Genomic DNA, 224,741 nt, shown 5'->3' with positions numbered 1-224,741 from the left:
AGTCCTTCCCTCACCAGCTTTCCTGCGATATTCGTGATCGCCGCGGCGGTGTAGCCAAGCTTGGCGGCAAGGACAGATTGGGGCTGCGGGCCCCGATGGGAAAGTTCCGACAGGACGAGCACCGGCGAGACGCCGATGTTTCGGTCAAACGCCTTGGTCCATCGGATGAGCATTTCATTCGTGACGGCTTCCGCCGAATGGATCAGTTCAAACAGATCCGTTTCTTCTTCCATGTCCACCCCTCCATTTCTGCCGGCCCCCGTCTTTTTCATGGCAGCAGGGCATTTTTATTGGGTTCGGGGGCTCTATCTTCAGTGAATCGATCTGATCCACTCTTTCCCAGTCACCGGTCACCGCAACATCGTTGCGCCGCCGTCGACCATGATTGTCTGCCCGGTGATATAGGAAGCGTCGTCGCTCGCGAGGAAGACGGCAACGCGGCCGATATCCCCTTCCAGTTCGCCGAGCCGGCGCATCGGGATCCGGGAGATCATCGCGTCATACGCCTCCGGCTCGTGTTCTTTCCATTGCTGGATGCCCGGGGAGTTGGCGATCGGCGAGATGAGGTTGATATTGATGCCGTCCTGGCCCCATTCGTTCGCCGCGACGCGGGTGATGCCCCGGATCGCCTCTTTTGCGGCTGCGTATGCAACTTGATTGACCTGCCCGTTCAGCCCGGCTCCGGATGCGAAATTGATGATGCTTCCCCGCGATTGTTTCAGGTGCGGATAAGCGGCCTGCATCAGGCAGAACGTCGGATAGAATCCTGTTCCGAAGCTGAGGTCGAGGTCTTTCTGGGTCGTTTCGATGAACGGTTTCTGCGTGGATGCGTGGGCATTGTTCACGAGGATATCGAGCTTCCCGAATCTGGAGACGGCTTCCTCTATAAGGTTGCCGAGATTCTCGCGATCCATCAGATTGCCTTTGATAAAGAACGAATCAGGCGAGTATGATTGCAGTTCCTTTTGTGTCTCATTTCCGAGCTCTTCGTTGATATCGACAATGGCGACCTTCGCGCCTTCCTTGGCGAACGCAAGTGCCATTCCGCGGCCGATGCCTCCGGCCGCTCCGGTGATCACCGCCGCCTTGCCTTCCAAACGTCCGGTCATTGTGCATTCCTCCTTGATTCTCGACACTTATTTTAACACTTTATAGTTTAGTGTTAAAGCGAATGAGCCTGGGAGGAGGCGCAGAATGAAGCTGCTTTCATTTCCGGAAGAATACACCCTTGGCGGAGGCGACGGCCGTCCCGTCTTCCCCGTAGATCATGCAGGCCGCGTGGATAAGCGTCTTCCCGGTTTTCACGAGCTCGGCGTCGGCGATAAGGGTCTTGCCCGTTGCTCCCCGGAGGAACGAGACATTCAAGTCGACCGTCACGATCTGCTGGATCCCCTCTTCATCGGCCGGCAACAGATTCGACATGGCGACGTCCGCTAGTGAGGAAATGACGCCTCCATGGATGACGCCCGCGCTGTTGACGAACAGGTCCTGTACAGGCAGCGTCACCCGGACACGGTCTTCGGAGAGGCGTTCGTATTGAAATCCGAGAAATGAATCGAACGGTTGCTTGATGAACATGCGGCAGTCCCCCTAAGATTGAATGGATATAATCTCATTGTGCCTTGGCAGGGAGCGGGTCGCAAGGAAGGTGGTCAGACGGTGGAAATCGGCGGCGGCGTTGAATTTAAAGGGGAGCGGGCCGGGTTTTCCTGAGATACGGGTGAGTTTTACCGTGAGTGGTGTGAGTTTTACCTTAAGCGGTGTGAACTTTACCATCACTGCCGTGAGCTTTCCCGACCGACGCGGGTTTCCCCGACCGGGGTGAGTTTTCCTTAGACCGGCGTGTGTCTCTCCGACCGACGCGGGTTTCCCGACCGGGGTGAGTTTTCCTTAGACCGGGGTGAGTTTTACCGTGACCGGTGCGAGCTTTACCTTAAGCGGCGTGAGTTTTACCGACCGACGCGGGTTTCCCCGACCAGGGTGAGTTTTACCGTGACCGGGGTGAGTTTTACCGTGACCGGTGCGAGCTTTACCTTAAGCGGCGTGAACTTTACCGACCGACACGGGTTTCCCCGACCGGGGTGAATTTTCCTTAGACCGGGGTGAGTTTTACCGTGACCGGTGCGGGCTTTACCTTAAGTAGGGTGAGCTTTACCGACCGACGCGGGTTTCCCCGACCGGGGTGAGTTTTACCGTGACCGGTGCGAGCTTTACCTTAAGCGGCATGAGCTTTACCGACCGACGCGGGTTTCCCCGACCGGGGTGAGTTTTACCATCACCGGTGCGAGCTTTACCTTAAGCAGGGTGAGCTTTACCGACAGACGCGGGTTTCCCCGACCGGGGTGAGTTTTACCGTGACCGGTGCGAGCTTTACCTTAAGCGGGGTGAACTTTACCGACCGACGCGGGTTTCCCCGACCGGGGTGAGTTTTTCCGTGACCGGTGCGAGCTTTAGCGGTGTGAGCTTTACCGACCGACGCGGGTTTCCCCCACCGGGGTGAGTTTTCCTTAGACCGGTTCGAGTTTCACCTTAACCGGCGCGAGCTTTACCATCACCGCCGCAAGTTTTACCCCAACCGACGTGAGTTTTACCGTCGTCATGGGAAAGCCTTTCCTGGATCAAAAAACAGGCACCGGCCCCCATGGGGTCGGTGCCTGTTTAGGTAATCCGGTCAGATTTCTTCTCCGAGATTTTGGGAGACAAAGACTTCGGATACTTTTTCGATTGCCTGTTCGGCATCGGCGCCTTCTGCGGTGATGGTCACTTCCGCGCCGCTGGGGATGCCGGCAGCCATGACGGCCATAATCGATTTCAGGTTGGCCGGCTTGCCGTTGTGGACGAGCCGCACTTCCGCATCAAGCGGGTTGACCGCGGATACGAGCAGTGTGGCCGGACGGGCGTGGAGCCCTTCGGATGCAGTGATTTTGAATGTCTTTTCCATGATGTTTGCTCCTTTTGACCGAGACCGTCGGACAGTCCCGGTTCATTCAGTATGGGTTACCAGCCGGGTTTATTTCCCTTGCTGAAGTTTTTTCACTTCGTCGGCGACGAACTGGACGCTCGTTCCGACGATGACCTGGATGTTGTGCTTTCCGATGACATTGATGCCCGGGACGCCGGTGGACTTGATCTTCTTCTGGTCGACTTTGTCCATGTCGGTGACTTCGACGCGGAGACGGGTCGCACAGTTATCCACGGAGATGACGTTGTCGCCGCCGCCGAGGCCTTCATAGATCGTGGCCGCCATCGCCTTGAACTTGTCATCCTTCGAAGCCGGTGCAGAACCGGCAGCCGGAGCGCCTTCTTCCGCTTCCAGCGCTTCTTCGTCTTCGCGGCCCGGTGTCTTCAGGTCGAACTTGACGATGAGGAAGCGGAACAGGAAGTAATAGATGACGGCGAACACAAGTCCCTGCAGCAGCAGCATGACCGGCATGTTCGCGATCGGTATTCGCAGACTCAGGATATAGTCAATCAATCCGGCACTGAATCCGAAGCCGGCGGTCCACTGGAACGAGGCCGCAATGAACAAGGAGAGTCCGGTCAGCGCGGCGTGTACGACGTACAGCACCGGAGCGAGGAACATGAACGAGAATTCCAGCGGCTCGGTCACGCCTGTGAAGAAGGAGGCGAAGCCCGCAGCCAGCATGAGGGAAGCCGCCTGCTTGCGCCGCTTCGTCTTAGCCGTATGGTACATGGCGAGCGCAGCAGCCGGGAGGCCGAACATCATGATCGGGAAGAACCCGGCCTGATAGCGTCCGGTGATCCCCTTCGTGCCTTCGCTTGCCCAGAACTTGCCGATGTCGTTGATGCCGACGGTGTCGAACCAGAACACGGCGTTGAGTGCGTGGTGAAGGCCCGTCGGGATGAGCAGCCGGTTGAAGAAGCCGTAGATGCCGGCACCCGCCGCTCCGAGGTTGAGGATCGTCTGTCCGAAGGAGACGAGCCATCCGTAGACGATCGGCCAGACGAAGAACAGCACGGCCGACGCGACGAGCATCGCTGCGGCGGACATGATCGGCACCAGCCGCTTTCCGCTGAAGAACGCGAGGAAGTCCGGCAGTTTCACCTGGCTGAACCGGTTATACATGACAGACGCGATGATGCCCGAAAGAATACCGATAAATGCATTGTTGATCTGGGCGAACGCCATGTCCACGTTTTCCGGATCTGCCTGTGTCAGAAACGCAACCGAGTTGGTCGACAGCATGTTCGTCACCACGAGGAAGGCGACGAGACCGCTCAGCGCAGCCGCTCCGTCTTTTTCCCTCGACAGTCCGATTGCGGCACCGACGGCAAACAGGATCGGAATGTTCTTGAGGATCGCATCGCCGGCCGTGATGAGGAAGGCCGCGAAAACGTTGCCGGACCCCCAGCCGTCATGGTCGATCCAGTAACCGATCCCCATCAGAATGGCTGCAGCCGGCAGGACCGCGACCGGAAGCATAAGTGAGCCCCCGAGCCTCTGGAAATACTTTTTCATCATTTCATCCCCTTTCGTTGGTTGGCAGGTTAATTAAAAATGGTTTCCCATGGTTACCCGTGATTGCCCGGATTCCGGATGCGCTCGATGTGCAGTGTGATGTAGGCCAGTTCCTGCTCGGGAATCCGGATTCCGTGAAGGCTCCTGGCCGTCTCCGACATTTCCAGCGCACAGTTGTAAGAGTCCTTGTATTTTGTTCTGATCAAAGCGCACATCTCATCATCGAGCGCATGGAATTCGTACCGTTCAAAATGATTGACCGCGTGGCGCAGATGGGTGACGAGCCGCTGGTAGGCGATATCGCCCGCCGCCACCTCCCGCCCGATGCATCTGCGAAGGGATTTCAGCATGTCCCTCAAGATGGTGGCCTGACGGATCGTATCGCCCAGGTCACCGCCCTGTGGTTTCATCGTATGCAAATGAAGCGCGATAAACGCCGCCTCGTCCTCCGGCATTTCCACTCCGAGTTCATCACGGACGAGCCCGATAGCCCAGAGGCCGATCCGGAATTCCTCCGGATACAGAAGACGGATTTCATCCATGAGCTTGTTGTGGACGCGGATGCCGTCGATCGTGCGCTCGATGGCGAACGACAGGTGATCGGTCAGCACCAGGTGGATGTGTTCGTTCAGTTTTGAGCCGAATACTTCCTCGGCCCGGGAGATGATCCTCTCCGAAAGCGTGAAATGCTCTTCGGGGATCCGGCCGAGCAGGCTGACGAGCCGGCCGTTCTCCGACATGATGAAGATTTTTTCTATTTTATCGAGCGCCACCGGATCGTTCCGTTTCCGGTTGAAGGCGATGCCCGCCCCGACGACGACTTTCTCCAGCCCTTCGTCCTCGACGATGACGGCATTGTTATTGAGGATTTTTTTGATCTTCATGGACGTCCTCCCCACTTTCCGGCCGGGCGGCAGCGTCAGTCGGCGGACACCGAGAGAATCACCGTCTCACCGGCAGCGCACGGACCGTCCGCTTCCCGGCTGATCGTCCTGCCCTCGCCGTTCGTCACCACGATCGGCGTCACGATGCTGGCCGCGTGTTCTTTCAGATAGGCCCAATCCGCTTCGATGAGCGGCTGCCCTGCCGACACTTTGTCCCCCTGGCTCACCTTGACGCTGAACCCTTGTCCTTTGAGCGACACCGTCTCAAGCCCGATGTGAATCAGAAACTCCGTGCCGTCACCGGACTTTACGCCGACCGCATGGCCCGTATCGGCGACCATTTCGACGGTCCCGTCCACCGGGGACACGACTGCTCCGCCTGACGGCATGACGGCAACTCCGTCCCCCATCATCTTCTGGCTGAATACCGGATCCGGCACGTCCTCCAGCAAAACAACTTCTCCCGTGACGGGCGCCACGACTTGCAACGGCCCGTTATTCTTCTTCTTGAACAGATTGAACGCCATGATCATCACTCCTGTTAATCATTTTGAATTAAATTCCCTCTTTTGGAGGGGGAAAACAAAAGGCATGAGAGCATGGCGGAAGGGTCCGGCCCTACCGCAAATGCTCCCATGCCTGATCGGATCAGTCACATGAGACCGCTATCATTTTCTGGGTTTATCATAACACGGGCTGAGCCGGCTGGCAACATAAGTTTCATTATTCAGAATACAAATAAAGAAAATACCGGAGGGTTCCAAACGGTGCCCTCCGGCAAATTTCCGGCCGCTTTTCGGTTGCTTAACACTCGGGCAGGTTTGCTTAACACTCAGCGTTCTTTGCTTAACACTGGACCGTTTTTGCTTAACACTCGGTCATCATGCGGTTCAGTTTGAGGTGGCGAAGTCGGGAAGATACACGGTATAGTCTAAGGACGGGGTCAGTGTGCAAGTACAGATCCATGCGTACACCACCCGCATTATTCCAATCAAACATCTCCCTCGTATATAATGGAAAGACCCACAACATGAAATCCATCCTCGGCTTCATGTCGCTCGTGTCGCACGGTGCATCCGTAACCTTGCGGGTAGAAGTCAGCAACGAAAACGAAGCGATGGCCAAAGTCGATGAAATGATGAATTCAGAAAGGCTGGCTGAATAATATGAAGTCCACAATCAACGGCATCGCCGCCTCTGACGGCATTGCAATCGCAAAGGCATTCCGGCTTGAGCACCCTGTGCTGGAAGCAAAAATACGGAACATCACGGACATCGAAGCGGAACAAGCCCGGCTGGACGCGGCGCTGGACGCCTCTCGCCGTGACCTGGAAGAGATCCGCAAACGGACGGCCGGGGAGATCGGCGAGGAAGAAGCGGCGATCTTCAGCGCCCATCTGCTCGTGCTTGATGATCCCGAGCTCATCGGGCCGGTGAAGGAGAAGATCAAGGGCGACGGGGTGAACGCCGAGTATGCGCTCGACGAGACCGCCTCCGGCTTCATCACCCTGTTTGAGTCAATGGACAACGACTATATGAAGGAGCGCGCGGCGGACATCCGCGATGTGACGAAGCGCATCCTGTCGCATCTGCTCGGCGTGACGGTCCCGAATCCCGCACTCATCCGGGAAGAAGTGATCGTCGTGGCCGAAGACCTTACACCGTCCGACACGGTCCAGCTCAACCCCGCCTGGGTGAAAGGGTTCGTCACGGACATCGGCGGCCGCACGTCCCACTCGGCCATCCTCGCCCGGACGCTTGAAATCCCGGCGGTCGTCGGCATACGTTCCGCGATGGCGGAAATCGCCGACGGGGACATCGTCATCGTCGACGGCACGACAGGCGAGGTGATCGTGCGGCCGGATGAGCAGACGCTTGCCGGCTACACGGAAAAACAGCAGGCATTCGACCTGCAGCGCGGCGAGCTTTCCCGGCTTGCCGGGGAGCCGAGCGTCTCGGCCGACGGACACCGGATCGAGATCGCCGGCAACATCGGTTCCCCCGCGGACGCTGCCAAGGTGCTCGAGAACGGCGGCGAGGGCGTCGGCCTGTTCCGGACCGAGTTCCTGTACATGGGCCGAGACTCCTTCCCTACGGAGGACGAACAGTATGAAGCCTACCGGAGCGTCCTGGAACAGATGGACGGCCGTCCGACGATTGTCAGGACGCTGGACATCGGCGGCGACAAGAAACTGTCTTACATGCAGCTGCCCGAAGAGGAAAATCCGTTCCTCGGCATCCGGGCCATCCGGCTCTGCCTGGAGGAGGAGGACATGTTCCGCATTCAGCTGCGGGCCCTGCTCCGTGCGAGCGTCCACGGAAAGCTGAAGATCATGTTCCCGATGATCGCCACCGTCGACGAATTCCGCCGGGCGAAGGCGGTCCTCCTCGACGAGAAACAGAAGCTCACGGCCGCAGGCACGCCGGTGGGCGACGATTTTGAAGTCGGCATGATGGTCGAAATCCCGGCTGCCGCCCTCATGGCGGACGCCTTTGCAAAAGAAGTCGACTTCTTCTCGATCGGCACGAATGACCTGATCCAGTACACGATGGCCGCCGACCGGATGAATGAGCGGCTGAGCTATCTTTATCAGCCGTTCAGCCCGGCAGTCCTGAGGCTCATCCGGAACGTCATCGACGCGGCACACCGCCAAGGCAAGATGGCCGGCATGTGCGGAGAAATGGCCGGCGACGAACGGGCCATCCCGCTTCTCCTCGGCATGGGGCTCGACGAGTTCTCGATGAGCGCCTCCTCCATCCTGAAAGCCCGTGCCAAAGCCGCAGAAACATCCAAGGCGGACATGGAAAACCGTATCGACGAAATTCTCTCTCTCGCTTCGGGTGAGGAAGTGCTGGAATACCTGGAAAACATCCGATAAACGCACCGCGCGCCGCTTCCCTGACGGGATGGCGCGCGTTTTTGATTCCGGTCTCCGGCAAGCCGTGTCCCGGATCTGCACGAGCACATCGCTTGAACTCAGTCCAAACGTCCGGATAATGTAAATCAAACGGAAGGAGCTGGAACCCCGATGAAAGTGAGTGTGCTGGACCAGACCCAGCTGATGGAGGGAATGACGCCGGAGGACGGCTTTGCCCGGACGGTGGAAATCGCACGGCATGCGGACCAAGTCGGACTCGAACGCTATTGGCTGTCCGAGCATCACGGATCCGCGGCGCTCGCCGGGTCCGCCCCGGAAATTCTTGCGGCCTATCTGCTTGCGAGAACGGAGCGGATCCGAATCGGCACGGGCGGTGTCATGCTGACCCACTACGCCCCGTTCAAAGTGGCGGAAAGCTTCCGTGTGATGAGCGCCCTGGCGCCGGGCCGGGTCGACCTCGGCATCGGCAAGGCGCCGGGCGGCACTCATCTACCGACGATCCTGCTCGCAGGCGGCCGTTCGCTCGAGGACTGGGGCCCCCGGAAGACCGACCGCTTCCCGGAGATGGCCGGGGAACTGCTCGGCTATCTTGCGGACGGGCTGCCTCCGGAACACCCGTTCAGCGGCCATCTGCAGGTGAGCCCAACCGTCCGGGAAGCACCGGACGTCTGGATCCTCGGCACCGGACCGTCATCGGCACAGCTTGCTGCCGAACACGGACTCTCCTATGCATTCGCCCACTTCATCAATTCGGATGAAGAAGAGATGGCGGAGACGCTCGGGCTGTACACGGACGGTTGGCGGGCGGCCGGCCACGCCGGCAAGCCCCGGACCATCGTCGCGATGCGGGCGTTCGTCGCCGGGACCGACGATGAAGCAGATTGGATCGCCAGGAGTGCCCTGCACGGCCAGTTCTGGACACACCGCGGCCGCCAGGTGAAGCTCCCGCCCCCTGAAGAAGCGCTCACCGACGTGCAGACCGAAAAAGAACGGGATGAGATCGAGATGATCCGCCGATCGTGGCTCATCGGCTCCGCAGATACCGTGCAGAAACGGCTCGACGCTCTTACTGAACACGCACCAATTGACGAAGTGATGGCGGTCTCGCCAATTTTCGATTCCGCAAAGCAGAAACGGTCGCTCGAACTGCTGAAGGAAGCAGCGGCCGGCATCTGAGCCGCTTTGATCTAAGATGAGGATCACGCAAAACGCCCTCTCCTATAAAGAGAGGGCGTTTTTCTTCGTATCGATCCGTCAATCGGTCTCCATTTCCGCAACCGTCTCTTCCACTTCGGCACGCGTCATTTTCTCGCGGCCTTCCTTCAGCGCATTCAGCGTCTTATGCGCAAGGGCGAGCGGCAGCCGGCAGAACAGCAGGACGCTCTTCTTCTTCAGCGACTTCATGTATTCGTCGGCCTTGGCCAGGTTCTCCTCAGCGTACTCAAATAAGTCATCGCGCGTCCATCCGTCCGGGACGAACGAGACGCCGCGCTCGGCGAAGTCCTCTTTCTCATTGCGGAGGATGTTGACGGCCTGTAGCCCGCGGCCGTATCCGATGGCGAGGTCCCGGTCCGTCTGTTCACCGGCGTAAAGCTCAAACAGATCCGACAGCATGACGCCGACGAGCCCGGCTACGTAATATGTATAGTCGTCCAGGTCCTCACGCGTATGGACCTCCCAGTTTTTGCGCGCCCAGGCGGCCATGCCTTCCGCCATCTCCCGTGCGGCATCCGCCAAGATCTGCCGGGAATCCGCCGGACACGCCTCCAGCCAGTCCCCGAGACGCAACGTCACTTCCGGCATCCGGTCCTTCGTCGGGCCGAGGATGTCCAAATAACGTTCCTCATCGAATGGCCCTTCGAACAGGCCGGCCACCTTCATCAAGAGGTCGTATTTCGCTTCATTGTCCAGCTCTTCGTGGTCCTCGATCTCGTCGATCGCCCGAAATACGAGATACGCGGAAGCCACGGAGTGCTTTAGCTCCTTCTTCAAAAATGTGATCGGTATATAAAATGTCCGGCTCGTCTCTTTCAGCACGCGCATGGCATCTTTCGGAAAAGTGCTCTCCATGTGTTTCCCTCCTCCAGTCAAATCGGGTCCGGCACGGCCGGTCTCGAAAGGTCTTCACCATGTTCTCCATTATATCGCTCTTGGCCGGTTACTTGAAATAAAGAACTGTTATCCGCCTCGCGATCAATAGACAGTCTTTTTCCTTTCAGGCACGTTTCCTGTATACTGTAAAAAAACTGACGGCTAAAATCTTTCAGAAATGAGCAGGTGAATGGTTTGATCGAAATCCGAACTTCCGCTTTGAGCGACGGCGAATTTAACCGGGGCGTGTTTGCCACGAGGGATATCCAAAAAGGCGAACTGATCCACGAAGCCCCCGTGATCGCCTATCCGAACGAGCAGCACCACCATATCGAGCAGACTTTGCTCGCTGATTATGCGTTTGAATACGGCATCAACCATACCGCCATGCTGCTCGGCTACGGCATGCTGTTCAACCATTCCTATCAGCCGAATGCAACGTACGAGATCAGCTTCGATAAGCACACATTCGATTTCTATGCCTATACCGACATCAAGGCCGGCGAAGAGATCCTGATCAACTACAACGGGGATGAAGAGGACCAGGAGAAGCTCTGGTTCGACCGGGAAGATGAAGACGAAGACTGACCCGGATCCATCAAACAATCAGGGAATCTAAAAAATCAGTTTCACAACTGAAAAAGCAAAAAGCAAGGACTTTGGTCGCTTTCCGCGGGCCAGTCGCCGAGCCTCCTCCGGCATAAGCCGTGCGGGGTCTCGGACAACCGGCTATCCCGCAGGATTCTTCCGACGTCCTTGCTTTTTGCTGTCTCACAGCACTTTCAGTACTTTCTGGACAGCCCTGTCTGTGTCCCAAAAGCATTATGTAAGCCGCTTCGTCATGATCAGGTCACGCTGTTCATCGGTCCCCATAAAGAATGAATGGGCGCCGGTCTGCACAAAGCCTGCTTTTTCGTAGAATTTGATGGCGTCGGAATTATGTTCCCACACGCCGAGCCAGATCTTGGACTTGCCATGCTCGCCGGCGAGTTCAATCGCCAGGTCCATCAGATGCCTTCCGAGCCCCATCCGCTTGAACGCCGACCGGATGTAGATGCGCTCGACTTCCAGGGCATCTCCCCCCATGTCTTCCGTCTGGGCAGATCCGGTGTTCACTTTCAGGTAGCCCGCCGGTTCCCCGTCTTTTCGGATCAGGTAAAACTCCGACAGGGGCTCGGCGAGTTCGCCGGCGAGTTTCTCCGGGGCAAACGCGGACTCCAGATAAGCCTGCATGATTTCGGGTGGGTTATGCGCATCGAACGTTTCGATGTAGGTCCCGATTCCAACCTCCCGGATTGTATCCAAATCCCCCGCACCGCATTTTACAATTTCAGTTGTCATTTTGTTCATCTCCTCGTTGAGCCGTCTCAATACTCTCTCTGATTGCCTTTTTTGACGTTTTCCCAATCCGTTTCGATATTCCGCCTCATCCTGCAGAGAAGTCCATGGGCAGTCCGGATCTCCTCGTCCGAAAATCCATCCAGCGCCACGCGGTGGGAGTGTTCATTTTCACGGATGATGAACGGATAGATGTCCTTTCCCTTTTCCGTCGGGTACAGTTTCTTGATCTTCCTGTTTTGTTCATCATCCCGCTTTTCGATGAACCCGTTCGCCTCGAGCTTCTTTATCGCACGCGCCGCGGTCGTCCGGTCCACTTTGATCATCTCGGCGAGCTTCTCTTGGATGATCCCCGGATTCTCACAGATCCGGACCACATATAAATACTGGCCCTTCGTCAGGTCGATTTCCTTGAACTCGATGTTGCTGATCGAATCCAGCGCCCGGGCAATCATTCCAATTTCCCTGAGAATTTCATTCATGGGGGCACCTCCTTTCAAAAACATGTTGCAAATGCAACGAAATGATCCTATAGTTAATTTACCGCAGTATTGTTGTACTTGCAACATATCTCATCAAAGGAGGAACCGGCTTTGAAGTATTGCTTTTATGTCACCGGGATTCTTCTCCTGACCCTCGGGGTCTCGCTCACCATCCGTTCAGGCCTCGGAACCTCCCCGTTTGATGCCATGCTCGTCGGCCTGTCGAAGAACGTCGGGCTGACGGTCGGCAGTTGGGAGATCCTCATTGCACTCATCATGGTCGGCACCAATTCCCTGCTTTCCGGGAAACGCCCTGAACTCCTCGGCCTAGTGACTGCCATGATCACCGGTGCGGGAATCGACCTTTGGCTGTTCCTTCTTGGGGGATATGCTTTGCCAGCAGACGGACCGCTCCAGTTTCTCTGCTTCTTTGCCGGGATGCTCATCATCGGGTTTGGAACCGCCATTTACCTGCATACCAACTTTGCCCCGGTCCCGGTCGACCGCCTGACATTGATCATCCGGCAGTTGACCCATACAAACCTGTTCGTGGCCAGAACCCTGATTTACGCGCTGTTTCTCGTGCTGGCACTGGCTGCCAAGGGACCGATCGGCATCGGCACGGTCCTGACTGTCTCATTCGGCGGGCTGCTTCTGAACTTCTTTACGCCTTATGCGGAACGGATGATCGCCCCTTTTCTGCACGGACCTTCCCGCATCGAAAAAAGCCCTTTCCCGCATTGAAGGAAAGGGCTTACTCTATATTCCTCACATCCATGCCCCATCAGGATCAGACGTTCAGCCTGCCCCGGAATCCGCGCGAGGCATAGTAAGATGAGGCCCCGTTATGGTAGACAAAGACATGCCCGTAGCGCCAGTCACAAAACAGGGCACCGCCGAGTTCCCGAATATCGTCAGGCGTCCGGATCCAGCTGGACGTCTTTTTGTCGAAAGGTCCGAACGTCTGAAGCTGCCGGTATTCGTCTTCCGTCAACAACTCGATCCCCATCCCGGCCGCCATTTCTTCCACACTTGCTTCCGGCTTGTGCTTGGCCCTCGATTCGAGTGCCTGCCGGTCATAACAGGTGCTCCTTCGGCCCTTCGGACTTTCCGGGGAACAGTCATAAAACAGGTATTCCCCCGTCTCCGGATCGATGCCCACAACATCCGGCTCACCGCCTGTCCGTTCCATCTCACCGAGCGACCAGAGCCTGTCCGGACGGGCTTCGAGTTTCAGCCGGATCTTCTCCCATTCCAGTCCCTCATGCCGCTCCATGTTGCTTGTGAAGCGCTTCCGAAGGATCTCCAGCAGTTGATCGCGCTCCTCCGGTGCCAGTTCCTCGGTTTCAGTTTCCATGAATGCCCGCCTCCCCGTTCTTTGAATTATGCATTTGTACTCGTTTCATCATCTCTGGAGGTCCGCTTTCTTATAAATTGAACAGGAGATCCAGCAGCTGTGCGAGAACCCCGAACACCAGCAGGATGCCCGCCAAAGTGCCGAGTGCATACCGGATCCCGATCCGGTTGAACCGGCGGGTGTCCGGCGTCTCCACCAGATAGTAATGATGTTTCTTGCCGCAATCCCCGCAGCGAATCCGGTACCAGGTTTTCCGGAAGTGGGTCTGCCGGCCGAATATGCCGGTGTTCACCCTGAGCTCCCGTCTTTTCCAGCGCAGGGAAGAAGCCTGCCCGTAAGGGATCCGGACTTGATGCGGGCAGTCATCCGAGACGAGGTCGAGCCCGGCATCCCGGGACCAGTTCTCCCTTCTCAGCGCCCGCTTGTACAGGACCCTCCCCGTCACCAGCCCCGCAAGGATGACGACAAATAATAATAGAAACGCCCATATGACCACCAATTTTCCTTCTCCTCTTTTAATGATCCCCCGACCGAACCGTACAGCCCCGCCGGCCCTGGATCATCCAATTGTGCGGATCACGCTTCCATCCTGATCGGTGATTTCCGTCTTTACGATCTCCACTGTCAGCCCATCCTTGAAAGGAGCGTCAAACCTTCGTGCTTGGGGGACGAGATTCTGTGCCATCTCGCGCGCAGACCGGTCATCCAGGACAATGGTGACTTCCTGGCTGTCCTCCATGTGCAAGGCCTGTTCGCCCCGCTTGAACACGACGGAATGACCTGCTCCCGCCAGCGTCAATTCCCTTCCTTTCGGAATTCTCCCCAAAAGCAGCTTGCCGATGATATCTGCCTGTTTTGCCCCGATTGTCAGAACCGGCGCGGTTTTGCGGAGCCATCCCTTTTTCCCCGGTGTCCAACCGAGTTGATCGACAAACAGGAAGCCTGTACTCGAACCCTCCCGCTCCAGTCCGTCCTGCACGGCATCGGAGACCGCTTTGTCCTCCATGAGCGAATGACGCTCCAGATCCGTGAGATATGACGGAATGTGAGCGGCACCGGCATCCAGGACGCCAAATGTATTCCAGGCCTGCATGGCCGCCAGTTCGTCTTGTGTGATCCCTGTCATCTGCAGAAATTCCACCCGTCCGTTCGGCGTATCAATCCCGGGGAGTTCCGGGTCACGGACGAATGCCAGTGCCGTCAGCCTGGTGTCCGAATCGAGACAGATCGGTCCGTTCGCATCCATGTAATCGCCCGCACGGAAAACATTTCCGCTGGAGAATACATATCTGCCCATGTTCTGCAGAAGATTCAGCGCCCATGCCGGCGGCTCTTCCTCCTCTTGTGTGCGCACGAGACGGAATGTCAGTTCAAATCCATACCCGCTTTCTTCCGGGTCCCCGCTTTCTTTTTGATACAGTTCAGAAAAGCCATATGTCACGAAATGCCAGTGCGGCACCGGCTCTTCCGCCTGATAGGCACTGATCCCGTCAAGCGGATCAGATCCGCCCATCGCGTATGGAATGAGTGTTCCGTAATGCTTCGGTTCCTGAGCCCCGTATAGCCTTTCCAGCGCCCCGTCGATGGCCTCCCAGCCCGGCGCCTGCCCTTCTTCTGTCATCCAGTTCCCTCCCGGTCAAGAATCTCTCATTCATAGGTTATGGTTATCGTCAGTCCATGTCCAGCAGAACCTGACCCTCCCACCAACCAGCAAGAGCAAAACATTCATACTATTTCGCGATAGAATTTCCACAAAAAACAACTTTACTTTTAATGTAAATCACTTTAAAATATCGACATAAAGCTATTCATGAAAGCCCTTCCATGAGGTTAATCATGATTCCCGCAACAGAAAATGTTATATCAATATAGTCAGATTATTCCTGTTTAATAAGAACCACCGCAGGTTATATGTAACACATTACAATTCAGCAACCCGCACATATACCCATTCAGAAAGAAGGCTACCCTATGAAAAAGAAGTTCAAATTTCCATTGGCCTATCAGATATTGGCGGGCTTAATCCTCGGAATCATTGTGGGTGCCGTGTTCTACGGAAATCCGGGAGTCGAGAAATACTTGCAGCCGATCGGAACCATGTTCCTCAATATGATCAAGATGATCGTCGTCCCGATCATCGTTTCGTCACTCATCCTCGGCGTTGCCGGAACCGGCGACATGAAACAGCTCGGGAAACTCGGCGGAAAGACGCTCCTTTACTTTGAAGCGGTCACCACGATCGCCATCCTTGTCGGTCTGCTGGCGGCCAACCTGTTCCATCCGGGCACCGGCGTGGACATGTCGAGCCTTCAGAAGTCCGATATCGGTCAATATATGGAGACAACGAAGGAAGTAAGCAGTGAAGATCACGGAATCCTGCAAACCATCGTGAACATCGTCCCGACGAACATCGTGGACTCCATGGCGAGTGCGAATATGCTGCAGATCATCTTCTTCTCGGTCCTGTTCGGTCTGGGTGTGGCGGCAATCGGTGATAAGGGGAAACCGGTCCTCGCCTTCTTTGAGGGAACGGCCGACGCCATGTTCTGGGTGACGAACCTGATCATGAAGTTCGCCCCGTTCGGTGTCTTCGCGCTCATCGCCGTCACGATCTCCAAGTTCGGGCTGTCTTCGCTCATCCCGCTCGGAAAGCTGATGATTCTCGTCTATGCCGCCATGATCTTCTTCATCCTCGTGATCCTGGGAGGCATCGCAAAACTGGTCGGCATCAACATCTTCAACCTTCTCCGGGTGTTGAAGGATGAGCTCCTGCTCGCCTATTCAACATCCAGCTCGGAGACGGTCCTGCCGAAGATCATTGAGAAGATGGAAAAATTCGGGAGCCCGAAGGACATTGTCTCTTTCGTGGTACCGACCGGCTACTCGTTCAACCTGGACGGCTCCACGCTGTATCAGGCCATCGCGGCATTGTTCATCGCCCAGATGTATCATATTGACCTGAGCATCATGGAACAGATCACGCTCGTTCTCGTACTGATGGTCACGTCCAAGGGCATTGCGGGTGTACCGGGCGTCTCCTTTGTCGTCCTGCTCGCCACACTCGGTTCTGTCGGCATCCCGCTGGAAGGCCTCGCCTTCATCGCGGGAATCGACCGCCTGCTCGACATGGCGCGCACAGTCGTCAACGTCGTCGGTAACTCACTCGCCACGGTCGTCATCGCAAAATGGGAACGCCGTTTCGACGATGGCAAACGGGAAGAATACGTGAACCTCTACAAGAATCATTCCGCGGATTCTCCCGCTTAAGTTCATTCAGCAGATGCAAAACAAACCACCGGATCATGGCTGATCCGGTGGTCTTTTTGTGCGCAATCCATCGCTCCATACCTATAGCTTCCTGATGCTTGCCCCGCCGCCGGTAAAGAGACGGCAGTTTGTCTGCAAGGGACACGCACTGAAAGCAACGGGACAATAAAGGACCTGCAATGACCCCTCCGCTGCCCCTCATAAAGTATCTCCATAAAAATGTTAATAAGCGATTCCCACACGCTTTTTTATATACTTACCGCTTTCTATCTGACTGTAAGCGAATTCCGCGGTATCCGGCACTGAAATTTGGCTGCCGCCTTCAGGCAGGAAATCCGGTTCCGTCCGGTAGTTGCCCAGCCGTTCTCCGTCCGGCAAGTATGTCGGACAGACGATAGTCCAGTCCAGATTGGATTGCTTCAGCAACTTGTAGACTTTCTCATGTTCTTCGGCCGCACGGGTAACTTTGCGCTTGGATTCGCTTGACTGATAGCGCAAGACATCCGGTTCGATACGGCTCTGCAGGATTCCCGCAGTCCCGATTGTAATGATCCGTTTGAGCCCTTCCGTTTCCATGGCTTTGATGATCAGGGGCGTGCTTTCCGAGAGTGTCGCGCGTCCGTCTGTATTTAGGGCACTGATCACAACTTCCATTCCATGCATGGCATATGCAATTGCATCATAGTTTAATGCATCGCCTTGAATGACCGTGAGGCGTTCATGATTTAATTGGACCTTCTCCGGCATGCGGGCAAGGACAGTCACCAGGTGTCCGTCACGAAGAGCATATTTGACGATGTGACTGCCAACTCTCCCGGTTGCGCCTAATATTAAGATTTTCAAGTTAATGGGCCTCCTCTTGCTTCTCTAAACAGGATAACAAAAAAGCCCCCAACCAAATTGGTTGAGAGCCTTGTGATGTTGAAAATTAGCGCTTCGAGAACTGAGGTGCACGACGGGCGCCTTTGAGACCGTATTTCTTCCGTTCCTTCATGCGTGCGTCACGCGTGAGGAGGCCTGCAGATTTGAGCGCAGGGCGGAATTCAGGGTCTACTTGAAGAAGGGCGCGTGCTACGCCGTGGCGGATTGCGCCGGCCTGGCCGGTGAAGCCGCCGCCGTTGACGTTGACGAGAACGTCGTAGCTGCCGAGTGTTTCCGTTGCAACAAGCGGTTGCTTGATGACTTCACGGAGTGTTTCGAACGGGATGTAATCTTCTGCGTCACGGCCATTGATGACGACTTTGCCTTCGCCGGGTACGAGGCGTACGCGGGCAACGGAAGTCTTGCGGCGGCCGGTGCCGATGTATTGAACTTGTGCCAAGTTGGTTCCTCCTCTAAATTACCCGCGAAGTTCGTAAACTTCCGGTTGTTGTGCTTGGTGCGGATGCTCAGCGCCTGCATAGACGTTCAGTTTGCGGAACATCTGACGGCCGAGCGGGCCTTTTGGAAGCATGCCTTTGATGGCAAGCTCGAGCATGCGAGTCGGGTACTTGTCGCGCATTTCGCCGGCTGTGCGCTTGCGGATGCCGCCCGGATGGCCCGTGTGACGGTAGTAGATCTTGTCCTGAAGCTTGTTGCCTGTGAGTTCGATCTTTTCAGCGTTGATGATGATGACGTGGTCGCCAGTGTCCACGTTCGGTGTGTACGTTGGTTTGTGCTTGCCGCGCAGGATCGAAGCGACTTCGGAAGCGAGACGGCCGAGCGTCTTGCCTTCTGCGTCGATCACGAGCCATTTGCGGTCAACATTTTGGGCATTCGCCATGAAAGTTGTACGCATGTGGTAATCCTCCTAGATTTTCGTTCAATCTGTTCCGTTTCTATATCCCAAACACAAAGAAACCTTACCGGGGCATTCTTTAGTGGGGTTATCGAAATACCGCTTATCATCATACCGTGGATTGATGGAGAAGTCAACCATTTTCCCGAAAACGCCAGGAAAAGTTGTTTCAGTCCCCGTATCGCACTTTTTCCAGATACAATCCCTGCGGCGGCGCGGTTTTCCCCGCTTTCGCACGGTCCCGTGCCGCCAGGATTTCCGGCACGGCGTCCGGGTCGAGCAGGCCCGTGCCGACCGCCCAGAGCGTGCCGGCAATGATGCGGACCATATTGTATAGGAAGCCGCTCCCGGTGATCATCATATGGAGCTCATCCCCCCGCTGCTCAAAGCGGATCGCTTCCACCGTGCGCACCTTGTCCTCGACATCCGTCTTCGCCGAGCAGAAGCTCGTGAAGTCGTGCGTGCCGATCAGATGCGCGGCCCCGGCTTCCATTTTTCCGATGTCGGGGGCCTGTCCTCTGGACGGAGAGGCGAAGTGGCGCCGGAACGGGCTCGGCACATCCGCGAGTTCCCAAATATACCGGTACGTCTTCCCCTCGGCCGAGAAGCGCGCATGGAAGCTCCCGGACACCTCCTCCGCATGCAGGACCCGGATATCGGCCGGCAGGCGGGTGTTGAGTGCCATCGCCCACCGTCCGTCCGGAATGCCGAGCGACGTGTCGAAATGGATCACCTGCCCGCTCGCATGCACGCCGGCATCTGTGCGTCCGGATGCCGACACCCGGACGGCAGTGCCTTTGTGAATGACGGCGAGCGCCGCCTCGAGTTCCTGCTGGACCGTCCGCCCCTTCGGCTGGATCTGGTAGCCTTCGAATCCGCTCCCGTCATAGGAAATGATCATCTTGATGCGCCGCATCGGCAGTCCCTCCTTGATCGCTGTTCCGGCCGGTTCTGTCCCGGTCTGCTCCCCGTCTCCCCCGGTCTTGTCAGCACAGGACGGGGGTCATCCCGCATGCCGCTGATATCCGCACGGACCGAGATGAATCCGTTCGTTCGGTGCATATCACCTGCGCAGCAGCCAGAGCCCTGCGATCAGCAGCAGCAGGATGAGCAGGGCGGTCGTGTCCCGCCAGTCCCATTTGAGCTGCCGGTAGCGCGTCCGCCCTTCCCCGCCCCTGTAGCCGCGGACTTCCATGGCGACGGCCAGGTCCTCTGCACGCTTGAAGGCGCTGACGAAAAGCGGGACGAGAAGAGGGACGACCGCTTTCACCCGTTCTTTCATCGTTCCCGACGAGATGTCGGAACCCCGGGCGAGCTGGGCCTTCAGGATCTTGTCGGTTTCGTCCATGAGCGTCGGGATGAACCGGAGCGAGATCGACATCATGAGGGCAAGCTCATGGACCGGGAATCGGATCTTCTTCAGCGGCCCGAGCAGCACTTCCAGGCCGTCCGTGATCGAGATCGGCGACGTCGTCAAGGTCAGGAGCGACGTCATGAGGACGAGGACGAGGAACCGGACGGATATATAGATCCCCTGCCGGAGCCCTTCCTCGTACACTTTGATAAATCCGAACTCAAACAGCAGGTCCCCCTGCTTCGTGAAGAAGATGTGAAGCAGGAAGGTGAAGGCGATCAGGAAGATGACCGGCTTCAGGCCGCCGATGAGGAAGCCGATCCGCACTTTCGAGACGATGATCGCAAACAGCGTGAACCCCAGAAGCAGTGCATAGGAAGCGGTGCTGTTCGCAAGGAACACCGCCGCGATGAAGATGAACACGAAGATGAGCTTTGTCCGGGGATCCAGCCGGTGGACGAACGAGTCGCCGGGGATGTAGCGCCCGAAAACCATTTTCTCCATCATCGGGCGCCGCCCCCCTTCTTGACGGCACCGGCCAGGTAGTCGGCAAGCTGCTCCTCCGTCAGGCACGGAGGCCCTTCGGGAAGCCCTGCGCCGCGTTCAAACTCCCTCTGGAAGGCGACGGTGCGCGGGACTTCGAGCCGCCAGCGGGCAAGCCGCCCGGCATCTCCGAACACATCTTCCGGCGGGCCCTCGAGCACGTCCGTGCCGTCATGCATGACGATCACATGATCTGCATAGCGCGCTGCATCCTCCATGCTGTGGGTGACAAGGATTGTGGTCATGTCCCGCTCTTCATGGAGCCGGTGGAACAGGTCCATGATCTCCCGGCGCCCCGAAGGGTCCAGACCGGCGGTCGGCTCATCGAGCACGAGCACATCCGGATCCATCGCGAGCACCCCCGCAATCGCCACGCGGCGCATCTGGCCGCCGGACAGATCGAACGGCGACTTTTCCGCCGTCCCTTCCGGAAGGCCGAGCAGGCCGAGCAGTTCCTCGGCACGCGCCGCCGCTTCCGCTTCGGGGATGCCGAAATTGAGCGGCCCGAACATGACATCTTTCAGGACCGTCTCTTCAAAGAGCTGGTGCTCCGGGAACTGGAAGACGATGCCGACCTTGCGGCGTACGGACCGCAGCTGCTTGCCCTTCGTCTCTTTGGTAATCACGGTGTCTCCGACCCGCACAGTGCCCTCTGTGGGCTTCAGGAGGGCGTTCAGGTGCTGCAGGAGGGTCGACTTGCCGGAGCCCGTGTGGCCGATGACAGCCGTGTAGGAACCGTCCGGGATGCGGACGTCGACGTCATGGAGCGCCTGCTTCTGGAACGGCGTCCCCGCGGCATATGTATAGCCTACCCGTTGGAGCGTGATGTCCATAGACTTTCCACCAACTTCCGTTCCGACATGGTCTCTTCGAGCTCAAGGCCCCGTTCGCGCAGGAGTCCGGTCATCCGCGCCGCAAACGGCAGGTCCAGACCGAGCGATGTCAGTTCTTCCCCTCTTGCGAACACTTCCGGGGGCGTGCCTTCGGCGAACTTCCTGCCCCGGTTCATGACGATGATCCGGTCCGCCAGAAGCGCTTCCTCCAGATCATGCGTGATCGAGATGACGGACAGGCCCGTCTTCTCCCTCAGTTCAAGGATCACCCGGATCACTTCCTCGCGCCCCTGCGGATCCAGCATCGATGTGGCCTCATCCAGGATGAGGAGGCGGGGCCTGAGGGCAAGCGCTCCCGCAATGGCGACACGCTGCTTCTGCCCCCCCGAGAGGTGCTGGGGCTCATGGTCCAGGAACCTCTCCATCTTCACCTGGGCGAGCGCCTCGCGCACCCGCACGGTCATCTCTTCGAACGGGATTCCGTTGTTCTCCAGGGCAAACGCCACATCGTCCTGCACGGTCGCCCCGACAAATTGGTTGTCCGGGTTCTGGAACACCATCCCCATCTGCGACCTCTTGTCCCACAGGTTCTCCTCGGTGAGGGCGTCGCCGAACAGGCTGACCGTCCCTTCCTGCGGGAACAAAAGCCCAATCATGAGCCGGGCGAGCGTCGACTTGCCCGACCCGTTATGGCCGACGACGGCGATCCATTCGCCCTGGTGCATGTCCAGAGAGACGCCATCCACCGCATAGGGCTTGTCCGTCTCTTCCGGTGTATAAGTAAAACGGATGTCCTCCATGGACAGGATCCGTTCCATCGCAATTCCTCCTCTGCTCCGCTCTGCTGTCTATTCTAACGGAAACCGCACTGTCTGTCGTGCGGATCCCGGGGTGCGGCGGGCTGTCCTGCCCATGGGCGTCCCATCGGAGATGAAAACGTCCCATTGACACCCGCAGCGCTTCTCACCCCGCACCGCCCGGGGTCCGGACAGCCGGTTGCGGCATGCTGTCCGCTTCCCCTCTGTTCTGTCCCGCGGGTAAAAAAAAAAGCGCGCACCCCAAACGGTGACTGCGCTTTTTGTCGTATGGCGTTTCCGGCGGGTGCTCATTCCGCCGGCACCGGGTTGGGGTGCGTAGAGCTAGACGGGATCGGATGCGCAAGGCACCGCCCATCGTAACGCTCAGCTTTTTCATTGCCGTATAAATCGGATAGAAGAAAAAGGGGTGCAATCCATGCTCAGTAAACTGCACGCCCTTAGTCTTCGGGTCAATCAGATTAAACGAGTTCGATGATGACGACCGGTGCGCCGTCACCGCGGCGTGGGCCGACTTTCATGATGCGCGTGTAGCCGCCCTGGCGGTCAGCGTAACGAGGCGCAACATCGTCGAACAGCTTCTGGAGTGCGTAGACAGTCTCTTCGTTGCCTTCTTCGTCTGTCTTCGACACGACTTCACGGCGGATGAATTCTGCAGCCTGACGGCGTGCGTGGAGGTCACCGCGTTTCCCCAAAGTGATCATTTTTTCAACGACGGAACGGAGCTCTTTCGCGCGCGTTTCAGTCGTCTGCAGACGTTCGTTGATGATGAGGTCAGTCGCAAGGTCACGCAGCATCGCTTTGCGCTGGGAGCTTGTACGTCCGAGTTTTCTGTAGCTCATCGAGTTTCCCTCCTTCTTGTGGATATCGATCGGCCGAAGCCGTGGCGGTCAATCTTCTGTACGCAGGCCGAGCCCGAGGTCCTCAAGCTTCGCTTTGACTTCTTCGAGAGACTTGCGTCCGAGGTTGCGCACTTTCATCATCTCTTCTTCGGACTTGTTCGCGAGTTCGAGCACCGTGTTGATGCCGGCACGCTTCAGGCAGTTGTAGGAGCGGACGGACAGGTCGAGTTCCTCGATCGTCATCTCGAGAACCTTTTCCTTCTGGTCTTCTTCCTTCTCTACCATGATTTCGACGGATTGTGCTTCATCCGTCAGCCCGACGAAGATGTTGAGGTGCTCGGTCAGGATCCTGGCGCCGAGCGAAATCGCCTCTTGCGGCCCGATGCTGCCATCGGTCCAGACGTCGAGGGTCAATTTATCGTAATCGGACGATTGTCCGACACGTGTGTTTTCCACCTGGAAATTGACGCGTGAGACTGGGGTGTAAATGGAGTCGATCGGGATCACGCCGATTGGCAGATCTTCACGCTTGTTCCGGTCGGCCGGAACGTAGCCGCGTCCGCGCTGTGCATACATGCGCATGCGGAGATGGCCGTTTTTGCCGACGGTCGCAATATGGAGATCCGGGTTGAGGATTTCAACATCGCTGTCGTGCGTGATGTCGGCAGCTGTAACCGCTGCGTCGCCTTTGACATCGATCTCGATGACTTTCTCGTCATCCGAGTAGATTTTCAGGGCGAGTTTCTTCACATTCAGGATGATGGTCGCCACATCTTCGACGACGCCTTCAACAGTGGAGAACTCATGGAGGACCCCGTCAATCTGAATCGACGTGACGGCGGCACCCGGCAGCGAAGACAGGAGGATTCGGCGCAGGGAGTTCCCCAGCGTAGTTCCGTATCCGCGCTCGAGCGGTTCAATGATGAACTTCCCGTAGCTGTTTTCTTCCGTCTTTACAGGTTCAATCCTCGGTTTTTCTATTTCGATCATTCAATTCACCCTCCCTCAAAACGTCCATGCATGGCGGTTCCTATTGGAAATCGAACTTACAAGACAACGATTGCAGTATCACAAACCAGTTTATCCGTAAATCTCGTTTCTCAATCAAATGGACGGACAGCCATTATACGCGGCGGCGTTTTGGAGGACGGCAGCCGTTGTGCGGCACAGGAGTCACGTCGCGGATTGCGGTTACTTCAAGACCTGCAGCCTGAAGTGCACGGATTGCAGCTTCACGGCCGGCACCAGGACCTTTAACTGTGACTTCGAGTGTTTTCATGCCATGTTCCATCGATGTGCGGGCTGCAGTTTCTGCTGCCATCTGAGCTGCAAACGGAGTGGATTTACGGGAACCCTTGAATCCGAGCGCACCTGCACTCGACCAGGAAACTGCGTTGCCTTGCGTGTCCGTGATCGTCACGATCGTGTTGTTGAACGTGGAGCGGATGTGTGCGATGCCGGACTCGATATTCTTTTTCACGCGGCGCTTGCGCGATTGTTGTTTACGTGCCATTTGTTCAGTAACCTCCTTTGCTTATTATTTCTTCTTGTTAGCGACGGTCTTACGAGGGCCTTTGCGTGTACGTGCGTTGTTCTTCGTATGTTGACCGCGTACAGGAAGGCCTCGGCGGTGACGGATTCCGCGGTAGCTGCCGATTTCCATCAGACGCTTGATGTTCAGGGAGTTTTCACGGCGAAGGTCGCCTTCGACTTTCAGTGCGTCGATCTCTTCACGGATCTTGTCGAGTTCGGCGTCTGTCAGGTCGCGGACGCGAGTGTCTTCGGAAACGCCTGCATCAGCGAGGATCTTCTGGGAAGTTGTTTTCCCGATACCGAAAATATAAGTGAGCGCGATGACTACGCGCTTGTCGCGCGGTACGTCTACACCAGCAATACGTGCCATATTCTATCGTGCACCTCCTTGGGGATTATCCTTGACGTTGTTTGTGTTTAGGGTTTTCACAGATTACCATAACCCGTCCGCGACGGCGGATGACTTTGCACTTTTCGCAGATCGGCTTTACAGATGGTCTTACTTTCATCGGATTACAACCTCCTTATCGTCCGGAGTGCTTCAGATCATTTGTATCGGTATGTGATACGGCCACGGGTCAGATCGTACGGTGAAAGTTCTACAGTCACCCGGTCACCAGGCAGGATACGGATATAGTGCATCCGGATCTTCCCGGAAACGTGAGCCAGGATCGTGTGGCCGTTTTCGAGTTCTACGTTGAACGTTGCGTTCGGCAGGGTCTCGACGACTTTGCCTTCCACTTCGATTACATCATCTTTCGCCATCCATCATCATCCCTTCAGGTCAAAAATTAAGGTCTCTCTTCATCCCGCTATGCCTTGCCTTTCAACATATGACCGGTCTGCATGAGAGATGTCCGAAAGACTACCAGCGGATCCCGTTTCCGGGAACCCGCCCGGCGCTTTCCTGCAAACACGCCAAGCGGGATGAGGTCAGCCGGAAAGGCCGGCCGTGCGGGTTCCCCGCCCTCAGGCGGTCGGATCCACGGTACCCATTATACCTTGTTCCGGCGGGCATTGCATGGCCCGTGTCCCGGTCCCGGGCAGAATTGCCCCCGGCCGGTCCGTCCGGACTTCACACGCCGCATCGCAGGATCGTCATGCCGCCCCGGCAAGGGCTCAGCTGCGTGACAGCAGCCGGTCGATGTCGAGGAATACGTCATCGATGTCCTGCTGCCCGTCGATGTTGGCGAGAACGCCCTTGTCGCCGTAGTAGGCGAGCAGTGGTTCGCTCTGCTTCATATTCACTTCCAGGCGGTTGTTGACGGTCTCCGGGTTGTCGTCGGCTCGCTGGTAGAGCTCCCCGCCGTCCTTGTCGCATACCCCTTCTTCTTTCGGAGGGTTGAAGACAAGGTGGTAGGAAGTTCCGCATACTTTGCAGATGCGGCGGCCGGTCAGCCGTTTGACGAGTTCGTCATGCTCCACCCGGATGTTGATGACATGGTCGATCTTCCGGCCAAGTTCGGACATGATGCCGTCCAGCGCTTCCGCCTGGGCGACGGTGCGCGGGAAGCCGTCGAGGAGGACTCCGTTTGCGCAGTCCTCTTTCGACAGGCGCTCGCGCACGATGCCGATCGTCACTTCATCAGGGACAAGTGCCCCTTCATCCATGAACTTCTTGGCCTGAAGGCCGAGTTCCGTCCCTTCCTTGATGGCGGAACGGAACATATCGCCTGTAGAGATATGAGGGATTTCGTACTTCTCGACAATTCTGTCCGCCTGGGTGCCTTTACCGGCACCCGGCAGGCCCATCAATACGATGTTCATACGTCTTGCCCTCCTACAGTGTTGTGACGGCCGGAACGGCCGCCGGATCTTGCATTACTTCATGAACCCTTTGTAATGGCGCTTGACGAGCTGGGACTCGAGTCCCTTCATCGTTTCGAGTGCGACCCCGACGACGATCAAGAGGCTGGTGCCCCCGATCTGGACGGATTGCGGAAGGCCTGCCAGATTGATGAAGAAAATCGGCAGAACCGCAATCAGCGCGAGGAAGATCGAGCCGACGAATGTCAGGCGGTACAATACGCGGGTCAGATAGCTTTGTGTGTCGCCGCCCGGACGGATGCCCGGGATGTAGGCCCCCTGCTTCTTCAGGTTGTCCGCGACATTCTCAGGATTGACCTGCACGAATGCGTAAAAGTAAGTGAAGGCAAGGATCAGCGCCACATAAATGATCATCCCCACCGGCTTCGTATAGTCGAAGATCTCGATGATGGCCGCCGTCCATTTGTTCTGGCCAAAGAACGACGCGATCGATTGTGGAGTTATGATGAACGCCACAGCGAAGATTACCGGAATAACCCCTGCAGCGTTAACTTTCAAAGGCAGGTGGGTCTGCTGGCCCGCCTGCTGGCGGCCACGGCCCGTTACACGCTTCGCATACTGGATCGGAATCTTGCGGAGTGCCTGCTGGACGTATACGACGCCGACAACAATGGCAATCACCGCAAGAACGAGCAGCAACAGAATCAGGATGTTCAGGAACAGGCGGTCACCCGCGTCCTGGATCTGCTGGGCGTAGATCTGGTTCACCGCGTTCGGAATCGCAGCCGCAATCCCGGCGAAGATGATGATCGAAATGCCATTCCCGACCCCTCTTTCGGTGATCTGCTCACCGAGCCAGAGAAGGAACGACGTGCCCGCCGTCAAAACGACCGCGATCACGAGGTAAGTCGTGAATCCGTCGTCTTTGATGAGCGTGCCGCCATACATCCGGTTGAACCCGTAAGACATGGCGATCGACTGGATAAACGCCAGGACGACCGTGAAGTAACGGGTGAACTGGGCCAGTTTCTTGCGCCCGACTTCGCCCTGCTTCGCCCATTCGGCGAATTTCGGAACGACATCCATCTGAAGAAGCTGGACGATGATCGATGCCGTGATATACGGCATGATCCCCATCGCTAGGATGGAGAAGTTCGCGAGCGCACCGCCCCCGAACGTGTTCAGAAAGCCGATGAGACTGAAGTCGTCGGCTGCCTGGAGTGCTGACGCATCGACATTCGGCACCGGGATGAAGGTCCCGAGGCGGAATACGATGAGCAATGCCAGCGTGAAGAAGATTTTATTCCGGATTTCCCGGACGCGCATAAAGTTTGAGAGGGATTGGAACATCAGATCACCTCTGCGGAGCCGCCTGCGTTCTCGATCGCTTCTTTAGCAGATGCAGAGAATTTGTGGGCCCGCACAGTGACCTTCTTTTCGAGCTTGCCGTTTCCGAGGATCTTGATCCCGGATTTCTCTTTGCTGACCATGCCTGTTTCAAGAAGGAGTTCAGGAGTGATCTCCGTGCCTTCTTCGAAACGGTTCAGCGTATCGAGGTTCACGATGGCATATTCCTTGCGGTTGATGTTCGTGAATCCACGCTTAGGCAGGCGTTGGAACAAAGGAAGTTGCCCACCTTCGAAGCCAGGGCGCACACCGCCGCCGGAACGGGCTTTCTGGCCGTTCGCACCGCGGCCGGATGTCTTGCCGTTGCCGGAGCCCGGTCCGCGGCCTACGCGGTTGCGTTCTTTGCGGGATCCCGTTGCAGGTTTCAGTTCATGCAGTTTCATTTGACTGGCACCTCCTTATTTATGAATTGAGATTAGATTTCTTCAACTGTGACCAGGTGGTTGACCGTGTTGATCATGCCGCGGATTGCAGCATTGTCTTCGTGCTCAACTGTCTGGTTCGTCTTGCGGAGGCCGAGTGCTTCGACCGTTTTGCGTTGAGCCGGTTTCGAACCGATCACACTCTTCTTAAGGGTGATTGCGAGTTTAGCCATTAGTTTTCCCCCCTCAGCCCAGCAGTTCTTCTACGGATTTGCCACGGAGTTTTGCAACATCCTCGGCACGCTTCAGTTCTGTGAGGCCCTGAATTGTCGCGCGGACCATGTTGATCGGCGTGTTGGAGCCGAGAGATTTCGAAAGGATATCCGTGATTCCTGCGAGTTCAAGCACCGCACGGACAGGGCCGCCAGCGATGACACCGGTACCAGGAGCAGCCGGCTTGATGAAGACGGAGCCTGCACCGAAACGTCCGATCACTTCGTGCGGCGTTGTGCCGTTGACCATCGGTACGTTGATGAGGTTTTTCTTCGCATCTTCAACGGCTTTGCGGATCGCATCCGGAACTTCCTGTGCCTTGCCTGTACCAAAACCGACGCGGCCGTTCTTGTCACCGACGACGACGAGAGCCGTGAAACGGAAGCGACGGCCGCCCTTGACGACTTTCGCTACGCGGTTGATCGTTACTACGCGTTCTTCGAACTCACTTTTCACTTCATTGCGACGCATTAAAGAGTCCCTCCTTCTTTATTAAAATTCCAGACCGTTTTCACGGGCTGCATCTGCCAGGGCTTTTACGCGGCCGTGGTAGAGGTAACCCCCGCGGTCGAAGACGACAGACTTGATGTTCTTTTCGGCAGCGTTCTTTGCGATCGCTTCGCCGACTTTCGTTGCAGCTTCTGCATTGGAAGAAGAAGATGCTTCGAAACCTTTGTCCATAGTGGATGCACTTGCAAGTGTCACGCCATTGGCATCGTCGATCAGCTGAGCATAGATATGCTTGTTTGAGCGGAAGACGTTCAGGCGCGGACGCTCGGCAGTGCCACTGATTTTCGAACGCACGCGTGCGTGGCGTTTCTTGCGGACTTCGTTCTTGTCCTTTTTCGTAATCATCGTGGTCACTCCTTTCGATGCCTATGCGGCATTATTTACCTGTCTTACCTTCTTTGCGGCGGACATGTTCGCCTTCGTAACGGATCCCTTTGCCTTTGTAAGGCTCTGGCGGGCGTACCGCACGGATGTTGGATGCAAGCGCGCCGACGCGCTCCTTGCTGTATCCGCGGACAGTGATTTTCGTGTTGGATGGAACTTCGATTTCTACGCCTTCTTCCGGTGTGAATTCAACCGGGTGGGAGTAGCCGACGTTCAGCACGAGCTTGTCGCCCTGCTTCTGCGCACGGTAACCGACGCCGACGAGTTCGAGGGATTTCTCGAAGCCCTTCGAAACGCCTTCGACCATGTTGCTCAGCAGCGAGCGTGTCGTTCCGTGGATCGAGCGGTGTTCTTTATTGTCAGTCGGGCGTGTCAGGGTGATGATGTTGCCTTCCTGGTTGATCGTAATGTCTTGGTTGAATGTACGAACCAGTTCGCCTTTCGGGCCTTTTACCGTGACTGTGTTGTCATCGGCAATCGTGACTGTCACGTTTTCAGGCACCTCGATCAGCTTATTGCCAATACGGGACATGTTGTTGCACCTCCATTCGTTTGTAGCGGATTACCAGACGTATGCGACGACTTCGCCGCCGACTTGCTTCGCACGTGCTTCTTTGTCCGTCAGGAGACCCTGGGACGTGGAGACGAGTGCGATACCGAGACCGTTCAGGACTTTAGGGATTTCGTTCGTTTTCGCGTAGACGCGAAGACCTGGCTTCGAGATCCGCTTGAGGCCTGTGATGACGCGTTCGTTTTCTTGGCCGTATTTGAGGAAGATGCGGATGACCCCTTGCTTGTCATCTTCGATGTATTCCACGTCACGGACGAACCCTTCGCGCTTCAGGATTTCGGCGATCTCTTTTTTCATGTTGGAAGCAGGAACTTCCAGTTTCTCATGGCGTACCATGTTGGCGTTGCGGATACGTGTGAGCATATCTGCGATCGGATCACTCATAGTCATTGTGTTTAACCTCCTTCCCAGAATGGGGGATTACCAGCTGGCTTTTTTCACGCCAGGCAGTTGCCCTTTGTATGCAAGTTCACGGAAACAGATACGGCAAAGCTTGAATTTGCGGTATACAGAGTGCGGACGTCCGCAGCGTTCGCAGCGGGTGTACTCTTGCACTTTGTGTTTAGGCGTGCGCTTCTGCTTTGCGATCATGGATTTCTTAGCCACAATTTCGCCTCCCTTTCGTTTACTTTTGGAACGGCATGCCGAACTGAGTCAACAGTTCACGGGCTTCTTCGTCCGTGTTTGCAGTCGTGACGATGACGATGTCCATCCCACGTACTTTAGAAACTTTATCGTAGTCGATTTCCGGGAAGATGAGCTGTTCCTTCACGCCGAGCGTGTAGTTGCCGCGGCCGTCGAACGCTTTCGTGGAGACGCCACGGAAGTCACGTACACGCGGGAGTGCAATGGAGACCAGCTTGTCGAGGAAATCATACATGCGTTCGCCGCGAAGCGTTACTTTCGTGCCGATCGGCATTCCTTCACGGAGACGGAAGCCGGCGATGGATTTCTTCGCTTTCGTGACGATCGGCTTTTGGCCGGCAATGATTTCGAGGTCTTCTACAGCAGCGTCGAGCGCCTTGCTGTTCTGGACAGCGTCGCCGACACCCATGTTGATGACGATCTTTTCGATTTTCGGCACTTGCATGACCGATTCATATTCGAACTTGCTCATGAGAGCAGGTGTGATATCGCTTTGGAATTTCTCTTTCAGGCGGTTCATCAGGAGTACCTCCTTCCTCTAGTCGCTTATTTCTTGAATGGATCGGCGATGACTTCGCCGGATTTCTTGGCGATGCGGACTTTCTTGCCGTCTTCGCCCACTTTGTAGCTGACACGAGTCGGTTCGCCCGATTTCGGGTCGAGCAGCATGACGTTCGATACGTGGATCGCAGCTTCTTTGCTCACGATGCCGCCCTGCGGATTCTCCTGGTTCGGCTTCGTATGCTTTTTAACGATGTTGACGCCTTCCACGATCACACGGTCTTTCTTAGGGAATGCAGCAAGGATGACGCCGGTTTTCCCTTTGTCTTTTCCTGTGATCACCTGGACTTTATCACCTTTTTTAACGTGCATTCTCTTGCACCTCCTTGGTTGGCACTACCCTATGGATTAAAGGACTTCCGGAGCCAGCGAAATGATTTTCATGAAGTTGTCGTCGCGGAGTTCACGAGCAACAGGTCCGAAAATCCGTGTACCGCGGGGGCTCTTGTCGTCACGGACGATAACACATGCGTTTTCGTCGAATTTGATGTAAGAACCGTCTTTCCGGCGAACGCCGCTCTTTGTGCGGACGATAACAGCCTTGACGACGTCACCTTTCTTGACAACGCCTCCTGGTGTTGCTTTCTTCACCGTGCAGACGACGATGTCGCCGACATTCGCAGTCTTGCGGCCGGAACCACCGAGCACTTTGATCGTGAGGACTTCACGCGCGCCGGAGTTGTCAGCGACTTTCATACGACTCTCTTGTTGAATCATTGAGGGTACCTCCTCTCAAGGTTAAGTTCTCAATCAGATGATGACCGCTTTTTCGATGACTTCTACAAGGCGGAAACGCTTCGTAGCAGACAGCGGGCGAGTTTCCATGATGCGGACGACGTCGCCGATTTTGGCTACATTGTTTTCATCATGAGCTTTGTATTTCTTCGAGTATTTGACGCGTTTGCCGAGTTTCGGGTGCTTTTTGTACGTTTCGACGACAACAGTGATCGTTTTGTCCATCTTGTCGGAAACGACGCGGCCCGTGTAGACTTTGCGCTGGTTACGCTCTTCCATGCTTGCAGCCTCCTTTATCAGTTGTTGGCGCTGATTTCACGTTGACGAATGACGGTCTTCATGCGCGCGATCGACTTGCGCACCTCACGAATGCGAGCTGTGTTCTCAAGTTGGCCGGTCGCAAGCTGGAAACGGAGGTTGAAGAGCTCTTCTTTCAGCGATTTCACTTTTTGTTCGATTTCAGCAGTGGTCAATTCACGGATTTCATTAGCCTTCATTCGATTCACCACCAATTTCTTCGCGTTTTACGAACTTGCTCTTCACCGGCAGTTTGTGGGAGGCAAGGCGAAGTGCTTCGCGGGCAGTTTCTTCGGAAACTCCGGCGATTTCGAACATGACGCGGCCTGGCTTGACAACGGCCACCCATCCTTCGACGGCACCTTTACCGGAACCCATCCGGACTTCAAGAGGTTTTTTCGTATATGGCTTATGAGGGAAGATCTTGATCCAAACTTTACCGCCACGCTTCATGTAACGGGTCATGGCGATACGTGCGGATTCGATCTGGCGGTTTGTGATCCAGCCGGATTCTACAGCCTGGAGGCCGTATTCGCCGAACATCACTTCGCCGCCGCCTTTAGTTTCACCGCGCATTTTGCCGCGGTGTACACGACGGTGTTTCACACGTTTAGGCATCAACATGATTAGTTGCCTCCTTCCTCGGTTTTCTTCTTGACAGGAAGGACTTCGCCGCGGTAGATCCATACTTTGACACCGAGTTTGCCGTAAGTTGTATCGGCTTCAGCATGAGCGTAGTCGATGTCGGCACGGAGTGTATGGAGCGGAACGGTTCCTTCGCTGTAGTGTTCGGCACGGGCGATGTCTGCACCGCCGAGACGGCCGGATACTTGTGTGCGGATCCCTTTGGCGCCTGCGCGCATTGTGCGTTGGATCGCTTGTTTTTGTGCACGGCGGAACGAAGCACGTTGTTCAAGCTGGCGTGCGATGTTTTCTGCGACGAGTTTCGCATCAAGATCTGCACGTTTCACTTCAACGATGTTGATGTGCACGCGTTTGCCTGTGAGTGCGTTGAGCTGCTTGCGGAGCGCTTCAACTTCGGAACCGCCCTTCCCGATCACCATGCCGGGCTTCGCAGTGTGGATCGTGATGTTCACGCGGTTGGCTGCACGCTCGATTTCCACTTGGGAAAGGGAAGCGTCTTTCAGTCTTTCCTCGATGAATTCACGGATTTTCAAGTCTTCATGCAACAGTGTAGCGTAGTCTTTTTCTGCGTACCATTTGGACTCCCAGTCACGGATGACTCCAAGACGCATACCGTTTGGATGTACTTTTTGACCCACGAATTATCCCTCCTTCTTCTCGGATACCACTACTGTGATGTGGCTAGTGCGTTTGTTGATCTTGCTGGCGCGTCCTTGTGCACGTGGACGGAAACGCTTGAGCGTAGGACCTTCATCGACGAATACTTCGCTGACAACGAGGTTATTGATGTCCAGGTCGTAGTTGTGCTCGGCGTTTGCCACTGCAGATTTCAATACTTTCTCGACAACCGGCGATGCGGCTTTCGGAGTCAGTTTAAGGATTGCGACCGCTTCACCCACTTGCTTGCCCCGGATCAGATCGACGACAAGACGAACTTTGCGAGGAGCGATACGGACCGTGCGGGCGATGGCTTTAGCTTGTTGCATCAGGGGTACCTCCTCTCAATTAGCGTTTCGTTTTCTTATCGTCGGCTCCGTGTCCGCGGTAAGTGCGCGATGGCGCGAATTCACCGAGTTTGTGGCCGACCATGTCTTCCGTGATGAAAACCGGAACGTGTTTGCGTCCATCATAGACAGCAATTGTGTTGCCGACGAAGTTCGGGAAGATCGTCGAACGGCGGGACCAAGTTTTGATTACCTGCTTTTTGTCGTTTGCATTTTGCGTTTCGACCTTTTTCATAAGATGATCATCGACAAAAGGTCCTTTTTTCAAGCTGCGACCCATGTTGGTACCTCCCTCCGTGATTGCCCCACGGCCCACCCCGTGAACCGCAGAGAAACCACATTATTTTTTGCGGCGACGAATGATGAGATCGTTCGACTTGTTTTTCTTCTTGCGTGTTTTGAGGCCGAGTGCCGGCTTGCCCCAAGGCGTGACTGGCGCTTTACGTCCGATTGGCGTACGGCCTTCACCACCACCGTGCGGGTGATCGTTCGGGTTCATGACGGAACCGCGGACTGTCGGGCGCTTGCCCATCCAGCGGGAGCGGCCTGCTTTACCGATGTTGATCAGTTCGTGCTGCTCGTTGCCGACCTGTCCGATTGTCGCGCGGCATGCGCCGAGGATCATGCGGACTTCGCCGGATTGGAGACGGACGATGACGTATTTGCCTTCTTTACCGAGGACCTGTGCCGATGTGCCTGCGGAACGGACGAGCTGGCCGCCTTTTCCTGGCTTGAGTTCGATGTTGTGGATCGTCGAACCCATCGGGATGTTCTCGAGTGGAAGAGCGTTACCTACTTTGATGTCGGCTTCCGGTCCGGACATGATCTGCATGCCGACCTTGAGGCCTTTCGGTGCGAGGATGTAGCGCTTTTCCCCGTCTACGTAATTGATCAATGCGATGTTGGCAGAACGGTTCGGATCGTATTCGATCGTAGCAACGCGTCCTGGAATGCCGTCTTTCCGACGTTGGAAGTCGATGATGCGGTATTGGCGCTTATGGCCGCCGCCCTGGTGACGGACTGTCGTACGGCCTTGGTTGTTGCGGCCGCCCTTGCGGTGTTTAGGCGCGAGGAGCGATTTTTCCGGCTTGTCCGTTGTGATCTCGGCAAAGTCGGAAGCCGTCATGTTACGTCGGCCGTTCGTCGTCGGTTTGTACTTCTTGATCGCCATTGTTTTCCCTCCTCTTGTTTTTTGGGTACGGTGCGTTTATTAAGCTTCGAAGAGTTCGATGTCTTTCGATTCAGCTGTCAGTTTGACGATGGCTTTGCGGCGTTTGTTCGTGTATCCGCCGTAACGGCCCATACGCTTGAACTTGCCTTTGACGTTCATGATGTTGACTTTTTCCACTTTGACGCCGAAGATTTCTTCGACTGCCTGTTTGACTTGCGTCTTGTTGGCGCGGACATCTACATCGAACGTGTATTTTTTGTCTTCCATCGCTTCGGCGGAACGCTCGGTAATGACCGGACGCTTCAATACATCACGTGCATCCATTAACCAAGCACCTCCTCTACTTTTTCGACCGCGGACTTCGTCATGACGAGCTTGTCATGGCCGACGAGGTCGAGAACATTGATGCCGTTTGCGGAGACGACCGTGATGCCCGGGATGTTGCGTGCGGACAGAGCGACGTTTTCGTCAGGCTCGGCTGTGACGAACAATGCTTTTTTGCCGACGGACAGGTCGTTCATCACTTTGATGAAGTCTTTTGTCTTTGGCGCGTCGAATGCGAGGCCTTCCAGTACGATGAGGCTTTCTTCGCGGACTTTCGTCGAAAGCGCGGAGCGAAGAGCAAGACGACGGACTTTCTTAGGCATTTTGTAGCTGTAGCTGCGTGGTACAGGACCGAATACGGTACCGCCTCCGCGCCACTGTGGCGAGCGGATGGAACCTTGGCGGGCACGGCCTGTGCCTTTTTGGCGCCATGGCTTGCGGCCGCCGCCGGCTACTTCACCACGGTGTTTGACTTTGTGGTTGCCCTGGCGCAGCGATGCGCGCTGAGCGATGATGGCTTCGAACAGGACAGCTTCGTTCGGCTCGATTCCGAAGATCGATTCATTCAGTTCGAGTTCGCCGACAGAAGCGCCCGTTTGATTCAGTACGGATACTTTTGGCATTGTGTTGTCCTCCTTTCCTTATTTCTTGAGGGCTGCGCGTACTTTGACGAGCGATTTGCGCGCGCCCGGTACGTTCCCTTTAACGAGAAGAAGATTGCGTTCTGCGTCGACTTTGACGATTTCGAGGTTCTGGATCGTCACTGTGTCTCCGCCCATGCGGCCAGGGGATTTCATCCCTTTGAATACGCGTGCCGGGTCAACCGGACCGAGCGAACCTGGTGCACGGTGGAAGCGGGAACCGTGGCTCATAGGACCGCGGGAGTGGCCGTGGCGCTTGATCGCACCCTGGAAGCCTTTCCCTTTCGTTGTGCCTGTGATGTCCACAAAGTCTCCTGCTGCGAAAATTTCTACGTTGACTTCCTGACCAACTTCGTAATCGGCCGTGTCTTCTCCGCGGAATTCGCGAACGAAGCGCTTAGGCGCAGTTTCTGCTTTGGCTGCGTGGCCTTTTTCCGGTTTGTTCGCAAGCTTTTCGCGCTTGTCGTCGAAACCGAGCTGGACTGCTGCATAGCCGTCCGTTTCAGCCGTCTTCTTTTGAAGGACGACGTTCGGCGCCGCTTCGATGACTGTTACCGGGATGAGATCGCCGTTTTCGGCGAACACTTGTGTCATGCCGACTTTTCTACCCAAGATTCCTTTGGTCATTCGTCACACCTCCTGCATTGTGTAAGTTTGTATTGGTTTTATTAGAGTTTGATTTCGATATCCACGCCGGATGGCAGATCAAGCTTCATCAGGGCGTCGACCGTTTTCGGCGTCGGATTGACGATGTCGATCAGACGCTTGTGTGTACGCATCTCGAATTGCTCACGCGAGTCTTTGTACTTGTGCACAGCACGCAGGATCGTGTAGACCGAGCGTTCTGTCGGAAGCGGGATCGGACCCGAAACACTTGCACCAGAACGTTTTGCCGTTTCGACAATCTTCTCAGCGGATTGATCGAGGATACGGTGGTCGTACGCTTTCAAACGGATACGGATTTTTTGTTTTGCCATTACTTTCCCTCCCTTTCGCCTTTTTTCAAGACAGTTCTCCACGGAAATTATCCTGCACACTCGCCATGGCAAAGCGGCCGGGTGTGTCAGCAACCTCCCGCTTCATCGCAGTCGATAGACCAACATTCCACATTATACACAAAAATAAAGAACCTCGCAACTGTCAGTGCGACATTCTTTTGTGGATTTTCGTGGACTTACCTAGTATACCGGGTGTCGCGTGCCCGTGCAAGGGAGAAGGGAATTGTTTGAAATTTGAGGTTTGGGTGCGGGGATTCTGTTGGCCGGACCGGTGCGGCGGAGGAGGATTTTGCATAGGGAGCGGCTTTTCTTGATTCATAACCGGCTTCCTTATTTCATAACAGGCCCCCTTAATTCATAACTGCTCTCCATAATTCATAATGCCTCTACTTAATTCATAACGTCACTCCATAATTCATAACCGCTCTCCTTAATACACAACGCTCCTCCTTAATTCATAACCGCTCTCCTTAATTCATAACGCCTCTCCATAATTCATAACGGCCCTCCATAATTCACAACGCTCCTCCATAATTCATAACGCCTCTCCTTAATTCACACCGGCCATCCATAATTCATAACGCCTCTCCTTAATTCACACCGGCCATCCATAATTCATAACGCCTCTCCTTAATTCACACCGGCCATCCATAATTCATAACGCCTCTCCTTAATTCACACCGGCCATCCATAATTCATAACGCCTCTCCTTAATTCACACCGGCCATCCATAACGGCAAAGCCACCCCCGCTCAAAACGGGGGTGGCTTACGTTGGGTGCGCTCAGAGGATCATGGCGGCGATCCAGCCGAAAAGGACGAGCGGGATATTATAATGAAGGAACGTCGGAACGCATGTGTCCCATATGTGGTTGTGGCGGCCGTCGGCATTGAGGCCGGCGGTCGGTCCGAGGGTGCTGTCCGATGCCGGGGATCCGGCGTCCCCCAGTGCGCCGGCCGTCCCGATGAGGGAAATGATGGCGAGCGTACTGAATCCGAACTCGACGCTGAGCGGGACAAAGATGGCGGCGATGATCGGAACGGTCGCAAACGAGGAACCGATTCCCATCGTGACGAGGAGGCCGACGACCAGCATGATGAGCGCAGCAGCGCCTTTGTTGTCCCCGAGCATCCCGCTCGCCGCCTGGACAAGGGATTCCACATCGCCGGTCTCCTGGATGACCCCGGCGAAGCCGTTCGCCGCGATCATGACAAAGCCGACGAAGGCCATCATCTTCATGCCGTCATTGAGCAGTTCATCCGCTTCTTTCCATCGTACCGAACCGGATGCGTAAAGAACCGCGATCCCGGCAATCGCCCCGATGATCATTGAATCCGTCCAGATCTGGGCTGCGAGTGCGGCGATGAGCGCGAGCACGGTGAACAGGATGTTCCTGGCCGGCACTTTCGCCCCCTGGACGCGGGAAGAGATGGCCGCCCCGTCGTCACCGTAGTCGCGCGGCTTCCGGTACGAGATGAAGACGGCGACAAGCAGGCCGATCAGCATGCCGCCGACCGGGATGGCCATCGCCCCCGGGATATCCGCCATGTTGATCGTCAGTCCGGCAAGCTTCATCTGGTTGTAGATGACCTCGTGGAACAGCAGGCCGAACCCGAACGGCAAAAGAATGTACGGCGCCGTCAGACCGAACGCCAACACACACGCGATGAGCCGGCGGTCGATTCTGAGCATGTCCAGGATATGCAGGATCGGCGGGACGAGCAGCGGAATGAAGGCAATATGGATCGGAATGAGGTTCTGGGATGAAATGGCGATGAGCAGGAGGGCAAAAATAACGAGCGCCTTCGCCAGCCCCTTGCGCTGCTTTTCCTGCCCTTCTCCGACGACCTTCAGGATGAGGCCGACAAGCACCTCGGGGATGCCCGTCTTTGAAATGGCAACGGCGAAACCTCCGAGAAGCGCATAACTGAGGGCGATCGTCGCCCCTCCGCCGAGACCGCCGGTGAAGGCATCGATTGTTTCATGGATGGACAAGCCGCCGGATAGCCCGCCGGCCAGTGCTCCGATTGCGAGCGCCAGCACCACGTTCACCCGGAACAGGCTGAGAATGAGCATGACCGCGACGGCCAGAATGACTGCGTTCATCTATAACACACCCTTTTCGCTTTAATGCTTTAGCGTGATGAATTAATGAAGTACAGAAATTAATTTAACAGATTCACAGACAGTAAGTCAACCGGAGAAATTTTTTCCTCCTGAATTCATTCGCTTCCGGCGGGCTGCCTCCTTCCGGTTCAGGCATTTTAGGGAAGAAAGGCCGCTTCGGACCGTCCGGAAGTCCCTGCATGCACACCCCCGAGGACAGGAAGGCTCCCCTATCGAGGGGCGCTCCGCCATCCGCACCACAACAAAACACCGGCAAGCCTCCCATCAGGGGCTTGCCGGTGTTGCGGACCTTCAGGCGTGCTGTTCTTCATACGCCCGGATATGGTCTTCGTATTTGAACGTGAGGGCAATCTCATCCCAGCCATTCAGGAGCATTTCCTTCCAGTACGGGTCAATGTCAAAGCGGCGGACCGTGCCGTCCGGCTCCGTAATGGTCTGCTCCTCCAGGCTGACGGCGATCTCATGGGGATGCTCCTTGCCTTTTTCCAGGAGGGATTCCACTTCCTCTTCGGGCAGCCGGATCGGGAGAATCCCGTTCTTCATGCAATTATTGTAGAAGATGTCCGCGTAGCTCGGTGCGATGACGACCCGGAAGCCGTAGTCCAGGATCGCCCACGGTGCGTGCTCGCGTGACGAGCCGCACCCGAAGTTTTCCCGGGCGACGATGATTTCCGATCCCGCAAACCGGGGATCGTTCAGGACGAAGTCTTCCTTCGGCTTTCCGTCGGCGTCAAAGCGCCAGTGGTAGAACAGATATTTTCCGAAGCCCGTCCGTTCGATGCGCTTCAGGAATTCCTTCGAGATGATCTGGTCCGTGTCGACGTTGCTCCGGTCGAGCGGCGTCATGATGCTGGTCACTTCGTTGATCGGCTTCATGGGGCAATCTCCTTTCTTCTGCTCATGCGTGGACGGCGAACCGGGTCCGCACGTCGGTGAACCGGCCCTCGATTGCGGCGGCGGCAGCCATCGCCGGACTCATGAGATGCGTCCGCGATCCGGTTCCCTGGCGGCCTTCGAAGTTCCGGTTGGACGTCGAGGCACAGCGCTCGCCCGCCGGAACGATATCGTCGTTCATCGCGAGGCACATGCTGCAGCCCGACTCGCGCCATTCGAACCCGGCGTCAAGGAAGATCCGGTCAAGCCCTTGGTCTTCGGCCTGTTTCTTCACCGTGCGCGACCCAGGAACGACGATCGCCGTGACAGACGGGTGGACCCGGCGGCCTTCGACGACTTTTGCCGCTGCCCGGAGGTCGCTTAGACGCGCATTTGTGCAAGAGCCGATGAAGACATGCTGGACCGCGATGTCGGTGAACTTCTGGCCTTCCTTAAGGCCCATGTACTCGATCGCACGCAGGAACCCTTCGCGGTCCATTTCGTTCTCAAAGTCTGCCGCATGCGGAACCTGCCCCGAAATGCCGGCACCCATCGACGGGTTCGTGCCCCATGTGATGAACGGCTCGATCTCGTCGGCATGGATTGTGAGCGTCGTGTCATACTCCGCCCCTTCATCGGATGCGAGTTCGAGCCATGCGGCAGCCGCCGCTTCAAACGCTTCTCCCTGCGGAACCTCACGGCGGCCGCGCAGATAGTCGACGGTCGTCTCGTCGGGACTGATGAGCCCTGCACGGGCGCCGGCCTCGATCGACATGTTGCACACCGTCATCCGCTCTTCCATGGACAGCTTCCGGATCGCCTCGCCCGTGTACTCGACGATGTGCCCGGTGCCGACGTCCGTGCCGAACTTGGAGATGATGGCGAGGATGATGTCTTTGGCGGTCACGCCGGGCCCGATTTCTCCATCGATGCGGATCTGCATCGTCTTCGGCCGGGACTGCCAGAGCGTCTGTGTCGACAGCACATGCTCGACTTCACTCGTGCCGATCCCGAACGCAAGCGCCCCGAACGCACCGTGCGTGGATGTGTGCGAATCGCCGCAGACGATCGTCTTGCCGGGCTGCGTCAGGCCGAGCTCCGGTCCGATGACATGGACGATCCCCTGATCCGGGTGGTCGACGCCCGCAAGCGGCACGCCGAACTCCCCGCAGTTTTCTCCGAGCGTGCGGATCTGCTTGCGCGAAACCGGGTCCTTGATCTCCGCGCGGTTGCGCGTCGGCACATTGTGGTCGACCGTCGCGAAGCAAAGATCCGGCCGGCGCACCTTTCGGCCGTTCATCCGGAGTCCTTCAAATGCCTGGGGTGAAGTGACTTCATGGAGCAGATGAAGGTCGATATACAGGAGGTCCGGCTTGCCCGGTTCCCTGAAGACGATATGCTGATCCCAAATTTTATCGATGATTGTGTTAGCCATGCGCTTCCGCCTCCCGAATTACATATAGGCGAACAGGATGTGGTCAGAGACCGCCTCGCTGTCCAGCTGTTCCAAAATCCGCTCTGTCCATTCTTCCGTTGAAAGTGCCCGTGTGCCTTCTTCCGCCACATCCGCCGTGCGGAAACCGTCTTCGAGGACGGTCTGGACCGCCTCTTCGATCGCGGCCGCCTCGGTGTCCATGCCGAACGAGTACCGGAGCATCATGGCGGCGGACAGGATGGCCGCAGCCGGATTCGCAATGCCCTTGCCGGCGATGTCCGGGCCCGAACCATGCACCGGCTCATAGAGGCCGAAGCCGTCCGACCGGATGCTGGCGGACGGCAGCATGCCGAGCGAGCCGGTGATCACGGAAGCCTCATCGCTCAGGATGTCCCCGAACATGTTCTCCGTGACGACGACGTCAAATGCTGCCGGGTCCGTGATGAGCTTCATCGCGCAAGAGTCGACGAGCTGGTGCTCGACCCGGACGTCCGGGTAGGCGGCCTTCTTTTCCTCGACGACCTCCCGCCAGAGCCTGCTCGTCTCCAATACGTTCGCCTTGTCGACGGAGGTCACTTTCCCTCTGCGCACCCGTGCGAGCTCAAATGCCTTGTCGACGATGCGCTCGATCTCCTCGCGGGAGTAGCTCAGCGTATCGACCGCCGCTTCATGCGTGCGGTGCTTCGGCTCCCCGAAGTACAGGCCGCCGGTCAGCTCACGGACGATCATGAGGTCGACATCGGATGCCTTTTCTTCCTTTAGCGGGGAAGCGCCGAGCAGCGCCGGCACCGCCTTCACCGGCCGGAGGTTGGCGAACAGGCCGAAATGTTTCCGGATCGCGAGAAGGCCGTTTTCAGGACGGTTCCCCGACGCATTGGCATCCCACTTCGGACCCCCGACCGCTCCGAGAAGGACGGCGTCGCTCGCCTGGCAGGCGTCGGCCGTCTCTTCGGGGAACGGATTTCCGAGGGCGTCAATTGCCGCTCCGCCGATCAGTCCGTAAGACAGCTTGAATGAATGGTTGTAGCGCCGGGCAATGAGTTTCAGCACCTTGACTGCGGCACTCGTCACTTCGGGGCCGATTCCGTCCCCTGGCAATACGGCAATTGTCTTTTCCATGTTCTCTTCCTCCTTATGTGATGGGGTTGCCGGCTTTCCGGGCCGGGACCGGCCGGCTTCGGCAAATACAACCTGCTGATCTGCCAAAGCTGTTCTTCAGTCCGTCGTTCTGTCCGTGCGGCGGATCAGTTTGCTGCCGGCACGGCGTCGGGCTGTTGCTGTGCGTCTTTGACGAGCTTTCGGTTGATCGCATTGAAGTAGGCGTTCGCCGTCGCTTCCAGCACGTCCTGCGACGCATCGCGGCCGGCAATTTCGGTTCCCGCGACCCGCAGGTTGACGTAGGCTTCGCCGAGCGCGTCACGGCCTTTTCCGATGGAGGTCACCCGGTAGTCCAGAATGTTGACCTTTTCCTTGACGATGCGCTCCAGCGTATTGAAGATCGCTTCGACGGAGCCGGATCCGGTCGCCGCCTCGGTCACCTGCGTCCCGTCCGGCATGACGGCCGAAACCGTTGCGGTCGGGATGTTCGCCGTACCGTACTGGATCTGGAAGCTCTCGAGCCCGTATACCGGTGTTTCCGCATCCTGGATCTGGCGGTGCGTGAGGATGACGAGCAGGTCCGCCTCGGTGATCTCCTTCTTGCGGTCCGCAAGCTTCTTGAATTCGGCGAATGCCTCGTTCAGCTGCTCTTCGCCGAGTTCAAAGCCCATCTGGACGGCCCGGTCACGGAAAGCATGGCGCCCGGAGTGCTTGCCGAGCACGAGCTCGGTATGCGCGTCCCCGATGAGTGCCGGCGTGATGATCTCGTATGTGTCCGGGTTTTTCAGCATGCCGTCCTGGTGGATGCCCGACTCGTGGGCGAAGGCGTTCTTCCCGATGACCGCCTTGTTGGGCTGGACGGCGACCCCGGTCAGCCGGCTTACGAGTTCGCTCGTGCGCTTGATCTCCTTGAGCGTGATGCCGGATTCGGCATGGTAGTGGTCTTTCCGGATATGGAGGGCCACCGCGATTTCTTCGAGCGCCACGTTGCCCGCGCGCTCCCCGATACCGTTGATCGTGCCTTCCACCTGGTCGGCGCCGTTCTCGATTGCGGCAAGCGTGTTCGCCGTCGCCATGCCGAGGTCGTCATGGCAGTGTGCGGACAGCTTCACGTTTTCGATGCCCGGGACGGTCTCCTTCAGATACTTGAAGATCGCTCCGTAGTCCTGCGGCGTCGCGTAGCCGACCGTGTCCGGGATGTTGATCGTCGTGGCACCTGCCTTTACGGCCTCCGCTGCGATGCGGGCAAGGAATTCAGGCTCCGTCCGGGAAGCATCTTCCGCGGACCACTGGACAAGCGGGAAAAACTGCTTTGCGTACCGGATTGCCTCGACGGCTGCTTCAACGACCTGGTCCGGCGTCTTTTTCAGCTTGTAGGCCATATGGATCGGCGAAGTGGCGAGGAAGATGTGGACGTGCGGCTGCTCCGCACCCTTCAGTGCCTCCCAGGCCGCATCGATGTCTTTCTTGTAGCATCGGGCGAGCCCCGTCACGATCGAGTTTTTGACCGTGCCGGCGATCCGGCGCACCGCGTCCTGGTCACCGGGCGAGGCGGCCGGGAATCCGGCCTCGATGACTGCCGCTCCGAGGCGTTCGAGCTGTCTGGCGATCTCCAGTTTCTCGGCGGTGTTGAGATTAATCCCGGCCGACTGCTCCCCGTCCCTCAGTGTCGTGTCAAAGATGTCAATTTTGCGCACTGGCGACCACTTCCTTTTTCGGTTTCTTCCCTTCGTTGACAAACGGCATCATGGCACGGAGCTCACGGCCGACTTTCTCGATCTGGTGCTCGGACTCACGGCGGTTGATCGCATTGAATTCCGGACGGTTGAGCTGGTTTTCAAGCAGCCAGCCTTTCGCGAACTTGCCGCTCTGGATGTCTTCGAGCACTTCCTTCATGCGGGCCTTCGTATCTTCCGTGACAATCCGTGGTCCGGAAACGAAGTCGCCCCACTGTGCCGTATCGGAAATCGAATAGCGCATCCCCTCAAGGCCGCCTTCGTACATGAGGTCGACGATGAGCTTCAGCTCGTGGAGCACTTCAAAATATGCAAGCTCCGGCTGGTAGCCCGCCTCGACGAGCGTTTCGAAACCGGCTTTGACGAGCGCCGTGGTGCCCCCGCAAAGAACGGCCTGTTCGCCGAAGAGATCGGTTTCCGTCTCTTCCTGGAACGTTGTTTCAAGAACGCCTGCACGGGTGGCCCCGATCCCTTTTGCATAGGCGAGGGCGATTTCCTTCGCCTGCCCGGATGCATCCTGATGGACTGCGAACAGTGCCGGGACGCCGGCGCCGGATTCGTATGTGCGGCGCACGAGATGGCCGGGGCCCTTCGGTGCGACCATGAACACATCAACATCCGACGGAGGGACGATCTGATTGAAGTGGATATTGAATCCGTGTGCGAACACGAGCGCCTTGCCCGCCCGGAGTGACGGCCGGATCTCTTCGTTGTACACCTGGGTCTGGCGCTCATCCGGGAGGAGGACCATGATGACGTCCGCCGCTTCCGCCGCTTCGCGGACGGTCGCCGTCTCGATGCCGTCTTCAACCGCCTGATTGAACGAGCGGCCCGGACGGACTCCGACCACGACGTCAAAACCGGATTCCTTCAGGTTCTGTGCATGGGCATGGCCCTGGGAGCCGTACCCGATGACCGCGATTTTCTTGCCTTGGAGTGCCGCCTCGTTAACATCCTGGTTATAGTACATTTTTGCCATTTTAATTTCCTCCTCATGGGTTCTCGTTTTTATGGTTCGGCCGGCCTTGCCGTGCCGTTGATTCACTTTGTCCAAAGCTGCCGTATGCTTTCGTGCGCCGTCCGGTCCATTCGGGGCCGACCATCCGGCTTCATTGGAGGATCAGGTCCGGCTTCATTTCGGTGCGCTGGGTTTCCCGGGTGAATGCGGTGACGCCGGTGCGGGAGATCTCCTTGATGCCGTACGGGCGCATCAGGTCGATGAAGGCCTCGATCTTTTCCGGGTCCCCTGTCACCTGGAATGTCGTGACGTTCTTGCTCATGTCGATGACCGATGCGCGGAACGGCTGGACGATGCTCTGCACTTCGCTCCTCACCTGGGGCGGGGTGGTGACTTTGACGAGGGCCAGTTCCCGCATGACCGCCGATTTGTCCGTGATGTCATTGGCTTTGATGACGTCGATCTGTTTCTGCAGCTGCTTCAGGAGCTGTTCGACTTTTCCGGGATCCTCGACGTGGACGACAAATGTCATCTTCGACATGCCCGGCTGTTCTGTATGCCCGACGGTAATGCTCTCGATGTTGAACTGGCGCTTCATGAGAAGCCCGGTGACGCGGTTCAGCACGCCGCTCTGGTTGATGACTGTCGTCGTTATGATTCGTTTCACCGTTCCATCACTCCGATCATTTCACTCAATGTCTTGCCCGGTGCCACCATCGGATAGACGTTCTCCGTCTCGAGCACCCGGCAGTCGATGAGGGCCGGTCCGTCGGAAGCGAGTGCTTCCCGGAATACTTCTTCGGCCCGGCTCAGCGTCTCCACCTTGTATCCCTTGACTTCGTACGCTTCCGCCAGCTTCACGAAATCCGGCTGGATCGGGATGAGCGAGGAGGAGTACCGCTCTCCGTGGAACGTCTCCTGCCACTGGCGCACCATTCCGAGGCTCGCATTGTTGACGATGACGATCTTGACCGGGAGGCGGAACTCCTGGAGCAGGGACAGCTCCTGGAGGGTCATCTGGAAGCCGGCATCGCCGACGATGGAGACGACCTTTGCATCCGGCCGGGCGAACTGGGCGCCGATCGCTGCCGGGAAGCCGAAGCCCATCGTCCCGAGCCCGCCCGATGTCACCCAGTGGTGGGCGTTGTTCAGGCTATAGTACTGGGCGGCGAACATCTGATGCTGGCCGACGTCCGTCGTGACGATTGCATCCCCCTCCGTGTACTTGTGGACGAGGCGGACCGCATCCTGCGGCATGATCCCGTCAGCTGTGGCCGCCGTGTAGCCGAGCGGACGGGTTTCCTTCCAGTCATCCAGCCGGGCAATCCACTCCTCCGTGTCCGGCTTTCCGGCATCCTGACGGAGGAGGGCTTCCAGCGCCTGCCGGGCATCTCCGACAATCGGGATGTCGGTCGGGACATTCTTTCCGATTTCGGCCGGGTCAATGTCGATGTGGATCACCTTCGCGTTCGGGGCAAAGCCGGCCAGTTTGCCTGTGAGCCGGTCGTCGAACCGGGCGCCGACATTCAGGAGGACGTCGCATTCCTGGATCGCATGGTTCGCTGCATAGGTGCCGTGCATGCCGGCCATCCCGAGAAACAGTTCATGTTCTCCCGGAATTGTGCCGAGTCCGAGGAGCGTGTTCGTCACCGGAATCCGCCATTCCTCAATGAGCCGGCGCAGTTCCTCCGTGCCTTTCGCGGCAAGGACTCCGGCACCGGCCAGGATGAGCGGCCGTTTTGCCGCGGCAAGCGACTGGGCAGCCTTCTGGATCTGGAAGAAGTTCGGCTGGTATGTCGGTTGATATCCCGGCAGGTCCACCTCGACGGGGTGCGGAATGTCCGCTTCGAGACCGGCCACCGATATGTTCTTCGGGATATCCACGACGACCGGACCGGGACGGCCGGTTGACGCAATGTGGAACGCTTCCTTCACGATCCTCGGCAGATCCCTTGCATCCTTCACCTGATAATTGTGCTTCGTGATCGGCTGAGTGATGCCAATGACGTCCGCCTCCTGGAAGGCGTCCGTCCCGATGACCTGCTGGGCAACCTGCCCGGTGAAGACGACAAGCGGCAGGGAGTCCAGCATCGCATCGGCAATCCCCGTCACGAGGTTTGTCGCTCCCGGGCCGGATGTCGCAATGACCACTCCCGGCCGCCCCGTCACCCTGGCGTAGCCTTCCGCCGCGTGGATGGCCCCCTGTTCGTGCCGGGCCAGGATATGACGGATCGGGTTGCGGTACAGCGCATCGTAGATCGGAAGTACGGCGCCGCCCGGGTAGCCGAAAATAATATCCACGCCCTCATTTTTCAGTGACCGGATCAGAAGATCGGCCCCGGTGCCGGCCGCCTGTTCTGTGACGGCCGTGCCTTCCCTCGACTTGACGCTCGCTTCCATCTGCGACATCCTCCTTTTGGTTGCTTGATTTTTTGAAAATGAAAAAGGCCCGTTCATCCCCGCCGGAGAACACACTGTTCCTCCTGCAGAAGGGATGAAAGAGCCTTTCATGGTACCACCCTTGTTTACGGCAAACTTCGCCGCCTCGGCAGCCGGATTTGGAATCCGGCCAGTTTTGGTAACGGGGCGGCAGATTAGCCTGTGCCCCGGGAACGCCTACTCGGTTGCCCGTTCAGCGATCCACTCGGAGGGGATGTCGGGTCGGATGCGTTTGCCGGCTTCCAGCATGACCGGCTCTCTGGTAAAACGCAGGGTGTCCTTCCCTTTAACCTCTTCATCGATTTAGATTTTCATGACGCCGCCGGTATTGGCGGATGTGACCAGTTTTGAATAGCGGGCGAGATAGCCCTTTTTGATCTTCGGTTCGAACGGCTTCAGTTTCTTGCGCCGTTCTTCCAGCTCTTCGTCCGGCACCCGGAGTTCGATTGTCCGCTTCTCCAGGTCGATCGTGATGATGTCTCCGTTCTCCACGAGTGCGATCGGGCCGCCTTCCGCCGCTTCGGGCGAAATGTGACCGATTGAAATGCCGCGCGACGCGCCGGAGAACCGGCCGTCCGTGATGAGCGCGACTTTCTTGCCGAGCCCCCGGCCGACGATGGCCGATGTCGGGGCGAGCATTTCCGGCATTCCCGGGCCGCCCTTCGGCCCCTCATACCGGATGACGACGACATGGCCTTCCTGAACCGTGCCGTCATCGATGCCCTTCTGCGCATCCTCCTGGGATTCGAAGACGATGGCATCCCCTTCGAACACCCGGATCGACGGATCGACCGCCCCGACTTTGATGACACTGCCGTCGGGCGCGATGTTGCCGTATAGGACGGATAGGCCGCCCACCTGACTATACGGATTTTCTTTCGGCCTGATGACTTGCTCATTCAAAATCGGCTGGTCTTTCACGTTCTCGTAAAGCGTCTTGCCGGTGACCGTGATCCGGTCGCCGTGGATCGCACCCGGAATCTCGCACAGCTCTCGGATGATGGCGCTGACGCCTCCTGCAAGGTGGACGTCATGCATCGTGTAATCCGAAGCGGGGCTGATTTTCGAGAGATATGGAATCCGCTCTGCGACTTCGTTCACCCGCTTGAGGTCATAATCGATCTCGGCCTCGTTTGCGATGGCGAGGGTATGGAGGACGGTATTCGTCGATCCGCCCATCGCCATGTCGAGTGCAAATGCATCGTCGATCGTGTCCTCGGTGATGAGGTCACGCGGCTTCACATCCTCCTCGACCATCCGGATCAGCTGTCTGGCCGCCTCACGGATGAGGTTGTGGCGTTCATCCGACGTGGCGACGATCGTGCCGTTGCCCGGCAGTGCGACCCCCATCATCTCCATCAGAGTGTTCATCGAATTTGCGGTGAACATCCCTGAGCATGACCCGCATGTCGGACAGGCATTCTGCTCAATGTCGAGGAGCTGCGTACCGGTCATCGTCCCCTGCTTGTAGGAACCGACTCCTTCAAACACCGACATGAGTGAAAGCGGCTTGCCTTCGGCGGATGTGCCGCCTTCCATCGGTCCGCCGGAAACGAAGATCGAAGGGACATTCGTACGCACCGCCGCCATCAGCATTCCCGGCGTGATCTTGTCACAGTTCGGGATGTAGAATACCCCGTCGAACCAGTGTGCATTGATCACGGTCTCCGCTGCGTCGGCAATGATCTCCCGGCTCGGGAGCGAGTACCTCATCCCGATGTGGCCCATCGCGATCCCGTCATCCACCCCAATCGTGTTGAATTCGAACGGGATGCCGCCGGCTTCGCGGATTGCCTCTTTGACGACTTCGGCAAACTTGTTCAGGTGCATATGCCCCGGAATGATGTCGACGTATGAGTTGCACACACCGATGAACGGCTTGCCCATATCCTTCGCCTTTACGCCCGTTGCGTAAAGGAGGCTCCTGTGAGGCGCCCGGTCTATTCCTTTTTTGATCATGTCGCTTCTCATGGTGATCTCTCCCTGGCTATTGCGGCGTAACGGCTGCTGGCCGTCTCCGGAAATGAATTGGGAACATCATATCGCGGAACCGATAGGGCGTCAACCTTGATTTTTAATTTTTTCGCCAATTTAGAATAGCGGAAAAGAAATGTAATCGTTTACAAACGCGATATATCGCATTTCGCTCATGTGAAAACATGATCAAAAAATATTTTTGGAAGTACCGGGGAAAGCAGTTACAGTTTTGAACGAACCGACGCTTTCAAAGATTCAGGAGGGAGGGAAATGGCCATTTGGATCGGAGAGCAATCGGGGGCTTCGGGTGTCCGGGAAAGATGCCTAGATGAGATTCTGCAGGCTGCTTTGTAAACCAGGATGGCCCCGCAGGAGGTAAAAGACAAAATAAAAAGCCCCCCGGCCCACGTCTGGGCTGGGGGGCGGCAGTCCACGTCTGGACTGCACAGGGTCACGGACGGCTGATCAGGCCGCTGCCGGTTCCCGGTATTTCAATGAGACAAGAAATTACTTCGTGATTGTGGAAACGACGCCAGCGCCGACCGTACGGCCGCCTTCACGGATCGAGAATTTCGTACCTTCTTCGATCGCGATCGGGGAGATGAGCTCAACGTTCATTTCGATGTTGTCCCCAGGCATAACCATTTCTGTGCCTTCTGGGAGCGTGATGACGCCAGTTACGTCCGTTGTACGGAAGTAGAACTGTGGGCGGTAGTTGGAGAAGAATGGCGTGTGACGGCCACCTTCTTCTTTCGACAGGACGTAAACTTCAGCAGAGAACGTCGTGTGCGGAGTGATTGTGCCTGGCTTTGCAAGAACTTGGCCACGCTGGATGTCTTCACGTGCAACACCACGGAGGAGCGCACCGATGTTGTCGCCTGCTTCAGCGTAGTCGAGGAGCTTACGGAACATTTCTACGCCCGTAACCGTCGTCGATTTTGCTTCTTCTGCGAGACCAACGATTTCGATGACGTCGCCGACTTTAACTTGGCCACGTTCTACACGGCCAGTTGCAACCGTACCACGGCCTGTGATCGAGAATACGTCCTCGACAGGCATCATGAATGGCTTTTCAGTGTCACGTGGTGGTGTTGGGATGTACTCATCTACAGCGTCCATGAGTTCAACGATTTTTTCTTCCCATTCTGCTTCGCCTTCGAGGGCTTTAAGAGCAGAACCTTTGATGACTGGAACATCGTCGCCAGGGAATTCGTACTCGGAGAGGAGGTCACGAACTTCCATTTCAACGAGTTCGAGGAGCTCTTCGTCGTCTACCATGTCGCACTTGTTGAGGAATACGACGAGGTAAGGAACGCCTACCTGACGGGACAGGAGGATGTGCTCGCGAGTTTGTGGCATTGGGCCGTCAGCTGCGGATACAACGAGGATCCCGCCATCCATCTGAGCAGCACCCGTGATCATGTTCTTGACATAGTCAGCGTGTCCTGGGCAGTCAACGTGCGCGTAGTGGCGCTTGTCTGTTTCGTACTCGATGTGGGAAGTGTTGATCGTGATGCCGCGCTCTTTTTCTTCAGGAGCGTTGTCAACGTCCGCGTAAGAACGTGCTTCACCGCCGCCGCGCTTTGCAAGAACAGTTGCGATTGCAGCAGTCAGAGTCGTTTTACCATGGTCAACGTGACCGATCGTACCGATGTTAGCGTGCGTTTTGGAGCGGTCGAATTTTGCTTTAGCCATTAGGAAAATCCTCCTTAAATATAAGAGATATTGGATGTATGGATGCGGGGAAGCCGTACTCCCCCATCCTCCATAGCTTATACGTTAGTTATACTTGAAACAAAGGTGAAATTCAATTATTCGCCTTTATTTTTTTTGACGATTTCTTCCCGGATGGACTTAGGAACTTCCTCGTAGTGATCGAAGACCATCGAGAATGTACCGCGGCCCTGCGTGTTCGAGCGAAGCGATGTCGCATAGCCGAACATTTCGGAAAGAGGAACCATAGCACGGACGACCTGCGCGTTGCCGCGGGCCTCCATCCCTTCCACGCGACCGCGGCGGGATGTGATGTCGCCCATGATGTCACCCATGTATTCTTCAGGGATGACGACTTCGACTTTCATCATCGGCTCAAGGAGAACCGGATTGACTTTCGCAGCAGCGTTCTTGACGGCCATGGAAGCGGCAATCTTGAACGCCATTTCGCTGGAGTCGACGTCGTGGTACGAACCGTCGAACAGGCGGGCTTTGACGTCGATGACCGGATAGCCGGCAATGACACCATTTTCGAGTGCGTCTTTGACGCCGGCTTCAACAGCCGGTACGTATTCACGCGGAACGACGCCACCGACGATGCCGTTCGTGAACTCGAAGCCTGCGCCTTCTTCGTTCGGGGAGAATTCGATCCAGACGTGGCCGAACTGACCGCGGCCGCCGGACTGGCGTACGAATTTACCTTCGATTTCAGCAGACTGGCGGAATGTCTCACGGTAAGATACTTGTGGCGCACCGACGTTCGCTTCGACCTTGAACTCACGGCGGAGACGGTCAACGATGATGTCGAGGTGCAGCTCACCCATACCCGCGATGATGACTTCGCCGGTTTCCTGATCGGTGTGAGCACGGAATGTAGGGTCTTCTTCCTGCAGCTTGGCAAGTGCCGTACCCATTTTGTCCTGGTCGCCTTTTGTCTTCGGTTCGATTGCAACCGAGATAACCGGCTCAGGGAATTCCATGGACTCGAGGATGACGAGCGATTTTTCGTCGCAGAGCGTATCCCCTGTACCCGTGTCTTTCAGGCCGACGGCAGCGGCGATTTCGCCCGCGTGCACTTCGGAGATTTCCTGACGGGAGTTTGCGTGCATCTGGAGGATCCGGCCGACGCGTTCGCGCTTGCCTTTTGTCGAGTTCTGAACGTAAGAACCGGACTGGAGAACACCGGAATACACACGGAAGAACGTAAGCTTACCGACGAACGGGTCAGTCATGACCTTGAACGCAAGTGCCGAGAACGGCTCTTCGTCGTCTGCATGACGTTCCATTTCATCGCCGGTATCAGGGTCGATGCCCTTGATCGACGGAATGTCGATCGGAGCCGGCAGGTAGTCGACAACTGCGTCGAGGACGAGCTGGACACCTTTGTTTTTGAAAGCCGTACCGCAGACAACCGGATAGAATTCAACGGCAAGCGTCGCTTTCCGGATGGCAGCCTTGATCTCTTCGATCGAAAGTTCTTCGCCGCCGAGGTATTTCTCCATGAGGTCCTCGTCGAGTTCCGCAACGGCCTCGATGAGCTTTTCACGGTATTCTTCAGCCTGATCCATGTATTCAGCAGGGATGTCGGTGACTTCGATCTCAGTACCGAGGTCGTTGCCGTACATCGTCGCCTTCATTTCCACAAGGTCGATGATCCCGCTGAATTCATCTTCGGAACCGATCGGAAGCTGGATCGGGTGTGCATTCGCCTGGAGGCGGTTATGCAGGGTTTTGACAGAGTACAGGAAGTCTGCGCCTGTCTTGTCCATTTTGTTGACGAATACGATACGCGGTACGCCATAAGTGGTTGCCTGGCGCCATACCGTTTCAGTCTGCGGCTCAACGCCGGACTGTGCATCGAGGACGGTTACCGCACCGTCGAGCACGCGGAGGGAGCGTTCAACTTCAACGGTGAAGTCGACGTGCCCAGGAGTGTCGATGATGTTGACCCGGTAGCCTTTCCAGGCAGCTGTCGTTGCAGCGGATGTGATCGTGATCCCGCGCTCCTGCTCCTGTTCCATCCAGTCCATCTGGGATGCGCCTTCGTGCGTTTCCCCGAGTTTATGGATTTTACCCGTGTAGTAGAGGATCCGCTCAGTCGTCGTCGTTTTACCGGCGTCGATGTGGGCCATGATCCCGATGTTACGGGTGTTCTCCAAGGAGAATTCTCTAGCCATAATGTGTTTCTCCTCCTGTTATGTCGGAATAGAGTAATCTTCGGCTCGATCTTACCAGCGGTAGTGGGCGAATGCTTTGTTCGCTTCCGCCATTTTGTGGAGATCTTCGCGGCGCTTCACGGAAGCACCCGTGTTGTTGGAAGCGTCGAGGATCTCGTTCGCAAGGCGCTCTTCCATCGTCTTCTCACCGCGGAGGCGGGAGTAGTTGACGAGGTAGCGGAGACCGAGTGTCACGCGGCGATCAGGACGTACTTCAACCGGAACCTGGTAGTTCGCGCCACCGACACGGCGGGCACGGACTTCGAGGACTGGCATGATGTTCTCGAGGGCAGCTTCGAAGACTTCAAGCGGCTCCTTGCCGGAACGTTCGCGGATAAGGTCGAACGCACCATAGAGAATTTGCTGGGAAGTCCCTTTCTTGCCATCCACCATCATTTTATTGATCAGACGTGTCACGAGCTTCGAATTGTAGAGTGGATCAGGCAACACGTCACGTTTTGCAACTGGACCTTTACGAGGCATGTGTGTTCCTCCTTTCAGACTGTTGGGCACTCAAAGGTGCCTGCTTTGGATTATTTCTTTTCTTTCGGTTTCTTCGCGCCGTAGTGGGAACGGCTCTGCATACGGCCTTGAACGCCGGCTGTATCGAGGGCGCCGCGCACGATGTGGTAGCGGACACCCGGAAGGTCTTTCACACGGCCGCCACGGATCAGGACAACGCTGTGTTCCTGAAGGTTGTGGCCTTCGCCCGGAATGTAGGCGTTGACTTCGATCGTGTTCGTCAGGCGGACACGAGCGTATTTACGAAGGGCCGAGTTCGGCTTCTTCGGTGTCATTGTGCCGACACGCGTGCAGACACCGCGTTTTTGCGGAGAATTGACGTCTGTCGTCGTTTTCTTGTAGCTGTTGTAACCTTTCCCGAGTGCCGGAGATTTCGACTTGGTCGCTTTCGACTTGCGCGGTTTGCGGACCAGTTGGTTAATTGTAGGCATCGATAGGGTCCTCCCTTCACTTCTTTGTAATACCACACATCCAGGTGGTTCATTTTTGGGGTAAAAACAAAGTCTTTGCGTTTTAATGCGCAAAAACCGTCATTCAGTGATCGCTACGACCGAAGCTCCGACGTCGATCCCGTGTGCCAGGCCGAGTTCAAGCCTCGTACCCGCATAGCGGACCGGTACCCCGTTCTCCCGTGCAAGCACGAGAAGATCGCCGAGCAGCCGTCCGTCCGCATCAGATGCCAGGAGAACCTCCTGCACCCTCCCCGTCCGGAGTGCCTTCACTGTTTGTTTGATCCCGATGATCGTCTTCTTCTGATTCGCTTGTCCATGAGACATGCCATTTCCTCCAAGGAACAGAAAGTCAACTCTCAACCTTGAATATATTATCATCTGCCGCGCCGGGTGTCAACAGATACCATACGGATTTCGACCTTCTTTTTATTTGTCTTTAAAGAAGGGCCGTACGGTATGCGCGCTTGGATGCGGCACGATTGAATCGGGCTGCCGGGTCCGGTGCACCTTCCTTCCATAGAGTGCGGGCAGAGTGCCGGAACAGGGCCGGCACCCCGTCTCCTGTCCGTGAATAAAAAGAGCACCCCGGGGACCTTTCGGTTCCCGGGGTGCTTCGTGCATTATTCCGCAGTTGCGGTTTCGGCTTCCTCTTCCATGCCTTCATGCTCGATGGCGATGCGGCGGTAGCGCTGCATGCCCGTGCCGGCTGGGACGAGTTTCCCGATGATGACGTTCTCCTTGAGACCGAGGAGTTCGTCCATTTTGCCTTTGATGGCGGCATCGGTCAGGACACGAGTGGTTTCCTGGAACGACGCGGCGGAAAGGAACGATTCGGTTTCAAGGGACGCTTTCGTGATCCCGAGAATGACCGGACGGCTCGTGGCAGGCAATCTGCCGTTGAGGAGCGCCTCGGCATTCGATTCCGCGAATTGGTGGATGTCGAGCAGCGAGCCCGGGAGAAGATCCGTGTCGCCGGCTTCGATGACGCGGACTTTGCGCATCATCTGGCGGACCATGACTTCAACGTGCTTATCGCTGATCTCAACGCCCTGCATCCGGTAGACCTTCTGGACTTCCTTCAGCAAGTATTCCTGGACGGTCGACACGTCTTTGACGACGATGAGCTCTTTCGGATCGATCGACCCTTCGGTGAGCGCATCCCCGCGGCTGACCGTGTCATTGAGGCCGAAGCGGAGGCGCGCGTTATACGGTGGCGTATATTTCCGCGTCTCGACATCTCCCTTGACGGTGATCTCCTTCTGGCCTTCGCGGATTTCGTCGATTTCGGTGATGACACCGTTGATCTCGGAAATGACCGCCTGACCTTTCGGGTTCCGTGCTTCGAAGATCTCCTGGATACGCGGGAGACCCTGGGTGATGTCGTCTCCGGCAACCCCGCCGGTGTGGAACGTACGCATCGTCAGCTGCGTGCCCGGCTCCCCGATCGACTGGGCAGCGATGATGCCGACGGCTTCGCCGACTTCGACCGCTTCGCCGGTCGCCAGGTTCATGCCGTAGCACTTTTTGCAGATGCCGTGCTTCGTATTGCACGTGAATGCCGAACGGATCGTCACGGATTCGATGCCGGCGTCTGTGATCACCTTGGCAAGGTCCTCCGTGATGAGTCCGTCGCGCTCGACGATCACTTCGCCCGTTTCCGGATGGCGGACCGTCTTCTTCGCATGGCGGCCGATGATCCGCTCGTCGAGGGCCTCGATGATCTCGGTCCCTTCCGTAAGGGCGGACACTTCAAGGCCGCGGTCGGTGCCGCAGTCGTCTTCGCGGACGATGACATCCTGCGCGACATCGACGAGCCGGCGGGTCAGGTAACCCGAGTCGGCCGTCTTCAGCGCCGTATCGGCAAGACCCTTCCGTGCGCCGTGCGTCGAGATGAAGTACTCGAGGACGGTGAGGCCTTCACGGAACGACGACTTGATCGGGAGCTCGATGATGCGGCCGGCCGGGTTGGCCATGAGTCCGCGCATCCCGGCGAGCTGCGTGAAGTTCGATGCGTTACCACGGGCACCCGAGTCGCTCATCATGAAGATCGGGTTCTCGTTGTCGAGGGACTCCATGAGCTGGGACTGGATGGTGTCCTTCGCCTGGCTCCAGTACGAGATGACGCGGTCGTAGCGCTCTTCCTCGGTGATGAGACCGCGGCGGAACTGCTTCGTGACCTTGTCGACCTTGTCCTGGGCTTCCTGGAGGATCTCACCTTTGTTCGGCAGGACGACGATGTCGGAGATCCCGATCGTGATGCCTGCACGCGTGGAGTATTTGAACCCGAGGTCCTTCATCCGGTCAAGCATCTTCGACGTTTCGGTGATGTGGAACCGCTTGAAGATCTCCGCGATGATGTTTCCGAGGATTTTCTTCTTGAACGGCTGGACGAGTTCCGCTTCCGCGATCTTCGCCTTCACATCATCCGTCGGATCGATGAAATATTTTTCCGGTGTTTCGACCTGGAGGTTGTGGTTCGTCGGTTCATTGATGAACGGGAACGACTCCGGCAGGATTTCGTTGAAGATCACCTTGCCGACAGTGGTCATGAGCAGCTGCTTGTTCTGCTTCTCGGTGAATGTCGGATTGTTCAGCGCGGATGCCTGGATGGCGATCCGGGTGTGCAGGTGCACGAAGCCCGTCTGGTAGGCAACCATCACTTCGTTCGTGTCGCTGAACACCATGCCTTCGCCCGCAGCGTTCTTGCGCTCGAGCGTCAGATAGTAGTTCCCGAGAACCATGTCCTGGGATGGCGTGACGACCGGCTTCCCGTCTTTCGGGTTCAGGATGTTCTGAGCCGCGAGCATGAGCAGGCGCGCTTCGGCCTGTGCCTCTGCGGAGAGCGGCACGTGAACGGCCATCTGGTCACCGTCGAAGTCGGCGTTGTATGCCGTACAGACGAGCGGGTGCAGACGGATGGCGCGGCCTTCGACGAGCGTCGGCTCGAATGCCTGGATGCCGAGCCGGTGGAGCGTCGGTGCCCGGTTCAGGAGGACCGGATGTTCCTTGATGACGTCTTCCAGCACGTCCCACACATCGGAGTGAAGGCGTTCGATCTTGCGCTTCGCGCTCTTGATGTTATGCGCGAGCCCGCGCTCGACGAGTTCCTTCATGACGAACGGCTTGAACAGCTCGATCGCCATTTCGCGCGGCAGGCCGCACTGATACATCTTCAGGTTCGGTCCGACAACGATAACGGAACGGCCGGAATAGTCGACCCGCTTCCCGAGGAGGTTCTGGCGGAAACGACCCTGTTTCCCTTTCAGCATATGCGAGAGGGATTTCAGCGGACGGTTCCCCGGACCCGTGACCGGACGTCCGCGGCGGCCGTTGTCGATGAGGGCATCGACGGCTTCCTGGAGCATCCGCTTCTCGTTCTGGACGATGATCCCCGGTGCACCGAGGTCAAGCAGGCGCTTTAGCCGGTTGTTCCGGTTGATGACCCGGCGGTACAGGTCGTTGAGGTCGGACGTCGCAAAACGTCCGCCGTCGAGCTGGACCATCGGCCGGAGTTCCGGAGGAATGACCGGCAGCACTTCGAGGATCATCCATTCCGGACGGTTGCCCGAGTTCCGGAACGATTCCACGACTTCCAGGCGCTTGATCGCACGCGTGCGGCGTTGGCCCTGTGCGGACTTCAGCTCTTCTTTCAGGTCGTGCGTCTCTTTTTCAAGGTCGATCTGCTTGAGCAGCTTTTCGATCGCTTCCGCTCCCATGAGTGCCGAAAACTTGTTGCCGTACTTCTCGCGGTACGCGCGGTATTCCCGCTCGGACAGGAGCTGTTTCCGGTCAAGTCCGGTGTCAGCCGGATCGACGACTACATAAGAAGCGAAGTAAATGACTTCCTCAAGCGAGCGCGGGGACATGTCAAGCAGAAGCCCCATGCGGCTCGGGATGCCCTTGAAATACCAGATGTGGGATACCGGCGCAGCGAGTTCAATGTGGCCCATCCGCTCGCGGCGGACTTTCGCACGTGTCACTTCGACGCCGCAGCGGTCACAGACGACGCCCTTGTAGCGGACGCGCTTGTACTTGCCGCAGTGGCACTCCCAGTCTTTTGTCGGCCCGAAGATCCGTTCGCAGAACAGGCCGTCTTTCTCCGGTTTAAGCGTCCGGTAGTTGATCGTTTCCGGCTTTTTCACTTCACCGAAAGACCACGAGCGGATCTTATCCGGCGAGGCGAGACCGATTTTCATATACTCAAAATTGTTTACATCTATCAAGGAGCCTACCTCCCTTTAGTCTCAGTCTGAACAGGCTCTCCGTTCATCATCATGCGGCGGCGCGGGACCGTGTCCCCGCCGCCTCCTTCATGTCAAGGAGTCAATCATTCGGCTCCGATCGGCTCCTGTTCCGGCAGGATGTTCAATGCATCCGTCGGCTGGAGGTCTTCGTCCTCATCCAGGTCGCGAAGGTCGATCTCTTCGTGGTCGACAGTCAGCATCTTCACGTCGAGGCCGAGCGACTGGAGTTCTTTGATCAGGACTTTGAACGATTCAGGAATGCCCGGCTGCGGGATGTTTTCCCCTTTGACAATCGATTCGTATGTCTTGACGCGTCCGACCACATCATCGGACTTGACTGTCAGGATCTCCTGGAGCGTGTAGGCTGCACCGTACGCTTCAAGCGCCCATACTTCCATCTCTCCGAAACGCTGACCGCCGAACTGCGCTTTACCGCCGAGCGGCTGCTGCGTGACGAGGGAGTAAGGACCCGTCGAACGGGCGTGGAGCTTGTCGTCGACCATGTGCGCAAGCTTGATCATGTACATGATCCCGACCGACACTTTGTTGTCGAACGGTTCGCCGGAGCGGCCGTCGTACAGTACCGTTTTCCCGGAGCGGTCCATGCCGGCTTCTTCCATCGTCTCCCATACATCTTCCTCGTTGGCGCCGTCAAATACCGGCGTGGCCATATGAAGGCCGAGGTAGCGGGCAGCCATGCCGAGGTGGAGTTCGAGCACCTGTCCGATGTTCATCCGGGACGGTACGCCGAGCGGGTTGAGCATGATGTCAACCGGTGTGCCGTCCGGCATGAACGGCATGTCCTCTTCCGGAAGGATCCGGGAGATGACCCCTTTGTTCCCGTGGCGTCCGGCCATCTTGTCACCGACGGAGATTTTCCGTTTTTGGACGATGTAGACGCGCACGAGCTGGTTGACGCCCGGTGCAAGTTCGTCGCCGTCTTCACGGTTGAAGACCTTGACATCGAGGACAATCCCGCCTGCGCCGTGCGGTACCCGGAGGGACGTATCGCGGACTTCGCGTGCCTTCTCGCCGAAGATGGCGTGCAGCAGGCGTTCTTCCGCAGTCAGTTCGGTGACGCCCTTCGGCGTGACCTTCCCGACGAGGATGTCGCCGTCGCGAACTTCCGCACCGACCCGCACGATGCCGCGCTCGTCAAGATTGCGGAGCGCGTCTTCACCGACGTTCGGGATGTCGCGTGTGATCTCTTCAGGTCCGAGCTTCGTATCGCGGGAGTCGGACTCGTATTCCTCGATGTGGACCGACGTATAGACGTCGTCCTTGACGAGGCGCTCGCTCATGATGACGGCATCCTCATAGTTGAAGCCGTCCCATGTCATGAAGGCAACGAGGACGTTGCGTCCGAGGGCGAGTTCGCCTTTGTCCATCGACGGGCCGTCGCCGAGCACATCAAGCGGTGCGACGCGGTCGCCGACATTGACGATCGGACGCTGGTTGTAAGAAGTCCCCTGGTTGGACCGGATGAACTTCTCGAGCTTATAGACATCCAGGTCGCCCTTGACTTCCTTGCCGTCAATCACTTCAGTGCGGCGCACACGGATTTCTTTGGCCTCGACATGCTCCACGATTCCGTGGTGTTTCGAGACGATGGCGGCACCCGAGTCGCGCGCATCGACGTATTCCATCCCGGTGCCGACAAACGGAGCTTCCGGATTCAGGAGCGGAACAGCCTGTCGCTGCATGTTCGCGCCCATGAGGGCCCGGTTCGAGTCATCGTTTTCGAGGAACGGGATACAAGCGGTCGCGGCAGAGACGACCTGTTTTGGAGAGACGTCCATGTAGTCGATCGTCTCGCGCTTGAATACGGAGTTGTCTCCGCGGAAGCGTCCGACGACTTCTTCATTGACGAACCGGCGCTCTTCGTCCAGAGGCGCGTTCGCCTGGGCGACGACATAATTGTCTTCCTCATCCGCCGTCAGGTAATCGATGTGCTCGGTCACGATGCCCGTTTCAGGGTCGACGCGGCGATACGGCGTTTCGATGAAGCCGAATTTATTCACTTTCGCATAAGTCGAGAGCGAGTTGATGAGTCCGATGTTCGGGCCTTCCGGCGTCTCGATCGGGCACATCCGGCCATAGTGGGAGTAGTGGACGTCCCGCACTTCCATGCCGGCGCGTTCCCGGGTGAGTCCGCCCGGTCCGAGCGCGGACAGGCGGCGTTTGTGCGTCAGTTCCGCAAGCGGGTTCGTCTGGTCCATGAACTGCGAAAGCTGGGAGCTTCCGAAGAACTCTTTGATGGATGCGATGACCGGACGGATATTGATGAGCTGCTGAGGCACAATAGATTGTGTATCGTTGATCGACATGCGCTCGCGCACAACGCGTTCCATACGGGAGAGACCGATGCGGAACTGGTTCTGCAGCAATTCGCCCACCGAACGGAGACGGCGGTTGCCGAGGTGGTCGATGTCATCCGTGATGCCGACCTGGTAGAGCAGGTTGAAGAAGTAGCTGATCGACGCGATGATGTCGGCCGGTGTAACGTGCTTCACTTCTTCTTCGATGCCCGCGTTGCCGATGACCGTGATGACTTTCTCATCTTCGCTCTTCGGCGCGTAGATCTTGATCGCCTGGACGGTGATGTCGCCTTCCAGCACGCCGTTCACCGGTGTAAGCGTCTGGAATCCGGTGCCGTTCTCAAGATAAGGAGTGAGTTTGTCAAGCACGCGGCGATCGATGACAGTCCCTTTTTCGGCAAGGATTTCGCCCGTTTCAGGGTCAGCCAGCGTTTCGGCGAGCGTCTGGTTGAAGAGGCGGTCCTTGATGTTCAGCTTTTTGTTCATCTTATAGCGGCCGACGTTGGCCAGATCATAGCGCTTTGGATCGAAGAAACGGGAATACAGAAGGTTCTTCGCGCTCTCCACAGTCGGCGGCTCGCCCGGGCGGAGTCGCTCATAGATCTCAAGGAGCGCCTTCTCCGTGCTTTCCGTATTGTCTTTCTCCAGTGTGTTCTGGAGGAATTCGTTGTCACCGATCAGCTCGATGATCTCCTGATCGGAGCCGAAGCCGAGCGCGCGGAGCAGCACGGTGACCGGAAGCTTGCGGGTGCGGTCGATCCGGACGTGAACGATGTCTTTCGCATCCGTCTCATATTCGAGCCATGCGCCACGGTTCGGGATGACTGTGGCACCGAAGCCGCGCTTCCCGTTTTTATCTGTTTTGTCATGGAAGTAGACGCTCGGGGAGCGGACGAGCTGCGAGACGATGACGCGCTCTGCGCCGTTGATGATGAATGTCCCGTTTTCCGTCATGAGCGGGAAGTCGCCCATGAAGACGTCCTGCTCCTTCACTTCTTCGGTTTCCTTGTTGTGAAGACGCACTTTCACGCGCAGCGGTGCGGCATATGTCGCATCCCGCTCTTTCGACTCGCCGACAGGGTATTTCGGTTCACCGAGGCTGTAGTCGACAAACTCGAGGGAGAGATTCCCCGTGAAGTCCTCGATCGGCGAGATGTCGTGGAACATATCGCGCAGCCCTTCTTCAAGGAACCATTCGTAGGACTTCGTCTGGATCTCGATCAGATTGGGAAGCTCGAGCACCTCACTGATGCGCGCAAAACTCCTGCGCTGACGATGTTGACCGTACTGAACTAGTTGACCTGTCAACTGATTCACCCCTCATTAAAGCGATAATAGGTCTTTGCGGATGCCGGAAAATGATGTATGATATCCGAAAAGACAAAAAGAAAACGAGTTCAAGACAAGAGCTCATTTTCGGTTTCACCAGGCTTATTCCATTCCGGTCAAGTATCCCCTTCAGGCGGGCGGATCTATACCATCCGCCTTCACGAAAGACAGCCGGCTGCACTGCCGGAACCGCCAAAAGGGCATACGACCTCAACTTAATTGTGCATCTTATTATGCTATCACAGCATATTTGTCAAGTCAATGTTTCAATGACCTAAAAATATGGTACCCCTTCTTTTTTCCTGCCAATTCCACATTGCCGAACAGATCCGAGAGTTTTGCCTCGGTCGAGGGGGCTCCCTGCTTCTTCTGGATGACGACCCACAGTTCGCCTCCGGGAGCGAGCAGCCGGTGCGCATCTTCGTAGATCCGGAACACCGTCTCCTTCCCCGCACGGATCGGCGGGTTTGTGAGCACTGCAGCGAATCCGGTTCCGCGGACATCCGCACCTCCGTCACTTTCATAGATCGTCACATTGCCGGCGCCGTTTGCGCCGGCATTTTCATTTGCCAGAGAAAGCGCACGGCTGTTGACGTCGACCATATGGACAGTCCGTTCCGGGAGCAGCCGGGCAACCGTCAGGCCGACAGGGCCGTAGCCGCAGCCGATGTCGAGCAGCGGACCTTCGGCCGAAGGCTCCCTGAACGTGTCGACCAGCAGCCGGGACCCGAAGTCCACTTCCCCTTTGCTGAATACGCCCGCGTCCGTCTTGAATACGAACGGCATGCCCCGGAGCTCCGTCTTCCACTTGACCGGCGCCGACTCCGCATGAGGGTCCCTCGAATAATAATGATCGCCCATTTTCATCCCTCCTGATCGGTGTTTGATCGAAAACAGATATCCTGAAAAAGGTGTTGATCCCCGCCACGGCCGGGCATCCCCGCACAGCGGGATCACGGACAGCTCCCCCGGAAAGGAACCTTGGCCCACCCTCGATTTCTGAGCATATAAAGAAAAGCCCGTCGGATACTGACGGGCTCTTCGGTCGTACGGTGAGGCTCGGAATTACTTGACTTCGACGCCAGCGCCGACTTCTTCGAGCTTCGCTTTCATTTCTTCTGCTTCTTCTTTCGATACGGCTTCTTTGAGAGCTTTAGGCGCTTCGTCTACGAGCGCTTTCGCTTCTTTGAGGCCAAGGCCCGTGATTTCGCGGACAACTTTGATGACTTTGATCTTCTGGTCGCCTGCGGAAGCAAGGACAACGTCGAATTCAGTTTGCTCTTCAGCTGCAGGAGCTGCGCCGCCTGCAACTGCTACTGGAGCAGCAGCTGTTACGCCGAACTCTTCTTCGATTGCTTTTACGAGGTCGTTCAGTTCGAGAACTGTCATTTCTTTGATCGCTTCAATGATTTGCTCTTTGCTCATTGGTATTTCCTCCTAGTGGTTCGATATAGTTGCGGACTATGCCGCGGTCCGATGGCTAGGCAGCCGGATTATGCGCCTTGTTCTTCCTTCTGGTCTGCAACGGCTTTCGATGCAAGTGCGAAGTTGCGGATCGGCGCCTGGAGGACGCTGAGAACCATGGAAAGGAGACCTTCCCGGGATGGCAGTTCCGCCAGTGCTTTGACTTCTTCGAGAGTCGCGACGTTGCCTTCGATGACACCGGCTTTGATCTCGAGTTTTTCGTTGTCTTTCGCGAAGTTGTTGAGGATGCGCGCAGGTGCGACGACATCTTCGTTCGAGAACGCGATGGCATTCGGGCCCGTCATGTATTCGTTGAGGGCTTCGACACCGGCAGCTTCAGCGGCACGGCGAGTCATCGTGTTTTTGTACACTTTGAACTCGATGCCTGCTTCACGGAGCTGTTTGCGGAGCTCTGTTACTTCGCCGACGCTCAGGCCGCGATAGTCAACGACGACAACGGACGCCGCCTCTTTGAACTTCGTTGCGATTTCTTCAACGAGTGCCTGTTTGGCTTCCAATACTTTGCTCATTTCGGCTGGACACCTCCTGTAAGATTTTCATTCATACCGCAAATAAAAAGCTCCGTTCCACATAAATGTAGACACGGAGCTGGAAATTGGCATCTCAAACCGATCAAGGGTTGATAGCTTCTGTCCTCGGCAGGGATCATTTAAGCGGCGGGCCGCCCCTGCTGTCTACGGTACAAACGATTATTCACAACATCGGCTATCTTATCAGATGAACCGGTTTGTTGTCAACATTATTTTTTGGCAGCGACGTTGGATGCATCGATTTTCACTGCAGGGCCCATTGTCGTCGTCACATTGACAGACTTCATGTAAGTGCCTTTTGCAGCTGCCGGCTTGGCCTTCTGAATCGTGTCGAAGATCGTTTCGAAGTTCTCGACGAGCTTCTCGTCTTCGAAGGAAACCTTGCCGATCGGTGCATGGATGATCCCGGACTTGTCGGCACGGTACTCGACCTTACCGGCTTTGATGTCCTGGACAGCTTTTGTCACGTCGAATGTAACAGTTCCTGTCTTAGGGTTCGGCATGAGGCCTTTTGGTCCGAGGACGCGGCCGAGTTTACCGACTTCACCCATCATGTCAGGTGTTGCGACAACTACGTCAAAGTCGAACCAGCCTTGCTGGATCTTGTTGACGAAGTCTGCTTCGCCCACGTAGTCTGCGCCTGCAGCTTCTGCTTCTTTAGCCTTTTCGCCTTTTGCGAAGACGAGGACTTTTTGCGTTTTGCCCGTTCCGTTTGGAAGGACAACCGCACCGCGGATCTGCTGGTCGTTTTTGCGGACGTCGATGCCGAGGCGGAATGCCACTTCGACAGTCGCGTCAAAGTTTACCGAGCTCGTTTCTTTGGCGAGCGCGATTGCTTCGTTTACATCATAAAGCTTCATGCGGTCGACTTTCTTGGCCGCCTCGACTTGCTTTTTGCCTTTTTTAGCCATGTTGAATTTCCTCCTTGATTGTGGTTATAGCGGATAAACCCTCCCACGAATAAGGGTTGCGGCGTTCACGGGGAACGTGCGCAACCCTCCAAAACAGAACAACATCAAGTGAAAGAATCAATTAGTCTTCGATCGTGATGCCCATGCTGCGGGCAGTGCCTTCGACCATCTGCATCGCTGCTTCAACAGAAGCGGCGTTGAGGTCAGGCATTTTCGTTTCCGCGATTTCGCGGACTTTGTCGCGCTTGACGACGGCAACCTTGTTTTTGTTCGGTTCGCCGGACGCCTTGTCGATGCCGGCCGCTTTCTTCAAGAGAACAGCTGCTGGCGGAGTTTTTGTAATGAATGTGAACGAACGGTCTTCAAACACCGAGATTTCAACAGGAATGATGAGGCCTGCCTGATCCGATGTCCGGGCGTTGAATTCTTTACAGAACCCCATGATATTGACACCTGCCTGACCGAGCGCCGGTCCGACCGGTGGCGCCGGGTTTGCTTTGCCGGCAGGGATTTGAAGTTTCACAAGCTTGATAACTTTTTTAGCCACGAGACACACCTCCTTAAGTCCGTGATGTGGTAATAGGGTTGCCCCTCCCACTCAATATGTGTCTGCCGGCACGGGGCCGGTAGAATACGGTTAATCCGCACAGGCCGATTTTCGGCCTGACCTTTGGAATGATACCATTATTGCCGGCTTCTTGCAAGCACCAGCCGGTCAAATTTTCCGGATTTGTACGAAATCGAGTTCCATTTTCGTTTCGCGGCCGAACATTTCCACGGCCACCTTGACTTTTCCTTTTGCGGCATCGACTTCCTCGATGCGTCCCTGGAAGTTCGCAAACGGCCCTTCCAGCACTTCCACGAGATCGCCTTCCGCCACGTCCATCTCGACTTTGCCTTCCTTCATGCCCATCTGGCGGAGGATGAAGTCCACTTCTTCCGGCATGAGCGGCGTCGGTTTCGCCCCGCCGCCGGAAGAGCCGATGAAGCCGGTGACACCCGGCGTATTGCGGACGACATACCACGAGTCGTCCGTCATGATCATTTCCACGAGCACATATCCCGGGAACGTCTTGCGCATGACGGCACGTTTCTTGCCGTCCTTATAGTCGATCTCTTCTTCCTCGGGAACGACGACCCGGAAGATTTTGTCTTGCATCCCCATCGTGTCGACGCGCTTTTCAAGGTTGGTCCTCACCTTGTTCTCATATCCCGAGTAAGTGTGCACCACAAACCAATTTTTCTCCATCGTAGCGGACTGGCCGTCCGTCCCTCCCTTTTCGGTCAAAATGAAAAAGCCCGCTCGAACGACCAGACGGGCTATTCTACAAAAATCTATTCACATCAGGCTTTCAGGAACCAGCGGAAAACGGTCGAAATGCCGAGATCGACCAATGCAAAGAATACCGCCATGACAATGACCGTAGACAGCACAACAACTGTATATCGCGTCAGTTCCTTGCGCTTCGGCCAGCTGACCTTCCGCATTTCCGAAACGACGCCGTTGAAAAACTCGCGAATCTTGCCCATTGTATCGCTAAACCTCCGGAATGAAAAATGATAAGGGGAATATGCTTGCACCGGAAGCACCGGCGTCGATCAAAAGCGGGGCTGGCCCGCGAAGCTGAATGGTCAGGAAATCTTAATGCCGTCCGGTCAGATGAGCGGCCCGGCCGCCGATCTCGGATCGGTCCGTCTTCAGCCTATCACCTGCGGGGTGCCGCTGTCAATGCGGCCCGGGTCACCGCCCGATGCCCGCAGCGAGGTGCTGCTCGAGTTTCCGTTTGATGCGCTGGAGGGCATTATCGATCGATTTCACCTGCCGTCCGAGCGCAACAGAGATTTCCTGGTAGCTCCGCCCTTCAAGATAAAGTGCGAGCACCTGGCGTTCCAATGCGCTCAGCACATTATTCATCTCTTCCTCAAGCCGGTCGAACTCTTCCCGGTGGACCATCAGATCCGCCGGGTCGTCCAGCTCCGGCCCCGTCAGCATATCGAGAAGCGTGCGCTCGGATTCGTCGTCATAGATCGGTTTGTCCAGAGACACCGAGGAGTTGAGCGGAATATGCTTCTGGCGCGTCGCCGTCTTGATCGCCGTGATGATCTGCCGGGTGATGCACAATTCGGCAAATGCCCGGAACGAACTGAGCTTGTCCCCCCTGAAGTCGCGGATCGCCTTGTACAGGCCGATCATCCCTTCTTGGATAATGTCCTCGCGGTCTGCACCGACCAGGAAATAAGAACGCGCTTTCATCCGCACGAAATATTGGTACTTCCGGATTAGGAAATCCAGGGCGTCACTGCGCCCGGAATGCGCCATCTCCACGAGCTGTTCATCACTGAATCCCCCGAACCCGTCAACATGAGCCTCATCCCGGCTGTTTACCAACATTCAGATCACCCCGGTTCCCACACGTAGTGTCTAACAGTATACAGGAAGGAAAATTTTAGCGTCAACCGTTCATTTTAGTCCGCGGCGCCATTTTTCAAAAATTTCAGCCACGTCATCCGACAGCGGAATCTTTGAAAACGGGCGTTTTTCCTGGAGTTTCCTTACTTTTTCAGCAATCCCTTTTTGGATGCCGGACATTTCAATTTGCAGCTCCCGTGCCGACTTCCGGAGGGCCCCCTGTGCAAAGATCACACGCTGTTCGGTGTGATCAGAAGTGGCGACATGGACCTGAACGCGGCGGCTTCCGAGTTCGGAGGCGAGCCGTTCGATCCGTTCGTCCGCCGTTTCGTTTTCCTTCGTGAACAGGATCTCGACGTCATGCCGGCGGGAAGCCGTCGCGATGCCGGGGACGAACTGTGCGTCAAAAACGATGATGACCCGCCAGCCGGTATAGGCCCGGTACTCGGCCATCATCTCGATGAGCAGGTCCCGCGCATCTTCGAGCCGCACTTCGCGGAGCGCCTTCAGCTCCGGCCATGCGCCGATGATGTTGTAGCCGTCGACAAGCAGAACGTCCATCATCCTTGCCCTGCTGCGGGTTTCCTTTTCCGGAGGACTTCGTACATCAGGAGCGCCGCTGCGACGGAGGCGTTGAGCGAGTTGACATGTCCGACCATCGGCAGGCTGTAGAGGAAATCGCATTTTTCGACAAGAAGCCTCGACATTCCCCGTCCTTCGCTGCCGATGATGACTGCGAGCGGCAGACCGGCGTCCATGTCGCGGTAATCCGCCGTTCCCTTTGCATCCGTCCCGGCGATCCAGACGCCGCGTTCCTTCAGGTCATCGACCGTGCGCGCAAGATTGCCGACCCGCACGACCGGCACGTGCTCGATCGCACCTGTCGAGGCTTTCGCGACGACCCCGGTGAGTCCGACCGAACGCCGCTTCGGAATGATGATGCCGTGCGCGCCCGAGGCATCGGCCGTCCTGAGGATGGATCCGAGGTTATGCGGGTCTTCGAGCTCGTCCAGGATGATGAAGAACGGGTCTTCGCCCGCTTCTTCCGCCCGCTTGAACAAGTCATCGAGCTCCGCATAGCCGTAGGCCGCAACACTTGCCGCAACCCCCTGGTGCGTGAGTTCGGTTAGCTGATCGAGCTTCTTTTTCGGTACTTGCTGGACGACGACGCCGGCTTCCTTCGCCATCCGCCGGATATCGGCCGAGCCGGATTTCTGCATGCCTTCCGCCAGCCAGATTTTATTGAGCTCGCGCCCCGACCGGAGTGCTTCAAGCACGGGATTGCGGCCCGCAATGATTTCTTCTTCCCTGTTGGTCATCGTCCGTCCTCCCTCTCCGCCTCGGCGTGGCTGATCGCACGGCCGATTACTTCGCCGAGCCGTTCGGTGCGGCCGAGCAGGTAGAGCCAGCCGACAAGCGCTTCGAATGCGGAACTGTAGTTGTATGTCTGGATATCCGTGCTTTTCGGCGAGTGTCCGGACTTTGCGTTGCGCCCCCGCCGCACAACGGCCAGTTCTCCTTCCGAGAGAAAGCCGTCCGCCTCCATCGCGCGCACCGCGGAGGCCTGGGCGACGGCGGACACGTAGTTCGTCGCGAGCCTGTGCAGCGTGTTCGGCTTGACCCTGCCGGAACGGATGAGGTGCTCCCTCACCGCCTGTTCATAGACGGCGTCGCCCATGTAGGCGAGCGTCAGGGCGTTGAGCTGCCGGATATCGGATTCTGTGATCGCGGCCATCCGGATCAGCCCCTTTTCCAACGGACGCCCTGCCGTGTATCTTCAAGGACGATCCCCTGATCGAGAAGTTCATCACGGATTTCGTCGGCCCGCGCGAAATCACGGTTCTTCCGGGCCTGCTCCCGCTCTTCGATGAGCGCCTCGATGTCTTCGGACGGAAACTCCGCCTGCGCATCCCCGAGCCGGAGTCCGAGAACGCCGGCCAGTTCCGGGAGCGTGCCGCGGAAAGCTTCGAGCACCGCGCGTTCGGTGTTCTTTTCGTTGAGGTACGTATTCGACAGACGGGCGAGGTCAAACAGGACCGAAATTGCATTGGCCGTATTGAAGTCATCATCCATCGCTTCCTCGAACGCCTTGCGCGCTTTGCCGATCTTATAAAGCCAGATGTCTGTCTGGTCACCGTTGTCCGCGGTCGTCTCCAACCGGTGCGAAACGTTCCGGAAAGCGGTACGGAGCCGGTCGAGTCCGTTTGCGGCACTCTCGATCAGTTCTTCAGAGAAGTTGATCGGATTGCGGTAATGGACCGACAGCATGAAGAATCGGAGGACTTCCGGATCGACCTTTTTGCGGATGTCGTTCACGAGCACGAAGTTTCCGAGTGATTTCGACATTTTTTCATTGTCGATGTTGATGTAGCCATTGTGCATCCAGTAGTTGGCGAATGTCTTGTCATTGTGCGCTTCGCTCTGGGCAATTTCGTTCTCATGGTGCGGGAAGGTGAGATCCTGGCCGCCGGCATGGATGTCGATCGTGTCGCCGAGCACTTCGCGTGCCATGACGGAGCATTCGATGTGCCAGCCCGGCCGCCCCTTGCCCCACGGACTGTCCCACGAGATCTCGCCCGGCTTCGCCGACTTCCAGAGTGTAAAATCAAGTGCGTCGTCCTTCTTTTCTCCCGGATGGATGCGGGCGCCGACCTTCAGTTCATCGATCGACTGGTGGGAGAGTTTGCCGTAACCGTCGAATTTGCGTGTCCGGTAGTAAACGTCTCCTTCGGACTCGTACGCATAGCCCTTGTCGATCAGGACCGTGATGAAGGCGATGATGTCATCGATATGTTCCGTGACGCGCGGATGCTCATCCGCATGCCGGCAGCCGAGGGCCTCGATGTCTGCAAAGTAAGCCCCGATGAACCGCTCCGTCAGCTCGCCGACCTCTTCGCCGAGCTCATTCGCGGTTTTGATAATCTTGTCGTCGACGTCGGTGAAATTCGACACGTAATTCACGTCGAAGCCTTTATACTCCAGATAATTGCGGACCGTGTCATAGACGATGACCGGCCGTGCATTCCCGATGTGGATGTAGTTGTAAACGGTCGGACCGCACACATACATCTTCACTTTCCCTTCCTCGATCGGGACGAACGGCTCCTTTTTCCTCGTCAGTGTGTTGTAAATTTCGATGCCCATCATTGCTCCTCCTTCACCTGTTCCTTGTTCAGTTCGCGAAGCCGTGCCACTTCTTCCTGCAACACGGCGATTTTCCGTTCCAGCATGTCACATTTATCCTTCACCGGGTCCGGGAGATTGTCATGGTCGAGCTTCTTCGTCACCTTGACGCCGTTCTGCACGACGATCGTTCCCGGGATTCCGACAACGGTCGAATTCGGCGGAACGTCTTTCAGGACAACCGACCCCGCACCGACCTTCGCATTGTCGCCAAGCGTGATCGATCCGAGAACTTTCGCCCCGGATGCGACGAGCACGTTGTTTCCGAGTGTCGGATGGCGTTTGCCCTTCTCCTTCCCGGTACCGCCGAGCGTTACACCTTGGTAAAGCGTCACGTCGTCGCCGATGATGCACGTTTCTCCGATCACGACCCCTGAACCATGATCGATGAAAAGGCGCCGTCCGATTTGTGCGCCGGGGTGGATCTCAATCCCCGTCAGGAACCGGATGAGCTGCGAGACCGCCCGCGCCAGGAAGAACAGCCGGCGTTGGTGCAGCCAGTGCGCGACCCGGTACCCCCACACTGCGTGGAGGCCCGCATAAGTCAGCACGATTTCAAACGCGCTTCGGGCTGCCGGGTCCTGGTCGAACACGACATGGATATCTTCTTTCATTCGTTTGAACACTTCTGATCCCTCCGAAGATCGTTAAGCAAGGCGAGGGGCGAGTTTGCGGGTTTTATCCAGGTGATCCGACCGGCCGGAACAGCAGAAATTGAATGAACGCCACTGTCCCGTGCCGGGCTGTCCGGTTTGATCGTTCCGGGGCATCCCCCGCATTCCGGATAACAAAAAGACGCCTCTGCCATGATGACAGAGGCGCCTTGGATGCGCGGTTCCACTCTGGTTTGGGAAGGGCGGCGCAGATGGCTGCGCGGATGCCCTTCCCCCCTCGGTGCCCGTAACGGAGGCAGTCCGGCCGGCCTACTGTTACTTCGGCCCGGCGCTCCGAGGTGCATTTCCGCGCGCAGCGGCCCGGGCCGCTTTCAGCCGGCGGCGGCCCTCTCTGTCGAGCATGCGCAACGTACTTCTCCTCTTCGTCGCTTTCGTTATACTTGCTTTTGTCTTTCTATTGTACAGGGGGCGGACGGAAAGTCAATCGTTCCGCCCGTCCCCTTTTTCTGAACTCCGTCTCAGCCCGCGTAGGCGGACACGCGCTTGATCACTTTGTCACGGCCGAGGAGCGAGATCGATTCCTGCAGTTCCGGTCCGTGCATCTGGCCCGTCGTGACGACGCGGATCGGCATGAACAGATTCTTGCCTTTGTGCCCCGTTTCCTTCTGGACGGCTTTGATCGCCGCCTTGATTGATGCCGGATCAAACGATTCGAGTGACTCCAGCTGCGACTTGAACGCCGTCATCACTTCCGGCACCTGCTCGCCCGCAAGGATGGCCTTGGCTTCCTCATCGTATTCAATGTCGTCGCGGAAGAACTGGGCGGACAATTCGACAATTTCCGCACCGTAGCTCATCTGCTCCTGATAAAGGGCGATGAGGCGCTCCGCCCATTCGCGCTGTTCGGCGGACAGCTCATCCGGCAGGAGACCCGCCTTCTGGAGATGCGGGAGGGACAGGGAGACGACTTCTTCGAGCGGCAGTTCCTTCACGTACTGGTTGTTCATCCAGGTCAGCTTCTGCTTGTCGAACAGTGCCGGCGACTTGGACAGCCGGTCCGCATCGAACATCTCGATGAACTGCTCGCGGGAGAAGATTTCGTCCTCTCCCTTCGGCGACCAGCCGAGGAGCGCGATGAAATTGAAGAGCGCATCCGGCAGATAGCCGAGCTCCTCGTACTGCTCGATGAACTGGATGATCGATTCGTCCCGCTTCGACAGTTTTTTGCGGCTTTCATTGACGATGAGCGTCATGTGGCCGAATGTCGGCATGTCCCATCCGAACGCCTCATAGATCATCATTTGTTTCGGCGTGTTCGAGATATGGTCGTCCCCGCGGAGGACATGCGAGATCTTCATGTAATGATCATCGATCGCAACGGCAAAGTTGTATGTCGGCACGCCGTCTTTCTTCACGATGACCCAGTCGCCGAAGTCTCCGGATTCAAACGACACATCGTCCTTCACCATGTCTTTGAACTTGTAAGTCCGGCCTTCGGGAACCGCGAACCGGATGCTCGGTTTGCGGCCTTCCGCCTCGAGCTTCGAGCGGTCCTCGTCCGTCAGGTGGCGGCACTTTCCGCTGTAGCGCGGCATTTCCCCGCGCGCCTGCTGGGCTTCACGTTCCGCCTCCAGCTCCTCCTCGGTGCAGTAGCACTTGTACGCCAGGCCTTTTTCAACGAGTCCGTCATACAGTTCCTTATACAGATCGTTGCGCTCCGACTGGCGGTACGGGCCGTATTCCCCGCCGACATCGATGCTTTCATCCCAGTCGATGCCGAGCCATTTCAAGTATTGCAGCTGCGACTCCTCGCCGCCTTCGATGTTTCGTTTGGCATCGGTGTCTTCGATGCGGATGATGAACTTGCCGCCGTTGTGGCGGGCGAAGAGATAGTTGAATAGCGCCGTCCGGGCGTTTCCGATGTGGAGATGCCCCGTCGGACTCGGCGCATACCGTACACGGACTTCCTGTGTCATGGATGGTTCCTCCTGTTCGTGCGTGCGAATGTTTTATGCTTTGTCCATTTTACCATAGGCGGTGCGGTTTGGGGGTACGCGGGGCAATCAATCCGGCACCGGGCGGATTGAAGTCAGTACGGCCATCGGTATGATGCGTGAATATAAGATCAGGCTGCCGGATTTACAATATGGAACGCGGAATTGAGATATGGACGGCCGATTTACAATATGGAACGCAGATTTGAAATATGGACACCGAATTTGAAATATGGAACGCAGATTTGAAATATGGACGGCCGATTTGCAATATGGACCGCAGATTTGAGATATGGACACCGGATTTGCAATATGGACCGCAGATTTGAGATATGGACACCGGATTTACAATATGGACCGCGGAATTGAGATATGGACACCGGATTTACAATATGGAGCACGGAATTGAGATATGGACACCGGATTTACGATATGGAGCACGAATTTGAAATATGGACACCGGATTTACAATATGAAGCGCGGAATTGAGATATGGACACCGGATTTGCAATATGGAGCACGAATTTGAAATATGGACACCGAATTTGCAATATGGGCCGTAGATTTGTGACTCCCCGATCAGAACACAAAAAAACCGGCCCACCCCTAAGGATGGACCGGCAGCGTGTCATTCATTCTTTTTCCAGCAAGATGACGGCCATGGCCGCGATGCCTTCTTCGCGTCCGACGAAGCCGAGCTTTTCGGTCGTGGTGGCCTTGATGTTCACCCGGTCTTCATCCGCGTGCAGCAGCTCCGCAATGCGGGCCCGGATGGCCGGGATATGGGGCGCCATTTTCGGCCGCTGGGCCATGATCGTGCAGTCGACGTTCCCGAGACGGAATCCCTTCGCCTCGACGTCTGCCCACACACGCTCGAGGAGGACGGCGGAGTCCGCGTCCTTGAACTCGGCTTCGGTGTCCGGGAAGTGGTGGCCGATGTCCCACCCGCCGATTGCTCCGAGTGCGGCATCCGTGACGGTATGGAGCAGCACATCCGCATCCGAATGGCCGGTGAGGCCCCGTTCATGCGGGATGGTCACCCCGCCGATGATGAGCGGGCGGTCCTCCGCAAATTCATGTACATCAAATCCTTGTCCGATCCTGATCATTCGTGTTCCTCCTCCAGCCGTTTCAGCAGGACCTCGCCGATCGCAAGGTCTTCTTTCGTAGTCATCTTCACATTGTCGTACGTGCTTTCGACAATCCTCACCGGGTAGCCGAGCCGCTCGACGAGCATGGACTCGTCCGTCCCGAGGAAGCCGTCCGCCTCCGCCCGCTCCTCCGCTTCGGCAAGAAGGGCGGCCCGGAATGCCTGCGGCGTCTGGACCAGCCAGAGCGAATTGCGGTCCGGCGTGGACTCGACAAGCCCGTCCCTCACCCGCTTCACGGTATCCTTTGAACGGACCGCCGCGATGGCGGCCCCGTGTTCCGCTGCAACGGATGCAAGTTCGCCGATTACCGTCCGGGAAATGAACGGCCGTGCCGCATCGTGCACCATGACGACGGCGTCCCCGCTGCCGCCCGAACCGATGAAGGCCCGGACGCATGCACGGACACTGTCCTGGCGCTCACCCCCGCCGTCCGGCATGGCAGAGACTTTCGTGATGCCCGATTCCTCGATCATCTTCCGGATCCGCTCCCGTTCATCGGGACGGACGGCGAGGATGATGCCCCGGCAGTCCGGATCTTCGTCGAAGACGCGCAGCGTCCGGACGAGGATCGCTTCACCGCCGAGCCGCAGGAACAGCTTGTTCTCTCCCGCGCCCATCCGCCGGCCGCTCCCGGCAGCCGGCAGCATGACTGTATATTCCACTCTCACAACACTCCATCAAGACAGAAAGCGAGGCGCAGGGCCTCCATTCCGTCAGTTTTTCAGTTTCAGGTCCGGCTTTGCGAAGATCATCCGGCCGGCGGACGTCTGGAGGACGCTCGTCACGGATACGGTGATCTGCTTGCCGATCTGGTTCTTGCCGTTTTCAATGACGATCATCGTGCCGTCGTCCAGGTACGCGACACCCTGGTTCGCTTCCTTGCCTTCCTTGATGACGGTGACGCGCATCTCTTCTCCCGGGATGACAACCGGCTTGACCGCATTGGCCAGGTCGTTGATGTTGAGCACGGGAACGTGGTGCAGTTCACATACTTTATTCAGATTGAAGTCGTTTGTCACGACGACCCCGCCGTTTTTCTTTGCGAGGCGGACGAGCTTCATATCGACTTCCGGCACGTCATCAAAATCTTCGTCGGTGATGACGGCACCGGTCTTGCGCTCTTCCTGGATGCGGCGGAGGACATCCAGTCCTCGGCGTCCCTTCGTGCGCTTCAGCGAATCCGACGAATCGGCGATATGCTGGAGTTCGGTGAGCACAAACTGCGGAATGATGAGTTCCCCTTCAAGGAAGCCGGTGGCCGAGATATCTGCGATCCGGCCGTCGATGATGACGCTCGTATCGAGGATCTTCTGGGTTGCTTCGGAAGGAAGCACCGCCGCCTCTTCTTCGGCCTTTTTGCGCTCACTGCCGGCGCGGGAGAACATGTGGAGCAGTTCTTCCCGCTTCTGGAACCCGACCTGGAACCCGAGATAGCCGAACAGGATCGTCAAGATGACCGGGAGGATATCCTTCAGGACGGGGAGCTGGATCGCATCGACCGCAAAGCTGAGCAGGAAGGCGACAAGAAGCCCGATGATGAGGCCGAGCGTCCCGAACAACAGATCCGCGACCGGTGCCTTGAGCAGCCGCTCTTCCATCCATCTGATGAAGTTCACGGTCGGTTCGGCGAGAAACAGGCTCAGCAGATAAAAGATGATGGCGCCGATGAGTGCCGCGGCGTACCCGTTGGTCAACCACGGCTCTGTAATGGAAAAGAAATCGAATAAAGACGGAAGGAATAAGACGCCGAGCGTGCTCCCGATCAGGACGTACGTGATTTTTACGGTAATATTGAGCATTTTGAATTCACCTCCTTTACCTAAATTATACACGTTCAGGCGTTGAACTTCCTTTCCCGGGGGACCCGGAAGGCAAACACTTTTGCGCGTATGGGAATAGGACGGTTCCACCTCTTTCAATGTTCCGCATTTTCACGGTTGATCCCTTTTCTTAAAAAGAAAAAACGGCCCCGCCGCGAATGGCAACGGAACCGCCTTGTCCTACCTTATGCTGTCTCACCACCGCATGTTCGGGCGGCGGGTCTGTCATTTGAATGCTTCGTTCAGCGCTTCGGCGACCGTACTGGCCCCGATGACGGTGATCCCTTCCGGATAGTCCCATCCCCCGAGGTTGGAGGCCGGGACGATGGCACGCTTGAATCCGAGCTTCTTCGCTTCGAGGACCCGCTGCTCGATCCGGGATACCCGCCGGATCTCGCCCGTCAGGCCGACTTCCCCGATCAAAACGTCGTACGGGCTCACGGCCTTGTCCCGGTAGCTTGACACGATGCTCGTCAGGACGGCCAGATCGATTGCCGGCTCGTCGAGCTTCACGCCGCCGGCGACTTTGATGTAGGCATCGGATGTCTGCAGCAGCATGTTCATCCGTTTCTCCAGGACGGCCATCAGGAGCGAAATCCGGTTCTGGTCGAGCCCGGTCGCCATCCGTTTCGGATAATTGAAGCTCGACTGGGTGACGAGCGCCTGGATCTCGACGAGGATCGGCCGTGTCCCTTCCATCGAGCAAACGACGGTCGAGCCGGCCGCGCCCTGCGAACGCTCCTGCAGGAACAGCTCCGACGGGTTGAGCACTTCCTTCAGACCAGCCTGGAGCATTTCGAAAATCGCCATTTCGTTCGTCGACCCGAAACGGTTCTTTACGCTGCGCAGGATCCGGTATGTGTGATGGCGCTCCCCTTCAAAGTAAAGGACGGTGTCCACCATATGCTCAAGGAGACGGGGCCCGGCGATCTGTCCTTCCTTCGTGACATGGCCGACGAGGAAGATGGCCGTGCCGGTCGTCTTTGCGATCCGCATGAGTTCGGCCGTGCACTCGCGCACCTGGCTCACGCTGCCCGGCGCGGACGTGACGTCCGGGTGGTGCACCGTCTGGATCGAGTCGACGATGACGAATTGGGGCTTCAATTCGTCGATCGACTGCCGGATGTGCTCCATGTCCGTCTCGGAATAAATATAGAGTTCCGGGGAGGTGACCCCGATCCGCTCGGCGCGCAGCTTCGTCTGACGGACCGATTCCTCGCCGGAAACATACAGGACGCGCCGGCCTTTCTCGGCAAGCAGCGATGACACCTGAAGCAGTAGCGTCGATTTCCCGATTCCCGGGTCGCCGCCGATGAGGACGAGCGAGCCGGGGACGACCCCGCCCCCGAGCACCCGGTTCAGTTCCCCGAATGCCGTTTCAACACGCGGCTCTTCCTGCGTCTCGACCGAGGTGATCGGGGAGGCTTTGGCAGCCGTTCCGACCCCGGTCCGGAATGCCCCCTTCGTATTTTTCGAGACGATCTCGACTTCCTCATCCATTGTGTTCCATTCGCCGCAGCCCGGGCATCTGCCCATCCACTTCGGCGACTCGTATCCGCAATCCCGGCACATGAATTTCGTTTTCTTCTTTGCCATCTGGACCTCCAGGCACGGAAAAGACATCCCGACGCTTCACGCGTACGGGATGCCTCAACCATTCATTTTATTCCATCATTATATCATTCTTTGGTATTTCCTGCAGTTGCAGGCTCCTCGGCACGGACCGTATACTGCCCGTCTGCATCGACATCAAAGACCACTTTATGGCCTGCGAGCATTTCACCTTTGAGGAGCTCTTCCGACAGGCGGTCCTCCACATTTTTCTGGAGCGCGCGGCGGAGCGGACGTGCACCGTACTCCGGATCGTAACCTTCGTCGGCGATTTTCCCTTTCGCCGCTTCCGTGATGACGAGCTCGATATCCTGCTCGGCAAGCCGCTTGGTGAGCTGGTCGGCCATGAGGTTGACGATTTCGCCGAGTTCGTCTTTGGAGAGCGAGTGGAAGACGATCATCTCGTCGACCCGGTTCAGGAATTCCGGACGGAATGCTTTTTTCAGCTCGGACAGCATCGTCTCTTTCATGTCCTTATGGGCCTGTTTGCCGTCCTGGACGTTGAATCCGACGTATTTGTTCTGCTTCAGTGTCTCTGCGCCGACGTTGGACGTCATGATGAGCACCGTGTTGCGGAAGTCGACCGTGCGTCCCTTCGAATCGGTGAGACGGCCGTCTTCAAGCACCTGGAGAAGGATGTTGAAAACATCCGGGTGCGCCTTTTCGATCTCATCAAGCAGGACGACCGAGTACGGCTTGCGGCGGACCTTTTCCGTCAGCTGGCCGCCCTCTTCAAAACCGACATAGCCCGGAGGCGAACCGACAAGTCGGGAAGTCGAGTGTTTCTCCATGTACTCGGACATATCGATCCGGATCATGGAATCCTCGTCGCCGAACATCACTTCCGCAAGAGCACGGGCCAGTTCGGTCTTACCGACACCCGTAGGTCCGAGGAAGATGAACGAACCGATCGGCCGCTTCGGATCCTTCAGGCCGGCACGGGCCCGCCGGATTGCACGGGACACGGCGTCGACCGCTTCGTCCTGCCCGATGACGCGCTTGTGCAGCTCTTCTTCCATGTTGAGCAGTTTCGCCGTCTCGGTCTCCGCGATCTTCGAAACCGGGACGCCGGTCCACATGGAGACGACCTGTGCCACGTCGTCGACGGTCACTTCAGACTCTTTCTTGCCCTGCTTTTCTTTCCATTCCTGCTTCGTCTGCTCAAGCTCTTCTTTCAGCTTCTGCTCCTTGTCCCGGAACGAAGCAGCCTTTTCGAATTCCTGGCTCTGGACGGCCGCATTCTTCTCGGAACGGATGCTGTCCAGCTTCGCCTCGAGTTCCTTCAGATCAGGCGGTGTTGTGAACGAGCGCAGTCGAACTTTTGAACCGGCCTCATCGATCAGGTCGATCGCTTTGTCCGGGAGGAATCGGTCGGAGATGTAGCGGTCAGACAGCTTCGCAGCCGCTTCGACTGCCTCGTCGGTGATTTTCACCCGGTGGTGCGCTTCATAGCGGTCGCGCAGGCCGTACATGATCTTGATCGTGTCCTCGACGGTCGGCTCGTCAACCTGGATCGGCTGGAAGCGCCGTTCGAGGGCCGCGTCCTTTTCAATATACTTGCGATACTCATCCAGCGTCGTGGCGCCGATGCACTGGAGCTCTCCGCGCGCCAGCGCAGGCTTGAGGATGTTGGAGGCATCGATCGCGCCTTCCGCGCCGCCCGCGCCGATGAGCGTGTGAAGCTCATCGATGAACAGGATGATGTTGCCGGCCTGGCGGATCTCTTCCATCACTTTTTTCAGGCGGTCTTCAAACTCACCGCGGTATTTTGTGCCGGCGACGACCGTCCCCATGTCAAGGGTCATGACCCGTTTGTCACGGAGCGTCTCCGGTACTTCGTTGTTGACGATCTGCTGGGCGAGCCCTTCCGCAATTGCCGTCTTCCCGACACCCGGCTCCCCGATGAGGACCGGGTTGTTCTTTGTCCGGCGGGACAGGACTTCGATGACCCGGGTGATCTCCTTCGACCGGCCGATGACCGGGTCAAGCGTTCCTTCCCGGGCAATTTCCGTCAGGTCGCGCGCCAGGCCGTCGAGCGTCGGCGTGCTTGCGGACGGATTGCCGCCGCCTGCACCCGGCTGGCCCTGGCCGTTTTCATTGCTGCCGAGCAGCTGGAGCACCTGCTGGCGGGCTTTGTTCAGGCTGACGCCGGAGTTGGCGAGTACCCGTGCCGCGACCCCTTCCCCTTCGCGGATCAGGGCAAGGAGGATGTGTTCGGTGCCCACATAGGAGTGGCCGAGCTTCCTCGATTCATCCAGCGAGAGCTCGATGACCTTCTTCGCACGCGGGGTGTAGTGGATGATCGGGCCGACTTCCTTCGTTCCGGTGCCGACGAGCTTCTCGACGCCTTCTTCAATCGTATCAAAGTTCACGCCGATCGCTTCAAGTGCCTTGGCAGCGATCCCGCCCCCCTCACGGATGAGACCGAGCAGGATGTGTTCAGTCCCGATGGCATCATGGCGCATCCGGATCGCTTCTTCCTGGGCAAGCTGGAGCACTTTTTGCGAGCGTTGCGTAAAGCGGTTGAACATCATGCAAATCCCTCTCTTCTTGTGTAATCGGTGTCCCACCCTATGCAGCGGAACAGGATACCTGTTAAAAATCAGATTCTATAAGTCAACGTTCCCCTTTTCGGCGGTCGATAAAACCGCCGTGAACGTAAAATTGATTTTGACTATCTTTGACCATTGTACCGGGTAAAGGACCGCCTTTCAAAACATATGCTCAGACGGTCCCTTCGTTGATTCACTCTTCCGTTTTGTCTTCCATGCCGCGCTCCATGCCGATCCGCTCCCGGATAAGCTTTGCCCGGAACACGTCCCGCTCACCGGGCTGAAGCGTCTCGCCGGCGAACTGCTGCAGGAATGCAGGCTGCATGAAGATCATGAGCTCGTTGAGCACCGACACGTCGACGCCTTCGATGATCCCGAGGTCGATCCCGAGACGGACGTCCGACAGCCGGGTCGCCGCCTCGTCCGTCGCAAGCACGCGTGCGTTCGACAGGATGCCGTACGAACGCCAGATGCGGTCTTCGAGCTTCACCGAAGTGCGCTCCAGCAGCGCGCGGCGGGCACGCTCTTCCTGTTCGATGAGCCGCTCGGTCAGGTCCAGGAGATCCTTGAGGATGTCCCGTTCGGACTTGCCGAGCGTGATCTGGTTCGACACCTGGTAAACGTTGCCGAGCGCGTCCGAACCTTCACCGTAGCTTCCCCGCACGACCATGCCGAGCCTCGAGACTGCCTGGGCGATCCTCCCCATGTTGTTCGTCATCGACAGTGCGGGCAAGTGAAGCATGACGGATGCCCTCAGGCCCGTGCCCGTGTTCGTCGGGCAGCTCGTGATATACCCGAAGTCCCCGTCAAACGCATACGGGAGCTTCGCCTCGAGCCGGTCGTCAAGCTCATCCGCCTGTTCATACGCCTCCATGAGATGGAGCCCCGGATAGATCACCTGGATGCGGATATGGTCTTCTTCGTTGATCATGATGCTGATCGATTCATCGTCGGACAGGATGACCGTCCCCGGGCGCTCCGGATCGGCCAGCTGCGGGCTGATCAGATGTTTTTCAACGAGCACCTGACGCTTGAGCGCCGGCATGCTGTCCATCGGGATACAGGAGAATGAATTGTCTTCCCCGGTCAGCACGGCTGCCGCCTGGCGCTCGACGTCCTCCGCCTCTTCCCGGCTGAAGTCGAGCGGGAACCGGTGGCCGGCCAGGTTCCTCGCGAGACGGATCCGTGTCGACAGTACGATGTCCGAATGCTCCCCGCGGCTGCCCATCCAGGGCGTCACGGCGTTCTGAAGGAATTTCTCAATCGAGGTCAACCTGATCGCCCCCTTCTGCAAGACTGCGCTCCAGCTGACGGATCTCATCCCGTACTCTGGCCGCTTCTTCAAACTCCTCGGAGCCGATCGCTTCCTGCATCAGCCCCCTCAGTTCCGCGATCTTGCGTTCTGCGGCAACCCGGCCGCTGAAACTTTCCGGGACTTTTCCGGTATGCTCCACATGTCCGTTCTGCACTTTCCGGAACACCTGGGGCAATTCCTCCCGGAAAGCGCTGTAGCAGTCCGGGCAGCCGAACTTTCCGCGTTCGAGGAACCGTTTGAACGTCAGCCCGCACGTCGGGCATTCGGCCCCTTCTTCCACGGTCTGCGGCCGGCCCGCCTGCTGTGCCGCCGCCCCGACAATCCAATTTGAGAGAAACTGCTGGATGCCAAACGGATCATTTCCAAAATCGCCTTGGAACGGATGGAAGTGGGCGGCGCACACATCACAAAGATGCCGCTCCTGCGTCTTGCCGTTTTTGCTCTGAGTTACGACGACCGATGCCGGCCGCTCGTGGCAGTGGTCACATATCAAAACAAACACCTCTTTCCGGATGTCTACCGTTTCGTCAGTCTTCCCGGCCGGGACCGTCTTTCGTATTGCCGTCCGCGGCCGACGTATTTTTTGCTTCTTCATATTTCAGAGTCATGAGCATCGCCCTAATGATGCGCGAACGGAGCAGGTCACGCTCCGGCAGCTGGGTCATGAGCGTCAGCCGGTCCACCGCGGCAAGCATCATCTTCGCCTCCCGCTTGGAAAGGACCTCTTCGTCTATGAGGCGGTAGATCACGTCTTCGGCCATCGACTGGGTCGATCCGTTTTCGATCATCCCGATCACCTGGTCGATCAGCTCTTTCCGGCTGTGGGGCCGGATCCTCACGATGCGGATATAGCCGCCTCCGCCCCGCTTGCTCTCGACCATATAACCGCGTTCGGTTGTAAACCGTGTGTTGATGACGTAATTGATCTGGGAGGGAACGCACTGGAACTTCTCTGCAACTTCGCTCCGTTTGATTTCCGCCATGCCGTCTTGTTCAGTTTCGATGATGGTTTTTAAATATCCTTCAATGATGTCCGATATATTACGCAACGGTCTCACCTCTTTTCACAGTTGACTCGTACAGTAAACCAGCAGCTGACCTTGACTATCTTTGACTTAATTATACATTGCGGGATGGAAGGTTGCAATGGATTTGCGAGCCCTCAGGAATCCCCGGACCGATCGTTTTCCAAATAAACGAACTATATTATTTTAGGTTTGCCTGTGCCGGAGACGGGTAAAGAAGAAGTTGTGGACAGCAATTGAGAGGGTTGTCCTCCCCCTGCCGCTCCCCGGCGGCCAAGAGGTTTTTTTCTCATCTGTTTTTTTCCTCATTTCACACCCCTAAAACAAAAAACCCCCGGATGAATCCAAAAACACCGGAGGAGATCGTAGTTTTGAGTCAAGCATTGAATTGGTACGACAAGTTGAACAAGTATTTTCCCGTTGAAGAAATGAAGTCACGGAAGCACATGGAAACACTGCTCGCAGAAAAGGAAGGCATTTACGGCAAGGATGAGGGGCCGCACCACGTCCTCATGTACGCAGAGTTCGATGATTTTCTTTTCGTGGATTATCTGTATGTGTCCTCGGAGTCGCGCGGCCAGGGTCTTGGCGGCAAACTCATCCGCAAATTGAAGGAAAAAGGCAAACCGATCATCCTGGAGGTCGAGCCCGTCGACTATTCGGACACCGATACAGCGAAGCGGCTCAAGTTCTATGCACGCGAAGGCTTCAACCACGCCCGCCGCATCGGCTACAGCCGCCGGTCACTCGCCACGGGAGAGAAAAATGACTTGGAGATCCTCTACTGGTCGCCGGATCAGGCTGATGAAGATACGGTCGAACAGGCGATTTTTGACGGCATGCGCCGCACTTACGAGGAGATCCACACATTTAAGGATGCCGACTTCTACGGAAAATCATACGAGCCTGCAGACGATGTGTTTGATTTCCACCGGGAGCAGGAACGGAAAGACGACATCCTTCAGCCTTTTGCGGCTTCTGTTTGAATCCATAAAACGGGGCCGTCTTAAGTTCAGCTTCTCAACATAAAAAGCAAGGACACTGGTTGCTATCCGCGGGCCAGTCGCCGAGCTTCCCCCGGCTTGCAGCCGTGAGGGACCTCGGACAACCGGCTATCCCGCAGGAGCCGCCCGGTGTCCTTGCTTTTTTCTGTCATGCGGGGTCTGTCAGCACTATCCTGACAGACCAGCCGGACTGCAGACAAAGCGAGGTTCTCCTCCTTGTCTGCAGTTTTTATTTGATCAGTTTCACCAGAAAATGTCCCGGTCACCCGCTGCAATCCTCATTCCCCGATCGAGAGGTTGTTGAGATCCTTCACCGGGAGGAACAGCTCGCCGGTTTCGAGATAGGTGACGGTCAGCCGATCACCTTCTTCGATGTAGACCGCGAGCGGAACGGATTCGGTCGAGGCGAGGAAGTTCCGCCCGTCATCGGCAAGGACGGAAACGAGCGTGAAATCTCCAGCGCGTTCCTTGTAGACCCGCTTGACGGTCACTTCCGCCTTCGCCTCTTCGGCATCCGACGAGCCGTCGACGGTCGAACCGCCGCGCTGCAGCGCCGTCTTGTAAAGCTTCAGCGCTTCGTTCGGGGAGTTGGCATACACCGAGATCTCGGGATTTGCCGCCGAGACGATAAAGTAGTTCTGCAGGAAGCCGTTCGAGTCAAGCACCGGTGTCAGCCAGCTCGCCTCCCCGTAGAAGTTGTAGAGCACGGGCATCTCGCCCGTCCATTTCTTCTCGATGAACTTTTTCTCGATGATCTGGAGGGCACCGGCAGAATCCATGTAGGACTCTTCCAGGTTCCCGGTATAATAAGTCGCCTCCCCGGTCCGTGCATCCGTGAGCGCATACCCGAGCATCGAATCGACTTCCTCTTTCGGACTCGTGAAATCGGTGAAGTAGAACATATGCCCCTTCTCATCGAAAACAGGGCTGACACTTGCCTCTACGCCCTCGTCGGACGGCAGTTTCACGTCTTTTTTCCCGAACTTCGAATTCCAGAAACCGTGGACATAATTTCCGTAGTAACTGTTCGCCAGGCTGACGGCCTCCGGTGAAACGGCACCGTCGATGTATTCCGGAATGTCGCCGAGCGCAAACCGCTCCGTCTTCCCGCTTTCAGGATCGGTGACGACGACCCCCTTCACGTCAAACCCGTTTCGTGCGGAGATGAATTCCCCGTAGGACCGGATGTAGTGGGGTTTGCCGTCGTCATCGACTTCGAGCTGAACATCCCCATAATAAATCAGGCCCGGCTCGGCGTTCCTCATATGCCGTTCGACATTCTTATGGAAATAGGACGATGGCGTGTAAGCCATCTCCGTCTTCACGAATTTCGGATTGTCTGCCGAGTCGGTCGCACTCATCGTGAAATAACCCGGCACCGTATCTGCATTCATCCACTTGAAGAAACCTGCGAACTCGACCGGCGCGATGTAGACGAACTCCCCGTCCACCGTCTGGATCTGCAGCTTTCCAAGTTCGTAGTAACTCGTGTTCGGCACCTGTCCGAACGCCTTCTTCATCTTGTTCCGCGCAAACTTCGGCGGCACGCTCGCCGGTGTCTTCGTTTCGTCGAATGCCGCAATCTCCACATCTTCATCCATCTCTACCGCTTTGTATTTCCCGTCTGCGTTAAAGAGCGGTGCAGTGAGCACATAAGCGGCGAAGACAAGCGCCGCAAGCGACAGCAACGTCCTCCCCTTCCGCTCACTTCCACCGGAGAGGGCGGCGCCGACCAGTGCGGCTGCAAGAACCGCCGGCCAGAGCGATGTCCAGTTCCTGTCCATATTCGTTGCATAATACACGGCAAAGACCAGCACCATCGCTGTAATTGCCGTTCCGACCAGGATCCGCGCGGTCTTCACCTGCGTGACGGTCGTCTTCCCCGCTTCCTTCACGTTCCGGCTCATCCGGAACGGCACAGCAAGCAGTGCCAGCACAAGCCCTGAAATGATGGAGAATAATAGTAGGTTGATCATAGGTGAGCCTCATTTCGTTGGATTCTCTGTTTCTTTTACGGACGGAAAGGGTGTAGCGTTTCAGGATCTGGAATATTTCTTTTCCGGAATCGCCCGGTGTCCTCCGGCCGGCTGACCGCTGCATGGAGGATTTTAAGATTTTTGGTTGAAGATAACCGGGAAAGGAGGCTGGACCATGACGTACTATCATTACCTGGCAGCGGACCGGAAGCTGCCGGAGACGGTACTCGGCGAAAAGGTGCGCTACATGAAGTTCTCCGAGCTGCCGTTGCCTGATGATCCGGGAGACATCCGAAACCTGCTCGATCCGAAGGACTTGGAGGCGATGGCGGAAGAAATGGTGCCCGTCTATGATACGGAGCTGGATGCAGTGTTTGTGACCGTGACACCGGTTGACGGGGACGAAGCGGACGGGCTGCCTGTGACCAAGCCGTTCATCCATCAGATTGACGGGATATTTGAGGGCGATCCGGAGGCGGTTCAAAAGTGTGCGAAGGAGCTGCTCGGTTTCCTGAGGTCGGAATTTTTGCCTGGCGAAGAAGTTGAACTGTATACATGTTTGTCGGGGGAAGAGGACGAAGCGCGCAATGAAGGGCTTGACCGCAAAATCAATCTCCAGGATCCGGATCTCCGGGTACCCCTCTGGTTTCGCGACCGGCAATTGGTCACGCTGAAACGATGAGCTCTTGAATCTGGATGCCCGGTTCCGCTCCTGTCCGCAAGTCATCCGAATAGGCTTTTCGCCAGTTTATGTACATCCGGCCGGTTCCTATGTATGCCTCATGCCGAACGGCCACTTCTTCCAACGCTTCATGCTGTCGGAAGAGTCCGCGGCACGATGTCCGGACGCCAAACGACTCCGGCATCCTTCTGATAAACCCGGCTGTTCGACCATCCGACCAGCGGATGGTGATAGACGCCACGCAAAAGGGTATAGAGGAAACGATGCGCCCCCATACTCGGAGAGAGTGATACCGGGAGACAAGGAGTGAGCGAGTTGGAACAAACTGACCGTTTTGAAATCCGGTCCGTCGTCCACCGCAAGGGATCGATTGTGTTTGACTGGGATAGTCCGGGACAGTCGTACCGTGTGTACAAAGAAGGCCGGCTCGTCCAGGAAGGGCCGGTCTGTGACTTTACGGACGAGGACGTCATGCATGGGAAGATGTATCATTACGCGATTGAGTGCCTGGACGGGCGCGGGCGGGTCACGGATGTGATCCGTATGCAAACGTCTGCGCTCAAGACAAAAAAGGACACCGCCAACCCGGTCCGGCAGATCGTCTTGACCACGATCGTCGCAAAGTCGCAGGTCGCGCTTGCATGGGAGAAGATCCCTCAGGTGAAGAAATATGAAGTGTACCGAGACGGAATCTTTCTCGGACAAACGGAGGAGACTCATTTCATCGACCGGGAAGTTCCTGATGCACCGAGCGTCTATGCCATCCGCTCGGAGCGGCCCGCCCGGGAATCCGGGGAGCCGCTGAGCATGCCGAAGGCGGTGCTCGGCAAGGTTGCCGGCCTGTTCAATCCCGAATCGAGTACGAAGGAAGACGTGACGGAAGAATTCTGGCTGACGAAGATGATCGGACGGCCGAGCGAGATGCTGATGCCGGTCGAGGAGTGGCGGGAGCCGGAGCCCGTCTCACAATGGAAATTCCGCTACACCACGTTCCTCGCGGAAGACAAGATCAAAAACCCGAACGTCATGTCGCCCAATCGGACATTTGACGGGGATGACCGGACGTTCGATCCGGAAGGGAAAAGTTTCCGTACACGCGCCGACGTAACCCTGTCCTATGCCGATTCCCGCTGCCCCCTTATCTTCACAAAAGAGGCCGGGAAGACGGTGTCATACGGAATTTCAGGGAAGGAGCGGGAAGAAGGCCGGGCTTCGATCGAGGACTTCACGATCCAGCCGCTGGAGCACGACGGCCGGGAATTCGGATTCGTCCTTGAACATTCGGTCGGCAACCCGCTGACTCCCGCTCCGTCGATCGACTATGACGTGCATGCTGTGCTCAGGCGGCACGGGACTTTCGAGGTGACAGGCTACCACGATCAGGCGCCTCATCACGAAGTGTACCTCGACAAGGGCGACGGCTGGTTCCCGATTCACCGGGCCGAATCCAAGGGCCTCGCGCATATGTCGGAAGTGATCGCCTACCAGCACTGGAACACCTCCAGTTTTGAATGAAGGCAGAAACCACTCAGATGTCACAGAAGGATACGGGCCGGAGATAAAATAATTCTGTACAGGCAGCCTTCAAGCCACCATTGGCTTTGAAGGCTGTTTCTACCGGTCCATCCGGCCCCGACGAACGGGCATTATTCTGATTCACACCGGGGCCGGAAATTCATAAACCCGATTTATGTTGGGAAGTATGAAGTCAGCCTTTCCTGTATGCGTTCCAGCACTTCATCTGGCGCTTCCTGGATTTTGAGGTCCCGCCCGAGGAAGAGAAGCCAATTTATAAGGTCATCCAGCTTTTCAGCATCCTGAATATCGATGAAATCCTTCAGAACCGCCGTCGATTGGAAAGGGTCCGTAAAGGAAATCGACATCCCGAATGGATGGTACTTCTTAAACTGGGCTACGGCCGCCGGGCCCAGCGCCAGGCAAAGATTGATTTTCCGCTTCTGTCCGCCGAGCTTCTCGGAGACTTTTTTCATGCCGATTCTTTTTTCCGGCAGCCCGGTTTTGACGTCGATGATCTCGTCGACAGAAAAAATACGCTTCCTATCTTCCTGAAGATCGTAGCCCTCCAGAAGCCAGTTGCTTTTCTCGTTATATAGATGCAGAAGGCAGATTTGGCGAGACCGGACCGCGTGCTCCTCCTTCACCGTGATCAGAAGGAAGCGGTCCTCCAAAAGGGCACGGATCAGTTTTTCCAAGATTGGATGCGGTAGATCAGTTAGTTCAAGCAGGTCGGGATTATGGGGATTGGTCCCTTCAAAGAGCAGGATCTTGTTTAAAAAAATGATGTCGTTCTGCTGGTTTTCCGAAATGAGGCCCAGCAGCTTTTCGGCCAAAGACTGACGGCTCCTTAAATACGGCAGCTGCCGGTTCCTCGTGGCCATGAATGCGATAAACAGGGCCTTCACTTCATTATCGGTGAAGCGGACACTGGGGAGGGTGGCGTTATTCATGACATCGTATCCGCCATTCCTTCCGACCTCGGCGACAAGCGGCATCCCCATCGCCTCAATTTCCCGGATGTCCCGGATGGCCGTCGACCGGGAAATATTGAATTCCTGCATGATTTCGGCGATGGTGAAGCGGGAACGGTTGTTGATATACCGCATGATCACGTTGAGCCGTTCAAACTTTTTCATCAGATCCTCCTAAACAGTATCATTTCTTGACACGATTCAAGGATATTATAAATTCAGCAAGCGACGCCATGAATCGTTTGACTAATCCCTGGGAAGGAAGGTTTTCGTATGGCAGATTATACACTGCAGGAAAAAGAAGGTTTCACTGTTTTGGGGATCGGGACTGAACTGAAGAGTGACTACACGGATTTTGCGGGGATCAGCAAGGAAAAGTCGGATTTTTGGAAGAGCGTGGAACAGGACGGACGGCTGGATGCACTCAAAGCCGTAGCCGCGAACGAGTACATCTTTGCAGTGAACGAAGCAGTGAACAACCAGATGATGCATTACGCCGGCGTCATGACCGCAGAGACGCTTCCCGAAGCGACCCGAGCCATTCAATTCCCGGAGGGAACGTACCTGGTGATCGAAGGCGAAGCAGAAACTTCCGAGGAGCTGAGCAACACGCTCACCGGCATCGCCTTCGGACAGGTGCTGGGTGGACTGGAAGAGTACGCTTATGTCGGGGGACCCAATGCAACGGTCGAGATGGGACAGCGGAACGGCATGACATTCGGTGAAATGTGGATTCCGCTTGTGAAGAAATAAAAAGGGCACCGTCCAAAATAAAAAAAGGCTGCACGGAGTTCCTTCACTCCGTGCAGCCTTTCTTCGGATGAGTCATGCAAGAAATCGTTTTCGGATGTCCGGCGGCGGCAGCATGCAGGCATCCACCTGTTTCTTCCCGAACCATTTAAACCGGTTTGCCGCGACGTAATCATATGCGCGGTCACGGATCGCCTTCGGGGTGACGATGAACAGGAAGAGCAGATGCCAGAGTCCGTCCAGCTTTTTGGCAATGTGAAGAGCGGCCGTGGATTTTGTATATGCACGGTCCCCTTCGATCAGCACCATCGAATCGACATCGTCGGGAATCTTGTATTTCTGCATGAGTTCGCGGCCGACATCACTCTGCAATGAAGCATATTTAAAGTATCCGACTGGGTCGCGCTTAATGATGAACTGGACACTTTTGTCGCAGAAGTTGCACTCTCCGTCAAACAGCACAATCCGTTCTTTTTTCATGGGGTTCCCTCCTTTTCAGACGGGTTCGCTTTGCTTTCTCCTACTATTCCCGCTCTCCGGACAGACAAACCGGTTCAAGCCGTGACAGCCGTCCACCTGTCCCGGGTGTTCCCTGCATGTAATAGGAGGAACAGGAAAAGGAGGTGTAACCCATGAAGCGTCATCATATGAGCCACATGCACCATATGCACCACATGCATCACGGAATGGGCTCGTGCGAGCGGTGCCCGATCGTATGCCCGCCGACTTACCGTTTCCATGATACCTTCAAAGAGTGCGAGGTGCCGTTCGTTCATCCGATCGTCAACGTCAACCGCCAGAACATCGTGAACGTGCCACGTCACTACTTCACCGAGACATCCACCACAGTACCCGGCAGAAATATTTATGCCAACCCGGGCTTCGGAGGCCCTGGATTCGGCGGTCCCGGTTTTGGAGGCCCCGGCGGCTTCCCGGGCGGTCGCTACTGAGCAAATGTGTTAAACTGACTTTAACCTACGAGTTAAAGGATGACACCATTGAAACTGAAACGCGCACTTAAATTTGCCATACCCATCATGCTCATCGTCGCCGGCATCGCCTGGTGGTATTTGAACAAGGAATTCCAGGAAGTCCCTGAACTTCACCGCCTCTACATGGCGATCGGCGCCGCCCTCCTCAGCGGCATCCTCTCCTGGTTCCTGTTTCCCGAAGAACCAAAGGAATAGCCGTACCCCCGCTTCGGCGGGGTTTTTTGTTTATCCGTTTTTGGGTTTTGGCTGCCGGTTGATGATGCTTCACAAACGAGCATGAACGTTCCAATGAAGAAGGTCCCGTTGAAGAAAACTTTGCCCAAGGCCCGAATTCTTCAGTGCGGCAGCAGCTTCGAGGTCGCTCCTTCCAGCTTGTGCACGAGGGCAAAGCCGATCAGTGCGCCGGTCGCGCTGGAGACGAGAAATGCCGGCAGGAAAAACAGTGCCCCGGCGGATGCACCCATCAAGATATTCGCATAAGGGGCGGCGATCAGAGACGCGATGATGCCCGTTCCGATCATTTCCCCGCCAGCAGCCGTCCAGGCACGTTTAGTTCTCCGGTACAGGAGCCCGGCAAGCAGGGCACCGATCATACCGCCGGGAAATGCCAGAAGTGAGCCGGTGCCGGTGAGGATCCGGACGAGTGCCGTGAGGAAGGCGACACCGGCGGCGGGTCCCGGACCGAGCGTGACCGCCGTAACGACGTTCACCGCATGCTGGACTGGATACGCCCTGGCGATGCCGGCCGGAAACGAAACGAACACGGAACCCGCGACTGCGATTGCGGTAAACATCGCCATGAGCATGAGGGTTTTCGTCTGCCATCTCATCGGGTACGCTCTTTCTCCATGATGGCCTCTTCCACTGCCTGATGAAGCTCCCGAGCGGCTCGTGCCGGGTCGGACGCATGGGAAATCGCACTGATGACCGACACGCCGGACGCGCCGGCCCGGATGACTGGGGCCGCATTGTCCGCACGGATGCCGCCGATGCCGACAATCGGGAGATCCGGATGGGCCGCATGGGCATCCCTGATGAGTCCCGTTCCCGATGCCTCACGGGCATCCGGCTTGGACCGCGTTCCATAGACCGGCCCCATTCCGAGATAGTCTGCACCGGCCGCCAAGGCTGCGCCGGCTTCTCCCGCGTCATGCGCAGACACGCCGAGAATCATTTGCCCGCCGATGCGGCTTCGGATTTTCCGGATGTCCCCGTCTTCCTGACCGACGTGAAGTCCGTCCGCCCCGAGATGAACGGCGAGATCGACGTCGTCATTGACGATGAACCCGACTCCATGCTCCCTGCATAGGTCACGGCAGGCAGTGGCAAATTCCAGGAGTGCTTCTCCCTTCAGAGCGCCCGGTCCCTTCTCTCGAAGCTGAAAACAGGTGACGCCGCCGCGAAGGGCCGATTCAAGCACTTCAATCGGATTGCGCCCGGCTGCATTGACGCTTCCCATGATGAAATAAACCGCCAGCTGTTCAGGTTTCAACGGAAATCCCCCCTTTCGCCGACATGCCACCGAGCCGGTGGTATGCCCAGTGGTTCGTCGGACCGTGGCCCGCCCCGAGGCCGAGTCCGTCAGCGATGGCCGCCAGGATGAACCGCTTCGCCCCCTCCGCGGCCTCCGGAAGTTCCTTGCCTGACGCAAGAAAGGCAGTGAGCGCCGCCGAGAATGTGCAGCCTGTTCCGTGTGTATCTTTCGTTGCGATGCGCTCGCTCGAAAAGATCATCCGGTTGCCGTCCGCATCGACATACAAATCGGATGCCCGGCGCTCGTCCGTCCGGTGGCCGCCCTTGATGATCGCCGCCCGCGCTCCCATCCGGAGGAGACGCCGCGCCGCATCCTCCATATCCGCTTCGCTATGGATCTCCGTCCCCGTAAGTTCTTCCGCCTCGGGGATATTCGGCGTGACAACCGCTGCGAGCGGGATCAATTCTTTCACGAGCGCTTCCGCAGCCTCCCTCTGCAGCAGATGGGCACCGCCCTTGGCAATCATGACCGGATCGACGATGAGCGCGGGCCGTCCGGCTTTCTCGAGCGACCTGGCGACAGCGCGGATGATGTCCGATGAAAACAGCATGCCGGTCTTCACCGCCGAAACCCGAAAGTCATCGAACACCGCATCCATCTGGGCCGTGACGGCTTCCGGGTCAAGCGGCCAGACACCGTGTACGCCGAGCGTATTCTGGGCAGTGACCGCCGTGAGGGCAGACGTACCGAACACACCGAGTTCCTGGAACGTTTTGAGGTCCGCCTGGATCCCCGCACCTCCGCCGGAATCCGATCCGGCAATCGTCATGGCAACATGGGTCATGCCCTCGCCTCCCCCGTGACCTGCCGACCGGCCGTTTCCACGCCGTCCAGCAAGTAAAGATGATCCAGAAACGCAGGTTGGAAGCTCCCCGGACCTGACGCATCCGCCGCAGCCAGTTCCCCGGCCGTCTTGTAAAACTTGAGCGCTTCCGCCACCGCCTCAAGCGGCGTCTCGCTCCCCACGGCGAGGAACGCGCCGCATACCGAGCTCAGGAGGCAGCCCGCCCCCGTCAAGCTTGACAGAAGTTCGTGTCCGCCTTCGATCTTCAGTGTCACGCTCCCATCGGTGACGATGTCCGACTCGCCAGTCACGGCGACAAGGCAGCTGTGTTCCCTGGCCACGCGCTCCGCGACGGAACAAATGTCCATCTCCCCGCTCCCCGCGTCGACACCAGATGCCCGCCAGTTTTCTCCGGCAATCGCCGCGAGTTCCCCGGCGTTGCACCGGATGAGTGCCACCCGGACGGTCCTGAGGATCCGCTGCACCGCTTCCCGCCTGAAACGGGTCGCTCCTGCACCGACCGGGTCAACGACGACCGGACTGCCCGCTTCGGCTGCGGCCCTGCCGGCAAGCTCCATCGAGAACAGGCTGTCCCGCCGCAGCGTCCCGATATTCAGGACAGTGCATGAGGCTGCACCTGCCATCTCCTCCACTTCTTCCGGCGAGTCGGCCATGACCGGAGAGGCGCCGAGTGCAAGGAGCCCGTTCGCCTGAAAGTTGGCGACCACGATGTTCGTGATGCAGTGGACAAGCGGCCGCTCCGCACGAACCCTTTCCACGAACCGGCCACTGCTCATCGGACCGCCTCCCGTTCCTCGGCTGTCCAGGATTCCAGCGTCCATGCCATCTCCCAGAATTTCAGTTCATAAATGCTGCTTTTCCGGAAATGCTCCGCAAGTTCTTCAATCCGTTCTTGCGGCAGGCCCTCGGCAAGCCGGTCCATGCGTCCGATCTGCTCCTGGACGAGTTCGCCGAACCATTCGGACCCATAAGCGGCAATCCATTTGTCGTAGATCGGGTGGCCCGGTTTTGCATCCTTGAGCCGCTCGCCGATTTCCCAGTACAGCCAGTAGCACGGGAGCAATGCAGCCAGCGTGTCGGCGAGATCACCGGTGAACGCTGCCCGGTACATATGGGACGTGTAGTTATATGCATTCGGCGCCGGTTTGAACGCCGCATGCTCCTCCTGCGTCACTCCGAGCAGGGTGAAGAATTCTTCGTGGAGCGACAATTCGGCGACGCACGTCTCCTCCGCGTGCTTGGCAAACCGTTGGGTGGTTGCCAGATCCTTTGCCTGGACAGCGCCGAGCGCCTGTACTTTTGCGAAATGGCTCAGATAGTAAGCATCCTGCAGCACATAGAAGCGGAAAACCTTTTCATCAAGCGTCCCATCCGCAAGCGCCTGGATGAACGGATGGTCAAAGCTCGCCTCCCAGATCCCGTCACATTCACTTCTCACCCGTTTGCAAAAACTCATATCGTGCACTCCCCTTTCATTTTGGCGAACACGAAAAGCCGCTCCCTGATCAAACGTCAGGAAGCGGCCCGGATTGCATACATGGATAAAGCGGATCGGCCCACTTCCCTACGCCGGTATGATCCGGATCAGGTTCGAAGGGTCCGCGCAGCATATGCACGTCTCAGCCTTTCTTCAGGCTCCCCCAGTGGCGGTTCGTATTCAATTCCCCTATAGGATACCATAGACGGAATTTTTGGCAAGCAACGGCTACAGTGTGATAGCCTCCACCGCGGAACGGACAACCCGGCGCACCATCGAGGGGTCCAGCCGTTCCGGCTCCAAGAACGCATGGAGAGCCAATCCGTCGATGATGGAATAAAGCCGCTCCGCCTCAAGCTCCCGGTCCAGTCCGGGACGGAGCGCCCCTTCGGCTTCCAGGAGGCCGAACAGCTTTTGGATGGCCTCGTATACCGCATGCTCGGGTATTCCGTCCAGATCCTTCCGGTGCTTGAGATGGGCCAGAAATGAAAACCAGACATCCGTCTCGGCCCGGCGCTCGTCATCCATCGGGACGATCTCAAGCAACACGGCAATCACTTTTTCGCGCGGCGGCAAAGGCCGGGCGGCGATGTCCATCACGCGCCCGGTCACCCGTTCGTTGACAAGCCGCATCGCATAGACGAACAACTCATCCTGGTCTTTAAAATAATATCTCAAGGCGCCTACCGATAGACCAGCTTCCTCGGCAACCCCTCTCACCGTCGCTCCTTCCATGCCTTTTTCCAGGATGATCCGCCACATCGACTCTGCAATCTGTTCTCTGCGTTTTTCATGATTCACGATTTTAGGCATATATCCATTATAGCAAAAGACTCTTTATAAAACACTTGTACTAAATAAAACCATCGTGTAATATCGAATCCATACCACCAGTTCCAAAAAGGAGTGCAAGCCATGAGCCTGATCGCCTGGCTGATCATCGGGGTTGAAATCGGATTCTGGGTGTTCATTGCAGCGGGGTTGACCGTGAGGTACCTGTTCGGAAAAGAGCGGGCCGGGTTCCTGCTGCTCGCCATGACGCCTGTTCTTGACCTGATCCTGCTCATCGCCACGACATACGACTTATTGAACGGAGCGACGGCCACCCAGGCTCATGGCATCGCCGCCATCTACCTCGGCGTCTCGCTCGCGTACGGCCGGCGGATGATCCGGTGGGCGGATGAACGATTCCGTCATTATATTGTGAGGGAAGGGCCGCGGCCCGCAAAGCTGTACGGTTACGCGCATGCGCGGGACTCGCTGAAGGGCAGCCTTCTCCATGTGCTGGCCTGGATGATCGGGGGAGGCTATCTGATCGCCATCATCTTCCTCGTCGATGACGCGGCCCGGACAGAAGCGCTGCAACAGATCCTGAAGCTGTGGACGCTCATCGCCGGAATCGACCTCGCCATCTCCCTGTCTTACTTCATCTGGCCGAGGAAAGCGAAGACGGGCAGTTCCGTTTAATGGAACTGCCCGTCCTCTTGTCACGCTTATTTTTTCTTTTTCCGTCTTTTTTGGACATGAAAAAGGCTCTCTCCCGAAATTCCGCCAAAATGTATATACAAAGACTATACATTCATGTATCGTCCATGTTACAATGTTTTTACCGCAAGGAGGGATTGTTGTGAAGATACAGAAGTGGGGCAACAGTTTAGGACTGCGGATCCCTGCCGCTCTTGCACAACAGATCAATCTGACAGAAGGGACGGAGGTCACTTTGACTATCGAATCCAATCAGGCATTGCTTGTAAAGCCGGTAGAGACCGAACCGACACTTGAAGAACTGCTCGCTATGATCACGTCCGAAAACCGCCACGAGGAGCTGGAACTCGCAGTCGCCGGCAACGAGCTGTTTTGAGTGCCACGCCAAGATGCGGAGACCTCGTCACGCTTGATTTCAGTCCGCAGGCCGGACATGAACAGGCCGGTCGCCGTCCTGGGATCGTGCTGTCTCCCGATAATTTCAACGAAGTGACCGGGTTCGCCGTAGTCTGCCCGATCACCAACCAGAAAAAGGGCTATCCGTTCGAAGTCGAACTGCCGCCCGGCCTGAACGTCGAAGGCGTCATCCTGGCTGATCAGTTCAAGAGCCTTGACTGGCATTCCAGGAAGGGGCAGACCGTCGACCAGGCTCCAATTGAAATTGTTGAAACCTGCATGAAACTAATCCATAAAATTCTGGAGCTTCCAGAAGTGTAAATAGGGGGCAAGCCACCATCCACAAGGGGAGGCTTGTTTTTTATTGCCCTCAGAATGCTTCGTTGTCCTGTTAATTCCCCGGCACGGTGTCCGTCAAACCAGAAATAATTTCCACGGACGGTCCGGAAGACGTTTCCTGACGCAGGTACCCGGGACCCGATCCAAGCGGACCTCGCTTCCGGGTCCAGCTGCTTTATACCGTGCGGTCTCTCTATATATTTACCCGTTTCGCCAAATTAAAACCGGCCGCATCCATTCATCAGGATGCGGCCGTTACTTTTGATGTCCCCTATGCATTACCTCGTCACGCCGAGGACGCGGCCCACGCGTTTTTCAAGCATCCTCATCCCGCTGTCGCCTGCCTGGAAATGTCGGAGCTGCCCGTCTTTGTCGAAGACATAGTAAGCGGGGACATATTTATTTTTAAAGGCATCGGTCAGCTTCATTTCATTGTCGACGAAAATCGGCTGGGAGATATCATGCTCTTCGGCGATCTTCTTGATCTGTTCCAGATCGGTGTCCTTTCCCGTCAGGGGCATATGGACCGCAATGACATTCAATTTGCCTTTGTATCGATCGCGGAGCGCATTGATGTCAGCCATGGTCTGTTTGCAGAGTTGGCAGCTGACGGACCAGAAGTGGACGAGCGTCGGCCTCTCGCCGACCAGGTCCGCTTTTGACCTCCACCCGTTCAGCCAGGTCGTTGCCCCTTCAAGTTCCGGCATCGGTGTACGCAGTTTCATCAATGATCTCCTCCTAGGATTGAACAATCCCCGGCCCCGGGATTCGGTTTTCACTGCGGTCAGTTTGCGGGCAGCGCGTCGGGTCCGGCCGGGTGCCGGCTGAGCGATGTTCATGGGCCACGCGGAGCATTCATCGATTTCCCCGCAGGCCCTTGCATCGGCGCCCGCAGGATCAATGTTACGGGGCCGCGGTTACAATTTCCTTAACTGCGCGGTGAGCTCCGTGAAACGGCGGTCCAATTCGGCATAATCCCGGCTGCCCGGCTGTGACATGGTCAGCTTGCCGAGCACCGCCTGGATTTCCGTCTCGAGCCGCAGCCGCTCGAGCTTCCGGTCCTTCTCCGAAGCGCGGCCATCCTTTTTTTCATTCCGCCGCTCCCACTGCTCCAGTCCCATCGGCACTTTCCGCACTTTTTCCTCTTCGAACACCAAGAGACCGTCAGCAAGCCGGTCCATGAAGTAGCGGTCGTGCGAAGCGAACAGCAAGGTGCCCGGAAATGACTCCAGCGTGCGCTCAAGCTCTTCGCGCGACGGCAGATCAAGATGGTTGGTCGGCTCATCCAGCAGCAGCACGTCGGTACTGTCCTGGATGAACCGCATGAGCTTCACTTTCAGCCGCTCGCCCATGCTGAGTGACGAAAGCGGCAGCTTCCACTGTTCCGCCGTGAAACCGAGGTTTGCCAAATCGGTGCGAAGTTTCCCCTGTTCCGAAAAGGTGTCTTTCCGGAAATATTCCTCCATCGTGTGGTCCAGGGGCAGGTCCAGCACGGACTGGCTGAGCCAGCCGACCGTCATTCCCTTCGTCCGCCAGATGTCCCCTCCGTGGGGGTCCTCCCCGAGCAGCATCCTGAACAGCGTGGACTTCCCGGAGCCGTTCGGTCCGACAAGGCCGAGCCGTTCCCCTGCAAGAACAGTGAACCGCACACCGTCAAACAGCGTGCGCCCGTTGAATGACTTCGAGACATCGTTCAACTCGAACACGCGCCGGCCTTTCTTGCGGTTCCCGTGCATGTCGAATTCGACGGCCCGTTCCTCTTCGGGCTTTTCGATTCGCTCCTTTTCCAGTTCCGCTTCGAGCCGGCGGCGCTTGGACCGGATCTGGATGTCTTTTTTCTTTGCCTTCATGCGGAAGTATTCTTTTGTGCCGTCTTTTTTCGTCGATTCCCGGTGAGCTTTGTCTGACCACCGGGAAAGCTGGTCGATTTGTTCCTCGACGACCGCAATCTTCCGTTGCTGCTGTTCCCAGTGTTTTTGACGGGCGGCCCGGGCCGCTTCCTTCTTCTCCCGGTAGTCCGTGTAATTCCCTTCGTAAACCGTCAGTCTGCCGTGATCCAGCTCCCAGACGCGGTCGGCAACCCGGTCGATGAAGTGGCGATCATGCGACACGATGAGGTACGTGGCATCCGACTTCCGGATCCGGCTGACCAGCCGGGCGAGCGAACCGCGGTCGAGATGGTTCGTCGGTTCATCCAGCAGGAAGAGCCGGCTGTTCTCGGCCAATGCAGCGGCAAGGCGCAGCTTCATCCGTTCGCCCCCGCTCGCGGTATTGTATGCAATTCCATCCTGAACGCCCCACCTGCTGAGCTCCTCCAGGACCTGCCCGTCGTCCTCTTCCGTTGCCGGGCCGCTTTCCTGCTCCTGGCGGAAATAAGTGAGCGGCGGCCGGCGGCCGATCCAGCGGACCCGGCCTTCATCGGGCGCCCGCACTCCGGCGATCATATCCATCATCGTCGACTTGCCCGCCCCGTTCGGGCCGACCAGCGCGACGACCGCCCCTGCCGGAAGGTCAGCCGACACCCCGTCAAAGATGACCGTTTCCCCGTACGACGCTTTAAGATTATTTAATTCAGCCAATAACATTGTCGTCTCCTCCTTTTAAACAGGAGGGCAATAAATAAACCCTCCGTCATTTAAGACCGGAGGGAACCGCCGCATCTTCGATGAACCCGAGAAAACTTCCGACCTTCCGATCGATGAATGCGAGCGTGTCCTCGTCGGCAAGCAGTCCCTTTTCGCCGTCGAATTTATCTCCCCCGGTCCGGATCAGCACTTCATTTCCCGCCGGCGGGAGCACCGCTGCCCTCACGCCGGCAGAAGCGAGGATTTCACGCATGTGCAGCTGGGAACGGAGCGTGCCGACGACGCCGTTTGACACGCCCATCACCATGACCGGCTTGCCGATGAGCGGCCGGCTGCCGCGGGAAGCCCAGTCGATTGCATTTTTGAGCACGCCCGGCACCGACCAGTTATATTCCGGTGTAATGATGAACACGCCGTCCGCCCGGGCGATCTGACCCCGGAATTGTTCGACGGCCTCCGGCGGGGACTCTTCCAGGTCTTCGTTGAAGAACGGAAGTGAGCCGATGTCTGCGATCTGCAGAGTGAACCGGTCTGCAAACCGTTCCCGGACAGTATGGGCAAGTCTGAGATTGTATGAACGCTTCCTGAGGCTTCCGACGATTGCCAGCAGTTCCATTGTCATTCCTCCTGTCTGTTTCCTTCTTCACTTCTTGGCAAGTGCCCTGCCCGCCTGCCGGCCCGAGAACAGGCAGCCTCCGAGGAAGGTGCCTTCGAGGGAACGGTAGCCATGGACGCCGCCGCCGCCGAAACCGGACGCTTCGCCCGCCGCGTACAATCCGGGGACCGGATGGCCGTCTTCGCCGAGCACACGGCCGTCCAGGTCTGTCTGCAGCCCGCCGAGCGTCTTTCGGCTGACGATATTCAAACGGACGGCAATGAGGGGGCCGGCATCCGGATCCAGGATCTTATGCGGAGGTGCCACACGGATAAGCTTGTCCCCGAGCGAGTTGCGCGCGCCGCGCAAGGCCGTCACCTGCAGGTCTTTCGCAAACTTGTTGTCCATTTCACGGTCCCGCGCACGGATCTGCCGTTCCATTTCCTCGAGCCGGATTAAATCCGAACCCGCCAGGCGGTTCATGCCCGCCACGAGCTCCGGCAGCGTATCCGCGGTGATGAAGTCCTCCCCCTTATCAAGGAACGACTGAACGGGCGCCGGCGCACCCGGCAAGACCCGGGAGAGGATCATCCGGATGCTTTTGCCGGTGAGGTCCGGGTTTTGCTCGGAACCGGAAAGGGCAAATTCCTTTTCGATGATTTTGCGCGTGAGGATGAACCATGAGTAGTCGTATCCGCTCTTCCCGATCGCCCCGAGCGTGGCCAGCGTGTCGAAGCCGGGAAAGTTCGGGGCGCCGAACCTTCGGCCCTCCGCGTCGAACCAGAGCGAGGAGGGGCCCGGCAAAATGCGGATCCCATGGTTCGGCCACACGGGATCAAAATTTCGGATCCCTTCTGTGTAATGCCACATCCGGTCCCGGTTCACGAGGCGCCCGCCCGCCTTTTCGGATGCGGCCAGCATCAGGCCATCCACATATTCAGGTACGCCGGAAAGCATCCGGGCGGGCGGCCTGCCAAGGCGCGCAGGCCAGTGTTTACGGACAAGGTCATGGTTGCCGCCGATCCCGCCGCTTGTGACGAGCACTGCGCCGCCCTGTACTTCAAACAGGCTCTCCACATCACGGGAAGTCGCCACCCCCCGCTTTGCGTCACTCGGCGCAAGCCTTTCCCCGCGGACACCCGTGACGCCGCCGTTTCCGCTGATGATCTCTGTCACCCGGTGCCTCGGAAGATAGTGGATGAGCCCCTGCTGGATTCCCCGGCGGATCCTGTCGCGGAAGGGCATGACGATGCCCGGTCCGGTGCCCCATACGATATGAAACCGCGGGACTGAATTGCCGTGGCCGTCCGCGAGGCTTCCGCCGCGCTCCGCCCAGCCGACAACCGGAAAGAAGCGGATGCCGATCGAATGGAGCCAGTCCCGTTTTTCATTCGCGGCAAAGTCGACGTATCGTTCCGCCCAACGAAACCCCCAGCTGTCCTCGTCATCCAATCGGTCGAATCCCGCCGTCCCGAGCCAGTCCTGCCAGGCGAGCTCACGGGAATCCCGGATTCCGAGCCTTCTCTGCTCCGGCGAATCCACGAGGAACAGTCCGCCGAACGACCACCATGCCTGCCCGCCGAGATTCGATGCGGGCTCCTGGTCAAGCAGCAGCACCTTCTTCCCCGCGTCCGCCAGTTCCGCAGCCGCCACGATTCCCGACAGCCCTGCACCGACGATGATGACATCATATTCCACTTCCGTTCCCCCTTTTCCCTGATGTTTCCTCTCATTGTAAATGAATTTTCTGAATCTGTCGGGCTTAAAGGTATGCAACGGCTTCTGAAAGCGCCGGCATGCATAACAAAAAACCCGCAAGCGCCCATCCGGCGCCCGCGGACCAATTCCCGGGGTCAATCTCTCAGTATTTTCTCCATGGCTTTTCCTTTGGCCAGTTCATCGATCAATTTGTCCAGGTAGCGGATTTCCTGCATCACCGGTTCTTCGATGTCCTCGACCCGCACTCCGCAGACGACGCCCTTGATCATGGATCGGGACGGGTTCGGATGCGGTGCCTGCGTGAAGAACGTCTCAAGGTCCGTCTCTCTCTGAAGCAACGCTTCCAGCTCTTCATCGGTGTAACCCGTCAGCCAGCGGATGATCTCGTTGACCTCGGACCGGGTGCGCCCCTTCCTTTCCGCCTTTGCAATATAAAGGGGATAGACCCGGGCAAAGCTCATCGTGTAGATCTTAGGTTTGGTCATAGACTGTCCTCCCGTGTTCTGCAGCTTTCCTTCCCTTTAGCATAGCACGGATCGGCAGCAAACCCGGCTCAAAAACGGATGCCGGGCTGCTTCTGTATTGCTTTTGTACGAGCGATCAAATCAGGCCGTCGGATGACACCACATCTGCCGGGGGCAAGCCGCATTCACTTTCCAAGCACATGCTCCACCCGGTCTGCCACCATGGAGACGGCGGTCCGGCCGGCCTGGTAATGTCGAAGCCGGCCTTCCGCATCGAAGACATAATAAGCCGGAGCGTACTGGCTCTCAAAGCGGTCGGTGAGCTTGAGGTCACCGTCGATGAAAATCGGCTGGGTGATGCCCGCTTTCTCCGCTTCTTCCGTTACTTTTTCTTTCTTCTGGTCAGCGGGGGTGAGCGGCATGTGGACGGCGAGGATGTTCAGTTCCCCCTGATGCTTGTCACGCAGGGCGTTCACCTCTGGCATCGTCTCCTTGCACACATCGCAGCTCGCGGACCAGAAGTGGATGAGCGTCGGCTTTTCGCCGACGAGTTCAGCCCGCGTCACTTCACCGTTGAGCCAGCCGGTCGCTCCTGTGAGTTCCGGCATCGGTTCATGCAATTTCATCTCGCATCTCCTCCTGGCTTTCCCATTCCCTTCAGAGGAAACGGCAAAACCGCCCGGGTCCCGCTGGATGACCAGCAGGTCCGGACGGCCGATGTTAGGCAATTATTTGTCCATGAAGATTCCGCCTCCCGGACCGAGCGGCAGTCCGAGCAGGAACCAGACGGCGAAGACGACGGTCCACATGATCGCGAAGGCGATCGAGAATGGGAGCAGGGAAGTCATGAACGTGCCCATGCCCATTTTCGGGTCGAACCGCTTCGCGAAGGTCAGGGCGATGGCAAAGTACGCAAGCATCGGGGTGATCGGGTTCGTGATCGAGTCCCCTACCCGATAAGCCGCCTGTGTGACAGCCGGGTCATATCCGAGCAGCATGAACATCGGGATGAACACCGGTGCCAGTATCGCCCACTTGGCAGACTGGCTCGCAACGAGGAAGTTGATGAGCGCAGCAATGATGATGAATCCGATGAACAGCGGCAGTCCCGTGAAACCGATCGACTCAAGCAGGGCGGCGCCTTTGATCGCAACAATCGGTCCGAGATTGCTCCAATTGAAGTAGGCGATCATCTGGGCGGCGACAAAGGCGATGACAATATAGGTCCCCATGCCGGACATCGCTTTGCCGAGCTGTTCCCCGAGATCCTTCGAATCTTTCAGCGAACCCGTGACCTTCCCGTACACGATTGCCGGGATGAGGAAGAGAATCATCATGATCGGCACGATTGAGTCCATGAATGGAGACACGATGAGGCCCCCATCATCAGGATTGCGGAGGATGGCGTTTTCCGGAAGCGTCATGAACGCGATGACGGCGCCTGCAATGACGAGGGATGCCCCTGCCCAAAGAAGGCCCTTTTTCTCGGATGACGTGATTTCCTCGCTGATCTCCTCTCCCGTCCCGCGATACTTGCCGAGCCGGGGCTCGACGATGCGGTTCGTGACGAACGTGGCAACCGGCACGAGAACAATTGCCGAAACTGCGATAAAGTAGTAGTTGATCATCGGATTGCCTTTGTAGGAGTCATCGACGATATGTGCAGCCGGTTCGGTGAATCCGTAGATGAGCGGGTCCGACACCGAAAGGATCAGGTTTGCGCCGAAGCCGCCGGCGCAGGCTGCATAGGCTGCGGCAAGACCGGCGATCGGGTGCCTTCCGAGTGCCACGAAAATCATCGCGACAATCGGCGGAAGGACGACCATGGCCGCATCAGCTGCGGCATTCCCGCAGATGGCGACGAGGATGATCGTCGGCAGGATGATCTTTTGCGGTGCCTTCAGGATCGATGCCTTCATGAACGCCGTGATCAATCCGGTCGACTCGGCCAGCCCCACACCGAGCATGACCACGAGCACCAGCCCGAGCGGCGGGAAACCGGTGAAGTTCGATACCAGTCCGGTGAGCATCTGGACGATTCCCGCTCCGCTCAGCAGGTTGACGACGGTGATTGTCTCGCCCGTGCCCGGATGCTTGGCCGTTACCCCCATCAGTCCGAAGACGGCCGAGGCGACCAGGATGGCGGCCGTGATGTAAACGAACAGCATGACCGGATCCGGCAGCTTGTTCCCGTATTTTTCGACGAAGTCCAGGAAGCGGCCGAAGAAATTTTTCTTCGAGTTCCCTTTTGCTTCGGTTGCAGAAGCCATTTCAGCATCCCCCTTTAACGCGGTGAAGCGCCATAAGAATGGTTTCTATACTAACAGAATGGAAAGATAATTCAACATGTTTTTAATAGAAAATGTTGGCGCACTCTTCTTTTTAAAGAGAGATCGTTTGCATAACCAGAGTCGGAGGTGCATGAAATGAATCGTCTGATCACGGCATACGGCCTGGTCTTCCTGCTCGGCGCCGTGCCGATGACCGAAGCGTACATCGTCATCCCCGTTGGCATCTTGGGCGGTCTGAATCCTGTCCTCACCCTGGCGGCCGGCGTGGCCGGCAACATCCTGACCGTATTGGCGGTCATTCTGTTCATGGACCGGTTCAAGCAGTGGCTGGAACGCCGGCGCAGAAAGCCGGACGCCGGTTCGAAACGGAACGAGCGCGCCGGCCGGCTGTTCCGCAAATACGGTGTGCCCGGCCTCGCCCTGATCGGCCCATTGGTCGTCGGCAGCCACCTCGCCGCATTCCTCACCGTCACATTCGGCGGCACGAAGCGGGCCACCTTCCTTTGGGTGGCCGTAAGCATCGTCTTCTGGTCGGGCCTCACTTCCCTGCTCGTCCATTTCGGATTGGATCTGACAGGCAGGAGCGGCGGATCATTTCTCAGGAAATACTTAGAGGGAGACTGATGGATCGGTGGACCAGTAGAAGGACTCCTTGTTTTGATGGAGTGTTTTACGACCGTTATTTGTCAATAAAAACAGAGGGGCCATCCGATAATCCGGATGGCCCCTCTACGCTTTTTATTCCAAGGCTGAAAACCTGCCTGTCACGCCTGCTTCTTTTTTGCTGCCGCCCGCTTTTTCGCCGGGGCTTTTTTCTTTTTGGTGCCTGTCTTCTCGAGTGAAGCCTGAAGCGCGGCCATGAGATCGGTCGCGGTCGTGGCGGCCGGCGCTTCGCGTTCGGTGATGGTGACCGTCTCCTCTCCGGCCTTCTTCGCTTCGATCAGCTCCATGAGCGATTCCCGGTAGTCGTCGGTATACTTGGTCGGATCGAACGGCGTCGTCAGCTGTTCGATCAGCATCAGCGCAACGTCCAGTTCCTTCCCGACCACTCCTTCGGCATCGGGAACACTCGGAACGTCTTCCACTTTCCGCACTTCATCCGGCCAGTGGATCGTCTCCAGGACGAGCGCATCCTTGAACACTCGGACGGCAGCCAGCTGCTCTTTCTGCCGGAGGATGATCTTGGCGACCCCGATCTTGTCCGACTGGTCAAGCGCCGACCGAAGCAGCGCATATGCTTTGCCTCCGCCCTTGTCCGGCGCCAGAAAATAGGAGCGTTCAAAATAGATCGGATCGATTTCCTCCAGCTTCACGAAATCGACGATTTCCACTGCCTTGTCCTCGTTTTCCTTTTTCAGCTTCTCCAGATCTTCCGCATCCAGCACGACGAACTTCCCTTTTGTGTATTCATACGCCTTTACGATGTCGTCCGGCTTCACTTCCTCATTGCATGCCGTGCATACCTTTTTGTATGAGATCGGCGCATTGCATGCTTTGTGCAGCTGACGGAGCTTGATGTCATGGTCTTCTGTCGCCGCATGGAGCTTCACCGGGATATTGACGAGTCCGAAGCTGATGCTGCCCTTCCAGACCGTATGCATGGAATCACCCGCTTTTTTCCTTAGCTTGCGCCGCATCGCCCGGTCTATGTATGAAAACTCGGCAGGCGCACACACTCGGGAAAAAGAAGAGTCCTCAAAACGGAGCTGATCGACATCCTCAAACCGATGAAATTGACGCCGGCCGAAGAACTTCCGGACGGGCCGGGCTGGCTGTATGAGATCAAGTACGACGGCTTTCGATGTCTGCTGGACTGGCGGGAAAACGGCATACGGCTAATGAGCCGGAACGGGCATGACCTGGCAGGTGCATTCCCGGAAATCACCGAAGCATGTCTGGAAACCACCGGATCCGTCGCCCAATGTCTCCCGCTGCTCCTCGACGGGGAGCTCGTCCACCTGCTCAATGACGCCCGGAGCGATTTCGCCACAGTCTCCCGCCGTTCCCGTATGCGGGCGGAAAACACCATTGCCGGGGCAGCCGACAGGTTCCCGTGCCGATTCGCCGCATTTGATGTACTGGAACTAAGCGGCCGTGACCTTCGCGCAGAACCGCTCGAACAGCGCAAACAGGCGCTGCGGACAGTTTTGGAAGCGGGCGGATTTCCGTCGGCCGTCTCTGCCGGTAACCCTTCAGTGATCCAAGGCATCGCTTCATCGGAAGACCCCGACACGGTCCAAACACAACTCCTGTCCGGCAATGGCGAGGGAATCGTCGCCAAGCGTTCCGGCAGCCGCTGGACGGACGGCATCCGCACGACCGACTGGATGAAAGTGAAAAACTGGCGCCGCGTCCCGGTCATCCTCACTGAGTATGAACAGGAAAACGGATACTTCACAGGCTGTTATCTGGACCATGAAGAACTGATTCCCGCCGTTTCGTTCAAAAACGGCCTGTCCGATGAAGAAGCCCGGACACTCTCTCTTTTATTCCAACAAAAAGGCGAACAAAAATCGGCAGGCATCTGGACGCTTGCACCCGCAATCTGCGCAGAGCTGCTGACGATCGGCGAGGCAGGCGGCAAACTCCGCGAACCGCGCTTCAGCCGGTTCCTTCATGGAGAAGATCCGGAAACGGTCACCGCCAGGCGGTTGGCGCGCGCGCTGGAACCGATCCCGCCCGGCGTCGCCGTGACGAATCCCGACAAGCCGCTGTTCCCGGAAGCCGCCCTCGACAAGGACGGATATCTGCTGTATTTGCAGGAAGCCGCACCCTACCTGCTGCCATGGCTGCGCGACCGGCCGCTGACTGTCATCCGCTGGCCGCACGGGACGGAGGATGAACGCTTTTACCAGAAACATGCCCCCGATCCGGTTCCGCCATTCGTGGAGACTTCTCCGGATGAAGACGGACCGAGAATCCTGTGCAACAATCTGGAGACGCTCCTCTGGCTAGGAAATCAGGCGGCACTGGAGTTCCATGTACCGTTCGGCCGCCTCGACTCCCCGTTTCCGGATGAGATCGTCTTCGACCTGGATCCGCCGGATGCTTCACGGTTTGACCTCGCGGCCGACGCCGCCCTCCGGCTTAAACAAGTATTCGACAGTTTCGGCCTGCTCTCATTCGCGAAGACATCCGGCGGCAAGGGACTTCAGCTGTACATTCCGCTTCCGGAGGGGCTATTCACCTACGCGGACACGCGGCGGTTCACCGAAATCGCGGCACGTTTCCTGTGTGAACAGTCGCCGGAGCGCTTCACAACGGAACGCCTGATCAAAAACCGACATGGCCGTCTGTACGTCGACTACGTCCAGCATGCGGAAGGGAAAACGATCATCTGTCCGTATTCGACAAGGGGAACGGCGCACGCACCGGTTGCCACACCCATTGAGTGGCACGAATTGAAGGAAGGGATCCGACCGCGTGAATTGACTGTCCCCGTCTTGCTAAACCGAATGAAAGAGATGGGCGACCCCTTCCGAACGATGGATCAAGCAAGGGACCGGCAACCATTCGGAGAAGTGCTGGAGAAACTCCGGGAAATCACATAATGACTCATTCCCCGACAAGATCCGGCTAAATGAACTAATGCGCACTTTGTGCGCTCTTTTTGTGTTCTATGTGCGTATATCGTGCGTATATTTCAATTGTGCGCACAATTGAAATATATCCGAAACAGGATATGCAGACAGAAGACCTGAATTTCCAAGGAGACTTTTAGGTCTTATTTTTTGTCGAATGGTCTCCCTTTCTCTTTTGTTCCCCTTATCTGATTTCTTTGGAAGACCCTAAAATAAGGGTGATATCCAAATTGAAAGAGTATGTATTGTGTGCGCACAAAAGAAATACAAAGTGCGTACAATTTCCTACATACTTTGTGCGCACATTCACCGCCTATTGTGTTTCTAAAACAGGGCAAAACGATGAAAAATCGCAGTTTTTGTCTTAATTTTGTGCGCACATCCTACATAATCTCTATTTCTATCATGCGCCGGTACGTGTATAATTCGTAATAGAAACCGAGAAGGAGTGAACAGCATGGCAGTACTCAAAGCCGGCGCAGATGCCGGAAACAACGCACTAAAATTATGGGTGAAAGATAATGAACCGATTCATATCCCGACGGTCTATTCCCTGTACATGGGAGAAACAACGGAACTGATGGACATGGAAGACATCTCTGCGGATGAACTGATCAACAACATTGATGTGACGATCAACTCCAAAGCGCTCTCCATCAACGGCCAGCGCTATGTGATCGGGGAAAAGGTCCTCAACGACAACCTCCCCGGCATTGAACTCGAGAAAAAGACGGACAAATCCACGGATGAAATTCCGGTCATCGTCACGCTCGCAGGACTTGCGATCGATGCCATGCGCCGTGAATACAAGAAAAACAAGGTGACGGCGACATATGACCTGTCCGTGGCGCTCCCGGTCGGCATGATCACCCAGGAAGCAGCGAAAAACAACGCCGCCCGCTACATGGGCACGCACGAAGTCATCTTCCACCATCCGTCCGGCCGCAATGTGACGGCCACGATCAAAATCGAGTACTGCAAATGCCTGCCTGAAGGCGCAGCAGCCGCCTGGGGCGTCGTGTTTGACGAAACCGGCAAGCTGTCCGAGCGCAAAGTCGAGATCGGCGACAAAATCATGAAGGTCGATTTCAGCGACAAGACGCTCCTCCACTTTGACATCGGCTCCGGAACGACTGAAATTGTCGTGACGGAAGGCGTCAAATTCAATCCGAAACTGTCGGAAGGCCTCAACTTCGGCGTAAAAACGGCAGTCAGCGAGATCATCAAGCGCTGGAACCGCAACCATCCGCGCAAATCGATCGACTCCATGGCCGAGTTCAACGAGATCTACTTTGATCCGGAACACCCGCGCCACAATGAACTTCTCGCGGAATCCCAGACCGGCCTCATGCAGCTCGCCCAGCAGCTCAGCCGTCCGATCATTAACAAAATCGACGACATGAAGGATGATCCGTACGTCTTCATCTACGGCGGCGGCGCGGCCATCCTGAAAAAGTACCTCCAGCAGATCCTGAACTCGAAGGGCCGGATGATCAACGTCACGTTCCTCACCGACCCGATGTTCGTGAACGCCCGCGGCCTGCTCGTCTACACCTGCTCCCCGAGGTATGAACAGCAGAAAGAAAAAGAATTAGGTGTCGTCGCAAGTGGCGCGGAATCGAAGTAAAGAATATAAACATGGCGAGCGAATCAACATCTATCTGAGCCGCGACCTCACTCCTGAATTCATTGACTGGATCAACACCCAGTCGGACCTGTCGAACTTCTTCCTGTACGCCGCCCAGCAGCTGTACAGGCAGACCGGTTTTGTCGACGTTGCCGAAGTCATGCCGAGGAAGATCAACTTCGAGCTTGACGGCGCCGACTACCGGCCTCCTTTCCCGCAATCCATGCCCCCTGCATTTTTTGTGGAAGAAGAGCCGGAACCCGAGAAGCCGAAAGAACCCGCACCCGCCTGGGGCGCACTGGACGACTTCGACGATCCATTCGCATAAAAACACGAAAAACCCGCCGGTCGGCGGGTTTTTTCTATGGATTCATATCAATTCAGTGGATAAGTTCCGTCGGAGGGTTGTCCACATGTGACCGGACCGCCGCTTCCGCTTATCCACATGGGGATAAGCCATCGGCCATCGGGCTGTCCACAGCCTGAATCCTTCATTCACTCTTGCTATCCTCATCGACCTGTGGACGAGGACCGTCGGGCGCTTCCCGGTCCGCACAGTCAAAGCAGTGCAGCCGTCCGTTTTCTGCCACACCGTCCAAAAATCCGTTCAGGCAAAACACTTCCCTGCCGCACACCTCGCACTGTCCGACCCGTTCCTGCATTCCCGTTCCTCCTCACCCAGGGATCCGTTACCCTTCCTTCTCGGCCTTTTCCAGCCGCTTCATCAGGAACTTCACAAACTGGTCATCATTGAGCAGCCAGACGCCCCTCTCGCGCTTCAGGGCCTTCTCTGCGTCCGCAAACGACCCGTAGGTCTCCTCGAGCCTGTTGCCGTTGCGCTCGACGCCCCAGCGGCCTTCTCCGGCGGGATAAAGATAGTACAGGTCCCCTTCAGGCGCCCGGTAGATCGTACCGAACTCAGATCCCTTCACGTTGTAGCGGGTGTGGCGTGCATCTTCACGCAGCGGTTCCTTGTGATAGGACTCGACAACATACAGATCGAATGCTTCCTTCGACATCGAGGCGCCGCTTGCCTTGGCATGTCCGCCGCCGCCGAATGTCCCGGCGACTTCCGACACGTCCACATCGTCATGGACTGTCCGGAACGACACTTTCCGGCCGCCCATGTTCAGGATGACGATATAGTCCAGATGCGGGTTATCCTTCCCGAGTTCATTGCCCAGCTCGGAATGGTACGATTCAGCATGGACGACGCCGGCATACAGCCCGTCCGCCTCCAGCTGGACCATCTCGCGGCGTTTTTTGCGGATGTAGCGGACCATCTTGTCGTCTTCCATCCCCAGCAGCTTTTTCTCGAATGTGCTGAACTTGAACGGGCCGGTTTCCTGCAGACGCTCGAGCATCATCGTCTCGAATTCGTCGAACGAGACGAGGAAGAACAACGCGTTGAGCTGGCGCGCCTTGTCATTGCCGTTGCGCTCCCACTCCCATGTGTCATACTGCCGCACGAGCTCCACAAACTCCTCTGACGCGCGTGTCGGCTCGAGGAACCCCTCGTCGATCAAATATCGGTACAGAAGCGACGTGGCGCATGCGAGCCGTCCCTCTTCCTCTTCGACCTGTACACGTCCCCACTCGTACTCGTTCAGGTGGAGCGCGGTCTTGTGATGGTCGATGAGCACGACTTTGCCGCCGGCCTTCCGGAACTCCTCAAGCCGCAGCTCGTTTTCCTCGTTCACCGACAGATCGGTGATGATCAGCTCGGTCGCCTTGTCTCCGCTGTCGAGGAATTTCTCCACTTCCCGGTCGAGTATCTGAACAGAGTTATACCGGACATTCACATCATCACCGAACGCCATCTTCGCCACGATTCCGCAGCCGATGCCGTCCAGGTCGTTATGGGACAATAATTTATACACCAAATCACCTCAAGTTTATCGCATTGAACACTTTATCCAGTATACCCGTTTCCGGTCATCTTCGCCCTTCAGGGAGCAAAAAACCGTTCCGCCGGGCGGAACGGTGCGTTTACAGTTTTTTCGCAAAGGCGATGATCCGGTTCACTTCGTTGAACCCGAGATGCAGATGCACATCACGGCTCACGTCATTTCCGAGCTCGCAATCACTCGCAAACTCCGTGCAGCCCTGTTGCCGTGCCCATTCCTCGCAGCCACGGACGAGCTCCCGTGCCATCCCCTCCTGCCGGAAGCGCGCCTCGACGTAGAGTCCCTCCAGATAACCGACGGGACCCGTGGACGTCCCCTCCACATAATCATGCCGGAGCTGAACCTGCGCAAATCCGACCGGCTCATTGCCGGAGAATGCCAGGAAGACGGCTGCGTGATCATCCGCGAGAAGCTCCTGCATCTCCTTTTGGAATTCATGGACGCCATGCCCGGGCCAGAGCCGATCTGCGAGCGTGGCAATTGCATCTGCATCTGAAGGCAATGCTCTTTTGATCATTGAAGACTCCTCTTTTCCTATGATTGACAATTCCTAGGCGATCGAGACTGCTCAAAGCATGTATCTCAAAAGTTATCTGGAGTGCCAAAAAAGCTGCGGCATCCGCAGCCTTGTTGTTTCTCTTATGAGTCAAACAGACCTTTTAACACATCGTCATACTCCATTCCGCCAAGATCTACTGTGTAATTGATCTTGATGATTCTATCAGATATGCCCTGTTCCTTAAATGTGTCCTTGTTGATCAGCGGGAAATTTTCATCAACATTATAGCGGCGCATTTCATGCAGGCGGTATTTTCTGTTGCGCCCAGAGGAGTATGGTTCATATCCCCCGCTGGCCAAGGAGTCTTCCAAGATCTTTTCCGGGACTCCCTTTTTAGCAAGGAGTGAGACTATGTCGTCTATAGATCTTCCCGATTCCGATTCCTCAAATCGCAAAAAGAAGATTTTCATTTCTTTTCCGCCCTGAAGCTGAAATTGGCTATTAATCTGAATTAATGAGTCATACCGCATGGTCGTGGACTTAACCTCAAAGTCGGATTCCTTGCTCTCGAAATCAACTGTGCCCTTTTGTTGTCCGGTCCACTTTACGTGCTTTCCCTGCTTTATCAGATAGTAATATGTGATTAGTTCTCCAAGAACGTTGTACGGCGAGGAGTCGACATTGCGATTGCCAAGAAGTTCTCGCATCTGTTCCCACCAATCAAGCGGGCTTTCTTCGATTTTTTTTCTCGCTGTTCCATTTTCGCCGGGATCGACAAACGCTGCGCAAATGTTGGCAAACTCATTCCTGAGATTTTCAATTTCGCTTGAGAGGAATAAATAATTGCCTCGCTTGCCAAATATCTCGTAATCTGTTGTGGCATACCTGGCGTTGGAAAATCGTTCGTTGATTCTGATGCCTGCCGGGACCTCAATTGCAACTCCGTACCTTTTTCCAATGCGAAGAACGAAGGCCGGGTAATCCTTCACAGCTTCAATCGGCAATGACATTCCCCCGCCCAAGGAAGCAAAACCATTTCTAATTTCCTGTACCAATTTCACCTGGCCACCTCCTTCACTGCGTTCAGATTCGTAAGCATTGCTTTTGCAATAGCTTCCGACATCAAAGGGGGCACGGCATTGCCTATCTGCTTAAATGCATCACTCATTGAGCAATTGAATATAAAGTCATCGGGAAAAGATTGAAGCCGGGCTGCTTCCCTTACAGATATCCCTCTCGGTTCCCAGGGATGGATGTGGCTATACGTGTCAGTCCCGAGGTGGGCAACGACTGTGTGGGAGGGTTTTGCGGGATCAAGTCTTCGCCATTTGCCGATAAACTTATCAGCAGAATACGGCGGAACAAACTCTTTCTTGATCCTGCGATATTCCTCCGGCTGTCCCTTTTCTGTTACTCTGCGTTCTCTGAGGGCTCTTTTGAAGTGAACATTGGCGATCTCAATAGCATTAAGATAGTTATCGCCGGGCGCCATGTCGTTAAAGATCCGAAAATCCCTCAATGTCCTCCTAAAGGCATGACCGCTGACCTTGTCGGCAACCGATCTCATTCTTCTTTGGAAGTCGTTTTGGGGTTCATGATTATACGGCAGACGTACATTCAGTTTAGTCAGGGAATAGGGCTGGTCAGGATCTGTGAACAGCGGTGGGAGATCAGAGAGCGCATCCCCCACGGTTACCCAGCCAGGGGCATCTTTTTCGGGCTTATTTGGTTCCCTGAAAAATCTGGACTCTTTAAAACCCGGGAAGCGGGCTTCATACTGAGTGCGGTAATCACTATGCCTGTTGTGTGTGGGAGCGGGCAAGTTGGCGATCTCTCCGAAACCTCTCTTGACAGCCATCACGATTACCCGTTCCCTTATTTGAGGCACTCCATAATCTGCCGAATTCAATACTGTCCAAACTGCTTCGTACTGATTTTCCTCCAAAAATTCGCATACAGTGTGCGGAATGTTCTCACCGTTGTAATTAACGGACTCGGGAACGTTCTCCATGATGACTGCGGGAGCGTCCAACTCAAGAGCAAAACGAAGAAAGTCCTCGTAAAGCTTCCCTCGTGAATCCAAATGAAAAGAACGATCTTCTCCCAAAGAGTTAAGTTTTGCCCGTCCTGCCCGTGAATAAGCCTGGCAGGGAGGTCCGCCTATGACTACAGGTGACGAACCAGGGGCAACCTCAAGGATGTCAGAAGAACTTTCTGTGATATCTCCGCAAAAATGCTCGTGGTCTATGCCCTTTTTCCAATACAGATTGTAAGATGCTGTCGTGGAAGCCGACTGGTCCATCTCTATGCCGCCCATGATTTGAAAGCCCGCTGTCTGAAAGCCGAGCGCCAGCCCGCCGCAACCTGAAAATAAATCAACAATGCTAAATTGCTCTGTCTTTTGCATCGAAGTATTCAAAAAGCTCCTTTACATATTCCTGTTCACCGCCATCCACCAAGGCTGGCTCGACAACCTTCGTCCGGGCCGTATTGAGACGCATGATCTTCCTGAATATTTCAGTCGAATGCTTTTTCGGCTGCTGTTCAGCAAGAGTGCCGTAATATCTCATGAGATTTCTGGTCAGAGAAATACGGTACCCGCCCGATCCAGGCCGCTCGACAAGCTGCACAATGGTGTCTGTCGTATTGTCTTTGAGTATATCATATGTACTGGATATGCTTCCCTGCCAGGAGAGATGGATGTACCACCAAAGGGCCTTCAGCCAGATCCTCCTTGATTCCTGATAAAAACGGGTGGCTTTCAGTCCTTCCCATCTGCGTTCTATCACATCTGGAATCAGTTTCATCGAGACAAACCGCCAAAAGTCGTCGTCTGAGGCCTCACGTTCACCGACTCCATTTTGAACGCTCAAGTATTCATATAGCTTTAGGGAAAATAAAAGATCAAATTGATAATAGTTCTTTCTGGATAGCTCACGGTTTTCAAGCTCTTTTAAGGTTTCAGCCTCCACCATCACCAAGCGTTCTCTGTGCAGCTTCTCTGTGTCATTCAGCTTGGAAAGTTTAATTTTTCCATCACTCTGCCATCTTTTAAAGACTTCTTCCGCTTCATTTCTTGTAATTCGTCCCAGCATGGTCTCCTACCCCCCGAATCTGCCATATAAGTCTGCCCTGATTGACTTGGCAAGTTTTTCAGGGCTGGAAGTATCCCATTCAAATGTATTTGTAAAGTAGAAAATAGCTTCCCCGATTGATCCCTTCTCAAAACCCTGGCCGGTCATAATATCTGTCCAGTCCTCTCCTTGCTTCAGCCGCTCGATGATGATCTGGAAAGACGATGCCAGGATCTCCAAAAGCAAAGGGGACTGACCGATTCCGCCTTTAAGATTTAGCTCTTTTGTAAACCGGTGTTTAAGGTTTAGATAAATTCGGATATTCTCCTGGTTAAACGGCTCCGTCATCGGATCTGTCCAATTACATTCTACCCACCAAAGCGGCATTGCAGGGTCTTCAACCTCCACAATCGGAAATTCAGATCCTTCCCCGTCTATGTGCAACGTTTTGCTGTCCAGCACACCCAATATTGTTCCAGGCTTTGTCGCATAGCCGGGGGCATTCCCGGAGCCTGCTCGTTGAAGATAAATGACTGTATCGATCTCAACTGTTCCTCGCAAAAGATTGGATTCGAAATTAATCCCCAAGTCAACGTTGATTGGTGATATTGAATCCGCATCAAAACTGAGAACTGGTCTAATGCCTCGACGTGCACTGGAACGGGACTGCCAGCTCAATGCAATACCCAGACGCGAGTCCATTGCAGCAACCCCGCCGTTCCCAAACAGAAAGATTGGATTTTCGATACTTACCGTTTGCCGGACCTTCAAGTTATGAGTATTCGGATCCCATATTCCTTCTTTGTCATTAACCAAGAAAACATCCGGCTTGCTGTCCTCCTCTTCCGCAAGGAAGAACTCTTTTTCCTCTCCCTCCTCTGCCGTATAGAAAAATGAAACATGGTCCTCCTGAAAGCCGATTCGTTTAAGAACTTTTTCATTGAGGGAGCGGTATAGCTGAATTGTATTTTGCATGCTCATGCCTCCGTGAAATGCGGAGTAATGGCCAATTCAAGACCTTCCTCCAGCTTCAAGATTTTAATTTCTCCCGTTACGGTAATCGAATCCCCGGATCCTCTGGCAACAATAAAACCAATTGGCGTGTTAAAACCATCCGTCCGGATAATCTCGGAAATGACGCTGGACTCTCCGCCGCCCTTTCCGGACAGAACCGCCTCTTCCTTACCGTTTACGGTAACATTAGCGATCTTGGCAATCTCGAACGGGAACTTCTTCTGTATGATCTCTTGCTCCCATGCCCTGCCTTTGATCAGACCTGTTTCAGAACTGACATTCAGTTCAATCGTGCATTCCACAACAGGTTTTTTCATAAAGAGTTCGAATGACAGGACAATATGATCATTTTCATATATAACATCAGGTGAAAGAACAAAACCGGTTTTTCTGCTGTTTCCTCCGGTGCCGCCGCCACCGGTGCCGCCGCCTCCTCCTGACGCCTTTTTACCAAAGTTTGATGGCGGCATGAGCTGACGGCCCAAAATCGAACCAAGCCGCGACTTTTTGCTGACTGTTTTCTTCTCGATTAGATTTGAGCCTTCTGCAACTCTCTTTGAAACACCTTTTCTGATACGGTCAACAATATTTGTCCGCTGTCCCCCCAGCTGGATATCAAACCACGCAGTATGGTCTGCCTTTTCTCCTTTTCTCAGATAGGACTCTAAGTCCGCCATTTCCGATGAACTTTTCATTTTAAGTTCCGAGTTTGGGACATAGATCGCAAGCAGATATTCGTTTCCTCCGGTGTTTTCTACATTGATCAGCCATTGCCCGCTGGTTTCATAGTTTACAATCATTCCGGGCTTTCTTGTATAGCAGATCACCGGATAATTTCCCGCCTCTGCTTTATCGTGGATATTTAAAAATGCATAAGGACTTGGATTGTTATTGGGCGGAAGCATTTCAAGATCTGTCATGGACAGCTTAACAAACGCCACTCCTCCGGCATCGGTGTCAACGAAGTCTTTACGGATTGGGATTTTTTCTGTCTTTATCTTTTCACTGTAAGAGCTCCTCGCAGGCTGTACTCCGGCGCCGGAATTGTAAAGATCCTGCAAGGCTTTGAAAACAATCTCCATCCGGTCTCTTGTTATCTCTTCTTTGTTTACACTTGCCTTCAAGTAATTTCCGTACTTATATTTTTGGTTGTCCATTCTGGGGGCGTACCACCGCTGGAATGAGACTTTCAGATAATCCTCAATAGATTCATTCCACCAGTATGCAGGTTCTCCCTCCACTATGGTCTTGCGCAGAAGCTCTTCTTCATCGGTGAATGGAATTATGATCTTTGTACCAGTCTGCTTGCCGGAAAATAATTCAATGCCGAAGATATCCAGCACCTTCTTAATCTCATCCCCGTTTGTTATAGGCAGTGTACTGCCGTCTCCTGCATCTGAACCCCACCAAGCGATTCCACGCTTTGGCAGATCGCCTGCCGGAGGAATGATGGAATGCTCTTCCTCCTCGTTTTCTACCATCGTTGCAGCAAGCCGATGCTCATATGTTCCATCCTCTTTTTGAATCCTTGTATAATAAAACACCAAGCCAATACCCAGCCTGAAATAAATAGTTTTGCCAAGTCCCCAGGACCCGCCGGCACCTTCCTGCCTTTGGGGCTTGCTGATCTCATAGACAAGCTTTTGAAAGTTTCCGAAGTCATTATCTACTACGTCTTTAACGGAAAGGGGCCCTGTAAGCCCGGAAGTATTTGAATCTTCCACGTAAATGCAGCTGTAAAATTCTCCGGGGTATCGCCGAGTCAGGGTTTCTTTGATTCCTTCCATTTCTTCTGCAAGTTTTCCCGCTTCGAATCGTTTTACTCCGATATCGACGTTTACATGACCGGCATCGGATTTTCCGGCATCCAGGCTGTTTTGCACCGCCTCTCTTATCAAAAGATCCAGCAGCGGCATATCCTCATTCTGAATCAATCGAAGAAGCGAACTGCCGCTCTCTGACATTCGTTCATGTTTTGCGATTTCGATCTTCATGCTTATTCCTCCACATCCGTACCCGTACTATTCACGAAGCGATCAATGTCGATTATCAAGCGTTTTGCAAAGCTTTTTCCGGTCTTGGCTCCAGGCACTACAACACTGATGCCGACCAGATCTTCGGCAATTTTTCTTTTAGGCGTTTGATCATCTTTATATAATTTATCCTTATTGATTCGGTAAATGATCAGCATAGGCGTCTTTCCTAGCCCCACAAGCTCTCTGTTGGCATTAACCTCACTGTTGGAAATAGGTAGATTCGAGGAATTTATCCCCGCTTTAACCAAGTCGTCCTCGGTAAAGTCTGCATAGAGATCTGCAGGGGCTCTTAATACCCCTAAACTTACTGATCCTTCTTCTTTATTATTTCTAACCTTCCGCACAACTTTACCGACCTTGTTGCCTCCAATATCCCATGATGACTCTTTATTCTTGGTGCCGCCCAATACCACAGTCCAGCCTCGGAAACCGATCTCATCTTGAACCCCTTCATACCATTCACAGAAAACTGACATGTCATTAAGGGCAGTGGCATTCTTACTGACCGAGTATTTGCTAAAGAACTTTTCCTTTATGAGATTAAAATCTACATTTTTCCATACCAAAGATGATTTATTTAATGGACTCGTCGTGGGAGAAGGGAGCGAGTCCAACAAATCCTCAGCCACTTGAATGTTATGTTTCAATACTTCTTCATCAATGTTAAACGTTACTGTTTGATTGGAAGTACCGCTGAAGTCCCAATTTGTCATTACTGCTCCTTGGCTCCGGTTCGCTCCGGTAATTCTCATCCAGGATACCTTTGGAGAGTTTTTAATTCTGAGTCCGTATTCCTCAGGTGATGCCCCGGTGTCCTTATACGTCTTAAGATCGCTACGCAGTTCCTCTTCAAGCGTTGCCAAAAAGGCGAACTTTTCCCGAGTATCTTCTGTCATCCAAATACGTTGGTAAAGTTCATAGCCATGCCGGTAGCCGAACCACCTGCCCATTTGCATTAGTGTATCAGCCTGTCTTCCCACTCTCAGAAAATATGTGCTGACAAGACCCTCGAGTGTCAATCCTCTGCTCAATGTGTTGCCACCGACTATCAGAAATGCGGGGGCTTTATCCATTTTTTCAAGCTTGCGCTTATCCGGATACGCCAGTCTCACAAAACTCTCATCTTCTGTTTTGTTGAATCTGCAGTTATCAATACACAGGTGAACACCTTCGTGATACTCCAAGGTATCATCATCTCCGAGCTTTATATGGCTTAGCTTTTTAAGTTCAAGGATTTCAGACTCAAGTTTTTCAAAAGGCGGATAATTATTGATCTTATTTCTGCTCACGGAGTAATCCTCAAACGAGTCGTAAAGATCCTCCACCGTAAATCTTCCGCATTCCCGATGATAGATATCACGGCAGACATTCAGAAGTTCCTTGTCTGTCATACCGCTAAGCCACGTTGATATCAATTCAGCCATTTTCCCATGGACCTCGGTTAAGTGGCTCGTATGAATTAGCATGCTGATCGGCTTTTTATGTCCGTTGTGTCGCATCATTGCGACTGAACACAGAAACCAGGCAACTGCATCCTTGAGTCCCGGAGTCATACGAAATACCATGTTTTCTTTTTGCATCTCATTAATCTGACGAATTTCTTCTTCGTCAACCATTCGAATTATATCCAAGCCCTCGTACTGTGTTCCTTCTGCCCCAAAGATTTGTTTGGGCCCAAAGTATTCTGTGGAAGTAGGGAGCAATCCAATAAAGTCCTTTGGATACAAGGTCCTATCTCCGGCTTCGTTAAGCACGTTTGCATAAGGTGTAGCTGTATAGCTGATATAATTCATGGCCCCTGCATTAACTTCGTCAGGTCCTTCAACCAAATTAAGAATCTCGGAATTAATAGCCGTTCTATCATCCGAGTCAATATTTGCAGTATTGATTCCTGCCTGATCCGCTTCATCGTCTATTACAAGGATTTTCATTTGAGTAAGCTTATTTTTATCTTCGTACAACCATTTGGCCAGATTGTTTAGACGAGTTTTGTTTTTAAGACAGACAGTGAAATATCTATCTCTCGAGAATTGGTCGAAGGACAGCGATTGTGTCTTGTCAGAGAGGGGTGATTTGATGGAAAGATGATTCAATGCTCTCCAACTCAAATTTCCAGTTCTGTATGTTAGGTCATTCACGAGACGGTCAGCCGTCTGCACCCTAAGGTTTTCAATAATACCCGATAGAATAATAAACATATTCCACCCATGGTCAGCAGCCATCGCCATTAAACCTGCCATGCTCGCAGTCTTTCCGGACTGAACATGTCCGATCATCAGGCCTTTTCTCGGACCGGTATCCGTTGTATCCTGGCTGAGCTTTCTCAGAATCGCCAGAGTCGACTCTTCCAATTCACGGATTGCATCTGCGCTAAAATTCTGACTCCTCAACTTTTGCTTGTACAGCTGCCAGGAACTCTTCTCATGCTTGGGCACTTCCAGAGACCCCTGTTCCACACCGCCTGACACCATGACAACCTGCCTGGCCTTTTCTTCAATTTCTTTTTGTTCTGTTACGATTTCTTTCCATTCATCTGCACGAATTGTGTAATCAAAGTTTCCGGTTTCATAAATGAAATCGAGCATTTGCTGTAGCTCTTCGTCATTGTTTTTACCGTAACTATATATATAAGCCCAATCTCTTCCCATGTCCTTCATGTTTCTGATTGCATTTCTTTTTTCATCGTATTTTGTAGAAGAATAATCCGCCATGGAGCCAAAATCCTCCCCTTATATATGTTGGAATTATTTTAACATAAATTTGGGTAATGATAAGCATAACTATTTTTACGGCCATAGGAGGAGTTATCCATGCCCGATAAAATTACAAAAGAACAACGGAGCAAAAATATGTCTGCCATACGTTCTGTCTCCAAAATCGAGTCGGAATTCTCTAGGGCACTATGGAACAAAGGCGTCCGATTTAGAAGGAATGTAAGAAAGCTTTTCGGAAATCCCGATATTTCGATCCAAAAATATAAAGTCGTTATTTTTATTGACTCCTGTTTCTGGCATAAATGTCCTATTCATTTTACTCGCCCTAAAAGCAACCAGGAATTCTGGGATGCCAAGATCACACGGAACGTCAAGAGAGACCACGAGGTTACCACGTTCTATAAGAACAACGGGTGGCATATCAAAAGGATTTGGGAACATGAAGTTAGGAAAAACTTTGATAATTCCGTGGAAGAAACATTTAAATTCATTCAGCATGCAAAAGACGCAGAAAAAAGACCGGGCAGCCGAACGGCTGCTCAGTCTGAATAATAGTCCATGTAAAACGTTTCATCATCAATCTTATAAATCCTGACACTATCCCTCCCGTATCTGTCAATGTCATCAATTCTCACACGTTCTCCGCTATTAAGCCCAAGCCGCTTTCTAAAGTAAAGTCCCATCAATTTGTTGGACTCTGACGTCTGGATGGCTTTACCGTTTTCTTGCGCCCTTATGCAAATAAAGCTCTCGCCATCATCAGTGATGACTGTAAACCTTTCCCCTCGCGGCGGGAAAAAGTCAGCTTTGCTATACACTTCGGCGGGAACCCGGATATACGCCTGGTCAGGGTCTCTTCCTTCTCTTTGTCCCCAATTCAAGCCACTCTTTTCGGGAACTGTTCTGACTCCCCTGCTATTTCGGACCAAAGGGAGATCGACGTAAGGCTTCCCGTCAATTTCCCTCTTCAACCGCTGCACATTAATTTTCTCTCCGCCGCTTGAGTAAGCAAAATCTACTTCATTTATGACAACTTCACTTGAACAGTCTGCCAAATCATCTTCATTTATCAAGTCCAAGGGATTGGCCATTTTTACAGACGCGAGGACTTCCCGAAAATTGATGAAGCCGTTTCTGGTTAAATTTGCGGAGCCAACAAAAACAAGTTCCGGATCCCCATTCTCCGGATGCCAAAAATAGATCTTTGAATGTATAGGCTTGTCGCCGACAAAGTACTTAATAGACAAGCGCTCATTCTCCCTTGCCAATCGCTTGAATTGTCTATGGTTCCAAAGAGTAATCGGATCAAGCCTAGCCATGCCTATGACCACTTCAAGCTGTAACTCCGGCATGTTTACCAGCAGATCCTCAATGAACGGAGGAGATGCATAGCCGGTTAAAACAGAAAGGCGGCGTCTTCCCTTCTTGTAAGGCTGCTCTAGGACAGCATGTTTTAGAGCTGTTTCATATACTGTCACGACAATTAGCTCCCATCTATGGATTTTGACCAAGAATAAGTGTAAAATCGCTTTATAAGGGTATGCAAGAACATAAGTTCTCATTACCTGGTTAAAGGAGATCTCAAATGATATTCAAAAAAGGTGAACTCTTCAGCGGGCCAGGGGGCCTAAGCCTCGGTGCCAAGATGGCAAAAATCAAAGATCCTACTTCCGGAGAGATTCTCAAAGACTGGGGGATAGAGCACAAATGGGCAAACGACTATGATCCTGATGCCTGCTCAACCTTCGGGAAAAATATTTGCGGTGATCCCGATGACTCCTCGGTTCATTGCGGACCTGTGGAAAACCTGCCGATCGGGGACAAGTCCATTTTAGGAGAAATAGATTGTTTTTCATTTGGCTTTCCATGCAACGATTACAGTCAGGTCGGGGAAAAGCATGGCCTGAACGGAAAGTTCGGCCCTCTCTATTCATATGGTGTCAAAGTTTTAAGGGAATACCAGCCCAAGTTTTTCATTGCTGAAAATGTCGGCGGCCTGCAAAGCGCAAACGAGGGGCAAGCCTTTATTCAAATTTTACTTGAACTTCAAGACTGTGGCTATACGCTAACTCCCCATTTATACAAGTTCGAGGAATATGGGATCCCTCAAGCAAGGCACCGCATTATCATGGTAGGAATCCGGAACGACCTTGCCGAGGAGGGAATCGAATTTAAGGTTCCTGCCCCGCTAGTCACGGACCCTTCCGATTACAAAACGGCCTACGATGCAATTACCAATCCTCCGATCCCGGAGGATGCCAGCAACAATGAATTGCCGAAACACACGGAGAGAGTCAAGAAAATGCTCAGCTATATCCCGCCCGGCGGAAATGCATGGCATGCTGATATCCCGGAAGAATTAAGGCTGAAAGTTAAAGGCGCCAAGTTGAGCTCTATCTATAAGCGTCTTGATCCAAAGCGTCCTTCTTATACTGTTACAGGGAGCGGTGGAGGCGGCACGCACATGTATCATTGGAATGAGCTACGGGCTCTGACCAACCGCGAACGTGCCAGACTCCAGACATTCCCTGACGATTATGTTTTTATTGGCAGTCGGGAAGCTGTACGGAAACAAATCGGAATGGCGGTCCCGCCGCAGGGTGCCCAAATTGTATTTGAAGCTGTTCTGAAAACCTTCGCCGGCATACCTTACAAATCGACTGATCCTTCCTTTGATGTAGAGATTTTGAAAGAGAAACAGAAATTATTGTTTGAAGATCTTTCACCGGATCAAAAACAGTTTGTTTTTAATATTTGAGTGTAAGCAAACAACCTCCCGAAAGAGATTTACGGAGGTTGTTTTTTAAACCGCCAACAAAATCCCCGTATATCCCACCACGCCGATCAAGAAAGCCAGGAAACTGCTCTGCCGCTCTTTCGGCAATTCTTCCTTCATGACATTCATGATGACGCCGCCGGCGAGGAAGGCGCTGATGTGAGAGATGAAGATGGCTTCGATCCGGTGGGTCATGCCGATGGCCAGCCTGCGAGGACGGCGGCGCCGAGCAGCGAACGTCCGTACCGGTCATAGTAGGCCCGGTGGATACTGCGGATGCCCCTGTCGTTGACGACAAAGTTGAAGCCCATCGAACGGAAAAGAGGAAGCGGTTGTGCAGATGCGGGAAGTGGCCGTGGAGTATCAATGTAAGGATCGTCGGTGACATGGGCGCCTCCTCGGTGTGCGGATTCTTTATCCGCATTCCCGCTCCGGAAATTTCCAAACTTAGGGATTGAATGACGAAAGCCCCTGCAGGTTGCATCCGCAGGGGCCTTTCTCTGTCACTGATACGTAATGTTCCGGAGCTCGTCCTCACCGAACCCGTTTCTCTCCCGGGCGGTGCGGAACGATTCTGCTCCGACGTTGCCGGTCACCGGACTGCCTTCATCGATCATGTTCAAGATGGCATGTTCATCGGGATCACGGCGGCGCTTCATCTCTTCCGGGTCGCCGAATCGCAGGATCACCTTGTTCACCCCTTTCCTGTTCGGGACTGATGACGACTTGAACCTGAGGCTGAACTGCATCCTATCCGACTCTATTATACTAAATATTCATTTAATTTGAAAGCCTCATGTCTTCAGTCTATGCGGGCAGGCCTTGTTTGCATGCGGGCGCCCCGGGGAAAAGTGACGGGAATGGAAAAACGGACCGGTTGTCCGGTCCGCTGCGGGTCACTCACCCCACTCACTCTTCCAGATGCGCACTGCAATAGGCGTTGACCTCTTCCTCTTCGTCTTCTTCCAGCGCAAAGCCGAGCACTTGGCCGGTGGCCGCCGCGATGAAATCGTAGACGGCGATCCGGTTCCTGCCGTCTTGAACTGCGTACAGGACGCGCAGCTTGACGCCGCCTTCCGTATACAGCTCGTCTTCTTCATCGATATCGAGGTCCAGGAAGAATTCATACCGGTCGCCCTCGATGATGCCGGTCGGGTCGTTGAGTTTTTCGACGGTGTGGCCTGTGATGTCCATTGCTTCAAAACCTTTCGTTCGTGGATTCGTCTCTTCATTATACCCGAGCCGGGCCTGACGGACTCGCCTGAAAGAGTTTTTTCTATTTCGAAGTGTTGTTAATAGTTTGTTCACAACTGTTTCGTATCCTGTTTTTACAAGCCATCAAGGAGGAACTGACCATGACCCATTACAATGGATCGGATGACCGTGAACGTAATATGGATGATTCAACAGACGAAGGCCGGGATATCCGGCGTGAGGAATGGCTTCCGGGTGATTCGGAAGCCGAGCAGACCGGGCCTGTCGCGGGCATGGATAACCAGCCCGTCGAAGAAGAGCCGTCTTCCGGGGCTGCAGGCGGGGCCGATCCAGGAAGAATCAGCCGCGAGGAGTCCTACCGTGCCGACATGCCGGGTGCGGCGGGTCCGGAAAGCGGGTACCGGCCGGCGTCAGCCGGAGAACCGGTGAATGTGAAGCGTTCTTCACCGAAGCCAGACAAGCCAGGACGTTCGCGTTTCGGCTGGCTGCAGACAATCGGCGGCGGTGTGGTCGGCTCGGTGCTCACCCTTGCGATTGCCGTGCCGTTCCTCGATCATGAGGACCCGGCCGGGACGAGCCAGCCGGCGAAGACCTCTGTCCAGTCGGAATCACAGACTGCCAATCCGGTGAAAGTCTCATCAGACGGATCACTCGCCGACATGGTGGAACAGGCATCCGGCTCGATTTTTGGGATTGTGAACTACCAGCAGCAACAGCAGCAAAATCCGTTCTCGCAAGGTTCCGGGAAAGACGTGGAATACGCAACCGGTTCCGGCGTACTGATCAAGAAAGACAACGGCAAGGCTTATATCGTCACGAACAACCATGTGGTGGAAGGGGCCTCCAAGCTTGAAGTCTCCCTGGCCAACGGGGAACGGGCCGAAGCAGAACTCGTCGGTGCCGATGCTTTGAGCGACCTGGCCGTGGTGAGTGTGGATGCAGACAAGATTGATGCCAAACCGCTCAAGTTCGGTGATTCCGAAGCTCTCCGGGCAGGTGACTCCGTCGTCGCGATCGGCAACCCGCTCGGCCTGCAGTTCTCCCGTTCCGTCACGGAAGGCATCATCAGTGCCGTCGACCGGTCGATCAGCGTCGACACATCCGCCGGCGAATGGGAAATGTCCGTCATCCAGACAGATGCCGCAATCAACCAGGGGAACTCCGGCGGCGCGCTCATCAACATGAACGGTGAAGTCGTCGGCATCAACAGCCTGAAGATTGGCGGTTCCGGCGTTGAAGGACTCGGATTCGCCATCCCTTCCAATGACGTCATGCCCCTTGTGGAGGAAATGATGGCTGAAGGCCATGTGGAGCGCCCGTATATCGGAATCTCCATGTACAATGTCAACGAAATTCCCCGCGGCTATGTGAACGGGCTGCCGAATGACGTTTCTGCCGGTGTCTATGTTGCCGGTGTAGATCCTGACGCAGCCGCCGCGAAAGCCGGACTCAAGGAAGGCGATGTCATTACGGAGATCAACGGGGAGAAAATCGAAGATGGCCAGCAACTCCGCCGCTTCCTTTATTCCGAACTGAAAGTCGGGGACAAGGCAACAGTCAGCTTCTACCGTGACGGCAAAAAACAAGAAATCAGCGTCACCCTTGGAACGAGCAAGCCTTCTACCCAGTCTTGACGCACCGAGACGAACACCCGCCTGCCGGCACTGAGCCGCGGCGGGTGTTTTGTGTGAGAGGATACCCTAGAAATTCTTCACACCGCAGTCCCTGCGCAAGCTGACGGGGTTTGCGGGTTTGATTATACTGAAGGAAGTGAAAAGGATGGGAACGGAGGCGAGCGCGGTGAAGATCCTTGTGATTGAGGACAGTGAAAGCGTGTCCGAAATGATCAGCATGTTTTTCCAAAAGGAAGAGATCGACGGTACTTTCGTGGCGGACGGGGATGCGGGCTGCCGGGAGGCGCTGACCGGAAGGTTTGATTGCCTGATCATTGACTGGATGCTGCCGGGCATGGACGGGGTCTCCATCTGCCGGCGGGTCCGGGAAGCGGGGCTTGAGGTCCCGATCATCATGCTGACTGCGAAAACATCAGAGGATGACCAGGTAACAGGGCTTGAGACCGGTGCCGACGATTATGTGACGAAGCCGTTCAGCCCGGCCGCCCTCATGGCGCGGATCCGGGCGGTCACCCGCCGCTACGGAATCCGCGGCAAAGATCCTGACGAGGACGGGATCATCCGCACCCGGCACTTCAAGGTGAATGAAAAAACACGCGAGGTGCTGCTCGACGGCGAAGCGGTGCCGAACCTGACCCCGAAAGAGTACGACCTGCTCGCCCACTTCGCCCGCCATCCAAGGCAGGTATTTTCCCGCGAGCAGCTGATCGACAGTGTGTGGGGCTACGGATTCTACGGCGATGACCGGACTGTCGATGTCCACGTGAAGCGGCTCCGGAGCAAGACAGAGAAGAACGGACGGCAATTCTTCCACACCGTTTGGGGGGTCGGCTACCGGTTTGAGGAGCCGGAGGACCGGACATGAAATTCCGGTATCTGTATCAGCTCACCGCCAGTCATATCGGGGTTCTCCTTATCGCCTTCCTCATCCTGAACGTGATGTTCACCCACTTTGCGGAAGGGCTCATCTATAAAAACAAAACCGACGAGCTCGTCGCTTACGGAGAAAATATCCTTCAAGACTTGTCGGAGGATCCGTCTGCCTCGGGCCGGACGCTCGGGGAGTACGGGCGGGTGCTCAGCGGTCGCGACATCCAGTACAGCCTGTTTGACGCCGATTCTGCCGTCATCTATTCATCCGGCCGCCCCGCTTCCCTCATCAAGCTGCGGAAAGAGGAATGGGACAAGATGAAAAGCGGCCGGACGCTCGTCGTGAATCAGGAATACGAACGGTCCGGGGAAGGCGTGACGTTCACGCTGCTGCCGTATGTGCGTGACGGGTCGTTCACAGGAGGCATCCTGCTCACCTCACCGATTTCAGGCTCGCGGGAAATCATTTCCCAGCTGAACCGGTATCTGCTGCTCACCATGACCGCGGCACTCTTCGCTTCCCTGCTGATCGGCGGGGCGCTGTCCGCCTTCCATGTGCAGCGGCTGCGCAGGCTGAGGGATGCTGCATCCGATGTAGCTTCCGGTGACTATTCCGTCCGGGTGCCTGCTTCGCAAGTCGATGAAATCGGTGAGCTCTCGGGCGATTTCAATGCAATGGTCGCCCGGCTTGGAGAGTCCATGGAGGAAATTGACCGGCTTGAAAACAGAAGGCGGCAGTTCATTGCCGACGTGTCCCATGAAATGCGCACGCCGCTCACAACAATCCGGGGCATCCTCGACGGGATCCGGGGAGACATGATTCCCGATGCCGAACGTGGACGGGCACTCGGGCTGGCCGGCAAAGAAACCCGGAGGCTCATCCGGCTCGTGAACGAAAATCTGGACTATGAGAAAATCCGTTCCGGACAGATCACCCTTCAAAAAGAATCCATCCGGCTGGAAGACGTCCTGTCCGTCATCGCAGAGCAGCTTGAACCGCTTGCGGAGGAAAAAGGAAATATCATCCGCACTGATATTGCAGAAGGGGCGGCCGTTTCTGCCGACTATGACCGGCTCGTCCAGATCCTGATCAATATCACAAAAAACAGCATCCAGTTCACGGAAGACGGGGAAATCGTGCTGCGCGGTTCAATGGACGGTGATCAGGCCGTAATTGAAGTGACGGATACCGGGAGCGGCATCGACCCGGATGAAGTGGAGAACATCTGGGGACGGTTTTACCGTGCCGGCGTGTCACGGACGTCGAATCCGTTCGGAGAATTTGGTCTGGGCCTGTCGATTGTCCGCCAGCTCGTCCGTTTGCACGGCGGTGATATCTCCGTCCGAAGCCGGATCGGTGAAGGGACGGTCTTTACGATCCGGATGCCCGGGGGCGGGGATCATCCGGACAATCCCCGCCCCTCCCCCTGATAAGGCGGCCTGCCGATCCGGACACGGGCATGAACAGGCACCGCCTGAATCTCTTTTGTTTTCAACCTTTGACCTGATCTATTAGCCAAAGAAGGACTTTTGCTTCCTGACGAAGTATTACAGATAGATCAACACGATCTTAAGGGAGTGAAAAACTTGTTTAGCAAAGTCGGTCAAATCATGCTGTATGTCAACGACCAGGATGCCGCGGTGAAATTCTGGACGGAAAAGTTGGGCTTTACGGTGATCGCCGAGGAAAATAACAATCAGGGTTTGAGATGGATTGAGATGATCCCGGCAACAGGCGCCGAAACCAGCCTCGTTTTGCACGATAAGACTTTTGTTTCCCGCATGTCTCCCGAATTAAATCTCGATCCCCCTTCTTTAATGTTTTACACGGAGGATCTAGAAAAATTATACAGTGACCTATCAAATAAAAAGATTCAGGTCGGAGATATTATTACGATGCCGTCCGGCAGAGTGTTTAACTTTGCAGACAATGAAGAGAACTATTTTGCCGTCATGGAAAAAAGATAAAGCAAACAGGCCAACCGGCGGCATGATCCCTTGCTTGATCCGCCTTATCTGCGGAACCGTTCCGCCAACCAACAAAAAAGCTGTCTTCCCCAACAGGAGGACAGCTCTTTTTTATTTATTCATTTCCCCTCTTTTTCCCACCTGAGGAGGGACGGGTATGGATCAAATGCCCACTCGGAACGTCCGTCAAACTTGTACATGCCATAGTGGAGGTGCGGCGGGAACTTCCCGGCAGTGCCTTCCTTGCCGTAGCCCGAGGAGCCGACATAGCCGATAACGGTGCCGGGTTCGACAATTTGTCCTTGCTCGAGTCCTTTTTCGAAAGACGCAAGATGAGCGAAATAATGATATACATTGTGAGCATCGCGAATCCCGACGCGCCAGCCGCCGAATTCATTCCAGCCTTTCATTTCAATCACGCCGTAGGTGACAGACCGGACCGGGACGCCGTACGAGGCGAACAGATCCGTCCCTTCATGCATGCGCCGGCCTCCCCAGCCCCGCTTGGCCCCCCATGTCCCGTTATACGTATAATGGTGTGTTTTTGGGAGCGGGAACACATGCTCATCCAGCTCAATCGTTCCAAACTGGCGGAACAGTTCCGAGATGGTCATGACTTGCCGGACCGCCTCTTCATTCCCATAAAGACCCCAGAGGGCCAGCCGGTGGGCCTGATCGTCCCCCCCGTGTTCCCCGAGTGACAAAGCGAGGGTGAACAGAATATCCTCCGGATCATTCGGGTCGGCCTTTCCGTCCCCGTTCCCGTCGAGTCCCCCGCCGGAGAAAAATTCGATGGCGGCCGGATCGCTGTCCCCGGTTTCCGGGTTTGGAGCGCCTCTCCAGAATTCGTCCGGGAACCGGAAGGCGATCATGCCCTCCACTTCCTCCAGATCATTTCGGACACGTTGGATGTTCCGTTCATACCGGTCCACTGCGGCGAGCAAATGCCAGGGGACGGAGGGCGTCTCATAAGTCATGTACAGACTGGTCCTCTCCTCGGCCAGAGATATTTCCGCCGCCTTCCCGCTGTCTCTGCCTTCAGCCGAAACGAGCGCATACATCACGAACGACAAGATGATTAAGTAGGCCGGCAGCCAGAGTGCATGGCGCACGGTGAAAAACCTCCTCTCACCGGTAGGATTGCCGGGCTGACATCTCTCATGTGTGGGAAATAACGGTCACCGGGTGTTCTGGCGTCCGGTTGCGTATTATTCCTTTGAGCGGGAAATATTTCGCAGGAAATGTCGATTTCCCGGGAAATAATGCGATTTCCCGGGAAATAAATCGTTTCATGAATGAATGGCTAAATATCTTTGGTAGCTGCCCGTTTGATGGCCTTTCTAGCTTCGTAAATATTGATGACAACCGCTTTGATGACCGCATACGCAGGAATGGCCAGCAAAATTCCAAAGAAGCCGGCAATGCTTCCTGCGGCGAGAATGAGCGTGATGACTGTGAGGGGATGAATGTCCAGTGTCTTGCCCATGACGTTTGGCGTGATCAGGTGACTGTCGATCTGCTGGGCGGCGAGTGTGACAAGCGACACCCAGATCACCATTTTCGGATCTTGGAGGAACGCGATGATTGCCGCCGGCGTAAAGGCGATCCACGGACCGAGGAACGGAATCACGTTCATCAGCAAGGCAAAAATCGCCAACAGCAGTGCATAATCCAATCCGACAATCAGATAGCCGACAAAAATCAGCGTTGCCAGGATCGTACTGATGAGCAGCTGGCCCTGAATATAGGATCGGAGAACCTGGTCGATGTCATACAATGTGTTTTTTACCCATTCCCGGCGTTTGCCATGGAACAGATTGTAGATGCGCGGGGCGAATTTCTCATGATCCTTCAGCATGAAAATGAAAAAGAACGGGACGAGGATGAGCAGGACTACCGCCTGGATCAGCGACTGGATAAACTGGATCGACCATTTCCCGAATTTCACCGCACTTGCCTCCACCGAGTCCAGTGCACTGTCGATTGCCGATCGGGCCTGCTCCGGAAGGTCGTCGCGCTGGTTCAGCAGATCGATGCGGAATTCATTCAGCTGGTGTGTAAGAGCCGGGGCGTTCTCGACAAAGTTGTTTACCTGCCGTGAGACAACCGGTCCGATCAGCGCCACAAAAACCCAGATGATGACCGCCGCGCAGGCGATGATGATCGAAATGCTCCCCCATCGAGGCACATTGCTCGCTTCCAGCCGGCGCTGGACAGGCTCCGCCAGATAAAAGAGCACACCGCCAAAGATGACCGGCACGAGAGCCGTCTTGGCAATGATGAAAAGCGGATCAAAGATGAACTTGATCTCCAAAAAATATTTGATGATCAGAAAGGCGAGCAGAAGCGCGATGCCGATCTGAAACCAAAGCTTTTTCGTCATAATACGTCATCCCCCCCTTTGCGTGTTCAGGCAGGTGATTGCCGGATACCTCGCTTATACCCCAAAACGAAGCACGGGAACCTCTGAAAGGTCCCCGTGCTTTCTGATCGGTCACTATTTAATGATGAGTGATCCTTCAAAGCATTTCCGACTGCCTCAGTCCCGCTTGACCGGCATGGAACAGCAGCGGAAAGAGCCGCCGGATTTGATGATTTCGGAGAAGTCGATCTCGATCACCTGGTAGCCGTGCTCCCGCATGGCGTCATTCACCCGGCGGTTGACCGGAAGGCTGAACAGCTTGCCGCCGCCGATCGAGAGGACGTTCGTGCCCATCGTGAACTGCTCGTCTTCATCGACTTCAATCAGATCGTATTTTTTCCCAAGCGCACGGATCGTCTCCGGAGAAAGCGCCTTCTTGAAGATCAGGGCCGTCTTAGGGGAAAGGATGTTGAAGACACAGTCCAGATGCAAGTACTTCCCGTCGAAGTGGACGGGAACCACCTGCCGACCCGGAAGGTGGTGAGAAAGCTGATCAATCGCTTCCTCGGATGTGCGCTCGCTGACGCCGACATATACATTGTCTCCGTCCACGATAACGTCTCCGCCTTCGATGCGGCCGCAGTCGATTTTGCGGTACCGGATGCCATGTTTTTTGAGCAGCTGCTCCAGTGCCTCTTCTTCACCCTGCCGGATGCCGCTCGCCATGCTGGAGACGAATAGTTCGTCGCCGACCGTGAAGCCGATATCGCGTGTGAACACTTGTTCCGGATATTCTTCGGACGGCTCCAGTTCAATGACCTCGACGCCATTCTCCTTCAGTGTGTCGCGGAATGCCTGGTATTGGGTCATCGCAAGTCCGCGGTCTATATTTTCATCTTCATATTGCTTCTGCACTTCATTGATCGCTTCCTCGATCGCCATGTACCTCGGCGGGCAAAGGATGACTTTCTGCAGTTCGCCGTACTCGGTATCACAGCCGATCTTGGATGTTTTGTCTATGGGCGTGGTCATGCTGTCATTTCTCCTTCGAAAACAATAATCGATTCTCTATTCCCGTTGTAGCATGGCCAAAAACCCGCTGTTTGATGTCTTCCATGCGGGGAATACTATAGGCAATCACGCCAAAAGGAGCGAGTCTCATGACGAGAAGCTATGCAGACAACAACGACGGCGATAAAACAAAGTGGTCAGACACGGCAAATGAAGCGGCAAAATCAGCCGAAGAAAAGCTCGACGACATCAAGCAGGAAGTAAGGGAAGAGACGGAAAAAACAGGATCCGACAAATCGGATAACCATTAACAAAGAGGTGCTGCAGCCGGCCGGATTTACCGGCTGCCCAGCACCTCTCTTTTGTTGATCAGATCGAAATGCCCGCATCCTCGCCGAGGCGAAGCCGCTCACCGCTTGCGGAATCAAAGAAGTGGGCGAGCTCCATGTCATATGCAAGCGTGACTTTGTCGCCGGTTCTTAGGTCAAGCCCTGAGTCAATTCGGGCGATCAGGTCCTGGTCTCCCAGTTTTGAGTAGAGCAAGGTCTCGGCACCCGTCAGTTCTGAAACGATCACTTCGGATTCGATCGGCATAAGAGATTCACCTGAGAAACCAGGAGGTTGAAGCGTGACATTCTCCGGACGGATCCCCATTGTCATGCGGGTACCCTCTGTGTATCCGGCAGACTTGAGTTCCTGCGCTTTTGTTGAAGGGAGCGCCAGCCGGATGCCGTCGTGCGTGACGAACGCCCCGTCCTCGATGAGTCCCTCAAAGAAGTTCATGGCTGGAGATCCGATGAATCCTCCGACGAACTGGTTGGCCGGGAAGTCATAGACCTCTTTCGGAGAGCCGACCTGCTGGATGACGCCGTCTTTCATGATGACGATCCGGGTTGCCATCGTCATCGCTTCGGTCTGGTCATGCGTCACATAGACCGTGGTCGTTTTGAGCCGGTGGTGCAGCTTGGAGATTTCTGCGCGCATCTGGAAGCGGAGCTTTGCGTCCAGATTGGACAGCGGCTCGTCCATGAGGAACAGCTTGGCATCTCGGACAATGGCCCGGCCGAGCGCGACCCGCTGCCGCTGGCCGCCCGACAGTGCCCGCGGCTTCCGCTTCAGGTATTCTTCCAGCCCGAGTACCTTTGCCGCCTCGGTGACCCGTCTCCGGATCTCCTCTTTCTTGAACTTCCGCATTTTGAGTGCGAACGCCATATTGTCGTAGACACTCATATGCGGGTAAAGCGCATAGTTCTGGAACACCATCGCGATGTCCCGGTTCTTCGGCGGAATGTCGTTCATGAGACGGCCGTCCATCTTGAATTCGCCGTCCGTGATTTCCTCAAGTCCGGCGATCATCCGGAGCATCGTAGACTTCCCGCAGCCCGACGGGCCGACGAGCACGATGAACTCTCCGTCTTCGATCTCCAGGTTGAAGTCCTTCACGGCAGTGACATCTTTTTCGTAGGTCTTCGTGATGTGGTTCAGTTCAATCTTCCCCATGCCCGTTGCCTCCCTTGCCTGTTCCCACGTTGTACGTATGGTTCGTAAGATGTATGAACGGGCTTCTGTTCTTCGCGCGCATCAGGAAGACCAGCGGCAGAAACAGGACCAGCAGCCATGCCGTGCTGATCTCCAGCCGGAATTCTTTTACCGGCTTCGCATCAGGCGGACAGCCGCAGTCCCATTTTTTCGTCTCGAACTTCAGCATGGGTCTCCCCTCCTTTTCAAATCGTCATTTGCCGCCCGACTGCAGGTTGATCCCCTGGATGAAGTACTTCTGGAAGAAGAAGAACAGCAGGATCACCGGCAGGAGAACGAGCAGCGAACCGGCCATGAGGTAATTCCACTGGGTGCTCATCTGTCCCTTGAACACCTGCAGGCCGAGCTGGAGCGTATACAGGTTCTCGTCGTTCACATAAAGGAGAGGTCCGAGGAAGTCGTTCCACGCCCCGTTGAACGAAAAGATGGCCACCGTGGCGAGCGCCGGCTTCGTGAGCGGGAGCCCGATCTTCCACCATATCCAGAAATGACTGGCACCCTCCATCTTCGCCGCTTCGATCAGTTCATCCGGAATCGTCATATAAAACTGCCTCAACAGGAAGATGTTGAAGGCGCTCCCGAAGAATGCCGGGACGACGAGCGGAAAGTAGGTGTTCAGCCATTGAAGTTTGGCAAACAGGACATACTGCGGGATGAGCGTGACAAACCCCGGAATCATCATCGTCGACAAGACGACGGCAAACAGCGCATTCCGGCCCTTGAACGGCACTTTTGCAAATCCATAGGCTATGAACGAGTTTACGAACACATTGCCGATGACGACAAGGATGGTGATCGTCAGCGTATTGATCGTATAAAGGTCAAACGGCGCGGCTTCCCACGTCCGGATGTAGTTGCTCCAGTTCCAGCTGTCGGGCCATAGTGTCGGAGGATACGTCATCACTTCCTGCATCGTCTTCACGGATGTGATGATCATCCACCAGAGCGGCGAAAGGACGAGCAGGCTGCCCGCCGCAAGCAACACCCAGTTGATGATGTTCAGCGCTCGGCGCCTGCCCTGGATCGTGTCAAAATGCGAATGCTTCGGAGCTGCAGACTTGACCATCATTTCCCGCCCCCTTCGTAATGCACCCATCTTGGGGCGAGTTTCAGGTTGATGATCGTCAAAACGAAGACGATGATGAACAGAATCCATGACATGGCCATTGCATAACCCATGTCAAACGCCTCGAACGCCTTCTTCCACATGTACAGATTGTAGAAAAGCAGGGAATTCACCGGTCCCCCTTCGCCGTTTGACATGACGTAGGCTTCCTGGAAAATCTGGAACCCGCCGATCAGGCTCGTCACAATGTCAAAGAAGATGACAGGGGTGATCATGGGAATCGTAATGCGGATAAACTGCTGCCAGGCATTGGCGCCGTCGATCTCCGCCGCTTCATACAGGCTCTTGGAAATCCCCTGCATGCTCGCGAGATAGAGCAGCATGCCGCCTCCGACGCTCCAGAGTTTCATGAAGATGAGCGCCGGCTTTGCCCAAGCCGGATCAAACAGCCAGTTCGGACCGGCAATTCCGAACCAGGCGAGCACCGTATTGACGAGGCCTGTCCCCGGCTCCAGAAGCTGCATCCAGAGCAGGTATACCCCGACGCCGGACAAGACGGCCGGCAGGTAGTAAATGGTCCGGAAAAAGCGCATGCCCGGAATGTCCCGGTTCAGGAGTGCAGACAGGAGGATCGCGCCGACCGTCGTGATCGGCACAGAGAATGCCACGTAATAAAGCGTGTTGTAAAGCGATGTCCAGAACAGCTGGTCATCCGCAAAAAGCTTTTCATAATTCTTCAGCCCGATAAAGTCCATCTGGGACGTGATATTGTAGTTCGTGAAACTGGCAGCGAAAGAGAACAGGAGCGGGCCTGCGGTGAATACGATGAACCCGATGATCCACGGGAGGATGAAGATGTATCCCTGAAGGCCCTCCTTCGTCTTGTAGTTGAATCGCTTCCGTCCGGTCATTCCCTCTCGCCCCCTTATGTGAATATGAAAAGAAGGAGGACGGCTCCGACCTCCTTCTTTTTCTGTTATTTGTTCTGGTCGACCAGCTTCTGAACCTTTGCTTCGGCATCTTCAAGCGCCTGCTCCGGAGTCTTCTTGCCAAGATACACATTGTCGAACTCAGGATTGATGAGTGTCGGGAAATCAGGGGCCACGATCGGTGTCGGCGTCAGCATCGTCTGCGGCATCGCCTCGACGGCCAGTCCGTAGACGGTCTTCGCGGCATCGTTGAACTCCTCGCTGTCTGCCGCACTTTCGGCCGCTTTCTTGTTGGCGACATTGTCAAAGTTCTTTACAGCCCAATATTCCTGAGCCTCTTGGTCCGTCAGATACTTGATGAATTCCCATGACTCGTCCGGATTCTTGGCACCGTACGGAATCTCCGCAACGAAACCGCCGCCCCAGCTTGTGTTGCCGTTGCCCGGTTCCTTTTCAGGAAGGAGCGCGACGCCGAAGTTCAGGTCCGGCGCATAGTCACGGATCTGCGTATAGAACGTCGGCTGCTGCACGAGCATGCCGAGATCTCCGGAGAAGAACGGATTGCCCTGCTGGCTCTCCATCTGGGACTGCCAGGAGTTGATCGTGTTGGCGCCGTACTTGTCATGCCAGGATTTCAGCCACTTGAGCGCGTCCAGCTTTTCCGGCGTGTTCACTTTCACTTCGTCTTTTTCATCGATGAAATTGACCTTGTCCGCGTTCAGCATCCAGACGTCCGTGCCGGCACCAAAGAGCGGATAGAAGCCGATCCGTTCGTACTTTTCTCCGTTTTTCGCGTCCAGCTTCTCGGCGAATTCCCAAAGCTCGTCCCATGTTTTCGGCGGCTGTTCGGGATCAAGCCCCGCTTCCCTGAAGGCATCTTTATTGTAAAATAGGACCCTTGTGTCCGTATTGAAAGGAATGCCGTAAGAATCTCCTTCATAAAGCGTTGCGTTCCAGAGCTCCTCATAGAAGTTTTCGGAGATGTCGTCCTTCTCGAGATACTTGGACAGGTTCTCGGCCTGCTTTTTCTCTCCACGGAGAGCCGTCGCATTGATGTCATTGATGACGACATCGGGCGGAGACCCCGCGGCGATCGACGCAAGCTCCTTCGTCCAGATGTCACCCCAAGGGACGAATGTGTGCTTCACTTCGATCTTATCCTGGGAATTATTAAAATCCTCCACGATCTTTTCGACAATCGGACGCCGGATTTCCGAACCCCAGAATGTCCAGAAATCAAGAACCACCTTGCCGTCACTTTCTGCCGTCCCTTTATCTTTTGCTGCGGAATCACCTTTTGTGAAACCATTGCAGCCTGACAGGACCAGAACCGTGATGAACAGAATGCTCAACCATCTCAAATGGCGCATTCAGACCCCCCCTTGTCATTTAAATGTGCAAAATCTTTTATGGATTTCCCCGTTTCATCAGTAAGTAAACCTTTCTTCACTATTCTACAAGAATAGATAGACTATTCAAATGATTACAAAGGTATATGGTCATAAAATAGCGGTGCCTGTCGAATCATGACGGCACCGCTCTGTTTGATTCATATTTGGTGAAAATGTCATAGTCCCGCCATTTCCCGTCTTCATAGGCAAACTGCGGACGGGTGCATTCAAACCGGAAACCCGCACTTTCGGCAAGTTTTTTCGAAGGATGATTATCCGGACGGATATGCAGTTCGATCCGGTGGAATCCGAGCTCGTCAAAGAACGAACCGGCGGCTGTGGTGACGGCTTCTTTTCCGTAACCAAGCCGGAAAAATTGGTTGTTGATCTGATAGCCCATCATCGCCCAGTTGTAGTCCATCCGCAGGATTGTGATGATTTCAATCTTGCCGATGTTCGCGCCGTCCGTCTTGCGGAAAATCCCGAGGATGAGCATCCGGTCCTGGTCGGCGGCATGCCGGAATCCGCGGATCCATTCGTTGAACCAGTCTTGCGTGTATGCGCCCAGATCTGCCGGTCGCCCTTCATCGTAAGGATGCTGCGACAGTGTCCGGCCCTCCAGGCCTGCACGCCATGCACCATAGTCGTCCTCCCGGTACGGCCTCATGACCAGCCGCTCCGTTTCCACCAGAAGCTCATTTCCATTCATTGTACGAGGCCCCCTTTTCCCCATCATACCAAAAGGCCGGGTGCATATTCGCATCGGGGTGGTACATACTATCGGCGTTCGCACATCAAATTAAAATGGAGGGAATTTGAAACGATGACGCAAAATCCTTTCGGGCAGAACCAAAGCCAGGGACAGGGCCAGACCCATCAAAACATGCATACCGGCGCCGTTCCTCAAAACATGAACCACGGCGGCCACGAACTGTTTGACGTCCATGAAGTGCTGTCCCAGTCAATTGCAGCGATGGACCAGTCCACGCTTCTCCGCCAGCAGGCAAAGGATCCGGAGCTCATTGATATCATGGACCGCCAGTACCGGTTCATGCGTCAGGAGTACAACACACTCGTTGATTGCTTTAAATCCGGCCAGGATCCGCAGGTCCCGACCCAGAGCTACAAAATGGCCGGCGGCAATGACTTTGTCTACGGCATGAAGCAGTCCCAGCCGAAGAAACCGATGATGTCGCCTCAGGAACTCGATGACGCCGCAATCTCCGGTTTCCTGCTCGGCTCTGCCAAAGCAAGCGCGACAGCGAAGACAGCAGCCGCTCTTGAAACGACCAACCCGGTTGTCCGCCGCGTGCTCGCGGATTCCGTCCCGAACTGCATTGAAATGGCCTACGAGCTGTCGATTTACCAGAACAAGCACCACTACTACCAGGTTCCCCAACTGGCCGAGACCGACATGCAGGCGATCCTCAACGCTTACGCCCCGGCGACCGGCAACCAGCCCGGCATGCAGTGAGGGAATTGCAGGTTCACAGGCCGGCAAATACGATCACGGGTTATCTGTGTGCGTCCTGAATGGACGAATCATCCGGCCGAACCGGTTTCCATATAGAGAAAAGGCAAGGACAGCCCGTCCTTGCCTTTCTCCTTTTACAATTCCTGCCCCGGGAGACGTTTCTTCCGCAAAAGATCTTCCCGGTTGCGCCAGAGCTGGACTTCCTTCGGGGACAGTTCCTCTAAATTTTGACGCGGCGGTTTCCAGGCGACGTAATTGATCGCATACTTGAGCCGGCCGGCGAATAACGAACTCAGGATGACCCTCGGATAAAGCAGCCAGGCGATCACATAGGCGACGGCCGCCAAGAGAATGACCGCTCCGACGTCCGGGGAGTCGAGCATCATGGCACCGCCGACGGTCACGGCCAGATGGAGCACGGCCAGTCGGCGTAGCGGGTAATAGTTCACATGCAAAAAAACAGACAGGCCGATCAGTACTGCGAACACTGCAATCCACCAAACCGGCTTTCCGTCCGCGACGGCGCCGGCAACACCCGCAGCTGCCGGGATCAATGCCGACATGAGCAGCACAATCCGCGGGATCTTCCGGCTGATCGTTCCGGCATCCTCGAACAGCTGCAGCAGCGTCTCCTGCCATGCGCGCAGACGACGGTCGTTCCGCGCGGATTCAGCATCTTCGGGAGTCAGGATCCACGTCCCCCCCGGTTCTCTCCTGAAAAATCCTTCGACCAGTTCCCGCTCAAACGGCAGCAGCTCATCCTTCCGGCACAGGAGCCGGTATGTCTTGGCCGGGCCCTGTCCCGTCGCTGCAACCCGCCCTTTTTCCAGGAGAGAAAACACAGCCGCATCCAGGACAGACGGCGAGAACCTGCCTGCCCGCTGGATGATGTGCAGATAAAGCGGATCGGTCCCGAGAATCAGTCCGGGGCGGCTGATCATGAGCGGCACTCTCTGTGGAACGAACAATCCCGCTGCCGCCAACAGGCACAGCAGGAAGACCGACAGTCCCCCGTACAGGATAAACCCGTCCCGGAACGGCTTCATCATTGCCTTGAGCCGGAACTGCTCTTTCTCCTGCGCATAAGCTTCCTCGAGCGTCACCGGTGCAGCCGTCTTTTTTGCCCCGCTCAGGACATCTGATGGGAAAAACACCCGGTAAGACGCCTCTTCCGGATATTCAACAACCGGGTCCCTGAACGTCAGCCCGTTTGTCCGGATGTCCACATCAGACCCGTTCATGTTCCTTGTAAACGGCCGGATGGATGCCTCTCCAGCATTGCCCGGCAGCACGACGGACACCTCGAGATTTTCCAGGCCCGTGAATTCCCGGCTGTATCCGGAGAAGAATGTGATGTCCAGGTCACTGTATTCCTTATATACGGAGAGCGGCCCTTCCAGCTGATAGGCATAGATGAGTACCTTTTCCCCGCTGCCCGCCGGGACGCCGATCCAGGCTTCCGCACCGTCCATCTTGGCCGGCAGTGCCCGGACATTTTCGTCTGTCACTTCGCCGATCTTTTTGGAGCCGCCGGCCACTTCTCCCGCCGAGAAGTTGTGTACTTGGTAATCGTCCGATTCCGGGAACTGCCTGGTCACTTCCGAGGCGGCGGCCGGCAGGCGGTAGGTATGGATTTCGTTCACATCAAGCGTCCCGTCGGCACGGATCCAGATGCGGATCTGCGAGTCGGAAGCTTTTATTTCTGACGCAGCGGCCGGACCCGGCTGGGTGAAGACGAGGAACCAGGCCAAAAGAAATGCCACCGCAGCAAACCGCCCCTTCATCGAATCCCCCCTTTTTTCTGATTGTATCGTATACGTCCGGCGGCTGCCCCCGGTTCCCGATGAAACTTGCAGACGTTCCCGTCCGTAGAAAGATAGATCAAACTCGGAGGTGCATTGTCATGCTGGATGCAATTCAGTCGCCTGAAGGACGGATTTCAGAAAAAGCCGTAAAAGTTTGGCGTCTCGCTAACCTGATTACGGAGACTATTATTCTTCTCGTGATCGCGGCCCTGCTTGCGGCAGGAACATTCTATGACTGGTGGCACTGGCTGGTCGTCACATTTTGGGTAATCGGCGGCATCAGCGTGGCATCGGCCGTTTACTCGATCTTGATCGAGCCGGCCCTTAAACAGCGGTACTGGCGGTACGGGGCGGATGAAGAGTTCGTCAAGCTCCGCAGCGGCATCTGGGAAGTATCGGAGCAGACCATCCCGATGACGAAGGTGCAGGTCGTCAACCTGAAACAGGGACCGTTGCTGAGGAGGTACGGGCTTTATTCGCTCGAAATCGAAACGATGGGCTCAAGCCATTCGATTCCGGCACTGCCGGAGGATGAGGCAAGGGAACTGCGGAACCGGATTGCCCATCTCGCCAAAATCCGGGAGGAGGAAGACTGATGGGCGGGACGGAAACCGGAGCCCGCAGAATGCATCCGGCCGGCATGCTCCTGTCGGTCCTATCGTACATAAAAAACACATTTTTCATCATTCTGTTCCTTTTCGTGTTCCGGGCGGGCTCGGAGGCCGTCTGGGTGATCGTGCTCAAGATCGCATTTCTTGCGCTCACGGCAGTCAGCCTGGTCACTTTGGTGCCTGCCTGGTGGCGCAAGACGTACCGGATTGAGGATGATTCGGTAAAAGTGGACAGCGGCATCTTCGTCCGGAAACACCGGAGTATTCCATTCCGCCGTGTCCAGAACGTCAACCGGCAAGTTCCTGCAGCGCTGAAGCTGCTCGGGCTCACGTCCCTGACGCTGGAGACCGGGGCGGGCGGAGAAGAGTCTTCCATCAAGTTCGACGCAGTGACGAAGACGGAGGCCGCCAGGATCGAAGCGGCGCTCGACGGCTACCGCAGCCGGCGGGCGAACGCCGAAGAAACGAAGCCGGATGACGTGCAAATCCCGGCCAACGTGGATGGAGAAACCACGGCTTTTCAGGACATGGTGAGCTCAATTCCCGAAAAGCGGATCATCCATTTCACCCCATCGACGAAAGACATCGTCAAAGCGTCATTCCTGTCATTCAGTTTCATTGCACTCATTCCCGTCGTGGCGACTGTCTACAAGAATGCCGACGATTTCTTCGATTTGGACGGCCGGGCGAAAGGCATCTTTTCCGCGCTGTCCGGATCTTCCCTCCTGCTGGTCGCTGTGATTGCGGCGTTTGTCCTGTTTGCCATGGTCTTCGGAATGGTGAGAACCTGGCTGAAATACGGCAAATACGAAATCTCGTCGGATGACGACCGGATCTATATACGACGAGGTGTTTTCTCCGAGCAGGCGCTGTCTGTGCGTAAGAAAAATGTCCAGGCAGTGGAGATTGTAGAAACACCGCTGAAACGGGTGCTCGGAATGGCGGAGGCGAAGCTCATCACCGTCGGAAGCTTTGGAGAGGGGCTGGAAGACATCAACTCTCTTTATCCTTATCTGCCGAGAAAGCGGGCTTTGGAGATCATCAGCGAACTCCTACCGGACATTGAAGTGGAAGAAGAGATGGACCGGCTTCCGAAGGCTGCGCTTGCCGTCAAGATGATGCGGGTTCCATGGCTCGCACTCGCCGGGTCGATCGCCCTCTTCATCTGGAAACCTGAATTTCGCTTCGTCCCCGATTGGTGGGTGCTCGCTGCCGTGCTGTTCGCGGGCACGTGGCTGCTTCGGCTGTTCGACTACCGCAATACGAGGTACCTGATCAGCGGCCCGCTCGTGCAATTCCGGAAAGGCGGAATCTGGCGAACCACCTTCATCACGAAGCGGGAAAAGGTGATTGAAGCCGAGGTGTCGCAGTCCCGGCTGCAGAAGGTCTTCGGCGTTGCGTCGATCAAGACGGTCAACCGGGCCAAGCCGGTCCATCATCAGGACCTGGATGACGTTCCCGCAGCAAGCGCAGCGGAATTTAACCGGTGGTATACAGGCAGGACTCCTGAACTCATCCCCGTGGAATTGGAGGGGTAGCAGTGGAAGCATTTACAGAACAGATTGTCCGACTGCTGAAAACGGTGCCGCCCGGACGCGTTGCGACATACGGCCAGATTGCCCGGCTCGCCGGAAACCCCCGTGCCGCCCGCCAGGTCGCCCGCATCCTTCACAGCATGAGCCGCAAGCACGGCATCCCCTGGCACCGAATCATTAACGCCAAAGGGGAAATCGCCATCAGCGATCCGGATACCGCCCGCGACCAGGAGGCCCTGCTCCAAGCGGAAGGCATCCCCGTTATCGGGGGCAGGAAAATCGACCTGGGGGCGTACAGGTGGGACCCCGGATTTGAGGGAGAAGATAGAGTGGCAGCAGACGATGAAAGCCGGCGGTGAACGATCCCGCTGGCTTTCTCTCCTTCCCATTGATAGACTATTGGCAAATCCATCAAGGGGGTGCCGAATGATGACTGAAACACTTGCATGCCTAGACGTCATTTATTCATTCAGCAAAGAACATGTGCCCGTAAAGAGAGTCGCCTCCGGGACGACGATCGAAATCGAGACGTACGACTGTTTCAAGAACCAGGTCACTTCACCGGATACAAAGATCGCCGGCATCGACTGGGATGAGATCAATCCTGCAACCGGACCGGTCTACGTGGAAGGCGCTGAGCCGGGAGACGTCCTGAAAGTCAGGATCGATAAGCTCGAAATCGGTGAACAGGGCGTCATGGCGACCGGACCCGGCCTCGGTGTTCTCGGACACCGCCTGGAGGAGCTTGCCTCAAAGATCATTCAGGTGGAGAACGGCCATGCACTCTTCGACGACAAGCTGAAAATCCCGGTAAACAAGATGATCGGCGTCATCGGCGTCGCCCCGGACGGCGAGCCGGTCTCATGCGGCACGCCCGGCGCTCACGGCGGCAATATGGACACGACGCTCATTACGGAAGGCGCTGCGCTCTACTTCCCGGTGTTCGCGGAAGGCGCGCTGTTCGCGCTCGGTGATTTCCACGCGGCCATGGGAGACGGCGAAATCGGCGTGTCCGGCATCGAAGTGCCGGGCAAGGCGACCGTCACACTTGAAGTCCTGAAAGAAGGGGCCCTGCGTCATCCGCTCGTGGAAAACGAGGACGGCATCGCCTTCATCGTCTCTGCGCCCACACTCGATGAAGCAGCGAAGACCGCCGTCGAAGAAATGGCCGACTTCCTCCTCCCGAGGACCGAACTCGACCTTTCCGATCTGACCATGATGCTCAGTGCAGCCGGCCAAGTCCAGGTGAGCCAGATCGTCGACCCGCTCATGACCGCCCGGTTCTTCGTGCCAAAGTATGTTCTGGCAGCGTATGGCGTATCGGTGTTTGAATAAGAAAGAAAAGCCGTTTCCCCGAAGGGGAAACGGACGAATTCATAGATTAGATTTCTTAATTAAAATACCCTTCACTAAAATCATAACTCCTAACAAAAAATGATAGGAAATAAAATCATAGGAGCCATCACTGTTGCCCATCCCGTGGTCTCGACCGTTCCCAACGTCATATAAAGTCCGCTGATTAGCCAAGAGAAAAAAGGTGCAATAATTAACATCAAAGTAATACCCCAAACAACATTTTTCCTTTTCTCTGTTTTTTGTTTACTTAAAAAATACGCAGATGCGATGCCTATAACCAATACTAATAAAGGGATTACTATTCCGATGATCACTGTCCTGTCTCCTTTCATGTCACATCTTACTCTTCTTATGTATACTTCTACTAATCTTCAATATAATAAAATTAATGTTGCAAAAAGGAGTAACTTGAATGTGAAAACCGTATCACCAATAAGGTGATACGGTTTTTTATATGTTTAAGATAGCAATTGAGCTAATTTAGCTTGGGTTTGCGGGCCTGCCATTCCATCCACCGTTAGTCCGGCGTTCCGAACACCGGCTCATAACCGCTCAACGCCCGGGATAAAGCCGTTGCCGCCCAAGGCAGATAAATGGCCTCCGTGAAGAGGAGCTTAAGCTGCTCTTCTTTTGATGTCCCTCCGCCGTTCAACGGCCATGATCCCCCCGATGACGATGAACACAGCGAGAAACGGTACAATTGCCGATGCCACCAGCTTTGTATCCTCGGTCCACGGTGCAGTTCGGATGAGCCATTCGGGCAGGAACAGCGCCGCCGGGATCAGGATGAGAATCCAGGAACGGAGCATGATTGCGCTTGCCAGGAACGCCAGTGCGGACAACAAGATCACGAACCGGTTTCCGGGTGCTGAAGCTGTGTAAAACGGTTCCATCAGCAGTGATCCGACGAGAAGCACCGCAATGAACATCACGATGGTCAGCATTGAGAGGCCAACCGCCATGCCGAATAGCTTTTTCTTGCTCCATGAACCGCTCGCCATCCGCCGGAACATCACCCAGTAAAGGAAGAGGGTGATCAGCACGACGACAGGGAATCCGATCAGTTGGATGAGGTTCAGCTCAAATCCTCCCCGGATGGCAGGTCCCATGGCGGAAAATGCAGTGAACGACAGAATGAATGCGGGCAAGTATTTGAACCAACCGGCACGGTCATCGGTCATCGCTTCACCAAGCGATTTCATATAGAGCTCCGGTGAACCGCCCGTGATCCGTTCAATGCTCTCCCCCCGCCTTTCCAGCTCCTGCAAATGATCCTTCAGCTCTTCGGCCACCTCATCGATCTCCCGCTCGCTTTTACCTGATGTCATCAGGTACATCCGCAGATTGGCGATGAATTCTTCACTTTTTGCGGATAGCTTCATGTTCATCACTTCCTTTCATCAATTGATCGACAGCTCCTGACAACGCATCCCAGCGCCCCCTGAATGCGGCGAGTTCTTCTTCGCCCGCCTCTGTCAGCCGATAGTACTTCCGTTTCGGGCCATTGGGAGACGGCCTCATCACGGTCATCACCAATCCTTCTTTCTGCATGCGAAGGAGCACCGGGTAGATGCTTCCCTCACTCACCATCGTCAGCCCGTAATCCCCCAGCTTCTCCACCATCTCATAACCATATGTTTCGCCCATCCCGATCACCGCCAGCAGGCAACCTTCCAGTACACCCTTCAGCATCTGGCTCGTCGACATCCTGTTCACCGCCTCACTATCTTGCAAAGCCAATTACCACTATCATGTATAGCATAATACACCATCCCTCCGTCGGTGTCCACTATCTTGTAAAACAAACTAGCACCCAAATAAACCGCCCGGCAAAAGCCGGACGGCGTCTTTATTTCTTAATTGGAACGGATGACCGAATAAACTGCGGAACCGACAAGGTCTCCCGCCTCTTTCAGCCGTTCCTGGCTGATATATTCAATCGTATCTTCCGGTGAATGGTAGTACGGTTCCAGGGAGGCGGTCCCGGGCTCCCGACGGATAAAGTTGACCGCCGGAATCCCCGCCTCATGGAAGCTGACATGATCGGAGGCACCGCGCTGGTAAAGAATAAGCTCTGACGGCGTTCCGATACGGGCTGCTGCCGCCATGGCAGACTCCGTGGACAGATTCGACCGGCCATCCACGGTGTTCAGATAAATCGCAGTTGCGTTTTCCCACGAAGTCCCGACCATGTCCATGTTGTAATTGGTGAGGCTGCGGGCTTTTTCTTCACGAGACAGCTCAGACACGTAATACTCTGATCCGAGCAGACCGATTTCTTCCGCACCGACAAAGACAAACCGGATTTCCTTGTCAATCGGATAACTCTTCAATACACGCGCGATTTCAAGAGCTGTTGCTGTTCCTGATGCATTGTCACTTGCACCGGGTGCGAGCGGCACACTGTCAAAGTGTGCAGACACATAGACGATGTCCGGGTTGCTCACTTTTTTCGGCGTCCGTTTGGCGATTACATTCCGGGATTTTTGCCCCTGCAGGGCATCCACCTTGAGCGTAACCGTCCCGTTGCCGGGAATCACATCTTGAAGAAGCGCTTCACCCGACGCCTTACGGATCCCTCCGACCGGCAGCGGTGCATCCGCTCCGATGCTCATATTCGGCGGCGCCGACTGTTCAGAGTTGTCGTAGATCAGCACGGCCACCGCACCTGCATTTGCTGCATTGTCAATCTTCTCGCGGAAGCCGATTTCGCCGCGCCGGATCAATGCAATCTTGCCGGCGGCTTCCGCCGAGAATTCTGCCGGTGTCCCGAGGCCCGCATCATAGAGCGGCGCGGTCAGCCCTTCTGCCGGCGTAACACCCGAACCGGACGGGATGGCAACCTTCACTTCATTGCCTGCCGATGTGGCCAGATGGCCGACCATCGTATCAGGAATGCTGAACTCCTGTATCTCCATTTCATAGCCATAGGACTTGAGACGGTTGTAAATCATGTCCGCCGCTGCCCGCTCAGGCTCGGTGCCCGCCACCCGGGGGCCGATCTCCACGCTAAGCTTGCGGACATCCTCATAAATGCGCTGACCATCGATACGCGCTATGACCTTCTGATCAAACGCTGCCGGGTTACCCGGTTTTGCCGCTTCCGCTGTGATTGGGCCGTTGAAATCGGCAGGCATCAGGACAATGCCCGACAACAACAAAGACGCGGACAAAGTCAAAGCGGCAAATTTTTGTTTCGGTTTCATTGATGAACCCCCCTCTTGTAATATGGATCAACAAAGGGGTTTCTGCTACAGTCCTCTGCTATCCTTCACAAAAGTTGAAAACGGTTACAAACTCCTATCCACCGATGGCCGGCATGGTCCCTTTGTCCCTGCCGGACTTCATCCCACTGCAGATCATCCCGGCATCCGCGCATGGCCGGGCACCGGCAAAACCGAGAGAATCCGGTCAATCCGGAAAGTCCGGCGCTCCTGCCGCATAAAGCAGTATGCCGTCACACTATCCTGCCGGATCTTCAGCAAACGCACCCGCCGCTTCGTGATCATCCCGTCCGAGTCAATATAGATCATATCGGCAAGCTGGTGCCGCTTCATGCACTTCATCAGAAGACCGTGCATTGTTTCCGCCTCCACAAAGAACGTTTGTTCTTATTATATGCGAACAAACGTACCCATACAACTGTAATGTTTTTCCGGAAGGTGACAAGTGAACGACGAAATGAACGAAACCCCTTCAGTCCGAAGTGATTTCCCGCTATACTTTGGAATCGTACAGCAGAATAATGCAAAGGAATGAATGCACATGTGGAAAGACTTTAGAGAGTTCGCCTTCAGGGACAACGTTCTTGACCTTGCCGTCGCAGTTGTCATCGGTGCCGCTTTCGGAAAAATTGTATCCTCGCTCGTTGAGAACATCATCATGCCGCTGCTTGGAATCCTGGTGGGCGGCATCGACTTCACCGGCCTCATCTTCAAAGTGGGCGACGCCAAAGTGACATACGGGGTATTCCTCCAGAACGTCTTCGACTTCCTGATCATCGCCTTCGCCATCTTCATGTTCCTCCGGCTGCTAACGAAACTGAAACGGCATAAGGAAGAAGAAGTGGAAGAAGAGCAGGATGTAAAGGAAGAGTTGCTGAGAGAAATCAGGGATTTGCTGAAGGATGAATAATGATTTGATTAGGCACTGTTAACATTAGAAAACACAAAACAAGCTCACCCCTATTTATAAGAGTGAGCAAAGAAAGTTTTCATTTTATTTTGTAACCAGTTCAAATGGCAGATCAGTAAGGACGCCAACTTGTCCGCCGAAGAATAAACCGAATGCCATAGCTCCCATTGCCAGTGTCAAGAAGACTTTCTTTTTCATCTTCCATCCATCCTCTCGTGTGGTTTAACCCAGTATACCATGCGAAAAGGTCAGTAAATATGCATTTATGCATATTTTGAACTTTTTTCAAGAGTCTTATGTAGGAGTTTTGCGATATATGCCTCTTCCTTATGACTCATTCCCAACCGATTGTTTGTTTCGTGAAGGTAATGGAAAAGAAATTCTTCAAATGGCGGTGAAGGGATCAACTGATCCTCCACCTGGTCACGGACCGAGCAAAGTTCTTCGATGAACGGGCGCACTTTCCGGAGGAGATGGACATTGTTCAACGTCCGGCTCCACTGGGCGAGAAACTGCTTTTCATTCAGCTTGACCGCTTGATCCAGACTGTAGCCAAGTTGATGTTCATTGCAGGAAGAAATACAGTGGTCTGCATACCGTTCCAAAAACTCAATGGCTGCTTCCATACTGCAGAGGCCGGAGCGGATTGACTGGTGCATCAACAGAATGACTGCATCCGTCCGATCCGCGCCGCCGAGCAGTTCATTTTCCAGAACGGAAAACGTTAGATCTGTTGAACGCTTTAGCAATAAATCCGGCCAGACTATCCCGGATGCGGCATTTTCCCTTAGAAATGGTTCTCGTTTAAATGGCCGGACAACCGGCTGTTGTTCGCCTGCCTCCTCCACAAACATGAGACGCCTCCTGCCCCTTGTTCGGTCAGGATCCAGCTCCTGAAGCGCTTTGTTTCCCTCATGCCGGATTCTTGTCTTCATCAACTCCGCTTCTTCCTCGTCCAACCGGAAGCCCGCCAGGATATGATGGCCGTGGTGGTCGTTTCTGCGCAGGAAAAAGTAATAATGGACTTCACCCGTGAGTTCAGAAACCAACGGTTTGATGACTTGCTGGATCACTTCATCCAGTTGATGCTCATATCTCGGATAAAATCTGTATGTGTGCCATTCCTTATCTTGTTGCATCATACTCTCCTCCGTTTTAATGCCAGACTACCGGCACTTGGAATTCTGTCACACATGGGTGTCCCGACCTTCCGACCATATGGGCCCCGCGCTCGGGGAACACTTCCGTCAGGACCAGCATTTTGCCGTTGGCCTCCTTGATCTCATTGCAGAAACGACGGATAAGATGCGGGATTCCAAAATGGATATACCGGTCTTTTTCCGATTCAACCGGGAAGCAAGGATCCGATGTCCGGTACATCACTTCTTTGGGAATTCCAGAGGACACGAGCCAGTCATGGAGACGGACGAAATAATAAAAATCATTTTCATCTTCTTTGATCACCGGAACATCGTGGACAGGAATTCTCCATTCCGCTGCGGTCATCACCACATTCCCCTTTGTCACGCGGGGCGAATGTCCGGCCAGCAGCTTGCCGGAGGCCATTTTTGGGATGCCGACCCAAGGGTTGCTAATCGACAGAAAGATCCTGACAAGCTCCGGCAGCTGGCTGGCAGGTGTTTCACCACTGTATTCGACTGAGACCGGGTGTCCTTCAGGTGACAAAATCTGAAGACTGTCGGTCTTTTCGTCATGTTTTAAAACGAGATCGGCCAATGTGAGTTGCTTGGCCAGCCGGCCGTTCCGCTGCCGCGATGTCGGCCAGATCAACCGGCGGCCTGAACGCCCTTGCTCTGTTCTCCAATCGTCCCCGTACGATAAAATAAGTGGTTCAGCTTCAGGACAGACAGTGTTTCTCCAGTTATCCTCCAAGCTTGCCAACCCTTGGCCCACCCCTACATCGGTAATGAGAACTTTGTAGTCCCCCCGCTCCAGGCTTTGGGCTGAGGAAGCGGCGATCCGAAACTTGATGGTTCCGTTCGGCAGCTGTTCGGATGGGTTAAGGGATAAGACATCCCGCTCTTTTTTTCTGGCCCGCTCAGCATTTACATGCGCAATCCGGATCGATTCATTGACCTTATCCGGACGGCCGGCATATTCCACCAGGAACTCCAGGATGTTTCGGCACTCACTGCCTTCTCCGAATTTCTCGACAAAGAACGTTGATAAGGATTTTGTGATGGCGGAACGTATAACAGCGAGCGAGAGTTCTGAAGTATACCCTTCAATATCTTTTTTTATTTTTTCAGGAAGCTGTACCGGGGGGCCGCTTATAACGGTTTCCTCTTTAAAGAGATCACTTCCATTGTCTGAAGCCGAAGGTACGCCCAGCAGTTGACTGATTTTATTGGCTGTACGGACAGCCCGGTCACGCTGTTTTACGATGCCCTTAGAACTTGTCTCCGACATCACCTGCAACGTGGCATCCAGCAAGTGGAGCAGGCGGCGCAGGCGACGGGCATGCCGGTGATCATTCCCTCTCAGAACCAGCGATAGACCGAGAAGCGGACGTTTTGATGCGAACTGTTCCGGTAAAACCGGGAGGAGCACACCCGTCCGGATGAGTTGTTCAAATCCCCCGTCTTCCCCTGCAATCCCCAGCGAGCGGACCCATTCCTTCTTCCTGCGCGCGACTCCTTTTTTCAGATGTCCGTCCGGAATGAAACGGAGAGGCACGATGAATTCAATGCCCCTGCCGGCCATCAGGACAGAAGGCTTTCCATCGTTATCAAGCAATCCGTCACTTGCACGAAAAGCGAAACCGCTGTTCAGGTTTGAGCTCCCTGCCATTCCATTCATCCAGCATTGGATCACCTGCCCGGATATCAGGATTTCAGTCTCGCTCTTTACCGTGCCGACACGATCTCCTTCCTGCTTAAATGTGAACCTCATATTGGCGGTTGACCGTGTGTTGGAAATCGTGGAGGACAGGACGTGCGGCAATGCCTCTTCGGCAAATGTCCGCAGAGAGTCGGCGTTTTTAGGAACACCTTTTCCGATCTTCTCAAACAGGTCAGGGTGCCAAAGTGCTAACTTCCTCTTAAGCGGTTCCAGTTCAAGCGTACCGACGATCTTTCTGTCCACCCGCTCCTGCTCAAACCGGTAAATCACGTTTAACCGGGCGAATGCCTCTTTTAATTCCTCTTTCCTCCGCTTCCATGTCTCGATGGAACTTTTATCTTCTTCGCTTAGCTGTTTCAGAGAACCGTGCTCCTCTTCAACCTGATCGAGGCTTAGCCCGTATTGGCCAAGAGACCTTTCCGCGTTTTTGACAGCATGGGCAAGCGCCGCCTTTCTCCTACTGATCTGCTGAAGGATGTCAAGTGTGGTGCTGACTGTAAAGCCATCGATGAGAGGGGACGGCAATGAATGGACATGGGCAACCGGAAACAGACTGATTTCAGCCTCTACTTTTACAGGTTTCACATTCATGCTTTCTCATCCTCTCAAATGAAAATTTAGTTTAAATAACGAACATACTTTTGCATAGACTTGACATACAGAGGGAATTTTCCGTTACTATAGGGATATGGCAGCCAAACGGTTGAACCATATTCCAAAGGGATGATAGAGAATGAACCATGTACGACTCGGCGCAGAAATTAGGAAATGGCGTAAACTCCGCAAGATGACCCAAAAGGAATTGGCTGAAAGTATTTGCAATCAATCTGAAATTAGTCGCTTAGAAAAAGGAGATTCCTACCCGAGTATCGATACTTTACATGCCATCTCACTAAAATTACGACTCCCTCTCTCATACTTTTTCGAGGTTCTAATACATGATGACTTTGAAAAAAAGGAAAAAATTTTAGAAGAAGTTAAATTCTACTCTTCCAAAAAGGATTACGAAGGATTATACAATTATGTCCGTTCATTGTTAGACAAAGACAACCTATTACACCCGGAGCTACGAACATATTTGCAATCACATTATTATGTAAGCCTTTATTATCTGAAAAGGTTAGAATACAGACACTGTGTGACCGAGTTATATAGCTTGACTGACACCAAAGTAAACGGAATGGATGTTTTATTAAGCTCGAGGATAAAAAATGCTATTGCCATAATCCTGGCTGAAAACAAAAAGTACGACGAGAGTATGCTTATTTTCCAAGAGATTCTTCAAGAGAATGTTTCCTCAGAAGAACACGAACATATGCGAATAACTGTCATGTATAACGTTGGTAAGTTAAAATTTCTTCAAAGAAAGTATCAAGAATCTCTCTCCATTACTGAAGAGGCTATTTTGTTATCAATCAAGTTAAGTGACATGAGCATCCTCGGCCAACTTCACTATCAAAAAGCCCAAATTCTTGAAGAGCTCAAGCAGCCGGCAGCTGCCATACGTGAGAGCTACGAGAAGGCCCGATTTTTCTTCGATCTGCTGGGCCTGGATTACTACAAAAAAATCCTGGAGACAAAAAAGAGCCAGTATTTAACGTCAACCGGGCAATAACCTTGCCCACTTCTTACTCTACACGGATTTTCGGGCCAAAAATATGCACTTGCGCATATATGCGAAATTCCCATATTTTCATCCGTTCCGACAAAATAAAGACTGTCCGCCTCCGATTTTCCGGAGATGGACAGTCTTTTTGTCAGAACATGCTGAGGTCGTATTTCTTGGACATTTGTTCCATGAGATCCCAGCCGGCGATGCTGTTGCCCCGCTCGTCGAGTGAGGGGCCGAAGATGCCGATGCCGCAGCGGTACGGGACGGCGGCCATGATGCCGCCGGAGACGCCGGACTTGGCCGGAACGCCGACACGGATGGCGAATTCGCCGGATGCATTGTACATTCCGCAGGTGACCATGAAGGTTTTGCAGATCGAGGCGACGCGCGGCGGCAGGATGGTCTCGCCGGTGAGCGGATCCTTGCCGTCCATGGCGAGCACCAGGCCGATTTTCGCGAGGCCGACGCAGCTCATTTCAATCGCACACTGCTTTGTGTAGAGCTCCATGACCGCTTCGACGTCACCTTCGATGACATCGTACTGTTTCAGATAATAGGCGAGCGAGCGGTTCAGGTCTGCGGTCTCCAACTCTGACATGGCGACTTCTTCGTTGTAGCCGATCCCTCGTTCACCGGTGATCAGTTCGCACAGCTGAATCAGTCGGCTGAGCCGTTCGTCGAGTGAATCCCCTTTGATCATCGAGGTGACGGCGAGCGCGCCGGCATTGATCATCGGATTGAGCGGCTTGTGCGGCTTCGTCGTTTCCAGCTTGATGATGGAGTTGAACGGGTCGCCGGTCGGCTCCATGCCGACCCGGTGGAATACATATTCCTCCCCATTGTCGAGGAGCGCGAGCGCCAGGGCGACGACCTTCGAGATACTCTGCAAGGTCGCTTTCTTCTCCACGTCCCCGGCCGAATAACAATTACCGTCCGGGAATGCCATCGCCACCGACAATGAGTCAGGGTCGGCTTTTGCGAGGGCCGGTATATAATCGGCGACTTTCCCTTTCGCCGTATGTAGTCTTGATCCATGCACGATCTCCAGAAGCTCCTGATCCGATCTGCAATCCATGGGATCCCTCCTTGGCACATTTAATATGTCAGGCTAATGACAGTCTACCCGAATCCTGCCGCCAAAAGCCACCACCGGATTGCCCGTGTGACCGGCGGATGCTATAATGTAGCTGAACTGCCTGTCAAAGGAGTGGAGACGCACATGTGGTTTATGTATATTCTGTTCATCGTTTTTGCGGTCATCATCGTCGGCACGGTCGCAGGCCTCATCCTCACATTTACGAGCAACCAAGACTGATCGGTGATTCAAAAAGGGACTGTTCCGTGCATCGGCCAATGGCCGGGATGCGGAACAGTCCCTTTTTTCCATACGTTCATGGATGACCCAGCGCCTTTGCGCCGTTCCGGTCATCGGGCCGCCACCCTGCGTTGAGCTCGCGGAGCGATAAGCCGAACGTCATTTCAAGGTGCGGATAATCCTTGAAGCCTGTCCAGTCTCCGCCCCAGGCGAAACCGAGTGACTTGGCGATCTCCGCCGTTTCGGTCCAGTCACTTTTCCCGTTCCCGTTTCCGTCCCAGCCGAGATCCCAGATGATCCGTCCGTCTGGTGTCCGCAGCGCATAGTCGACGGCCAGTCCAAAATTATGATAAGAGCTGCCCGCACGCGCATGGGTGACGATCTTGCCGGGCGCTGTGCGTCCTTGATCGTAGAGTCTGTCCTGTTCCTCGCCGGACCGGTACCCGTCCGTAATCACGACATCGATCCCCTGATCCGCCGAGAGTCGTACCAGCTCCGCCGCCTTCTCCTCGACTGCCGGGTGGAGGCCTTCGGGCAGCGGGCGTTCCGCCAGTTCCTCGCGGAAATCCAATTCACGCTGGACAAATATATAAATGGCCATTGCGACGGCAACGGCCAGCACCGCCTTGGCAACATGCCTCCCCCAGGCGGTCTTCTTTTTCTTCCGGGCCATCCGCAAGGCCCCCTTTCGCCTTTTCCTTCAATCATCTTAACGCAAAAGGGGCCCTCCGGGTTCTCCGGTTCCTTTTCCTTTTTCATCCTTCTATCTTCAGATCTCCTTTTGTCACCGGCTCGGCAAATTCTTTGAGCTGGACCGTCAGGCTTCCGTCTTTTTCAAGATAAGCCCGTTTCACTTCTTCAATCGAGAAGATTCCCTGCTTTCTCAGCGCTTCACCCAGGTCACGTGAATCGACCCGGTTCTTCCGGAGCCGGTCTTCAATCGGCTCGCCGTCGAGGATGATCAGCTGGTGTTCTCCGGTAAGGATCCTCTCGACTTTGTCCGTACGGTAAAGGATGTTGTCGAAAAGAACTTTCAGTCCGCACCAGACGACAATCGTCAGCAGGACCACATACCATTTCACCTGGGGATCATAGAGGCCGTTCCCGAAAATCTCGGACAACATGATGCTCCATATAAAGTCGATCGGCGTCAGATTGGAAACCCCTTTGGCGCCTGTCCATTTCATGCACAAGATCAGCGCCAGGAATCCGCTGATCATCTTCACCATGATCAAACCGATGCTCATCCTGCTCCCTCATTTCTGTCGAAGGGAAATTCCCGGTCCGTCATCCAAATCGGGAAGGACCGGCGCTCCCTATTTTCTCTGTTTCTGCCAGCCAGCAAGCAGGCCCATTATTCATTACCACCGGTGGGCAAATAAAAACAAAACCGCCATCCCGGTATCAACGGGATGGCGGCTCCATGTAGATTCATTCAATTCTCCAGCGGCAGTACGACCGGCCGGACAACCGGCGTCCATCTCTTTACCTTCTCGGAAAACTCATCGACTTCCCCGGTCGTGAAGAACAGATGGTTTTCCCGGTTCACAGCGGACAGCCCGCCGCTTTTCTGAAGCGCTTCACGGACTCTTTCCGCCGTGCCGAGGGCCGGGTCGACGAGGTTCATCCTGCCGCCCCAGACTTTCCGGATCTGCTTCTCTGCAAGCGGGTAATGGGTGCATCCCATGACGAGGGTGTCCGCCTCCGAAGAGCGCAGCGGAGCCAGATACTCCTCGAGTGCCGCAAGCATCTCCGTTTCCAATGTTTCATCGTTTTCCAGGTAGTCCACCAGCTTCGGGCAGGCCTGTTCGAATACGGCTGCACCGGGAAGTTTCTCTTTGATGGTCTTTTCGTACATACGGGATTCCGCCGTTCGCCGGGTGGCGATGACCCCGATCCGCCGGTTCTGCGTCGCACCTGCGGCCATTTCGGCACCCGGCTCGATCACTCCGATCACCGGGAAGTCCAGCATCTCCTTCAGTTCATCCAGCATCAGGGCCGTGGCCGTGTTGCATGCGACGACGAGCATCTTGAGCTCGAACCGGCCGAGAAAGCGGATGACCCGAAAGACGGCCTCCTTGATCTCTTGTTCGCTTTTATTTCCATAAGGGCAGTTTCCGTGATCTCCGACATAGATGATCCGTTCGCCGGGGAGGCGTTCGAACAACCGGTTGGCGACAGTCAGCCCGCCGCTTCCGGAATCAATCACCGCGATGCTTTTCATTGTTGTAAACCTCTTCTGTGGCGCTTCGCCGATCCGCGAAGCTGATTAAATTGATTCCTTCATTGTAACGCATCCGGCTCTTCCGATGTTCCACGGAGTCCTCCACGGAAGGAAATGGATACCCGGAGTCAGGCAGTGACATCCCGTCTGGAGAAGACGAGGTAGCTGACCGCGAGGAACAGGACGGCGTATGCGCCGAGGACCGCTGCTGCGAACGGAAGGGTCACGTCGTCGATGAATGTCATGCCCTGCGCGAGCGATACGAGGTCATGCGAGAAGAACAGGTACTTGGCAATTTCATACCGGCTCAGCAGCATCGATACGGTATTCCCGCTAAAGTAAATGAAGAGCGAAAGCCCGATGGCCAGTGCCCCGGAGCGGAAGACGCTCCCGATCATGAACGCGAATGTCGTGTACACGACGATGTTCACGAACCCGAGGAACAGATAATAAAGGGCCGGGCTCCAGATCGAGATCTCCGACACTTCCCCTCCCCTGACCGCCAGTTCCGTCCCGCCGTCCGGCGAAAACAGAATGTACGACATCACGACCGAGGTCAGGAACCCGATCAGCATGAGGAGTGCGCCGAACAGCACAGTGGCTGCAAACTTCGAGGTCATCACTTTCCACCGCTTGACCGGCCGGGCGAGGAGCATTTTGATCGTCCCGTCCGAAAACTCGGTCGCGACGATTCCGGCCGCGACGATGATGGCAAACAGCATTCCGAGCGAGGCGATGCCGGATGAGTCTTTGATGAGCTGCTCCCTGCTGTAGCTTTCGTGCGGCGCGGCGTCTTCCGCAAGACGGTACTCCGCGACTTTCAGTTCGTCTTCAAGCTCTGACTTCCGGGACGCCGAGAGATCCGGGTCTGCAAGCTGCGCGGTCAGCTCCGCCCGCTCCGATTCAGTCTGTGCACGCCAGTCCGGCGAGGCCGCCGGTCCTTCAACCGATACCCCGTCTCCGCCGGCCTCATTTCCTTCTAGAGTGGAAATCCACTTCGTGAGGCCGAGCATGCCGGCGACCCCGACAACGAGCAGGATCGCCATGACCCATGTCGCTTTTTTGCTCCAAAGCTTCATCCATTCATTCTGCAGCAGTTTCAGCAATTTGTCCGCCTCCCGTCATCTCGATGAATTCGTCTTCCAGCGTCCTGCGGTGAGGCCGGACGGCGTACAGGGCGAGGCCGCCCTCGATGATGCTCTTCGCCAGGGCCGGGATATTGTCCGCCCTTTCCTCGATGATGAACCCGTTGCCGAGCGGCTCGGCTTTGTAGCCCTTTGAATCGAGAAGGGCCGCGAGCCGGTCTGCCGGACGGGCCTCGATGTAATGGTGCGGCTTTGTCTCTTCCTTCATCTCCCGGATGTCCAGAAGCTTGCCGCCCTGGATGACGGCGATCCGGTCGCACATGAGTTCGATTTCCGAAAGCATATGGCTGGAGACGAATACCGACACGCCGGCTTTTGCGGCGAGGCTCCTCAGATACGTCCGGAACTCCCGGATGCCGGCCGGATCCAGCCCGTTCGTCGGCTCATCGAGGATGAGGAAATCCGGCCCATGGAGAAGGGCCTGGGCGAGGCCGAGCCGCTGGCGCATGCCGAGCGAATAGGTCCCGACTTTTTCATGGATCCGTTTTTCCAGCCCGACCTGGCGGACGATTTCATCGATCCGCTCCTTCGTGACGCCCTTGTGCATGCGTGCGAAGTGCAGGAGGTTCTTGTAGCCGGTCATGTATTTGTACATCTCCGGGTTTTCGACGATGACCCCGACATGGCTCATCGCACCTTCAAAATCTTGGGTGATCGACTTCCCGGCGATGATCACATCGCCCGACGTCGGCTTCATGAGCCCTGCCATCATCCGGATCGTCGTCGTCTTCCCTGCCCCGTTCGGTCCCAAGAACCCGGTCACCTGTCCGGGATACAGATCAAGCGAGACGTTGTTGATGATCTTCTTGCCCCTGATCGTCTTTGTGAGGTTTTTCAGACGGACGATCGGTTCAGCTGCTGTGTGCACCAATCGGTTCACTCTCCTTTTCATACAATGATTTCATCCAGGCGGACGGGCCGCCTCTGTGTTCGTCCCGAATGTCCTCCGTCCGCTCGTGGGCAATGATGCGGCCGCCTTTCATGACGGCGATTTCATCGAGAAGCGGTGCGGCGTCCTGCAGTTCGTGCGTGGTCATGATGACGGTCTGCCGTTCGGGATCCGTGAACCGGATGAGCCCTTTCACAATCTCTTCACGCACCATCGGGTCAAGCCCCGAAAACGGTTCATCGAGGAGATACACGTCCGCCTGCCTGGCGAGCGTTGCGGCGATTTTGGCCCGGCCCCGGTTGCCCTTCGACAGGTTCTTCAGTTTGGATGTCCGGTCAAGCCGGAGGAAATCGGCCGCTTCATAAGCCTTTTCCATCGAAAAGTCGTCAAATTGCGTGTCATAGAAGCCGAACAATTGATCAATGGTGAAATACGGGAAAAACAGATCGGCATCAGCCATATAGGCGATCCTGCGTCCGGCAAGCGCCCGGGTCACCGGCTTCCCGTCCAGCAGGACCGAGCCGGAGTCCGGCCGGAGGAGACCTGCCATCATCTTGAGAAGCGTCGACTTGCCGCTCCCGTTTTCCCCCACGAGCCCGACGATCCGGCCCACCGCGAACGTGGCCGCCGCCCCGTCGAGCGCACGCCTGCGCCCGTAAGATTTGGTGACTTGTGCGATCTCAATCATTCCGTCCCCTCCCCGTCATGTAATCCGTGATTTCTTCCCTTGTAAATCCGAGCGCTTCGATATCCCGCAGGAAGTCGGCGATGAGCTGTGCTTTCCGCTCCTCCCTCAACGTCTGCAGCCGTTCCGGGTTTTCCGTGACAAACGTGCCCTGGCCCCGCTTCGTCTCGGTGATGCCCATCCCCTCCAGTTCTTTGTACACCCGCTGCATCGTGTTGGCATTGACGCCTGCCTCCACCGCATACTCCCGCACCGACGGCAGCTTCTCCCCCGGCCGGATGACCCCCCGGATCAGTTCGCCCGTGATCCTGTCGATGAGCTGCTGATAAATCGGCTTGTCGGGCAAAAATTCAAAGCTCATGCCCCCGCCACCTTTTTGTCGAACAGCAAAAGGCCAAGCCAGAACAGGAGAACCGAGACGGCGAGTGCAACAACAAGCCCTCCCGCGGCGAGCGATCCCGATAGCTCGATGCCGAGATCCGAATATTGTGTGAGCCGTTCGGTGTTCGGAAAGCGGAACTCTCCCGCTCCGAGCAACCGCTCTGCAGCCGGCAGGCCGGACAGCTTGTCATTCAGCCAGAAAGAACCGATGAACAGCAGGAAGGTCACCGGGACCGCCAGGATCCTGCCGAACTTATGGCGGAGCCCCTGATAAATCGACCAGAACAAAAATCCGACGGAGAGCTGGATGAGGGAAATCAGAAGCACGAGCGAACCGATTTCCCCAAAGAATCCGATGAACACTCCCGTGCCGAGCTCCTCCGGTATGCCGGCCGCCCCGCCTGATGTCAGGAAGACCATCATCAGGATAAATACGAGCCAGACCATGGCTGCCACCGTCGTCACGACGGCAAACAATGCCTTCGCGCCCACGAGCACACCGACGGACGAAGGGGAATGCAGCCAGATGTCAGCCCGCTTCATGTCCATCGTCAGGCTCGTGAAAAGGCTCAGCACCGGCATATAACTCAGGAACAGCAGGGTAAACGAACTGAGCACAAATCCATAAGTGATGACGCTCGTCTCCCCGGAAATATACCGGTGAAAAAGGAACGGGAGAACCCCGATCGCAAGCAGCACGGCAATCATGACCGCCGCAAGCCCCGGACGTGCCACGATCCACTCTTTATACAACAGGCCCTTCCACCGACTCATGGGCATATTCACTCCTATTCTTTGAAGCATCGGGTGTATTAGTTACATGGTACACTAATACATTTGTCTGCTCAAGTATTTTTTGGCAAGAAAAAACGCCTCCCTATCGGAAGGCGTCCGTTCGTGTATGAAGAAGTGTTCAAATGAAGTGTTCAACGGCAATCTGGATGATGAGAAGCAATGTGACGAACCGAAGAATCGGCTTGACGAATTTCGGGTTCAGCTTTTCGGCGATGTGTACGCCGATCCGTGCGCCCGTCAGAGAGCCGAGGGTCAGGGCAATGGCCACTGGCCAGATCATGTTGCCGGATGAGATGTAGCCGATCGCCGCACCGAAGGCACTTGAAAACGTGGCGACCCGTACGAAGCCGATGGCCCGGATGTAGGAGATGTTCAGGTGCCCGAACAGCTGCAGCAGAATGGTGGCCTGCCCGGGGCCGAACAGGCCGTCGTAGATCCCGATGCCAAACAGGCTCGGGACCGCGATCTTGTCCGGCTTCAGCAGGGCGTCCCCCAAAAAGTCCCCCTTTGACAGAAACGAGAAGATGAACGCGACGACCAGCAGAACCGTCGCAATCGTAAGCATCGTTGTATCGGTGAGCCGGTTTGCAATGAAACCGCCGGTCAGGCCGCCCGCAAGCGACAGCGGAATGATCCAGTACAGTTCCTTGAAGGAGATTTTCTTCTTCAGGAGGACCGTCAGGAACGTCGAAAGCGAGCTGACCGTATTGGAGATCTTGCTCGCCCCGACTGCGGCATGGACCGGAATGCCGATCAGCAGCATGGCGGGCAGGGAGATCAGGCCGCCGCCCCCGGCAAGCGTCCCGATCGTCACCGCCACAAGTCCGATGAAAAACAATCCGATATATTCCATCACCGCACCCCCTTTTCATTTGTTGCTTTCAGTATATTACTGAATTGATGATAAGTAAATTTTAAGTTTTTTATTGATTGACTTAAGAAAAACTTATATCAAGGGGCCGGAAAGTCCAAAAAAAAAGCAAAAAGCAGGACTCCGGCCGCTTTCCGCGGTCCGGCATCGGGACTCCCTGTGGAGTTTCCCAACGTCCTCGCTTTTTGCTTCCTGCCTGTCATTTCAGTGAGCCCTGGTCAGCGCCGTCTCGCGGCGGACCGGTCTGATGGCGACCGGTTCCGCCCGCGCCTCCAATGTAATTCGGTCGATGGACAGCCGGGTTCTTAGCGGCAGGCCGACATTCTCGGACAATTCATCATAAAATCCGAACAGGACAATGAAGAGAATCCGCCGGACGAAAGCGTACATCAATGCCTCCTCGCCCGGGCTGCCCGGTGACGGGTCGCCTGCCGGCTCCCCTTCCGGGATTTCAAAGCGATCCGTGAAAAGGAGCGGCCCGATCTCGATCCGGCGCCTGCCGAGATGAAGGAACATCACCCGGTCCGTCATCCGGCCGACGCCGGCAGCCGGGCGGCTCCTGTCGAGGAGCAGTACGTCAAACTGTCCGGCACTTTCCTCTTGCACCGTTTCAAGGCGGACATAGGGAATTTGCTTCAGTTCCCCGGACAGCCTTCCGAACCGTTCGGGGTCCAGTGTGGATCCGACACGGAAGGGGGCTTGTTCCCCGAGAAGGTGCGCGATCAGCCGCTCCGCCCGGATGAACGGCCTGCCCGTCAGGAAGTGGTTCCTGAACAGGTCGAAATCAGAACGTACGGCGGCGCGAAGGGAACGGGGCCAACCCTGTCCGCATTCCGTGAACAGGGCGGGGAACTTTTCCAAGAAACCTTCGGCATACTGCTGTTCCGCAGACCGGTCTGCAGCATGTCCTTCAAACCCTTCATAGAGCAGCCTCCTGAGCCGGACATAGTCGAGATCGCCCTTTCGGACCGCGCCTTCCACAGTCTTGCTCAGACTGTCCTCAAGCGTGATGATACCGCCCCGTTCTTGAAGAGTGCCCTGGAGCTTTAATATCCACATATTGATAATCACCTACCCTAACAGTAATGTATACAGCACCGCGTCCCCCGTTCCGATGATTTCTCCGAGGGGCAGATCATAGAATCCGCCGAGCGGCAGTGACCGGATGCCGAGATAATTGGCGACCAGCTGGATGTTCTGGCCGATATGGCCCGCCTCCTGCTGGATGAGCTTATAGGAGATGTCGGTGTACTTGTCCGAAATCGCTTCGAGATCGGCCGAAAGCACCGCCGCGAACTGCGCGGAGCCGACACTCTCTTTCTGAATATAGGCTTCTTCAATCCGCTCCCACGGAACCGAGGCTTTTCCCGCGAGGCAAGCGCGGTCGGCATCCACTTCACACACATTGAACCTGCCGAGCGCTTCGCCATCCACCCTGGAAGGGTTGAACAACAGATGGATCTTGACCTCGTAGCGCGCCCCTCCCGACGGATACGTCCTTCCCTGCCGGTCATGACCGATAAAGGCCAGCTGAGCGAACCTGGATATGAAGGGCAAATCGATGGTCCGCTCGTTCGGGAACGGGTACGGCCAGGAGTGGCGGCCGATCAGCGCACGTTCAAGACCATTGGCCGGGTCGGGTTCATACTCCAGCGGATAAATGACGGTGCCCTCCACGGGCGGAGGCGTCCTCTCGCTGTGCTTGTACACTTGCATGCTGGTGAATGCGGGATCATTGACCGTCGTGTAATGATAATCCAGGAACAGCCGGTCATACCCTCCGCCGAAGTCCCACAGCTTCATACAGCCGCCCTACTGCCGGTGAAGACCCCGGACAGGAACCGCTCATTCTCGGGGGAAAGGCCGAGCCGGTTGTTCATCATGTGAATATGCGAGACCATCAGGTAATGGACCGAGCCGGGCGGGAACGTGTTCTGGTGAGCCAGAATCTGTTTCATCAGCCGCTGAAGTTCTTCCAGATAGGGACGGTAAACGGCCGGAACCTCCGCTCTTTCATGATTCCGGACCATCCGGCTGACAAGCGCTTCCCGCACCGCCTCCTGCCGCTCATCCGTTTCAAATGCATCCCAGACCCGCCGGTAATCCGAGAAGAACGCCTCTTCCGACCCGGTCATCCCGAGTGTCTGGGCAATCACAAAACTGTACTGCATCAGGTCAAATGCCACCACATACCGTTTAGGCCATGGAACCGACCCGATGATCGACGCGGCCGTCTCCGATGAGCGGCAGAACAACGATTCCGAATATGGCATCGCCTCCTCGCCGCCGTAACGGTCCAGTTCGGGAATATACGGGATGTCCCGGATACTGAAGTTCGGATGGATCCCGAGATCGTCCACCCCCTCCAGCCGGACAATCCGGGGATCGTAGTCCACCGGCCGGAAATCGTGGCCGCCATGCATCTGCTCAAATGCCCTCAGTGTGTTCTCCAACAACCGGTCAAATGCAGCCTTCTGTTCTTCCTCGGCGAACCGGTATCGGAGACGGATATGGGGCCCGCCCTGCCAGTACCGGATAAAGAACCACTCATCGGGCGGCACCTTCTCCGTCAATTCCTTCAGGTGATCGCTGAGGAACCGTTCGATCAGCCCGAAGTCATGAATGAAAATATGTTTTGAATACCACATTCCCTCATCCCCCTTCCGTTCTTTCTGCAGACGGGACCCGGATGGACGCAGCCTGGTTCCGGTTCGGGAACACGATTCCCGAATAGCCGATGGCCATCTCCCCCGGGAGGCCCGTCTTCCTCCTGAAATAAGCATCGTCATAATTTTTCAGTCCCCGGACGCCCCGGCCTTGTGCAGCCATGGACACCGAGACGAACTGCATGAGCCTGCCCATGTCGATGAATCGCTCCTCTGCATCCTCCTCTGAGATTTCCTTGTCAAAAATCATGAAGAGCCAGAAGTTGAAGCCATGGAAATTCGAGTACTCCCGGTAATCCCGCAGCAGCCGGAGATCCTCCGGGCCGTTTCCAAAAGCGCCCGTCCATTCCAGTCCTCCGCAATGGACACGGTAATAGCCGGGCGCCGTATCTTCCACATCGTTCACGGCCGCATAAAGCCGGATTCCGGCCTCTTCCGCCGCGGCGGCCGTCCTGTCGAGCAGCCGGATGAACGGCTGCCGGCCGAGTGTCCGGTGAAAGAACACATCTCCATCGATCCGCTGATCGGCGGACCGGCGGTAGAAATATTCTGGAACCAGCCCCTCGAACAGCGGGTCCGGATCGGGCAGGCCCGCCGGGTGAGGTTCCGCCCCGGCACGGATGACGGCACGGAGCCGGACGGCCGGATCTGTCCGCAGCATCTCCGGAATGGGCGACCGCCCGCCGGCAAATCCGTATGGCCTTCCGGAATGCCGGAGGGCAAATTCCAGATTAAACAGCACATGCCCGGCATTGAGTGCGGACAGCATCCGGTGAAACTCTCCGTAATACCACTGCAGCCTGCGGTCATCCGTGAGAAGGGCAAATAGCAGGTCTCCGGAATCTGCGGAGGCCGCCCTCCCGATGTCGATGAGCCGGTCCGCCAGCGGATTGAACGCGTACAGGCGGTTGCCGCGCTGTGAAATGATCCGTGCCGTTTTCAGGTTCCTGGCACCCGGTGCTGCCGGATGGAACGCATATTTGCTGGCCAGGTCCACCCGGACGATGCGCTCGGTCAGCCGGTATACGGGTAGAAGCAGCCTTTCCGCCTCCCTGTCCGCAGGATCAAAGGACGCCGGGGAGATCAGCTGCCCGAACGGATCCGGTTTGCCGGGCGGACGCCCGTGGGCGAAGTGTAGATGGCGGCTGTCCGTGAATGCCTCGAGGTAAGCGGCATCCATCCCGCCGCTCTCACGGGAACGGATGCGGGACATCCCTGAGCCAATCTTCATCCAGCCGTCCCCTCCCCTTGAGGCGGATTGCCCGCTCGACCCGGCGCTTGATGATCCGCCTGTTCTGATGGCCGAATGTCATCGTCAACATGCCGGGCACGATATACTTCACGTTCACAAATCCAATCTCGTCCAGGTTCGGGTTTGGCGTCACGGCGCGGAAAACTTTATCCGATCCGGCTTTGAGGATCCGGTGGAATTCGTCCAGCACTTCTTCATAGCTCCCCCCGAATCGTTCATACGTCCGGTCGAGTTCATCCATCGGCATTTCATGAGGGGTCCGGAGTGCAAACTCCAGATATTTGGCCGAATCCGGATTTGAATAGAGCAGCAGGTGGTCTTCCAGACGACTGACGGCTGACGGCTGACGGCTGAGCATCTTTTTCCGCTCGCGGAACTCCGCAGTGCGGAAGACATTCTGGAAAACGGATATGGCGGTCGTTGCCTCGATCAGCGCCTTTTCCATGGCATCCTCCAGTTCAAACGAAGAAGCGGCCGCGGTGTAGAACGCCATGTCCTCATCGCCGGCACCGACCTTTTCCAGCAGGACCCAGATCGTCGGGATTCTCAGTTCCATCGAGATGTCGAACAGATGCACCCGGATCCCCTTTTTCTGCAGGGCGACGATGTAGCTTCGCAGGACCGGCGAGTGGATCGATCCTTCCGCAATCCGGACAGGCGGGATCTGACCGTACCAGGTGGCCAGGAACGCGTCCCGCTCAAACAGTTCCAGCATGGCGTACAGGCTCGCTTCGCTCACCGTGGAACCGAGCGCGCTGCCGTTCGAACTGTCAAACAGGTAACGGGGTTCGCCGGATACGTGATGGGAGTCAAAATAGATGAGCTGCTCCGGGATGAGCCGGTGTTGCCCGCTGTGAAGCTCCTCCGCTTCCCGGTAACGGACCGGCTTGTCCGCCGAATAATCGCCTGGCGCCATGTCCGCCCCCTGCATCACTTCAGACAGGGTCAGGCCGATTCTCGGGTCCTCTCCCTCGCGGAAGACGCCGTCCGGACTGCCGTAGGGAAACGCGGTGGCATACCGTTCCAGCGATTCGAGGATCGAGGTGTACCGGGATTTTCCGTAAGTACCGGTGCGCCCGTAGGACAAGAGGGAAACCCCGTTTTGGTGCACTTCCGTCTCGACCATCGGGAGACCGAACGAGTCACCCGACCGGTTTTCCCGGCTGACGATCGACAGGCGGCTGCCCCGGACCATGGCCGAATGCCGGTCGATCCGTTCCGTCACCTCTTTCCAGCTGCGGAGTCTCGGATCGGCCGGGTTGAAGGGCCGGCCGGTCCCGGATACGTCCGCAACGGACTTTGCACCGGCCGGACCCGTTGAACAGGCCGGGCAGTCACCGCGTTTGTAAGTCGACAGGACGGCCACTTCTTTCGTATTGCGGTCAAGCGCATAAAGGATATGCCGGTCCCTTGATGTCCGCAGGCGGTCCGAATACATGCCGATGAGGCGCTGCTCGATGCGGTCCGGCTCCTGGGGTGAGTCCCCGCTTAGATAATGGTCCGCCAGCCCTACCTCTTCGATCCGCTGCTCCAGGCATGCCGGGCAGAAACCGTTTTGACCGTGCAGCGGGCCGATGAACAAAAACCGGTGGGCAACGGTGACCGGCAAGTCTCCATCCTTCAGTTTCCGGGCCTCTTCCCCAATGTCCGACTTCGTTACCATGAGCCGTTCACCTCCAGTGGTTCCCTGATTGTGCGGATGGCCGAGTATGGGAGGGCCTCGCCGTCCACCCCGTTCTCCTTGGCGCTGATGTAGCTGTATACAGCAAGCGGGATGAACTCCCGTGCAACCCGGAAATCAAACATGGATGTCCGGCCGGTCTGCAGGTCACCGATTCGGATCCAATACTCGCCATTTGAAGCTTCCCCGGCAGTGATGGACAGCTCCATCCCCTTGTCTTCGATGAGCTGCCGGATCGTGTCCCATTCCGGGAACTCGTCGGGACCGAGCATCCTTCCCGGCCCATTCAATTCTTCCTTCCGTTCGTTCCCGTATGCACGGCGCATGACTTCGCGGAAAGCGGTTGCCGAAACGAAGTCTGCGAGCCGTTCGTAGTCCAGATCTGCAAGGAACAGATTCCGCACGGTGTCGGACGGATCTGCGTACTGGATCGTGAGCACTTGAAGCGGCCGCTGACGATAGTCTTCATATTCCGGATTTCCGTTGAAGGAGAGGATCCGGGAACTTCGGCTCCCGACAAAACGCTCAAGCCGGTTGAACCGGGCGAAGGGATCTTCTCCCGCTGTCTCCCCGTCTACCGGGAAGGCGTCTTCGGACCGGTGGAGCCGTTTCCGTTCCACTTCCGCGTCTTCATTGATCAGGAAAACGTCCGGTGCCTTCCCGATGATTTCCATGATCAGCTGACTGAAGACGAAAGGGGCGACCAGGCCGGGCGAAATCCAGTCATGCGATTCCCTGCGTGATCCGAGAAATCCGATCTCCTGCCGATTGGCCGGGGCGATGGCCAGCACCCTCCCGTTTCCTTCCACTACGTTGACCCGCCCGTCCCGTCCTTCTGTCCGGACCTGCACATCGTCTTCCTGGTCGCCGTCGGTGCAGGCGGACAAGCCGTTGTCCCGGAGCAGCACGGCCAGTTCCCGGCCGGCCTCAAAACTGGTGGAGATGGAGATCCGGGCAGCGGCGATCTGCCGCAACGCTGCATCCACGTCCTCCGCCTCCGTTTCGACAATCCGGAAATAGTCCGTCCGGCCGTGCCGTTCCAGCAGCTGTGCATCGATGCGGTACAGCAGGTCCTGTTTTTCCAGCAGTTCCAGAAGCTTGCCGTATTCAGGATACCCTTCGGAGAGACGGGATTCCGGCACCCCGTCCGACAGCTCGCCCAGCATCCTGTGGATTTCGGTGTAAACCGTCTCTGTCGCCCTGATGCTGAACTTTTGGCGGTCGCCGGTGAACAGAATGGCCCCGTCCCGGTAATGGATCCGGCAATTTGACCGGTATTTCAATAGGTTCAACTTTTCCTCCCCCTTTAGTTTCTCGCTTTTCTCGTCACCAGCAGCATCGAGATGAACACGAGCGCCGCGATGTAGCCGAGTGAGATGGCCGAATCCCCGTTCAGGCTGAACATTCCGTTCCAGACATCGATGAACAGATGGTTGATGTGGTAGATCGGATTCAGGTTGGCGATCACCTGGATGAATTTCGGCATCCCGTCGACGGGCACCGTGAAGTCAGCCGTGAAGAGCACGATCTGGAACAGCACGATTGAGAAGACGAGCGCGCTTTTCATTTCTTTGAAGAACGAGTAAATCGCGGATGAAATGGTCAGGAGCGCCGCATTGATGAGGATGAACACCCCGTAGGACTTCAGGAAGTCGGCGAACCCGATTTCCAGGCTGTACACGGTGATTCCGATGAACGTGATCGTCATGAAGCCGAGTGTCGTGATGATCACCGATTTGATGATGTTGGAGAACAGGAGCGTGCGCATGTCGACGGGCGCAATGCTGATCCGCTTTTCAATCCCCATCGACCGGTTCATCACCTGATCAAAACCGAAGGCGAAGAACACAACTGAAAATGTGATCAGGATGATGAACGACGGCGTGTAGAACTGCACATAGTTCAGGTTCTCGCCGTAAGTGGCTCCCCCGAACAGCTGCCCCATGAACAGATAAGTGGCGGGCGGAATGACGATGGTGAAGATCAGATAGAAGATTTCCCGGAAGAACATCACCAGGTCGTATTTCAGTTGGGTGGTCAGCATGGCACGGCCTCCGTTTCCCCGATCTGCGCGAGATAAAAATCGTTGATGGATGCATGACCCGACGCGGCCAGGATGTTGGCCGGCTTATCGAATACCTGGGCCCTGCCTTCGTGGATAAGGAGTACCTTGTCGCAGTAGCGCTCCACTTCGTCCATATAGTGCGTGGACAGCAGGATGGTGCCTTTATGCTCACGGTTGTGGCGGATGATGTTCTTCCAGAGGACATCCCGCATATACGGATCCAGTCCGGTCGTCGGCTCATCGAGGATGACCAGCCTCGGGGAGGTCATGAATGCGATTGCGAGCGCCACGCGCTGCTTCCATCCGCCCGACAGCTTGTCGAACGGTGACTTCATATGTTCTCCGAGCTCGAATCGGCGGATCGTCCCTTCCAGATCGGCATCCTTCCCGTAGTACGCATTGAACAGGGAGAGGAGCTCCTTCACCTTCAGGTTCTTATAAAAGTTGGTCGGCTGCAGGACGGTCGACATGTCCCTCTTCAACTCACGGACCGCCTTGGCATTCAGTTTGCGGATGTCTTTGCCGAACAGTTCGATCCGGCCCTCATCGAAATCCCGGATCATCATGAGGGACTCCAGGAACGTCGACTTGCCCGCCCCGTTTTTCCCGATGACCGCAATCACTTCTCCCTGTTCCGCACTGAAGTCCAGCCCTTTCAGGACTTCCTTGCTGCCGTATGATTTTTTCAGACCTTTGACAGTGATGTTTTGCATGTTGTCCGCTCCTTTTCAAGTGAATATTCGACCAGAAACTCATTCAGCGGGATATCGGCATCGGGCAGCAGCTCTTCGAGATAGGCGCCGTCCTTCAGCTCATTTGCAAAGAACTTGAGCAACAACGGAACCGTTACATCGAAGAACATCGGCTTCTCCACAGTGAACTCACCTTCGTTGCGGAAATATTTCAGGAAGAACCGTTTCGGCAGCTGCTGCTCATCAAAATACCGGTTCACGTTCAGGTACAGCTCTTCCGCATCCGCCGCCCCGCGGATCAGCTGTGTCAGCTTTTCCGTATCCAGCCGCCATTTCCGCCTGGACAGGACCACATTCCCCATCCGGATCCGCGGCGCCCTGCTGTATGGCCTGGCCAGGGAGGCCAGATCAAAATTCAGCCTTCCGGACTGGAAGAGATGCAGCATGACGGAAAGGATGCCCGGCAGGAATATCGGCACAAGCGAAGATTTGTAGGTGATCCGGCAGGAACGGCCGTCCCGGTCCAGGAAATCCAGCTTCCGGGTGTCCGGATCGTACCTGACCGTCATGTCGGCCACCGGGTGGCCGCCGTCGTCCGAGAACTGGCGGTAGCCGACTTCCAGCTTGGCCGTCTTCAGGTCCTTCCGGTAATGGATGCCCCCGTTAAAGCCGAACAGTTCGTCCACTTCATAATAGTTGCGGTCCCGGAACACCCGGTCCACGTATTCTTCATAATCGGGGTTTGTCCCGGCCGGCCCGAAGAAGTCCTTGAACCGGGAAATGAACTTCTCATGCCCGTCATACACATCGTTGAGGACGACCGTGCCCGCTCCCGCATATTGGAGAAACAGCGAGGAGGAAACGTCCGTGTCCCGCTTGATATAGTCCGGAATCCGTCCGCTGTATGCCCGGATCAGCTCCCCCGCTTCCACCTCCGCTTCCCCGCTCATGGCTTCGAGGAGCCCTTCAAACTCGTCCAGAAACTCGTCGCGCAGCCGGTCCAGGAGCCGGACCTCATCCGAAACCGCCTCCTGATAGCGGTATCGCTGGTCCTGGTAATACGGGTAGAAATGGTGGATCTTCTTGAAAAACACCTCGTTCAGCAGCCGGCTGTCCGTCAGGGGACGGGCCTCATGCCCGTATTTGTCGCTGAACAGGCAGCCGATTTCATACTGGACCCGGACATTGACATCAAACAGGAGGAGGAAATCCCCGAGGGTCTTCATGAACTCCCCGTCGACAAGGCCGGATACAAGGTCCGGTTTGGTGCGTCCGAAGATGACATCTTCATAGACCAATTCCCTGCCTGCGTCGCTTTCCGGGCTCATGTCGCGGACCAGCTCCCGGATCCGTTTCCAGTGGCGGATCCGTTCGAATGCCGGCTTGGACTCGAACGCTTCCAGCTCGGTGTCCAGTTCATCAAGCTGCGGAAGGAGGCGCTCACCGATTCCGAATGTCCGGAACAGCTCTTTGGCGGATCCGAGGATTCCCCGGTCATTGGAAAGGCCGGCCTGCTGCCGGAGCAGCTTGAGGGAGATCAGCTTGGCAAACAGCGCGCCCTCCTCCCCCCGGTATTCCGGGATTTTCGCAGCCTGTTCCGCAAACGCTTCGTAAGTCAGTGTCTTCTGCTTTTGTCCCGAGAGGAACCGGATCAGCTTCGGATGAAGCGAATATTCCACGAACTTGTCGCTCGTTTCGAACACTTTCCGTGAATGGTCCACGCTGTGCTGGCTGACATAGTAGATCCGGCCTCCGCGGACCCCGAACCGTTCAACTTTTACGGGGATATTCCGCAGTGCGTCCGGGTCGGTCCGGATGAACTGATGAACGATCTTCAGCATGATGGAGTGGTTCATCTCGCAGAAGCTCCGCCTTTCAAACTCCAGATCTTCCTGACCGGCAAGACCGGTCTTTGTCAGATAGGAGAACGGGCTCGTCTTCATGGAACCCCGGACCAGCAGCTTCATGAGGAAAAAGTCGAGTTTCTTCAGCTTCTTGTTGTGGGCATCCGGTTCGGCCGACAGATACCGGCCGAGTTTTTCATAGATCTCGTCATTGTAGAAGGCGATGGATTTTGCCAGGTCTTCATCCGCCGCACTTTCCCAGAGCGCCTGGCGGTTTGCCGTCATCGACTGCCGGTAGCCTTCCCGGTATTCGTCCATGGCCGCTTCATGTTCCGTTTCTCTCTCGACATAGGTCCGGATCGCCTCCAGCATGCCGGCAGGACCCGGTTTTTCCAGTGCATTCCGCAGCTTCCCGAGACGCTTGTTGAACAGATCCCGCTTCAGATTGAGCAGATCCGGGTTTTTCGTTTCGGCAAACAGGCGCTCCAGCCGGGAGACCGCCTCATCGAGGGCCGCTTCCGCCCGTTTACCGGTTTCTTCGAGCTCCCGGATGAGGTCCCGGATCGGTTCCGACTGTGCGGACATCCGTTCATACCAGTCTTTCGGTATATCACTTCCTCTATATAAAACAATCGGGTTTTTCAGCACCTCTGTGTTCAAATTCCGATCTCCTCTCTCCACGTGCGGGAAGTTAGCGTTTCATTGTACCGGTAAGCCATATAGATGAACTGCTGTTTTTTCAAAGCACTGACTTTCAGGAAGGGCAGGGAAAGATACAGAACGTTGACCATGAAGCGGTAGTTGATCGCCTCCATGTCCGACAGGAAACCGGTCCGGTGGAAGAATGCGGCAAACTGCCGGTGGAAGTCATTGTTGAATCCTGACTCCAGTTCCCTCACCGAATGTTGGATGGTCTCCTGGTAGCTCTCATCGATGTGCCGCCGAATCTCTGATTTGTACGACTCCGATATCTTTCCCCACACTTCCTTCCAGTGCTCAATGTGGGGATCGCCTTTTGCGTCAAGCGTGCTGATATCATGAGCGTGAATCCGGAACTGCTTTTCGAAATCCGGTTCGCTGTACGGAAGACCCTGCTTCGCGGCTAGTTCGAAAAACCCCTGGACATGCGAGATGAACGAAAAGTATCCTTTGTTCTTTCCGCTTTCCCGATAGGTTTCTGCCACATGGTGGAACAGGAGGGGCATCAGTACCGGTGCCGGCTCCCCGTCCCCTTGAATCCGGAAGTAAGTCTCTTCCAATGCCCGCTGGAGTTCGAATCGCATGTCATGGATGATCCGGGTCAGGCCTGGATTGTGATAGTCAAATCGGTTGTCGGCCATCCTGACCGTACCGTGATCAGCCATGTCTGCCGGGACTGCTTTTCCTTCGAGCAGCGCGATCCGGGCTGCACTTTTCTCGTACTGGGACCGGATGCGGGCCTGTTCCCCGGCTTCTGCCGGGATCTTTTCCGCTTCCCCGTTCATCAGCCCGGCAAATCGCTCCAGATCCGCTTCCCCCGCATGCCCGTCAAACGTGACGGTCAGATGGGGGCCGGATTCCCAGGAGCGCGAAATGTAGTAAGGGACCCCTATATCTCGCGCCCGGGTGATGAGCGTCCGGACTAATGCGGTATCCGCTGCCTTGTTGAAGTTAAAGATTTTCACGTCTTTCATGATATCCGCATCCTTCTTCTTGTTTTGGCCGGCATGCGGCCGGTGGTCCGTCTGTTTTCCGGGCGGCCCTTAGCAGGAACCGCAGCAGGAAGTCGAGCCGCAGGTGGACGTGGCGCTGCAGGAAGTCGAGCCGGAGCTGGCCGTCGTCTCAGGAATGGCGCTCACTTCGTCAAGATCCAGGAAATCGACATCCAGTTCAAATTCATTTTTCACAGTTTCAGCAGGTTTGTTTGTCATGTTCAGTTCTCCTTTTTTGTTGGAAGTATTTTTTGTTCGCGAGCCGATGGATCCGTGTTCTCCGGGTTCACCGGTCTTTTCAGCAAGAGCCGCAGCAGGAAGTCGAGCCGCAGGTGGATGTGGCGCTGCAGGAAGTCGACCCGGAACTTGCCGTCGTTTCAGGGATGGCGCTTACCTCGTCAAGGTCCAGGAAATCTACGTCCAGTTCAAATTCCTTGTTCACATCGGTTGCAGTTTTTTTCGTCATGTTCATCGCTCCTTAATGAAGTGGGTTAGTTTTTTTGTTTCAGAGAAGGCTTGCTTCCCTTTCTGTAATCCATTGCATGAGGACCAACGGCTGCCCGGATAACTCCGGGACAAGCTGCACGGAATCCGACAAGTTACCGTGCAGCTCCAGAATGGAACTGAACGACCTTGCCAGAGCCCGGCTTTTCTCCGGAAGATCTCCGGGATCCCCCCCGGCATTTTCCGATTTCCGATATGCGATGGCCATCGGGGATTTCGGCTCCGACAAACCACTTTCCTCCAGCAGGATCAGCGGGTCATCCGGATCAGCCGAACGGAACAGTTCGTTGCTGAAATCCGCCAGGTACACTCCCGGTCCCGGAAGCCCGTCAACCGGACGGTCATCAAACAGGACCACGATCGGCTCGAGTTCCGGCTCAACCGGCATCCGATGATGAAACGCTTCATAAAGCATCTGGGCCAGAATGTTCAGATGGATCATCGGCTCCGAAGTGGGCAGATCCTGCACGTTTCCGTCTTTGCGGAAAATGCGGAACGGAATCGCCCCCCGGCCGGCCCCCGCCGGACCGTAAAGCTGCGGCTGCCCGGCTGTGCCTGTCACATCAGGTCACCTCCTTTCTTGTAGCCCAATCGTACGGTGCTTCAAAAGTAAAGCTCAATAAGTAAAACACGCATAAAAAAAGACCCGTTCAACCATGGAATAACGGGCGGAGTTTACTAAATAAAGTGTTGTTTAATTTCAATTTGATGGCTTAATTATTAACTGAATTTTACCTCTTTTCTTTTACCTTTCTTTTTCATTACGATGTAGTTACAAACAAGCCGGGAGGGAACGAACATGAAAAAAGCGAAGATGATGATGGCGATGGCCCTGTTGATGGCAGTAATCGGAATTCCGGGATTTGTGTCGGCTGATATGCAGGACAACCAGGCGGAGACGCAAGACATCAGTCCCCTTTCCAAAGATCGCGGCGAAGAATACGATTGAGCAACAGGACTCCGGTTCTAAATAACAGAGAAAAAAATCCAGACAAGCCGGGCATTCCGGCATCCCCTTCTTGGGTCCATCCGCTCAATTCCTTCCTCGTTGAAGGGATTTTTTGTTGTGCCTCGAATCGGATAAAATAGTTTCTGAGTTTTGGCTAAAGTTTCGGGAGTGGTTATTTAGTTGCATGTGGATCACAATCGGAAACAGGGGGCGGGAACATGAAGGTGGGGGAAAGACTGCGACAGATCCGCATACATAAAGGATTTACACAGTCGGAACTGGTGGAAGGCATCTGTTCGGTCACTTACATCAGCCGGATTGAAGGCGGGAAAGCGAAACCATCCGAACGGTTTATCGGGGAGGTGGCGGAAAGGCTGGGGGTTCCCCGCTCACTGATCCTCGAGCCTGACAGTGACCGGGATGCCCTGGAGATCAACCGGGTTTACGGGGCGTTTGCAAAAGGGGAGCCGTTGCCGGAAGCGGATTTGTCTTTTCTGGAGATGACCGCATTTGAAAATCATCCTCCCGAAGTGTTTTATCAGATCTATGCCATGCTGATCGGGCATTTCAACCGAACTGCCCTTCACTCCTCCCGTACCGAAGAACTGGTGCGCCGGTCGGAAAACCTTCTTCCCGAAGAACCGGAGGACGGGCAGCAGGCGGCGGCCGTCAAGTACTTCCGGGAAGCCGGACGATTCTACTATTCCAAACAGCAATACGAAAAAGCCTATCAGTACGAGCAGCTCATCGAGAAGCATCTGCCGGAAAACTGCCGGACTGCCGATCGTGCCCGGAATTATTACAACCTGGCACTCGTCCGGACTCAGATTGATGAAGATTCCGATCTGGAGATGGCCATTCATTATGGCGAAAAGGCGCTCGGACTTTACCGGATGATCGAAAACAAAAAAGGCGTCGCCGACTGCCTCACCTCCCTCGCCATCATGGCACACCGCATGGAAGACTATGACAAAGCGCTTTCCTGCCTGGATCAGCTGGACGAAGAAGCGCTCAGTTATCTGGCGGACCTGGATATAGAGACAGACGGCAAGGCTTCACTGTCCAAGCAGGCGGTCATTGACTACAATTACGGACGGATCCATCAAAAAACCGGCCGCCCCGAGAAGGCCCTCTGTTATTTCGAAAAAAGCCTGGATGCCGACCTGAAAGCGGGCAATGAACATCACACCACTTCTGTGCTCACCCGGCTGGCCGAGTTGTATGCGAGCTGGAAAGACTGGGAAAAGACACAGCACTACCTGGAGCAGGCATATGCCGTCACGGAGCGCCATGATCTGCCGAACTCACAGGTCCTGCTCCTTCATCAGCAGGCCGGCCTTCACAAAGTGAAGGGTGACGAGCCGGCATATGAAAAAGAGATGCAAAAAGCCGTCCAGCTCGCCATGGACTGGAAGTATACGGCCGACCTGAAAGAGATCAGCACCGAGCTGGCGGACCACTATTATGGCGTGCGGGCCTACAAGATGGCGGCAAAATATTATCGCATCGCATTGGAAAAAGACTCATGACCAAAGGGCATGAGTCTTTTTTTATGACAAAATGATCTCCTTTTCCCGCTCGGCCAGTCTGGCGATTTCTGCGTCTGTCCGCTTCAGCCGGTCGGCCAGTTCCCGGAGGATCCGCTCCACGTCGGCCAGCACCCCGTCAAGCTGGGATTTGGCGTCCGTGATCCGCGAGTGGACCATCCAGTCGGTGAACATATTGTCGAAGAAGAAATCGGAGAAATTCAGGAAGTCCCGCTTGTTCACGGTGAGCCGTGCCGTATCGAAATTCTCCACGTCGGCGAGTTCCGACTGGAACCGCCGGAGCGCACGCTGGGCACGGTGGATCTTGTCGTCGGAGCTGTTGATGCTCGAGTACTTCATCGCGGTGACGACCATTCCGCCCCCGAGGAATGTATCCCACATGGACATCCCTTCGGCATTGCCGAGCTGATCCACCGCAGAATCGAGAACGCGCTGGGCTTCCCGTCCCGCATGGATCGCCTCTTCGATCTCCCGGCGCATCGACTGGAGCGTCGCCCGCTCATCCGCCACCTGCTGGAGTTTCGTGATTGCCCCGGTATCGTTGTTCCGCATCCAGATTTCCTTCTCTTGAAGGAAGGCGTCCCAGTCGTCGTCGAGGAACTCGTATTCAGGCCGGTCAAGCTCCGTTTTCAGGGCAGCGGTCTCCTCTTCCAGATCGAGGAGGACTTTTTCCGCTTCATTGAATTTCAGTTCGGCCTCTGCCGCCTCATTCAGTTCCTTTTCCATGATCTCATCCATTTTACCGGTAAGCTGGCGGAATTTGTTCGCAAACGAAAACTGGCCGAGCCTGAGCACGTCCTGCTGTTCCTTCGTCAGCCGGGCCTGCAGCCGGTCCCGTTCCCGCTTTGCCTCCTGGCGTTCCGCCTCTTTCGCCTCATATCGTTTTTTAATCCGGCCGAGTTCCGTCATGCGCATGCGGAGCTCGGTTTGCCGGTCATAGATTTCATCTCTCATCAAACGGTCCACCCCCTGCCTTTCCTACGATTTTACCATGGGAAAGATTCACTTATCGATTCGGATGAACGAAAAAAGCCGGACGGCAGAGGGCATCTGCTGTCCGGCTTTTCTTTAGAGAGCGTCCTTGATCGCCATCCGTTCCTTCCGGTTGGCCCGGCGGGCGGGCGCCTTGTCGTACAAGGCCTTTTCCGCTTTCGTCTCAGGGTAGACCGGTGCGACGGGCGTCGGCCGGTTTTCCTCATCCATCGCCACCATCGTGACGAACGACTCGGTCGTCAGTTTGCGCGCGCTGGAAAGCAGGTCGATCGAATGGACGGTCACAAACACTTCCATCGATGTGCGGCCTGTCGACGTGACGACCGCCTCGATTTCCAGTACTTCTCCGACTGTTGCCGGGGAGACGAAGTCGACGGAATCGATCGAAGCCGTGACGACGGCGGCACCTGCATGTTTCATCGCCGCAATCGCGCTGATCTCATCCAGATAAGACAGGACCTGCCCCCCGAAGATTGTTCCATGGTGATTCGTATCCGGCGGCATGACGAGCTTCGTCGTCTTCGTCCTTGATTGGCTCATCGGAATCGCTTCAATCGGCATGAGACATGTCCCCTTTCGATAATGACCGCGGAACTGCGCGGTGATTGGTATGCCAAGTATAACCGAACCCCGTCCCATTTTGCACCGGTACGGCGAATGACGGAGTGTTTTGAATCGGGGAAGACTTCCGGCTTTGGCCGTCACGTTCAATTTTTCCGCCGGACGTCCAGGATTTTCACCCGAAAAAACAAGGATACCGGGCCGCTTGAGAGCGGCCGGTACCCTATTTTCCAATCGGCCGGCATTACCGGTTGCCGTTTTTAACCCATCCTGCGACTTCCACCGTGCGTTTGGCCTGGTGTTTCACCGCATCCTTGACGTCTTCGACCATCTTGCCGTCCTGGCCGACCGTGACGCTCGTTCCGTAGGGGTTCCCGCCTGCGGCGAACAGAACAGGATCCGTGTAGCCGGGTGCTGCGATGATTGCACCCCAGTGCATCATGGATGTGTACAGGGAGAGGATCGTGGCTTCCTGGCCGCCGTGCGGATTCTGTGCGGAAGACATGGCGCTGACGACTTTGTTGACAGTCTTGCCGCTTGCCCAGAGTCCGCCCTGGGTATCCAGGAATTGCTTCATCTGGGAGGCCATATTGCCAAAGCGTGTCGGCATGCTGAAGATGATGGCGTCCGCCCATTCGATGTCTTCGGAGCTGACGACCGGAATATCCTTCGTCCGGTCAACCGTGGCTTTCCAGGCTTCGTTCCCCTCAATGACGGATTGAGGTGCCAGCTCCTGCACTTTCAGCACCCGGACTTCGGCGCCCGCTTCTTTCGCGCCCTCTTCGGCCCACTTCGCGAGCTCGTAGTTCGTCCCGCCCATGCTATAGAAAACAACTGCCAATTTTACATTCGACATTTTATCCATCTCCTTCGGTTTTTTGAACAGCTTATCAAGTATACCCATCTTCAGATCTCCTTCTTCGCGGGTCGTTCCCCATCCCGCTGTTATTCAGCCGAGCCCGGTTGAACATTCCTCACCTTGATCGGGATCAGTCTTCGTTCAATCTGTTCCCGGTACGGGTTGAACTGCGGCGGCAGCATCAGGTTCCCGCCCAGTTCTCCGTAGGCTTCGTCAATTGCAAAGCCCGGCGGATCGGTTGCGATCTCAAACAGTATCCTCCCGTGCTCACGGAAATAAACTGCATTGAAGTAATTCCGGTCTTTGACGGGGGTGACTGCATAACCGCTAGCCGCGATCAGCTCCTGCCACTCTTCCTGATCCCGGTCATCCGTTGCCCTCCATGCAATATGATGGACGGTTCCCGCGCCGATCCGGGCATTGCCGCTCGTGCCGGCCTTCAGGTCGATGACGTTCCCGATTTCGCCGGAAGAGATGAACCGGATGTATCCGCCCTCTTCTCCCGCCATCTTGAACCCGAGGCCGTTTTCCAGCAGCCGGGCCGTTTCCCTGAAGTCAGCCGAAAACAGGGTGGCACCGCCGAATCCTTTGATTGCCGCTTTCCGGGGGATTCCGTCGTGCAGCCATTCGTTCGGCTCACCTTCTGCACGATCTACGATTTCCAGCTGGAGACCGTGCGGGTCGTCAAAACGGATGGATTCCTCACCAAATCTGTTTTCATGCCGGACGGCAATTCCAAAGCCTGTTAACCGGTCTTCCCAGAACCCGAGGGCTCCCGCGGGAACGGCAAATGTGATGACTCCGACTTGTCCGTCGCCGATCACGCCGCGGCTTGCACCTGGCCACGGGAAGAATGTCATGATCGTCCCGGGCCGGCCCCCTCCGTCTCCGAAATACAGATGATAGGTACCCGGATCATCAAAATTCACGGTTTTCTTCACCAGACGCAGACCGAGTATCCCTGCATAAAAGTCCACGTTCTCCTGAGGATCCCCGACAATTGCAGATATATGGTGGATGCCGCTTGTGAACTTCTTCAACGTAATCACCTCCAAATAATCCTTAATTCGAGATATATGCATAAAAAAATATTCATGATGCACTGATTGCCGCAGGAAGAAAACAAAACATCTTTAATTCGAGATAATCATAACCCCTTGAAAGCCTTTTGTCAAAAGAAAAAATCCCGGATCCGCAAAACCGGATCCGGGACAAACCCTTTTTTCATTGATGCTGCAGTTCCCGGCCTTCCTTCGCCATGATCTCCGGGTCGTACAAGTGGCAGGCCACCTGGCGTCCCGGTTCGACCTCGCGGAACACGGGATCCACCGCTGCGCAGCTGTCCATCGCAAATGGGCAGCGGGTGCGGAACCGGCAGCCAGACGGGATATCCGTCGGGCTCGGAACGTCCCCGCTCAGGATGATCTGTTCCCGGGTGCGTTCCTTGTCCGGATCGGGCAGGGGAATCGCGGACAGGAGTGCCTGGGTGTACGGATGGAGCGGCTTTTCGTACAGCGCCTCACTCTCCGCGAGTTCCACGATCGTGCCGAGGTACATGACGGCAATCCGGTCGCTGATATATTTCACCATCGACAGGTCGTGCGCAATGAACAAGTAAGTCAGGCCGCGGTCCTTCTGAAGTTCTTTCAGCAGGTTGACGATCTGGGCCTGGATCGAGACATCGAGCGCAGCGATCGGCTCATCCGCGACGATGAATTCCGGCTCAACAGCCAGTGCACGGGCAATGCCGATCCGCTGCCGCTGGCCGCCCGAGAATTCATGCGGATAGCGTCCTGCATGGCTCTTGTTCAGCCCGACAAGCTCAAGCAGCTCATGCACCCGCTTGTCCCGTTCCTTCGGCTTCATGTCCGGATTGTGGATGACGAGGCCTTCCGAGACGATCTCCGTGACCGTCATCCGCGGGTTGAGCGATGAGTACGGATCCTGGAAGATCATCTGCATGTCATGGTTGAGCCGCCGCTTTGTCCCACGGTCGATGCGCCCCCCGATCTTCATGCCGTTAAATTCGACTTCGCCGGAGGTCGGTTCGTAGATCCGGGTGAGCGTCCGGCCGACGGTCGATTTTCCACATCCGGATTCCCCGACCAGCCCGAGCGTCTCTCCTTTTTTGATGGAGAAGCTGATGCCGTCGACCGCCTTCAGGACGGTCTTGCGGTCCAGGCGGAAATGTTTTTTGAGGTCTTTCACGACGAGCAGGTCTTCCCCGGCGCCGGATGCGCCGCCTGCCGCCTGTTGATTCGCTTCGGTCGTCATGCGGTCACCCCCTCGGCATCTGCGGCCGCTTCTTCGGTCGATCGCCGGCCTTCCTTGATCTCGGCCGGAATGTGTTCCGGCGGCGTCCGTTCGTCTTGCAGCCAGCAGCGCACTGCCTGGGATTCACTGATGGCGACAGCGCCCGGATTGTAGTCGTGGCACACTTTCATCGTATACGGGCAGCGTGCCGCGAACGGGCAGCCCGTCCCGAGCGCCGACGGGTCCGGCGGGGATCCCGGGATCGGGATGAGCGGCTGGGCCCGGCTCGCATCGAGATTCGGCATCGAACGCAGCAGGCCGAGTGTATACGGATGCTGGGGCCGGTAGAAAATCTCATCGAGCGTGCCCTGTTCGACGACTTCTCCTGCGTACATCACCGCGACCCGGTCCGCCATGTTGGCGACGACGCCGAGGTCGTGGGTGATCAGAATGATGCCCGTGTCCATCTTCTCCTGAAGATTGCGCATGAGGCGCAAGATCTGGGCCTGGATCGTCACGTCCAGCGCGGTCGTCGGCTCGTCCGCAATGAGGATTTTCGGGTTGCAGGCGAGGGCGATCGCGATGACGACACGCTGGCGCATCCCGCCGGAAAACTGGTGCGGATATGCGTCAAGCCGGGTTTCCGGGTTCGGGATGCCGACCAGTTCCAGCATCTCCTTCGCCCGCTGCCGTGCCTGCTTTTTCGTCAGCTGGGTATGCCGGGAAAGGCCTTCCATGATCTGCTTGCCGATTTTCATCGTCGGGTTGAGCGATGTCATCGGGTCCTGGAACACCATCGAGATGTCAGAACCGCGCACGGACTGGATTTCTTTGTTCGAGAATTTCAGCATGTCCTTCCCTTCGTACCGGATTGTGCCTTCAGGGATGACCGTGTTCTGCTTCGGCAGGAGCTGCATGATCGACTTGGCGGTCACCGACTTGCCGGAGCCCGATTCGCCGACGATGGCGAGCGTTTCCCCTTTTTTCAGTGAAAAGCTGACGCCCCTGACTGCGGGAACCGCCCCGTTCCGGGTCTTGAATGAAACATGCAGGTTGTCGACTTCAAGGATGTTCTGGTTCATTTTCTGACCCTCACTTTCTCATTTTCGGATCGAGCGCGTCGCGCAGTCCGTCCGCCAGCAGGTTGAAGCTGATCATGACCAGGCTGATGACGACTGCCGGGATGAGGAGCTTGTATGGGAACGAGCGGATGGCGTCGTAGCCGTCCTCGATGAGCACACCGAGCGAGGCGAGCGGCGCCTGGAGGCCGAGCCCGATAAAGCTCAGGAATGCCTCGAAGAAGATGGCCGTCGGGATCGTGAACATGACGGTGACGATGATCGGCCCCATGACGTTCGGAAGCAGGTGCTTCCGAAGCAGCCGGGCGTCCGAGGCGCCGAGCGTCCTGGAGGCGAGCACGAACTCCTGCCCCTTCAGCTGGAGCATCTGGCCCCGCACGACCCGGGCCATTCCGACCCAGCCGGTGATGATCATCGCCAGGATGATCGACCGGATTCCCGGCTCCAGTATGAGGATGAACAAGATGATCACGATCAGGTTCGGGATCCCGGTGAGGATCTCGATGATCCGCTGCATGACATTGTCGATGCGGCCGCCGTAATAGGCGGATACCCCGCCGTAGACGACCCCGATCAACAGGTCAAGGAACGCGGCGACGAGCGCGATGAACAGCGAGATCTGGGTCCCCTTCCAGACACGCGTCCATACGTCACGGCCGAATTCGTCAGTGCCGAACCAGTAGTTTGTCTCCACGCCGCGCTCCGCATAGACGTCCGTTCCGGTAACGTCCTTGCCGTTGAAGCCGAGCCATTCGAGGCCCGAGATCTTCGGCGGCAGGTTCGAGTGCGGGATGTGCTGCTCCCGGTAGGTGAATTCATTCATTGAAGGGCCGACGATGGCCATCACCGACAGGATGATCAGGATGGCGAGCGAGACGACGGCACCTTTGTTCTTGAACAGCCGCTCCATTGCTTCCTTCCAGAAAGTCGGCGCCGGCTTTGAAAGCTCCTCGCGCACCGACGCCTCAAGCGGCTCAGGGGTGAACAGATCGGCGGTCGGTTCCGCCGGCAAGCCGTCCGCTTTGCGGAGGCCGGCTTTCAGATCTCCGTCTTTTGGAAACATCATCGTCATGCCTGGCTGCCCCCTTTCAGGTCGATCCGCGGATCAAGGAAGCCGTACAGCACGTCGACGATGAAGACGACGGCGATGAACAGTGCACTGTAGAAGAGCGTGATGCCCATGATGACGCTGTAGTCGAGCACAAGGATCGACAGGGTGAACTGTTCCCCGAGCCCCGGCACGCCAAAGATCTTCTCGATGACGAGGGTGCCCGTCATGATCGAGACGGCAAGCGGCCCGAGCATCGTGACGACCGGGATGAGCGCGTTCCGGATGACATGCTTCCAGATGACGCCGGATTCATTGAGCCCCTTGGCACGGGCGGTCGTGACATAGTCCTGTCCGAGCACTTCCAGCATCTCGCTCCGGATGAACCGGGCGACGGTCGCCGTCACGGTCACCGACAGGGCGAGCGACGGCATGATCGTACTCCAGTAGTTCTCCCAGAGCGCGACCGGCAGCCAGCCGAGCTTGACGCCGATGTAATACTGCATGAGCGCCGCGAAGACGAACGACGGGATCGACATGCCGAGAACGGCAAGCGTCACCGACGTGTAGTCGAGCCAAGTGTTGTGCCGGAGCGCCGACACGATTCCGAGGATGAGACCGATGATCGTCCCGAACACCAGACCCTGGAGTCCGATGAACGCCGATGGTCCGACCCGGTCACCGATCATGCTCATGACCGTCCGTCCCTGATACTGGAACGAATAGCCGAGGTCCCCTTGCAGCAGGTTCCCGATATAGGTGATGTACTGGACGGCAACCGGCTTATCCAGGCCGTACTTCGCGTCCAGGATGGCCCGCTGGGATTCCGTCAGCTTCTCGGCGTTCGAGTACGGTGTTCCCGGCAGGAGCTGCATGAGGAGGAAAGTGGCCGACACGATGATGAACAGCGTGATGACCGAGTATAGGAAGCGTTTCAGCAAGTAGCTTTTCATGATGTCCGTTCACCTCTCTTAACTTCCTGTTGATTTGGTTCCGGTGAGCGTGAAGCAAACCGGGCCGAGTGTGAAGCAAATGCCCGTGAGTGTTAAGGAAACCACCCCGAGTGTGAAGCAAATGCCCGTGCGTGTTAAGCAAACACTCCGGTGCCGACTATTTCTCCAAAACAGGAAAGCGGAGGATGCACCAGTGGCTCCCCCGCTTGTCTGCTGCTTGTTTTGGTTATTCGACCGATGTCCACTTCAGAGAAATGTCTGCGCCGGCCGGGTGGATGACGAGATTTTTGATGCTTGGACGGGTGAGGTACGAGTTCCCGCGCTGGTAGAGCGGTGCGATGGCCGCGTCTTCCTCGAGGAGGACTTTCTCGATTTCGAGAAGCGTCTCATAGCGGTGGCTCAGATCTGTGTCCGTGCGTGCATCGGCAACGAGCTCGTCCAGTTTCGGATTGTGGTAGTCCATCCGGTTGGCGGAGCTGCCTTTGACCCACATGTCGAGGTAGGTCATCGGGTCTGCATAGTCAGGGCCCCATGTGGAGAGGGACAGGTCATACTCGATCGCCTTCTCGATTTCAAGGCGCTGTGCGAACGGAACTGCCTTGAGTTCAAGCTTGAAGCCCGGGAGGTTGTCTTCGAGCTGTGCCTGGAGGTATTCGCCGACTTTCTTCATCTCGTCAGTGTCCGCCATGTTGATCGAGACGGTCAGGCTGTCAGCCCCGATTTCCTTAAGGCCTTTTTCCCATGCTTCTTTCGCTTCTTCCGGCGTGCCTTTCGTGACGTCGCCGTTGAGCTCACGGAAGTCGGTGCCTTCAGGGGACGTGTAGAAGCCTTCCGGAACTGCACCGTAGAGCGGAACGGATCCGTCCTTGAGGATGACGTCGGTGAGACCCTCGCGGTCGATCGCCTCCGTGATGGCGCGGCGGATGTTCACATTCGCAAGTGCTTCATTGTTATGGTTGAAGCGCAGGAACACGGTGCCCGACGCTTTTTCGTTCGTGAAGCCGTCATTGTCCTTGTACTGGTCGACGAGGGAAGACGTCAGCTTCACGCGGTCGACTTTGTTCGTTTCGTACAGGTTGGCGCCGGACTGCGGGTCTTTGATGACGAGGAACTCAGCCTTGTCGATTTTCACGCTGTCGGCATCCCAGTAGTCTTCGTTCTTCTCAAGTGTCCAGCCCTGCTCCTGCTGCCAGGAAGTGAACTTGAACGGTCCGTTCGACAGGACGTTTTCCGCTTCCAGCGCATACTGGTCGCCCTGCTCTTCAACGAACTTCTCGTTCTGAGGAAGGAACGTGGCAAACGCAAGCAGTGTCTCGAACAGCGGGTTCGGCGCTTCGAGTGTCACTTCGAGCGTCTTGTCGTCGATCGCCTTGATGCCGAGTTCGTCGGCATCCGCTTCTTCGTTCATGATCTTCTCGGCGTTTTTGATGCCTGCCGTGACGAGCATGTAGTTGTACGGGCCTGCTTCGCGCATGACGCGCTTCCACGAATATTCGTAGTCATGGGCCGTAACGGGATCACCGTTGCTCCACTTCTGGTCACGGAGCGTGAACGTGTGCGTGATTTCATCATCGCTCTTGTCATGCTTCTCGGCCCCGGCCAGCTCCACATCGTTTGACTCGTTCTGACGATAGAGGCCTTCATTGATGTTGTTCAGGACGTTGAATGCAATTGCATCGTGTGCCTTGGTCGAGTCCATCGTCGGGATGTCGGAGCTTTCGCTCAGGATGATCGTCTGTGCCTTGGAGCCGTCCCCTTCGGCCCCTTCCTTGTCCGAGCCCTCGGAACTTTTGCCGCCGGAGTCGCTGAAATTGCATCCGGCAAGCATGAGCATGGCCGCGGCCGGGAGCATGAATCGCTTGACCCACTTTGTATCCATATTTTCCCCCTTCTTTCTGTTTAAAGATAAGCCTATTTTATATATACTAATGCTAGAATGCAATATCTTTTTAAACAATTTAGAAACTTGCAATCGCTAACATTTTGCAACGAAAGGAAGTCTGTCATGCTCCGGAAATTAATTCCGTTCCTTTTCTTTATTCCGCCTGTTTTTGTCGGGTATTCATGGATTTCCGGCACACCGAAACCGGTGACCGCGGCGGACCTTTTGTTCTATGCCAGTCTGGCACTCATGCTGGCCGGCGGCATCCTGTACATCGCCCGGCATGAGGTGACGGACACATTCGCGCGCAACTGGAAGCGGTTCTTCCGGACAGGCCGCCGGGAGGCATTCATCCGGGAAAAGGAAGGACGCGCGGAGAAGGCCCGTTTTAAAAAGGAGCCGCTCCCCGCGCGTCCGGTGTTCCTGTTCGGACTTTATTGTTTCACCGTGAGCCTGATCGCATCATTCCTGCTGATGTGAATCAGCGCGGCATGCGCTCGAGGAAGTTGCGGTGGGCAAAGCCTTTCACCTGGTCCTCGGTGTAGCGCTTGAGCAGTTCGTTGATGAGGTTCTGCTGCATCGAGGCATCTTCCAGACGGACCACCTTGTCCGTGATGCCGTCAAAGTCGGAGCCGAGTCCGATGTGCTTTTCCCCGCCGATCGAGCAGAAGTGGTCGATGTGCCGGATCAGATCATCGATCGTGACTTCTTCCGCTTCCCGGATGAACGCCGGGCAGTAGACGACGTGCGTCATGCCGCCCTTGTCCCAGAGCGCCTTTGCCTGGTCGTCGTACAGGTTACGGACATGGTCTCGGACTGCCCGGGCATTGGAGTGGCTCGCAATCGGATAGTCCGCCGTCTCGATGACGTCCCAGAATGCACGCTCACACAGGTGGGAAACGTCGGTCAGGATCTTATGGCGGTTGTTGAAATCAACGATTTCCCGGCCGAACAGGGTCAGCCCGCCGCCGCGCGGTTCGCCGGCGCCGTCTGCGGCAAGGTTTGCGTTGTTCCATGTGAGGCCGACCGAACGGACGCCGAGCCGGTGCAGCACGCTGAGCTTCTTCAGGTCGTTGCCGATCGCGTCGACCCCTTCAAGCGTCAGAAGCGCACCAGTCTCCCCCTCCTGCAGGGCATCAATGTCGGACCAATCGCGGATCAGCTTCATGTCCGGATTGTTGCCGAGCACGTCCTCGTAGAACCAGTGCACCTGATCGAGGGCAGCCTGGAATTTCTCCTCCGCCTTCATGCCCGGCCAGATGAAGATGGCGAACGCCTGGATCTTCACATCCCCTTTTCGCAGTCGTTCCCGGTTTGTATCGAGCTCGGGGGCGTCTGCGAATTTTATTTTCCCGTCGGCTTCGTACAGTTTCAGCAATGCGTCACAGTGCAGATCGATGATTTGCAACGGTACCCGCCCCTTCCTTTGCAGTTTCGATGAATCGGCTGAACAGACGCAGCGACGGCTCGTCGCCCGCTGCAGCGAGGGCTTCCGGATGCCACTGCACACCGACTGCGAACTTGTGCTCCGTGCTTTCGACCGCCTCGATGACGCCGTCGGAAGCGATGCCGGAAACCGCGAACGGCGCCTTGACCTCACGGACGGCCTGATGGTGATACGAGTTCACACGGAAGCGCTCACCTTCGGCAGCCTCGCGGAGGATGCTCCCCTCCGCCGTCTGGACAAAGTGGGAAGCGTGCGTGCGGGCCGCTTTCTGGCCGTGCTGGAGCAGCTCACGGTCGATCTGATCGTAAATATCCTGATACATGTCGCCGCCCGCCGCGATGACCATGACCTGAAGGCCGCGGCAGATCGTCAGGAGCGGGAGGTCACGGTCGAGCGCAGCCTGGATGAGTGCAAGCTCCGAGGCGTCCCGGCCCGGTGAGATTTCCCCGAGGCTGCGGTGCGGCTCTTCTCCGAACAGCGTCGGGTCGATGTCCCCGCCGCCCGAGACGACCAGGCCGTCAATCCGGTCGAGGATCTGCTCTGCATCTTCCTCGATGCCGATCGGGATGAGCATCGGAATGCCCCCGGCGCGTGAAACGGCCGTGATGTAGTCGTGGTTCAGAACGTGTTTGCTATCCAGCTCCACGTGGGTCGTGATGCCGATGATCGGTTTCAATGGAGGTCCCCCTTCAGTTGCGTTCTATTTATTCTATGCCCGGCAGAACGGTGAGCGTTCTCGCGTCTGCGTCCAGCAGTGCCTGTGTGCCGAGCGGTACGGCAAAGTGCGGCTGGCAGTGCCCGATCTTGAATCCGGACACGACCGGTTTGTCGAAGTCCCGGAAAAAGCCGTCGAAGACGTCTTCATACGTATGGTCGCCCTTGTGGTCCTTCGGATACCGGAAATCTCCTATGGCCACTCCCGCTACCCGGCTGAGTGCACCGGACAGCCGGAGCTGATTGAGCATCGCATCGACCTTATACGGCGGCTCGTCCACGTCTTCGATCAGCAGGACCACCCCGTCGAATACCGGTGCGAACTTCGTGCCGAGCGATGCGGAGATCAGCGACAGGTTCCCGCCGGACAGAGGGCCGAGGGCACTGCCGCCGGACAGGGAGACGAGCGGTGATACGGTCTCGTCATAATGGAGCTCAACCGGTTCAAACAGCTGGCCGAACATGCGGGCGGACAGCGGATGAAAATCCGGCTTCCCGACGTCGGAGGCAAGCATCGGCCCGTGGAACGTCACCAGGTCAGAATACTGGCTGATCGCCGTGTGAAGGGCCGTAATGTCACTGTATCCCCAGAAGATTTTCGGGTTCTCCCGGATCATCGGATAATCGATCCGGTCGAGGTAACGGGCCGAACCGTACCCGCCGCCTGCACAGATGATGCCTTTGACTTCCGGGTCTTCGAACATTGCATGCAGATCGGAGAGCCGCTCATCGTCGGTCCCGGCGAGGTAGCGGTTTTTGTTCCGCACAGCCTGGCCCATTTTCCACTTAAGCCCGAGCGTTTCGAGGAAAGCGAGCGAGCGGTCAAGCTGCTCCAGGTTCGGCGGGCTGGAAGGCGAGATGATGCCGACCGTGTCGCCTTTTTTCAGGCGGGGCGGCCTTATGAATCCGCGGCTCATCGATAAGTCGTCTGCAGGGCGAGTTCGATCATGACGAGCATCGCCCTGTATGCCTCGAGGATGTCTTTCGCCTCGAACCGGACGATCGTCGTGCCCGGCTCGATTTCGCAGCCCGGCATGAACGCCGCCCATTCGGCCTGTCCGTAGTTCGTGAATTCAATGCGCAGCACCGGATTCTCCGGAGGCGTGAGCGGCTGGACGTTCGACCGGTTGCTGATGGCTTCCTGCGCCTTCTCCATCAGGAGGTCGTACGATCTGGACGGGGAAAGCGAGCGGACCGCAGAGCGTGTGAGCGATTTTTTCACGGCCGCCGTCACCACGCCCGGAATCAATTCCTCCGCCTCGCGGCATGCCCCGTCATCCCCCGCGACCATGAGGATCGGAACGCCGTGATAGCCCGCGACATAGGCGTTGAAGCCGATCTCGCCGATTTCCCGGTCATTGATCCACATGTTGCGGACCCCGTGGATCATCGAGTGGCTCATGACGCCCGGCTGGCCCGCGCGGGAATGATAGCCGGCAAGAATGGCTCCGTCAAATCCGCCGTCGATCCCTTCCACCATCGAATACAGCTTCACGCCGCCGTTGATGAGCTCCGCATCCGGATGGAGCATCGAAGGCAGGAGATTGTTCATCTTCGAGTGGCTGTCGTTGACGAGCACCTGCTTTGCACCGGCAACAAGCGCGCCCTCGATCACCGCATTGGCATCGGCGGTCATGAGTTCGCGCCCAATTTCATAGTTATGTGCCGACGAATCAACGAATGTGTAATCCGGGATGCCTGTGATCCCTTCCATGTCGACCGAAAGATAAATATTCATCGGATCGCCCCTTCTTTTCTGAACTGTTGTCTTTTTCGGAATACAATTTCACTGTAGCAGAATGAAAGTGACGGGACAATGCAGAGTTTCGCGGGGACCCAAAAGAAACTGTTTGAAACAGGATAGTGGTGGATTCTGCGGGCCAGGCGCTGGGTCGCGCTGATACAATCGGACTCTTAGCGGGCGCAATCGGACTCTTAACAGAGAGAATCGGTCTCTTAGCAATAAAACGCCCCTGCATTAATACAGAGGCGCATTTGTGTCCCGGGACAGTCTCCCTTATTACTTGGCGATATGCTCGGCTTCCCATCGGTTTTGCTTTTCGACGGGGTCGAGCTCCGACAGATCCTCGTAGCCATAATCGATGTTCATCTTCCCGTCACGGGCCAATGAAAACGTCAGGCTCGTCCAGGGCTGTTGTTCCTGACGGCCGAATTCGACCCACAAAGCCTTCAGGACGTCATACAGTTCTTCATCCGATTGATCGAACTGTTCTTCACTCACATCAAAAATGTCCGGAATATCGAGACTGTAGACCGGTTCGCCCCCGCTTGAGGGTGCATAGTAGAAGAAGGCCGTATGATAGCCATCCCAATATTCGTTATACAGCTTGATCCAATCCCACTCCTCCGGAATCATGCTAATCATTGCATGGGCGATCCGGGTATACTGTTCTTCCATTTGTTCCGTATTCATTTTCTCGTCCCTCACTTCTATACATAAAGACAGTTAGTCGATCCCGTACTTGGCCTTCCATGCTTCGCGCTGTTCTCCCGGGTCTACATCGCTTAAATCTTCATACGCGTAGTCAATTTTGAACTGTCCATCCTTACCCAAAATAAAAGTAAAGCTGGTCCATGGCTCCTGCCCTTCTTCTTCAAAAACCTTCTGAAGAGAACGCCCCACTTCAATAAGTTCATATTCCTTCATCTCGAAATCGTCTTCATCTATATGGAATCGTTCTGGAATATCATGACTAAGAACAGGAGAGGCACCTGTAGTTGGATAATAGAAAAAATAAACAGTGGAAGAGTCATCCCAATCTTCCATATACATCAGAGTCTTATCCCATTCTTCAGGAATCAGTTCATCTAAAGACCGTGCAATTTGCTGATAAATTTCATTTGCTCTGTTGGTGATCATTCTAGACTCTCCTTTGAATTGCGAATGGTTCTATTATATTTCACACCGTCAATCTGATAATTAACGATGATTGTGCTGGACCTTTCAGAATTCCCTTCGAAAACTGGCCTAATTTTTACCTCGACGTTTTTGGGTGGGTCATGGCTAAGTGCATTTTTCCATTGATTTTCAATCCGTTTATAAGAACTCTTGTTCACAAACTCATCCATTGCAACAAGGTTATCAGTATTGCCGGAGCCCTTAAAGATGGTTGCAATGAGGTGTCCCCCTTGGTCAGTCTCTTTCCGATCTTCCCGTCCAACCACTTTCTGCGCATACTGATTTCGTTTTCCTTGCCCTAAAGATAATTTACCTTCCACACTTTTAATTCTTCCTAGTTCATCCGTCCGGTACTTGTATCCGTTCGGATCTACATATTCAACATTCGACCTCAGGACTTTTTTACGATTTTTCCATGTATACTGCTTTCCATATTCAACAGGAACGACGGTTACCTTCGTTGCATCGGCATTCTTCTTGGACGGCGTATTCCTGAGTTTGGCAGGCTTATGATTTGTTGTCAGAGCGAGAATGCCTTTTTTGCCGATTTTCCTGAGAAGGCTCCTTGGATCTGCGTAATGGATAATGGCCAGCGGTGTTTCATCAAACATATTGTCCAATTCCCGGACTCCGCCGTCCACGAATTCAGCCTCGACTTCAGGGGCAACTTCATATGTCACTTCACCCGAGAAGTTGGAGTATTCCTTGATAATGAGGCCGTTCTCATAGACATGGAATCGTAGGCTGGCGTAATTACCGTATGCCGGACGCTCGATGGTTTCTTTCTTTCCTGCTTCAAGCGCCTTATAGGTCGAGGCGGCAACTTCGGTGCCCGCCAGAAGCTCTTCGTCGCCCAATGCGCATGCCTTGGCGGCTTCCGCTTCCGCATCTTCAATCGCGGAGCGGACTCCACTGCTATATGTAAGTATTTTCCACTGCGGTGATTCAAATTCAGTGAGCAGTGCGCCATCTTGAAACAGCCCGTCCAACCTGGCGATCCAGTCGGTCATCTGATTGGCTGCATCAAACAACCCTTTCAATGATCCGGCTGCGTCCGCATCAAACTCACCCAGACGTTCGACCGTATCATCTTTCTTTTTCCGGCTGTCACGGATGCCCTCCTGCACGAAGCTGTCATCCAGATGGGGAAGAGCCACGATGTCCGAGACCCTATCCATGATGGCGTTCGCCTCTTCCGTCAGGCTGTCCGTGATCCGGCTGATTTCCTTGAGGCCCTTTTCCACTCCCCTCTCGAGGAACGGCTCGTCAATGTGTCCGTCAGGTGCAGGCTCCAGCGAGGAAAGAGCCGAGGAGATATTGGACACGACCGACTTCGCCTCCTCACAAAAACCGATGGCAAATTTCAGAAATGGGATGTCCCGAGCGCATCAGGCGTGACGCTCCATACAAAAAGCCAGTAGAGGGATATCCTCTTCCGGCTTCCGGAGTACGGGTTGCTAACGTTTGTTTGAAATTCCTTTTGTATAAAGGTTGAAATCTCCTCACCTAATTTAGGGGGACATGGAGAAAGGCCTCTGACATCGGCGAAAAACCCCGAAACCGGACTTTTAAAGTGTCCGTGTTTCGGGGTTTGGTTCAGTATTGGGCCGCTTCCGCCCGTTTTTCCACTTGCTCCCGACCCGGTCAAATTTCTTTCAAATTATTGTCTTCATCGTAATGAACTTCATCTCGGTCATGCCTTCGATGGCGTATTTGACGCCTTCCCGGCCGTAGCCGCTCATCTTGACGCCGCCGTACGGCATGTTGTCGGTGCGGAATGTCGGGATGTCGTTGATGATGACGGCCCCGGCTTCGATCTCATCGGCAGCCTTCATCGCCGCTTCGATGTCACGCGTGTAGATGCCGGCGTTCAGGCCGTACTGGGAGTCGTTGACCAGGTCGATCGCCTCGTCGAGATCCGAGTATTTCATGATCGTGACAATCGGCGCGAACACTTCCATGCAGACGACGTTCATGTCCGGCGTGACATCGGTCATGACGGTTGGCGCGATGCCGTTCTGAATCCGCTCTCCGCCCGTGCTGACGGTCGCGCCGGCCTGCTTCGCCTGTTCGATCCATTCCATCGCACGGTCCGCCTCGCCCGGATGGATCATCGAACCGACGTCGGTCGATTCGTCTGCCGGATCGCCGACTCTGAGTTTCTCGGTCTCCTTCACGAACAGGTCCACGAACTCGTCGTAAATGCTTTCATGCACATACACACGCTGCAGCGAGATGCATACCTGCCCGGCAAAACCGAATGCGCCCGTGACGGCGCGCGGCATGATTTTCTCCAGAGGCACGTCCGGCTCGACGATGAGCGCCGAGTTTGAACCGAGTTCGAGGGTCATCTTCTTCAGTCCGACTTTGGATTTGATGTCGAGTCCGACCGGCACGCTTCCGGTGAACGTCACTTTCTTCACAAGGTCGTTCGTGATGAGCGGTTCGCTCAGTTCGCTGCCGCTGCCGGTCACGATCTGGAGCGCCCCGTCCGGAAGCCCGGCTTCCTTGAAGATCTCGGCCAACGCAAGCGAAGAAAGCGGCGTCTGTGTCGCCGGCTTCAGGACGACCGTGTTGCCGACGGCAAAAGCGGGTCCCAGCTTGTGGGCAACGAGGTTCGACGGGAAGTTGAACGGCGTGATCGCCGACACGACGCCGAGCGCCTCGCGCTTCGTCCACCCAATTCGATCGGTCACGCCCGGCGCCGCATCCATCGGCACCGTTTCGCCGTACATCGACTTCGCCGCCTCGGCCGAAAACTGATAGGTGGCGATGGTCCGGTCAATTTCACCGAGCGCGGTCTTGATCGGCTTTCCCGCTTCCTTCACGAGAAGCCCGGCCAGTTCTTCCCTCCGTGCCTCAATGAGGTCAACCGCCCTGTACAGCAGTTCAGCACGCTCGTATGCCGGCCACTTCCTGAACTCAAGAAACGCCTCATGCGCACCTTCGATCGCGCGCTTCACGTCCTCTGCATCCGCCTTGGCGATCGTGGCCACCGGTTCCTGGGAATACGGAGATTTCAATTCATAGGAGCGGGCCGCATCCGTCCATTCCCCGTTGATCCAAAGTTTCCAGTTTTCCATGTACAAGCACCTCCTGGTTCTCATTGTATACCCAATTTCCATTCCGGCGAAATGCTATACTCGGAAGCAGGACAGTTATCGGGAGAGGATAGTATGCACGAATTTGACGTAATGATCGGCACAAGCGAACTGATCACGAAAGAGATCCTGAAGGGGCAGCTCGCCGGCGCAGGCATCCGAAAAGGCGACCGGATCATCGTGCACTCGTCGATGAAGGCGATCGGATGGGTGTCCGGCGGCGCCCAGGCGGTGACCGAAGCGCTCCTTGAAACGGTCACGGAAAAAGGGACGGTCGTCATGCCGGCCCAGTCCGCCGATAACTCAGACCCGGCAAACTGGCAGATGCCGCCGGTTCCGGAAGACTGGCAGGAGCCGATCCGTCGATCGCTCCCTGCCTACGACCCCCACCTCACCCACTTGCGGGGTATGGGAAAAGTGGCGGAATGCCTGCACCGCCATCCCAAAACGTTCCGCAGCCCGCATCCCTCGCATTCTTTCATCGCCTGGGGATGTGATGCGGAGGAGTGGATGCGCGAACACCCGCTGGAAGACTCGTTTGGCGAAGGCTCTCCGCTCGGGAAAATGTACGGGACGGGCATGAAAGTTGTGCTCCTCGGGGCCGGCTACGATTCCTGCACGGCCCTGCATCTTGCGGAATACCGGGCACCGGGACTCCGGACATACCGCGAGGGCGCGGCGGTGATGGTGGACGGAGAGCGGCACTGGGTCGGATACGACATGGCGGTGCTTGACTCGGACGACTTCCCCGTGCTTGCCCGGGCGTTCGAGCGCGAACATCCTGGAGAAGTGGCCCACTGCCGGATCGGACAGGCGAAAACGACGATCGTTGAAATGGATCCGCTCGTCGACTTCGGCACCGGCTGGGTCGGGAAGCTGCGGGCCAAGAAGGAAGCCTCCGATATCGGGGAAACCCGTGATTGAAGACGAACAGGTCATCTAAAAACACCCGCTGCCTGAATTCAGGGAGCGGGTGCTTTCGGTTTGCCGTTATTCAGGAACTGCCGTTTGAGGATGAAGAGGCGGCCGCCGCGGAAGCAGCCACGCCGGCGGTCATTGCGGCCTGCTGGGCACGCAGGATCTGCTCGATCGAAGCAGCCATTCCGATGTCTACGGCATTTCCGGTGCCCGCCGCCTCTTTCAGGACGGCCTGTATGCCGAATGAGAACGCCATTTCCCGGTACCACCTGAAAAGCTTCATCTCCGAAAGCGAGCGGGTTGCGCTGACGATCCGGTCAAACGCCGATTGTTCCACATGGAACGCTGCGAGAAAGCCGAGCATCGGGTAATGGAGCGGCTTGAGCTTCACACCGGCCTGTTTGAAACGTTCCCGGAGATCGGCCGCTTCTTCCGCCCGTTTCCGGTCGAAAGTGGCGCTTCCATACGTGAGGGTCTGCGACATCCACTGCAGTTCGTTGCCTGCCCGAAAACCGAGCGAACGGAGTTCGGTGTAATAATCCTTCATCACTTCTGCGAGGGCCTCCGGATTGCTGCACTCTTCTCCGAGCAGGACCGCGAACGCATAGTCATCGTCCGATGTCAGGAATCGGTGCCTCCGCTTCATCTCGTCGTACAGCAGCTTGCCCGCAACCGCGCGCCTCCTCGCTTCGCTTTCCTCCCGCGGCAGCAGGATCGCCGCCAGATAAGAATGGATTGTGTTCCGGAATCCGAGCCCCCGGAGCATCTCCTGATTTTCCATCAAGTCATTGACGACCGAATCCGGTGTCCCTTCCTGATTGTCCAGCAAAGTCGCGAGCATCGGGTGGATCTGTCCCCGGACGGGAGAGAACCAGCCGGACCGCCTCTTCAGCTCGTCCGAAATCTCCATCAGCCGCCGGCCGTCAAACGGCCGGTCGGCGAGTGCATAGGCCCCCGCCATCGACAGAAGGATCCGTTTGTCGACCGTCCAGCTGAACAAATTCTGCAGTTTTGGATAGACCTCTTCAAAACGTCCTTTGAGTTCCGCGTTTTCCATGGGGATCACTCCTTGTGCCGATATATACGGATGGTCGCGGAAAAAGATTCATCCAGTCCCGGCCTTGGCAGGGCGGCTCCGGTTTCCCGCGGTTTCTGACACTCACCCGCGCTTGCTTCACATCGAGTGAAGTCTTCGATCATCCGGCACGGTTTGCCGTCCCGTGATACCGGGGGGCGTGCTGGTGCCCCGAGTATATCATACGAAACCGTAAAAAAAGGGCATCCGATTTTGCTTTGGATTGCCCTTTTCCTTTATTCCGCCGGAACTGGGGTATTGCGTGCCGCACGGATCAATTCAGAGATGGAAACGAGGTCGCCCCGGTGGAACGCATCGACGATCACGCTGCCGACGATGACGCCGTCCGCCGAGCGTCCGAACTCCCGGACTTGCGCCGGAGTGGATATTCCGAAGCCGGCGAGGACCGGAACGTCCGCGATCTCCCTCAGCCATGCCAGCCGGTCGGCGGAAGATCCGGCGAATGAGTCCCGGGCGCCTGTGATGCCGTCGACGGTGACGGCGTAGATGAACCCTTCCGCTTCTCCGGCGATCGCCCGGATGCGGTCATCCGGTGCGGTGAGCGGGATGAGCCGGATAAAGTCGACATCGGCCATCCGGAGTGCGTCCTCAAGCACCGCATCTTCTTCAAAGGGGACGTCCGGGACGATGACGCCCGCAATCCCCGCTTCCCTGCAGTCATTCGCAAAAGCCGCAATGCCGTGGCTCAGCACCGGATTGAGATAGGTCATAAGGATGACGGGGATGCGGATTTCCTCGCTGAATCCGCCCACGGCCTGCATCACTTTTGCGAGAGTCGTTCCTGATTCCAGCGAGCGGATGCCGGCCTGTTGGATGACGGGCCCGTCCGCCGCGGGATCGGAAAACGGGATGCCGAGTTCGACGGCGGTCGCCCCCGCTTCCTGGAGGAATAAAATCTGTTCCTCCAGCCGGCCGAGTCCCCCGTCCCCCGCCATGATGTACGGGACGAAGGCACATCCGCCCCTTCCGTTCGCTTCACGGATGGCCCCAGCCAGTTTGTCAGCCGTCATGGCGCCCGCCTCCTTCCAGTGCTTTGCGCACAGTGATGACGTCCTTGTCGCCGCGGCCTGACAGGCAGACCACGACAATGCTGTCCGGCGGCATCTCCTTCGCGAGCTCCGTCGCGTACGCAACGGCGTGTGAACTTTCAAGTGCCGGAAGAATCCCCTCCTTGCGGCACAGCAGCCGAAGGGCCGACAACGCCTCCGTGTCGGTCACCGAACCATACGTGACGCGGCCCGTGTCCCGGAAGTGGGAATGCTCGGGGCCGGCACCGGGGTAGTCCAGTCCGGCCGAGATCGAGTGGGCTTCCTCGATCTGACCGGCATCGTCCTGAAGCAGATACATGTATGCCCCGTGGAGGGCACCCGGCCTGCCGCCGGTCAGGGCGGCGGCGTGCTTGCCGGTTTCGATGCCGCTCCCCGCGGCTTCGACTCCGTAGAGCGCGACCTCCTCATCATCGACGAACGGATGGAACATGCCGATCGAGTTGCTGCCGCCCCCGACACAAGCGACGACGGCATCCGGCAGGCGCCCTTCCTTCCCGAGGATCTGGCGGCGGGTCTCGGTGCCGATCACCCGCTGGAAATCCCGGACGATCTCCGGAAACGGATGCGGTCCGAGCGCGGACCCGATGATGTAATGGGTGTCCTGTACGTTTGCGACCCAGTACCGGAGCGCCTCATTGACCGCATCCTTCAGCGTCCCGGATCCCCCGCCGACCGACACGACCCGTGCCCCGAGCAGTTCCATCCGGAACACATTCAGCTCCTGGCGGCGGATATCCTCGCGGCCCATGAACACGATGCACTCGAGCCCGAGGAGCGCGCAAGCCGTGGCGGTGGCGACACCGTGCTGCCCGGCCCCGGTTTCCGCGATGATCTTGCGTTTGCCCATCCTCCCGGCAAGCAGCGCCTGCCCGAGTGCGTTGTTGATCTTGTGGGCGCCGGTATGGTTCAGGTCCTCCCGCTTCAGGTAAATCTTTGCCCCGCCCGCGGCCTCGGTCAGCCGCTCCGCAAAATAGAGCGGCGTCTCCCGGCCGACATAATCGGTGAGTATGGACTCCAGTTCCGCGTTGAACGCAGGATCGTCCTTCGCCTCCCTGTAGGCCGCCTCCAGTTCAAGGAGCGCCGGCATGAGCGTCTCCGGGACGAACCGGCCGCCGTATTCCCCGTATCTTCCCTTTGCATCCGGTGCGCTATAAACCGCCCGATCCACTTTCACCATCATGCCTCTCTCCTTTCCCTGACCTGTGCAATAAACGACCGGATGAGTGCCGGGTCTTTCCGCGATTCCGTTTCCACGCCGCTTGATACGTCGAGGGCGAACGGCCTCACTTGTGCAACGGCATCCGCCGCGTTCCCTGGATGCAGGCCGCCTGCGATGATCGTCCTCTCCCGCGGGATGCCTGCCTTCTCGAGCAGCGTCCAGTCGAACACCCGGCCGCTCCCGCCCCGGTAATCGGTGCCTGGCGCATCAAACAGCCAGTAATCGACGTCGTAGTCCGATGCCCGCTTCACGTCTTCCTCCGTCCGGACCGAGAATGCCTTGATCGCCGGCAGGCCGATCCGGCGGATGGTTTCGGGCGATTCGTCGCCGTGATATTGAATCAGGTCGAGCGGCACATTCCGGTGGACGGTGAAGATTTCCTCCTCGGGTGCGTTCACGAAGACGCCCACCTTCAAAACCCCTTCCGGGACGAGTTTCGCGAGTTCCGATGCCCAGGCCGGATCGACCCGGCGGCGGCTCGGGGCAAAGACGAACCCGACTGCATCAGCGCCTGCGCCGACCGCTGCCTGGACGTGTTCGGCTTCCATGAGTCCGCAGATCTTCACTTTCGTCATTGCGGCACCTCCTCCTTTCGGATACGCCGAAAAGCCGCAATCTGTTCCCCCGGATCTCCGCTTCTCATAAGCGCTTCTCCGATGAGGAGGCCAGCCGCTCCGGCTCGCGCTGCACGGGCTGCTTCTTCCACTGTGGAGATCCCGCTTTCGGAGATGAGGAAGCCCCCTTGGCGGTTGCCGGCCAGCGCCGCAAGTTCCTCCGTACGGCAGAGGTCGACCCGGAACGTCTTCAGATCCCGGTTGTTGATGCCGATGAACGGGGCGCCGATCACCAGCGCCCTGTCCATTTCACCGGCGTCATGGACCTCGACGAGCACATCGAGCCCGCATCCGGACGCATAGCTGTACAGCTCCGGAAGCCGGTCCCCCGGAAGTGCCGCGGCAATGAGCAGAATGACGGATGCCCCTGCCTGGAGCGCCCGGTCAATCTGCAGCTCATCAATGATAAAATCCTTGCACAGGACCGGGATGCGCACCGTCTCCGCCACGGCGGCCAGGTCTTCATAGGATCCCTTGAAATAGGCTTCCTCCGTCAGGACCGAGATGCAGGCGGCGCCGGCCCGCTCGTAGGCGGCCGCCTGTTCCGCAGGATTTACCGCTCCGTTGATCCATCCTTTTGATGGCGAAGCCCGCTTCACTTCGGCGATGACCGTCAGTCCGTCCTGCTCTGAGAACATGTCTGCGAGCCGCGGACGCGGGTGGCGGATGGCGGGGCACGCCGGCAGTTCGTCCCGCAGCGTCCGGAGACGCCGCTTCTTTTCTTCCAATATCTCGTCGAGGATCGTCATCGGGCCACCGCCTCCTTGCTGTATTGTTGCTGGAACGCCGTGACGGCCTCCAGTTTCTCCATCGCCCTGCCGGACTCCAGTGTGTCGATTGCCAGGTCCACGCCTTCCCTCGCCGTCCGGGCCCGGCCGGCGGCAAACAGGCCGATGCCCGCATTGAAGGCTACCGTGTCAAAATGAGGGCCGCGCACACCTTTGAGCACACGCCAGATCATTCCCGCGTTTTCCCGGCCGTCCCCGCCGCGGATGGCGGACGGGGGCGCAGCATCCAGGCCCACATCTTCCGCATCCAGCGTGAACGGGATCAGGTCACCGCGGTCAAGCAGGACAAAGTCATTCGGTCCCGCAAGCGACGCCTCATCCATTCCGCCGGCACCGCAGACCACAACCGCACGCTTGCGGTTCTGCATGCGCAGCACCGAGGCGTAGGCCATCGTGAACTCCTTCCGGCTGATGCCGGTGAACTGGCTTTCAAGCGGGACCGGGTTCGTGAGCGGGCCGGTGAGATTGAAGATCGTCCGGCGGCCGAGCTTCTGCCGGACAGAGCCGACCCGCTTCATCTTCGGATGAAACCGGGGGGCGTACAAAAAGGCGATCCCTTCCCTGCGCAGCTGTTCGGCCATCTCTTCCTCACTCTGTTCAAGCCGGATGCCGAGGGCTTCGAGCACATCCGAGCTGCCGGACTTGCTGGAGATCTTCCGGTTGCCGTGCTTGGCGACCGGAACGCCCGCCGCCGAAAGCACGAATGCCGAAGCGGTGCTGATGTTGAAGCTGTCCGACCCGTCGCCGCCCGTCCCGCAGTTGTCGGTGTAGGCCACCGGCGGGACATCCGGCGTGAGGGCCAGGCTCCTCGTCACCTCGGCGAGTGCCGCCACTTCATAGGCGGTCTCCCCCTTGTCTGCCAGTGCAGCCAGGAACCCGCCGATGTCCGCTTCGGACGTGCGCTCGTCAAACAGGAACAGCGCCGCCTCGGTCATCTCCTCATAGTTCAGGTCCTTGCCGTTTCTCACTTTCCTGATCCATTCTCTCATCTCTGCTCCACTCTCCTCTGCTGATCTGTAAACCGGGCTTATTCGAACCGCTGCGATTCATCCGGATTCAAAAGCGACTCACTCACCGTCCGTCGGCTGTGGAGACTGTCCGGCCGCTGCCGCCCGTTTGCGGAACTGCCCGGCTTCAGCCAGAAACGCTGCGAGCAGCCGTTCACCGCCTTCGGTGCCGACGGATTCGGGATGGAACTGGAGGCCGTATACCGGATGGTCCGTGTGATGGACCGCCATCACGGCGTCGTCCTCCATCGAGAAAGCGTCTGCGCACAGGGCATCCGGAAGCGATTGGCGGCCGAGCACCTCCGAATGGCAGCACATCGCCCGAAACGGCTGCGGGATGTAGGCGAACAGCCCATCGCGGTCGTGCCGGATGGCGGCCGTCTTGCCGTGGCGGATCGACTGCATCCTTCCCCTCTCCCCGCCGTACGCTTCCGCGATGATGAGCTGACCGAGCGAGATGCCGAGCACCGGCACATCTGCCCCGAATTCGCGGACGGCCTCCACAGACAGCGGCCAGTCGGACGTCGACCCGGCTCCGGACGAAAGGACGATCGCCGTCGGATCAAATTGCCGGACAGCTTCAACCGTCACTTCCCGTGCGGCCATGATTCCGGTTTCTTCACCGAGCATTGCCAGTGCACCTGCCAGGTTGTGAACGAACGAATCTTCATGATCAATCAGCAGGATCATTTGACCACCTCCATGAGCGATCGCGCCTTGTTCACCGTTTCGAGGAACTCGGCTTCCGGTCTGGAATCAAATACGATCCCTGCCCCTGCCCGGACCGATGCTTCCCCGTCCCGGATGAAAAATGTCCGGATCGCGAGTGCCATGTCCATGTTGCCGTTGAAGCCGATGTAGCCGACCGACCCTCCGTAAAGACCGCGCGGAGCCGGTTCAAGCCGATCGATGAGCGCCATCGCCCGGCCCTTCGGCGCGCCTGTGACCGTTCCCGCCGGCAGGCAGGATAAAATGGCGTCAAACGCGTCGGCATCCGGCCTGAGCCTGCCCTCGACTTCGGAGACAAGATGCATGACGTGTTCGTATTTCACCAGCTCCCGGTGGGCCGTCACCTTGACCGAACCGGGCACGGCCGCCGCTGCAATGTCATTGCGGCCGAGATCGACAAGCATGTCATGCTCGGCCAGTTCCTTCGGATCCTGCCGGAGATCCGCTTCGAGCTCCCGGTCTTCTTCGGGGTCCGCACCGCGCGGGCGTGTGCCGGCAATCGGGTTCATCGACAGCGTGCCGACCTTCACCTTCACGAGGCTTTCCGGCGAGGTGCCGGCGACAATCGTTTCACCGAGATCGATGAAGTACATGTACGGCGAAGGATTCTGCTTCCTCAGCTTTCTGAAAAGGGAAAACGGATCACCGGCGAACGGGGCGCGAAGCTCCCTCGACAGAACAGCCTGGTAAAGCCGGCCGGCGGAGATCTGCCGTTTCACCTCGCACACGGCCGCTTCAAAGGCTTCACGGTCCGTGTCCGGCGTGAAGTCGCCGAGTGAGAAAGGTTCATCCGCTCCTTCTGTCCCCCGGAGAATCTCCTCCTCGAGCAGGTCCGCCGCTTCCCCGTCTTCCCCTTCAAGTTCCGTCTGCACGATGGACACTGTCCCGAGCAGATGATCAAACACGACGACCGTGGAGTAGACGTTGAGCAGAACGTCCGGCCCCGACTGATTCCGGCTGCCCCCTTTCACCGCCGCCCCGTAGCCGATCGCCCCGACTGCGCCTCCGGCGAACGGAAACCCCGGATGGGCAGACACCCTCGGCAGCAGCCGCTTCATCAATTCGATGGAGTCCCCTTCATGCCGGTATGTCTTCCCGGACCGGCAGTGCCGCTCTTCCAGGATGCCGCCTTCGCCACGGAACACCTTCACCGGATCTTGGCCGATATAGGAATACCGTCCCGAACCGTCCTTGGCCCCCGAACTCTCGAGCAGAAACTTCCGCGTCCCCTTCATCCTCCTGAAAACCGCAATCGGCGTCAGGCCGTCGCCCTCCAGCTTCCTGACTTTCACTCTTTCCTCAACTGCACTCATCTCGGCTCAGCTCCTTTTTGGGAATAAAAAAATCCCCCGCAACAGGCACAGAAGTCCTGTTGCGGAGGACGGAATCTCTTCCGCGTTGCCACCTCCGGTTGGGGCGATTGCCCCCACTCGGCCACATCCGGGATCCGGATGTGCTCCCTTAACGCGGGAGGCACGTCCGCCACAGCACAGGCTGCGGCGGCTCTCACAGGTCCATTCACATGCGGGACGGGCCGGCTTCCACCAGCACCGGCTCTCTGGGTCCGTCCTTCGCACGCTACTCTTCCTGCTCTGCAATTTCTCGGCTATGCTCTGCTCACTCTGCTTTTAAATCCAAGGGCGATGCCGCTCCCGGCACCTTCTGCCCGTCCGGACGAAAAAGTTGATTCCAATCTTACACTGTTCAGAAAGTTGGGTCAACCCCCTTTTGGGGAATTTCTCCAAAGCTTTGTTTTTGTACCCGGGCGTTTTCCGGAAGTCTGCCGCTTCACTGAGCGCCACGGCTTTGCGGCTCCCGGTCCGGTTTTGAAGCGGCTTCCCGCTCCTCATTCTATTTCCGTGGCCGGACTTTCATGCAAAGCCCCTGTTCATTGGCCTGCAATGGCTTCGGCGATGTCGTCCTGGATCGGAGTCACGGAACCGGCAAGATAGTTGTTCATCAGGATGGAGAAGATGTACTTTTCTCCATCCGCTCCGGTGACGTAGCCGGAGAGGGTGGACACACCGGTAAGGGAGCCGGTTTTGGCCTGCACATTTCCTTTTGCCGGCCCTTCTGTCATCCGGTTGCGGAGGGTGCCGCCGGTCATCCGGTCTGGGTCGCCGGCCACAGGAAGGGACTCCAGGAATACCGGGAACCACGGTTCAGCCTGGATCCCGTGAAGCAGTGTGGACAGCTGCGAAGCGCTGACCAGGTTTTTGTGCGACATTCCGGATCCGTCACGGAGACGCATGGCGGACGGGTCAACCCCGTACTTGGCAAGCACGTCCGACATGACATTCAGCCCGGCATCCCAGGACCCTTCATCCATCGAGGCTCTGCCGATTTCCTTTACGAGCACTTCGGCATGGCCGTTATTGCTGAGCTTCATGAACGGGATGTAGAGATCACGCAGCGGCATCGACTGCTTGGAAGCTAGACCGGCTGCGCCGTCCGGCACGATGCCCTTCTTCGCCTTGCCGGAAATCGAGATGCCCTCGGCTTCGAGCGCCTTCTTGAACAGGTCGAGCGCGTAAAGGGACGGATCCTGAACGGCTGTCCACGACCGGGAAGCGGCGGCGCCGGCCGGGATGGTGCCTTCGATGACGATCGTATCGGTTCCGTGTGCCCGCTCGATCGTGATGCTCTTTCGGCCGTCTTTGGCGACGGTCTTTGCGCGATTATCGATCTTCACGGCGTCCGTGGCCGGGTCGAGCGTGACGGCGGCCGGGTCGCCGGCAGATTTTCCGGGATCGACGTTCACAATGACCGTGCCGGCGTCATAGTCGGTGTTCGGGGAGGCGGTGAGTGCCGAGACGGCCGCGCCCGTGTAATTGGACTCGTCCGACCAGTTCAGGTCTTCAGACAGAAGAATATCATCGTACCAGCTGGCATCGGCGATGAGATCCCCTTTGATCTTCTTGACGCCTTTCGATTTCACGTCTTTGGCGAATCGTTCAAAGTCTTCCTTCAGGAGCGTCGGGTCTCCCTTTCCGCGGAGATAGACATTGCCCTGCAGCACACCGCCGTTGTTCAGCCGGCCGTCGTGGGAGACATCCGTCGAGAACCGGTAGTCGGGGCCCAGCACATCCAGTGCCGCGATTCCGGTCAGGATTTTCATATTCGATGCAGGATGGAGCAGCAGATCATCGGTGTGGGCGTAGACGGTCTCCCCGGTGTCCGCCTTGGAGACGTTCACCCCGAATGTCGCACCGGCAAGCCGCGGATCATTCAAAATTTTGTTGAGCGTGTTGCCGAGTGCGGCATGGTCTTCGGTTGCCATGGCGATTTGGGGACTCTCGGCGGCGCCTGCCGGGACAAGCATCAGGGCAGACAGGGCAAGTGCGGTAAACCATTTTTTCGGTGAGGCCGGCATGGGTGTTTCCTCCCTTTGAATTGGCTTTGTTTTATCCAGTCTAGCAAGGAAGTCTGAATGTTCCATCATATGAATGGCACATTTTAATCTTGCCTTTATGAGCAAAAAGGCCCACCCCGGACATTCGGCGACTAACCGCATCCAAAGAGGGTATAGGTGAAACACAGTGATAGCAACGATTGGAGGCGAAGGAGTTGGTGGTCAAGGAAAACCAGGAGGAATTGACAATTGCCCTCAACCGGACACTCAAGGAGGGCGACCGGGAAGGATTTATGAAGCTGCTTAAGGATCTTCGTCCGTACGACCAGGCAATTCAATATATGAGGATTCCGAGGAAGCTGCATCCGCTCTTCGTGGAGTGCTTGGACTTGTCCATGCTGACGGAGATGCTGCCTTATCTGAAAGCTTCGTCCCAGGTAGAGCTGATTCAGTCGCTTGAGCCGGAAAAGGCGATCCCGATCCTCGATATGATGCAAAACGATGATCTGGCCGCGATGCTGACGGACTTGGATCCGGAGGAAATTGACAGGCTGACGAACATGATGGTCCGGGAAGAAGCCGAGAACGTCCGGCGGATACTGGATTATCCGGCTGACACGGCGGGCCGCGCAATGACGAACCGTTTTGTCTGGGTCCACGAGAACTACACGGTCGGGAAGACGACGGAGAAACTCCGCTATTACAGTGGTTATGCGACATCGATGAACTATATATACGTCATCAACAGTGACAAGCAATTGATCGGTGTTGTGTCGTACAGGCAGTTGCTGCTCGCCGACCCGGATACACGGATCACGGACATCATGTCCCGCCGGGTCATCTCAGTCGATGCCTTCACTGACCAGGAAGACGTGGCCAAGCAGTTTGCCCGCTATGACTTCGTCTCGGTTCCGGTGACGAACGAGGACGGCACGCTTGCCGGGATCATCACAGTCGACGATGTGATCGACATCATCGTACGCGAAGCGAACGAGGATATTGAAATGCTCATGGCAAGCGGCAAGCAGATTGACTTTCATACAAAGCCGTTCACGGCAGCCTGGAAACGGCTCCCATGGCTGATCCTGCTATTATTCATCGGACTCGTTTCCGGCAGTATCATCAGCGGATTTGAGGCGACCCTCGAACAGGTCGTCGCACTCGCCTTCTTCATGCCGCTCATCGCAGGCATGACGGGAAACACAGGGACACAGTCACTTGCCGTTGTCGTCCGGGGGCTTGCTTCCGATGACATTAGCCTGAAGGAATCACTAAAGCTGGTGTTGCGTGAATTGGTCGTCGGCATCATCATCGGCCTCACCTGCGGATTCCTGATCGCCGTCATCGCATTTATCTGGCAGGGCAGCTTCATGCTCGGCGTTGTCGTCGGTTCGTCGCTCATCCTGACACTCATCATCGGTACACTGGCAGGCACGGTCATTCCGCTCATCTTAAGCCGGTTCAGGTTTGACCCGGCCGTCGCGTCAGGTCCGCTCATCACGACGGTGAACGATATCCTGTCCCTGCTCATCTATTTCGGGATCGCGACGGCGTTCCTGTCCAAACTGACCTGATTTCGAGAAATATAAATAAAGCAGCCGCCTTGGAGGCCGGCTGCTTTATATTGTTTGTCCATGTCAGGCTTTACGCCCGTTTTTATCCGGACTTACGATTTAAATACCTGTTCTTTCACCAGTCTGCCATTTATCTCATCAATCTGTTTTTGAAGCAGGTATAGTCTTTGCTCCAGTTGCTCTTCCTCGATCTTTCTTTCTTCAAGGCTGATGGCAGCTCCGACGATTTCCAGCGTTCCTCCGATCAACGCCAAAAGAGCTCCTGCGAAACCGATGGCCACACCCCGGCTTATGTCGCCGCCCCTTAAATGGTCCTGGCCCAAGTTGAACGGACGCGTGTCACGCACGGTATCACTTCCCCGATATTGTGGCTTTTCGAGTCAGTATATGCCGGGACACCCGCAACGGGACTACCGCCGAAGTCCGATCGGTCAGCGCTCGTACTCCACCTGCCAGCCTTCTTCGGTCCGGATCAGCCCGGTCCCTCTCCAACCATCGGCAAGAAGCGCCTGCTGGCCGCTGATGTCGTCCATGGGCGCCTGCCGGGATTCGGTCCTGCTGCGATCCGTCTCCTCCAGGTCTTTGACGAACACATAGCGCAGCTTGCCGCCGTACTTGTCCTTCAGCGCGGCCACTTCCAGCCCTTGCGAGAATTTATCCTTCAGACTCGGGATATTGCCCGGCATGACGGTTGCACAGACATACCGGTAGCGGCTCCGGTCCACCCGCTTCATGAGGACGGATGCCATCATCTTCTGCAGTCCGTTGCCACGGAACCGGGGCGACACCGCAGAAATTTCCTGATAGATGACTTTCCCGATTTCCTCTTCCGGCACCCCCACATCCCGGCCGAGACCTTCCTGGTCATTGTCCGGTATGAGCATCGCCCGCCAAGCGATCATCTCTTCCCCATTGAACACACCGATCATGTCCCCGTTTCCTTCCAGGAGAAAAAGGAATTCATCTTCAGTGAGGGGCTGGAGGCGAGCCTTGTCTTCGAGGGCTTCAACCACCTCGTCCTGGAGCCGGAGGATTTCCGGCAGCCGGTCCGTGCCGATCGGGCGCATGGTGATGGGCACGCCGTTTTTTAACACGCCGTCAAAAAGATTCTCTGTCATGGTGATCCCTTCTTTCTGTTTTCCATCGTACTTTACAGAAAGAGTTCTGAAAAGTACCTTTAGGATAATCAAACGGGAAGGGGTTGGGATCAATGGGGAACGGAACAATCGGTCAGATCGGACTGCCGGTTCAGGATCTGGATCGGGCAACGGCGTTTTATGAGGAGAAGCTTGGAATTCCGCTTCTGTTCACAGCCGGGAACATGGCATTTTTTAAATGCGGGGAAACCCGGCTGATGCTGAGCGTGCCGGAGCACGAGACCTTCGCGGCCAGCGGATCCGTGATTTATTTCAATACAGAAGACATCCACAGACGGGCAACCGAACTGGAGGCAGCAGGAGTGCCGTTCATGGGCAAACCCCACTGTGTGGCGAAAATGGGCCAAACCGAAACGTGGCTCACGTTTTTCACGGACACGGAAGGCAACCACCTGGCCCTGATGAGTGAAATTCCTTCAGAGGAAGGCTAAAGCCGTACATCCGGACCGTTGCTTAACACTCAGAGGGGTTTGCTTAACACTCGTGAGCACTTGCTTACCACTCGCGGGCACTTGCTTAACACTCAGTTTTTGGGACACCCATTCACAGACGTAAAACCCCGGACCGATTCAAGTCGGTCCGGGGTTCCTTTTTCAATCGAGTCGTTTTGCCTGTACGATGAGGCGCTGGGCGTTGGAATGCTTCGGCCAGCAAGTGACGAGCGACAGAAGGGTGATGCCGTCCCGGCGCTTAAGCACGCTGACTTCATGCGGTTCCACAACAATACTGCGGAACACCTCGTACGTATAGGTGCCGGATGACGTCTCATAAATGATCCGATCCCCGGCTTCGAGTTCATCAATCCGGCTGAAATACTCACCGAACACGTGGGTCTGGTGTCCGGCGATGGCGATGCTTCCGCCGTCGTCAGCCGGCACATCCAGGCCGGCGACGGAGCCCAGAGAAACATCCAGGTTTTCCGGCGTCGCCCCGTTGAGTACAGGGCGGCGAAGATCGATCTTCGGGATCTCGAGAAGACCCGATAATCCGTCCAGCCCCATTTCCGCATCCTCCCCATCGGGAAGAACGGCTTCTTCTCCCTGGCCATGCGCTTCCGCCTGTATGGACTCGAACGAATCCATCAGACGGTCTTGCGCCTTCCGGGTCTCGAGGTGGCCTGCCCCGAGCCAGAACAGGATCAGGAGGCCGGCAAGGATCAGTCCGCTTCCGAGCAGTCTGACCGATTTCTTCATGGGACCACCTTCTTCTCTCCAATCAGGCAAACTTCCTCAGCCCCGCTCCTCCCCCGATCAGAGCGAGGGCAATCAAGACGAGCATGAGGCTGTTAAGGAACCCGCCGGTCTTCGGCAGCATTTCACCCGTACTCGCTGCAGATGCTGACGACGTGGCCGATCCATCATCGTCTGAGTCGTTCATCCCGACAGGCCATGCCGTATTCCCATCGGTGTTATTCGAACCGCCGGAACCGGAAGTTCCGACCTGGTCGAACTCTTCACCCTCTACTTCACCGGCAGGGTTGCTGCCGTTGTTACCCGGTACGGTTGTGCCGTTGCCCGGGTCGGTTGCACCTTCATCCGGATCGGTCGTACCTGCGTCCGGGTCGGTTGTGCCGCTGCCCGGGTCGGTCGTACCTGCGTCCGGGTCGGTTGTACCTTCACCCGGATCGGTCGTACCTGCGTCCGGATCGGTCGTACCTTCACCCGGATCGGTCGTACCTGCGTCCGGGTCGGTTGTGCCGTTGCCCGGGTCGGTCGTACCTGCGTCCGGGTCGGTCGTACCTTCACCCGGATCGGTCGTACCTGCGTCCGGGTCGGTCGTACCTGCGTCCGGGTCGGTCGTACCTTCACCCGGTTCGGTCGTACCTGCGTCCGGATCGGTCGTACCTTCATTCGGATCGGTCGTACCTGCGTCCGGGTCGGTTGTGCCGTTGCCCGGGTCGGTTACCCCTTCGTCCGGATCGGTTGTGCCGTTGCCCGGGTCGGTTGCACCTTCGTCCGGGTCGGTTGTGCCGTTGCCCGGGTCGGTTGCACCTTCATCTGGATCAGTACCTTCACCAGGTGCTGCCGGGATAAACTGTTCGTTTACAAGGACGTTCAGGTCGATGGGGAGAAGCGGAAGATCCGGCAGTTGGACGGATATACCGCGTTCGATGATGGTCGTTCCGTCTGCCGTTTCCATTTCGTCTTTAGCCAGCACATCGAGTCCAACGTTGCCGAGCAAACCATCACTGAAGTCCCCCTGCAGGAGACCTGAAGAATCGGTTGTCTCTTCATCGTTCGTACTGGAATGGCTATCCAGAACGCCGAGATGCGAACCTCCAAGAAGCGGCAGCCCGCTTCCGATCACCTCTACAATCCCGCTGTCTCCAAAAGTCCCGTCTTCCGTGTCGACAGCATTGCCGCCGAGAACAGTGGCTGTCACGTCATCCAGAAGGTCATTCGAGAGGCCGGCAGAGACAACACCGCCGGTCACAGCGGCATTTTCGCCGTCCGTGGCTTCATGGCGGTCGATGACCCCGACATGCGTGTCTTCAAGAATCGGCAGGTCCGACGCGTTGACATCCACTACGCCGCCATTTGCAGCAGAACCATTTTCTGTTCCGACGGCATTGCCGCCGAGAACATTCGCCGTCATGTCGTCCAGAAGGTCATTCGACAGGTCCGCAGAGACGGCTCCGCCGGACACAGCGGCATTTTCGCCGTCCGTCGCTTCATGGCGGTCGATGACCCCGACATGTGTTTCTTCAAGAATCGGCAGGTCCGACGCATTGACCTCGACAACGCCGCCGTTTGTGATCGAGCCTTTTTCCGTGTCGACAGCATTGCCGCCGAGCACAGTGGCCGACACGTCGTCCAGAAGGTCATTCGAGAGGCCGGCAGAGACAACACCACCGGTCACAGCGGCATTTTCGCCGTCCGTCGCTTCATGGCGGTCGATGACCCCGACATGTGTTTCTTCAAGAATCGGCAGGTCCGACGCATTGACCTCGACAACGCCGCCGTCCAAAGTCGTCTCGGTCTGTTTGCCTCCAAGCACGTTGACTGCAACATCATTGGTCAGCCCGTTGTCGAGACCGACTGATGCCAGCGAGCCTTGCTCCATACCGTCAGCAGAGGAAGACTGGCCGAGCACGTCGACATTCACCTCGTCAAGGATCCCGCCGGTCAATCCGACGTTGATCAACGAACCTGAGTCGGTTTCTCCGTCACTTTGTTGCTCGCCCAGACCGATATGAAGGTCTCCGAGCAAAGGGAGATTGTTCAGATTCAACCCAAGGCCACCATCATCGTGAGGCTCGGCTGTCTGTTCTGCGGATTCGGCTTGAGCAGCAGAACCTTCAGCCGGGCCGGAAGCATTTGAATCAGGATGTTCGTTCGCAGAACCCGCCGGGATACCATCCTCCGGACTTGGCTCAAGCGTCACATTAACAACGCCCGTTTGGTCCGAATCGTCGGCCGCACCTTCGGAGGCTTCCTCATACAGCACGTTCGCCTCGGCATCTCCGACTGGGGTTTCCTCCAGGGTCACACCCGCGACGCCGGATTTTTCCGAGCTGTCGGCCGCACCTTCGGATGTTTCCTCATACAGCACATCCGCCTCGGCATCTCCGACCGGCGTTTCCTCCAAGGTCACACCCGCGACGCCGGATTTTTCCGAGCTGCCACCCGAACCTTCGGAGGCTTCCTCATACAGCACGTCCGCCTCGGCATCTCCGACTGGGGTTTCCTCCAGGGTCACACCCGCGGCGCCGGATTTCTCAGCGCTGCCGGCCGCATCTTCGGAAGTTTCCTCATACAGCACGTTCGCCTCGGCATCTCCGACTGGGGTTTCCTCCAGGGTCACACCCGCAACGCCGGATTTTTCCGAGCTGCCGGCTGCCTCTTCGGAGGATTCTTTGTACAGCACGTTTGCGCCGATGTTTCCGACTGCACTGTCTTCCACGGTCACGTTCAGGACTGCGCCGCCATTATCATTTTCGGATGGCACTTCTGCGCTGACCGTTCCGAGAATGGGCGCATCTTCTACTTTGACGTCAAGTACATCGTCAGCCTCGTCGTCATTTGAAAGCACATTCACATTCAGCTCAAGCAGGTTGCCGTCGCCTTCCGCTCCCGTGGCTTTCGGGGAAAGAGTCAGTGCCAGGCCGAGTGCCATGCTGGTGCCTGCGATTTTCATCCATTTGGTTTTCATGTTTTTCTCTCCTTTTTTTAATTGATCAGATCAAGTTAAAAAAAGGAGTTGTTTTGGGAGGCTGTCCCGGAGGGGCATTCGTCCATTGGCTTTTTCTGAGGTGATTTTCAGCCAGCCACGCGGCCTCGGAGTCTGACAAACCGGCAAAGGCCGTGCCGATCACTCCCTGGAGCACATCACCGCTTCCACCTGCCGCCGATGAGCCCGCGTGGGTTGTACTTCCGCTGCTGCCCGCCTGCTGGTGGAAGGCCGCCGTGCCCGTCATCTGCGCGGTGTCACCGAAAGGAGCGGAAGCCGGCTTTTGCCGGGCTTCGCTTTCTTCGCCGGGATGGCGTTTTCCGGCAACGTTTTTCCCGCCGGTCTTGAGGCCGGCCACGTCTGCTTCCGCCTGCGCTTCAGAGTCCGGCTCGATTGCCACCGGGGCTTGCCCGGCTGTTTTCTCGGGCAACGCCGACACCGCATCCGCAGCAGCCGTTTCCCGTTCAACCGCCATCGGTCTGTCCATTGACGGCTGTTTCCGCTGTCCGGTTACCGGACGGTCACTTTCCCCGGACGGCTCTCCGGGACGGACTGCCGGTTGTCCGATTGGTTCATCCGGAAGGTCAGCCGGATTTTCCGTTGGCGCACCGGCAGCAGGGCTTTCAGAACCGGCTTCCGGTTTCTTCGCCGGAATGCCCGCAATCGGGGCCGTGACCGCCGGAACGGTTTCTTTCACCGCCTCCGTCACGGTTCCGACGGTGTCGCCGACTGTATCGGTTACCGTTCCGGTCGTCCGATCCACCGTTTCGCCTGTTTGATCCAGCACTTGATCCACTACTCCGGTCACGCTGCCGACGGTGCCGTCGACAACTTTGACCGCATCAGAGACGACGGGGAGGTCTTTTGTCGCGCTGTTAACAGAACCGGTCGTTTTGCGAACGGTTTCCGCTGCACTCTTCCCTGTATCGGTCACAAGCCCCGTCACGTCTCCGACCGCCTGTTCGACGACCGGAAGTGTGTTGCCGACCGCTTCATCCACGAACTCCGTGGTGTTATTTACGACATTAGAAATTGGGCGACTTTCCGCCGGGTTTTTATAAGTCTCCGGATCGGTCACCGTCTCTACCGTCTTTTCTGTAAAGTCAGTGACGGATTCCACCGAAGCCTCCACGCTGCCGGCAGCCCCGCCGACTGTGGCGGTCACTGTTTCAGTCGTTTTCCCGACCGCGGTATCGGCTGTTCCAAGCGCGGCATCCACCGTCTCTTCAACCACCCCGGTCACTTTTGACAATACAGGAACTTCCTTTGTTTCCTTGCGGATGTTCCGGGTCGTTTCCCGGACAGTATCGGTTGTGCCTTTTGCCGTGTCCTTCACAAGATCCGTCGTCGATTCCACAGCATGTCCGGCAGCCGGCAAGGTGTTTTGGACGGATTCATTGACGAGTTCCGTCGTACCGTTGACCAGACTTGAGACCGGTTTGCTATGAGCCGGGTCCCGGTACGTTTCCGGGTCTGCAACCGTCTTGACCGTGCTTACTGCAAAGCCCGCGGCTGACCCAACCGTTTTCCCGACGCCATCGACCGTATCACCAACCGCACCGATCAGCCCGCCGACGGTTCCCTGGTCTTCCTTCATTTCATCGCCGTCACGCTCTCCCTCATCCGCAAAAACGGCACCCGCCGGCATGGCAGCCAAAAACATTCCAAAAAGGAAGGCTCCAGTCATGAATCGCTTCATGGATTCACCTCCTTTCCCTATTAATCTGTCATCTCTCTTCCCTGAATTTTGAAATATGTAACAAAAAAATCAGAGGAAAGTATCCACTTTCCTCTGAAATATGCTGATTGTCCTATTCACTTACTTCACTGTTGCGCCCAATACGTCCGCAAAGTGACCAATGGCCCATTCATGCCCTGTCTGATTGAAGCTTGCCACGCCTTTTTCATGAACGACGATGCTGAATCCTTTATTGTACGCATCAACTGCCGTGTGCAAAATACAAATATCCGTACACACCCCGACCAGATGCAGTTCTGTGATTCCGCGCTCCCGGAGCCGGATTACCAGATCCGTTCCCGCAAAAGCACTGTATCGGGTTTTGTTCATGTAGTAGACATTCGGTTGTTCCCGGTTCGCCTCATATACATTCTGAAGCACACCGTACAGGTCCATGCCGGGAGTCCCGGCGATGTTATGCGGAGGGAACAGCCGGTTTTCCGGATGGTGTTCGTCTCCCTCTTCATGACGATCGATGGCAAATACGACATAGTCCCCGCTCTGGATGAATTCCTCCGTGAGCCGCACGATCTCGCCTTCGACGGCTTGCCCCGGTTCGCCGCAAGTGAGCTTTCCATCGTCTGCGACGAAGTCCACCGTGTAGTCGATATTGATGAGTGCCCGGTTCATTTTTCCACACTCCTTCCTTATTCAGCTTCATCATACCACGATGACCGTCAACTGTCTTCACACCCAGGACCAAAGAAAACCGGCCCTCTGCAAAGAGAAGCCGGGATGGGTCGGATCAGCGGACTTCCGCTGTCTCCTTCTGTTCTTTCTCGAATTTCATCGTGCCGTTCTCGGCAAGATTCTGATGCCAGGAGAACGCTTTTTCCAGCACATGCGGTGTCTGTCCCCCGCGGCCGAGCGCTTCCTCGTAATAGGCCCAGAGCTGCTCCTTGTAATCCGGGTGTGCGCAGTTCTCGATGATAAGCGGCACGCGTTCGCGCGGTGACAGTCCGCGCAGATCGGCATATCCCTGTTCTGTTACGACGACATCGACATCATGCTCGGTATGGTCGACGTGGGAGACGAACGGCACGATGCTCGAGATATTCCCGCCTTTGGCCGTCGACTTCGTCACGAAGATCGCAAGGCGCGCGTTCCGGGCAAAGTCACCGGATCCGCCGATCCCGTTCATCATCTTCGTGCCGGATACATGCGTTGAATTGACATTTCCGTAAATGTCGAACTCAAGCGCCGTGTTGATCGAGATCAGCCCGAGCCTGCGGATGACTTCCGGATGGTTGGAAATTTCCTGCGGGCGCATGACCAACAGATCCCGGTACTTTTCAAAGTTGCCGAACACCTGCTTCATCTTGTCGTCGGACAGTGTGATCGAGCAGCAGGAAGCAAAATCGACCTTCCCGGCGTCGATCAGATCGAACACCGCGTCCTGCAATACTTCGGAATACACTTCGAGGTGCTCGAACTCCGAGTCGATCATGCCGTGCAGGACCGCGTTCGCCACACTGCCGATCCCCGATTGGAGAGGGGCGAGCGTTTCGTCGAGCCGTCCCATTTCAACTTCCTTGCGCAGGAAGTCAAGCAAGTGGCCGGCCATGACCTGTGTCTCGCCGTCAGGCTGGACGATCGTCGACGGGGAGTCCGCCTGCTCGGTGAAAACGATGCCCCGGATCTTGTCCGGATCGACCTGGATGCCCGGCGTGCCGATCCGGTCTTTGGCAGACATCATCGGAATCGGGCTTCGGTCCCCTTGCCTTCCGGTGTCATAGATATCGTGGACCCCTTCAAGAAGCGGCGTCTGTGCCAGATTGATCTCGACGATGATATGGTCGGCATGCATGGCGAACAGGGAAGAGTTTCCGACTGATGTCGTCGGGATGATCTGGCCGTCTTCTTTGATGGCAACCGCTTCCACGATTGCAAAGTCGACAGGACCCATGACACCGGATCGGACGAGTTCAGCCGTGTGGGAGAGGTGCTGGTCGACGAAGAACATGTCCCCGTTATTGATGCTCCTGCGCATCGTCGGGTCCGCCTGGAACGGAAGACGCTTGTGCACGATGCCCGCATCGGCGAACAGCGCATCGATATCCGATCCGAGGGAGGCGCCTGTGAAGACGTTCACTTTGAACGACTCCTCCTTCGCCCGCTCCACAAGCGCAAACGGAACCGCTTTCACGTCGCCTGCACGGGTGAATCCGCTCAAGCCGAGCGTCATGCCGTCTTCAATCCAGGATGCAGCCTCTTCCGGCGATACTACTCGGCTATGCAGATGGTTATTCTGAATCCGGTCGTATTGCGATGTCATATAGATCAACCTCTTCTGAAAGATGTTTTGGATGGAATAAGTGCAAGTCTAAATTGTCTTGCTACTATTATTCCCTAAAACGCTTTCACCTCTGAGGTTTTCGTATAAGAAAGCCGTTTCGATGACCGGAACATAGAAAAGTGTGTCTAAATCCGTACAATTTTCGAGTGGGAAACCCCGATTCAGAACCCCAGGATCTTCCTGAAATAACTGGAGTAGGACTGGCTCACCGGCACGCGGTCGCCTGAGCTCATCTCCAGCAGGAACGTCGAATGGGAATCCGGGAAGATCTCCCGGATGTGATGGACGTTGACGATGAACGAGCGGTGGCACCGGACAAACATATCCCTCGGGAGAATGTATTCAAACTCCTGCAGCGTGTTTTTGTGCGTCCCGGTCACCCCGTCCGCGATGACCTGCGTCTTTCGCTCCTTCACTTCGAAATACTGGACTTGTCCGAAAGGCACCGGCTTCCATCCGTCTTCCGTCCGGATCGTGACGACCGATTTCCCTTCTGTGTATGCCGGGTAGATTGCCAGCACGCACCCTTCCAGTTCGCCGTCACGGTGAAACGGCACGGCCATCCCGTGATAGGGCACGCCGAAAACCGCCCGGTCAATGAACTCGGACGCCTTCAGCCCGGAGCTCAGCGCCTGATCGGCGATTGTCCCTTTTCGCACCGGATCCCCCGGCCGGATTTTCAGGTCGACCCGCTTGCTCGGCCGGTAATACACATAATGCTCCTTATCCGTCACAGCGATGGATACTTCATCAGAAAACAGCTCGCCCATGACATCCAACAGTTCCTTTTCCGTGAATGGTTCCAAGAGAAAAAACACCTTCTTTCGGTTTCCTTTTCTTCATTATACAATGAGAGCCATTTTCTCCGGCATTCCTGAACCTATAAAAATAAAAGCACCGTGTTGACGGTGCTCTCAGTGGATTCCGGATTATTCGTGGAACGAATCCGGGATGGCATTGAACTTTCTGCGGTGATACAGAAGCGGGTCTTTCCGGTGATTGTCGATCTTCTTCACTTCACCGATGATGATGCGGTGATCCCCGCCGCCGACCGTCGTGTGCAAGCTGCAGTGAAGCACACCCGCGGCGCCTTTGATGACCGGCACTCCGTCTTCGGACATTTCCCATTCACAGTTCTCAAACCGGTCGATGCCCCGGCTGGCAAACAAGGCACAAAGCTCCCCCTGATCTCCTGCCAGCACATGCACGGCAAATTTCTTTGCGTTCGTGAATATATCGTAAAGGGAAACCCGCTTATCGATCGACCAGAGGATCAGCATCGGATCGAGAGAAACCGATGCAAACGAATTGACCGTCATGCCGACCGGCGACCCGTCCGGTGCGGTCGCCGTGATGACCGTCACCCCCGTAGGGTAATTCCCCATCACTTCTTTAAAGTGGGTAATTTTCTGTTCTTCATTCATAGCATTCACCCCATTTCCCCTGCCTTGCTGGTATTCTATGTGTAAAACAATTAATTGCACACCCACTATATCAGAACAGTCGCGCGTTTTACGACCGGTTTGCTCAACGGCTTTTTCACGTGGAACAATTACAATTCCCAAACCGAGAACCGCTCGTTCGGATTCTTTTTTGACAATCCGGGAATCGGAAGGTCCAGTACATGCTCGAACGGGGTATGGTGTTCCATGTGGCTGATGTAATCGAGCGTCGGATAGTAAAGCACGATCGACGTTTTTCTCGGATGGGCTTCCTTGGAAATCAGAATGCTGCTCACCGTCTTGGCAAACAGGCTGACCGAAAACGGATTGAAGTAATAGAACAGGCTGTCGAGCGGCTTGACCTTGTAGTCCTCTGCCCTGCAGTTGATGAATGACAGCGAGCCCTTCAGCTTATTCTTCTTTATCATATACGCATCCCGGTTTTCGAGTGACTCCAGATAAAGCGACCCATCCATCTCGATGCCCGTCACCGAAGCGCCGGTCCGGTGATTCAGGTAGAAAGCCGCCCGGCCCTTTCCGCATCCATAGTCGATGATGCCGTCTCTTCTGCTGATCGGCAAGCGGTCCACGAGCACATCGAGCGCCTCATACGGAGTCGCCTCATACCGGTTGTCATGGATGGAACGGACGCCCCAGTCCTGCATACCCGCCGTCCGGATGCCGAGCAAGCGGTCGATTTCATGTTCATTCATCGGCAACCCCTCCCCTCCAAGAAAAGAACTCACCCGCATTCCGCAAGGTGAGTTCATTATACCGTATGATTCCCACAGTGAATGGTGCATGGGTGCTGCCGGCTGAAGCGGAAACCTCCGGCTTTCCGTGCTCGGCCGACACTCATCATGATTTCGGCTATTCGATGACAAGCATCTCCTGATCATCCGATGCCATTCAGGTCAGCAGGCGACTTCAGGTTTCCGGTTCCAGGCGTCAGCAGATTAATCCGATTCAAGTGCGGGTCTTCTTTTTCTGTTCCTTCATGAATTCCTCGAAAGCCGCCATCATGGAATGAGCCCCGTCCGATCTGTTCGAAGCAGCCGTGAAGATTGCTCCGTTCTCCGGGTAGACTGCTGAATGAAAGCTAACGCCCGGATCATAGCCCATCACATGGAACTTTTTAATGCGGTTTCCTTCTGTGTTGATCCAAACGCCGTATCCATAACCGTCTCCGCCCTCCCTCCCGGCATGCCGGGTAAGCAAAAGCTGCGTGAACTCCTCATTGAGGAGCCGGTGACCGAGAAGGGCATGCCAGAACTTCTGCATGTCCGGAGCAGTCGTGAAGGCCCCTCCGTCGGATCCTCCCATAACGGGGATGGAGTAAGCATTTGACCGCCACGTGCCATCGTCTTCATCTATATAGCCGGTTGCCGTATTCTTTGGCAGCCGATCCAGCGGCCAGTAGCCGGAATCGATCATGTGCGCCGGCCGGAAGATGTGCTCTTCAACATAATCCGTAAATCGCATGCCGGATGCCCTTTCAACGATCAATCCCAACAGGATGTACCCAGCATTATTGTAATGGAATTTTTCGCCTGCTCTAAACATCATTTTCTGGTTTCGGAAAATCGGAAGAAAGTCCCTTAATTCCCGCATTGTATACATCGGATATTCCTGCCATAATTCCTCGAAGTCATCCATGACCGCTTCATCAAAATAGTCGGGCACACCTGATGTGTGTGTAAGCAGATGATGGACCGACACACCTCGGTCAAAATGGGGAAAGTCCTCATCCAGACAGTCCGCCAGCCTTGAATCCAGTGATAGCTTTCGTCGGGCAATCAGTTGCAGAACGGCAACTGCCGTGAAGATTTTGCATCCGGACGCAATGCCGAATCTCGTACCCTCCCGGTTCTCCCGTTCATCAGACCGGTTTGCCAGGCCCCATGCAGCCGTCAGAGACATGCCCTCTTCGTCTTCTGCCGCAACCGCGCCAGAGAAACCATGGTTCCGGGCCGCGTTTTCCATCTGCTGTTCCCATAATTTTAGTGATGTTGCTTCCATGCCCATCTCCCCCTTTTCGTCCTCGCTTCCTGTTCGTCAAGACCGGTCTGGTTCCCTGCATGACGACTGATTAATCTTGACGGACGGAGAGCAAAAAGCCCTCCATCCGGAAGTCGGATAGGGGGCACGGTTGTGTGAGCATTTATTCAGATACCGGTGAACCAGAGGCCGTTTGGAGTGCTCAGTTCAAATTTCTCAACGGATCGATCCGTAGTAGATCTGACCGCCGTCAAGATCGATGACTTTCAGCATGTTCGTGCGCTTGACGAAGATCGACTTGTATTCACCGTGTCCATTTTCCCCTTTCAGCACGATCACACGGTTATTGTGATTGTCCTCGACCATCACGGGCGTGAGGCCGTCGAGATCCACGACAGGCGAAGAAATGCTGTCCGATCCGGGTTTCTCCGGCTGGACGGCATCCTGCTCCGGCTCTTCCGGAGTTTCCGCCTGGAGATCACCATAGTAAACCTGGCCGCCGCGCGTATTGATGACCTTCACTGTCTGCTTGTCCTTCATGAAGATGGACTTGAACTGAACCTGTCCGCGGGCGTTCGTATACTGGACCGTCCGCTTGCTGCGATTATCTTCGACAATACGGCCGTCCAGATCCTGTCCAATGACCGACTTGACCGTCGCGTATTCCGGCAGGTCTTTGACCGACTGGCTGAACTCGATGTTGCTGTACGCGTTTTGGTTACCGGAATACGATGTATAGGCCGCGGGTGCTGCCGCTTCCGCTTTGTCATTGTGGAAGGCTGTGGCTGTGCCGGCTCCTGCAGACGCGATCATGGCGAAGCTGAGTGCGGTTGTGAGTGCTTTTTTCATTCGAATCCTCTCCTCTGTTGTTTGGGATGCTTCCAATTTACCCCCGACAAATGAGAGATCGATGAGAACGGGATGAGAGTTGGCAAAGAAAATACTTACCAGATCTTAAGGAAGTATATGCCAACGCCCAGTTTGTGCAATGAGGGATTGGGAAAGGAGAAAAGTTTATGGAATATGTTTCATTCAAGCCGGAAAGCCATTACCGGGAAGCCGCGGAAAAGCTGTTCAACAAGCAGGCAGCACGCATTTCCGCAGGCCTCCCGCTTGCCCGGATTTTCCATGTCGGAAGCACGGCGGTGCCCGGCTCCCTGACGAAAGGCGATGTGGACGTCCACGTACGGGTCAGCCCGGAAGACTTCCGGAAAGCCGAAGACTTCCTGTCAGCTCTGTTTCAAATCAATACGGGCAGCTTCCGGTCCCACGAATTCTGTGCTTTTGAAGATGACTCCGGAGAGCTGCCGGTCGGATTCCAGCTGACGGCAGCCGGTTCGGAAATCGATCACTTCCGGAAAGTGACCCGTTTCCTCCGGACCCATCCCGACTGGCTGTCCGCCTATAACCATCTGAAAGAACATTATGAAGGAAGTGAAATGGAGTCATACCGGAAAGCCAAATCTGCCTTCCTGGAGTCCATGATGGATGCCGAAGAGTTCCTCGTCTTTGACGAGGCCGCCGGCGGGCCGTCGGATGAATTTCAATGATGGGCGTCTGGCGGCATACTCGGAACAAGCGGTTTTTCCGGAATGCGATATTCTGCATATTGAATGTATAAATATTTATGAAAACCCTTCCAAAGTCGTCTGAAAACACTTTTATCACAGAAAATCGGGGTTTGTGTTTTATAATTATGCATATATCCCATTCCCGAAAGAAGGTATTTCAGATGGACGGACTCCTCGGTTACATTCCCATAGCCATGATGATGGTGGTCATGCCCGGCGCGGACACGATTCTCCTTGTGCGGAACACGCTCAGCCACGGTACAAAAGCCGGGCGCTATTCGACGCTCGGGATGGCGACGGGCCTCTTATTCTGGACGCTCATCGCGGTCCTCGGCCTCGCAGTCGTGATCGCCAAGTCGGTCGTGCTGTTCAATGTCATCCGGTACCTGGGAGCCGCCTATCTGATCTTCCTCGGCATCAAGAGCCTGTTCTCCAAGAGCTTTTTCTCACTGGAGGAAGTGGAAGATGCCGCAGCCGCCGGAAACGATAAAGGCAGCCATCACAAGGAATCATTCCGCCAGGGCATGCTGAGCAATATCTTCAACCCGAAGACCGTGCTGCTGTACGTGACAATCATGCCGCAGTTCATCAACCTCGGCGGCAACGTCAATGAGCAGCTGATCATCCTCGGCCTCATCCTGACGGGGCTTGCGGTCGCCTGGTTCTTCCTGCTCGTTTTCATCATGGAGCACGCGAAGCGCTGGCTGAACAATTCCCGTTTCCAGAACATCTTCCAGAAGTCCGCAGGGGCGCTGCTCGTCGGATTCGGAATCAAAACGGCGCTATAAGCCTCGGTCGGTGCATACCGGAATCATTTATATTGAAGAAGAAAAGCCCCCCGGAACCGATTTCCGGGGGGCTTTTATCATTTAGACGAGTTCCGTCTGCTTTTCGGTGAGCTCAATTTCAAAGCCGAGGTCTTCGAGCATCCGGAAGTCTCTGTTGTCTTCCTGCCCTTCGGTCGTCAGGTAGTCGCCGACAAAGATGCTGTTGGCAGCATAGAGGCCGAGCGGCTGGAGCGAGCGGAGGTTCACTTCGCGGCCGCCGGAGATGCGGATTTCCTTCGTCGGGTTGATATACCGGAACAGGGCAAGCACTTTCAGGCAGTAGCGCGGGTTCAGCTCGTTCGTTCCTTCTAGTTTCGTGCCGTCGATCGCATGCAGGAAGTTCACGGGAATCGAGTCTGCGTCGAGCGCGCGTAGCGACCGGGCGATGTCGATCACGTCTTCCTTCGTTTCCTTCATGCCGACGATCGCGCCGGAGCACGGCGACAGGCCATTGCGCTTCGCCGTTTCGACCGTGCCTACCCGGTCCTCAAATGTATGGGACGTCGTGATGAAATCATGGTGCCGTTCCGATGTGTTCAGGTTGTGATTGTAGCGGTCGACGCCGGCCGCCTTGAGCTTCGCCGCCTGCTCCTCTTTCAGGATGCCGAGACAGGCGCACACTTTCAGGCCGTACTTCTCCTTGATCTCCTCGACCGCCTCACTCACGACGCGGACGTCTTTCGTCGTCGGACCGCGTCCGCTCGCGACGATGCAGTATGTGCCGATTTTATTTTCATGCGCCCGCTTGGCACCTTCGAGGATTTGTTCTTTCGTAATGAACGGATACTTGTCGATCGGGGCAGTGGAGTCGCGGGACTGGGCGCAGTAGCCGCAGTTTTCCGGACAGTAGCCGCTCTTTGCGTTGATGATCATGTTGAGCTTCACCTTCCGGCCGTAATAATGCCGGCGGATCGTGAATGCCCCGTCCAGCAACTGGAGCAGCTCATCGTCATCGGATTCGAGGATGGCCATCGCCTCCAAGTCCGTCAGCTCCTTGCCTTTAATCACTTGCCGTGCGAGTTCCTGCCAATCCATGTCCATCATCCCTTCTTCTGTTGTGCGGGGAGCAGTTTCAATAAGCGGTTCATCCGGTGTGCGAACAGACCTGCCAGGACCGCAAGCGCAATGTCCTTCGGCAGCGGCGGCATCATCCAGAGCCACGCCATGCCGTAGGAGAATCCATCAGGCGCTCCCGCCCAGAGCATATAAGCCGCATACATCCAGTTCGTGCCGAACAGGTAGTTGATGGCTGTGGCGATGAGTGCCGCAAAGATGAAGGCCGGCACCGTCCGGTAGCGTTCCACAATTTTGCCGGCAGCCCATGCGGCGATGATGAAGGACACGATGAAACCGAAATTCGGCGAAACAAGCGAAGAAATACCGCCGCCGAACCGGGCAAATACGGGCGCTCCCGCAAGGCCGACAAGCATGTACACCGTGCAGGCAGCGGCCCCTTTCCGGCTTCCGAGGATGAGACCGGCAAGCACTGCGAAGAAGGTCTGAAGCGTGATCGGGACGCCTCCGACAACAAAGATCGGGGCAAATGACGTGATGTTCGCGCCGATCATCATGAGTGTGGCAAACAATGCGCAGTGGACAAGATCCAGCGCATGCCACCTTGGCCTGGAGCTGACTGTAGCCTGTTGCATGGAAATCTTCCTTTCAGTCGATGAGTTAACTAATATCGTTTTATGGTTTACCCATTTCGAATGTTAAGGAAATCTGCCACTTGTGTCAACTGTATTTTCATACCAGTTAACCAAACCCCGGCGAACGCATATACAGCCAAACGCAAATCCGATAAAATAAAGTCAGGTGATGAAAAATGCGAATGTATGTGAATGACGGCACGATTACAGCCGGCATGACCCTGAAAGACCCTTCGCGATTCGAAGCGAACAATATGGGCCTTCACGCTTGCCTCAATCCGGAAGCCGTGCTGGAGAACCGACATGGATTGGCGGACGCGATCGGCACCCCGCTCGGCAGCTTCGTCTGCGGCCGGCAGACGCACAGCTCAAATTTCCATAAAGTGACCGCAGATGACCGGGGGCGCGGAGCCACCGGAACAGCCGACGCCATTCCCGATACCGATGCCCTCTATACGTACGAACCGGACATTGTGCTCGGCAGCCTGACCGCAGACTGCGTGCCGGTCCTGTTCTGGAACATGAAGGCCGGCCTCATTGGCGCGATTCACTCGGGCTGGCAGGGGACCGTGAAGGAGATCACGCCAAAGCTGTTCCGGCATCTGAAAGAAGAAGAGGGCCTGGATCCACTCGATTTCCGGGTGCAGATTGGTGCCGCCCTCAGCCAGGAGAAGTTCGAAGTGGACCGTGACGTTCATGACCGGTTCAGTGCGCTCGGCTATGCGGACGACTTCATCCGGTTCAATGAGGACACCGGCAAATGGCATATCGACAACCAGAAAACGGTTGAAAGGCAGCTTCTGATGGCCGGCGTCCCTGCGGAGCAGATCTACATCGACCGGACATGCACGTTCAAAAGCCCCGACGGCTTCTCCTACCGCGAGGACAAGAAGGCCGGGCGTCATTTGAGCTGGATCGTAAGGACGGATGGCTGATAAGATTTTTTCGGACCAAAAAAGCACCCTTCACGGGTGCTTTTTTATTCCCGATATGGGTGATCCGGCTTCAATCTCGTCTTGCACAAACGATTATTCAACAGGATTGGCCCCTATTGATCCTGGATGCGATCCTCCAGGTCATGTCGACCGTTTATCTCTCTTACCCGTTCCCAAAAGAGACTGCATCACAAGCCCACCCAAAATCACCGTCGACAAAGTATAAAATGTTGATTTGAATGTGTGGCTCACGGAGTCCATGCTGCTGATCGCCGCACTTCATGTGGACCCACCCTGATCAGACCTGTTTGAAGCACGGTTTTCACACCGCAGCCGGACCGAATTTTCGTTGATTATTGTTTATATCCCGCTTCAGCCGATGATGACCGGGTTGCCTTTGTTCTGAAGAACCGACAGGATACTGAGCGCCACGAGATAGCTCGTTTTCGGGTTTCCGGGCATCGGGGTATTTTCGATTTTCAGCGTCATGTTGCCGAAACTCCCGCCCGCCTGGATGAGGTGGGTGTTCCGCTCCGCATGCGGATCGGCAACCACCCGCACCCTTGTTTTTTCGGTGCCGAGGCCTGCGAGGGACAGCAGCAGCGCAACGTTG

Annotated in this window: 240 protein-coding genes, 1 riboswitch and 1 other annotated feature (2 of these 242 cut by a window edge); of the genes, 42 read left to right on the top strand and 198 right to left on the bottom strand. The window is 56.1% G+C overall.

Annotated elements, in window-relative coordinates:
* From B0B07_RS10815 to B0B07_RS10785, 7 genes are all read right to left on the bottom strand, one after another.
* Positions 1-233: the 5' portion of a MarR family winged helix-turn-helix transcriptional regulator gene (locus B0B07_RS10815; RefSeq protein WP_076758887.1), read on the bottom strand. 223 nt of this gene lie to the left of the window's left edge; the window shows 233 of its 456 coding nt (coding positions 1-233); its start codon is at positions 231-233; its stop codon lies beyond the left edge, outside the window.
* Positions 234-350: 117 nt separating this feature from the next.
* Positions 351-1,109, bottom strand: a complete 759-nt coding sequence (locus B0B07_RS10810; RefSeq protein ID WP_076758886.1) for an SDR family NAD(P)-dependent oxidoreductase — start codon at positions 1,107-1,109, stop codon at positions 351-353.
* A 97-nt stretch (positions 1,110-1,206) separates the two neighbouring features.
* Positions 1,207-1,578, bottom strand: a complete 372-nt coding sequence (locus tag B0B07_RS10805) for a PaaI family thioesterase (RefSeq protein ID WP_076758885.1) — start codon at positions 1,576-1,578, stop codon at positions 1,207-1,209.
* 1,093 nt (positions 1,579-2,671) lie between these two features.
* Entirely contained in the window at positions 2,672-2,941 is a 270-nt protein-coding gene (locus tag B0B07_RS10800) for an HPr family phosphocarrier protein (RefSeq protein ID WP_076758883.1), read from the bottom strand.
* A gap of 69 nt (positions 2,942-3,010) precedes the next feature.
* On the bottom strand, positions 3,011-4,480 hold the full coding sequence (gene nagE / locus B0B07_RS10795) for an N-acetylglucosamine-specific PTS transporter subunit IIBC (protein ID WP_076759262.1): 1,470 nt from the start codon (positions 4,478-4,480) through the stop codon (positions 3,011-3,013).
* 53 nt (positions 4,481-4,533) lie between these two features.
* The gene (locus B0B07_RS10790; RefSeq protein ID WP_076758882.1) at positions 4,534-5,364 is read right to left on the bottom strand and encodes a PRD domain-containing protein; all 831 of its coding nucleotides are present in this window, start codon (positions 5,362-5,364) and stop codon (positions 4,534-4,536) included.
* A gap of 35 nt (positions 5,365-5,399) precedes the next feature.
* Complete coding sequence (locus B0B07_RS10785) at positions 5,400-5,891, bottom strand: PTS sugar transporter subunit IIA (protein ID WP_076759261.1); 492 nt, start codon at positions 5,889-5,891, stop codon at positions 5,400-5,402.
* A gap of 356 nt (positions 5,892-6,247) precedes the next feature.
* Between B0B07_RS10785 and B0B07_RS15435 the strand changes: the two genes are divergently transcribed.
* From B0B07_RS15435 to B0B07_RS10770, 3 genes are all read left to right on the top strand, one after another.
* The gene (locus B0B07_RS15435; RefSeq protein WP_084186654.1) at positions 6,248-6,529 is read left to right on the top strand and encodes an HPr family phosphocarrier protein; all 282 of its coding nucleotides are present in this window, start codon (positions 6,248-6,250) and stop codon (positions 6,527-6,529) included.
* A gap of 1 nt (position 6,530) precedes the next feature.
* Positions 6,531-8,243 carry a phosphoenolpyruvate--protein phosphotransferase gene (gene ptsP, locus B0B07_RS10775; protein ID WP_076758879.1) on the top strand — a complete coding sequence of 571 codons (1,713 nt, stop codon included), beginning with the start codon at positions 6,531-6,533 and terminating at the stop codon, positions 8,241-8,243.
* Positions 8,244-8,393: 150 nt separating this feature from the next.
* Positions 8,394-9,419 carry an LLM class flavin-dependent oxidoreductase gene (locus B0B07_RS10770; protein ID WP_076758877.1) on the top strand — a complete coding sequence of 342 codons (1,026 nt, stop codon included), beginning with the start codon at positions 8,394-8,396 and terminating at the stop codon, positions 9,417-9,419.
* Positions 9,420-9,497: 78 nt separating this feature from the next.
* Here the strand turns inward: B0B07_RS10770 and B0B07_RS10765 are convergent, their stop codons facing one another.
* On the bottom strand, positions 9,498-10,313 hold the full coding sequence (locus B0B07_RS10765) for a squalene/phytoene synthase family protein (protein WP_076758876.1): 816 nt from the start codon (positions 10,311-10,313) through the stop codon (positions 9,498-9,500).
* A 216-nt stretch (positions 10,314-10,529) separates the two neighbouring features.
* On the opposite strand from B0B07_RS10765, the gene B0B07_RS10760 reads away from it, so the two are divergent.
* The gene (locus tag B0B07_RS10760) at positions 10,530-10,922 is read left to right on the top strand and encodes an SET domain-containing protein (RefSeq protein WP_076758874.1); all 393 of its coding nucleotides are present in this window, start codon (positions 10,530-10,532) and stop codon (positions 10,920-10,922) included.
* A 234-nt stretch (positions 10,923-11,156) separates the two neighbouring features.
* Here the strand turns inward: B0B07_RS10760 and B0B07_RS10755 are convergent, their stop codons facing one another.
* Positions 11,157-11,675 (bottom strand): GNAT family N-acetyltransferase, encoded by a 519-nt coding sequence (locus tag B0B07_RS10755; protein ID WP_076759259.1) that lies wholly within the window; start codon positions 11,673-11,675, stop codon positions 11,157-11,159.
* 26 nt (positions 11,676-11,701) lie between these two features.
* Positions 11,702-12,154, bottom strand: coding sequence for a MarR family winged helix-turn-helix transcriptional regulator (locus B0B07_RS10750; RefSeq protein WP_076758873.1), 453 nt, complete (start codon positions 12,152-12,154; stop codon positions 11,702-11,704).
* Positions 12,155-12,265: 111 nt separating this feature from the next.
* Between B0B07_RS10750 and B0B07_RS10745 the strand changes: the two genes are divergently transcribed.
* On the top strand, positions 12,266-12,898 hold the full coding sequence (locus B0B07_RS10745) for a YczE/YyaS/YitT family protein (protein WP_076758872.1): 633 nt from the start codon (positions 12,266-12,268) through the stop codon (positions 12,896-12,898).
* 46 nt (positions 12,899-12,944) lie between these two features.
* Here B0B07_RS10745 and B0B07_RS10740 read toward each other — a convergent pair whose 3' ends face one another.
* The 3 genes from B0B07_RS10740 to B0B07_RS10730 all read right to left on the bottom strand — a co-directional run bounded on the left by B0B07_RS10740 (position 12,945) and on the right by B0B07_RS10730 (position 15,132).
* Complete coding sequence (locus tag B0B07_RS10740; protein WP_076758870.1) at positions 12,945-13,511, bottom strand: DUF4256 domain-containing protein; 567 nt, start codon at positions 13,509-13,511, stop codon at positions 12,945-12,947.
* A 70-nt stretch (positions 13,512-13,581) separates the two neighbouring features.
* A complete protein-coding gene (locus B0B07_RS10735; RefSeq protein WP_076758869.1) occupies positions 13,582-14,010 on the bottom strand; it encodes an eL42 family ribosomal protein in 429 nt (142 codons plus the stop codon).
* Positions 14,011-14,070: 60 nt separating this feature from the next.
* Positions 14,071-15,132 carry a suppressor of fused domain protein gene (locus B0B07_RS10730; RefSeq protein WP_076758868.1) on the bottom strand — a complete coding sequence of 354 codons (1,062 nt, stop codon included), beginning with the start codon at positions 15,130-15,132 and terminating at the stop codon, positions 14,071-14,073.
* A gap of 350 nt (positions 15,133-15,482) precedes the next feature.
* Here B0B07_RS10730 and B0B07_RS10725 point away from each other — a divergent pair, with 350 nt between their 5' ends.
* Entirely contained in the window at positions 15,483-16,778 is a 1,296-nt protein-coding gene (locus B0B07_RS10725) for a cation:dicarboxylate symporter family transporter (protein WP_076758867.1), read from the top strand.
* Between the two features lie 222 nt (positions 16,779-17,000).
* On the opposite strand, the gene B0B07_RS10720 is transcribed toward B0B07_RS10725, so the two are convergent.
* The 74 genes from B0B07_RS10720 to B0B07_RS10355 all read right to left on the bottom strand — a co-directional run bounded on the left by B0B07_RS10720 (position 17,001) and on the right by B0B07_RS10355 (position 82,832).
* The gene (locus tag B0B07_RS10720) at positions 17,001-17,621 is read right to left on the bottom strand and encodes an NAD(P)-dependent oxidoreductase (protein ID WP_076758865.1); all 621 of its coding nucleotides are present in this window, start codon (positions 17,619-17,621) and stop codon (positions 17,001-17,003) included.
* 85 nt (positions 17,622-17,706) lie between these two features.
* A complete protein-coding gene (gene rpsI / locus B0B07_RS10715; protein WP_076758864.1) occupies positions 17,707-18,099 on the bottom strand; it encodes a 30S ribosomal protein S9 in 393 nt (130 codons plus the stop codon).
* Positions 18,100-18,117: 18 nt separating this feature from the next.
* The gene (gene rplM, locus B0B07_RS10710; RefSeq protein ID WP_076758863.1) at positions 18,118-18,555 is read right to left on the bottom strand and encodes a 50S ribosomal protein L13; all 438 of its coding nucleotides are present in this window, start codon (positions 18,553-18,555) and stop codon (positions 18,118-18,120) included.
* A gap of 169 nt (positions 18,556-18,724) precedes the next feature.
* Positions 18,725-19,471: a tRNA pseudouridine(38-40) synthase TruA gene (truA, locus tag B0B07_RS10705; RefSeq protein ID WP_076758861.1), complete on the bottom strand. Its 747-nt coding sequence runs from the start codon at positions 19,469-19,471 to the stop codon at positions 18,725-18,727.
* Between the two features lie 147 nt (positions 19,472-19,618).
* Complete coding sequence (locus B0B07_RS10700) at positions 19,619-20,416, bottom strand: energy-coupling factor transporter transmembrane component T family protein (protein WP_076758860.1); 798 nt, start codon at positions 20,414-20,416, stop codon at positions 19,619-19,621.
* Positions 20,413-21,285, bottom strand: a complete 873-nt coding sequence (locus B0B07_RS10695; protein WP_076758859.1) for an energy-coupling factor ABC transporter ATP-binding protein — start codon at positions 21,283-21,285, stop codon at positions 20,413-20,415. Before B0B07_RS10695 ends, B0B07_RS10700 begins: the two co-directional genes overlap by 4 nt.
* Positions 21,261-22,103 (bottom strand): energy-coupling factor ABC transporter ATP-binding protein, encoded by an 843-nt coding sequence (locus B0B07_RS10690; RefSeq protein WP_076758857.1) that lies wholly within the window; start codon positions 22,101-22,103, stop codon positions 21,261-21,263. Before B0B07_RS10690 ends, B0B07_RS10695 begins: the two co-directional genes overlap by 25 nt.
* A 458-nt stretch (positions 22,104-22,561) precedes the next feature.
* The gene (gene rplQ, locus B0B07_RS10685) at positions 22,562-22,942 is read right to left on the bottom strand and encodes a 50S ribosomal protein L17 (protein WP_076758856.1); all 381 of its coding nucleotides are present in this window, start codon (positions 22,940-22,942) and stop codon (positions 22,562-22,564) included.
* Between the two features lie 48 nt (positions 22,943-22,990).
* Complete coding sequence (locus tag B0B07_RS10680) at positions 22,991-23,932, bottom strand: DNA-directed RNA polymerase subunit alpha (protein WP_076758854.1); 942 nt, start codon at positions 23,930-23,932, stop codon at positions 22,991-22,993.
* 133 nt (positions 23,933-24,065) lie between these two features.
* Entirely contained in the window at positions 24,066-24,455 is a 390-nt protein-coding gene (rpsK, locus tag B0B07_RS10675) for a 30S ribosomal protein S11 (protein ID WP_076758853.1), read from the bottom strand.
* 24 nt (positions 24,456-24,479) lie between these two features.
* On the bottom strand, positions 24,480-24,845 hold the full coding sequence (gene rpsM / locus B0B07_RS10670; protein WP_076758851.1) for a 30S ribosomal protein S13: 366 nt from the start codon (positions 24,843-24,845) through the stop codon (positions 24,480-24,482).
* Between the two features lie 25 nt (positions 24,846-24,870).
* Positions 24,871-24,984 carry a 50S ribosomal protein L36 gene (gene rpmJ / locus B0B07_RS10665; protein WP_076758849.1) on the bottom strand — a complete coding sequence of 38 codons (114 nt, stop codon included), beginning with the start codon at positions 24,982-24,984 and terminating at the stop codon, positions 24,871-24,873.
* Positions 24,985-25,021: 37 nt separating this feature from the next.
* Entirely contained in the window at positions 25,022-25,240 is a 219-nt protein-coding gene (infA, locus tag B0B07_RS10660; RefSeq protein ID WP_040225815.1) for a translation initiation factor IF-1, read from the bottom strand.
* A gap of 354 nt (positions 25,241-25,594) precedes the next feature.
* Complete coding sequence (locus B0B07_RS10655) at positions 25,595-26,242, bottom strand: adenylate kinase (RefSeq protein ID WP_076758848.1); 648 nt, start codon at positions 26,240-26,242, stop codon at positions 25,595-25,597.
* 54 nt (positions 26,243-26,296) lie between these two features.
* A complete protein-coding gene (secY, locus tag B0B07_RS10650) occupies positions 26,297-27,592 on the bottom strand; it encodes a preprotein translocase subunit SecY (protein WP_076758847.1) in 1,296 nt (431 codons plus the stop codon).
* The gene (gene rplO, locus B0B07_RS10645) at positions 27,592-28,032 is read right to left on the bottom strand and encodes a 50S ribosomal protein L15 (protein WP_076758845.1); all 441 of its coding nucleotides are present in this window, start codon (positions 28,030-28,032) and stop codon (positions 27,592-27,594) included. Before rplO ends, secY begins: the two co-directional genes overlap by 1 nt.
* A gap of 32 nt (positions 28,033-28,064) precedes the next feature.
* Positions 28,065-28,244, bottom strand: a complete 180-nt coding sequence (gene rpmD / locus B0B07_RS10640) for a 50S ribosomal protein L30 (protein ID WP_076758844.1) — start codon at positions 28,242-28,244, stop codon at positions 28,065-28,067.
* Positions 28,245-28,257: 13 nt separating this feature from the next.
* Positions 28,258-28,755 (bottom strand): 30S ribosomal protein S5, encoded by a 498-nt coding sequence (gene rpsE / locus B0B07_RS10635; protein WP_076758842.1) that lies wholly within the window; start codon positions 28,753-28,755, stop codon positions 28,258-28,260.
* 21 nt (positions 28,756-28,776) lie between these two features.
* On the bottom strand, positions 28,777-29,139 hold the full coding sequence (gene rplR, locus B0B07_RS10630; protein ID WP_076758841.1) for a 50S ribosomal protein L18: 363 nt from the start codon (positions 29,137-29,139) through the stop codon (positions 28,777-28,779).
* A gap of 31 nt (positions 29,140-29,170) precedes the next feature.
* Entirely contained in the window at positions 29,171-29,710 is a 540-nt protein-coding gene (rplF, locus tag B0B07_RS10625) for a 50S ribosomal protein L6 (protein ID WP_076758839.1), read from the bottom strand.
* A gap of 30 nt (positions 29,711-29,740) precedes the next feature.
* Entirely contained in the window at positions 29,741-30,139 is a 399-nt protein-coding gene (gene rpsH, locus B0B07_RS10620; protein ID WP_076758837.1) for a 30S ribosomal protein S8, read from the bottom strand.
* A gap of 30 nt (positions 30,140-30,169) precedes the next feature.
* Positions 30,170-30,355 carry a type Z 30S ribosomal protein S14 gene (locus B0B07_RS10615; RefSeq protein ID WP_076758835.1) on the bottom strand — a complete coding sequence of 62 codons (186 nt, stop codon included), beginning with the start codon at positions 30,353-30,355 and terminating at the stop codon, positions 30,170-30,172.
* Between the two features lie 19 nt (positions 30,356-30,374).
* On the bottom strand, positions 30,375-30,914 hold the full coding sequence (rplE, locus tag B0B07_RS10610; RefSeq protein ID WP_076758833.1) for a 50S ribosomal protein L5: 540 nt from the start codon (positions 30,912-30,914) through the stop codon (positions 30,375-30,377).
* Positions 30,915-30,940: 26 nt separating this feature from the next.
* The gene (gene rplX / locus B0B07_RS10605; RefSeq protein ID WP_076758832.1) at positions 30,941-31,267 is read right to left on the bottom strand and encodes a 50S ribosomal protein L24; all 327 of its coding nucleotides are present in this window, start codon (positions 31,265-31,267) and stop codon (positions 30,941-30,943) included.
* A 36-nt stretch (positions 31,268-31,303) separates the two neighbouring features.
* Complete coding sequence (rplN, locus tag B0B07_RS10600) at positions 31,304-31,672, bottom strand: 50S ribosomal protein L14 (RefSeq protein WP_076758830.1); 369 nt, start codon at positions 31,670-31,672, stop codon at positions 31,304-31,306.
* 33 nt (positions 31,673-31,705) lie between these two features.
* Positions 31,706-31,969, bottom strand: a complete 264-nt coding sequence (gene rpsQ, locus B0B07_RS10595) for a 30S ribosomal protein S17 (RefSeq protein WP_076758829.1) — start codon at positions 31,967-31,969, stop codon at positions 31,706-31,708.
* 17 nt (positions 31,970-31,986) lie between these two features.
* Positions 31,987-32,187 carry a 50S ribosomal protein L29 gene (rpmC, locus tag B0B07_RS10590; RefSeq protein WP_040225839.1) on the bottom strand — a complete coding sequence of 67 codons (201 nt, stop codon included), beginning with the start codon at positions 32,185-32,187 and terminating at the stop codon, positions 31,987-31,989.
* A complete protein-coding gene (gene rplP, locus B0B07_RS10585; protein WP_076758828.1) occupies positions 32,177-32,611 on the bottom strand; it encodes a 50S ribosomal protein L16 in 435 nt (144 codons plus the stop codon). Before rplP ends, rpmC begins: the two co-directional genes overlap by 11 nt.
* Positions 32,612-32,613: 2 nt before the next feature.
* Positions 32,614-33,270 carry a 30S ribosomal protein S3 gene (gene rpsC / locus B0B07_RS10580; RefSeq protein WP_076758826.1) on the bottom strand — a complete coding sequence of 219 codons (657 nt, stop codon included), beginning with the start codon at positions 33,268-33,270 and terminating at the stop codon, positions 32,614-32,616.
* A 3-nt stretch (positions 33,271-33,273) separates the two neighbouring features.
* A complete protein-coding gene (gene rplV / locus B0B07_RS10575) occupies positions 33,274-33,618 on the bottom strand; it encodes a 50S ribosomal protein L22 (protein WP_076758825.1) in 345 nt (114 codons plus the stop codon).
* A 19-nt stretch (positions 33,619-33,637) separates the two neighbouring features.
* Positions 33,638-33,916 carry a 30S ribosomal protein S19 gene (rpsS, locus tag B0B07_RS10570; RefSeq protein WP_076758824.1) on the bottom strand — a complete coding sequence of 93 codons (279 nt, stop codon included), beginning with the start codon at positions 33,914-33,916 and terminating at the stop codon, positions 33,638-33,640.
* A gap of 60 nt (positions 33,917-33,976) precedes the next feature.
* Positions 33,977-34,807, bottom strand: coding sequence for a 50S ribosomal protein L2 (gene rplB / locus B0B07_RS10565; protein ID WP_076758822.1), 831 nt, complete (start codon positions 34,805-34,807; stop codon positions 33,977-33,979).
* A 39-nt stretch (positions 34,808-34,846) separates the two neighbouring features.
* Complete coding sequence (rplW, locus tag B0B07_RS10560; RefSeq protein ID WP_076758820.1) at positions 34,847-35,131, bottom strand: 50S ribosomal protein L23; 285 nt, start codon at positions 35,129-35,131, stop codon at positions 34,847-34,849.
* Complete coding sequence (gene rplD / locus B0B07_RS10555) at positions 35,131-35,754, bottom strand: 50S ribosomal protein L4 (protein ID WP_076758818.1); 624 nt, start codon at positions 35,752-35,754, stop codon at positions 35,131-35,133. Before rplD ends, rplW begins: the two co-directional genes overlap by 1 nt.
* Positions 35,755-35,772: 18 nt before the next feature.
* Positions 35,773-36,399 carry a 50S ribosomal protein L3 gene (gene rplC / locus B0B07_RS10550; protein ID WP_076758817.1) on the bottom strand — a complete coding sequence of 209 codons (627 nt, stop codon included), beginning with the start codon at positions 36,397-36,399 and terminating at the stop codon, positions 35,773-35,775.
* Between the two features lie 41 nt (positions 36,400-36,440).
* Positions 36,441-36,749 carry a 30S ribosomal protein S10 gene (gene rpsJ, locus B0B07_RS10545; protein ID WP_008298888.1) on the bottom strand — a complete coding sequence of 103 codons (309 nt, stop codon included), beginning with the start codon at positions 36,747-36,749 and terminating at the stop codon, positions 36,441-36,443.
* Positions 36,750-37,553: 804 nt separating this feature from the next.
* Positions 37,554-38,876 (bottom strand): Na+/H+ antiporter family protein, encoded by a 1,323-nt coding sequence (locus B0B07_RS10540; protein WP_076758814.1) that lies wholly within the window; start codon positions 38,874-38,876, stop codon positions 37,554-37,556.
* A 312-nt stretch (positions 38,877-39,188) separates the two neighbouring features.
* Entirely contained in the window at positions 39,189-39,773 is a 585-nt protein-coding gene (gene leuD / locus B0B07_RS10535; RefSeq protein WP_076758813.1) for a 3-isopropylmalate dehydratase small subunit, read from the bottom strand.
* Between the two features lie 22 nt (positions 39,774-39,795).
* Positions 39,796-41,205 carry a 3-isopropylmalate dehydratase large subunit gene (gene leuC / locus B0B07_RS10530; RefSeq protein WP_076758811.1) on the bottom strand — a complete coding sequence of 470 codons (1,410 nt, stop codon included), beginning with the start codon at positions 41,203-41,205 and terminating at the stop codon, positions 39,796-39,798.
* Between the two features lie 18 nt (positions 41,206-41,223).
* Complete coding sequence (leuB, locus tag B0B07_RS10525) at positions 41,224-42,324, bottom strand: 3-isopropylmalate dehydrogenase (protein ID WP_076758810.1); 1,101 nt, start codon at positions 42,322-42,324, stop codon at positions 41,224-41,226.
* A gap of 125 nt (positions 42,325-42,449) precedes the next feature.
* Positions 42,450-44,000 carry a 2-isopropylmalate synthase gene (locus B0B07_RS10520; protein ID WP_076758808.1) on the bottom strand — a complete coding sequence of 517 codons (1,551 nt, stop codon included), beginning with the start codon at positions 43,998-44,000 and terminating at the stop codon, positions 42,450-42,452.
* Positions 43,987-45,024, bottom strand: coding sequence for a ketol-acid reductoisomerase (gene ilvC / locus B0B07_RS10515; RefSeq protein ID WP_268753126.1), 1,038 nt, complete (start codon positions 45,022-45,024; stop codon positions 43,987-43,989). Before ilvC ends, B0B07_RS10520 begins: the two co-directional genes overlap by 14 nt.
* Before the next feature lie 124 nt (positions 45,025-45,148).
* Positions 45,149-45,664, bottom strand: coding sequence for an acetolactate synthase small subunit (gene ilvN / locus B0B07_RS10510; protein ID WP_076758805.1), 516 nt, complete (start codon positions 45,662-45,664; stop codon positions 45,149-45,151).
* Positions 45,661-47,397 (bottom strand): biosynthetic-type acetolactate synthase large subunit, encoded by a 1,737-nt coding sequence (gene ilvB / locus B0B07_RS10505; protein ID WP_076758803.1) that lies wholly within the window; start codon positions 47,395-47,397, stop codon positions 45,661-45,663. The genes ilvN and ilvB overlap by 4 nt, the downstream gene beginning before the upstream one ends.
* A gap of 342 nt (positions 47,398-47,739) precedes the next feature.
* Positions 47,740-49,407 carry a dihydroxy-acid dehydratase gene (gene ilvD, locus B0B07_RS10500; protein ID WP_076758802.1) on the bottom strand — a complete coding sequence of 556 codons (1,668 nt, stop codon included), beginning with the start codon at positions 49,405-49,407 and terminating at the stop codon, positions 47,740-47,742.
* Positions 49,408-49,920: 513 nt separating this feature from the next.
* Positions 49,921-51,108, bottom strand: coding sequence for an elongation factor Tu (gene tuf / locus B0B07_RS10495; protein WP_076758800.1), 1,188 nt, complete (start codon positions 51,106-51,108; stop codon positions 49,921-49,923).
* A 116-nt stretch (positions 51,109-51,224) separates the two neighbouring features.
* Positions 51,225-53,303: an elongation factor G gene (gene fusA, locus B0B07_RS10490; protein ID WP_076758799.1), complete on the bottom strand. Its 2,079-nt coding sequence runs from the start codon at positions 53,301-53,303 to the stop codon at positions 51,225-51,227.
* Between the two features lie 51 nt (positions 53,304-53,354).
* Positions 53,355-53,825 (bottom strand): 30S ribosomal protein S7, encoded by a 471-nt coding sequence (gene rpsG, locus B0B07_RS10485; protein WP_076758797.1) that lies wholly within the window; start codon positions 53,823-53,825, stop codon positions 53,355-53,357.
* Between the two features lie 50 nt (positions 53,826-53,875).
* Positions 53,876-54,295: a 30S ribosomal protein S12 gene (gene rpsL, locus B0B07_RS10480; RefSeq protein ID WP_076758796.1), complete on the bottom strand. Its 420-nt coding sequence runs from the start codon at positions 54,293-54,295 to the stop codon at positions 53,876-53,878.
* Between the two features lie 99 nt (positions 54,296-54,394).
* Positions 54,395-54,640 carry a ribosomal L7Ae/L30e/S12e/Gadd45 family protein gene (locus B0B07_RS10475; RefSeq protein ID WP_076758794.1) on the bottom strand — a complete coding sequence of 82 codons (246 nt, stop codon included), beginning with the start codon at positions 54,638-54,640 and terminating at the stop codon, positions 54,395-54,397.
* A 296-nt stretch (positions 54,641-54,936) separates the two neighbouring features.
* Positions 54,937-58,539: a DNA-directed RNA polymerase subunit beta' gene (gene rpoC / locus B0B07_RS10470; protein WP_076758792.1), complete on the bottom strand. Its 3,603-nt coding sequence runs from the start codon at positions 58,537-58,539 to the stop codon at positions 54,937-54,939.
* A gap of 104 nt (positions 58,540-58,643) precedes the next feature.
* Complete coding sequence (rpoB, locus tag B0B07_RS10465; RefSeq protein ID WP_076758791.1) at positions 58,644-62,186, bottom strand: DNA-directed RNA polymerase subunit beta; 3,543 nt, start codon at positions 62,184-62,186, stop codon at positions 58,644-58,646.
* 279 nt (positions 62,187-62,465) lie between these two features.
* Positions 62,466-63,068 (bottom strand): class I SAM-dependent methyltransferase, encoded by a 603-nt coding sequence (locus B0B07_RS10460; protein WP_076758789.1) that lies wholly within the window; start codon positions 63,066-63,068, stop codon positions 62,466-62,468.
* Between the two features lie 204 nt (positions 63,069-63,272).
* On the bottom strand, positions 63,273-63,632 hold the full coding sequence (rplL, locus tag B0B07_RS10455) for a 50S ribosomal protein L7/L12 (protein WP_076758788.1): 360 nt from the start codon (positions 63,630-63,632) through the stop codon (positions 63,273-63,275).
* Between the two features lie 68 nt (positions 63,633-63,700).
* Positions 63,701-64,201, bottom strand: a complete 501-nt coding sequence (gene rplJ, locus B0B07_RS10450) for a 50S ribosomal protein L10 (RefSeq protein ID WP_076758786.1) — start codon at positions 64,199-64,201, stop codon at positions 63,701-63,703.
* 34 nt (positions 64,202-64,235) lie between these two features.
* Positions 64,236-64,390: a sequence feature (ribosomal protein L10 leader region), on the bottom strand.
* Between the two features lie 41 nt (positions 64,391-64,431).
* Positions 64,432-65,133 (bottom strand): 50S ribosomal protein L1, encoded by a 702-nt coding sequence (gene rplA / locus B0B07_RS10445; protein WP_076758785.1) that lies wholly within the window; start codon positions 65,131-65,133, stop codon positions 64,432-64,434.
* Positions 65,134-65,254: 121 nt separating this feature from the next.
* Positions 65,255-65,680 carry a 50S ribosomal protein L11 gene (gene rplK / locus B0B07_RS10440; protein ID WP_144264341.1) on the bottom strand — a complete coding sequence of 142 codons (426 nt, stop codon included), beginning with the start codon at positions 65,678-65,680 and terminating at the stop codon, positions 65,255-65,257.
* A 168-nt stretch (positions 65,681-65,848) separates the two neighbouring features.
* On the bottom strand, positions 65,849-66,382 hold the full coding sequence (gene nusG, locus B0B07_RS10435; RefSeq protein ID WP_076759258.1) for a transcription termination/antitermination protein NusG: 534 nt from the start codon (positions 66,380-66,382) through the stop codon (positions 65,849-65,851).
* Between the two features lie 95 nt (positions 66,383-66,477).
* Positions 66,478-66,663, bottom strand: coding sequence for a preprotein translocase subunit SecE (gene secE, locus B0B07_RS10430; protein ID WP_076758782.1), 186 nt, complete (start codon positions 66,661-66,663; stop codon positions 66,478-66,480).
* 211 nt (positions 66,664-66,874) lie between these two features.
* Positions 66,875-67,525: an RNA polymerase sporulation sigma factor SigH gene (gene sigH / locus B0B07_RS10425; protein WP_076758780.1), complete on the bottom strand. Its 651-nt coding sequence runs from the start codon at positions 67,523-67,525 to the stop codon at positions 66,875-66,877.
* 69 nt (positions 67,526-67,594) lie between these two features.
* Positions 67,595-68,104 (bottom strand): NYN domain-containing protein, encoded by a 510-nt coding sequence (locus B0B07_RS10420; protein WP_076758779.1) that lies wholly within the window; start codon positions 68,102-68,104, stop codon positions 67,595-67,597.
* Positions 68,104-68,862: a 23S rRNA (guanosine(2251)-2'-O)-methyltransferase RlmB gene (rlmB, locus tag B0B07_RS10415; RefSeq protein ID WP_076758777.1), complete on the bottom strand. Its 759-nt coding sequence runs from the start codon at positions 68,860-68,862 to the stop codon at positions 68,104-68,106. The genes B0B07_RS10420 and rlmB overlap by 1 nt, the downstream gene beginning before the upstream one ends.
* Positions 68,859-69,278: a Mini-ribonuclease 3 gene (locus B0B07_RS10410; RefSeq protein WP_076759256.1), complete on the bottom strand. Its 420-nt coding sequence runs from the start codon at positions 69,276-69,278 to the stop codon at positions 68,859-68,861. Before B0B07_RS10410 ends, rlmB begins: the two co-directional genes overlap by 4 nt.
* Before the next feature lie 5 nt (positions 69,279-69,283).
* The gene (gene cysS, locus B0B07_RS10405) at positions 69,284-70,687 is read right to left on the bottom strand and encodes a cysteine--tRNA ligase (RefSeq protein ID WP_076758776.1); all 1,404 of its coding nucleotides are present in this window, start codon (positions 70,685-70,687) and stop codon (positions 69,284-69,286) included.
* A complete protein-coding gene (gene cysE, locus B0B07_RS10400) occupies positions 70,687-71,352 on the bottom strand; it encodes a serine O-acetyltransferase (RefSeq protein ID WP_076758774.1) in 666 nt (221 codons plus the stop codon). The genes cysS and cysE overlap by 1 nt, the downstream gene beginning before the upstream one ends.
* 506 nt (positions 71,353-71,858) lie before the next feature.
* Complete coding sequence (gene gltX, locus B0B07_RS10395; RefSeq protein WP_076758773.1) at positions 71,859-73,316, bottom strand: glutamate--tRNA ligase; 1,458 nt, start codon at positions 73,314-73,316, stop codon at positions 71,859-71,861.
* Positions 73,317-73,966: 650 nt separating this feature from the next.
* Positions 73,967-74,443: a 2-C-methyl-D-erythritol 2,4-cyclodiphosphate synthase gene (gene ispF, locus B0B07_RS10390; protein ID WP_076758771.1), complete on the bottom strand. Its 477-nt coding sequence runs from the start codon at positions 74,441-74,443 to the stop codon at positions 73,967-73,969.
* The gene (gene ispD, locus B0B07_RS10385) at positions 74,440-75,147 is read right to left on the bottom strand and encodes a 2-C-methyl-D-erythritol 4-phosphate cytidylyltransferase (RefSeq protein WP_076758770.1); all 708 of its coding nucleotides are present in this window, start codon (positions 75,145-75,147) and stop codon (positions 74,440-74,442) included. Before ispD ends, ispF begins: the two co-directional genes overlap by 4 nt.
* Positions 75,148-75,198: 51 nt before the next feature.
* Positions 75,199-76,284, bottom strand: a complete 1,086-nt coding sequence (locus tag B0B07_RS10380; protein ID WP_076758768.1) for a PIN/TRAM domain-containing protein — start codon at positions 76,282-76,284, stop codon at positions 75,199-75,201.
* Positions 76,285-76,530: 246 nt separating this feature from the next.
* Positions 76,531-77,901: a DNA repair protein RadA gene (gene radA, locus B0B07_RS10375; RefSeq protein WP_076758767.1), complete on the bottom strand. Its 1,371-nt coding sequence runs from the start codon at positions 77,899-77,901 to the stop codon at positions 76,531-76,533.
* Between the two features lie 83 nt (positions 77,902-77,984).
* Positions 77,985-80,450, bottom strand: a complete 2,466-nt coding sequence (clpC, locus tag B0B07_RS10370; protein WP_076758765.1) for an ATP-dependent protease ATP-binding subunit ClpC — start codon at positions 80,448-80,450, stop codon at positions 77,985-77,987.
* A gap of 211 nt (positions 80,451-80,661) precedes the next feature.
* A complete protein-coding gene (locus tag B0B07_RS10365; RefSeq protein WP_234982363.1) occupies positions 80,662-81,741 on the bottom strand; it encodes a protein-arginine kinase McsB in 1,080 nt (359 codons plus the stop codon).
* Positions 81,728-82,276 (bottom strand): UvrB/UvrC motif-containing protein, encoded by a 549-nt coding sequence (locus B0B07_RS10360; protein ID WP_076758762.1) that lies wholly within the window; start codon positions 82,274-82,276, stop codon positions 81,728-81,730. Before B0B07_RS10360 ends, B0B07_RS10365 begins: the two co-directional genes overlap by 14 nt.
* A 34-nt stretch (positions 82,277-82,310) precedes the next feature.
* A complete protein-coding gene (locus B0B07_RS10355) occupies positions 82,311-82,832 on the bottom strand; it encodes a CtsR family transcriptional regulator (protein WP_076758761.1) in 522 nt (173 codons plus the stop codon).
* 359 nt (positions 82,833-83,191) lie between these two features.
* Between B0B07_RS10355 and B0B07_RS10350 the strand changes: the two genes are divergently transcribed.
* Complete coding sequence (locus tag B0B07_RS10350; RefSeq protein WP_076759255.1) at positions 83,192-83,794, top strand: GNAT family N-acetyltransferase; 603 nt, start codon at positions 83,192-83,194, stop codon at positions 83,792-83,794.
* Between the two features lie 296 nt (positions 83,795-84,090).
* On the opposite strand, the gene B0B07_RS10345 is transcribed toward B0B07_RS10350, so the two are convergent.
* Entirely contained in the window at positions 84,091-85,788 is a 1,698-nt protein-coding gene (locus B0B07_RS10345) for a hypothetical protein (protein WP_076758759.1), read from the bottom strand.
* Positions 85,789-85,963: 175 nt separating this feature from the next.
* Here B0B07_RS10345 and B0B07_RS10340 point away from each other — a divergent pair, with 175 nt between their 5' ends.
* Both B0B07_RS10340 and B0B07_RS10330 read left to right on the top strand, forming a co-directional pair.
* Positions 85,964-86,470, top strand: a complete 507-nt coding sequence (locus B0B07_RS10340; RefSeq protein WP_076758758.1) for a hypothetical protein — start codon at positions 85,964-85,966, stop codon at positions 86,468-86,470.
* A gap of 315 nt (positions 86,471-86,785) precedes the next feature.
* Complete coding sequence (locus tag B0B07_RS10330) at positions 86,786-87,985, top strand: DUF3238 domain-containing protein (RefSeq protein ID WP_076758755.1); 1,200 nt, start codon at positions 86,786-86,788, stop codon at positions 87,983-87,985.
* Positions 87,986-88,158: 173 nt separating this feature from the next.
* Here the strand turns inward: B0B07_RS10330 and B0B07_RS10325 are convergent, their stop codons facing one another.
* Complete coding sequence (locus B0B07_RS10325; protein WP_076758753.1) at positions 88,159-89,124, bottom strand: helix-turn-helix transcriptional regulator; 966 nt, start codon at positions 89,122-89,124, stop codon at positions 88,159-88,161.
* A gap of 108 nt (positions 89,125-89,232) precedes the next feature.
* Here B0B07_RS10325 and B0B07_RS10320 point away from each other — a divergent pair, with 108 nt between their 5' ends.
* Complete coding sequence (locus B0B07_RS10320; RefSeq protein ID WP_076758752.1) at positions 89,233-89,712, top strand: GyrI-like domain-containing protein; 480 nt, start codon at positions 89,233-89,235, stop codon at positions 89,710-89,712.
* 72 nt (positions 89,713-89,784) lie between these two features.
* Here B0B07_RS10320 and B0B07_RS10315 read toward each other — a convergent pair whose 3' ends face one another.
* On the bottom strand, positions 89,785-90,189 hold the full coding sequence (locus B0B07_RS10315; protein WP_076758750.1) for a thiol-disulfide oxidoreductase DCC family protein: 405 nt from the start codon (positions 90,187-90,189) through the stop codon (positions 89,785-89,787).
* Between the two features lie 152 nt (positions 90,190-90,341).
* Here B0B07_RS10315 and B0B07_RS15155 point away from each other — a divergent pair, with 152 nt between their 5' ends.
* Entirely contained in the window at positions 90,342-90,659 is a 318-nt protein-coding gene (locus B0B07_RS15155) for a hypothetical protein (RefSeq protein ID WP_200805803.1), read from the top strand.
* A 48-nt stretch (positions 90,660-90,707) separates the two neighbouring features.
* The gene (locus B0B07_RS10305) at positions 90,708-90,896 is read left to right on the top strand and encodes a histidine kinase (RefSeq protein ID WP_234982362.1); all 189 of its coding nucleotides are present in this window, start codon (positions 90,708-90,710) and stop codon (positions 90,894-90,896) included.
* 140 nt (positions 90,897-91,036) lie between these two features.
* On the opposite strand, the gene thiW is transcribed toward B0B07_RS10305, so the two are convergent.
* The 6 genes from thiW to B0B07_RS10275 all read right to left on the bottom strand — a co-directional run bounded on the left by thiW (position 91,037) and on the right by B0B07_RS10275 (position 95,330).
* Positions 91,037-91,531: an energy coupling factor transporter S component ThiW gene (gene thiW / locus B0B07_RS10300; protein WP_076758747.1), complete on the bottom strand. Its 495-nt coding sequence runs from the start codon at positions 91,529-91,531 to the stop codon at positions 91,037-91,039.
* Positions 91,528-92,160, bottom strand: coding sequence for a thiamine phosphate synthase (gene thiE / locus B0B07_RS10295; RefSeq protein WP_084186680.1), 633 nt, complete (start codon positions 92,158-92,160; stop codon positions 91,528-91,530). Before thiE ends, thiW begins: the two co-directional genes overlap by 4 nt.
* A gap of 22 nt (positions 92,161-92,182) precedes the next feature.
* On the bottom strand, positions 92,183-93,019 hold the full coding sequence (gene thiD, locus B0B07_RS10290) for a bifunctional hydroxymethylpyrimidine kinase/phosphomethylpyrimidine kinase (protein ID WP_076758744.1): 837 nt from the start codon (positions 93,017-93,019) through the stop codon (positions 92,183-92,185).
* Complete coding sequence (gene thiM, locus B0B07_RS10285) at positions 93,016-93,816, bottom strand: hydroxyethylthiazole kinase (RefSeq protein WP_076758743.1); 801 nt, start codon at positions 93,814-93,816, stop codon at positions 93,016-93,018. The genes thiD and thiM overlap by 4 nt, the downstream gene beginning before the upstream one ends.
* Positions 93,813-94,496 carry a thiaminase II gene (gene tenA / locus B0B07_RS10280; RefSeq protein ID WP_076758741.1) on the bottom strand — a complete coding sequence of 228 codons (684 nt, stop codon included), beginning with the start codon at positions 94,494-94,496 and terminating at the stop codon, positions 93,813-93,815. Before tenA ends, thiM begins: the two co-directional genes overlap by 4 nt.
* An 88-nt stretch (positions 94,497-94,584) precedes the next feature.
* Positions 94,585-94,692: riboswitch (TPP riboswitch) on the bottom strand.
* 53 nt (positions 94,693-94,745) lie between these two features.
* A complete protein-coding gene (locus B0B07_RS10275) occupies positions 94,746-95,330 on the bottom strand; it encodes a TetR/AcrR family transcriptional regulator (RefSeq protein ID WP_076758740.1) in 585 nt (194 codons plus the stop codon).
* A 102-nt stretch (positions 95,331-95,432) separates the two neighbouring features.
* On the opposite strand from B0B07_RS10275, the gene B0B07_RS10270 reads away from it, so the two are divergent.
* The 3 genes from B0B07_RS10270 to B0B07_RS10260 all read left to right on the top strand — a co-directional run bounded on the left by B0B07_RS10270 (position 95,433) and on the right by B0B07_RS10260 (position 96,719).
* Entirely contained in the window at positions 95,433-95,984 is a 552-nt protein-coding gene (locus tag B0B07_RS10270) for a hypothetical protein (RefSeq protein ID WP_076758738.1), read from the top strand.
* Between the two features lie 160 nt (positions 95,985-96,144).
* The gene (locus B0B07_RS10265) at positions 96,145-96,378 is read left to right on the top strand and encodes an AbrB/MazE/SpoVT family DNA-binding domain-containing protein (RefSeq protein WP_234982360.1); all 234 of its coding nucleotides are present in this window, start codon (positions 96,145-96,147) and stop codon (positions 96,376-96,378) included.
* Positions 96,375-96,719, top strand: a complete 345-nt coding sequence (locus tag B0B07_RS10260; protein WP_076758735.1) for a type II toxin-antitoxin system PemK/MazF family toxin — start codon at positions 96,375-96,377, stop codon at positions 96,717-96,719. Before B0B07_RS10265 ends, B0B07_RS10260 begins: the two co-directional genes overlap by 4 nt.
* A gap of 296 nt (positions 96,720-97,015) precedes the next feature.
* Here the strand turns inward: B0B07_RS10260 and B0B07_RS10255 are convergent, their stop codons facing one another.
* The 7 genes from B0B07_RS10255 to B0B07_RS10225 form a co-directional block, all read right to left on the bottom strand.
* A complete protein-coding gene (locus B0B07_RS10255; RefSeq protein WP_076758734.1) occupies positions 97,016-97,462 on the bottom strand; it encodes a TlpA family protein disulfide reductase in 447 nt (148 codons plus the stop codon).
* A gap of 192 nt (positions 97,463-97,654) precedes the next feature.
* A complete protein-coding gene (gene abc-f / locus B0B07_RS10250; protein WP_076758733.1) occupies positions 97,655-99,322 on the bottom strand; it encodes a ribosomal protection-like ABC-F family protein in 1,668 nt (555 codons plus the stop codon).
* A 46-nt stretch (positions 99,323-99,368) separates the two neighbouring features.
* Positions 99,369-99,938: an NADPH-dependent FMN reductase gene (locus B0B07_RS10245; protein WP_076758731.1), complete on the bottom strand. Its 570-nt coding sequence runs from the start codon at positions 99,936-99,938 to the stop codon at positions 99,369-99,371.
* Positions 99,939-99,965: 27 nt separating this feature from the next.
* On the bottom strand, positions 99,966-101,615 hold the full coding sequence (locus B0B07_RS10240; RefSeq protein WP_076758730.1) for an FAD-binding dehydrogenase: 1,650 nt from the start codon (positions 101,613-101,615) through the stop codon (positions 99,966-99,968).
* 155 nt (positions 101,616-101,770) lie between these two features.
* Positions 101,771-102,121, bottom strand: a complete 351-nt coding sequence (locus B0B07_RS10235; RefSeq protein WP_076758728.1) for a DUF2200 domain-containing protein — start codon at positions 102,119-102,121, stop codon at positions 101,771-101,773.
* Between the two features lie 164 nt (positions 102,122-102,285).
* Positions 102,286-102,726 (bottom strand): TlpA family protein disulfide reductase, encoded by a 441-nt coding sequence (locus B0B07_RS10230; RefSeq protein ID WP_076759252.1) that lies wholly within the window; start codon positions 102,724-102,726, stop codon positions 102,286-102,288.
* A 102-nt stretch (positions 102,727-102,828) separates the two neighbouring features.
* The gene (locus B0B07_RS10225; RefSeq protein ID WP_076758727.1) at positions 102,829-104,370 is read right to left on the bottom strand and encodes an AbgT family transporter; all 1,542 of its coding nucleotides are present in this window, start codon (positions 104,368-104,370) and stop codon (positions 102,829-102,831) included.
* Between the two features lie 156 nt (positions 104,371-104,526).
* Here B0B07_RS10225 and B0B07_RS10220 point away from each other — a divergent pair, with 156 nt between their 5' ends.
* Positions 104,527-105,015 carry a small multi-drug export protein gene (locus B0B07_RS10220; RefSeq protein ID WP_076758725.1) on the top strand — a complete coding sequence of 163 codons (489 nt, stop codon included), beginning with the start codon at positions 104,527-104,529 and terminating at the stop codon, positions 105,013-105,015.
* 140 nt (positions 105,016-105,155) lie between these two features.
* Here the strand turns inward: B0B07_RS10220 and ku are convergent, their stop codons facing one another.
* Complete coding sequence (gene ku, locus B0B07_RS10215; protein WP_076758724.1) at positions 105,156-105,992, bottom strand: non-homologous end joining protein Ku; 837 nt, start codon at positions 105,990-105,992, stop codon at positions 105,156-105,158.
* A gap of 126 nt (positions 105,993-106,118) precedes the next feature.
* Between ku and B0B07_RS10210 the strand changes: the two genes are divergently transcribed.
* The 3 genes from B0B07_RS10210 to B0B07_RS10200 all read left to right on the top strand — a co-directional run bounded on the left by B0B07_RS10210 (position 106,119) and on the right by B0B07_RS10200 (position 109,927).
* On the top strand, positions 106,119-107,942 hold the full coding sequence (locus tag B0B07_RS10210; RefSeq protein WP_076758723.1) for a DNA ligase D: 1,824 nt from the start codon (positions 106,119-106,121) through the stop codon (positions 107,940-107,942).
* 487 nt (positions 107,943-108,429) lie between these two features.
* The gene (locus B0B07_RS10205) at positions 108,430-109,599 is read left to right on the top strand and encodes a ParM/StbA family protein (protein WP_076758721.1); all 1,170 of its coding nucleotides are present in this window, start codon (positions 108,430-108,432) and stop codon (positions 109,597-109,599) included.
* On the top strand, positions 109,580-109,927 hold the full coding sequence (locus tag B0B07_RS10200) for a hypothetical protein (RefSeq protein WP_076758720.1): 348 nt from the start codon (positions 109,580-109,582) through the stop codon (positions 109,925-109,927). The genes B0B07_RS10205 and B0B07_RS10200 overlap by 20 nt, the downstream gene beginning before the upstream one ends.
* A gap of 163 nt (positions 109,928-110,090) precedes the next feature.
* On the opposite strand, the gene B0B07_RS15330 is transcribed toward B0B07_RS10200, so the two are convergent.
* The 9 genes from B0B07_RS15330 to B0B07_RS10160 form a co-directional block, all read right to left on the bottom strand.
* Positions 110,091-110,261 carry a hypothetical protein gene (locus B0B07_RS15330; RefSeq protein ID WP_200805802.1) on the bottom strand — a complete coding sequence of 57 codons (171 nt, stop codon included), beginning with the start codon at positions 110,259-110,261 and terminating at the stop codon, positions 110,091-110,093.
* A gap of 27 nt (positions 110,262-110,288) precedes the next feature.
* Entirely contained in the window at positions 110,289-111,479 is a 1,191-nt protein-coding gene (locus B0B07_RS10195) for a DHH family phosphoesterase (RefSeq protein ID WP_076758719.1), read from the bottom strand.
* A 109-nt stretch (positions 111,480-111,588) separates the two neighbouring features.
* Positions 111,589-112,023 (bottom strand): aminoglycoside 6'-N-acetyltransferase, encoded by a 435-nt coding sequence (gene aac(6') / locus B0B07_RS10190; RefSeq protein ID WP_076758717.1) that lies wholly within the window; start codon positions 112,021-112,023, stop codon positions 111,589-111,591.
* 122 nt (positions 112,024-112,145) lie between these two features.
* Positions 112,146-113,066: a PD-(D/E)XK motif protein gene (locus tag B0B07_RS10185; RefSeq protein ID WP_076758716.1), complete on the bottom strand. Its 921-nt coding sequence runs from the start codon at positions 113,064-113,066 to the stop codon at positions 112,146-112,148.
* Positions 113,063-114,424, bottom strand: a complete 1,362-nt coding sequence (locus tag B0B07_RS10180) for a DNA cytosine methyltransferase (protein ID WP_234982353.1) — start codon at positions 114,422-114,424, stop codon at positions 113,063-113,065. Before B0B07_RS10180 ends, B0B07_RS10185 begins: the two co-directional genes overlap by 4 nt.
* On the bottom strand, positions 114,390-115,100 hold the full coding sequence (locus B0B07_RS10175) for a DUF6339 family protein (protein WP_076758713.1): 711 nt from the start codon (positions 115,098-115,100) through the stop codon (positions 114,390-114,392). Before B0B07_RS10175 ends, B0B07_RS10180 begins: the two co-directional genes overlap by 35 nt.
* 6 nt (positions 115,101-115,106) lie before the next feature.
* Positions 115,107-116,054, bottom strand: a complete 948-nt coding sequence (locus B0B07_RS10170; RefSeq protein ID WP_076758712.1) for a hypothetical protein — start codon at positions 116,052-116,054, stop codon at positions 115,107-115,109.
* Between the two features lie 2 nt (positions 116,055-116,056).
* On the bottom strand, positions 116,057-118,087 hold the full coding sequence (locus tag B0B07_RS10165) for a hypothetical protein (protein WP_076758711.1): 2,031 nt from the start codon (positions 118,085-118,087) through the stop codon (positions 116,057-116,059).
* A 2-nt stretch (positions 118,088-118,089) separates the two neighbouring features.
* On the bottom strand, positions 118,090-120,840 hold the full coding sequence (locus tag B0B07_RS10160; RefSeq protein ID WP_076758709.1) for a Z1 domain-containing protein: 2,751 nt from the start codon (positions 120,838-120,840) through the stop codon (positions 118,090-118,092).
* A 99-nt stretch (positions 120,841-120,939) separates the two neighbouring features.
* On the opposite strand from B0B07_RS10160, the gene B0B07_RS10155 reads away from it, so the two are divergent.
* The gene (locus B0B07_RS10155; protein WP_076758708.1) at positions 120,940-121,395 is read left to right on the top strand and encodes a very short patch repair endonuclease; all 456 of its coding nucleotides are present in this window, start codon (positions 120,940-120,942) and stop codon (positions 121,393-121,395) included.
* Here B0B07_RS10155 and B0B07_RS10150 read toward each other — a convergent pair.
* A complete protein-coding gene (locus B0B07_RS10150) occupies positions 121,383-122,321 on the bottom strand; it encodes a restriction endonuclease PLD domain-containing protein (RefSeq protein WP_076758706.1) in 939 nt (312 codons plus the stop codon). The genes B0B07_RS10155 and B0B07_RS10150 overlap by 13 nt on opposite strands.
* Positions 122,322-122,428: 107 nt before the next feature.
* Between B0B07_RS10150 and B0B07_RS10145 the strand changes: the two genes are divergently transcribed.
* Positions 122,429-123,601, top strand: coding sequence for a DNA cytosine methyltransferase (locus tag B0B07_RS10145; protein WP_076758705.1), 1,173 nt, complete (start codon positions 122,429-122,431; stop codon positions 123,599-123,601).
* Positions 123,602-123,646: 45 nt separating this feature from the next.
* Here B0B07_RS10145 and B0B07_RS15275 read toward each other — a convergent pair whose 3' ends face one another.
* The 3 genes from B0B07_RS15275 to B0B07_RS10135 all read right to left on the bottom strand — a co-directional run bounded on the left by B0B07_RS15275 (position 123,647) and on the right by B0B07_RS10135 (position 124,813).
* Positions 123,647-123,814, bottom strand: coding sequence for a hypothetical protein (locus B0B07_RS15275; protein ID WP_159438441.1), 168 nt, complete (start codon positions 123,812-123,814; stop codon positions 123,647-123,649).
* 308 nt (positions 123,815-124,122) lie between these two features.
* A complete protein-coding gene (locus tag B0B07_RS10140) occupies positions 124,123-124,308 on the bottom strand; it encodes a hypothetical protein (protein WP_144264339.1) in 186 nt (61 codons plus the stop codon).
* A 220-nt stretch (positions 124,309-124,528) separates the two neighbouring features.
* Entirely contained in the window at positions 124,529-124,813 is a 285-nt protein-coding gene (locus tag B0B07_RS10135; RefSeq protein ID WP_076758702.1) for a DUF6509 family protein, read from the bottom strand.
* A gap of 161 nt (positions 124,814-124,974) precedes the next feature.
* Between B0B07_RS10135 and B0B07_RS10130 the strand changes: the two genes are divergently transcribed.
* The 4 genes from B0B07_RS10130 (at position 124,975) to B0B07_RS10115 (ending at position 129,306) form a co-directional block, all read left to right on the top strand.
* On the top strand, positions 124,975-126,468 hold the full coding sequence (locus B0B07_RS10130; RefSeq protein WP_076758700.1) for a S1C family serine protease: 1,494 nt from the start codon (positions 124,975-124,977) through the stop codon (positions 126,466-126,468).
* A gap of 145 nt (positions 126,469-126,613) precedes the next feature.
* Positions 126,614-127,333, top strand: coding sequence for a response regulator transcription factor (locus tag B0B07_RS10125; protein WP_084186651.1), 720 nt, complete (start codon positions 126,614-126,616; stop codon positions 127,331-127,333).
* Positions 127,330-128,769, top strand: coding sequence for a sensor histidine kinase (locus B0B07_RS10120; RefSeq protein WP_076758699.1), 1,440 nt, complete (start codon positions 127,330-127,332; stop codon positions 128,767-128,769). Before B0B07_RS10125 ends, B0B07_RS10120 begins: the two co-directional genes overlap by 4 nt.
* 156 nt (positions 128,770-128,925) lie before the next feature.
* Entirely contained in the window at positions 128,926-129,306 is a 381-nt protein-coding gene (locus B0B07_RS10115) for a VOC family protein (RefSeq protein ID WP_144264338.1), read from the top strand.
* 119 nt (positions 129,307-129,425) lie between these two features.
* Here the strand turns inward: B0B07_RS10115 and B0B07_RS10110 are convergent, their stop codons facing one another.
* The 3 genes from B0B07_RS10110 to B0B07_RS10100 all read right to left on the bottom strand — a co-directional run bounded on the left by B0B07_RS10110 (position 129,426) and on the right by B0B07_RS10100 (position 132,700).
* Positions 129,426-130,418, bottom strand: a complete 993-nt coding sequence (locus B0B07_RS10110; RefSeq protein WP_234982352.1) for a M23 family metallopeptidase — start codon at positions 130,416-130,418, stop codon at positions 129,426-129,428.
* A gap of 191 nt (positions 130,419-130,609) precedes the next feature.
* Positions 130,610-131,689 carry an AI-2E family transporter gene (locus tag B0B07_RS10105; protein ID WP_076758697.1) on the bottom strand — a complete coding sequence of 360 codons (1,080 nt, stop codon included), beginning with the start codon at positions 131,687-131,689 and terminating at the stop codon, positions 130,610-130,612.
* 156 nt (positions 131,690-131,845) lie between these two features.
* Positions 131,846-132,700, bottom strand: a complete 855-nt coding sequence (locus B0B07_RS10100; RefSeq protein WP_076758696.1) for a dimethylarginine dimethylaminohydrolase family protein — start codon at positions 132,698-132,700, stop codon at positions 131,846-131,848.
* A 128-nt stretch (positions 132,701-132,828) separates the two neighbouring features.
* Between B0B07_RS10100 and B0B07_RS15270 the strand changes: the two genes are divergently transcribed.
* Positions 132,829-132,990, top strand: a complete 162-nt coding sequence (locus B0B07_RS15270; protein ID WP_159438440.1) for a hypothetical protein — start codon at positions 132,829-132,831, stop codon at positions 132,988-132,990.
* Between the two features lie 58 nt (positions 132,991-133,048).
* Here the strand turns inward: B0B07_RS15270 and B0B07_RS10095 are convergent, their stop codons facing one another.
* The 6 genes from B0B07_RS10095 to B0B07_RS10070 form a co-directional block, all read right to left on the bottom strand.
* Positions 133,049-134,179, bottom strand: a complete 1,131-nt coding sequence (locus B0B07_RS10095) for an ABC transporter ATP-binding protein (RefSeq protein WP_076758694.1) — start codon at positions 134,177-134,179, stop codon at positions 133,049-133,051.
* Entirely contained in the window at positions 134,166-134,387 is a 222-nt protein-coding gene (locus tag B0B07_RS10090; protein ID WP_076758693.1) for a hypothetical protein, read from the bottom strand. The genes B0B07_RS10095 and B0B07_RS10090 overlap by 14 nt, the downstream gene beginning before the upstream one ends.
* Before the next feature lie 24 nt (positions 134,388-134,411).
* Positions 134,412-135,284, bottom strand: coding sequence for a carbohydrate ABC transporter permease (locus B0B07_RS10085; RefSeq protein WP_076758691.1), 873 nt, complete (start codon positions 135,282-135,284; stop codon positions 134,412-134,414).
* Positions 135,284-136,195 carry a carbohydrate ABC transporter permease gene (locus B0B07_RS10080; RefSeq protein WP_076758690.1) on the bottom strand — a complete coding sequence of 304 codons (912 nt, stop codon included), beginning with the start codon at positions 136,193-136,195 and terminating at the stop codon, positions 135,284-135,286. The genes B0B07_RS10085 and B0B07_RS10080 overlap by 1 nt, the downstream gene beginning before the upstream one ends.
* A 65-nt stretch (positions 136,196-136,260) precedes the next feature.
* Positions 136,261-137,583 carry an ABC transporter substrate-binding protein gene (locus B0B07_RS10075; protein ID WP_076758688.1) on the bottom strand — a complete coding sequence of 441 codons (1,323 nt, stop codon included), beginning with the start codon at positions 137,581-137,583 and terminating at the stop codon, positions 136,261-136,263.
* A 154-nt stretch (positions 137,584-137,737) separates the two neighbouring features.
* Positions 137,738-138,313 (bottom strand): GNAT family N-acetyltransferase, encoded by a 576-nt coding sequence (locus tag B0B07_RS10070; protein WP_076758686.1) that lies wholly within the window; start codon positions 138,311-138,313, stop codon positions 137,738-137,740.
* 114 nt (positions 138,314-138,427) lie between these two features.
* Between B0B07_RS10070 and B0B07_RS10065 the strand changes: the two genes are divergently transcribed.
* Positions 138,428-139,078 carry a spore coat protein gene (locus B0B07_RS10065; protein ID WP_076758684.1) on the top strand — a complete coding sequence of 217 codons (651 nt, stop codon included), beginning with the start codon at positions 138,428-138,430 and terminating at the stop codon, positions 139,076-139,078.
* A gap of 134 nt (positions 139,079-139,212) precedes the next feature.
* Here B0B07_RS10065 and B0B07_RS10060 read toward each other — a convergent pair whose 3' ends face one another.
* Positions 139,213-140,862 carry a DUF2207 domain-containing protein gene (locus B0B07_RS10060; protein ID WP_076758683.1) on the bottom strand — a complete coding sequence of 550 codons (1,650 nt, stop codon included), beginning with the start codon at positions 140,860-140,862 and terminating at the stop codon, positions 139,213-139,215.
* A 119-nt stretch (positions 140,863-140,981) separates the two neighbouring features.
* On the opposite strand from B0B07_RS10060, the gene B0B07_RS10055 reads away from it, so the two are divergent.
* The 4 genes from B0B07_RS10055 to B0B07_RS10040 all read left to right on the top strand — a co-directional run bounded on the left by B0B07_RS10055 (position 140,982) and on the right by B0B07_RS10040 (position 144,364).
* Positions 140,982-141,479: a PH domain-containing protein gene (locus B0B07_RS10055; protein ID WP_076758681.1), complete on the top strand. Its 498-nt coding sequence runs from the start codon at positions 140,982-140,984 to the stop codon at positions 141,477-141,479.
* The gene (locus B0B07_RS10050) at positions 141,479-143,032 is read left to right on the top strand and encodes a PH domain-containing protein (protein ID WP_076758679.1); all 1,554 of its coding nucleotides are present in this window, start codon (positions 141,479-141,481) and stop codon (positions 143,030-143,032) included. The genes B0B07_RS10055 and B0B07_RS10050 overlap by 1 nt, the downstream gene beginning before the upstream one ends.
* 2 nt (positions 143,033-143,034) lie before the next feature.
* Positions 143,035-143,388: an MGMT family protein gene (locus B0B07_RS10045; RefSeq protein WP_076758678.1), complete on the top strand. Its 354-nt coding sequence runs from the start codon at positions 143,035-143,037 to the stop codon at positions 143,386-143,388.
* A gap of 70 nt (positions 143,389-143,458) precedes the next feature.
* Positions 143,459-144,364 carry an acetamidase/formamidase family protein gene (locus tag B0B07_RS10040; RefSeq protein ID WP_076759246.1) on the top strand — a complete coding sequence of 302 codons (906 nt, stop codon included), beginning with the start codon at positions 143,459-143,461 and terminating at the stop codon, positions 144,362-144,364.
* Positions 144,365-144,453: 89 nt separating this feature from the next.
* Here B0B07_RS10040 and B0B07_RS10035 read toward each other — a convergent pair whose 3' ends face one another.
* The 5 genes from B0B07_RS10035 to B0B07_RS10015 form a co-directional block, all read right to left on the bottom strand.
* Entirely contained in the window at positions 144,454-144,699 is a 246-nt protein-coding gene (locus tag B0B07_RS10035) for a hypothetical protein (RefSeq protein ID WP_234982350.1), read from the bottom strand.
* Between the two features lie 300 nt (positions 144,700-144,999).
* Positions 145,000-145,767 carry an HAAS domain-containing protein gene (locus B0B07_RS10030; RefSeq protein ID WP_076758676.1) on the bottom strand — a complete coding sequence of 256 codons (768 nt, stop codon included), beginning with the start codon at positions 145,765-145,767 and terminating at the stop codon, positions 145,000-145,002.
* A complete protein-coding gene (locus B0B07_RS10025) occupies positions 145,745-146,092 on the bottom strand; it encodes a PadR family transcriptional regulator (protein ID WP_076758675.1) in 348 nt (115 codons plus the stop codon). Before B0B07_RS10025 ends, B0B07_RS10030 begins: the two co-directional genes overlap by 23 nt.
* 149 nt (positions 146,093-146,241) lie before the next feature.
* A complete protein-coding gene (locus B0B07_RS10020) occupies positions 146,242-147,591 on the bottom strand; it encodes a M20/M25/M40 family metallo-hydrolase (RefSeq protein WP_076758673.1) in 1,350 nt (449 codons plus the stop codon).
* Between the two features lie 153 nt (positions 147,592-147,744).
* Positions 147,745-147,966, bottom strand: coding sequence for a WYL domain-containing protein (locus B0B07_RS10015; protein WP_076758671.1), 222 nt, complete (start codon positions 147,964-147,966; stop codon positions 147,745-147,747).
* A 184-nt stretch (positions 147,967-148,150) separates the two neighbouring features.
* Between B0B07_RS10015 and mscL the strand changes: the two genes are divergently transcribed.
* A complete protein-coding gene (gene mscL, locus B0B07_RS10010) occupies positions 148,151-148,519 on the top strand; it encodes a large conductance mechanosensitive channel protein MscL (RefSeq protein ID WP_076758670.1) in 369 nt (122 codons plus the stop codon).
* Positions 148,520-148,782: 263 nt separating this feature from the next.
* Here mscL and B0B07_RS10005 read toward each other — a convergent pair whose 3' ends face one another.
* Positions 148,783-149,658: a lantibiotic dehydratase C-terminal domain-containing protein gene (locus B0B07_RS10005; RefSeq protein WP_076758669.1), complete on the bottom strand. Its 876-nt coding sequence runs from the start codon at positions 149,656-149,658 to the stop codon at positions 148,783-148,785.
* Positions 149,659-149,674: 16 nt separating this feature from the next.
* A complete protein-coding gene (locus B0B07_RS15265) occupies positions 149,675-150,958 on the bottom strand; it encodes a lantibiotic dehydratase family protein (RefSeq protein WP_159438439.1) in 1,284 nt (427 codons plus the stop codon).
* A 1,156-nt stretch (positions 150,959-152,114) separates the two neighbouring features.
* Here B0B07_RS15265 and B0B07_RS09995 point away from each other — a divergent pair.
* The gene (locus B0B07_RS09995) at positions 152,115-152,996 is read left to right on the top strand and encodes a helix-turn-helix domain-containing protein (protein WP_076758665.1); all 882 of its coding nucleotides are present in this window, start codon (positions 152,115-152,117) and stop codon (positions 152,994-152,996) included.
* Positions 152,997-153,138: 142 nt separating this feature from the next.
* Here B0B07_RS09995 and glsA read toward each other — a convergent pair whose 3' ends face one another.
* The 23 genes from glsA to B0B07_RS09880 form a co-directional block, all read right to left on the bottom strand.
* Positions 153,139-154,068, bottom strand: coding sequence for a glutaminase A (glsA, locus tag B0B07_RS09990; protein WP_076758664.1), 930 nt, complete (start codon positions 154,066-154,068; stop codon positions 153,139-153,141).
* Between the two features lie 316 nt (positions 154,069-154,384).
* Positions 154,385-154,981: a M15 family metallopeptidase gene (locus B0B07_RS09985; RefSeq protein WP_084186649.1), complete on the bottom strand. Its 597-nt coding sequence runs from the start codon at positions 154,979-154,981 to the stop codon at positions 154,385-154,387.
* An 82-nt stretch (positions 154,982-155,063) separates the two neighbouring features.
* The gene (locus B0B07_RS09980; protein ID WP_076758662.1) at positions 155,064-155,555 is read right to left on the bottom strand and encodes a DUF421 domain-containing protein; all 492 of its coding nucleotides are present in this window, start codon (positions 155,553-155,555) and stop codon (positions 155,064-155,066) included.
* A gap of 188 nt (positions 155,556-155,743) precedes the next feature.
* Positions 155,744-156,532, bottom strand: coding sequence for a glutamate racemase (gene murI / locus B0B07_RS09975; RefSeq protein ID WP_076758661.1), 789 nt, complete (start codon positions 156,530-156,532; stop codon positions 155,744-155,746).
* A gap of 128 nt (positions 156,533-156,660) precedes the next feature.
* Complete coding sequence (locus B0B07_RS09970; protein ID WP_076759243.1) at positions 156,661-157,638, bottom strand: ABC transporter permease; 978 nt, start codon at positions 157,636-157,638, stop codon at positions 156,661-156,663.
* A complete protein-coding gene (locus B0B07_RS09965) occupies positions 157,616-158,545 on the bottom strand; it encodes an ABC transporter ATP-binding protein (protein ID WP_234982378.1) in 930 nt (309 codons plus the stop codon). The genes B0B07_RS09970 and B0B07_RS09965 overlap by 23 nt, the downstream gene beginning before the upstream one ends.
* The gene (locus tag B0B07_RS09960; protein WP_076758658.1) at positions 158,529-159,254 is read right to left on the bottom strand and encodes an ABC transporter ATP-binding protein; all 726 of its coding nucleotides are present in this window, start codon (positions 159,252-159,254) and stop codon (positions 158,529-158,531) included. The genes B0B07_RS09965 and B0B07_RS09960 overlap by 17 nt, the downstream gene beginning before the upstream one ends.
* The gene (locus B0B07_RS09955) at positions 159,247-159,612 is read right to left on the bottom strand and encodes a GntR family transcriptional regulator (protein WP_076758656.1); all 366 of its coding nucleotides are present in this window, start codon (positions 159,610-159,612) and stop codon (positions 159,247-159,249) included. The genes B0B07_RS09960 and B0B07_RS09955 overlap by 8 nt, the downstream gene beginning before the upstream one ends.
* A complete protein-coding gene (locus tag B0B07_RS09950) occupies positions 159,609-160,406 on the bottom strand; it encodes a hypothetical protein (RefSeq protein WP_144264337.1) in 798 nt (265 codons plus the stop codon). Before B0B07_RS09950 ends, B0B07_RS09955 begins: the two co-directional genes overlap by 4 nt.
* Before the next feature lie 139 nt (positions 160,407-160,545).
* Positions 160,546-161,280: a sulfite exporter TauE/SafE family protein gene (locus B0B07_RS09945; RefSeq protein WP_076758653.1), complete on the bottom strand. Its 735-nt coding sequence runs from the start codon at positions 161,278-161,280 to the stop codon at positions 160,546-160,548.
* A 222-nt stretch (positions 161,281-161,502) separates the two neighbouring features.
* Positions 161,503-162,357, bottom strand: a complete 855-nt coding sequence (locus tag B0B07_RS09940) for a hypothetical protein (protein ID WP_076758651.1) — start codon at positions 162,355-162,357, stop codon at positions 161,503-161,505.
* Positions 162,358-162,369: 12 nt separating this feature from the next.
* Positions 162,370-163,101 (bottom strand): SagB/ThcOx family dehydrogenase, encoded by a 732-nt coding sequence (locus B0B07_RS09935; protein WP_076758649.1) that lies wholly within the window; start codon positions 163,099-163,101, stop codon positions 162,370-162,372.
* Positions 163,098-163,946 carry a lantibiotic dehydratase C-terminal domain-containing protein gene (locus tag B0B07_RS09930; protein WP_076758648.1) on the bottom strand — a complete coding sequence of 283 codons (849 nt, stop codon included), beginning with the start codon at positions 163,944-163,946 and terminating at the stop codon, positions 163,098-163,100. Before B0B07_RS09930 ends, B0B07_RS09935 begins: the two co-directional genes overlap by 4 nt.
* 4 nt (positions 163,947-163,950) lie before the next feature.
* Positions 163,951-165,195, bottom strand: coding sequence for a nitroreductase family protein (locus B0B07_RS15260; protein WP_076758646.1), 1,245 nt, complete (start codon positions 165,193-165,195; stop codon positions 163,951-163,953).
* Positions 165,155-166,879, bottom strand: a complete 1,725-nt coding sequence (locus tag B0B07_RS09920; protein ID WP_084186647.1) for a YcaO-like family protein — start codon at positions 166,877-166,879, stop codon at positions 165,155-165,157. Before B0B07_RS09920 ends, B0B07_RS15260 begins: the two co-directional genes overlap by 41 nt.
* Positions 166,873-168,189, bottom strand: coding sequence for a hypothetical protein (locus B0B07_RS09915; protein ID WP_144264336.1), 1,317 nt, complete (start codon positions 168,187-168,189; stop codon positions 166,873-166,875). Before B0B07_RS09915 ends, B0B07_RS09920 begins: the two co-directional genes overlap by 7 nt.
* Before the next feature lie 14 nt (positions 168,190-168,203).
* The gene (locus tag B0B07_RS09910; RefSeq protein ID WP_076758643.1) at positions 168,204-168,941 is read right to left on the bottom strand and encodes an ABC transporter permease; all 738 of its coding nucleotides are present in this window, start codon (positions 168,939-168,941) and stop codon (positions 168,204-168,206) included.
* Positions 168,935-169,675: an ABC transporter ATP-binding protein gene (locus tag B0B07_RS09905; RefSeq protein ID WP_076758641.1), complete on the bottom strand. Its 741-nt coding sequence runs from the start codon at positions 169,673-169,675 to the stop codon at positions 168,935-168,937. Before B0B07_RS09905 ends, B0B07_RS09910 begins: the two co-directional genes overlap by 7 nt.
* Positions 169,648-172,158 (bottom strand): lantibiotic dehydratase, encoded by a 2,511-nt coding sequence (locus B0B07_RS09900; protein WP_076758639.1) that lies wholly within the window; start codon positions 172,156-172,158, stop codon positions 169,648-169,650. Before B0B07_RS09900 ends, B0B07_RS09905 begins: the two co-directional genes overlap by 28 nt.
* The gene (locus tag B0B07_RS09895; protein ID WP_076758637.1) at positions 172,155-173,171 is read right to left on the bottom strand and encodes a hypothetical protein; all 1,017 of its coding nucleotides are present in this window, start codon (positions 173,169-173,171) and stop codon (positions 172,155-172,157) included. Before B0B07_RS09895 ends, B0B07_RS09900 begins: the two co-directional genes overlap by 4 nt.
* Before the next feature lie 69 nt (positions 173,172-173,240).
* Positions 173,241-173,408, bottom strand: coding sequence for a thiazolylpeptide-type bacteriocin (locus B0B07_RS09890; RefSeq protein WP_076758636.1), 168 nt, complete (start codon positions 173,406-173,408; stop codon positions 173,241-173,243).
* Positions 173,409-173,487: 79 nt separating this feature from the next.
* Positions 173,488-173,655 carry a thiazolylpeptide-type bacteriocin gene (locus B0B07_RS09885; RefSeq protein ID WP_234982343.1) on the bottom strand — a complete coding sequence of 56 codons (168 nt, stop codon included), beginning with the start codon at positions 173,653-173,655 and terminating at the stop codon, positions 173,488-173,490.
* A 39-nt stretch (positions 173,656-173,694) separates the two neighbouring features.
* Positions 173,695-174,255: a hypothetical protein gene (locus B0B07_RS09880; protein ID WP_076758633.1), complete on the bottom strand. Its 561-nt coding sequence runs from the start codon at positions 174,253-174,255 to the stop codon at positions 173,695-173,697.
* A 237-nt stretch (positions 174,256-174,492) separates the two neighbouring features.
* Between B0B07_RS09880 and B0B07_RS15255 the strand changes: the two genes are divergently transcribed.
* On the top strand, positions 174,493-174,642 hold the full coding sequence (locus B0B07_RS15255) for a hypothetical protein (protein WP_159438438.1): 150 nt from the start codon (positions 174,493-174,495) through the stop codon (positions 174,640-174,642).
* A 218-nt stretch (positions 174,643-174,860) separates the two neighbouring features.
* Positions 174,861-176,171, top strand: coding sequence for a helix-turn-helix domain-containing protein (locus B0B07_RS09875; protein WP_076758632.1), 1,311 nt, complete (start codon positions 174,861-174,863; stop codon positions 176,169-176,171).
* A 21-nt stretch (positions 176,172-176,192) separates the two neighbouring features.
* On the opposite strand, the gene B0B07_RS09870 is transcribed toward B0B07_RS09875, so the two are convergent.
* The 9 genes from B0B07_RS09870 to B0B07_RS09830 all read right to left on the bottom strand — a co-directional run bounded on the left by B0B07_RS09870 (position 176,193) and on the right by B0B07_RS09830 (position 185,814).
* On the bottom strand, positions 176,193-177,146 hold the full coding sequence (locus B0B07_RS09870) for a hypothetical protein (RefSeq protein ID WP_144264335.1): 954 nt from the start codon (positions 177,144-177,146) through the stop codon (positions 176,193-176,195).
* A gap of 111 nt (positions 177,147-177,257) precedes the next feature.
* On the bottom strand, positions 177,258-177,743 hold the full coding sequence (locus tag B0B07_RS09865) for an acyl-CoA thioesterase (RefSeq protein ID WP_076758629.1): 486 nt from the start codon (positions 177,741-177,743) through the stop codon (positions 177,258-177,260).
* A gap of 244 nt (positions 177,744-177,987) precedes the next feature.
* Positions 177,988-178,599, bottom strand: coding sequence for an NAD(P)H:quinone oxidoreductase (gene wrbA, locus B0B07_RS09860; RefSeq protein ID WP_076759240.1), 612 nt, complete (start codon positions 178,597-178,599; stop codon positions 177,988-177,990).
* A gap of 89 nt (positions 178,600-178,688) precedes the next feature.
* Complete coding sequence (locus B0B07_RS09855; protein ID WP_076758627.1) at positions 178,689-179,642, bottom strand: ring-cleaving dioxygenase; 954 nt, start codon at positions 179,640-179,642, stop codon at positions 178,689-178,691.
* Between the two features lie 184 nt (positions 179,643-179,826).
* Entirely contained in the window at positions 179,827-180,876 is a 1,050-nt protein-coding gene (locus tag B0B07_RS09850; protein ID WP_076758626.1) for an ABC transporter ATP-binding protein, read from the bottom strand.
* A complete protein-coding gene (locus B0B07_RS09845; protein WP_076758624.1) occupies positions 180,873-181,937 on the bottom strand; it encodes an ABC transporter ATP-binding protein in 1,065 nt (354 codons plus the stop codon). Before B0B07_RS09845 ends, B0B07_RS09850 begins: the two co-directional genes overlap by 4 nt.
* 10 nt (positions 181,938-181,947) lie before the next feature.
* A complete protein-coding gene (gene opp3C / locus B0B07_RS09840; RefSeq protein WP_407643874.1) occupies positions 181,948-182,997 on the bottom strand; it encodes an oligopeptide ABC transporter permease in 1,050 nt (349 codons plus the stop codon).
* A gap of 5 nt (positions 182,998-183,002) precedes the next feature.
* Entirely contained in the window at positions 183,003-183,935 is a 933-nt protein-coding gene (locus B0B07_RS09835) for an ABC transporter permease (protein WP_076758621.1), read from the bottom strand.
* Between the two features lie 226 nt (positions 183,936-184,161).
* Positions 184,162-185,814 carry a peptide ABC transporter substrate-binding protein gene (locus tag B0B07_RS09830; protein ID WP_076758619.1) on the bottom strand — a complete coding sequence of 551 codons (1,653 nt, stop codon included), beginning with the start codon at positions 185,812-185,814 and terminating at the stop codon, positions 184,162-184,164.
* A gap of 126 nt (positions 185,815-185,940) precedes the next feature.
* On the opposite strand from B0B07_RS09830, the gene B0B07_RS09825 reads away from it, so the two are divergent.
* Positions 185,941-186,297 (top strand): DUF3899 domain-containing protein, encoded by a 357-nt coding sequence (locus B0B07_RS09825; RefSeq protein WP_076758618.1) that lies wholly within the window; start codon positions 185,941-185,943, stop codon positions 186,295-186,297.
* Position 186,298: 1 nt separating this feature from the next.
* On the opposite strand, the gene B0B07_RS09820 is transcribed toward B0B07_RS09825, so the two are convergent.
* The 8 genes from B0B07_RS09820 to B0B07_RS09785 all read right to left on the bottom strand — a co-directional run bounded on the left by B0B07_RS09820 (position 186,299) and on the right by B0B07_RS09785 (position 193,981).
* The gene (locus B0B07_RS09820) at positions 186,299-187,225 is read right to left on the bottom strand and encodes a dipeptidase (RefSeq protein ID WP_076758616.1); all 927 of its coding nucleotides are present in this window, start codon (positions 187,223-187,225) and stop codon (positions 186,299-186,301) included.
* Positions 187,200-187,940: a gamma-glutamyl-gamma-aminobutyrate hydrolase family protein gene (locus B0B07_RS09815; RefSeq protein WP_076758615.1), complete on the bottom strand. Its 741-nt coding sequence runs from the start codon at positions 187,938-187,940 to the stop codon at positions 187,200-187,202. The genes B0B07_RS09820 and B0B07_RS09815 overlap by 26 nt, the downstream gene beginning before the upstream one ends.
* A 28-nt stretch (positions 187,941-187,968) precedes the next feature.
* Positions 187,969-188,895 (bottom strand): S66 peptidase family protein, encoded by a 927-nt coding sequence (locus tag B0B07_RS09810; RefSeq protein ID WP_200805801.1) that lies wholly within the window; start codon positions 188,893-188,895, stop codon positions 187,969-187,971.
* Positions 188,892-189,716 carry a M55 family metallopeptidase gene (locus B0B07_RS09805; protein ID WP_076758613.1) on the bottom strand — a complete coding sequence of 275 codons (825 nt, stop codon included), beginning with the start codon at positions 189,714-189,716 and terminating at the stop codon, positions 188,892-188,894. The genes B0B07_RS09810 and B0B07_RS09805 overlap by 4 nt, the downstream gene beginning before the upstream one ends.
* A 282-nt stretch (positions 189,717-189,998) precedes the next feature.
* Positions 189,999-190,412, bottom strand: coding sequence for an immunity protein YezG family protein (locus B0B07_RS09800; RefSeq protein WP_076758612.1), 414 nt, complete (start codon positions 190,410-190,412; stop codon positions 189,999-190,001).
* A 33-nt stretch (positions 190,413-190,445) separates the two neighbouring features.
* On the bottom strand, positions 190,446-190,859 hold the full coding sequence (locus tag B0B07_RS09795) for an immunity protein YezG family protein (RefSeq protein WP_076758610.1): 414 nt from the start codon (positions 190,857-190,859) through the stop codon (positions 190,446-190,448).
* Entirely contained in the window at positions 190,856-192,265 is a 1,410-nt protein-coding gene (locus tag B0B07_RS09790) for a DNA/RNA non-specific endonuclease (protein ID WP_268753125.1), read from the bottom strand. Before B0B07_RS09790 ends, B0B07_RS09795 begins: the two co-directional genes overlap by 4 nt.
* Positions 192,266-192,553: 288 nt before the next feature.
* Complete coding sequence (locus B0B07_RS09785; protein ID WP_076758607.1) at positions 192,554-193,981, bottom strand: aldehyde dehydrogenase family protein; 1,428 nt, start codon at positions 193,979-193,981, stop codon at positions 192,554-192,556.
* A 93-nt stretch (positions 193,982-194,074) separates the two neighbouring features.
* Between B0B07_RS09785 and B0B07_RS09780 the strand changes: the two genes are divergently transcribed.
* Complete coding sequence (locus tag B0B07_RS09780) at positions 194,075-194,923, top strand: AAC(3) family N-acetyltransferase (protein WP_076758605.1); 849 nt, start codon at positions 194,075-194,077, stop codon at positions 194,921-194,923.
* A gap of 70 nt (positions 194,924-194,993) precedes the next feature.
* Here the strand turns inward: B0B07_RS09780 and B0B07_RS09775 are convergent, their stop codons facing one another.
* From B0B07_RS09775 to dacB, 9 genes are all read right to left on the bottom strand, one after another.
* Positions 194,994-195,974: a DUF4003 family protein gene (locus tag B0B07_RS09775; protein ID WP_076758604.1), complete on the bottom strand. Its 981-nt coding sequence runs from the start codon at positions 195,972-195,974 to the stop codon at positions 194,994-194,996.
* Between the two features lie 254 nt (positions 195,975-196,228).
* A complete protein-coding gene (gene trpA / locus B0B07_RS09770) occupies positions 196,229-197,023 on the bottom strand; it encodes a tryptophan synthase subunit alpha (protein ID WP_076758602.1) in 795 nt (264 codons plus the stop codon).
* The gene (gene trpB / locus B0B07_RS09765) at positions 197,013-198,239 is read right to left on the bottom strand and encodes a tryptophan synthase subunit beta (protein ID WP_407643869.1); all 1,227 of its coding nucleotides are present in this window, start codon (positions 198,237-198,239) and stop codon (positions 197,013-197,015) included. Before trpB ends, trpA begins: the two co-directional genes overlap by 11 nt.
* Positions 198,239-198,856, bottom strand: coding sequence for a phosphoribosylanthranilate isomerase (locus tag B0B07_RS09760; RefSeq protein ID WP_076758599.1), 618 nt, complete (start codon positions 198,854-198,856; stop codon positions 198,239-198,241). Before B0B07_RS09760 ends, trpB begins: the two co-directional genes overlap by 1 nt.
* Positions 198,853-199,644: an indole-3-glycerol phosphate synthase TrpC gene (gene trpC, locus B0B07_RS09755; RefSeq protein ID WP_076758597.1), complete on the bottom strand. Its 792-nt coding sequence runs from the start codon at positions 199,642-199,644 to the stop codon at positions 198,853-198,855. The genes B0B07_RS09760 and trpC overlap by 4 nt, the downstream gene beginning before the upstream one ends.
* Positions 199,641-200,672 (bottom strand): anthranilate phosphoribosyltransferase, encoded by a 1,032-nt coding sequence (gene trpD, locus B0B07_RS09750; RefSeq protein WP_076758595.1) that lies wholly within the window; start codon positions 200,670-200,672, stop codon positions 199,641-199,643. The genes trpC and trpD overlap by 4 nt, the downstream gene beginning before the upstream one ends.
* A 78-nt stretch (positions 200,673-200,750) precedes the next feature.
* Entirely contained in the window at positions 200,751-201,380 is a 630-nt protein-coding gene (locus B0B07_RS09745; protein WP_076758594.1) for an anthranilate synthase component II, read from the bottom strand.
* A complete protein-coding gene (locus B0B07_RS09740) occupies positions 201,377-202,732 on the bottom strand; it encodes an anthranilate synthase component I family protein (RefSeq protein WP_076758593.1) in 1,356 nt (451 codons plus the stop codon). Before B0B07_RS09740 ends, B0B07_RS09745 begins: the two co-directional genes overlap by 4 nt.
* 575 nt (positions 202,733-203,307) lie before the next feature.
* Complete coding sequence (dacB, locus tag B0B07_RS09735; protein ID WP_076758591.1) at positions 203,308-204,792, bottom strand: D-alanyl-D-alanine carboxypeptidase/D-alanyl-D-alanine endopeptidase; 1,485 nt, start codon at positions 204,790-204,792, stop codon at positions 203,308-203,310.
* 194 nt (positions 204,793-204,986) lie between these two features.
* On the opposite strand from dacB, the gene mgtE reads away from it, so the two are divergent.
* Complete coding sequence (mgtE, locus tag B0B07_RS09730) at positions 204,987-206,345, top strand: magnesium transporter (protein ID WP_076758590.1); 1,359 nt, start codon at positions 204,987-204,989, stop codon at positions 206,343-206,345.
* Between the two features lie 92 nt (positions 206,346-206,437).
* Here mgtE and B0B07_RS09725 read toward each other — a convergent pair whose 3' ends face one another.
* Positions 206,438-206,692: a hypothetical protein gene (locus B0B07_RS09725; RefSeq protein ID WP_076758588.1), complete on the bottom strand. Its 255-nt coding sequence runs from the start codon at positions 206,690-206,692 to the stop codon at positions 206,438-206,440.
* Between the two features lie 84 nt (positions 206,693-206,776).
* A complete protein-coding gene (locus tag B0B07_RS09720) occupies positions 206,777-207,463 on the bottom strand; it encodes a GNAT family N-acetyltransferase (RefSeq protein ID WP_076758586.1) in 687 nt (228 codons plus the stop codon).
* 92 nt (positions 207,464-207,555) lie between these two features.
* Between B0B07_RS09720 and B0B07_RS09715 the strand changes: the two genes are divergently transcribed.
* Positions 207,556-207,933 carry a VOC family protein gene (locus B0B07_RS09715; protein ID WP_076758585.1) on the top strand — a complete coding sequence of 126 codons (378 nt, stop codon included), beginning with the start codon at positions 207,556-207,558 and terminating at the stop codon, positions 207,931-207,933.
* A gap of 162 nt (positions 207,934-208,095) precedes the next feature.
* Here the strand turns inward: B0B07_RS09715 and B0B07_RS09710 are convergent, their stop codons facing one another.
* The 10 genes from B0B07_RS09710 to B0B07_RS09665 form a co-directional block, all read right to left on the bottom strand.
* Positions 208,096-208,695 (bottom strand): class D sortase, encoded by a 600-nt coding sequence (locus tag B0B07_RS09710; protein WP_076758583.1) that lies wholly within the window; start codon positions 208,693-208,695, stop codon positions 208,096-208,098.
* 22 nt (positions 208,696-208,717) lie between these two features.
* Positions 208,718-211,654 carry a hypothetical protein gene (locus tag B0B07_RS09705; protein ID WP_076758582.1) on the bottom strand — a complete coding sequence of 979 codons (2,937 nt, stop codon included), beginning with the start codon at positions 211,652-211,654 and terminating at the stop codon, positions 208,718-208,720.
* 25 nt (positions 211,655-211,679) lie between these two features.
* On the bottom strand, positions 211,680-213,371 hold the full coding sequence (locus tag B0B07_RS09700; RefSeq protein ID WP_076758580.1) for a prolipoprotein diacylglyceryl transferase: 1,692 nt from the start codon (positions 213,369-213,371) through the stop codon (positions 211,680-211,682).
* 120 nt (positions 213,372-213,491) lie between these two features.
* Positions 213,492-214,040 carry a cysteine hydrolase family protein gene (locus B0B07_RS09695; RefSeq protein WP_076758578.1) on the bottom strand — a complete coding sequence of 183 codons (549 nt, stop codon included), beginning with the start codon at positions 214,038-214,040 and terminating at the stop codon, positions 213,492-213,494.
* 115 nt (positions 214,041-214,155) lie between these two features.
* Positions 214,156-215,685 carry an acetyl-CoA hydrolase/transferase family protein gene (locus tag B0B07_RS09690; RefSeq protein ID WP_076758576.1) on the bottom strand — a complete coding sequence of 510 codons (1,530 nt, stop codon included), beginning with the start codon at positions 215,683-215,685 and terminating at the stop codon, positions 214,156-214,158.
* 182 nt (positions 215,686-215,867) lie between these two features.
* Complete coding sequence (locus B0B07_RS09685; protein ID WP_076758574.1) at positions 215,868-216,512, bottom strand: LytTR family DNA-binding domain-containing protein; 645 nt, start codon at positions 216,510-216,512, stop codon at positions 215,868-215,870.
* 123 nt (positions 216,513-216,635) lie between these two features.
* Positions 216,636-217,130, bottom strand: a complete 495-nt coding sequence (locus B0B07_RS09680; protein ID WP_076758572.1) for a flavin reductase family protein — start codon at positions 217,128-217,130, stop codon at positions 216,636-216,638.
* 128 nt (positions 217,131-217,258) lie between these two features.
* The gene (locus B0B07_RS09675; protein ID WP_076758571.1) at positions 217,259-217,861 is read right to left on the bottom strand and encodes a class I SAM-dependent methyltransferase; all 603 of its coding nucleotides are present in this window, start codon (positions 217,859-217,861) and stop codon (positions 217,259-217,261) included.
* 253 nt (positions 217,862-218,114) lie between these two features.
* On the bottom strand, positions 218,115-219,167 hold the full coding sequence (locus B0B07_RS09670) for a serine hydrolase domain-containing protein (protein WP_076758570.1): 1,053 nt from the start codon (positions 219,165-219,167) through the stop codon (positions 218,115-218,117).
* 195 nt (positions 219,168-219,362) lie between these two features.
* Positions 219,363-219,995: a hypothetical protein gene (locus B0B07_RS09665; protein WP_076758568.1), complete on the bottom strand. Its 633-nt coding sequence runs from the start codon at positions 219,993-219,995 to the stop codon at positions 219,363-219,365.
* Between the two features lie 167 nt (positions 219,996-220,162).
* On the opposite strand from B0B07_RS09665, the gene B0B07_RS09660 reads away from it, so the two are divergent.
* Complete coding sequence (locus B0B07_RS09660) at positions 220,163-220,696, top strand: GrpB family protein (RefSeq protein WP_076758566.1); 534 nt, start codon at positions 220,163-220,165, stop codon at positions 220,694-220,696.
* A 182-nt stretch (positions 220,697-220,878) separates the two neighbouring features.
* Entirely contained in the window at positions 220,879-221,505 is a 627-nt protein-coding gene (locus tag B0B07_RS09655) for a homoserine/threonine efflux transporter (RefSeq protein ID WP_076758564.1), read from the top strand.
* 81 nt (positions 221,506-221,586) lie between these two features.
* Here B0B07_RS09655 and bioB read toward each other — a convergent pair whose 3' ends face one another.
* Together bioB and B0B07_RS09645 are read right to left on the bottom strand one after the other, a co-directional pair.
* On the bottom strand, positions 221,587-222,579 hold the full coding sequence (gene bioB, locus B0B07_RS09650; RefSeq protein ID WP_076759237.1) for a biotin synthase BioB: 993 nt from the start codon (positions 222,577-222,579) through the stop codon (positions 221,587-221,589).
* Positions 222,580-222,584: 5 nt separating this feature from the next.
* Entirely contained in the window at positions 222,585-223,193 is a 609-nt protein-coding gene (locus B0B07_RS09645; protein ID WP_076758562.1) for a biotin transporter BioY, read from the bottom strand.
* Between the two features lie 176 nt (positions 223,194-223,369).
* Here B0B07_RS09645 and pgeF point away from each other — a divergent pair, with 176 nt between their 5' ends.
* Positions 223,370-224,128: a peptidoglycan editing factor PgeF gene (gene pgeF, locus B0B07_RS09640; RefSeq protein WP_076758560.1), complete on the top strand. Its 759-nt coding sequence runs from the start codon at positions 223,370-223,372 to the stop codon at positions 224,126-224,128.
* A gap of 372 nt (positions 224,129-224,500) precedes the next feature.
* Here the strand turns inward: pgeF and nadX are convergent, their stop codons facing one another.
* Positions 224,501-224,741, bottom strand: the 3' end of a protein-coding gene (nadX, locus tag B0B07_RS09635; RefSeq protein WP_076758558.1) for an aspartate dehydrogenase. 539 nt of this gene lie beyond the right edge of the window; only the last 241 of its 780 coding nucleotides appear in the window; its start codon lies beyond the right edge, outside the window — the gene reads right to left on this strand; the stop codon is at positions 224,501-224,503.

Source organism: Edaphobacillus lindanitolerans (genome assembly GCF_900156305.1).
Taxonomy (GTDB): domain Bacteria; phylum Bacillota; class Bacilli; order Bacillales_A; family Planococcaceae; genus Bhargavaea; species Bhargavaea lindanitolerans.
Note: the sequence above shows the minus strand (reverse complement) of the source record. Positions and strands in the feature narration are given on the sequence as shown.

Excerpts from the sequence above, each read along its gene's own strand:
- B0B07_RS10810 (WP_076758886.1), bottom strand. The coding sequence starts at position 1,109 with ATGACCGGACGTTTGGAAGGCAAGGCGGCGGTGATCACCGGAGCGGCC.
- B0B07_RS10805 (WP_076758885.1), bottom strand. The coding sequence starts at position 1,578 with ATGTTCATCAAGCAACCGTTCGATTCATTTCTCGGATTTCAATACGAA.
- B0B07_RS10800 (WP_076758883.1), bottom strand. The coding sequence starts at position 2,941 with ATGGAAAAGACATTCAAAATCACTGCATCCGAAGGGCTCCACGCCCGT.
- nagE (WP_076759262.1), bottom strand. The coding sequence starts at position 4,480 with ATGAAAAAGTATTTCCAGAGGCTCGGGGGCTCACTTATGCTTCCGGTC.
- B0B07_RS10790 (WP_076758882.1), bottom strand. The coding sequence starts at position 5,364 with ATGAAGATCAAAAAAATCCTCAATAACAATGCCGTCATCGTCGAGGAC.
- B0B07_RS10785 (WP_076759261.1), bottom strand. The coding sequence starts at position 5,891 with ATGGCGTTCAATCTGTTCAAGAAGAAGAATAACGGGCCGTTGCAAGTC.
- B0B07_RS15435 (WP_084186654.1), top strand. The coding sequence starts at position 6,248 with ATGCGGTTCAGTTTGAGGTGGCGAAGTCGGGAAGATACACGGTATAGT.
- ptsP (WP_076758879.1), top strand. The coding sequence starts at position 6,531 with ATGAAGTCCACAATCAACGGCATCGCCGCCTCTGACGGCATTGCAATC.
- B0B07_RS10770 (WP_076758877.1), top strand. The coding sequence starts at position 8,394 with ATGAAAGTGAGTGTGCTGGACCAGACCCAGCTGATGGAGGGAATGACG.
- B0B07_RS10765 (WP_076758876.1), bottom strand. The coding sequence starts at position 10,313 with ATGGAGAGCACTTTTCCGAAAGATGCCATGCGCGTGCTGAAAGAGACG.
- B0B07_RS10755 (WP_076759259.1), bottom strand. The coding sequence starts at position 11,675 with ATGACAACTGAAATTGTAAAATGCGGTGCGGGGGATTTGGATACAATC.
- B0B07_RS10750 (WP_076758873.1), bottom strand. The coding sequence starts at position 12,154 with ATGAATGAAATTCTCAGGGAAATTGGAATGATTGCCCGGGCGCTGGAT.
- B0B07_RS10740 (WP_076758870.1), bottom strand. The coding sequence starts at position 13,511 with ATGGAAACTGAAACCGAGGAACTGGCACCGGAGGAGCGCGATCAACTG.
- B0B07_RS10730 (WP_076758868.1), bottom strand. The coding sequence starts at position 15,132 with ATGACAGAAGAAGGGCAGGCGCCGGGCTGGGAGGCCATCGACGGGGCG.
- B0B07_RS10725 (WP_076758867.1), top strand. The coding sequence starts at position 15,483 with ATGAAAAAGAAGTTCAAATTTCCATTGGCCTATCAGATATTGGCGGGC.
- rplM (WP_076758863.1), bottom strand. The coding sequence starts at position 18,555 with ATGCGTACAACTTTCATGGCGAATGCCCAAAATGTTGACCGCAAATGG.
- truA (WP_076758861.1), bottom strand. The coding sequence starts at position 19,471 with ATGCGGCGCATCAAGATGATCATTTCCTATGACGGGAGCGGATTCGAA.
- B0B07_RS10700 (WP_076758860.1), bottom strand. The coding sequence starts at position 20,416 with ATGATGGAGAAAATGGTTTTCGGGCGCTACATCCCCGGCGACTCGTTC.
- B0B07_RS10695 (WP_076758859.1), bottom strand. The coding sequence starts at position 21,285 with ATGGACATCACGCTCCAACGGGTAGGCTATACATATGCCGCGGGGACG.
- B0B07_RS10690 (WP_076758857.1), bottom strand. The coding sequence starts at position 22,103 with ATGGAACGGATCCTGTCCATGGAGGACATCCGTTTTACTTATACACCG.
- rplQ (WP_076758856.1), bottom strand. The coding sequence starts at position 22,942 with ATGAGCTACAGAAAACTCGGACGTACAAGCTCCCAGCGCAAAGCGATG.
- B0B07_RS10680 (WP_076758854.1), bottom strand. The coding sequence starts at position 23,932 with ATGATCGAAATAGAAAAACCGAGGATTGAACCTGTAAAGACGGAAGAA.
- rpsK (WP_076758853.1), bottom strand. The coding sequence starts at position 24,455 with ATGGCACGTAAACAACAATCGCGCAAGCGCCGCGTGAAAAAGAATATC.
- rpsM (WP_076758851.1), bottom strand. The coding sequence starts at position 24,845 with ATGGCACGTATTGCTGGTGTAGACGTACCGCGCGACAAGCGCGTAGTC.
- rpmJ (WP_076758849.1), bottom strand. The coding sequence starts at position 24,984 with ATGAAAGTAAGACCATCTGTAAAGCCGATCTGCGAAAAGTGCAAAGTC.
- infA (WP_040225815.1), bottom strand. The coding sequence starts at position 25,240 with ATGGCGAAAGATGATGTAATCGAAGTGGAAGGCAAAGTCGTCGAGACC.
- B0B07_RS10655 (WP_076758848.1), bottom strand. The coding sequence starts at position 26,242 with ATGAACATCGTATTGATGGGCCTGCCGGGTGCCGGTAAAGGCACCCAG.
- secY (WP_076758847.1), bottom strand. The coding sequence starts at position 27,592 with ATGTTCCAATCCCTCTCAAACTTTATGCGCGTCCGGGAAATCCGGAAT.
- rplO (WP_076758845.1), bottom strand. The coding sequence starts at position 28,032 with ATGAAACTGCATGAACTGAAACCTGCAACGGGATCCCGCAAAGAACGC.
- rpmD (WP_076758844.1), bottom strand. The coding sequence starts at position 28,244 with ATGGCTAAACTCGCAATCACCCTTAAGAAGAGTGTGATCGGTTCGAAA.
- rpsE (WP_076758842.1), bottom strand. The coding sequence starts at position 28,755 with ATGCGTCGCAATGAAGTGAAAAGTGAGTTCGAAGAACGCGTAGTAACG.
- rplR (WP_076758841.1), bottom strand. The coding sequence starts at position 29,139 with ATGATTACGAAAAAGGACAAGAACGAAGTCCGCAAGAAACGCCACGCA.
- rplF (WP_076758839.1), bottom strand. The coding sequence starts at position 29,710 with ATGTCCCGTATTGGCAATAAGCTGATCGAGGTGCCTGAAAACGTGACA.
- rpsH (WP_076758837.1), bottom strand. The coding sequence starts at position 30,139 with ATGACTATGAGTGATCCGATCGCAGATATGCTCACACGTATCCGCAAC.
- rplE (WP_076758833.1), bottom strand. The coding sequence starts at position 30,914 with ATGAACCGCCTGAAAGAGAAATTCCAAAGCGATATCACACCTGCTCTC.
- rplX (WP_076758832.1), bottom strand. The coding sequence starts at position 31,267 with ATGCACGTTAAAAAAGGTGATAAAGTCCAGGTGATCACAGGAAAAGAC.
- rplN (WP_076758830.1), bottom strand. The coding sequence starts at position 31,672 with ATGATTCAACAAGAGAGTCGTATGAAAGTCGCTGACAACTCCGGCGCG.
- rpsQ (WP_076758829.1), bottom strand. The coding sequence starts at position 31,969 with ATGGAAGAGCGTAACCAGCGCAAAGTCTACACGGGCCGCGTCGTTTCC.
- rpmC (WP_040225839.1), bottom strand. The coding sequence starts at position 32,187 with ATGAAGGCTAATGAAATCCGTGAATTGACCACTGCTGAAATCGAACAA.
- rplP (WP_076758828.1), bottom strand. The coding sequence starts at position 32,611 with ATGTTGATGCCTAAACGTGTGAAACACCGTCGTGTACACCGCGGCAAA.
- rplV (WP_076758825.1), bottom strand. The coding sequence starts at position 33,618 with ATGCAACAAGCTAAAGCCATCGCCCGCACGGTCCGTATCGCTCCTCGC.
- rpsS (WP_076758824.1), bottom strand. The coding sequence starts at position 33,916 with ATGGGTCGCAGCTTGAAAAAAGGACCTTTTGTCGATGATCATCTTATG.
- rplB (WP_076758822.1), bottom strand. The coding sequence starts at position 34,807 with ATGGCGATCAAGAAGTACAAACCGACGACGAACGGCCGACGTAACATG.
- rplW (WP_076758820.1), bottom strand. The coding sequence starts at position 35,131 with ATGGATGCACGTGATGTATTGAAGCGTCCGGTCATTACCGAGCGTTCC.
- rplD (WP_076758818.1), bottom strand. The coding sequence starts at position 35,754 with ATGCCAAAAGTATCCGTACTGAATCAAACGGGCGCTTCTGTCGGCGAA.
- rplC (WP_076758817.1), bottom strand. The coding sequence starts at position 36,399 with ATGACCAAAGGAATCTTGGGTAGAAAAGTCGGCATGACACAAGTGTTC.
- rpsJ (WP_008298888.1), bottom strand. The coding sequence starts at position 36,749 with ATGGCAAAACAAAAAATCCGTATCCGTTTGAAAGCGTACGACCACCGT.
- B0B07_RS10540 (WP_076758814.1), bottom strand. The coding sequence starts at position 38,876 with ATGAACGCAGTCATTCTGGCCGTCGCGGTCATGCTCATTCTCAGCCTG.
- leuD (WP_076758813.1), bottom strand. The coding sequence starts at position 39,773 with ATGAAGCCGATCAACGAAGTGACCAGCATCATGACGCCGCTCGACCGG.
- leuC (WP_076758811.1), bottom strand. The coding sequence starts at position 41,205 with ATGGCTAACACAATCATCGATAAAATTTGGGATCAGCATATCGTCTTC.
- leuB (WP_076758810.1), bottom strand. The coding sequence starts at position 42,324 with ATGGAAAAGACAATTGCCGTATTGCCAGGGGACGGAATCGGCCCCGAA.
- ilvB (WP_076758803.1), bottom strand. The coding sequence starts at position 47,397 with ATGGAAGCGAGCGTCAAGTCGAGGGAAGGCACGGCCGTCACAGAACAG.
- ilvD (WP_076758802.1), bottom strand. The coding sequence starts at position 49,407 with ATGAGAAGCGACATGATCAAAAAAGGAATAGACCGGGCGCCTCACAGG.
- tuf (WP_076758800.1), bottom strand. The coding sequence starts at position 51,108 with ATGGCTAAAGCAAAATTCGACCGCTCCAAAACGCACGCTAACATCGGT.
- fusA (WP_076758799.1), bottom strand. The coding sequence starts at position 53,303 with ATGGCTAGAGAATTCTCCTTGGAGAACACCCGTAACATCGGGATCATG.
- rpsG (WP_076758797.1), bottom strand. The coding sequence starts at position 53,825 with ATGCCTCGTAAAGGTCCAGTTGCAAAACGTGACGTGTTGCCTGATCCA.
- rpsL (WP_076758796.1), bottom strand. The coding sequence starts at position 54,295 with ATGCCTACAATTAACCAACTGGTCCGCAAACCGCGCAAGTCGAAAGCG.
- B0B07_RS10475 (WP_076758794.1), bottom strand. The coding sequence starts at position 54,640 with ATGTCTCATGGACAAGCGAATCAGAAGAAGACGATCATCGGGATCAAA.
- B0B07_RS10460 (WP_076758789.1), bottom strand. The coding sequence starts at position 63,068 with ATGGGCGATCATTATTATTCGAGGGACCCTCATGCGGAGTCGGCGCCG.
- rplL (WP_076758788.1), bottom strand. The coding sequence starts at position 63,632 with ATGAGCAAAGAGCAAATCATTGAAGCGATCAAAGAAATGACAGTTCTC.
- rplJ (WP_076758786.1), bottom strand. The coding sequence starts at position 64,201 with ATGAGCAAAGTATTGGAAGCCAAACAGGCACTCGTTGAAGAAATCGCA.
- rplA (WP_076758785.1), bottom strand. The coding sequence starts at position 65,133 with ATGGCTAAAAAAGGCAAAAAGCAAGTCGAGGCGGCCAAGAAAGTCGAC.
- nusG (WP_076759258.1), bottom strand. The coding sequence starts at position 66,382 with ATGGAGAAAAATTGGTTTGTGGTGCACACTTACTCGGGATATGAGAAC.
- secE (WP_076758782.1), bottom strand. The coding sequence starts at position 66,663 with ATGGGCAAGATTCGCGAGTTTTTCAACGGCGTCGTTTCGGAAATGCGG.
- sigH (WP_076758780.1), bottom strand. The coding sequence starts at position 67,525 with ATGTTGGTAAACAGCCGGGATGAGGCTCATGTTGACGGGTTCGGGGGA.
- B0B07_RS10420 (WP_076758779.1), bottom strand. The coding sequence starts at position 68,104 with ATGGACGTTCTGCTTGTCGACGGCTACAACATCATCGGCGCATGGCCG.
- rlmB (WP_076758777.1), bottom strand. The coding sequence starts at position 68,862 with ATGACCAACAGGGAAGAAGAAATCATTGCGGGCCGCAATCCCGTGCTT.
- B0B07_RS10410 (WP_076759256.1), bottom strand. The coding sequence starts at position 69,278 with ATGGCCGCGATCACAGAATCCGATATCCGGCAGCTCAACGCCCTGACG.
- cysS (WP_076758776.1), bottom strand. The coding sequence starts at position 70,687 with ATGGGCATCGAAATTTACAACACACTGACGAGGAAAAAGGAGCCGTTC.
- gltX (WP_076758773.1), bottom strand. The coding sequence starts at position 73,316 with ATGACACAGGAAGTCCGTGTACGGTATGCGCCGAGTCCGACGGGGCAT.
- ispF (WP_076758771.1), bottom strand. The coding sequence starts at position 74,443 with ATGATCAGGATCGGACAAGGATTTGATGTACATGAATTTGCGGAGGAC.
- B0B07_RS10380 (WP_076758768.1), bottom strand. The coding sequence starts at position 76,284 with ATGCTCAATATTACCGTAAAAATCACGTACGTCCTGATCGGGAGCACG.
- radA (WP_076758767.1), bottom strand. The coding sequence starts at position 77,901 with ATGGCAAAGAAGAAAACGAAATTCATGTGCCGGGATTGCGGATACGAG.
- clpC (WP_076758765.1), bottom strand. The coding sequence starts at position 80,450 with ATGATGTTCAACCGCTTTACGCAACGCTCGCAAAAAGTGCTCCAGCTT.
- B0B07_RS10345 (WP_076758759.1), bottom strand. The coding sequence starts at position 85,788 with ATGATCAACCTACTATTATTCTCCATCATTTCAGGGCTTGTGCTGGCA.
- B0B07_RS10340 (WP_076758758.1), top strand. The coding sequence starts at position 85,964 with ATGACGTACTATCATTACCTGGCAGCGGACCGGAAGCTGCCGGAGACG.
- B0B07_RS10325 (WP_076758753.1), bottom strand. The coding sequence starts at position 89,124 with ATGAAAAAGTTTGAACGGCTCAACGTGATCATGCGGTATATCAACAAC.
- B0B07_RS10320 (WP_076758752.1), top strand. The coding sequence starts at position 89,233 with ATGGCAGATTATACACTGCAGGAAAAAGAAGGTTTCACTGTTTTGGGG.
- B0B07_RS10315 (WP_076758750.1), bottom strand. The coding sequence starts at position 90,189 with ATGAAAAAAGAACGGATTGTGCTGTTTGACGGAGAGTGCAACTTCTGC.
- B0B07_RS15155 (WP_200805803.1), top strand. The coding sequence starts at position 90,342 with ATGAAGCGTCATCATATGAGCCACATGCACCATATGCACCACATGCAT.
- thiW (WP_076758747.1), bottom strand. The coding sequence starts at position 91,531 with ATGAGATGGCAGACGAAAACCCTCATGCTCATGGCGATGTTTACCGCA.
- thiE (WP_084186680.1), bottom strand. The coding sequence starts at position 92,160 with ATGGGAAGCGTCAATGCAGCCGGGCGCAATCCGATTGAAGTGCTTGAA.
- thiD (WP_076758744.1), bottom strand. The coding sequence starts at position 93,019 with ATGACCCATGTTGCCATGACGATTGCCGGATCGGATTCCGGCGGAGGT.
- thiM (WP_076758743.1), bottom strand. The coding sequence starts at position 93,816 with ATGAGCAGTGGCCGGTTCGTGGAAAGGGTTCGTGCGGAGCGGCCGCTT.
- tenA (WP_076758741.1), bottom strand. The coding sequence starts at position 94,496 with ATGAGTTTTTGCAAACGGGTGAGAAGTGAATGTGACGGGATCTGGGAG.
- B0B07_RS10275 (WP_076758740.1), bottom strand. The coding sequence starts at position 95,330 with ATGCCTAAAATCGTGAATCATGAAAAACGCAGAGAACAGATTGCAGAG.
- B0B07_RS10270 (WP_076758738.1), top strand. The coding sequence starts at position 95,433 with ATGAGCCTGATCGCCTGGCTGATCATCGGGGTTGAAATCGGATTCTGG.
- B0B07_RS10255 (WP_076758734.1), bottom strand. The coding sequence starts at position 97,462 with ATGAAACTGCGTACACCGATGCCGGAACTTGAAGGGGCAACGACCTGG.
- abc-f (WP_076758733.1), bottom strand. The coding sequence starts at position 99,322 with ATGTTATTGGCTGAATTAAATAATCTTAAAGCGTCGTACGGGGAAACG.
- B0B07_RS10245 (WP_076758731.1), bottom strand. The coding sequence starts at position 99,938 with ATGGAACTGCTGGCAATCGTCGGAAGCCTCAGGAAGCGTTCATACAAT.
- B0B07_RS10235 (WP_076758728.1), bottom strand. The coding sequence starts at position 102,121 with ATGACCAAACCTAAGATCTACACGATGAGCTTTGCCCGGGTCTATCCC.
- B0B07_RS10230 (WP_076759252.1), bottom strand. The coding sequence starts at position 102,726 with ATGAAATTGCATGAACCGATGCCGGAACTCACAGGAGCGACCGGCTGG.
- B0B07_RS10225 (WP_076758727.1), bottom strand. The coding sequence starts at position 104,370 with ATGGCTTCTGCAACCGAAGCAAAAGGGAACTCGAAGAAAAATTTCTTC.
- B0B07_RS10220 (WP_076758725.1), top strand. The coding sequence starts at position 104,527 with ATGAATCGTCTGATCACGGCATACGGCCTGGTCTTCCTGCTCGGCGCC.
- ku (WP_076758724.1), bottom strand. The coding sequence starts at position 105,992 with ATGCATACGGTCTGGAAGGGCAGCATCAGCTTCGGACTCGTCAATATC.
- B0B07_RS10210 (WP_076758723.1), top strand. The coding sequence starts at position 106,119 with ATGAAATTGACGCCGGCCGAAGAACTTCCGGACGGGCCGGGCTGGCTG.
- B0B07_RS10205 (WP_076758721.1), top strand. The coding sequence starts at position 108,430 with ATGGCAGTACTCAAAGCCGGCGCAGATGCCGGAAACAACGCACTAAAA.
- B0B07_RS15330 (WP_200805802.1), bottom strand. The coding sequence starts at position 110,261 with ATGCAGGAACGGGTCGGACAGTGCGAGGTGTGCGGCAGGGAAGTGTTT.
- B0B07_RS10175 (WP_076758713.1), bottom strand. The coding sequence starts at position 115,100 with ATGCTGGGACGAATTACAAGAAATGAAGCGGAAGAAGTCTTTAAAAGA.
- B0B07_RS10170 (WP_076758712.1), bottom strand. The coding sequence starts at position 116,054 with ATGCAAAATACAATTCAGCTATACCGCTCCCTCAATGAAAAAGTTCTT.
- B0B07_RS10165 (WP_076758711.1), bottom strand. The coding sequence starts at position 118,087 with ATGAAGATCGAAATCGCAAAACATGAACGAATGTCAGAGAGCGGCAGT.
- B0B07_RS10160 (WP_076758709.1), bottom strand. The coding sequence starts at position 120,840 with ATGGCGGATTATTCTTCTACAAAATACGATGAAAAAAGAAATGCAATC.
- B0B07_RS10155 (WP_076758708.1), top strand. The coding sequence starts at position 120,940 with ATGCCCGATAAAATTACAAAAGAACAACGGAGCAAAAATATGTCTGCC.
- B0B07_RS10145 (WP_076758705.1), top strand. The coding sequence starts at position 122,429 with ATGATATTCAAAAAAGGTGAACTCTTCAGCGGGCCAGGGGGCCTAAGC.
- B0B07_RS15275 (WP_159438441.1), bottom strand. The coding sequence starts at position 123,814 with ATGACCCACCGGATCGAAGCCATCTTCATCTCTCACATCAGCGCCTTC.
- B0B07_RS10135 (WP_076758702.1), bottom strand. The coding sequence starts at position 124,813 with ATGGACATCACAGGCCACACCGTCGAAAAACTCAACGACCCGACCGGC.
- B0B07_RS10130 (WP_076758700.1), top strand. The coding sequence starts at position 124,975 with ATGACCCATTACAATGGATCGGATGACCGTGAACGTAATATGGATGAT.
- B0B07_RS10125 (WP_084186651.1), top strand. The coding sequence starts at position 126,614 with ATGGGAACGGAGGCGAGCGCGGTGAAGATCCTTGTGATTGAGGACAGT.
- B0B07_RS10120 (WP_076758699.1), top strand. The coding sequence starts at position 127,330 with ATGAAATTCCGGTATCTGTATCAGCTCACCGCCAGTCATATCGGGGTT.
- B0B07_RS10105 (WP_076758697.1), bottom strand. The coding sequence starts at position 131,689 with ATGACGAAAAAGCTTTGGTTTCAGATCGGCATCGCGCTTCTGCTCGCC.
- B0B07_RS10100 (WP_076758696.1), bottom strand. The coding sequence starts at position 132,700 with ATGACCACGCCCATAGACAAAACATCCAAGATCGGCTGTGATACCGAG.
- B0B07_RS15270 (WP_159438440.1), top strand. The coding sequence starts at position 132,829 with ATGACGAGAAGCTATGCAGACAACAACGACGGCGATAAAACAAAGTGG.
- B0B07_RS10095 (WP_076758694.1), bottom strand. The coding sequence starts at position 134,179 with ATGGGGAAGATTGAACTGAACCACATCACGAAGACCTACGAAAAAGAT.
- B0B07_RS10090 (WP_076758693.1), bottom strand. The coding sequence starts at position 134,387 with ATGCTGAAGTTCGAGACGAAAAAATGGGACTGCGGCTGTCCGCCTGAT.
- B0B07_RS10085 (WP_076758691.1), bottom strand. The coding sequence starts at position 135,284 with ATGGTCAAGTCTGCAGCTCCGAAGCATTCGCATTTTGACACGATCCAG.
- B0B07_RS10080 (WP_076758690.1), bottom strand. The coding sequence starts at position 136,195 with ATGACCGGACGGAAGCGATTCAACTACAAGACGAAGGAGGGCCTTCAG.
- B0B07_RS10075 (WP_076758688.1), bottom strand. The coding sequence starts at position 137,583 with ATGCGCCATTTGAGATGGTTGAGCATTCTGTTCATCACGGTTCTGGTC.
- B0B07_RS10070 (WP_076758686.1), bottom strand. The coding sequence starts at position 138,313 with ATGAATGGAAATGAGCTTCTGGTGGAAACGGAGCGGCTGGTCATGAGG.
- B0B07_RS10065 (WP_076758684.1), top strand. The coding sequence starts at position 138,428 with ATGACGCAAAATCCTTTCGGGCAGAACCAAAGCCAGGGACAGGGCCAG.
- B0B07_RS10060 (WP_076758683.1), bottom strand. The coding sequence starts at position 140,862 with ATGAAGGGGCGGTTTGCTGCGGTGGCATTTCTTTTGGCCTGGTTCCTC.
- B0B07_RS10055 (WP_076758681.1), top strand. The coding sequence starts at position 140,982 with ATGCTGGATGCAATTCAGTCGCCTGAAGGACGGATTTCAGAAAAAGCC.
- B0B07_RS10050 (WP_076758679.1), top strand. The coding sequence starts at position 141,479 with ATGGGCGGGACGGAAACCGGAGCCCGCAGAATGCATCCGGCCGGCATG.
- B0B07_RS10040 (WP_076759246.1), top strand. The coding sequence starts at position 143,459 with ATGACTGAAACACTTGCATGCCTAGACGTCATTTATTCATTCAGCAAA.
- B0B07_RS10030 (WP_076758676.1), bottom strand. The coding sequence starts at position 145,767 with ATGAAGCTATCCGCAAAAAGTGAAGAATTCATCGCCAATCTGCGGATG.
- B0B07_RS10025 (WP_076758675.1), bottom strand. The coding sequence starts at position 146,092 with ATGTCGACGAGCCAGATGCTGAAGGGTGTACTGGAAGGTTGCCTGCTG.
- B0B07_RS10020 (WP_076758673.1), bottom strand. The coding sequence starts at position 147,591 with ATGAAACCGAAACAAAAATTTGCCGCTTTGACTTTGTCCGCGTCTTTG.
- B0B07_RS10015 (WP_076758671.1), bottom strand. The coding sequence starts at position 147,966 with ATGCACGGTCTTCTGATGAAGTGCATGAAGCGGCACCAGCTTGCCGAT.
- mscL (WP_076758670.1), top strand. The coding sequence starts at position 148,151 with ATGTGGAAAGACTTTAGAGAGTTCGCCTTCAGGGACAACGTTCTTGAC.
- B0B07_RS10005 (WP_076758669.1), bottom strand. The coding sequence starts at position 149,658 with ATGCAACAAGATAAGGAATGGCACACATACAGATTTTATCCGAGATAT.
- B0B07_RS09995 (WP_076758665.1), top strand. The coding sequence starts at position 152,115 with ATGAACCATGTACGACTCGGCGCAGAAATTAGGAAATGGCGTAAACTC.
- glsA (WP_076758664.1), bottom strand. The coding sequence starts at position 154,068 with ATGGATTGCAGATCGGATCAGGAGCTTCTGGAGATCGTGCATGGATCA.
- B0B07_RS09985 (WP_084186649.1), bottom strand. The coding sequence starts at position 154,981 with ATGGCCCGGAAGAAAAAGAAGACCGCCTGGGGGAGGCATGTTGCCAAG.
- B0B07_RS09980 (WP_076758662.1), bottom strand. The coding sequence starts at position 155,555 with ATGAGCATCGGTTTGATCATGGTGAAGATGATCAGCGGATTCCTGGCG.
- murI (WP_076758661.1), bottom strand. The coding sequence starts at position 156,532 with ATGAAAAGCATCGCGGTGATTGATTCCGGAAGCGGCGGGCTGACTGTC.
- B0B07_RS09960 (WP_076758658.1), bottom strand. The coding sequence starts at position 159,254 with ATGATTGAGATCGCACAAGTCACCAAATCTTACGGGCGCAGGCGTGCG.
- B0B07_RS09955 (WP_076758656.1), bottom strand. The coding sequence starts at position 159,612 with ATGAGCTTTGAATTTTTGCCCGACAAGCCGATTTATCAGCAGCTCATC.
- B0B07_RS09950 (WP_144264337.1), bottom strand. The coding sequence starts at position 160,406 with ATGAGTCGGTGGAAGGGCCTGTTGTATAAAGAGTGGATCGTGGCACGT.
- B0B07_RS09945 (WP_076758653.1), bottom strand. The coding sequence starts at position 161,280 with ATGGAATATATCGGATTGTTTTTCATCGGACTTGTGGCGGTGACGATC.
- B0B07_RS09940 (WP_076758651.1), bottom strand. The coding sequence starts at position 162,357 with ATGTGGATATTAAAGCTCCAGGGCACTCTTCAAGAACGGGGCGGTATC.
- B0B07_RS09935 (WP_076758649.1), bottom strand. The coding sequence starts at position 163,101 with ATGAAGCTGTGGGACTTCGGCGGAGGGTATGACCGGCTGTTCCTGGAT.
- B0B07_RS09930 (WP_076758648.1), bottom strand. The coding sequence starts at position 163,946 with ATGTGGTATTCAAAACATATTTTCATTCATGACTTCGGGCTGATCGAA.
- B0B07_RS15260 (WP_076758646.1), bottom strand. The coding sequence starts at position 165,195 with ATGAAGATTGGCTCAGGGATGTCCCGCATCCGTTCCCGTGAGAGCGGC.
- B0B07_RS09920 (WP_084186647.1), bottom strand. The coding sequence starts at position 166,879 with ATGGTAACGAAGTCGGACATTGGGGAAGAGGCCCGGAAACTGAAGGAT.
- B0B07_RS09910 (WP_076758643.1), bottom strand. The coding sequence starts at position 168,941 with ATGCTGACCACCCAACTGAAATACGACCTGGTGATGTTCTTCCGGGAA.
- B0B07_RS09905 (WP_076758641.1), bottom strand. The coding sequence starts at position 169,675 with ATGCAAAACATCACTGTCAAAGGTCTGAAAAAATCATACGGCAGCAAG.
- B0B07_RS09895 (WP_076758637.1), bottom strand. The coding sequence starts at position 173,171 with ATGAAAGACGTGAAAATCTTTAACTTCAACAAGGCAGCGGATACCGCA.
- B0B07_RS09890 (WP_076758636.1), bottom strand. The coding sequence starts at position 173,408 with ATGACAAACAAACCTGCTGAAACTGTGAAAAATGAATTTGAACTGGAT.
- B0B07_RS09885 (WP_234982343.1), bottom strand. The coding sequence starts at position 173,655 with ATGACGAAAAAAACTGCAACCGATGTGAACAAGGAATTTGAACTGGAC.
- B0B07_RS15255 (WP_159438438.1), top strand. The coding sequence starts at position 174,493 with ATGAAAAAAGCGAAGATGATGATGGCGATGGCCCTGTTGATGGCAGTA.
- B0B07_RS09875 (WP_076758632.1), top strand. The coding sequence starts at position 174,861 with ATGAAGGTGGGGGAAAGACTGCGACAGATCCGCATACATAAAGGATTT.
- B0B07_RS09865 (WP_076758629.1), bottom strand. The coding sequence starts at position 177,743 with ATGCCGATTGAAGCGATTCCGATGAGCCAATCAAGGACGAAGACGACG.
- wrbA (WP_076759240.1), bottom strand. The coding sequence starts at position 178,599 with ATGTCGAATGTAAAATTGGCAGTTGTTTTCTATAGCATGGGCGGGACG.
- B0B07_RS09850 (WP_076758626.1), bottom strand. The coding sequence starts at position 180,876 with ATGACGACCGAAGCGAATCAACAGGCGGCAGGCGGCGCATCCGGCGCC.
- B0B07_RS09845 (WP_076758624.1), bottom strand. The coding sequence starts at position 181,937 with ATGAACCAGAACATCCTTGAAGTCGACAACCTGCATGTTTCATTCAAG.
- opp3C (WP_407643874.1), bottom strand. The coding sequence starts at position 182,997 with ATGTTTCCAAAAGACGGAGATCTGAAAGCCGGCCTCCGCAAAGCGGAC.
- B0B07_RS09835 (WP_076758621.1), bottom strand. The coding sequence starts at position 183,935 with ATGAAAAGCTACTTGCTGAAACGCTTCCTATACTCGGTCATCACGCTG.
- B0B07_RS09830 (WP_076758619.1), bottom strand. The coding sequence starts at position 185,814 with ATGGATACAAAGTGGGTCAAGCGATTCATGCTCCCGGCCGCGGCCATG.
- B0B07_RS09825 (WP_076758618.1), top strand. The coding sequence starts at position 185,941 with ATGCTCCGGAAATTAATTCCGTTCCTTTTCTTTATTCCGCCTGTTTTT.
- B0B07_RS09810 (WP_200805801.1), bottom strand. The coding sequence starts at position 188,895 with ATGAGCCGCGGATTCATAAGGCCGCCCCGCCTGAAAAAAGGCGACACG.
- B0B07_RS09805 (WP_076758613.1), bottom strand. The coding sequence starts at position 189,716 with ATGAATATTTATCTTTCGGTCGACATGGAAGGGATCACAGGCATCCCG.
- B0B07_RS09800 (WP_076758612.1), bottom strand. The coding sequence starts at position 190,412 with ATGAATACGGAACAAATGGAAGAACAGTATACCCGGATCGCCCATGCA.
- B0B07_RS09795 (WP_076758610.1), bottom strand. The coding sequence starts at position 190,859 with ATGATCACCAACAGAGCAAATGAAATTTATCAGCAAATTGCACGGTCT.
- B0B07_RS09785 (WP_076758607.1), bottom strand. The coding sequence starts at position 193,981 with ATGGAAAACTGGAAACTTTGGATCAACGGGGAATGGACGGATGCGGCC.
- B0B07_RS09780 (WP_076758605.1), top strand. The coding sequence starts at position 194,075 with ATGCACGAATTTGACGTAATGATCGGCACAAGCGAACTGATCACGAAA.
- B0B07_RS09775 (WP_076758604.1), bottom strand. The coding sequence starts at position 195,974 with ATGGAAAACGCGGAACTCAAAGGACGTTTTGAAGAGGTCTATCCAAAA.
- trpA (WP_076758602.1), bottom strand. The coding sequence starts at position 197,023 with ATGACGGCTGACAAACTGGCTGGGGCCATCCGTGAAGCGAACGGAAGG.
- trpB (WP_407643869.1), bottom strand. The coding sequence starts at position 198,239 with ATGGTGAAAGTGGATCGGGCGGTTTATAGCGCACCGGATGCAAAGGGA.
- B0B07_RS09760 (WP_076758599.1), bottom strand. The coding sequence starts at position 198,856 with ATGACGAAAGTGAAGATCTGCGGACTCATGGAAGCCGAACACGTCCAG.
- trpC (WP_076758597.1), bottom strand. The coding sequence starts at position 199,644 with ATGACGATCCTCGACGAGATATTGGAAGAAAAGAAGCGGCGTCTCCGG.
- trpD (WP_076758595.1), bottom strand. The coding sequence starts at position 200,672 with ATGAGAGAATGGATCAGGAAAGTGAGAAACGGCAAGGACCTGAACTAT.
- B0B07_RS09745 (WP_076758594.1), bottom strand. The coding sequence starts at position 201,380 with ATGATCCTGCTGATTGATCATGAAGATTCGTTCGTTCACAACCTGGCA.
- B0B07_RS09740 (WP_076758593.1), bottom strand. The coding sequence starts at position 202,732 with ATGAGTGCAGTTGAGGAAAGAGTGAAAGTCAGGAAGCTGGAGGGCGAC.
- dacB (WP_076758591.1), bottom strand. The coding sequence starts at position 204,792 with ATGCCGGCCTCACCGAAAAAATGGTTTACCGCACTTGCCCTGTCTGCC.
- B0B07_RS09720 (WP_076758586.1), bottom strand. The coding sequence starts at position 207,463 with ATGACAGAGAATCTTTTTGACGGCGTGTTAAAAAACGGCGTGCCCATC.
- B0B07_RS09715 (WP_076758585.1), top strand. The coding sequence starts at position 207,556 with ATGGGGAACGGAACAATCGGTCAGATCGGACTGCCGGTTCAGGATCTG.
- B0B07_RS09710 (WP_076758583.1), bottom strand. The coding sequence starts at position 208,695 with ATGAAGAAATCGGTCAGACTGCTCGGAAGCGGACTGATCCTTGCCGGC.
- B0B07_RS09705 (WP_076758582.1), bottom strand. The coding sequence starts at position 211,654 with ATGAAAACCAAATGGATGAAAATCGCAGGCACCAGCATGGCACTCGGC.
- B0B07_RS09700 (WP_076758580.1), bottom strand. The coding sequence starts at position 213,371 with ATGAAGCGATTCATGACTGGAGCCTTCCTTTTTGGAATGTTTTTGGCT.
- B0B07_RS09695 (WP_076758578.1), bottom strand. The coding sequence starts at position 214,040 with ATGAACCGGGCACTCATCAATATCGACTACACGGTGGACTTCGTCGCA.
- B0B07_RS09690 (WP_076758576.1), bottom strand. The coding sequence starts at position 215,685 with ATGACATCGCAATACGACCGGATTCAGAATAACCATCTGCATAGCCGA.
- B0B07_RS09680 (WP_076758572.1), bottom strand. The coding sequence starts at position 217,130 with ATGAATGAAGAACAGAAAATTACCCACTTTAAAGAAGTGATGGGGAAT.
- B0B07_RS09675 (WP_076758571.1), bottom strand. The coding sequence starts at position 217,861 with ATGAATGAACATGAAATCGACCGCTTGCTCGGCATCCGGACGGCGGGT.
- B0B07_RS09670 (WP_076758570.1), bottom strand. The coding sequence starts at position 219,167 with ATGGAAGCAACATCACTAAAATTATGGGAACAGCAGATGGAAAACGCG.
- B0B07_RS09665 (WP_076758568.1), bottom strand. The coding sequence starts at position 219,995 with ATGAAAAAAGCACTCACAACCGCACTCAGCTTCGCCATGATCGCGTCT.
- B0B07_RS09660 (WP_076758566.1), top strand. The coding sequence starts at position 220,163 with ATGGAATATGTTTCATTCAAGCCGGAAAGCCATTACCGGGAAGCCGCG.
- B0B07_RS09655 (WP_076758564.1), top strand. The coding sequence starts at position 220,879 with ATGGACGGACTCCTCGGTTACATTCCCATAGCCATGATGATGGTGGTC.
- bioB (WP_076759237.1), bottom strand. The coding sequence starts at position 222,579 with ATGGATTGGCAGGAACTCGCACGGCAAGTGATTAAAGGCAAGGAGCTG.
- B0B07_RS09645 (WP_076758562.1), bottom strand. The coding sequence starts at position 223,193 with ATGCAACAGGCTACAGTCAGCTCCAGGCCAAGGTGGCATGCGCTGGAT.
- pgeF (WP_076758560.1), top strand. The coding sequence starts at position 223,370 with ATGCGAATGTATGTGAATGACGGCACGATTACAGCCGGCATGACCCTG.